At 35.9% G+C, this 191,882-nt stretch carries 145 protein-coding genes and 2 riboswitches; of the genes, 63 read left to right on the top strand and 82 right to left on the bottom strand.

The genetic code is table 11. The features are described from left to right. Positions 1–161: 161 nt before the first annotated feature. The 6 genes from A8B35_RS09310 to A8B35_RS09335 all read right to left on the bottom strand — a co-directional run bounded on the left by A8B35_RS09310 (position 162) and on the right by A8B35_RS09335 (position 6,236). Complete coding sequence (locus tag A8B35_RS09310) at positions 162–1,376, bottom strand: Lcl C-terminal domain-containing protein (protein WP_083634397.1); 1,215 nt, start codon at positions 1,374–1,376, stop codon at positions 162–164. A 178-nt stretch (positions 1,377–1,554) separates the two neighbouring features. Beyond that, complete coding sequence (locus tag A8B35_RS09315) at positions 1,555–2,721, bottom strand: DUF418 domain-containing protein (protein WP_075602755.1); 1,167 nt, start codon at positions 2,719–2,721, stop codon at positions 1,555–1,557. A 408-nt stretch (positions 2,722–3,129) separates the two neighbouring features. Then, positions 3,130–3,645 (bottom strand): hypothetical protein, encoded by a 516-nt coding sequence (locus A8B35_RS09320; protein WP_075602756.1) that lies wholly within the window; start codon positions 3,643–3,645, stop codon positions 3,130–3,132. Between the two features lie 178 nt (positions 3,646–3,823). Continuing rightward, positions 3,824–4,336 (bottom strand): GNAT family N-acetyltransferase, encoded by a 513-nt coding sequence (locus A8B35_RS09325; protein WP_083634398.1) that lies wholly within the window; start codon positions 4,334–4,336, stop codon positions 3,824–3,826. A 238-nt stretch (positions 4,337–4,574) separates the two neighbouring features. Next, positions 4,575–4,970 carry a hypothetical protein gene (locus A8B35_RS09330; protein WP_075602757.1) on the bottom strand — a complete coding sequence of 132 codons (396 nt, stop codon included), beginning with the start codon at positions 4,968–4,970 and terminating at the stop codon, positions 4,575–4,577. A gap of 444 nt (positions 4,971–5,414) precedes the next feature. Then, the gene (locus A8B35_RS09335; protein ID WP_075602758.1) at positions 5,415–6,236 is read right to left on the bottom strand and encodes a hypothetical protein; all 822 of its coding nucleotides are present in this window, start codon (positions 6,234–6,236) and stop codon (positions 5,415–5,417) included. A 493-nt stretch (positions 6,237–6,729) separates the two neighbouring features. Here A8B35_RS09335 and A8B35_RS09340 point away from each other — a divergent pair, with 493 nt between their 5' ends. Beyond that, positions 6,730–7,479: a DUF6261 family protein gene (locus tag A8B35_RS09340; RefSeq protein ID WP_075602759.1), complete on the top strand. Its 750-nt coding sequence runs from the start codon at positions 6,730–6,732 to the stop codon at positions 7,477–7,479. Between the two features lie 1,667 nt (positions 7,480–9,146). Here A8B35_RS09340 and A8B35_RS09345 read toward each other — a convergent pair. The 8 genes from A8B35_RS09345 to A8B35_RS09380 form a co-directional block, all read right to left on the bottom strand. Continuing rightward, positions 9,147–12,380, bottom strand: coding sequence for a glycoside hydrolase family 2 (locus tag A8B35_RS09345; RefSeq protein WP_075602760.1), 3,234 nt, complete (start codon positions 12,378–12,380; stop codon positions 9,147–9,149). A gap of 586 nt (positions 12,381–12,966) precedes the next feature. After that, the gene (locus tag A8B35_RS09350; RefSeq protein ID WP_075602761.1) at positions 12,967–14,058 is read right to left on the bottom strand and encodes a sugar kinase; all 1,092 of its coding nucleotides are present in this window, start codon (positions 14,056–14,058) and stop codon (positions 12,967–12,969) included. A 107-nt stretch (positions 14,059–14,165) separates the two neighbouring features. Further along, positions 14,166–14,837 (bottom strand): bifunctional 4-hydroxy-2-oxoglutarate aldolase/2-dehydro-3-deoxy-phosphogluconate aldolase, encoded by a 672-nt coding sequence (locus A8B35_RS09355; protein WP_222844133.1) that lies wholly within the window; start codon positions 14,835–14,837, stop codon positions 14,166–14,168. A 120-nt stretch (positions 14,838–14,957) separates the two neighbouring features. Continuing rightward, a complete protein-coding gene (locus A8B35_RS09360; protein ID WP_075602762.1) occupies positions 14,958–16,394 on the bottom strand; it encodes an NAD-dependent succinate-semialdehyde dehydrogenase in 1,437 nt (478 codons plus the stop codon). A 104-nt stretch (positions 16,395–16,498) separates the two neighbouring features. After that, positions 16,499–17,626: a mandelate racemase/muconate lactonizing enzyme family protein gene (locus tag A8B35_RS09365; protein ID WP_075602763.1), complete on the bottom strand. Its 1,128-nt coding sequence runs from the start codon at positions 17,624–17,626 to the stop codon at positions 16,499–16,501. Positions 17,627–17,696: 70 nt separating this feature from the next. Then, positions 17,697–18,713: an L-rhamnose/proton symporter RhaT gene (locus tag A8B35_RS09370; RefSeq protein WP_075602764.1), complete on the bottom strand. Its 1,017-nt coding sequence runs from the start codon at positions 18,711–18,713 to the stop codon at positions 17,697–17,699. Between the two features lie 321 nt (positions 18,714–19,034). Then, positions 19,035–19,592, bottom strand: coding sequence for a DUF4136 domain-containing protein (locus A8B35_RS09375; RefSeq protein ID WP_075602765.1), 558 nt, complete (start codon positions 19,590–19,592; stop codon positions 19,035–19,037). Positions 19,593–19,665: 73 nt separating this feature from the next. Continuing rightward, the gene (locus A8B35_RS09380; protein ID WP_075602766.1) at positions 19,666–19,848 is read right to left on the bottom strand and encodes a hypothetical protein; all 183 of its coding nucleotides are present in this window, start codon (positions 19,846–19,848) and stop codon (positions 19,666–19,668) included. A gap of 242 nt (positions 19,849–20,090) precedes the next feature. Between A8B35_RS09380 and A8B35_RS09385 the strand changes: the two genes are divergently transcribed. Then, on the top strand, positions 20,091–21,077 hold the full coding sequence (locus tag A8B35_RS09385; protein ID WP_075602767.1) for a helix-turn-helix domain-containing protein: 987 nt from the start codon (positions 20,091–20,093) through the stop codon (positions 21,075–21,077). Here A8B35_RS09385 and A8B35_RS09390 read toward each other — a convergent pair. Then, complete coding sequence (locus A8B35_RS09390) at positions 21,064–21,948, bottom strand: sialate O-acetylesterase (protein WP_075602768.1); 885 nt, start codon at positions 21,946–21,948, stop codon at positions 21,064–21,066. The two genes, A8B35_RS09385 and A8B35_RS09390, sit on opposite strands and share 14 nt — an antisense overlap. A 206-nt stretch (positions 21,949–22,154) precedes the next feature. Continuing rightward, positions 22,155–23,741 (bottom strand): SulP family inorganic anion transporter, encoded by a 1,587-nt coding sequence (locus A8B35_RS09395; protein WP_075602769.1) that lies wholly within the window; start codon positions 23,739–23,741, stop codon positions 22,155–22,157. Positions 23,742–24,047: 306 nt separating this feature from the next. Here A8B35_RS09395 and A8B35_RS09400 point away from each other — a divergent pair, with 306 nt between their 5' ends. Beyond that, positions 24,048–24,635: a hypothetical protein gene (locus A8B35_RS09400; protein ID WP_139314854.1), complete on the top strand. Its 588-nt coding sequence runs from the start codon at positions 24,048–24,050 to the stop codon at positions 24,633–24,635. A 59-nt stretch (positions 24,636–24,694) separates the two neighbouring features. On the opposite strand, the gene A8B35_RS09405 is transcribed toward A8B35_RS09400, so the two are convergent. Together A8B35_RS09405 and A8B35_RS09410 are read right to left on the bottom strand one after the other, a co-directional pair. Further along, positions 24,695–25,147, bottom strand: a complete 453-nt coding sequence (locus A8B35_RS09405) for a GreA/GreB family elongation factor (protein WP_075602771.1) — start codon at positions 25,145–25,147, stop codon at positions 24,695–24,697. A 39-nt stretch (positions 25,148–25,186) separates the two neighbouring features. Further along, positions 25,187–26,044: a TIGR01777 family oxidoreductase gene (locus A8B35_RS09410; protein ID WP_075602772.1), complete on the bottom strand. Its 858-nt coding sequence runs from the start codon at positions 26,042–26,044 to the stop codon at positions 25,187–25,189. A gap of 231 nt (positions 26,045–26,275) precedes the next feature. On the opposite strand from A8B35_RS09410, the gene A8B35_RS09415 reads away from it, so the two are divergent. The 5 genes from A8B35_RS09415 (at position 26,276) to A8B35_RS09435 (ending at position 35,297) form a co-directional block, all read left to right on the top strand. Further along, the gene (locus tag A8B35_RS09415) at positions 26,276–28,642 is read left to right on the top strand and encodes a GAF domain-containing protein (RefSeq protein WP_075602773.1); all 2,367 of its coding nucleotides are present in this window, start codon (positions 26,276–26,278) and stop codon (positions 28,640–28,642) included. Positions 28,643–28,777: 135 nt separating this feature from the next. Next, a complete protein-coding gene (locus A8B35_RS09420) occupies positions 28,778–29,563 on the top strand; it encodes an SdiA-regulated domain-containing protein (RefSeq protein WP_075602774.1) in 786 nt (261 codons plus the stop codon). A gap of 73 nt (positions 29,564–29,636) precedes the next feature. Then, positions 29,637–33,242, top strand: a complete 3,606-nt coding sequence (locus tag A8B35_RS09425) for a metallophosphoesterase (protein WP_075602775.1) — start codon at positions 29,637–29,639, stop codon at positions 33,240–33,242. 17 nt (positions 33,243–33,259) lie between these two features. Next, positions 33,260–34,453, top strand: coding sequence for a Pycsar system effector family protein (locus A8B35_RS09430; protein WP_075602776.1), 1,194 nt, complete (start codon positions 33,260–33,262; stop codon positions 34,451–34,453). Then, the gene (locus A8B35_RS09435; RefSeq protein ID WP_075602777.1) at positions 34,446–35,297 is read left to right on the top strand and encodes a phosphatase PAP2 family protein; all 852 of its coding nucleotides are present in this window, start codon (positions 34,446–34,448) and stop codon (positions 35,295–35,297) included. The genes A8B35_RS09430 and A8B35_RS09435 overlap by 8 nt, the downstream gene beginning before the upstream one ends. Positions 35,298–35,309: 12 nt before the next feature. On the opposite strand, the gene cdaA is transcribed toward A8B35_RS09435, so the two are convergent. From cdaA to A8B35_RS09455, 4 genes are all read right to left on the bottom strand, one after another. After that, positions 35,310–36,080, bottom strand: coding sequence for a diadenylate cyclase CdaA (gene cdaA / locus A8B35_RS09440; RefSeq protein WP_075602778.1), 771 nt, complete (start codon positions 36,078–36,080; stop codon positions 35,310–35,312). Positions 36,081–36,228: 148 nt separating this feature from the next. Continuing rightward, the gene (gene folP / locus A8B35_RS09445) at positions 36,229–37,071 is read right to left on the bottom strand and encodes a dihydropteroate synthase (protein ID WP_075602779.1); all 843 of its coding nucleotides are present in this window, start codon (positions 37,069–37,071) and stop codon (positions 36,229–36,231) included. 27 nt (positions 37,072–37,098) lie between these two features. Beyond that, on the bottom strand, positions 37,099–38,124 hold the full coding sequence (locus A8B35_RS09450; protein WP_075602780.1) for a tetratricopeptide repeat protein: 1,026 nt from the start codon (positions 38,122–38,124) through the stop codon (positions 37,099–37,101). A 111-nt stretch (positions 38,125–38,235) separates the two neighbouring features. After that, positions 38,236–39,843 (bottom strand): fumarate hydratase, encoded by a 1,608-nt coding sequence (locus tag A8B35_RS09455; RefSeq protein WP_075602781.1) that lies wholly within the window; start codon positions 39,841–39,843, stop codon positions 38,236–38,238. A 212-nt stretch (positions 39,844–40,055) separates the two neighbouring features. On the opposite strand from A8B35_RS09455, the gene A8B35_RS09460 reads away from it, so the two are divergent. Then, complete coding sequence (locus A8B35_RS09460; RefSeq protein ID WP_075602782.1) at positions 40,056–41,183, top strand: nucleotidyltransferase family protein; 1,128 nt, start codon at positions 40,056–40,058, stop codon at positions 41,181–41,183. A 248-nt stretch (positions 41,184–41,431) separates the two neighbouring features. On the opposite strand, the gene A8B35_RS09465 is transcribed toward A8B35_RS09460, so the two are convergent. The 3 genes from A8B35_RS09465 to gyrB form a co-directional block, all read right to left on the bottom strand. Next, positions 41,432–42,322, bottom strand: coding sequence for a DUF302 domain-containing protein (locus A8B35_RS09465; protein WP_075602783.1), 891 nt, complete (start codon positions 42,320–42,322; stop codon positions 41,432–41,434). Between the two features lie 22 nt (positions 42,323–42,344). After that, complete coding sequence (locus A8B35_RS09470; RefSeq protein ID WP_075602784.1) at positions 42,345–44,078, bottom strand: arylsulfatase; 1,734 nt, start codon at positions 44,076–44,078, stop codon at positions 42,345–42,347. A 355-nt stretch (positions 44,079–44,433) separates the two neighbouring features. Continuing rightward, positions 44,434–46,386: a DNA topoisomerase (ATP-hydrolyzing) subunit B gene (gene gyrB / locus A8B35_RS09475; protein WP_075602785.1), complete on the bottom strand. Its 1,953-nt coding sequence runs from the start codon at positions 46,384–46,386 to the stop codon at positions 44,434–44,436. Between the two features lie 846 nt (positions 46,387–47,232). Here gyrB and A8B35_RS09480 point away from each other — a divergent pair. The 16 genes from A8B35_RS09480 to A8B35_RS09555 all read left to right on the top strand — a co-directional run bounded on the left by A8B35_RS09480 (position 47,233) and on the right by A8B35_RS09555 (position 64,818). Next, the gene (locus A8B35_RS09480; RefSeq protein ID WP_075602786.1) at positions 47,233–48,513 is read left to right on the top strand and encodes a nucleotide sugar dehydrogenase; all 1,281 of its coding nucleotides are present in this window, start codon (positions 47,233–47,235) and stop codon (positions 48,511–48,513) included. Positions 48,514–48,696: 183 nt separating this feature from the next. After that, positions 48,697–49,056, top strand: coding sequence for a four helix bundle protein (locus tag A8B35_RS09485; RefSeq protein WP_075602787.1), 360 nt, complete (start codon positions 48,697–48,699; stop codon positions 49,054–49,056). A gap of 218 nt (positions 49,057–49,274) precedes the next feature. Beyond that, a complete protein-coding gene (locus A8B35_RS09490) occupies positions 49,275–50,066 on the top strand; it encodes a hypothetical protein (RefSeq protein ID WP_075602788.1) in 792 nt (263 codons plus the stop codon). Between the two features lie 676 nt (positions 50,067–50,742). Continuing rightward, positions 50,743–52,458, top strand: a complete 1,716-nt coding sequence (locus A8B35_RS09495) for an ABC transporter ATP-binding protein (protein WP_075602789.1) — start codon at positions 50,743–50,745, stop codon at positions 52,456–52,458. A gap of 23 nt (positions 52,459–52,481) precedes the next feature. Further along, positions 52,482–53,405: a glycosyltransferase family 2 protein gene (locus tag A8B35_RS09500; RefSeq protein ID WP_075602790.1), complete on the top strand. Its 924-nt coding sequence runs from the start codon at positions 52,482–52,484 to the stop codon at positions 53,403–53,405. Then, positions 53,389–54,081, top strand: coding sequence for a sulfotransferase family 2 domain-containing protein (locus tag A8B35_RS09505; protein WP_075602791.1), 693 nt, complete (start codon positions 53,389–53,391; stop codon positions 54,079–54,081). The genes A8B35_RS09500 and A8B35_RS09505 overlap by 17 nt, the downstream gene beginning before the upstream one ends. Beyond that, entirely contained in the window at positions 54,074–55,198 is a 1,125-nt protein-coding gene (locus A8B35_RS09510) for a glycosyltransferase family 4 protein (RefSeq protein ID WP_075602792.1), read from the top strand. Before A8B35_RS09505 ends, A8B35_RS09510 begins: the two co-directional genes overlap by 8 nt. Then, positions 55,195–56,346 (top strand): glycosyltransferase family 4 protein, encoded by a 1,152-nt coding sequence (locus A8B35_RS09515; RefSeq protein WP_075602793.1) that lies wholly within the window; start codon positions 55,195–55,197, stop codon positions 56,344–56,346. Before A8B35_RS09510 ends, A8B35_RS09515 begins: the two co-directional genes overlap by 4 nt. After that, on the top strand, positions 56,330–57,193 hold the full coding sequence (locus A8B35_RS09520; protein ID WP_075602794.1) for a glycosyltransferase family 2 protein: 864 nt from the start codon (positions 56,330–56,332) through the stop codon (positions 57,191–57,193). The genes A8B35_RS09515 and A8B35_RS09520 overlap by 17 nt, the downstream gene beginning before the upstream one ends. A gap of 196 nt (positions 57,194–57,389) precedes the next feature. Continuing rightward, positions 57,390–58,343 (top strand): glycosyltransferase family 2 protein, encoded by a 954-nt coding sequence (locus tag A8B35_RS09525; protein ID WP_075602795.1) that lies wholly within the window; start codon positions 57,390–57,392, stop codon positions 58,341–58,343. Continuing rightward, positions 58,344–59,456 (top strand): glycosyltransferase family 4 protein, encoded by a 1,113-nt coding sequence (locus A8B35_RS09530; RefSeq protein WP_075602796.1) that lies wholly within the window; start codon positions 58,344–58,346, stop codon positions 59,454–59,456. A gap of 9 nt (positions 59,457–59,465) precedes the next feature. Beyond that, positions 59,466–60,617 carry a glycosyltransferase family protein gene (locus tag A8B35_RS09535; protein WP_075602797.1) on the top strand — a complete coding sequence of 384 codons (1,152 nt, stop codon included), beginning with the start codon at positions 59,466–59,468 and terminating at the stop codon, positions 60,615–60,617. 132 nt (positions 60,618–60,749) lie between these two features. Then, positions 60,750–61,793: a glycosyltransferase family protein gene (locus tag A8B35_RS09540; RefSeq protein WP_083634400.1), complete on the top strand. Its 1,044-nt coding sequence runs from the start codon at positions 60,750–60,752 to the stop codon at positions 61,791–61,793. Between the two features lie 92 nt (positions 61,794–61,885). Further along, complete coding sequence (locus A8B35_RS09545) at positions 61,886–63,232, top strand: hypothetical protein (RefSeq protein ID WP_075602799.1); 1,347 nt, start codon at positions 61,886–61,888, stop codon at positions 63,230–63,232. Between the two features lie 132 nt (positions 63,233–63,364). Then, the gene (locus A8B35_RS09550; RefSeq protein WP_262506906.1) at positions 63,365–63,712 is read left to right on the top strand and encodes a GxxExxY protein; all 348 of its coding nucleotides are present in this window, start codon (positions 63,365–63,367) and stop codon (positions 63,710–63,712) included. Positions 63,713–63,837: 125 nt separating this feature from the next. Next, positions 63,838–64,818: a glycosyltransferase family 4 protein gene (locus A8B35_RS09555; protein ID WP_075602801.1), complete on the top strand. Its 981-nt coding sequence runs from the start codon at positions 63,838–63,840 to the stop codon at positions 64,816–64,818. Between the two features lie 164 nt (positions 64,819–64,982). Here the strand turns inward: A8B35_RS09555 and A8B35_RS09560 are convergent, their stop codons facing one another. The 8 genes from A8B35_RS09560 to A8B35_RS09595 all read right to left on the bottom strand — a co-directional run bounded on the left by A8B35_RS09560 (position 64,983) and on the right by A8B35_RS09595 (position 76,260). Next, complete coding sequence (locus A8B35_RS09560; RefSeq protein WP_171973183.1) at positions 64,983–65,411, bottom strand: IS66 family transposase; 429 nt, start codon at positions 65,409–65,411, stop codon at positions 64,983–64,985. Between the two features lie 136 nt (positions 65,412–65,547). After that, positions 65,548–67,095, bottom strand: a complete 1,548-nt coding sequence (locus A8B35_RS09565; RefSeq protein ID WP_075602802.1) for a sulfatase-like hydrolase/transferase — start codon at positions 67,093–67,095, stop codon at positions 65,548–65,550. Between the two features lie 171 nt (positions 67,096–67,266). Then, complete coding sequence (locus A8B35_RS09570) at positions 67,267–68,637, bottom strand: glycoside hydrolase family 28 protein (protein WP_075602803.1); 1,371 nt, start codon at positions 68,635–68,637, stop codon at positions 67,267–67,269. Positions 68,638–68,750: 113 nt separating this feature from the next. Next, positions 68,751–69,668, bottom strand: a complete 918-nt coding sequence (locus A8B35_RS09575; protein WP_075602804.1) for an alpha/beta hydrolase — start codon at positions 69,666–69,668, stop codon at positions 68,751–68,753. Positions 69,669–69,673: 5 nt separating this feature from the next. Continuing rightward, positions 69,674–71,854, bottom strand: coding sequence for a TIM-barrel domain-containing protein (locus tag A8B35_RS09580; protein ID WP_083634401.1), 2,181 nt, complete (start codon positions 71,852–71,854; stop codon positions 69,674–69,676). Positions 71,855–72,011: 157 nt separating this feature from the next. Further along, the gene (locus tag A8B35_RS09585; RefSeq protein ID WP_075602805.1) at positions 72,012–73,400 is read right to left on the bottom strand and encodes a glycoside hydrolase family 28 protein; all 1,389 of its coding nucleotides are present in this window, start codon (positions 73,398–73,400) and stop codon (positions 72,012–72,014) included. Between the two features lie 278 nt (positions 73,401–73,678). Beyond that, positions 73,679–75,010, bottom strand: coding sequence for a family 43 glycosylhydrolase (locus A8B35_RS09590; RefSeq protein WP_075602806.1), 1,332 nt, complete (start codon positions 75,008–75,010; stop codon positions 73,679–73,681). A gap of 101 nt (positions 75,011–75,111) precedes the next feature. Further along, positions 75,112–76,260 carry a helix-turn-helix domain-containing protein gene (locus A8B35_RS09595; RefSeq protein WP_083634402.1) on the bottom strand — a complete coding sequence of 383 codons (1,149 nt, stop codon included), beginning with the start codon at positions 76,258–76,260 and terminating at the stop codon, positions 75,112–75,114. Between the two features lie 145 nt (positions 76,261–76,405). Between A8B35_RS09595 and A8B35_RS09600 the strand changes: the two genes are divergently transcribed. The 7 genes from A8B35_RS09600 (at position 76,406) to A8B35_RS09630 (ending at position 86,302) form a co-directional block, all read left to right on the top strand. After that, positions 76,406–77,704 carry a BNR-4 repeat-containing protein gene (locus A8B35_RS09600; protein WP_075602807.1) on the top strand — a complete coding sequence of 433 codons (1,299 nt, stop codon included), beginning with the start codon at positions 76,406–76,408 and terminating at the stop codon, positions 77,702–77,704. A gap of 43 nt (positions 77,705–77,747) precedes the next feature. Next, the gene (locus A8B35_RS09605; RefSeq protein WP_075602808.1) at positions 77,748–78,860 is read left to right on the top strand and encodes a glycoside hydrolase family 88/105 protein; all 1,113 of its coding nucleotides are present in this window, start codon (positions 77,748–77,750) and stop codon (positions 78,858–78,860) included. 398 nt (positions 78,861–79,258) lie between these two features. Then, positions 79,259–80,626: an SGNH/GDSL hydrolase family protein gene (locus tag A8B35_RS09610; protein WP_075602809.1), complete on the top strand. Its 1,368-nt coding sequence runs from the start codon at positions 79,259–79,261 to the stop codon at positions 80,624–80,626. Positions 80,627–80,837: 211 nt separating this feature from the next. Beyond that, positions 80,838–82,241, top strand: coding sequence for a sulfatase family protein (locus A8B35_RS09615; RefSeq protein WP_075602893.1), 1,404 nt, complete (start codon positions 80,838–80,840; stop codon positions 82,239–82,241). Between the two features lie 12 nt (positions 82,242–82,253). Continuing rightward, on the top strand, positions 82,254–83,921 hold the full coding sequence (locus A8B35_RS09620) for a sulfatase-like hydrolase/transferase (RefSeq protein ID WP_075602810.1): 1,668 nt from the start codon (positions 82,254–82,256) through the stop codon (positions 83,919–83,921). A gap of 161 nt (positions 83,922–84,082) precedes the next feature. Next, positions 84,083–84,766 carry a hypothetical protein gene (locus A8B35_RS09625; RefSeq protein ID WP_075602811.1) on the top strand — a complete coding sequence of 228 codons (684 nt, stop codon included), beginning with the start codon at positions 84,083–84,085 and terminating at the stop codon, positions 84,764–84,766. 21 nt (positions 84,767–84,787) lie between these two features. After that, positions 84,788–86,302: a sulfatase family protein gene (locus tag A8B35_RS09630; RefSeq protein WP_075602812.1), complete on the top strand. Its 1,515-nt coding sequence runs from the start codon at positions 84,788–84,790 to the stop codon at positions 86,300–86,302. 63 nt (positions 86,303–86,365) lie between these two features. Here the strand turns inward: A8B35_RS09630 and A8B35_RS09635 are convergent, their stop codons facing one another. The 4 genes from A8B35_RS09635 to A8B35_RS09650 all read right to left on the bottom strand — a co-directional run bounded on the left by A8B35_RS09635 (position 86,366) and on the right by A8B35_RS09650 (position 89,325). Then, positions 86,366–86,821, bottom strand: a complete 456-nt coding sequence (locus A8B35_RS09635; RefSeq protein ID WP_075602813.1) for a DUF4625 domain-containing protein — start codon at positions 86,819–86,821, stop codon at positions 86,366–86,368. A gap of 242 nt (positions 86,822–87,063) precedes the next feature. Beyond that, complete coding sequence (gene rny / locus A8B35_RS09640; protein ID WP_075602814.1) at positions 87,064–88,596, bottom strand: ribonuclease Y; 1,533 nt, start codon at positions 88,594–88,596, stop codon at positions 87,064–87,066. 136 nt (positions 88,597–88,732) lie between these two features. Then, the gene (locus A8B35_RS09645) at positions 88,733–89,023 is read right to left on the bottom strand and encodes a cell division protein ZapA (RefSeq protein ID WP_075602815.1); all 291 of its coding nucleotides are present in this window, start codon (positions 89,021–89,023) and stop codon (positions 88,733–88,735) included. Positions 89,024–89,031: 8 nt separating this feature from the next. Continuing rightward, positions 89,032–89,325, bottom strand: coding sequence for a hypothetical protein (locus tag A8B35_RS09650; protein ID WP_075602894.1), 294 nt, complete (start codon positions 89,323–89,325; stop codon positions 89,032–89,034). 167 nt (positions 89,326–89,492) lie between these two features. Between A8B35_RS09650 and A8B35_RS09655 the strand changes: the two genes are divergently transcribed. From A8B35_RS09655 to A8B35_RS09705, 11 genes are all read left to right on the top strand, one after another. Then, entirely contained in the window at positions 89,493–91,196 is a 1,704-nt protein-coding gene (locus A8B35_RS09655; protein WP_075602816.1) for a M23 family metallopeptidase, read from the top strand. A gap of 269 nt (positions 91,197–91,465) precedes the next feature. Continuing rightward, positions 91,466–92,011, top strand: coding sequence for a DUF1599 domain-containing protein (locus tag A8B35_RS09660; protein WP_075602817.1), 546 nt, complete (start codon positions 91,466–91,468; stop codon positions 92,009–92,011). 6 nt (positions 92,012–92,017) lie between these two features. Then, on the top strand, positions 92,018–93,244 hold the full coding sequence (locus A8B35_RS09665; protein ID WP_075602818.1) for a BT_3928 family protein: 1,227 nt from the start codon (positions 92,018–92,020) through the stop codon (positions 93,242–93,244). Between the two features lie 31 nt (positions 93,245–93,275). Beyond that, positions 93,276–94,031 carry a triose-phosphate isomerase gene (gene tpiA / locus A8B35_RS09670; RefSeq protein WP_075602819.1) on the top strand — a complete coding sequence of 252 codons (756 nt, stop codon included), beginning with the start codon at positions 93,276–93,278 and terminating at the stop codon, positions 94,029–94,031. A gap of 181 nt (positions 94,032–94,212) precedes the next feature. Next, the gene (gene prmA / locus A8B35_RS09675) at positions 94,213–95,052 is read left to right on the top strand and encodes a 50S ribosomal protein L11 methyltransferase (protein ID WP_075602820.1); all 840 of its coding nucleotides are present in this window, start codon (positions 94,213–94,215) and stop codon (positions 95,050–95,052) included. A gap of 9 nt (positions 95,053–95,061) precedes the next feature. Next, positions 95,062–99,540 carry a hypothetical protein gene (locus A8B35_RS09680; protein ID WP_139314858.1) on the top strand — a complete coding sequence of 1,493 codons (4,479 nt, stop codon included), beginning with the start codon at positions 95,062–95,064 and terminating at the stop codon, positions 99,538–99,540. Positions 99,541–99,649: 109 nt separating this feature from the next. Then, positions 99,650–100,702, top strand: a complete 1,053-nt coding sequence (locus tag A8B35_RS09685; RefSeq protein ID WP_075602822.1) for a hypothetical protein — start codon at positions 99,650–99,652, stop codon at positions 100,700–100,702. Between the two features lie 19 nt (positions 100,703–100,721). Further along, entirely contained in the window at positions 100,722–102,500 is a 1,779-nt protein-coding gene (locus A8B35_RS09690) for an aminopeptidase P family protein (protein ID WP_075602823.1), read from the top strand. A gap of 14 nt (positions 102,501–102,514) precedes the next feature. Further along, entirely contained in the window at positions 102,515–103,405 is an 891-nt protein-coding gene (locus A8B35_RS09695) for a glycosyltransferase family 2 protein (protein ID WP_075602824.1), read from the top strand. An 18-nt stretch (positions 103,406–103,423) separates the two neighbouring features. Beyond that, a complete protein-coding gene (locus A8B35_RS09700; RefSeq protein ID WP_075602825.1) occupies positions 103,424–104,836 on the top strand; it encodes a TlpA family protein disulfide reductase in 1,413 nt (470 codons plus the stop codon). A 2-nt stretch (positions 104,837–104,838) separates the two neighbouring features. Continuing rightward, positions 104,839–105,852 carry a DUF4465 domain-containing protein gene (locus A8B35_RS09705; protein WP_075602826.1) on the top strand — a complete coding sequence of 338 codons (1,014 nt, stop codon included), beginning with the start codon at positions 104,839–104,841 and terminating at the stop codon, positions 105,850–105,852. Positions 105,853–105,956: 104 nt separating this feature from the next. On the opposite strand, the gene A8B35_RS09710 is transcribed toward A8B35_RS09705, so the two are convergent. The 10 genes from A8B35_RS09710 to A8B35_RS09755 form a co-directional block, all read right to left on the bottom strand. Then, on the bottom strand, positions 105,957–106,466 hold the full coding sequence (locus A8B35_RS09710; RefSeq protein ID WP_075602827.1) for a hypothetical protein: 510 nt from the start codon (positions 106,464–106,466) through the stop codon (positions 105,957–105,959). Between the two features lie 247 nt (positions 106,467–106,713). Beyond that, the gene (locus tag A8B35_RS09715; protein ID WP_075602828.1) at positions 106,714–109,146 is read right to left on the bottom strand and encodes a DUF4982 domain-containing protein; all 2,433 of its coding nucleotides are present in this window, start codon (positions 109,144–109,146) and stop codon (positions 106,714–106,716) included. A 142-nt stretch (positions 109,147–109,288) separates the two neighbouring features. Continuing rightward, positions 109,289–109,864: a uracil-DNA glycosylase family protein gene (locus A8B35_RS09720; protein ID WP_075602829.1), complete on the bottom strand. Its 576-nt coding sequence runs from the start codon at positions 109,862–109,864 to the stop codon at positions 109,289–109,291. A gap of 209 nt (positions 109,865–110,073) precedes the next feature. Next, positions 110,074–111,570 (bottom strand): T9SS type A sorting domain-containing protein, encoded by a 1,497-nt coding sequence (locus tag A8B35_RS09725; protein ID WP_075602830.1) that lies wholly within the window; start codon positions 111,568–111,570, stop codon positions 110,074–110,076. Positions 111,571–111,792: 222 nt separating this feature from the next. Then, positions 111,793–113,820, bottom strand: a complete 2,028-nt coding sequence (pulA, locus tag A8B35_RS09730) for a type I pullulanase (protein ID WP_075602831.1) — start codon at positions 113,818–113,820, stop codon at positions 111,793–111,795. A 124-nt stretch (positions 113,821–113,944) separates the two neighbouring features. After that, positions 113,945–115,063, bottom strand: coding sequence for a 2-iminoacetate synthase ThiH (gene thiH, locus A8B35_RS09735; protein WP_075602832.1), 1,119 nt, complete (start codon positions 115,061–115,063; stop codon positions 113,945–113,947). A 119-nt stretch (positions 115,064–115,182) separates the two neighbouring features. Then, positions 115,183–116,994: a phosphomethylpyrimidine synthase ThiC gene (thiC, locus tag A8B35_RS09740; protein WP_075602833.1), complete on the bottom strand. Its 1,812-nt coding sequence runs from the start codon at positions 116,992–116,994 to the stop codon at positions 115,183–115,185. 63 nt (positions 116,995–117,057) lie between these two features. Beyond that, positions 117,058–117,146: riboswitch (TPP riboswitch) on the bottom strand. A gap of 455 nt (positions 117,147–117,601) precedes the next feature. Further along, the gene (locus A8B35_RS23815; RefSeq protein ID WP_171973184.1) at positions 117,602–119,179 is read right to left on the bottom strand and encodes an SEC-C metal-binding domain-containing protein; all 1,578 of its coding nucleotides are present in this window, start codon (positions 119,177–119,179) and stop codon (positions 117,602–117,604) included. Positions 119,180–119,646: 467 nt separating this feature from the next. Continuing rightward, entirely contained in the window at positions 119,647–119,784 is a 138-nt protein-coding gene (locus A8B35_RS23305; protein ID WP_171973185.1) for a hypothetical protein, read from the bottom strand. Next, complete coding sequence (locus A8B35_RS09755) at positions 119,765–120,067, bottom strand: hypothetical protein (protein WP_075602834.1); 303 nt, start codon at positions 120,065–120,067, stop codon at positions 119,765–119,767. Before A8B35_RS09755 ends, A8B35_RS23305 begins: the two co-directional genes overlap by 20 nt. Before the next feature lie 356 nt (positions 120,068–120,423). Here A8B35_RS09755 and A8B35_RS09760 point away from each other — a divergent pair, with 356 nt between their 5' ends. From A8B35_RS09760 to A8B35_RS09770, 3 genes are all read left to right on the top strand, one after another. Next, on the top strand, positions 120,424–120,702 hold the full coding sequence (locus A8B35_RS09760; protein WP_075602835.1) for a TRL-like family protein: 279 nt from the start codon (positions 120,424–120,426) through the stop codon (positions 120,700–120,702). A 61-nt stretch (positions 120,703–120,763) separates the two neighbouring features. After that, positions 120,764–121,273, top strand: coding sequence for a hypothetical protein (locus tag A8B35_RS09765; protein WP_139314859.1), 510 nt, complete (start codon positions 120,764–120,766; stop codon positions 121,271–121,273). Positions 121,274–121,337: 64 nt separating this feature from the next. Continuing rightward, positions 121,338–121,937 (top strand): hypothetical protein, encoded by a 600-nt coding sequence (locus tag A8B35_RS09770; protein ID WP_075602837.1) that lies wholly within the window; start codon positions 121,338–121,340, stop codon positions 121,935–121,937. A 169-nt stretch (positions 121,938–122,106) separates the two neighbouring features. Here the strand turns inward: A8B35_RS09770 and htpG are convergent, their stop codons facing one another. From htpG to A8B35_RS09785, 3 genes are all read right to left on the bottom strand, one after another. Beyond that, on the bottom strand, positions 122,107–124,164 hold the full coding sequence (gene htpG / locus A8B35_RS09775; RefSeq protein WP_075602838.1) for a molecular chaperone HtpG: 2,058 nt from the start codon (positions 124,162–124,164) through the stop codon (positions 122,107–122,109). A 444-nt stretch (positions 124,165–124,608) separates the two neighbouring features. Continuing rightward, entirely contained in the window at positions 124,609–125,286 is a 678-nt protein-coding gene (locus tag A8B35_RS09780) for an outer membrane beta-barrel protein (RefSeq protein WP_075602839.1), read from the bottom strand. A 44-nt stretch (positions 125,287–125,330) separates the two neighbouring features. After that, entirely contained in the window at positions 125,331–126,530 is a 1,200-nt protein-coding gene (locus tag A8B35_RS09785) for an erythromycin esterase family protein (RefSeq protein WP_075602840.1), read from the bottom strand. Between the two features lie 341 nt (positions 126,531–126,871). Between A8B35_RS09785 and A8B35_RS09790 the strand changes: the two genes are divergently transcribed. After that, positions 126,872–127,975, top strand: coding sequence for a methyl-accepting chemotaxis protein (locus A8B35_RS09790; RefSeq protein ID WP_075602841.1), 1,104 nt, complete (start codon positions 126,872–126,874; stop codon positions 127,973–127,975). Between the two features lie 49 nt (positions 127,976–128,024). Here the strand turns inward: A8B35_RS09790 and A8B35_RS09795 are convergent, their stop codons facing one another. The 4 genes from A8B35_RS09795 to A8B35_RS09810 form a co-directional block, all read right to left on the bottom strand. Continuing rightward, positions 128,025–128,333 (bottom strand): 4Fe-4S binding protein, encoded by a 309-nt coding sequence (locus A8B35_RS09795; RefSeq protein WP_083634404.1) that lies wholly within the window; start codon positions 128,331–128,333, stop codon positions 128,025–128,027. A gap of 25 nt (positions 128,334–128,358) precedes the next feature. Beyond that, positions 128,359–128,853 (bottom strand): DUF4405 domain-containing protein, encoded by a 495-nt coding sequence (locus A8B35_RS09800; RefSeq protein ID WP_075602842.1) that lies wholly within the window; start codon positions 128,851–128,853, stop codon positions 128,359–128,361. Further along, a complete protein-coding gene (locus A8B35_RS09805) occupies positions 128,840–129,223 on the bottom strand; it encodes a hypothetical protein (protein ID WP_075602843.1) in 384 nt (127 codons plus the stop codon). The genes A8B35_RS09800 and A8B35_RS09805 overlap by 14 nt, the downstream gene beginning before the upstream one ends. Before the next feature lie 70 nt (positions 129,224–129,293). After that, positions 129,294–129,863, bottom strand: a complete 570-nt coding sequence (locus A8B35_RS09810) for a Crp/Fnr family transcriptional regulator (protein WP_075602844.1) — start codon at positions 129,861–129,863, stop codon at positions 129,294–129,296. A gap of 145 nt (positions 129,864–130,008) precedes the next feature. Here A8B35_RS09810 and A8B35_RS09815 point away from each other — a divergent pair, with 145 nt between their 5' ends. From A8B35_RS09815 to A8B35_RS09835, 5 genes are all read left to right on the top strand, one after another. Continuing rightward, on the top strand, positions 130,009–132,711 hold the full coding sequence (locus A8B35_RS09815; RefSeq protein WP_075602845.1) for a tetratricopeptide repeat protein: 2,703 nt from the start codon (positions 130,009–130,011) through the stop codon (positions 132,709–132,711). Positions 132,712–132,881: 170 nt separating this feature from the next. Further along, a riboswitch (cobalamin riboswitch) is annotated at positions 132,882–133,098 on the top strand. Positions 133,099–133,226: 128 nt separating this feature from the next. Further along, complete coding sequence (locus A8B35_RS09820) at positions 133,227–135,584, top strand: TonB-dependent receptor (protein ID WP_075602846.1); 2,358 nt, start codon at positions 133,227–133,229, stop codon at positions 135,582–135,584. Positions 135,585–135,610: 26 nt separating this feature from the next. Then, positions 135,611–136,423, top strand: a complete 813-nt coding sequence (locus A8B35_RS09825; protein ID WP_075602847.1) for a DUF4625 domain-containing protein — start codon at positions 135,611–135,613, stop codon at positions 136,421–136,423. Continuing rightward, positions 136,416–136,877, top strand: a complete 462-nt coding sequence (locus A8B35_RS09830; RefSeq protein WP_075602848.1) for a DUF4625 domain-containing protein — start codon at positions 136,416–136,418, stop codon at positions 136,875–136,877. The genes A8B35_RS09825 and A8B35_RS09830 overlap by 8 nt, the downstream gene beginning before the upstream one ends. A gap of 155 nt (positions 136,878–137,032) precedes the next feature. Then, positions 137,033–137,629, top strand: coding sequence for a hypothetical protein (locus A8B35_RS09835; RefSeq protein ID WP_075602849.1), 597 nt, complete (start codon positions 137,033–137,035; stop codon positions 137,627–137,629). Between the two features lie 15 nt (positions 137,630–137,644). Here A8B35_RS09835 and A8B35_RS09840 read toward each other — a convergent pair whose 3' ends face one another. Further along, positions 137,645–138,370, bottom strand: a complete 726-nt coding sequence (locus A8B35_RS09840; protein WP_075602850.1) for a GNAT family N-acetyltransferase — start codon at positions 138,368–138,370, stop codon at positions 137,645–137,647. A gap of 61 nt (positions 138,371–138,431) precedes the next feature. Here A8B35_RS09840 and A8B35_RS23310 point away from each other — a divergent pair, with 61 nt between their 5' ends. Next, positions 138,432–138,665: a hypothetical protein gene (locus tag A8B35_RS23310; RefSeq protein WP_075602851.1), complete on the top strand. Its 234-nt coding sequence runs from the start codon at positions 138,432–138,434 to the stop codon at positions 138,663–138,665. Between the two features lie 284 nt (positions 138,666–138,949). Here the strand turns inward: A8B35_RS23310 and A8B35_RS09850 are convergent, their stop codons facing one another. The 8 genes from A8B35_RS09850 to A8B35_RS09885 form a co-directional block, all read right to left on the bottom strand. Then, positions 138,950–139,906 (bottom strand): hypothetical protein, encoded by a 957-nt coding sequence (locus A8B35_RS09850; RefSeq protein ID WP_075602852.1) that lies wholly within the window; start codon positions 139,904–139,906, stop codon positions 138,950–138,952. Between the two features lie 335 nt (positions 139,907–140,241). Continuing rightward, positions 140,242–140,760 (bottom strand): hypothetical protein, encoded by a 519-nt coding sequence (locus A8B35_RS09855; protein WP_075602853.1) that lies wholly within the window; start codon positions 140,758–140,760, stop codon positions 140,242–140,244. Positions 140,761–140,946: 186 nt separating this feature from the next. Beyond that, positions 140,947–141,693 (bottom strand): LytR/AlgR family response regulator transcription factor, encoded by a 747-nt coding sequence (locus tag A8B35_RS09860; RefSeq protein WP_075602854.1) that lies wholly within the window; start codon positions 141,691–141,693, stop codon positions 140,947–140,949. 59 nt (positions 141,694–141,752) lie between these two features. Then, positions 141,753–142,814 (bottom strand): sensor histidine kinase, encoded by a 1,062-nt coding sequence (locus A8B35_RS09865; RefSeq protein WP_075602855.1) that lies wholly within the window; start codon positions 142,812–142,814, stop codon positions 141,753–141,755. A gap of 54 nt (positions 142,815–142,868) precedes the next feature. Next, positions 142,869–143,567 (bottom strand): LiaI-LiaF-like domain-containing protein, encoded by a 699-nt coding sequence (locus A8B35_RS09870; protein WP_075602856.1) that lies wholly within the window; start codon positions 143,565–143,567, stop codon positions 142,869–142,871. 349 nt (positions 143,568–143,916) lie between these two features. After that, on the bottom strand, positions 143,917–145,926 hold the full coding sequence (locus A8B35_RS09875) for a glycoside hydrolase family 127 protein (protein WP_075602857.1): 2,010 nt from the start codon (positions 145,924–145,926) through the stop codon (positions 143,917–143,919). Between the two features lie 84 nt (positions 145,927–146,010). Further along, positions 146,011–147,939: an FAD-dependent oxidoreductase gene (locus A8B35_RS09880; RefSeq protein WP_075602858.1), complete on the bottom strand. Its 1,929-nt coding sequence runs from the start codon at positions 147,937–147,939 to the stop codon at positions 146,011–146,013. Positions 147,940–147,945: 6 nt separating this feature from the next. Then, positions 147,946–149,607 (bottom strand): sulfatase, encoded by a 1,662-nt coding sequence (locus A8B35_RS09885; RefSeq protein ID WP_075602859.1) that lies wholly within the window; start codon positions 149,605–149,607, stop codon positions 147,946–147,948. 194 nt (positions 149,608–149,801) lie between these two features. Between A8B35_RS09885 and A8B35_RS09890 the strand changes: the two genes are divergently transcribed. Continuing rightward, on the top strand, positions 149,802–151,433 hold the full coding sequence (locus A8B35_RS09890; protein WP_075602860.1) for a helix-turn-helix transcriptional regulator: 1,632 nt from the start codon (positions 149,802–149,804) through the stop codon (positions 151,431–151,433). 11 nt (positions 151,434–151,444) lie between these two features. On the opposite strand, the gene A8B35_RS09895 is transcribed toward A8B35_RS09890, so the two are convergent. The 4 genes from A8B35_RS09895 to A8B35_RS09910 form a co-directional block, all read right to left on the bottom strand. Continuing rightward, the gene (locus A8B35_RS09895) at positions 151,445–152,302 is read right to left on the bottom strand and encodes an AraC family transcriptional regulator (protein ID WP_075602861.1); all 858 of its coding nucleotides are present in this window, start codon (positions 152,300–152,302) and stop codon (positions 151,445–151,447) included. 231 nt (positions 152,303–152,533) lie between these two features. Next, on the bottom strand, positions 152,534–153,130 hold the full coding sequence (locus tag A8B35_RS09900; protein ID WP_075602862.1) for an outer membrane beta-barrel protein: 597 nt from the start codon (positions 153,128–153,130) through the stop codon (positions 152,534–152,536). A gap of 33 nt (positions 153,131–153,163) precedes the next feature. Next, positions 153,164–153,841, bottom strand: a complete 678-nt coding sequence (locus A8B35_RS09905; RefSeq protein ID WP_075602863.1) for a DUF4136 domain-containing protein — start codon at positions 153,839–153,841, stop codon at positions 153,164–153,166. A gap of 16 nt (positions 153,842–153,857) precedes the next feature. Next, positions 153,858–154,433: a DUF4251 domain-containing protein gene (locus A8B35_RS09910; protein WP_075602864.1), complete on the bottom strand. Its 576-nt coding sequence runs from the start codon at positions 154,431–154,433 to the stop codon at positions 153,858–153,860. A gap of 383 nt (positions 154,434–154,816) precedes the next feature. Between A8B35_RS09910 and A8B35_RS09915 the strand changes: the two genes are divergently transcribed. From A8B35_RS09915 to A8B35_RS09925, 3 genes are all read left to right on the top strand, one after another. Continuing rightward, positions 154,817–155,806: a lipid A deacylase LpxR family protein gene (locus A8B35_RS09915; RefSeq protein ID WP_075602865.1), complete on the top strand. Its 990-nt coding sequence runs from the start codon at positions 154,817–154,819 to the stop codon at positions 155,804–155,806. Positions 155,807–155,920: 114 nt separating this feature from the next. After that, a complete protein-coding gene (locus A8B35_RS09920; protein WP_075602866.1) occupies positions 155,921–156,688 on the top strand; it encodes a 5'-nucleotidase C-terminal domain-containing protein in 768 nt (255 codons plus the stop codon). Between the two features lie 15 nt (positions 156,689–156,703). After that, positions 156,704–157,609: a bifunctional metallophosphatase/5'-nucleotidase gene (locus A8B35_RS09925; protein WP_075602867.1), complete on the top strand. Its 906-nt coding sequence runs from the start codon at positions 156,704–156,706 to the stop codon at positions 157,607–157,609. Positions 157,610–158,671: 1,062 nt separating this feature from the next. Here A8B35_RS09925 and A8B35_RS09930 read toward each other — a convergent pair. The 7 genes from A8B35_RS09930 to A8B35_RS09960 all read right to left on the bottom strand — a co-directional run bounded on the left by A8B35_RS09930 (position 158,672) and on the right by A8B35_RS09960 (position 170,467). After that, entirely contained in the window at positions 158,672–159,376 is a 705-nt protein-coding gene (locus A8B35_RS09930; RefSeq protein ID WP_075602868.1) for a hypothetical protein, read from the bottom strand. Positions 159,377–159,402: 26 nt separating this feature from the next. After that, complete coding sequence (locus A8B35_RS09935; protein ID WP_075602869.1) at positions 159,403–161,934, bottom strand: TonB-dependent receptor; 2,532 nt, start codon at positions 161,932–161,934, stop codon at positions 159,403–159,405. Between the two features lie 801 nt (positions 161,935–162,735). Then, positions 162,736–163,788 (bottom strand): endonuclease/exonuclease/phosphatase family protein, encoded by a 1,053-nt coding sequence (locus tag A8B35_RS09940; RefSeq protein WP_075602870.1) that lies wholly within the window; start codon positions 163,786–163,788, stop codon positions 162,736–162,738. 71 nt (positions 163,789–163,859) lie between these two features. Continuing rightward, positions 163,860–165,773, bottom strand: a complete 1,914-nt coding sequence (locus tag A8B35_RS09945) for a choice-of-anchor J domain-containing protein (RefSeq protein ID WP_075602871.1) — start codon at positions 165,771–165,773, stop codon at positions 163,860–163,862. Between the two features lie 96 nt (positions 165,774–165,869). Then, entirely contained in the window at positions 165,870–166,931 is a 1,062-nt protein-coding gene (locus A8B35_RS09950) for an endonuclease (protein WP_075602872.1), read from the bottom strand. Between the two features lie 12 nt (positions 166,932–166,943). Beyond that, positions 166,944–167,873: a hypothetical protein gene (locus tag A8B35_RS09955; protein WP_075602873.1), complete on the bottom strand. Its 930-nt coding sequence runs from the start codon at positions 167,871–167,873 to the stop codon at positions 166,944–166,946. A gap of 11 nt (positions 167,874–167,884) precedes the next feature. Then, positions 167,885–170,467 carry a TonB-dependent receptor gene (locus A8B35_RS09960; protein ID WP_075602874.1) on the bottom strand — a complete coding sequence of 861 codons (2,583 nt, stop codon included), beginning with the start codon at positions 170,465–170,467 and terminating at the stop codon, positions 167,885–167,887. Between the two features lie 580 nt (positions 170,468–171,047). On the opposite strand from A8B35_RS09960, the gene A8B35_RS09965 reads away from it, so the two are divergent. Then, on the top strand, positions 171,048–173,228 hold the full coding sequence (locus A8B35_RS09965; RefSeq protein ID WP_075602875.1) for a DUF748 domain-containing protein: 2,181 nt from the start codon (positions 171,048–171,050) through the stop codon (positions 173,226–173,228). A gap of 124 nt (positions 173,229–173,352) precedes the next feature. Here A8B35_RS09965 and A8B35_RS09970 read toward each other — a convergent pair whose 3' ends face one another. Beyond that, on the bottom strand, positions 173,353–174,822 hold the full coding sequence (locus A8B35_RS09970) for an FN3 associated domain-containing protein (protein ID WP_075602876.1): 1,470 nt from the start codon (positions 174,820–174,822) through the stop codon (positions 173,353–173,355). Positions 174,823–175,171: 349 nt separating this feature from the next. Between A8B35_RS09970 and A8B35_RS09975 the strand changes: the two genes are divergently transcribed. From A8B35_RS09975 to A8B35_RS09985, 3 genes are read left to right on the top strand one after another with little or no spacing between them, the layout of a single operon-like run. Then, a complete protein-coding gene (locus A8B35_RS09975) occupies positions 175,172–175,750 on the top strand; it encodes a LemA family protein (protein WP_075602877.1) in 579 nt (192 codons plus the stop codon). Between the two features lies 1 nt (position 175,751). After that, positions 175,752–176,186 (top strand): TPM domain-containing protein, encoded by a 435-nt coding sequence (locus tag A8B35_RS09980; protein ID WP_075602878.1) that lies wholly within the window; start codon positions 175,752–175,754, stop codon positions 176,184–176,186. 11 nt (positions 176,187–176,197) lie between these two features. Continuing rightward, positions 176,198–177,031 (top strand): TPM domain-containing protein, encoded by an 834-nt coding sequence (locus tag A8B35_RS09985; RefSeq protein WP_245820782.1) that lies wholly within the window; start codon positions 176,198–176,200, stop codon positions 177,029–177,031. Between the two features lie 13 nt (positions 177,032–177,044). On the opposite strand, the gene A8B35_RS09990 is transcribed toward A8B35_RS09985, so the two are convergent. From A8B35_RS09990 to A8B35_RS10010, 5 genes are all read right to left on the bottom strand, one after another. Further along, entirely contained in the window at positions 177,045–178,478 is a 1,434-nt protein-coding gene (locus tag A8B35_RS09990) for a tetratricopeptide repeat protein (protein WP_083634405.1), read from the bottom strand. Positions 178,479–178,542: 64 nt separating this feature from the next. Beyond that, positions 178,543–179,307 carry a zinc ribbon domain-containing protein gene (locus A8B35_RS09995; protein ID WP_075602880.1) on the bottom strand — a complete coding sequence of 255 codons (765 nt, stop codon included), beginning with the start codon at positions 179,305–179,307 and terminating at the stop codon, positions 178,543–178,545. Positions 179,308–179,310: 3 nt separating this feature from the next. Continuing rightward, the gene (locus tag A8B35_RS10000; protein WP_075602881.1) at positions 179,311–180,405 is read right to left on the bottom strand and encodes a Nif3-like dinuclear metal center hexameric protein; all 1,095 of its coding nucleotides are present in this window, start codon (positions 180,403–180,405) and stop codon (positions 179,311–179,313) included. A 112-nt stretch (positions 180,406–180,517) separates the two neighbouring features. Then, entirely contained in the window at positions 180,518–180,862 is a 345-nt protein-coding gene (locus A8B35_RS10005) for a MerR family transcriptional regulator (protein WP_075602882.1), read from the bottom strand. Between the two features lie 387 nt (positions 180,863–181,249). Next, positions 181,250–184,153 (bottom strand): Ig-like domain-containing protein, encoded by a 2,904-nt coding sequence (locus tag A8B35_RS10010; RefSeq protein ID WP_075602883.1) that lies wholly within the window; start codon positions 184,151–184,153, stop codon positions 181,250–181,252. A 291-nt stretch (positions 184,154–184,444) separates the two neighbouring features. Between A8B35_RS10010 and A8B35_RS10015 the strand changes: the two genes are divergently transcribed. Further along, the gene (locus A8B35_RS10015; protein WP_171973186.1) at positions 184,445–186,928 is read left to right on the top strand and encodes a LamG domain-containing protein; all 2,484 of its coding nucleotides are present in this window, start codon (positions 184,445–184,447) and stop codon (positions 186,926–186,928) included. Positions 186,929–187,038: 110 nt separating this feature from the next. On the opposite strand, the gene A8B35_RS10020 is transcribed toward A8B35_RS10015, so the two are convergent. Together A8B35_RS10020 and A8B35_RS10025 are read right to left on the bottom strand one after the other, a co-directional pair. Beyond that, a complete protein-coding gene (locus A8B35_RS10020; RefSeq protein ID WP_075602885.1) occupies positions 187,039–188,703 on the bottom strand; it encodes a glycoside hydrolase family protein in 1,665 nt (554 codons plus the stop codon). A gap of 389 nt (positions 188,704–189,092) precedes the next feature. Then, positions 189,093–191,477 carry a glycoside hydrolase family 3 N-terminal domain-containing protein gene (locus A8B35_RS10025; protein WP_083634406.1) on the bottom strand — a complete coding sequence of 795 codons (2,385 nt, stop codon included), beginning with the start codon at positions 191,475–191,477 and terminating at the stop codon, positions 189,093–189,095. A 169-nt stretch (positions 191,478–191,646) separates the two neighbouring features. Between A8B35_RS10025 and A8B35_RS23575 the strand changes: the two genes are divergently transcribed. Beyond that, on the top strand, positions 191,647–191,882 hold a 236-nt coding region (locus A8B35_RS23575; protein WP_222844134.1), incomplete at its 3' end, for a hypothetical protein.

The following is a 191,882-nucleotide window of genomic DNA, read 5'->3' on the forward strand; positions in this document are numbered from 1 at the left end:
ACTTTTTCGTGCCTCAAAGCACTCAAACAGAAAACAATTTTTAACCGTCATTTCAATCCTGTTTTTTGGTTCACTGGCTGAGGTCGATACTAAACAAGCCGTGCAGTACATTGTATGAAAACTTCTAGTACTCTATTAATACTCATATAACGGAAAATTGTTTATTTAATTATTCTACGAACTGCCCTACAGTGGTTAAAAACACTAACTAAATCGCCTTGAGGCCCTCTATAGATTGGATAGGATGATGCTGCGCCTGTTTTAGGGTCACTTCGTTGCGAACCTGCGCCGTGTACATCCATTAGCTCACCTCTCATTTTCCCTAGGGATTTCCCAAAAGCAATATAGGTAGCGTTACTATATGGTTTAGGTCCATCTAGGTGCGAAGTTGTTGCCCAAAAGAATGGATAATGTCCTTTATTGTTTTCAGGATCTTTTATTTCTGAGATTTCGAAAACAGGATCTATGGCAGCTGAATTGCTTGCCATGGGACTTCTTTGATAATCAACTATACTTTGCAATTCCTTAATGTTTGGCAGATGCCAGTCATCGTAGCCCGCTAATTCTAGATTCTCGCAATATTCAATTGATTTTTTCCAATCGCGGGCTTTACCATCATCCGATTTTTGCCACATTAAGCCCGTTGCATAATCACTTATGGTACCATCCCCATTATCCACAAAGCTATTTTTTCCGTATTCTGAGTTTCCCCTCACCAAACGGAAATACATTTTATTGGCCTCGCGAGCTCTTGGTTTTACTGCAGGATACCCCTTTATGCGACCATCGACAAAGTTAACCCCAAAAATCGTTTCATCAGCACGCATGGTTTTTCCGGTATATATGCTAGATGACCATGTTTGTGCATCAATAATTCGCTCCCCCTTTGATACATCGCCAAAAGGCTGAGAAAAATAATTGGTATCGATAAACAGAGCCTGCACCTTATCTCGCTTTAATTGACCAGTGAATTGAATTAAGGAATAGAGTTCTTTTATGGAAGGCAAACGCCAATCATCGTATCCTCCTAAGGTAGACTTTTTAGCGTACTTCACAGCTTCTGGGTAAGTCATCTTCTCTCCCATATCTTGTTGCCACATTAGGCCTGTTACTTCATCACTAATGGTTCCATCTTCATTATTGGTGTACGATGGTTTATTATAAACACGCCCTGCATCTTGCCAATACAATGCCTCCGTAGTATTGGGTGTTTTAATAATGGCATTTGTATTGTAAAATTCAGAAACTCCTGTGTGCACAATAGGATAACTTATTGGGGAAGCTTCGCTTACTCTTTTTGTATTATTTTGTTGAGAAATAGCTGTTGATCCGGAGAAGAACAGTATAGCTAGTAGTGAGTAGATTATTCTATTCATAATTGTAAGTATATGGTTTATTAAATATTACAATAAATTTGCTTATTCACAGCTGCAATAACAACTAAAATCAACCAATTGAGATATTTTATCTATATACTAAGGCATTTATCTATACCAAAAAGCCCAATGGAAATATATCCACTGGGCTTGTAGGCTTTATTTAGAAGTAATTGAATTATTTAATCCAAGTTAGTTTATGCCATAACTTTTCAAGCGGTCCCTGACCATATTTGGTAATCCACCATTTGCAGAAATAGAATTGGAGGGCGTAAAGCACAATTCCTATCCCTAATGAAACGGTATGCTTTACATGCGGACCTATTCCTAAACCATATCCGTAAAAGATGAAACCTCCCACGATGGATTGCATTACATAGGCCGTTAAACTCATTCGGCCTGGATATTTTAAACCTCCTACCAACTTGCTAAACCACGTTTTCTTGTAAAGAAGTATAAAGGATGAAACCAATACAAAAGTAAAGGCTAGGTTTCGGTACATCTCAACCACTCGTTTTAAGGTGAGTCTTTCTGCTTCTGAAGGAAATAACTCCTTGGCATTTAATGCCAAAAAGTAGAATGGAATAAATACAATTGCTGATATGATTAGCGTTTTAGTCCAGAATTTAATATTCTCAGGTGTATCATAAAATCGTTTTGTGTTGCCTAATATATAACCCACAATAAATAATCCGGCAGTTTGAACCAAACGCCCCACTTCAACAGCCCATATTAAAGCAACTTTATGGCCGTATAAGGTATTTGTTTTTACGGTTTCCCAGAAAGAATCGCCCAACTGCGCTTCTTTAAGTTTTGACCAATACGTATGCGACGGGATTACATTAATGGTATAATCAGGATTAATTAAATGATAAACATAATTAAACCATTCTACGGGTTGTGATAGAAGGATAGCCCCAACAACAAGCAAAGCTTGTAATTTTAAATTACGGACAAAGAACAACACCAATCCTACTAAAGCATACATTAACAATACTTCACCCGGAAAGAAGGCGCCATTAATTAATGCGAAGCCTACCAATAGTAATAAACGCCATAAAAAACGGTATCCAAAATCTTTACCTAAACTACGCTGCTTGGTCATCATTAAACTAAATGTGAAACCAAATAGCAAAGAGAATATGGCATAGCCCTTACCTGCAAACATAAAAAACAAGCCATCCCAAACATTGGTATCAAGGGTATTTAGCCAATCGGGTTGCGTGGCATTATCTGGGAAAACATAAAAATTAAAGTGCTCAATGCAATGCAGAAGCATAATGGCAAATATGGCTAGTCCTCTTAAACTATCCACTACCTCAACGCGAGGTTTCTTTACTGTCATAAATAACTGTTTTAGATTTTATAAACTATGAAGTTGTTTAAAGTCGTGCTGAAAAACTGCGAGTAACATCTTAATTTCATTGACTTCAGCTAATTTTTATTCCGTAGCTAAGGCTATGCAAGAAAAATTGAGCCTTGTCACTGAAACCAATATGTCACTCTCGAAATTTCCAAACAACTTTAAATAACTTCTATTCTAGACTAAGGCGTAGCAAAATAAAAAAAGGAATAACAATAAACGCTATTCCTTCTTAATTCAATTTAATTCTAAATTAATATTGTGAGACAATGCTGTGCTAAATATATTAGGTATTGGGTTGTTTGCCCAAATATGCCTACTGGCAGGGCAAAGCAATTATTTCAATTCTTTGTTCTTCAAACAGGCAGGACACTTAGTGATTAATAGTAATTATTTTACTTTATCAATTATTTCCCAGGTAAGCATTTTATTATTCAAAAGCAGGTGACCTTTCACTAAAATTAAAGTCATCGCGATTATTATTGATGTCATATTTAAAACTAGTACATCTTTTTTCTTTATTCCATAAATATCAAGTATGGATTTTAAATTTAGCACCACTAAAATAATCATTGGAATAACCATAACGATATAATACAGTAATTCATTTGAATGTTCAGGTATTCTGATTAGAATTTGTTCAAACAAGACAAAGTAAAATAAATTGGAAATTGTCAACCAACCACCATAAGCTAAATAGAAAAAACCAATTATAGAGAGAATAATCAATATGGGACGAACAAAGTAATTTGAAAGAAATATCATTTTCAGGAATTGGAATAGACTTGGTTCAAAGCCATGTAACATTTTCAAGTATCTTAAATCTTGAAAAATATTAATACACATGGCAATCACAGATACTAGAATGATAATTCCTACAAATACTCTTGATAGCTTCATTTTCATTTTTCTCAATTAATTCTAAATTAATATATGAGACTATTCTGTGCTAAATATTAGGTATTGGGCTGTTTCAATATATTGATAACTGATAGCAAAAACCATAACTGATAGATATGCCGTTTTCGTAAACAATATCTTCCCCATTTTCTGAGTTTACAACAGGAATAAACCTTTTTCTATTCTAGTGTATTCCAAAATATTCATTTTCTTTATTTGTCATTTTAATAGACATAATTAGTAAAGAATGATATACTCCATTCAGCTTAACACATTCTTTTTGAATTCTATCGATACTGAATCCTTGAGATTGGTACAATTCGATTGCTCTATAATTATCTTCTAAAACATCAAGCCAAATCCGGTATGCTTCTAATTCTTCAAAACAATACTTTTTAATCAGCTTTATTGAATCTTTCCCTAATCCTTTACCTTTGTTATCTACAACAATCCGTCTAAACTCAATAGATGCATCTTTATTCCTCAGTCCTGCTAGAATGATATGACCTTGTAGTGAATTATTCGCTTTTTCAAATATTGACAGGTGCATTTCATCATCATCTAGAATCACTTTTTTATGTCTGTCAATATTATAAGTCCCAATAAAGTCCGAATTCTCACTTTCAATCTGAATTAGCCTTGAAATATCTTCATATTTCGTTAATACCAATCTTATTCTTTCATTCTCAATAATCATATATTTTTGTTAGGATGTCTTTTGTGCTTGGTGTTAACTGCTCGTATAAAATGTATTGGCTAATTTGAAAAACCTAACTTCCGAAATCCCTCCAATCCGAAATTTTGTTATGGTTATAAATTTATCCTTTTTACTGGCCGAAGCTTTTGCTTCGGCGAACTTATTCAAAGAGCAACACTCCCAAATTTATGCTAGTAACCTATGCCCTTTATTTTTTTTACCACTTGTTACTAAAACTCTACCTATAGATGTAGCTAGACAATTTATTAGAATCGATCATAACGTCTTTATATGCTCTTAACTTAGAATTACATCGCATTCTTAAGTTATATAACATAGTATTATATGGGTTTCTCCTTACCAATTCATTCAAAACTGCTACAGATGCCTCATAGTCCTTCAGTTTAATACTTGAATTTAAGGAATATTCTAATTCTTCATTCGTAATATATTTATTCTTTTTACTTAAATGTTGAATTACTACGTAATCGATTATATTGCTAGTTCTTTTCCAATATGTATTAGTGCCTGAGTTATCTAGTTTAAGTAACACTTGTATATAAAAAGTTTCACTATCCTGGAATCCCTCTTTTTTTTTCCATTTACCTTCAGTCATTCTTAGAACTCGAATCATTTCTTCATCAATCTCCTTATCTAAGGAATTCCATATTTGGATTTTTTCAATATTACCTTCTGTGGTTACTGAGATAGATGCTATAGATAAGCCAATTCTGTAGTTATCGATAGAACTTACTGGATATCTAAATTCAGATGCGATAAACTTCCGTAATCCAAGCTCTCCTTCTAAATACCTATTGTCTAAATTTGGTATGGTATCCGTTAAACTAATCGTTGTAATACTCTGTGAGTAAACAATCGCAACGGAAAAAATAAAAAAAATGTAATTAATGTCTTTCTCATATTTAGGTTCTTAATAAGTGGCAACGTTTTGAATATGGTGTCGTTTGGCATTTCAACGCTCCAAATTTTCAATTTATCACTATGTTTATTTATTTCTATCATCCTCATTTTTAGCACCATCTGCCAAATGTACTATATTTTCTGTTGGCAACTGTTATTAATCTACATAATATGAATTATCATAATCCGATTCAAATTCTTTTCTGAAATCTACAAGTAGAGCATTCAATTTTTGATTTTCAGGATTACTTATTAATAATTCTTCCAATGTCTTAACTTTCAATTGATTTATACATAGTGAAATGTGAGAAAAGAAATTAGGTCTGCCTATATTATGCATTTCCCAGTTTCTATTTTCAAATGGGTTTTCGTAATAAGGGATACTATTAAATATTGACAAGTCAAGTCCCGATTTTTCAATCAATAAATTTAAGTCTGACCGCAATGTTTCAGAACTATCAGATTCAGCACATAAATCACAATAATTTCTTACAGTTTCGATATGCTCATCCAATTCTGCAAACAAATCCAAGATTTCTTTATTGAAGTCTCTTTCTATTTTTAAATCATCAAGTTCAAATGTTTTAATTGATTGTTGTTTCCAAAAATAATTGATTTCAAATAGAACTTGACGAATCATTTCTTTGGATGCCTCTTTTCCTTTTTCAGTAAATTTTAGTTCGTGATTATTTTTAATTTCAGTGAGTTTTTCAACTGAATAGTCTTCTTCATTGTCAGTTTCTTTATGATGTCTATGGCACATAAAGAGTAGATTTTCTGGTGCACTCCTTTCTTCATCAGTTTGAGCAGCATCATATCTTTGCCCGCCTTTATTTGCAGCTTTAATATGACATAATTGTGCAATGTAAAGCCCTTTATCGTTAAATATTGGATGTTCACATTCAGGAAAAGCACATTCGTTTCCTGACCTAACGTATAACAATTTTAATGAATCTGCACTTGGTGATTTTCTTGCCATTGTTTCTTATTCTAATAGTTGCCAACTAATATATATCCCACTAGTCCGCGATATATTTAACAAAAACCAAATATATAAACATTTCGTTAACGTTTGTAAACGTTTACCGCTATAAGTGACTTAAAAATAAGAGTAATGTGGGTCTTGTTTCTCTTTTGCATCAGGCGCTTTGGGATTTTGTTTGATGCAAGCTTCCTGCAACTTTGCAACAGAGTTGCGTCACAGACGCAAGCTTCCTGCAACTTTACGGCGGATTTGCGTCACTGACGCAAGCTTCCTGCAACTTTACGGCGGGTTTGCGTCACTGACGCAAGCTTCCTGCAACTTTGCGGCGGGTTTGCGTCACTGACGCAAGCTCCCTGCAGCTTTGCATGGGAGTAGCTACGAAGGCTAATAATTTAACAATAAAACACTGATTATCAGCTATTGGATGTGAAAATATTTTAATATAGTTTCGTATACCTTATTAAAATCAACCAAAATCTAAGCAATTATGTTTGATCATGTTAAACTAACAAATTTACGAAACAGCGAGTTTGTTCAATTTTTCCAACACCTTGATAAACTGGTGTTAAAGTACGATGCTACTGCACTGGGTATAGATGCAGTATACACTCCATTAAAAGACAATAGCGATAAGCTTACTGTTTTATACAAACAAAAAATGGGCAGCGACTTAAGCGAGGAAATTGCTATGGCCGATAAGCGACGCGATGATGCTTTAAACGGTTTAATAGCTCTTACCAAGGCTTACAAATATAGTTTTAACGAAACCATACGTACAGCGGCACTCGATTTGTACAATAGTATCGAATTTTATGGCGATACTATTGCACGTTTGAATTATGCGGCCGAAACAAGCACCATTAACGATTTGGTTAGCAAATGGCGAAACGACGAAAAGCTAGCGGCCGCTGTAGCAACTATTGATCAAGAGCCATGGCTAAACGAGCTTGATGAAGCTAATAATGCTTTTGATACCTTGTTTCTGTCGCGTATTGATGAGAGTGCCAATAATCCGGAGATTAATTTTAGAGACATCCGTATTGAAATGGCTGAGCAGTATACTACACTGCTAAAATACATTGAAGCATTTTCGTTAATTAAAGGTGAAGAGTTATATAAGCCACTTGCGGAGCGCCTTAATGTACTCATTGGTGAGTACGACAGAATGCTTGATATGCGCAAAGCTAAGAGCAATGCAAATAAAGAAGCTGAAGTAACAGAAAATGTAAACGAGTAAATAATCCCAAAATCTATTAACTGTTGGTTTTTATAGGGAAAAAGGAAGGGCTGTTCTGGTATCAGAGCAGCCTTTTTGGTTTTATAAACAATAGAATAATTCCCATTAATATTTTTAAGGCTAAGCTACTAATGAATAGTTTGTTATTGGAATGTGTTTTTTCGTAGACTTGTATTTAAGCGCCTTGTCAGGCTGGCCTCTTTACAAAAAGCTTTTGTTTTATTTGAAGCTTTAGTAAGACTGGCTAGCTAAGAGCTTTGCTCTTAGATCCGCCAGCCGCACTTAAGCTTCAAATAAATAAAAAAGTTTTTTGTAAAGCAGCCTTGAATTTCTTTGCTTCTGTTTCTTGCTTCAAGGCAAGAAATGAAGTCGGGTTTGGGTTGAAAACCCAATACGTAATATTATTTAGTACAACATTGTTTTCACTCGCGCGCGCGCGAATCCTTTCACGTTCATATTTCAAAATGATAAGTTATAAATTACTTTACAGCTCGCCTACCTTGCGTAATTAAATCATAGGCAAGCTGTAAAGCATTTCAGTCTTCACACTCCCGAATTACAAAACGCCTTGAGATCGCCGCGTGCCTCGCGATGACGCAATAACGTAGTCTTACACACCCTTTTGCGCCTCGTCATTCCGAGGCACGAAGGAATCTCAAGGCGACTTTATTAAATGAAGTGGTAAATGATAAGTTATAAATTACTTTGCAGCTCGCCTACCTTGCGTAATTAAATCATAGGCAAGCTGTAAAGCACTTCTGTCTTCTCACTCCTGACTTGCAAAACGCCTTGAGATCGCCGCGTGCCTCGCGATGACGCAATAGCGTAGTCTTGCACACCCTTTTTGCGCCGCGTCATTCCGAGGAACGAAGGAATCTCAAGGTGGCTTTATTAAATTAAGTGATAAATGATAAGTTATAAATTACTTTGCAGCTCGCCTACATCGCGTAATTAAATCATAGGCAAGCTGTAAATCACTTCTGTCTTCACACTCCCGAATTACAAAACACCTTGAGATCGCCACGTTCCTCGCGATGACGCAATAGCGTAGTCTTGCATACCCTTTTTGCGCCTCGTCATTCCGAGGCACGAAGGAATCTCAAGGCGACTTTATTAAATGAAGTGGTAAATGATAAGTTATAAATTACTTTGCAGCTCGCCTACCTTGCGTAATTAAATCATAGGCAAGCTGTAAAGCACTTCAGTCTTCACACTCTCGACTTACAAAACGCCTTGAGATCGCCACGTTCCTCGCGATGACGCAATAACGTAGTCTTGCAAACCCTTTTTGCGCCTCGTCATTCCGAGGCACGAAGGAATCTCAAGGCGACTTTATTAAATTAAATGATAAGTTATAAATTACTTTGCAGCTCGCCTACCTTGCGTAATTAATCATAGGCAAGCTGTAAAGCACTTCAGTCTTCACACTCCTGACTTACAAAACGCCTTGAGATCGCCGCGTGCCTCGCGATGACGCAATAACGTAGTCTTGCGCACAACACAATAGAATAATTCTCCCATAAAAAAAGGAGCAACCCTAAGGCTGCTCCTTCAACTCTAAATTATCATATTAAATTGCAAAAATCCCAACTATTCAGTAGTAAGACAATTCTCTAGAATCTTTATACTTATGTCTTTATACTTTATACTGAATAATAACCAAAAATCTATTTAATTGGGCTTATCATAAACTTAAAGCTATACTTGCCTGATTGTGGCAGGTATTGCGGCAAACGAGTAGATAAGGTACCACCCATTCCGGCCTGTAGCATATGAATATTTACCGTATAAAAGCCTTGTGCTTTTAAATCGTAAGGATGCTCTGCTTCTTCAATATTATCGGCTGAATAAGGCCATACTGAAAAGCTGAACTCAGGCTCCGCCACAAATTGTAAACCTGCTTTTTTCGCATTACTCATTTTAAACCAACGCGTAAGGGTTCTATTCCCATTTTCTTGTGGATACGCATAGTTGTAGAACAAGTCGTCGGTTTTGAAATTATACACATTCAATTCTCCATTTCTCATTCTATCCGGGTAAGTTCCCACAGGGCCATTACCGTAATACGCTGTATTCACAAGATCAGAAGAAACACCCATTGTGGCGCCAAAACGAATGAGACTGGCCAATGATTTATCGGCATCTAAATTCATATTTACCTCAAGGGTACCGTTATTAAACAACACATACTGAGTTACTAAATTAATTTTAGCACCCTTATTTTGTTTTACTTCAATAACTGCTTTACCATTCTCGTTGCTAATTACCTCAACAGAAGATGTTTCAAGTTCGGCGGGTAATTTTTCCCAAACATTTCTCGATTGCTTAAAGAATTTATAGTTGGCTCCTCGTGTATCGTTATCTGTTGTTGGGCGCGTAAAGTTAGGCTTTAAAGGCGATGATAACTGTTCTTTTCCTTTTAGGATATAAGATGTTAAGGATCCATTTTCTTTACTTACAGCAACACTGAAGTTTTTGGTAGATAGCGCTAAGTTATTATCAGCATCGGCTACCTTAAATGCAGTTCCCGAAACATTTGGTACAGTTACCGGCGCAGTTCTTTCTTGAACCAACAATTGCTCTTTAGCTACTTCAAAACCTTTTTTACACCATAGGCGATCTTGCTTTTCGTGCATGCTAATTCTTAAGAAATACTCCGATTCAGCATTGAACTTAATTGCCTTTAATGGAATATTTACAATGCCTGATTCCGCTGCTGCGATATCGATGCTTGCTAAACTTCCCTTCTGAATTTCTTTACCATTTTGAGATAAGCTCCACTTGAAATCGTAGTTACTCAGGTTAGAGAAAGAGAAGCGATTGATAAACCTTACTTTTCCGGCTTTAATATCTACAGCCTCAACAACAAGTGGTTGAAATACGTACTTACATTCCCACGCATGTGGATGTGGTGATTTATCAGAAGCAAAAACCCCGTTCATACAGAAATTACCGTCGTTTGGCTTGTCGCCGAAATCACCTCCGTAAGCAAAAAATGTTTTGCCATCAGGACCTTCTTTCTCAATTCCTTGATCAATCATATCCCAAATAAAACCACCTATTAAGTTAGGTGTCACTCTAATTTCGTCCCAGAAATCGCCCAATCCACCAATGGAGTTACCCATGGCATGTAGGTACTCGCACATAATTATAGGACGGCTGATATAAGGACTACTGGCCATATTCTTAAGCTGATCCAAGTTAGGATACATACGACTAATAACATCTACATAACTAGGATCGGTAGGATTTGCCATAGAAGGCTCATTTGCATATTTATAACCTACATTATCTCCTTCTTCATAATCAGGATGCTCCGGATCTCCTTGCGCGCCTTCGTAATGTACAAAACGAGAGCGATCGTACTCATGAATCCAAGCGGCAGCAGCTGCAAAAGCAGGTCCTGTACCCGACTCATTACCCAGCGACCACGAAATAACACAAGGGAAGTTTTTATCGCGCTCTACCATACGAATTACACGGCTCATGATTGAAGCAGGCCATGTAGGCTGATTGGCCAAATATCCACCCAAGTGATGCGTTTCAATATTGGCCTCGTCCATTACATAAATACCGTACTCTTGGCAAAGCTCTAGGAAGTAAGGATCGTTAGGATAATGCGAGGTACGCACTGCATTAAAATTAAAGCGTTTCATTAGCTCCACATCTTCGCGCATATCATCGCGTGTTAATGCTTTACCTCTTTCAGAATCATGATCGTGGCGATTGACGCCCATTATTTTAACCTCTTTGCCATTGATCAATAGCTCTTGGTTTTTACCAAACTCAACCTTACGGAAACCCATTTTCTGGCTGCGTGCTTCCACAACATCGCCATTGGCATCTGTTAAAGTATATACAATATTATACAAGTACGGGTTTTCAGCAGACCACTTTGTTGGGTGGTTTATTTCTGCCTCAAGCATAGCCCACTTTGGCATATCGCGCGCAGCGTAACGTTGCTTGCGTATTTTTTCAACAGGAACTGACATTGGTTTTTCCAACACTTTGTTATTTGAAGCATCAAATAACTCGGCAGATAATGTCCATCCTTTTAAATCTTGTTCTTTATCCTGAAGCCAAAGCTTCGGACGAATTTCTAATTTGGCATTTTCAATATTGGCATCAAACTTTGTACGAACAAAGAAATCGTTTAAGGCCACTTTAGGTTGAGCCATTAATAACACTTCGCGATGAATTCCGCTCAAGCGCCAGTGGTCTTGATCTTCGAGATAGCTACCATCCGACCAACGAAAAACTTGTAAGGCTACTCTGTTTGTTCCTTCCGTAAGAAACTCGGTAATATCAAACTCAGCTGCTAAACAGCTTCCCTGACTATACCCTACTTTTTCGCCATTCACCCATAAATGAAATGCCGATGTTACTCCACCAAAATGAAGAATTATGGATTGACCATCCCAATCGGCAGGCACTTCAAAGTCGCGGAAGTAACTTCCTACCGGATTGTCTCTGTAGATATACGGAGGCATTGGAGGCTGAGGACCTTTCCAATCGTATTTTAATGTGCCATCTAAAATATGTGGCGTAAAAGGGTAAGTAATATTAGTATAAATAGGCTGTCCGAAACCTTGAAGCTCCCAGTTTGATGGGACTTTGATATCGCTCCAATCGGCACCTTTAAAATCTTTTGCCATAAAATCAGTTGGTCTGTCATCTGTTTTACCAACGTAGTTGAATTTCCAAACGCCATTTAACGATTTTATACGTGCTTTGTCTCTATTACCCACTAAGGCATCATCTGCGTTAGAATAAGAATAACTGGGCACTCTGGCATCCATTTTATTCTGCTCGAACATCATTTCGTTTTCCCAATCGTTTTGGGCAAATCCGAACTGAACTGAAGCCAATAGAAATGCTACTAATACTATGTACTTGTTCATGTGTTAAAATTGTTTTGATAGATATTGAATATCTAAAATTAATGTATGTTTCGTTACTTTATTTTCATCCAGTACACTGGATTATTTTCACGAATATAGGGCTAAGAAGCTATAAATAGTGCCTCACAGCACTAGACTAAATATGGACAAAAGGCCATAAAACAAAAATAGGCAGAACTTGTATGCATTATTAAAAACCTTTACGGATATCAATTACCACCTACATACAAGTTTGCCCTATTTAGTTATAATCTAGTATCAAGTATTAAGATTCAAGTATAAAGACTTAAGACTGCTTACCTCCAGTTAAAAGATTTAGCGATTGAATTTGTTACCTAAAAACGATTCGTAATAACAAGTTCTCATTTGAAATTATTGGTGTCTTTTGTCTTTATACTATTGCCTTACAACTAAATTATACCAATACTACATTGAAGTGAGCCTAATTCTTTTGTACTTTTTAGCTGATACATCGTTAAAAAATATCGCCGTAGCTAAAGGCTATGCCTCAATTTTTCGCCTTGTCTAAGCTAAAAATATTCAAAACAATTTAAGGCTCAATCCAAAATAGAATTGGTATTACTAATTATCGTACTACTCTACCAGAACCCGATCCGCCCATTAGAGCTTCTACTTCTGAACGCGACGAATAGTTGAAGTCGCCATTAATTGAATGACATAAACAAGAAGCTGCTACTGCGAAACGAATAGCATCTGCTGATTTTGCCAAATCGGGTGTATTTAATGCAAATACTAAACCTGCACCAAAAGAATCGCCACCACCAACACGGTCGATGATATTTTTAATTTGGTAAGGGGCATATTCGCCATTATTCATTGGAGCAATATGTGCTTTACCTTCGGTAGCATCGTATAATAATGCTCCCCAATTGTTATGTGTTGCCGATAAACTCTCACGTAAAGTGATGGCTACCTTTTTTACATTAGGGAACTGACGGATGATTTCTTTTGCTACATCAACATATTTATCCACATCAAGCTTACCGCCTTCAATATCTGTATTCTCTGCAGAGATACCTAACACATCGTGTGCATCCTCTTCGTTGGCAATAACAACATCAACGTAAGGTAAAATAGCACGCATAGTTTTTTGTGCTAAATCGGTTGCTGAGGTACCGGTTTGCCACTGCCATAATTTTTTACGGAAGTTAAGGTCGCACGAAACAGTCAATCCTTTTTCTTTTGCGGTACGAACGGCTATTTCAGCAGCTGTTGCCGACATTTCAGACAAGGCAGGTGTAATACCTGTAGTGTGTAACCACTCCGAACCATCAAAAATGGTATTCCAATCGTAATCCTCACCCGGAGTCATAGAAACGGCAGAATAATCTCTATCGTACATTACTCTACTCGGACGTTGGTTGGCACCACGCTCAACAAAATACAATCCGAAACGACCGTGATCTGTTAATTTGATACCAGATGTATCCACATCAATACCTTTTAAAACTGAAAGACAAGCTTCTGTCATTTCGTTATCAGGTAATGCTGTTACAAACTTAACATCGCCACCTAACATGGCTACAGATGCAGCTACATTGGCTTCGGCACCAGCAAATGTAAGATCAAGCTTACCTGGCATACTTTGACGAAAACGTTGGAAGTTCTCAGGACAGATACGTCCCATTATTTCTCCGAAAGTTACTATTTTACTCATGATGTTGTTTTATTTTTTTAGTATTAAGATATAAGTATAAAGACCAAAGACATTCCTTCTACGCTAAACTATCTTTATACTTAGATCTTGTACTTTATACTAAACGATTAGCCTCTTACCTTTTTAATTAAATCTGTTATTTCTTGTGCATTTGCAGTAATGGTATCCCACTGCTCACCTTGTATTAATGGTTGCTTCGCAATCCATGAACCACCAATTGCAGTAATTAAAGGAGACTCAAGGTAACTTGCTGCATTTTGGATATTACATCCGCCTAAGGGGATAAACTTAAGGTTTAAGTATCCATAAGGAGCCACCATATTTGTTAAGTGCTTCATACCCCCTGAAGTTTCAGCAGGGAAATATTTAATAACTCTACAGCCATTTTCAACTGCAATTTCAATATCGGTTGGAGTCATAATACCCGGAGCAAATGACAAACCTTGTTTGTGCGCTTCCTGAATAATACGAGGATTACAGCCTGGAGCCACAGCAAAATCGGCACCCACATCGGCAATTGCCTTAACCTGATCAACTGTTAATAGTGTACCAAAACCCAAACACATTTCAGGCACTTCTTTTTTAATGGCAGCGGCAGCATCTAAGGCAGCATCGGTACGTAAGGTTAATTCAATGGCATCCACACCACCTTTTAATAAGGCTTTGGCAGTTGGTACCGCATGTTTAACATCGTCGATAACCAAAACTGCAATTACGCCACTTTGGTCAATTTTTGTGATAATTTCAGGCGTCATAGCCTGTTGTGCAATAGGTTGCATATATTAAGTTATAAATGTGATTACTACATATTGGAGTTGAGCATAGCTAATCCACAGCATTTAAGCTGTAGATCAACTAGTCAATCCAAAATTTATATTGTTATTTAAACCAATACTGGTTTATAAGGCAGTAGAGATTCTTTTCTTAACGAGATAATCGTTTAAAGCCAAGTAAGAACAATCGTGACCAATACCACTTTCTTTAATTCCTCCATGTGGTAGGTAGATGGCATATTTTACGCCATTTACTTGAACTTCACCGAAATCTAACTCTTCTGATAAGCGACGAATTACACCTTCATCCTTAGAGAAAACATAAGAAACCAAACCGTACTCTGTATCGTTTGATAGCTCCACAACCTCATCAATGCTTGAGAATTTCATCATGGCAGCAACTGGGCCAAAAATCTCTTCTTTAAAAGTTCTGCTTTCTTTTGTGATTCCTGATATAATAGTAGGTTCAATAAAGTTTCCTTTATCCATGCCTGCAGGCACCTTACCACCTGTTACTAATTCTGCTCCCGATGCTACATCATCAGCCACTAACTTTAAAATACGTTCTCTATCACGAGAGGTAACTAAAGGTCCCATATCTGGTTTTTCCTCAATACCGAAACCTACTTTAACCGCTTTGGCTTTTGCTGTAAATTTCTCAAGGAATTGATCATATACACTTTCGTGGATAAGGAAACGGTTTGGAGACACACATATTTGTCCGCAATTACCATATTTTAAGGCTGCACCAATATTAACCGCTAAATCGATATCAGCATCTTCGCATACCACAAATGGCGCATTTCCACCCAACTCTAAACTTACATGCTTTACTGTAGTTGCCGAATCAGCAATTACTCTTTTTCCTGAAGCAGATGATCCAATCATGGTAAGCACTTTCGCTATCTTACTCTTGGTCATGGTTGTTGCCACCTCGTTAACCGGTCCGCTAATAAAGTTTACAACACCCGCTGGGAAGTTAATTTTCTCCAATATCTCACCCACTAAATAAGCCGATAATGGCGTTAATTCAGATGGCTTGATGATGATAGAACAACCTGCAGCTAAAGCGGGTCCTACTTTATAACCTACATTTAATAGTGGGAAATTCCATGCCAAATAAGCCACAGCAACCCCTGTAGGTTGGTTTACTACTTTATGACGATGCGTGTTTTCCATGTCTGGAATAATTTCATCGTGCATATTACGCATCGCTTGCGGATAAAATTCTAATCCATCAGCCAATAACTGAACATCTTCAGCAGCTGCTTCATAGGATTTACCCATTTCAAACATCACTGCTTTACGCAGAATATCATCGTTTTTAAGAACTTCGTCGCGGAATTTCATCATCCATTCCGTACGCTCCGATAAAGGTAATTTACTCCAGTACTTAAAACCCTTTTCAGCCTCAACTAAGGCCAATTCTGCATCAGCAACACCTGCCGATGCAACTTCTGCCACTACCTCTTCAGTAGCTGGGTTAATTACTTGGTGTTTGTTTCCTGAAATGGCATCGACTAATTTACCGCCGACGTACATTTTTTTATATCCGAAATTCATATCTTATTTTTTTGTATTTACTTAATTAAGTATATAATGGGCTTTCAGGCTATCCTCACATAACTCTGTATTAAAACCCTACAATAAACCATCCTTTAATCGCTTTACAAACAAAACTTAGCTAAAGCCGCTTCGTCTACCTCAACCCCTAAACCTGGTTTATCAGAAACAATTAATTCGCCGTTTTTCACTTCAAAATCAGGGATGGTTACCTTATCTCTTAAATCATTATCTGTTCTATCATGCTCCATATAGAAGTTCGAATTAAACATTCTACCCGGGATGTTCTCTAAATTACTAATAAAATGCATGGCTGCCGAAATAGCAATATAAGTACCCCAACTGTGCGGCACAATCTCCTTACCATAAGCCGATGCCAAAGCAGCTATCTTTTTAACCTCAGTTAAACCACCACAAGCAGCAATATCGGGCTGAGCAATATCAACCGAATTGTTTTTGAATAATTGGTGGAAACCGTAACGTAAATTTTCACACTCACCACCCGCAATAGGAATGGTAGTATTTTGACGTAACTCCGCATACTGATCGTAATATTCTGGAGAAACAGGCTCTTCGAACCAACCGATATTGTATTCCTCAATTGCCTTAGATAAGATAATAGCTTCGCGAAGATTATAAGCGTGGTTTGAATCTACCATTAGTTTCATATCATCGCCAATGGCTTTGCGCACGGCATGCACCATTTCAATATCTTTTTCAAGCGTCATACCCACCTTCATTTTAACAGCGTGGTAGCCTAAATCTTTATACATCACTGCCTCGTCAGCCAAAGCCTGCGTTAAATCTTTCTCCTCACGGAAGTATAAACCGGTTGCATAAGGTGTAATGATATCGCGCTTTTTACCGCCCAATAATTGGTGCACTGGTACATTTAAAGCTTTACCCTTGGCATCCCAAACAGCCATATCAATGGCACTGATTGACGCCACAAGCACCCCTCTACGCGCATAATCTAAAGAACGACGATACATGGTATCCCAAATGGTTTCGTTCTCCAAAGGATTCATTCCCATAATATACTGAGAAAGTAACTTAACACCAGCACTCAATACATCGGCAGGGCCATAACCTTCTCCCCAACCAACTATACCACACTCAGTAGTTAACTTCACCAAGCATATTTTACGCTCGCTGTACGACCATTGCGAAAAATAAAATGGCTTATCTAACTTGTCTGATAAAACGAATGTTTCTATTGACTTAATCTTCATTTCTTATCTGGAATATTGAAGGAAGTGCAAGGATAAACCTCACACCGCCCTTCTTAATTTTATTATATACTTACGAAACTGTGTTTGAATAGCCAATTACTATCATACCTACACAGATAACAGCTACACCAAACATTAACCATGCAAATGGTTTTTTAGCACCTGCCCACTCTTTATTTAGATAAGCCCAAACATTACTTACTATAAGTCCGCCTCCCATTAATATTGGCCAACCAACAACAGAACCCATGTTACCCATTAAAGTAGCTCCTTGTCCGTATACACCCAAGGCGCCAAACCAACAAATAGCTGCAATTATAGACCACATATAAGCTTTTCCTGAATTAGGTGCTTTAAACGAGCTCCATGATTTATTTTTGAACAATAGGAATATTGAATATGCTGCATTTAAGATGAAAGCCCCCCAAAGTACAACTACCCAAATGGCTAAACTACTATTACGAGCAATGGCACCTGCCTCTTGAGCAAATTTTCCAATTCCTTCGCCCTCGGCATAACCGATATCAAATCCAACACCTAGTAAAGCAGATAAAAATCCACTGATAACTGCGATGATGATACCTACTTTTAAATTCACTTTTGAATCACCATCCTCTGTGGCTCTATCGCGAAGGATTCCTGCATAGGCTGCTAAAGCAACACCTAGCACCATAATAAATACACCACCTACCACATAAGGTAAAGCGGCCATATTTGGATTATCTTTAATGAAGAAAGGAATTAAACTACCTGCAGCAGCACATAAACCTAGTACAATACCATAGGTGAGCGACATACCAATATAAGGAACACTTTTACCAAACATGATTCCACCTATTCCCCATAATGCACCAAATAACATAGCCAATATTTTAATGTCCATTGGCGCTTGAGCAATGGCCCCAAATAAGTCAGGCACAACAGCACTGGCCCAAATAGTTGGTAAAATTATCATTGCAAATAATGAATGAACCAACCACCAAGCTTCCCACTTTAGTGGAGCCATAAACTTCATCCCTAATCCGAATGAACCTTGAAAAAGAGTGGCGAATAATATTAGTGCTAATGGCAAAAATGCAAATTCCATATTTCTTTAGTTTTATAATTAACTATACAAAGTAATGGAATTGGATACACTAATAATTGGCGGAAATTACCTAAGACTAACACTATTTTACCCGATTTAGGATATGATAAAAACAACAATTGCCTAAATAGCTAAAGGGCGCATCGATAATATGATTACCAATGCGCCCTACCCCAACACTTATAGACAGAATACTCTAATACTTCCAGCTAAATTTATTCACAATCAATCTGCTTTTAATGTATTAATCCACCTAATCTTTTAACGAATACGAAAGGGATCCGCTTTTTTACATCTCCCCTTCGATCCGTCATGAAATATTTAAGACTGATGCTTACTTACAGGGAATTCATCGAATACCTTGCCTATAACCTCAGTTATCTTTTCTTCAACTTTTTTACTTTTACCTTTAAAATCATCTTCTGCTGTACCAATCCACACTACCTCTTCTGTGCGTGTGTCAATAACTGCAATTTGTAATTTCCCAGTACTTGTATCGTATTCTTGTGTATCACTTTGGCTGCTAGCCATTCCATAGCCACCATAACGACCTCTAAATCCGGCACCTCCATGTCGGCAATAATTTGTATTTGTAGAGTAGCTCTTTTGAACATCCACTCCAAACCCCCAAACAATTTGCATACTAGGGTCGTCAGATACAACAAGATCGCGGTCTGCTAATTCATTCTGAATAGCTTTATCAACACGCTGCATATTTATTGGGTTAATGGTTTCACCATTTTTATTAGGCACGTGGCTTATTTTATAGGTTTGATAATCTTTAAACTCAACATTACTCACTTGGTCGCTTGTAACTTTAGTTGAAGAACAACTCGACAATACTAAGATTGCTATTAAAAAATACATTAATTTCTTCATCACTTCAGTTTTTAAAATTAAACAAAGCCTCAGCACTAATAAAAAATAACACTGAGGCTATAAAACACTTAATCTATACAGGTTGAATTCCTTCTGGAATAATAGGATGAGCAGGATCTCCTGGCTCTGGAGCAATAGGGTTTGTCGGTTGCTCCGGATTAATAGGTTCTGGAGCATCATCATCTTTGCTACATGATGTGAAACCTAAACCAAATAAAACTAATCCAATAAATAATACTTCTTTTAAACTCTTCATGACTTGAAAATTTTAATGTTTGACTTTGTAATTTTAACTGTTACAAATATGCTAGGTTTTACATCCTTAGAATATCCCATGAAGACATAGCATCATCCCTTTAGGACAACCGCTTTAAATGAGATTAGAAAATCAACAACTTATTTAATACAATACCCGTTAATTAAAATCTGAACATTTTTTTAATTATTTACTTACTTTAGATACCTAGAATAAACATTCAATTACCTAGTTTATAACCTATGAATACTGACGACAAAATAAAAATTCAAATACCTGAGGGAGTAGCAAGGAACTACATTACTGGATTTAAGCAAGCTTTAGGAGGAGAGGAAACTGATAACGGCTTGGAAATAAAAACAGGTCCTGTTAAAATGACCATTCGCTTCTTTTCAATTGAGGGAGTTGAATTTACCTACGCTTCAATATGCTCAAGAAAACCGCTTATTATATCTAGAACTCCAGATAATAATCCTGACCTTTTGCACATTAACATTATTAAAGAAGGATTATTTGCTCATTTATATGAAGGCATCCAAACCAACATGGAAGGCGGACTTGATGGAAATGTATTTTTATACAACGGACTATTTCCTGTTGAAGGAGAATTCCCTGCTAATACCAATATTAAATGGTTAGGTTTCAAATTCAACATAACTAAATTAGGACCAATTTACGAAGGCTTACCGGCAGTATTCAAAGAACTATTTAATACTAATGAAGGGCTAGGTTATCACTCTAACCTATCTGTTGAAAATGATAAATTAATAAGTGATTTATTTTCGTTTGATGCTTTAGAGAACGGGAAAGTACCACTAATGTCGGCTCGAGCTCTTGAGGTATTTACCAATATTGCCCTACATTTTAAACATGAAGTTGATAAAGAAGAGTTATCAGGATTACATATAGATGATTACAAAATGCTAAATGCCATAAAAGCAAAAATAGTTGAGAACCTTGAAACCTCCTTTACTATTGATGAATTATCGAAAGAATTTGGCATTAGCCCCACTAAACTCAAACAGGATTTTAAGCATTTATTTGGCAAATCTATTTATCAATTTTACACACATGCTAGAATAGAAGAAGCCTATCGAAGATTAAAAACAGGTAACTATTCAGTTTCTGAAATCGGTTATGATTTGGGCTACTCTAACCTATCTAAATTCAGTAGTATGTTTAAGAAAATTAAAGGACTACTGCCTACCGAAGTAGTTAAGGCAAAGTGATCAGTTGAATTAATGCTTTGCCCATATCTGACCCCAAACGCTTCTGTCCTTCGCAATTATAATGTACATTATCTTCATGCTTTGGATAATCGCTCCATGTGGTATCCTTTGAGGTAGGTATCATCTGGATAAAATCACTAGAATTAGCCACATTAGTCATTGCACTTCTTACAACTTGAACACCTTTCTGATAATCTTTCGTACGAGATGGATTATTGATTTGTCCGAAAACAAAAGGCATATTTTCTATTTTAAATTCAATTTCATAGGCTTGTATTAAACGCTTTAAATTGGATTCATATTCACTAGCAGACAACTCTAAACGAGTATCCTTTTCGCCTTGCATCCATGCCATCCCTATAATATCATATGATTTACCTTCTTGCTCTAACTGAGTTAAGTTAGCATGGATACTTTTAATATGATCGTGATAAAGCTTCATCTTCTGACGGGCTTCACCTCGCTCTGAAGCAATGGCTTTCTCTTGTGTCCAATCAGGACTCCAAGCCCCATGCAGTGATGTGCCTCCAACTGCAGTCTTGATAAATAAAAAAGTATCATTCGGAAATTGTTCAGCTAGAGTAACGCCAATAAATAACTCTGGACCAAATTCTTTTTTACGTTTATCTGCTTTAGAATAGGATAAAGGAGTTGCCTCTTTGGATTGCGATACCACCAACACTCTACCTTTAACTTGTTCTATACGCTGTTTATCTTCATCTGATAAATTAGAATACACACCCCTTCCTGCCATATTGGATTGACCTCCGAGTAAAACAACCTTTATATTTGATTGTGCTGATATATTAAATAGTTGGAATGTTATTAATATCGATAATAGTAATAGGTTCTTGTTCTTGAGGAAAATCATATTGTAAATGGTTTCAGGATAAAAAACGTTATTAATTTATTGATGCCAAATTTGATAAACCAATGCCGTTAATATGGTTTTACAGGTATATGCAATGTTCTCTGTAATAATTTTGAACATGTTTCTCCCGAGAATCCCATTTTGATGGAACTATTAAACACAAAAAAAGAGGCTAATGCCCCTTTTTTGATTATAATACTATACAATTATATTATGGCTGTTTTAAAGAAATCAATATAACTCTCTGGGTTTTCAACTACTCCCCTTTGCGAAACTAACTTGATATTTATTGATCTTTCACGGGCCTTTAAACCAAAATCTTCTAAAATCTCAATAATATCATTATCTAAATATTTGGTTTTACACACATCTAATTCTAAGAAAGAGTTTTCTGGTATACTATCTAACTCAACAAGAATAGCACCCTTATTAATAAAGGTTACCTCCTCGGCAAGTGTCATCTTCAGTTTATTATGGGTAGGGCCTTTTTCTTCAATATGTAGAAAGTGTGAATTTTGGTAACTTTTTATCAGAATAACAATAATGCCTACTCCTAACCCAAATCCAATTCCTTTTAATAAATCAACAAATACAATTCCTATAATAGTTATTAAAAATGGAACAAACTGAATCCAACCCATCTTAAACATTTTAACAAACAATGCTGGTTTAGCCAGTTTATATCCCACTATTAATAATATTGCCGCTAAAACAGATAGAGGAATCATATTTAATAAGCCAGGAATTGCCATTACCGACAATAAAAGAAAGATTCCATGTATTATAGCTGAAGCTTTACTTCGTCCCCCTGACTGAATATTTGCAGAACTTCTAACAATTACCTGTGTGATTGGCAAACCACCAACCATTCCTGAAACAATATTTCCAACTCCCTGAGCCAAGAGCTCTCTATTTGTAGGAGTAACATTTTTGTGTGGATCTAACCTGTCCGTAGCTTCAACACATAGTAATGTCTCTAAACTAGCCACAAGAGCTATTGAAAAAGCAACAATCCATATATCCAGCTGAAATATTGCATTAAAATTCGGGAAGCTAAATTGTCCAAAGAAAGAATCTACACTATCAGGAATAGGTACAGAAACCATTTGACTACTCGCAATCTGCAAGTTTAATATAGAATCTGTATTTAAGTAAAATAATATACCTACAGCAACAGCAACTAGTGGCCCTTGAATAATACGAAATATTTTGGCTTTTTTTGTCAAAACTGTTTCCCACAAAATTAGGATAGCCAAACTAACTAAACCTATAACTAAAGAACCAACATTAATATAATCAATGGTTTTAAATATTCCAGAAAAGGTATTTTCACCATCCAATTGAAAAAAAGCAAAATCCCCTTCAGGAGCGCCATGATATCCAAAGAAGTGAGGAATTTGTTTTAAAATAATTATTATACCTATTCCGGTTAACATTCCTTTTATAACAGAAGATGGAAAATAATAACCGATAATACCAGCCTTTAAAACCCCAAATAACATTTGGATAAGTCCACCCAAAACAACTGCTAACAAAAAATTCTCGTAACTACCAAGGGTTCCAATAGCGGTTAATACAATAGCAGCTAAACCTGCCGCAGGCCCACTTACTCCAATTTTTGAGCCACTGAGGCTACCAACAACAATACCTCCAACAATACCAGCAATAAGGCCTGAAAAAAGAGGAGCTCCACTCGCTAGTGCAATACCTAAACAAAGGGGCAGTGCAACAAAGAAAACTACTATACTTGCTGGTAAATCATTCTTGAAAGTTGAAAAGAAATTATTCTTCATATGTTTTTAAAAATTAAGGTTTAATAAAAATCTATTACATCTAAATTAAAACACTAACAACTATGGTTATAGATATGTTTTTAGTATATTAGAATTAATATTTAAATAGATAACCCAAAACTTAAGTAAGAATTAGCTACTTGGTACCATAATCAAATAAAACCTAACATTTAACTTGTCTAATAGAGCATCTATCAAAGTAAACAAAATACATAATTGCATAATATTACATTTGCGGCTTTTATTAGCTTTACGCAGTTTGAGATGCGTATAGTAAATTATTTTTTTTCACATTACTGTTTCGAGATGACAACTAAAACTACCGTATTAACTATTTGTTTTTGGACAATTACTATTTTTGGATTTGCACAAGTTAAACAAAAACACCCTCAACAATTCTACAATAAAGAAGGTTGCTCAATTATGCTTCTTGAGGGTTTAAATAAAGATTCTATTTTATGTATTGCATTACCTTCAAACGATCTTCATAAAAAGAATGGAGGTATTATTATTGAACTTAAAAAAGTAGATCGTTTTGTAAATGCACTAATTAAAGCTAAAATGCAATACGAGAAACTGAACAATACATATGCTAATAAAAATATAGCTTCTATTGATAGAGATCTTAAAATAAGATGTAAAGTTAAAGGATATTTTATGTACGGAAACTTAAGACAATATCAATCGTGCTTGCATCCGCTGTTCCATTATAGTATCAAAGAAAACAAGGAGTATAGCTTAACATTAAATACAGGAAAATTAGCATCATCTGATAAATGGTTTGTCAATTCAGAGGGGTACAACATTAGCTTTTCATCATCCCAAGAAATTGATAATTTTATAGCTTTATTTTCTAAAGAAGAAATAAATAAACTTGCAACTATCTCTAATTAAAAGAATTAAAATTGAAAAACGAATTATGTTATCAATATATAAACATCACATAATTCGTTTTATCTAATTTTAATAATAATAATATTCTGATTATTAAAAGCAATTTCATCTCCAATCTTTTTCCCAAACATTGCTTTACCTATTGGTGATGCTAACGAAATAGCATAAAATGATTCTCCGTCCAAATCTATTTTACCTTGTGCTACACCAATAAAATAATTACCATTACTTGTGTAAACCACAGAACCAAATTCAACAGTTTCTGAAATCTTTAATGGGTTTATTTTATTCATTTCATTACCCAACTGTTTAGTAGTATTCAACTGCCGCTCATGTTTATCTATTTCAATATGAGCCATAGCACGAGACGTTTCATATTTATCTCCCACACTACTCTTCGAATCACTATCTCTTGATTCTTTCAATGAGATAATTTCAGTACTTAATGAAAGTATTTTATCATTTAAGATTTTACCAATTATAGTCTTTAATTCAGCTTTTATATTTTGCATTACATCTTTAAATCAAATTCAACCAAAGCACAAAACTAATTACTTAAGTATATCTTGCAAAATAGAATTTACACTTGGAAACTGATATGAAAAACCTGAATTTGTGAGTCTAGTAGGTTTTATTTTCTGCCCTTTAGTAAGTACAACAGCTCCATCTCCTAATCCTAGTTTTAAAAGACTCTGAGGTACTTTTAGAAATACAGGTCGATGAAGTACCTCGCCTAATTTCTTACTAAAATATTTATTTGAAACAATATCTGGTGCAACCATATTAAATATACCACTTGATTCCTCATTCTGATAAAGAAACCAGATGGCTGATAAAAAATCGCTAATATGTATACAAGGAAAAGCTTGCTCTCCACTGCCTATAACCGCACCCATTCCCATTTTAAACGAAGGCAACATCTTAGCAAGAGCGCCCCCGCCACTATCTAATACAACGCCAATTCTGAGAATAGCCAAACGAGTAGTTTCTGTTGCTATACTTGCAATAGACGTCTCCCATTGTTTACAAACATCTGCCAAAAAACCAGTTCCAAAATGATCTGAAAATTCATCATGAATTTCATACTCATCATATATACCAACAGCAGACGCAGATAAAACTAGGGAAGGTTTATTTTCAATTTGCTTAAAAGCCTCTAATAATTTAAGCGTAGTTTCAATTCTACTATTTAGTATTTCTTTCTTGTATGCAGGTGTCCAGCGCTTATATATAGGAGCACCAGCTAAGTTGATTAACATTTCCGCACCTTCCAGTTTATGCTTCCAACTCTCAACTGAACTCTTTATGTCAGCTCGTGTCACATTTTCAACTATAAAACCCTTATGTTCAAAAAAAGATTTCACCCTTGAACCAATAAACCCAGTACCTCCTGTTAAGCAAATTTTCATAAAAATAGCATTACTAAATATTACCCTTCCAAAATAATTAGAATTATCTAAAATCAATGAAATCAATGAGACTATATTACTTTTCTTCTCTAAACTTTATAATTGCTTGTTTTGTTTAAACTAGTAAACATCAGCTTTATTGTCTTATTTTTCCATTTGAGTAGATATTTAAAAATTGAATAATGTTTCATTTCTATTTTTGCATTAATACTCCGTAAGAAGGTTAGCCTAATGAATGTAGAAAAAGAATTTATATGCAATTATAAAGAGATCCCTTTTAAGGTTTCTCTAAGTCTTATTCCTCTCATTGAAGAATTGAGAGAAATAAGTAACAAAAAAAATCACCCTTATTATTTGAATGCTAGCGATGTACTCGAAAGAGTAAATAACATTCCAGAATTACTAGCAGATAGCATTAAACCAGAGCTATTACGAAAGCACGCGCAAATTATTCAACAACTAATGTCGTTTGTAATAATACCCAATAGCGATGACTTTGGACCAGAAGCTATTTATACGCCGTTTGAAAATAATCCTATTTTCGCAAACAGTAGTTATCACGAAAAAATTTCAAACGATAATCTGGAACTAGAATTTGCCACAAAATTCACTAAAGATCAAGAAAAGCTTGCTATTATATTTCAGGCATTTCTTGCGGTACTAAAAACCTATTATAATTTCGATTTTAGTACTGATGTACCCTTCACTTTTAAAGTGTACAACAAAAATACAGGTGAAGAAAGATTTTATATTAAGCATTTTAATTTAAAACATCTTAAAGTAAAAACTAAGAATAAAATTCAGCCTCTAAGCAAAGATGACATTCATGAACTTTTTGATAATGCAACTGATTTCACTGTTTGGAATGAAAAAATCCCTTTAAAGGATTTCGAGTTTTCTGGATTTATCCATTCCAGATATATAAATGTAACGCATGATTATGTGATGTCTGAGCTGAAATCGGATTTAATTGATAAGGACACAATTCTTTCTAACAAAGGGTTTGATAAAATAACCGATAAAGTAAGAGTGCTAATTGATAACCCTCAACTGTTTTTCGGTATTTCTGCCCGTCCGAATCTACAGGCAAATAGTAAGAAAAATAACCTTTGGCGAAACACCATTCTCAAAGCTGATTTTGACAAGCATAAACTTCAAGGAAGTATATATGATAAAGCCATTAAAACTGAAAAAATACAGCTTGTAAGTGATTACCAAAACATTCAAGACGAACACCCTGTAAACAGGCAATTTATTGAACTAGGAATAAGAACTCATGCTGTTACACCCTTACTGTTAGATAACGAAGTAATTGGCATGATGGAGTTTGCTTGCCAATCGCCAAAAACATTAAGCATGTTTCAAATAATGCGGTTGCACGAGGTATTTCCAATATTTGCCTTGGCCTTAAAGCGATCACGTGAAGAATGGGATGATACCTTACAGGCTATAATTCAAAATAATTTTACAGCAATTCACCCAACTGTACTCTGGCGTTTCAGAGAAGTTGCAGCTCAAATGTTAAGAGCTAAACAAACTGATGGCGCGACAACTAGCGAGCCTATTATTTTCCAAGATGTACTTCCTCTGTATGGAGCGTCTGATATTAAAGGTTCATCTTTAGAGCGAAACAAAGCCATTCAGAGTGATTTACAAGAACAACTACAAATGGCTGAGAGCGTATTAGTTCAGTTTGGAAAATACAAAACTATACCTATTGTTAACGACCTAATTTTCAAAATTAAGCAAAACATAAAACTGGTAGAATCAGGTTTAAATTCGGGAGATGAAGTAAGTATTGTAGAATTTATGAAGACTGAGATTTCTCCTATTCTTGATATTCTTAAGGTACGCATTAAAGATATGCAGGAACCCATAAAAGCTTATACTGATATTTTAGACCCTGAACTAGGTATACTTTATAAAAAACGAAAAGACTTTGAAGATAGTGTTACTTTAATTAATGATACTGTAAGCGAGATTATTGATACAGAGCAAGCCAAATCGCAGGAAGTTTTCCCACATTATTTTGAAAAATATAGAACCGACGGCATAGAATACAATGCGTATATTGGTCAATCGCTAGTGCAAGATATTGATTATAATGACATCTATTTATCTAACCTACGATTATGGCAGCTTTTGGTAAAAGTAAAGGTAGCACGGAGCATTAGACAACTGCAACCTAAACTAAAAACAAAACTAGATATTACCCAACTCATTTTATTGCACTCAAACCCATTAAGTATTGAATTTCGCCAAGATGAAAAGAAATTTGATGTGGCAGGCACATATAATATCAGGTATGAGATAACTAAAAAACGTATAGATAAAGCACTCATTAAAGGCTCCAACGAAAGGATTACCCAAGTTGGTAAAATAGCCATTATTTATTCCCACTCGAGCGAAATTAATGAGTACCAGAAATTCATAGATTACCTAATATCACAAGGCTTTATAACCGATAATATTGAATATTTAGATTTGGAAGATTTAAAAGGAGCAGCTGGTTTACATGCCCTGCGTATTGAAGTAAATTTCAACTGTTCAAAATCTGCTGAGATAGAAGGGTTCGATTTATTACAAACGGGCATCTAATATCACTTTAATTACTGACTAGCAAACTCTTGAACAAACAAACACTTTATACCGTTTCTATATAGAACATGGCATAAGGTGTTTCAAGTTATTTCAAAATATCGTTCTATATAGAATTATAACAACTAATAAACAATGAAACTCTATAAAGTAATTTCTATAAAAATTGTTTTATCATTTACTTTAATCGCGTGCTATGCTCAAAATTCTGTTTATAATTTAAATAAACCTGATCAGACTTTGACTCTTGGTTCTGAGCTTAATGAGATATCTGGCTTACACTCCATATCTAAATCTGAACTTATTGCAATTCAAGATGAAGAAGGAATAATCTATTACATCCGCAAAATTGATGGTAAAGTTCTTAAAACAAAAAAGTTCGGTAAAAAGGGAGATTATGAAGGCATTACCTTATACAAACAAAAAATATACGTACTTGAAAGTAATGGAAACATACATATCTATAAAAATAATAAATCAACATCATATCACTTTAAAAAGGAAGGGAAATTCGATTTTGAAGGCTTATGCCACGACAGAAAAAACAATCAATTATTAGTGGCATGTAAAACTCATGGCAACAAGGATAAAAGAGACCATATTTTCATTTATGGCTTTGATATCTCTGAAAATAAATATCACAAATCACCTATCTTCAAAATCAAAAAAGAGAAGAATTATAAAAAGTTTTGGCCTTCGGGTATAGCCATTCATCCCAATGGTGAAATTTTCGTATTAAGCTCCCGCTCAAAAATGCTAATGGTGTTATCTCCTAAGGGAGATGTGCTAAAAACACAAAACCTAGCGCCTTCGCTTTTTCACCAACCTGAAGGCATCTCGTTTAGCAGTAATGGCGATCTATATATCAGCAACGAAAAAAGAAAAACAAAACCTACCCTACTAAAATTTAAAGTAGAGTAAAACACTTGTTTTAAATCTGAAATTACATATGTATTATAAAACGCTCACATATATTCTGCTCTTTACTTTGAGCATGGTTGTTAAAGCACAAATTAACGAATTACCCACTGAAGAACCTATATATACTTTATTTATGATAGGCGATGCAGGCGAAGATACCACGCAATCTATGCCGGTTTTAAACCTTGTGAAAAAAGATTTACTAAACTATGATGCGCAAAAAAGCGGGGTTATTTTTTTAGGAGATAACATTTATCCCAAAGGATTAAGGAAAAAGAAAAGTAAGCATAGAGCCGAAGATGAAACTAGGTTAAACGCACAACTTAATGTGGTTACTAATTTCGAAGGTGATGCTATATTCATACCTGGCAATCACGATTGGGATAGGTATGGCGACAAAGGCTTAAAAGCAATTAAGCGTCAAGAAAAATATGTAACTGAATATTTAGGTTCGAAAAAGTCATTTCTGCCAAAGAATGGCTGTCCCGGCCCTGAGGTTGTTAAGCTAGCGCCTGGCTTGGTAATGATTGTAATTGATACCCAATGGTGGGTACATCGCTTTGAACGCTCTACTGGATTAGAAGATAATTGCGATTGCCGGAACGAAGAAGAACTTATGGTTCTTTTAAAAGATAAACTCAAGAAATACCGAAATCATCACATTATTGTAGCTGCGCATCATCCTTTATATAGCAATGGAGAACATGGCGGGCACTTTACTGCAAAAGATCATTTATTCCCTTTAACACATGCGGCTCCCAATGCCTATATTCCATTGCCTGTTATTGGTAGTATTTATCCTTATTATCGTAAATATATTGGGCACTCCCAAGATATACCCAACCCTGTTTATCAGGATATGGTGAACCAACTAACAAAAGCCCTGTACGAATATGATAATGTGGTATACATAGCTGGGCACGAGCACAACTTACAATACCATCAGCAACGAACAGTACATCATATTATAAGCGGATCTGGTAGTAAAACATCACATGTAACAAATAACAGCAAGTGTAAATTTGCCTTAGCTGAAAAAGGATATGCCAAACTTCTTTACTACGCAGATGGTAATGTTTGGCTTCAATTTTTAACGGTAAACGATAGCATCAACCCTAGTTATCAAACAATGCTGTATAAAGATGAAGTGAAAATTAATTTGGAACCCATATCTAACAATAATACATCTTATAAAGATGAGTTTAAAACCGTAACACCAAACATTCAATACGATGCATCGGCCTTTAAAAGAATTTGGTTTGGTAATCTAAACAGAGATGTATGGACTACACCTGTTAAGATTCCTTATTTAGATATTAACTATGATAAAGGAGGATTAACTCCGATAAAAAAAGGAGGCGGGCAACAGACTATATCGCTCAGAATGCAAGGTGCAGATGGTTATCAGTACGCCTTAAGAGGAGTAAAAAAGAACTCTATGTTTCTTATAGAACGCAATCTTAGAGGCACCATCGCACAAGATGTACTTTATGATGGAATGGCAGGATCGCATCCATATGCAGCAGTTACTATCCCAACCTTATCAGAGGCTGCCAATATATATTACACAAAGCCAAAGTTGGTGTATGTGCCCAAAGATTCGGTTTTAGGAACCTACATGGAGGAGTTTGGTGATATGTTTTGTTTGTTTGAAGAAAGACCCGACAAAGACATGTCGGCATGGGATAATTTTGGCAATTCGGAACATGTGATTAGCTATTCCGATGCCATAGAGGCATTAGAAGGAAAGTACTCTCACGTGGTAGATAAAGAATATATGGTAAGGGCTCGCCTATTTGATATATTAATAGGTGATTGGGATAGGCATGATGACCAGTGGCGATGGGCCACTTTTAAAGAAGGAGATAAAACTATATACAGAGCTATCCCTAGAGACAGAGATCAAGCCTATTTCCAGTACGATGGGGCTCTTTTATCCATCTCAAACAGAAAGTGGTTATTGCGCAAGTTTCAACCCTTCAGAGATGATATACGAGATATAGCAGGTTTAGGATTTAATGCACGCTATTTCGATAGGGCTTTTTTAACAGAAGCCTCTAAAGAGGATTGGATTAACCAAGCCAAATATATACAAGAGCATGTTAGCGATGAAGTTATTGAAAAAGCCATTCGTGAACTCCCTCCTGAGGGCTTTAATGTAAATGGCCAACAAATTATAAATACCCTAAAAGCACGACGTGCAAAACTGAATGAGTTTGCCACCGAGTATTATAATGTACTGGCAAAAACGGTAAGTATTCACGGCACCTTTAAAGATGATTACATCAGCGTAAATAGAAATAAAGATGGTAGCGTCACCTTAAAAATGTACCCACGTAAAAAAGGGAAACCCGTGAAAAATAAACTTTACTACAACAGAACTTTCCACTTGAAAGAAACTGATGAAATCAGAATTTACGGACTGCAAGGGTATGACGAGTATCGCATTGAAGGAAACAGTAAAAAAAGTATAAAAGTCAGAATTATTGCAGGAACAGATAAAGACAAAATTGTTGATAATTCAAAAGTATCTGGCCTAAAAAAGCATACACTCGTTTATGATGACACAGGAAAAAACGCCTTCACAAAAAGTAAAGAAACAAAGGTAAAGCTTTTGGGCTCCAATAAAGAATACGACTATGATCGTAAAGACTTTAAGTACAATAAAGCAGTGCCTCTTTTATCAACTGGATACAATAAAGACGATGGCTTTTTTATAGGCCCCGGGTTTAAGTATACCCATCAAGGGTTTAAAAAAGAACCTTATAAATATTACCATAGAATACTAGCCAATAGAGCTTTTAGTATTAATGGATACAATATTTATTACGATTTTGATTACAAAGAATTATTAGGCCCGTTTGATCTATATGGATCTGCTGAAATTAACTTACCGGATATTTTTATGAATTTCGATAATGTAAATGAAACTGATATCGATTTTGATGATAAAAAATACAGCGCATTGATGAATAACTATAACTATAACCTAAGCTTAAAACTGGCCTCGGATAACGAAGCGCATCGTTTCAAATTCGGACTTAGTTACCAGTATGTTGATTTTGAGAAAATACCTACTAACATTTCGCCAAGTTGGGAAACTGAACAGCAAAATTACATAGCTCCGAAAATCAGTTATGAGTTTACCAATATGGATAACCTTAAAATGCCCCATAGAGGTTTCGGTTTTAACTGTGCCGCTGAATGGAAACAAAGCATCGATAACAATCACGTAAACTTTGTAAACTTAAGTTCACAAATTAGTATTTTTAAACCCTTATACATCACGCCAAAACAAACTACATTAGCCCTGCGCACTGGTTACCAATCTAACTTCGGCGATTATGCTTTTTATCAATCAAACTATATTAATCCTTCTGAAAATTTTAGAGGAGTACAGAGAAATCGCTTTACTGCAGAATCTTTCTTATTCCAGAATGTAGAAATAAGACAAAGTTTGTTTAAAGTACCCAACTATATATCTCCTTTTGACTTTGGTATAATTCTCCATGCCGATTTTATTAAATTGTGGAAACCAGTAATACTTGAAGAAAAATGGAATAGCTCGTATGGTTTTGGTGGCTTCATCAGTATATTAGATTCGTTTATACTAAATGGAACCTATTCTATTTCAGAGCAAAATAGTTTATTTACTTTTGGTACAAGCTTTTTATTTTAACCTTGATATCGACACATATGAAATACGCACCATTAATAGAAGATTGTCTTAAAATAGTAGCACAAAAACAATTAAGCAATTGTACCGAGCACTTGCAGTACCATAATATTGGGCATACCAATTATGTGTTAGAAATGGCTACCACTATAGCATCTCAAACTGAAGGAGTTGATGATATACATATTGAGGCAATTCAACTGGCTGCCGTTTTTCATGATGCCGTTTATGTATGTGGCGAGCATCAGAATGAAGAGCACAGTGCTCAATTTGCTGAGGAAGAACTTAAAAAAGCCAACTATCCTAGCCATCAAATACCATTAATTAAAGAGCTTATACTAGCTACTCGATGGGGATCAGAACCTAATTCTATTTACGAAAAAATAATTATTGATGCTGATTTGGCACACCTTCATAAAGAGACTTATATAGACGAAGAGTTTGAAAATCTATTTAATGAAATTAACCTTCACAAAAAAATATCAAAAAAGAAGTGGATAAAAGAATGTATTAAATTTCTTAATACGCATAAATATCACACACCTTTTGCCCAAGAATCCTTTAGCGAAGGAAAAAACAAAAATTTGAAGAAACTTGAAGAAATGACCATAGAAAATGAAGAGCTTAATGAAGCTAAAAAAATAGCATCGACAAGCAAAAAGAAGAAAAAGAAAAATAATGGAAAAGCTGCTGATAGAGGGATAGAAACACTTTTTAGAGTAACGCTACGCAACCACACCAACTTAAGTCAGATTGCGGATAATAAAGCCAATACACTCATTAGTGTAAATGCAATTATTGTTTCAATTATATTATCTACATTATTTCCAAAATTCAGTACCAATCCATCGCTCATTATACCCGGAATTGTATTATTAACCCTTTGCATACTAACCGTTGTATTAGCTATGGTAGCTACAGTTCCCAGAACAACCGAAGGTGTAATTACTAGAGAGGATATCTTAAATAAAAAAGGAAACCTAGCATTCTTTGGTAACTTTCATCGCATGCCTATTGAAGATTATGAATGGGGTGTTGGAGAGTTAATGAAAGACAAATCTTATTTATACAAAAGTTTAACCCGCGACTTATACCACCTTGGTAAGGTCCTCAAAAAAAAGTACTTCTACCTGCGAATTGCTTATTTTAGCTTTGGGGCAAACCTCATCACTTCATCTCTAATATTTATACTAAGCATGCATTTAAATGGATAATATTAAATTAAATCACAAAAGAATAAGCGTTGCCATATTATGCATCCTATTAATTGGCACACCATTAGCTGCGCAAAAAAAGGACTCATTACATCACGAAAGTGTTTATAAGGTCCATCATAAAATTGAGATAGGAATATCTGTGGTGGGTCTACTCACCCTGCCTCGACTATATAGTATTTCCGATAAAAATGCCTCTCTCAACGAGAGTGATGTTTTAAAGCTAAATCAAAGTAATGTGAATGCATTCGACCGAAAAGTATTTAAATATTCAGAAACTGGATATGAGAAAGCTCAAAAAATATCTGATAATCTAATGACTGGAACAATACTCGCTACTGCCCTACTGTTTTTAGATAAAGATATTAGGCGCGATTGGTTAGATATACTTGGCATGTTTGGAGAAGCACACTTGGCAGGTACAATGTTACATCAAATATCGGTATTTAGCGTTCGAAGGCCTCGCCCCTTAACCTACAATACCAATTTACCAATGGATACGAGAACAGGCGGCAACATGAGCAATTCGTTTTACAGCGGGCATACTTCATCTACTGCCATTTCTACTTTTTTTATGGCCAAGGTATATTCCGATTACCACAATTTAAATACTTGGCAAAAAGCAGGTATTTACACGTTGGCAACTATACCTCCTGCTGCCATGGGCCATTATCGCATAAAAGCGGGTAAGCACTTTAGAACGGATGTAATTATGGGACTAATAATGGGTGCTGCAACTGGTATATTGGTTCCTGAGTTTCACAAAAGAGATGTACAAAAATTCACGCTTCTACCCGTATATAATGACGGCATAATGGGTGCAAGTTTTGCGCTGAAGTTATAACAACTGTAATTTCTATCTCTGGTTAGCTAGTAAATCACTTAAGTCATCCGGAGATAGATCATGGTTAATGTTACCACCATAGAAGTAAGATATTTTACCAGTTTCTTCAGATACAACAATAGCCGCCGCATCTGCTGATTCTGTAACTCCTAGAGCCGCTCTGTGACGCAGTCCAAATTTCTTAGGCAAATCCATACTTTGAGAAACAGGCAATATGCAACCTGCCGCCTTAATCTGATTACGAGCAATAATAACTGCACCATCATGTAACGGACTGTTTTTAAAGAATATATTCTCTAATATTCGTGTGGAGATTACTGCATTAACCAACTCTCCTGTTTGCACATAATCCAAAAGCTCGGCCTTTTTTGATACAACTATTAATGCACCTGTTTTAGTTTTAGATAAGGCCTGACAAGCACGCACGATGGGCTTGTTATAAATATTCATCACACCTGTAGTGTTGGTGCTAAAAAGTTTATCAAAAGAAAAAGTATTGGCCAAATTATAACGCGTTCCTAAAAGCAAAAAGAAGCGTCTAATTTCTTGCTGAAACACAACAATTAAAGCTATAACCCCAACATTTACAATATTATCAAGGATAGACCCCGACAGGTGCATGTTTAAAGATTTTATAACTATCCAAACAATAATAAAGGCAAATAATCCGAAAAAAATATTCTGAGCTACAGTTCCACGTATCAGCTTATAAATTCGATACATAAGATAGGCCACAGCAGCTATATCTATTACATCAATAAATCGGATATCTAAAAACGTCATTATTTATAATTATTTTAATTAATAGTTTGTTAGCTTTTAGTCTGAAGTCTGCAGTGATTCTAACACACTGACCATATTTATTTTTACTAAACATCATTAAGCTAATTACTGATAACTTGTTGCCAAATCCACTACCAATAGCTAAAAACTAGCCCACTAAGTTCATTATCTTAACACACTCAACCGCTTCTTTCACATCATGTACCCTTAATATATTTGCCCCTTTTTGTAAGGCAATGGTATTTAAAATACTTGTTCCATTCAAGGCTTGTTCAGCGGTAATTTGCAAAGGTTTGTATATCATCGATTTTCGCGAAACACCAACTAATAGGGGCAACTCAAAAATAGCAAACTCCTGCAATCTACTAATTATCTCGTAATTGTGTTCAATAGTTTTCCCAAAACCAAATCCTGGATCAATTATAACATCATGTAAGCCCTTTTCTTTTAGCACAGATACTTTCTCTGCAAAATATTGAATCACTTCTGTTACCACATCATCATACTGCGCCATTTGTTGCATAATCTGAGGATTCCCCTTCATATGCATCATTATGTATGGCACATGTAACTGAGCCATTACATCAAACATATCCTTATCCAAATCGCCTGCGGCAATATCATTAATGATATCTACATGATAATTTTCAACAACATACTGTGCTATTTCTGCCCTAAATGTATCCACAGAAAGAATAGCATCAGGATATTTAGAACGTACGATATCCAAAGCCTTATTTAAACGTTCCTTCTCTTCTTTAACAGAAACTTCAGCAGCTCCTGGTCTTGATGAATAGGCTCCAATATCTATAATCTCAGCTCCATCACTAAGCATTTGCGCGGTATGTTTAAGTATTTGATCGGCATGTTTACCCCCATCATAAAATGAATCGGGTGTAACGTTAAGAATGCCCATCACTCTGGGTGTGTATAAATCTAATAGATTACCATTACAGTTTATTAGGTTCTTTTTATTTAATATTTTGCTCATTTATTTTAGCCTTTATGGGGATAAATATTACTCTCCTCCTAACCAATCTCCAAATTTACTTAAAGCATCTTGATTTTGGTTTAACCAATGTCTGGCATTTTCATTTTCGCATTGACTTATATAATAACAATAAGCTGCATTATGCTCCGACTCCCCAATTTGATAGAAAAAAGGAACATAAAAATACCAATAGAAACCCTCGTTCTCCTCCTTATTTAATTCTCCCAAAACAGAAAAAAACGAGGCTGTATTTTTCACAAACTGCTCTTCTTCGCTGATAAGAGTATCTGATTGTATTGCACTTCCTGTTGCTTCAAGCAAAGATAACATCATATCTGCCGAAGCAAAGGTACTATCTTCTTGATTTGAATCCACATAAATCGTAACGTGCTTCTTTTTCTTGACCTGCTCCTCTTTTATGTTGCTCTTATACTGATCTTTAAGTTTATAATAAGCCGTTTTAGATCTCTCCGTATTGGGCTCTAACAACAAAAAATAATAAAGCGATAACATACTTTGAACCCTTTGTCCTTTTTCTTCCATGGTATAGCCTAAATATAAATGACTACTTGCATGATCAGGATTTTGATCAATACCTTTTATAAAAGTATGCTCGGCATTATCGTAATCTTTAATATTATAATAATTAACTCCCAAATTAAAATATAATAAGTAGTGTTCGCCAAAGCGATCGAGTGCTTCATTAAATAAAACAATAGACTCTTCTGTTTTACCTAAATAATCTAAACAAGAACCCTTGCTTAAATAGGCATGAAGCTTATAATCTGCACTATCGGCTTCTAGCACAATATCACTATGTTTAATCGACTTTTTATATTCTTTGGAATACATATAGCTCATAGCTAATTCGGCATGAACAGCATAAGCCAAGGGATTAATCTTTAAGGCCTTTTTATAGGCTGCTATAGCCTCATCATATTTAAAACTATCGTGGTATTTAATGCCTACTCGCATTAAACTATCTACTTTAGCTTGTGATAATAATGATAGATTAATCATCATTAAGGCAAAAGGAATAAACAGGTATTTCATAGAAAAGAGAATTATTATTACATAAACTGCAATTTAACAAAAGAACAATAAAAAACCGCACCCTCAATTGAGAGCACGGTTTAATATCTTAGAGAAGTAATTTTACTTCTTCTATTTCATATCTGCAAAGAAGTCATTTCCTTTATCATCCACAATAATGAATGCTGGGAAATTCTCTACTCTAATCTTACGAACAGCTTCCATTCCTAGCTCTTCAAAGTCAACTACCTCAACAGACTTAATGCTTGTTTTGGCTAAAATAGCAGCTGGTCCACCTATTGAACCCACATAAAAACCACCATGCTCTTTACAAGCATCAGTAACTTGTTGCGAACGGTTTCCTTTGGCTACCATAATCATTGACCCACCTTTACTTTGGAAAGCACCTACATAAGGATCCATTCTTCCTGCAGTTGTTGGCCCAAAACTACCTGAAGCCATACCTTTAGGGGTTTTAGCTGGTCCTGCATAATATACTGGGTGATTCTTTAAGTACTCAGGCATCTCAGCACCTGAATCTAACATTTCTTTAATTTTAGCATGTGCCATATCGCGTGCTACAATTAAAGTACCTGAAAGGTTTAAGCGTGTTTTAATAGGATATTTTGTTAGTTCCTTTAACACATCCTCCATTGGTTGATCTAAATCAATATCAACTGCAGGGGCTAATTCAGGAGCTCTTTCTGGAACAAATTTAGAAGGTGTTTTTTCCAGTTGCTCTAAGAAAATACCATCCTCGGTAATTTTAGCTTTTACGTTACGATCGGCACTACAGCTCACACCTAATCCAACCGGACAAGAAGCAGCGTGGCGTGGCATACGAATTACGCGTACATCATGCACAAAATACTTTCCACCAAACTGAGCACCTATTTCGCTCTCTTGACAAATTTTAAGTACCTTCTCTTCCCAAACTAAATCACGATAAGCTTGTCCGCCATCGTTTCCTTCAGTTGGTAAGTTATCTAAATAACCTGCCGACGCTTTTTTAACAGTTGCTAAAGTTGCTTCTGCTGATGTACCACCAATTACTAATGCTAAATGGTAAGGAGGACAAGCTGATGTTCCTAAATCTTTTATCTTAGCTTCAACAAACTTAGTTAAGTTCTCCTCTGTTAAAAGGCTTTTGGTTTGTTGGTATAAAAAGGTTTTATTACCAGAACCACCACCTTTAGTCATAAATAAAAACTCATACTTATTACCTTGCTCTGCATAAATATCGATTTGAGCCGGTAGGTTGTTTCCTGTATTTTTCTCTTCAAACATTGAGAAAGGAACCACCTGCGAGTAACGTAAGTTACGCTCGTTATAAGTTGTAAAAATTCCCTTTGAAAGAAACTCAGGGTCATTTGCTCCTGTATAAACATTCTCTCCTTTTTTACCCACAACAATAGCTGTACCTGTATCCTGACAAGTTGGTAATTCGCCTTCGGCAGAAACCACTTGATTCATTAACATAGTATGCGCTACAAACTTATCATTATCCGATGCCTCTTTATCAGCTAAAATATTAGATAATTTTTGTAAGTGAGCCGGACGAAGGTAAAATGAAACATCAGCCATAGCTTCTTTAGCTAATAACTCAAGCCCCTTAGGATCTACTTTTAGAATTTTTCTACCATCGATTTCAATAGTAGAAACATAATCTTTGCTAATTAATCTGTACTCTGTGTTATCCTCACTTAGAGGAAATGGTTTTTGATAAATAAATTGAGACATCTTATCTAATATATTTAGTTTGTTATACGATATGTTTAGATTTGTACCGACTTTTTAATAAAGTCGCCCAAAGATAAGAAAGAATATAGATAATTATTTTAATCTGAACCTTTATTTATAGTGTCATACAACAGATTATTAAGCCTCTTTAAAAAGAAAAGAACAAGGCATACCAGAATTAGAATATTTAAAAAATTAGTAGCTTGCAGTTAATGACAACAAACAAACACAACACTTTAAAAAGCCACGAAAAACAATGGATATTGGATGTAATTTCGCACCGAAGTCCAGAATATGCAAGCAAACTTGAGATTAATAAAGTTGTTTCTGAAGCATTTAAGAATGGTTTAGGTTCGTTATGCTATCAATATATCATCGACGATAAAATTGATTGCCCCAATGATTTGCTCAATGCTCTAAAAAACGGAAGCTTTAATACACTCATTCAGAACACCCGAATTAAACATATTTGGGATGAATTGTGCAAACTTTGTGTTAGCAACAACTTCGCATTTCTGCCACTTAAGGGAATATTTTTATCGCAATATATATACAAAGATATGGCTTTGCGCCCCATGAGTGACATTGATATTTTACTTCACCCCAATGATGCTGAGGTTTTATACCTACAATTGATAGAACTCGGTGCTAGCTCTTCTGAACCGGATTATGTGCGAGAATCTGAAACTACCGATCACCACCTGCCTGGATTAACTTATAAAGGTGTTTATATTGAATTACACCGGAGTTTAATGAGCCTGGATGCTACTTACAAAATAAGTCTACAAACCATATGGAATAACACAACAACATTTAATAACACACAAACTATTGCGCCAAATATTAACCTCATCTATTTTTGCTTACACTTGTATTACACTACTCTAAGAGGAGGTATGCGCTTAAGTTGGCTCAATGATATTATTGTATTTTCGAAGCACGAACACTTTTGTAATACAGAAAAGGATTTCATGAATACCTTACAAAGGTTAAACCTTGAAACACCCATTATTGGGATACTCAGAGCAACAGAAGATATCTTTAATTATACCTTTACTTTTATTGAATCGCATAAGCTGAGTAAAAAGAATAAGAGCATTTATAAACGAATTCTATTCCTGGTAAATAATGAGGCGGAAGTAAGCGGCACAAACTACAGTTACGAGGTTGCTTTAGAAAGACTGAAGAATACTGATGGCATTGCAAACAAGTGGCGTTTTATACAAAAACGTGTTTTTAATAGCGACAGTGGTCTGGATACTTCAAAACGAATACTACTTGTTTCTTCGCGCATGCTGGGCATGGTAAAACAAAAAATAAGCAATCTGTTTAGGTTTTAACCTGCAATATGAATCGGAAAACTTATCGCAGAACCTATCTGATAATCATTATACGCGCAACTTATTTCAATGCTCATTTTTTATGTCATTGCTTAATTGGGCGTACTTACACCTTTCGCACACTCAATCCTCATTAAAATATCCTATTTATGACATTAATTCAACATGCTTTCTTATTACCTGATATTAAAGCAAAAAGCATCCTCTTAGAATTATTAAGAAGATGCTCTTTTATTGAGATATGAGTTTTACTTTTTAACAGCTTTAGTAAACGTCATTTTTAATCGTTTATTGATCATTTGCTGAGGCTTTGTGGATTGCTTGTAGTACAACTCTGCAAAAGCAACAATATCGTTATATGCAACCCAAACTTCACCATTATCTGTTTCGTACACCAATAACTTTTGGCAAAAGGCATCTAAACCAATTTTAGGGCTATTAACCATTGCTTTTCCTCCAGGAGCCGGCCCACCAAATAAAAGCAAAATGGTGGGATTTAATTCTAAGCCTAAGGAAATAGCCTCTTTTTTATAATCCAATTCACCGAACCATTTCGTATCTCCCTGCAACATTACAACATCCTTTAATCTATTAATCGTATTCATGTAATCAAAATCGGATTTAATAGATACTATTCCAAAACCTTTGTTTACCGAACTAACATCAGTATTTACAATACTCTCTGAGGGAAATAGTTTTATCAACTCATTTATTTTACTCTTATATCCTTCTATAACCGAGGTTTTTAAATTATGACGCTTTTGTATAAATTCAGCAGATGTATAGGCTATTTTGGCATCTAAAGTATCTACCTCCGCATAGCACAAAATTTTAAATGGAAGATCAAGACCTAATAATTGATTGTTCTGAACAAGCATTACATCAGTATTAGGATCAGAGAATATATTTACTATTGATGGAGGTGTATAAACTCCTGTTTCCTTTGCCATTCTGTGATGATCTAAAGTAGCTACAATATTATAGCCTGAAATATTCTTTTGAAGTATTTCTTGCTTATCATCTACTTTCTCAAGTATAGTTTTTGGTACAAAAGAGCTTTTACTTTTAACAGAGTTTCCGCCACAAGCACACATTAGTAATAGGCAAGCAATAGAAATAAATGTTTTCTGGAAATTCATAGGACTTAAATTTAGTTTACGACTATTCGCTAGCTGCTTTAAATGGATTCCAAGACTGATCAACCTCCATAATATTATGAGCTGAAGCATAGGCTTGATAAAGCGATTTCATAGTCTTAAACTTATCCGGCATTTCAGCCTCTAATGGTTTCATCTCGGATGGATCGGCCACAACATCATACAAATGCCATTCTCCATCACCAAACATTCCTTTTCTAACCTTAATAGCTTTGTAGTTACCCTGCATAATATATCCATTCCCAAATAATTCAAAAGCATACCAGTCACTTTCTGATCTCACAATATCTGAAGTTCCCTCAATAAAAGGACGAGCTGTAATTCCTGAAGGCATAACTATTTTTCGGTTTTTATAGCTAGTATTAGGATGTTCAATTCCTGCATAATCAAGAATGGTCATTGGTAGGTCTTTTACTGAAATAACAGCATTAGAAATCTCACCTGCCCTACTATAGTTACCTGAAAAGGCTCCTGGAGGAACTATCATCATTGGCACTCGAATACCTCCTTCTCCAATAAACCATTTCCACCACTGTAAACCTCCTGTTGCAGCATTGGCCCATGAAACTCCTATAGTGTGTTCTGAATTGGCTGTTCCTACAGCTTCAAAACTTTGGTCGAATTGTGTTGCAATCCATTTTGCCATTTCGGGATTACCTGTTTTGGGATGCGTTGCTTCAAAACCTTCTGGCCCATTATCTGTCAGATAAATCACCAATGTGTTGTTCAATTGACCTGACTCTTTTAAATAATCCAATATTTGTCCAGTTCTATTATCCTGATCTTCAATCATAGCAGCATAAGTAGCCATTACCTTAGCCTGAATTTCCTTTTCACTCTGAGATAAGCTCTCCCATTTAAAAGTTATATCATTAAACAAAGGTTCTATAGCTGTTTCTGTAATTAAACCGTGTTGCTTTAGACTTTCATATCTTGATTTCTTAAGTCCAGCATATCCTAAATCTAAATACTTCTGATAGTGTTTATCTATTAACTCAGGTGGGGCCTGAATTGGAAAATGCGCAGTTGTAAAAGCCATATAAGCAAACCAAGGCCTATTCTCCGAATACCCTTGTTTGATGAAATTGAGCATATGCTCAGTATATAACTCACCAGAATATATCCCTTCTGGTCTTTCAAAATGATCCCCATTAAGGGTAAAATGCTCTTTTCTCTTCACATCTAAGCCATTCGGGTCGCTAAAATCTGGTGTCATAGCCAAATTATTCCAATGGTTAGATCCTCCAGATAAAATCCCGAATTCTTTGGTAAAACCCCAACCCAAAGGTCCATCACCTCCCAAGGCTTCTCCACCTAAATGCCATTTTCCTGACTTGTATACTTCATACCCTGCATCGTTCAGCAATTCTGAAATACTTACTGCATTTTTTGTTAAATAACCCTCGTAACCGGGAACACCTTTTGTTGGTGGATAAAATGAATAATCGAAAGCTCCCAAACCTACTTCTATATTATTACATCCTGTCATTAGCATAGCACGTGTAACACTACAAACAGGAGAAGCATGAAAATTAGTAAAACGAACACCAGCATCTGCTAATCTATTCATATTTGGCGTGGAAATCTCCGAACCATAAGCTCCCAAATCACCAAAAGCAATATCATCTCCTACCAAAAGCAAAATATTTGGTTGAATTTCAAGCTCTTTATTAGTTGTGCGCTCAGCGCAGGCTGTTAATAAAATAACACCAAGGAAAAATAAAATAAATGTTTTCATATTACTGTTTTGAGTTATAGTTTAGTCCTTTAAGAAAGGAACCGTAAATTTTAACTTGATCAGAAAGGAGCAACGATTAAATAGATGGTTTGCAATAAAAATACCAAGCTACGACATCAGATAATTCACTACTTATCAAACTCTTACTTTAACATTAAGATATACAATATATCTTTCACATGAAAAGCATATGACAAAAAGATTGAAATTAAATATTTATCAACCAACATCTTACCAAACAAATATGGATTTACCAAGCTTGATAAAAGCCTAGTTTTGTGTTTTTATTGGGCACAAAAAAAAGAGCCATTCAATACTGAATGGCTCTCCTTAAATATTTTAATAAAGAAGCTAATTATACATCAATATTTGCATAGGTAGCATTCTCTTCAATAAACTCTCTTCGTGGGGGTACATCATCACCCATAAGCATAGAGAAAACTCTATCTGCTTCAGCAGCACTTTCAATAGTAATCTGACGTAATGTACGCTCCTCTGGATTCATAGTTGTTTCCCAAAGTTGCTCAGCATTCATCTCACCTAAACCTTTATAGCGCTGTATGTGTACTGAATCTTCTTTACCGCCACCATACTCATCAATAAAGGCTCTACGTTGTTGCTCATTCCAACAATATTGCTCTGTTTTACCCTTCTTCACCAAATATAAAGGAGGTGTAGCAATATATAAGTAACCATTTTCAACCAACTCACGCATAAAACGGAAGAAGAAAGTCATAATAAGTGTGGTAATGTGACTACCATCCACATCGGCATCCGTCATAATCACAACCTTATGGTAACGTAATTTTGAAAGATTTAATGCCTTACTATCCTCTTCAGTTCCAATTGTAACACCGAGGGCTGTAAATATATTTTTGATTTCATCGTTATCAAAAACCTTATGCTGTAAAGCTTTTTCTACATTCAATATTTTACCACGTAAAGGTAAAATAGCTTGTGTAAAACGATCACGTCCTTGTTTGGCAGTTCCACCCGCTGAGTCACCCTCGACTAGGAATACCTCACACAAAGCAGGATCTTTCTCAGAACAATCGGCCAATTTACCAGGTAAACCACCACCCGACATCACTGTTTTACGTTGCACCATTTCACGTGCTTTACGTGCTGCATGACGTGCTGTTGCTGCCAATATTACTTTACCAACAATGCTCTTTGCATCCTTCGGATTTTCTTCTAAGTAATGACCTAAAGCTGCACTTACTGCCTGATCAACCGATAAGCTCACCTCTGAGTTACCCAACTTCGTTTTGGTTTGCCCCTCAAACTGAGGCTCCTGCACCTTAACAGAAATTACAGCCGTTAAACCCTCACGGAAGTCATCACCACTAATATCAAACTTTAACTTGGCCAACATACCCGATTTCTCAGCGTAGTTTTTTAAAGTACGTGTTAAACCTCTACGGAAACCAGTAAGGTGCGTACCACCCTCAATAGTATTGATATTATTTACATACGAATATACATTCTCGCTAAAAGAAGTGTTATACTGAATAGCTAGTTCTACAGGAACTTCACCTTTATCCGTTTCTATGTGAATTACTTTATCAATTAAGTTTTCACGAGTCTCATCAATAAAAGAAACAAATTCTTCTAAGCCTCTTTCTGAAAAATACTTCTCTGTATGAAATTCACCTTCTTCGTTCTTATCACGCTCATCAGTTAATGTAATTGTAATCCCTGCATTTAGGAATGACAACTCGCGCATACGATTCTGAAGAATCGAAAACTTATATTCTGTAGTAGTAAAAATAGAAGCATCAGGTGTAAAAGTAACAATGGTACCTGTAATATCAGTAGTTCCAAGTTCTTTCAATTCACCTTGCGGGATACCTATTGAATACTCTTGCTCATAACATTTTCCACCACGGTGTACTTCTGCTTTTAAGTGGGTTGACAATGCGTTCACACAAGATACACCTACCCCGTGTAATCCACCAGATACTTTATAGGAGTCCTTATCAAATTTACCACCAGCGTGCAATACAGTCATTACAACCTCAAGGGCCGACTTCCCTTCTTTCTCGTGATGATCTACTGGAATACCCCTACCATTATCTCTTACCGAAATAGAATTATCCTCATGAATAATTACATCAATGGTATCACAGTGACCCGCTAAGGCCTCATCAATAGAGTTATCTACCACCTCGTAAACCAAGTGATGCAAACCCTTAACACCAACATCACCAATATACATGGCAGGGCGCTTACGTACCGCTTCTAATCCTTCTAATACGGTAATACTACTGGCTGAATAGCCTTCTTGTTCTTTATTTTCTTCGCTCATCTAAAAAAAACAGCTAAAGTGAAAAATATCTTAATAAAAATAAATCTATTTAAAGCTTCTGAAACACATGGATTAGTAAGGTCTGAGCCCCACATAACACCTATAAAAAAAGCCACACAAATATAACAAAAACAAGCTAGCTCCAATGATCAAACAGCCCCCTTTTTTAAAGTATTTAAAAGGCTAAAACAGGCTTAAAACACCTTATAACGCCATATAATTAACTACACACCCAAATATTACATATTCCCAAGAGACCACTTTCTAAATTTGGCTAAAAAGCACCTTAAAATCAATGTACTTTTCACGTGCCATTCATAAGCTTTTGCTAAGAACTAAGAAAACATCCGTAATTACTGACTTAAAACAGCAAACAAACCCAAATGATTTTCTTTATTTGCAACAAATAAACTATTTTCGCAGTTCCATCAAATGGTGGTAACCAATAAGGCTAAAATCCGTACCCTTGTTGGGTTCTGTTTGGAAAATGCTTGGCATACCAAATGCACATTACAATCACAAACAGAAGCAAGGTATAAACCAATCACTTAGACACACAAGTTGTGACTGAGCGTGGCGAAGCTGTATTTAACTGCTAGCAATCACTCTTAATTCCTATCTAAAACTTCAAACTCTAGAGCCTAATAGCTAATCACCAACAACTAAATACCAAGCTGCAAAACCTAAAAACTAAGACCTAATAGCTAATAACCAACACCTAAGCACTAAAAACAAAATCCTAAAATCAACCCTATTAAAAAGAGCCTGTAAAAATTCTTTCATACAGAAAGGGCTTACACAAGCGAGTTCCATCAAATACTATTGAAAACGTTAAACCTTTATGAGATGAATAATAAAATTGCAATAATTGGCCTTGGTTATGTAGGTCTTCCTTTGGCTGTTGAATTTGGAAAAAAAAATCAGACAATTGGCTTCGATATTAATCAAGAACGTGTAAACGATTTACAAAAAGGACACGATCATACCCTAGAGGTAGAAGACAAAGACCTAAAATCGGTTTTAAATACTCAAAGCGAGAATTATGGTTTGTCATTTACTTGCAATATCGACGATCTGAAAGGATATAATATATATATAGTAACTGTTCCTACACCCACTGATAAAAACCACCGCCCCATATTAACCCCACTAATTAAGGCAAGTGAGGCTATTGCAAAGGTAATTACTAAGGGGGCCATTGTTATATACGAATCAACAGTATACCCTGGTGTAACTGAAGACGAATGCATCCCTGTTATTGAGAAGCACTCAGGACTAAAGTTTAACGAGGATTTCTTTGCAGGATACTCCCCTGAACGTATCAACCCAGGTGATAAAGTACGCACCTTAACCAAAATATTAAAAATTACCTCAGGCTCCACTCCCGAAGTTGCAGATACTGTAGACGCATTATACAACACAATTATTACTGCGGGTACGCATAAAGCCCCTAGTATACGTGTGGCTGAGGCTGCTAAAGTAATTGAAAATAGCCAACGTGATGTGAACATAGCCTTTGTAAATGAACTATCGCAAATATTTAACCGATTAGGGATTGATACACAAGAGGTATTAGAAGCGGCAGGCACAAAATGGAACTTCCTCAAGTTTCAACCGGGTTTAGTGGGAGGACACTGTATAGGTGTTGACCCCTATTACTTAGCTCAAAAAGCACAAGAGATGGGCTATACGCCTGACATGATTATGTCGGCACGTAAGCTTAATGATGGCATGGGCAATTGGGTAGCTTCTGAAATCATTAAACTGATGATTAAAAAAGGAGCCACCATAAAAGATAGCCGTATACTAAATCTAGGGATTACCTTTAAAGAAAACTGTCCGGATATACGCAACACTAAAGCAATCGATCTCATTGATGAGCTTAAAGAATATGGTTGCCAAGTGGATGTTTACGACCCTTGGGCAGGTAAAGAAGAAGTACAAAAAGAATATGGTATCAACTTAATTGACACCTATAAAAATCAGAAATACGATGCCATCGTACTCACAGTAGCACACGATGAATTCAAAACCTTGGATATAGATAGTCTAAAAGCATCAAACATCACAGTAGTATACGATGTAAAAGCCATTTGGGATAAAGCAGTTATTGATGGCCGTCTTTAGTTAGGTGTTAGGGATTAGGGATTAGGACGCTGCGCTGTAGGGGTTAGGTATTAGCGATTAGGTGTTAGATGTTAGCAATTAAGACTTAGTTCTATAGTTACTAGGTGAACTGTAAAATCCGACAACTTATGCAAGCTGCAAAGCCTAACAACTAAGAGCTAAAAACTAATAACTTAAAATAAAATGAGCTCCTTTTTTAAAGACCTACTTGTTTGGCAAAAGTCCTTACAATTTGCAGATAAGGTAATAGCGAGAACTGAAACTTTAGATACTAGTGCGAAACATTATAGGTTAATTGAACAAATAGAAGCTGCTTCGGCCTCAGTACCGCAAAACATTGCTGAAGGAAAGGGACGTTTCCACCCTAAAGAATTTGGTCAATTCTTATTCTATGCAAGAGGTTCATTGTACGAAACCATTACGCTACTCCACTTATTTGCAATGCGCAAGTGGATAACAAACTCTGAATTAGAAACCTTTGAACAAGAAGCAAACGAAATTGGAAAGATGCTAAACGGATTGATCAATTCAATTAAATACTAAATATTAGGTATTAGGACGCTGCGCTTTAGGTGGTAGGGATTAGTTGCTAGGGCGTTACGCTGTAGTTACTAGGCGAACTGTAAAACCTAGGAACTAACTAACCAAGCTGCAAAGCCTAGCAACTAAAAGCTAATAACTAAGAGCTCACCAACAAGAGCTAAAAACCAACACCTAAAAACGAATAGCTAAACCCTAACAACTATTTCAACCAAAAAAAAATGACAGCAGAATACCAATATACAGAACCATTAAAGGAACGCCATGCCGATATTGAGGCACTAAAACAACTGGCGCTAATTGAGGAACCCTCTGAGGAAAGCAAGCAAGACTTATTGGAGCTCAGCAATCGACTATTCTTAAATGATTATGAAAGTCAAGATATTGAAGTGGCACGCACACAGTTCTTTGATTTCTGGGATATTGAAATGGATAACTCTGGTATAATACCCATTGAATTAAGTGGTACAACAGATAAGGTACACCTAGAGCGTATAGATGAGATCATTGATGCGCTAGAGTTTGGCGAAGATTTAAAATCATTCAAGCTAAATAAACTAGCCGATCAACACCCCGAAATACCATTCTTCACTTTGATGAATATTGTAGCTATGGAACTTCAGGGTAAAGAGCCCAATAAAATACTCAAGAAAATTAAGGAAGCGTGTTCAGTATATCCACAGAACATATTATTAGCACTCCTGCAAGACCAATATCTGATTATTCAAGATAAAGAAGCGGTATTGCTTAAAGAAGCAACACTAAAGCAAGGGAGCATGAGCAAGCTAATGAACGGGCGCCAACATATGCATCCGCTAGAGTTATACATAGCACACGCAGCCCTCTTTGAATTTGTAGCCTCCAAGGAGGATCTACTTTCAACAGATACATTCCTATTTACAAGCATGGAAGTATATCCCGAGGCCGAAGAGGTATTCAAACAAAAAAGCATGCTGCTTGACTTACACAAACTAAACTATTGTATTGAGAAATATGTGCCTGAATTGGCGTAATTAAAAACTACTGTGAGAGCTTTAGGGGTTAGGGAGTAGCTATTAGGTACTAGGACACTTCGTTGTAGCCACTAGGCCAACTATAAAATATACCTAAGCCCTAATAACTAGAAGCTAATAACTAAAAACTGATCCTCAATATCGCGTCTCTGCAACGAAGGAAGCAGTCTCAATCTGATGTAATTAGTCATTAGTGTGAAGACTTAAGGCAGCAGTGTTTCAATTTTTTTACTAAACTAATAAAACTTCCCCCTTGGCGAAGGGGGCTTATATAAAACTTATTAAAAAACAAGGTGAAAATAGGGGGATTGATTTTATTTAGTCAGTAGTATGAAGACTTAAGGCAGCAGTGCTTTACAGCTCGCCTTAAGATTCCTTCGTTCCTCGGAATGATGAACAGCATTTAGGTTTATAAATAATCAATTTTAAACAATTCCCCCTTGGTGAAGGGGGCTTATATAAAACTTATTCTAGATCAAATTAAACTATAAGGGGATTGGAATTCAATCGTTAATGTAATTACTACCAAATAATAATCAAAAAAAAAAATCTCAGCGCCTCTGCGCCTCCGTGTTCATCAAGTTACTACAAACGAATCTCTATAAACCAATCTATTATCTAACATCTCTAAGCTAACTACTACCAAAAACCTTACCACTCACAACTAAACAAACACATGATACTAACAGAAAGCACCCAATATATACGCGGCATACTGCCCAAAGAGCATAAAATAAAAGCCATTGGTGTAAGCATACTCCTTTTTATTAACTCTGCCCTAGAGTTAGTAGGACTAGGTGCCCTACTCCCTGTATTTGCCATATTACTCGAAGACAACTTTACTGAAAAGTATTCCTGGGCAAATTGGCTCTACCAAACCTTTAAGCTAACAAACGAAAACCAGCTTATTATACTATTGGCCGTAGGCCTTTTTATAATTGTATTATTAAAAAATATAGCTGGCCTCTATATTGCCAAGTTACAAAGTTCCTTCTCTTTGGGTTTGTATAAAGACTTTGCCATACGCCTGCACCAAATATACTACCGCAAGGGCTTTAGCTTTTTTAAAAACAACAACTCCAACCTTATTAACCGCAATGTAAATGCCGCTACACAACAATTCTCTCAAAATGTAGTGTTGGGCGTATTAAACTTGTTTAACGAGTTCGTAGTACTCGCTGCCATTATAATAAGTATTGGTATATACGACCCACTTATTTTAGTAGTACTGGCTACCACAGTAGCCCCACCTTTTTTGCTCTTCTATTACTGGGTGCGCAAAAAATCATTGCAAATAGGGGAAGTACGAAAAAAAATACAACCTGAATTAGGACGCAATGTATTCCAATCCATTTTTGGTTATATCGATGTTATTATAAATGGTGCCGAGCAGCGCTTCCGAAAACGTATTGAAAACAACGTAAAAGAACTTTCTGATACTAACATAAAAGCCAATGTATACAACTTGGCACCCACACGAGTTATAGAAAGTGCCCTGATGCTCGCCATTATGGTAATGATAATTTATGGGGTCTATGCCTACGATAGTAAGGTGGAGCTCCTACAGCTACTGGGTATATTTGCCGTGGCGGGTTACCGCATAATGCCCAGCATAAACCGCATGATGATTGCCATTAATGGCCTAAACCAAAGCAAGTGGATTTTTGAAGTGTTGGAGCCCTTAAAAAGCAATGAGCTAAACAACATACAACCAAAGGACATTACTTTTAAACGCAAATTGGAACTCAAAAATCTCACCTTCCAATACCCCGATGCCGACAAACCAGTATTGAACAACTTTAACTTATGCATTAATAAAGGCGAAACCATTGGTTTTATGGGGCCTAGTGGCGCCGGCAAAACTACTGCCATGAATATACTCTTGGGCTTTTTAAAACCCAATGCCGGGCAATACCTGGTGGATGATACGGTATTGGATGAAGCCCACATGCAAGCCTTTTACCAAAAAGTGGGCTATGTGCAGCAACAAGTATACTTGGTAGATGGTAGTTTGGGCGAAAACATTGCCTTTGGTGTGCCGCACAAAGATATTGACCAAGCCAAACTACAAGGTGTAATAAAACAAGCCAGTTTAGAAAACCTTATAGAAGATTTACCAAAAGGTTTAAATACCCTAATTGGAGAAAATGGCACCAAGCTATCAGGTGGGCAACGCCAACGGGTAGGCATAGCACGTGCCCTATATTTTAATGCTGAAATACTTTTTTTTGACGAAGCTACCTCTGCTCTAGACACACAAACAGAAGAAGAGATCACAGAAAGTATACGTTTATTATCACGCACAGATCTTACTTTGGTAATTATTGCTCATAGAGAGAGTACACTACGATACTGTAAACGAATACTTAAAATTAACAATAACATAGAATAATAAATAAGCCTCTCTAAAATCAAATGAATTTACACTTATCAGTAATAATTCCCAACTATAACAACGCACAATTCCTAAAAGAGTGCGTTAGCTCAGTATACAACCAAACATATAAAAACTTTGAATGTATAGTTGTTGATGATTGCTCCACGGATAACTCGCTTGAAGTATTAACTGAGATAAAAGTACATTACAGCAGCCTTATAATACACAAAAATACATCAAATAAAGGTGTTTCTTATTCGCGCAATAAAGGAGCTGAATTAGCAAAGGGTGATTATATTTCATTCTTAGATGCCGATGATATTTGGTTACCGAGCAAACTAGAAAATGAACTTCAACAAATTGAAAAAACTTCTTCTACACTTATATTCTCTCCATATCTGTGGTTTGACAAAAACAAAACCTTTGAAAATATTGAGGCCAAAAATAATAAATTAGAGAATGTATTTGACTTTTGGAAAGATAGTTTAATCTCACCAAGCGGATTAACAATTAAGAGAGATTTCTTTTTAAATAAACTTAAGGGTTTTGATACTTCTTTGTCTGGATGCGAAGATATGGATTTATATTTTCGCTGTGCATTATATGGTAAAGAATTTACTTCTTCCAAAATAATTGGTGTACATATTAGAATACATGAACAGAATACAAAAAAAAATTATAAAAAAATGTATGAAGCTCATATTATGTCATTAAAAAAATGGCATCAATTATCTATGGAGTGGTGTATCTCTGATTCAATAAAATATAAACAAGCTATAACCAATAAATTAAGCAAATCTAGATATTATGCTTCTAAACTCAATAATTCCAAACTACAATGGAAAACTGTTTTCCTAGGGTATAAAATATTAGGATACAAATATTTTGATAAATCTATCATACTTCCTTTAGCAAGACTCATAAAAAAAACGATTGACAATAAATATGATTACATACCTTAAAGATTTAAAAAGAAAAATTAAGTATTCCTATGTGTATAGGTTTAAAGAGTTAAACAATCCCGGCGAATATCATTCTATAAAGGCTTTTGATTATTACAGATGTGTATTTATCCACATACCCAAAGCTGCAGGAATGTCAGTAAACAAATCTCTATTTGGTAATTATGGTGGTAGTCATAAAACTATCAAGTTCTACAAAAATTTATACCATATCAATACATTTAATAAATATTTCAAATTTACATTTGTACGCAACCCATGGGTTAGGGCTTATTCTACTTTTAATTACCTAAAATATGGAGGAAAAAATGCAAATGAAAGAGATCTTACATTTGGAAGGCAACATTTTAAAGATATCAACTTTGAAACATTCATAATGAAGTGGCTCAATAAGGAATCAATGTATTCTTATGAACATCTTTACCCTCAATATTATTTTTTAAAAGATGAAAACGGTATTATTTGTTGTGACTTTATTGGCAAGGTTGAAAATTTAGATGTTGATTTTAAAATTATTACAAAAAAAATAGGTATAAATACCAAACTGTACGAAACAAATACATCAAATAGAAAATCAAATGATGTTTTGTCCGTTTATACTGCAGATATGATATCAAAAATACGAGAATTATACGCAGAGGATATTAAACTTTTTCAATACAAATTTAATGAATAAACTCCTCCATATCCTCCCACAAGAAGAATACTTCTCACCTGTTAATGGTGGAGCCATAGCCACGTGGGTGAAAGATTTTTCTAACGAATTATTGGGAGTTGAAACAATTGTATTTGCCCCCTATTCAAAAAAACACTATCTATCATTCAAAACCAAGCGAGCCAGAATAAATCTCATTAGAATAATGGGCAAAATACTCAAAGGTAAAATAGGTCATCACTTAGTATATAATACTTATGTGGTTTATGGTGCTTTGTACGCACGTCTAAAAGGCTTTAAGCTTATTCATGTTCATAATCGACCTACTTACATTGCAATTATAAAACGACTTAATCCAAGCGCAACAGTTATGTTGCATATGCACAACGATCATATACTAGGGCTTAATAGCAAACAACTTAAAGAGCTTAATCAATATTGCGACCACATCATATCGGTAAGTGAATATATTCAGAATGGAATAATTAGAAAAGGACTTGAGCATAATTTTATTCTAAAAAATAAATGCAGTGTATTATTAAATGGTTGTAATCCTGAACACTTTCGAAAACAATTACCCACTAATAATAATACACTTCTTTTTATAGGTAGACTCACCCCTGAAAAAGGAATTAAAGAGTTAATACAAGCTACTGTTATTATCCAAAAAAAAATACCTAATATTAAACTACTAATTGCAGGAAGTGCTGGTTTTGGACAGATGAACGACTCCCCTTTTGTTGCGGAATTAAAGGAATTTGCAACGAAAGGCAAGGATAAGATAAAATTCCTTGGTTATATTGAACATCATAAAGTGCCTGACTTATTTAAACAGGTGGGATTATATTGCATACCATCAATTTGGAACGACCCCTGCCCGCTTTCTGTTATTGAGGGTATGGCATCAGGGATTCCTATGATAGTGGGTAACAAAGGTGGTATCCCAGAAGAGGTCGGCGATACCGCTTTAAAAGTAAATTGTGAGGATTCAATAGAATTAGCTAAAACAATTGAGTATGCTTTAAATAATCGTAAAGAAATGAATCTGTTGGCAGACAAAGCATATGACCGATTTATTAATAATTTCACATGGCAACATGTTAGTGAAAACTACATGCAAATTATAAATAATCTATGAAGATAGGGTACATAAATGGGGGTATCGGTGTAAGTGAAACTTTTGTATATAATTTAGTTTATGGCATCAGGCAAAAAAATAAAAACACCACTTTTATATGTGCTAAAAAACCATATTACATTCAGGGTATTTGTTATAAAGTAATACCATATACGTACTACGCTCCTCCTATTTTAGCTAATATATGTTATAATCTAGGACAAAGAGGTAAAAATATTATATGGAATAAAAAACAAAAAACAGCTTGTAAAGCCTTGGAATCACATCTTATGCTACAAGATGTTTTATTTATTGAGTATGGAACAAACGCAGTACAATTATTACCTACATTAAACAAAATACAAAAGCCTTACATAGTTCATTTCCATGGCTATGATATTACTTCAGCACTAAGTGATACTTACTATAAAGAACAATTACAATGTGTCTTTTCCAATGCTACTTACCTAATTGCAGCTTCGCATCATATTCGTAAATTACTGGTACTGGCAGGGGCTAGTAATGATAAAATAAAAGTAGTTAGATTAGGTGTTGAAAAAAGTATTATAAGTAATGTATTATGGGATATAAGAAATAAAAACAAAGCAAAAAGAGTTATTTTCGTTGGCCGTTTAACTCCAAAGAAACATCCTATTGCGCTTATTAAAGCTTTTGAATTAGTGTACCAAAGCAATAAAAATACACATTTAGATATTATAGGTGATGGTCCACTTCTGACTGAATGCAAAAAGCTAATTGAGAAATTAAAATTACAAGAGGTTATAACATTGCATGGAAGTTTAAAAAATGAGGAAGCTTTACACCTTATGCAAGAGGCTTATCTTTATGCACAACATTCTATAACTGCTCCATCTGGTGACCAGGAAGGCTTTGCCATTAGCTTGGCTGAAGCTGCTTTATTTGAGCTGCCTGTAGTATCAACGCTACATAATGGTATTCCCGAAAACGTTAAGGATGGAGAAACAGGTTACTTAGTGAAAGAATTTGATTTTGAAGCCATGGCCGAGAAAATACTTATCCTTTTAAACAATCCTACTCTTGCCGAAGAAATGGGTAAAAAAGGCCGAGCACACATCATTAAATTATGTGATCCTAATAAAAGGATTGATATCATATATGAGCTATTAAAAAATGCAGCAACAAAATAGGCCACTTATTACAGTGGCCATGGTAAGCTACAACTCAAGCGAGTACATTAACGAAGCCATTGATAGTGTATTGGCCAGTTCGTATACTAACTTTGAGCTTCTCATTTCCGACGATTGCTCTACAGATAATACATGGGAGCTTATTACAGCATATTCTGATGCAAGAATTAACGCAGTAAGACATAACCATAATATAGGCGAATACAACAATCGTAACTATTGCTTAAAAGAGGCAACCGGACAATATATTATATATATTGATGGCGATGATAAAATAATGCCACATGGACTAGAAACTTATAGTAAGGAGGCAGAAAAACATAAGGATTGTGGTATGATAATTTCCAGACCTTATGTAGCTTACAAAAGCTACTCCTCCCAGGAAGCATACCAAAGGCACTTTCTTTCGGACAATAGTTTTTTAAATTTGGCATTGGTTAGAGTACTATTTAATAAAACATTGTTTTTAGCATTGGGTGGATTTTCTGAAAAGTACAAATCGGGCGACGATTATGCTCGATTGCTCATGGCTGCCCACCATCCTACACTTATTATACCCGAAGGCCTTGTATGGTGGCGTAAATCGCCCAACTCAGCTTCTAATCGTTTATTTAATTCTTACAGTGGTGTTCAGGAACCATTTAGCATAAAATACACTTTTCTTAACTCAACAAATTTATTAAGCAAAGAGGAGTACAAACAAGCTCGTAGAAACTTAGATTATAAACTATTGAACGTAATTAAATCTTTAATAAAGAAAGGGAAGTTACTGTGGTTAATTCGATTAATGAGTGAATATAAAGCCATCTCAAATTTAGAATTGAGCCAAACAAAATACAAAAACTAATAGCAACATAGTCAATCTGCTAAATAAAGCACTTTCATTAGTTTAAGGTAAACAAAAACGCTACCAACTACTTCTGTTCAAAAAGGAATAGAAGCAACAAACTCGCAAAGCAAAGCCTCTAAAGGTGTTTGGGCTAAGATATAAACCTATTCTATAAAATCATTTAATATAACTAGTCAACTATTAAAGCAAGAAAATGCAAACTATAAATAGATCAGCTTTAGTTTCCATACTCATACCTCTCTATAATAGTGAGCTGTTTATTACCGAAACCATCCAATCGGTGCTCAATCAAACATACACTCATTGGGAATGTATTATAGTTGACGACGGCTCAACGGACAATAGCTATAATATTGCCAAAGGTTTTGAAAGTGATAAAATAAAAATATACCAACAAGTTAACAGCGGTGCTTGTGTAGCCCGAAATTTAGCTTTTGAAAAAAGTAAAGGGGAATACATTCAATATTTAGATGCCGATGATTTATTGAGTCCCAATAAAATAGAGGCTCAACTTAAACTATTATCTGATAAGCCCAATAGCATTAGCTCATGTACTTGGGGGAGGTTTTATAATAGTATAGAAGACGTTAAATGGGAACAACAAACAATTAATAAAGATTACACCTCTCCCATCAATTGGCTCATAGACTCATGGAATGGATTGGGAATGGCACAAACTTCAGTATGGCTCACACTACGCCTACTCATAGAAAAAGCAGGACCTTGGAATGAGAAGCTAATGATTAATCAAGATGGTGAGTTTTTCAGCCGAGTGTTAATGCAGGCAGATAGTATTATGTATAGCGATAATTCCAAAGTGTATTACCGTTCTGGTATTTCTACCAGCATAAGCCAAGGCAAAATAAATGAAGTGAAAGCAGCTTCTTTGCTAGCTTCCTATCTTTTGTATAAAAAAACAGTAACAAAATATTTAGATAATTTAATAGTGCGAAAAGCACTAGCCAATAACTTACTGAATTTCATATATCAAAACTACGAATTCTACCCACACCTGGCTTTTAAAGCCGAAAATGAATTTAAAGCTTTAAATGTGGGTAAAATGTGGTCGGTTGGAGGAAAAAGATTTAAGCAGTTTGCAAGTATAGTAGGGTTTAAAAATGCTTTAAGGTTAAAGTCTGTATTCTAAATGAAAATTACATATATATCAAATACTGACCAATCAGAAAAAAGTGGAGGTGGTTCTGGAGTTAATAATGCTACCATCGCACAATTAAAAAGATCTTTTAACTTAACTATTCATCCTCCTATAAATCCAGTTTCAGATAATATTGCTAAAATAAAGTCTTTTGTACTAAAAGAGTTAGGCTTAAAACGTAATTACCACTTCTTTTCGGAGAAGCGATTAAAGTTAATTACTAATCTTTTTAACATCAACACCAAAGAAAATGTAAGCGATGCTGTCTTTTTTCATGGATTTACACCATGGATTAAAACCTTACCCAATAAACCTTATTTCTGTTTTAATGATGCATGCTTTGCCTCTTATGTAGATATCTACAATAATAAATCAGAATTTAGCAGCAAAGACCTTAACCGAATTTGCAAGCAAGAGGCAAATTGGCTATCCAATGCTAAAGCTGTTTTTTTTAGATCTCAATGGGCCTTAGATGAAACAAAAACACATTACAATCTAAATGGGAGTAATTTCTACAATGTTGGTGTAGGTGGTTTTATAGATATACCTGAAAAAGATATTTATAATGATGGTCTTAATTTTCTATTTATATCACGTGAGTTTATACCCAAAGGAGGGTTGGTAGTTGCTAAAGCCCTAAAAAAAGTAAGATCTAAACATACTAATGCGCAACTAAATATTGTAGGACAAATTCCTCCTGATCAAATACTAGATCAAGAAGGTGTTGAGTACAAAGGATTTTTTAATAAGTCAGTCCCTAGTGAAAAGCTGGAGCTTTTAAAAATATTCTCCACTTCTTTTGCATTGGTTCACCCAACTATAAAAGACACCAATACCCTGGTCATTAACGAACTGGCCTATTTTGGATGTCCAGCTATTGCAAGTAATAAATTTGCTATACCTGAATATTTATTGGATCGTAAAACTGGATTCCTGATAGATGATCCAAAAGACTCAGATGAACTAGCAGCAAAAATGTGTCAACTTATTGAGGAAATGAATCAATACAAGCAGATGCGTATAAATACCCGTGATAATGCTTTAACTCATAATACTTGGGATAAGGTGGGAGAGCGTATTACAAGCATAATTAAGCAATCTTAATAAACGAACATGTCAAAACTCGCTATACTCCACTATCTTCCTCTCGAGTACTACCCTCCTATTACAAATCTGATTGACTATATAGCGAAGGAGCAAATAAATAATTTTACGAAAGTTAGAATAAATAGTACCCACAATATTAAAGGACGAAAAGAGTATAAAGCTAATAAGAATTCTACTTTAAATATTAAAAGAAGCCCTTTGCCCAAAGTAGGCGATAAGAGTTTTATTCGTTTATTTAAATATTTACACTTCAACTTAGTCACCATTATTGGCTTAATAATTAATCGCCCCAATTGCTTATTGTATTACGAGTCCTATTCCGCTTGGCCTGCCTATGTATATACCAAATACTTTAATCGCAACTGTAAACTTTTTATTCACTTTCATGAGTACGCATCCCAAAAGTGGTACGCCACAACAATGCGCCAAGTAAAGTATTTTCATCAATTAGAAATAAACTGGCTCTTCTCACGTGCTACATGGATAAGCCAAACCAATACTGATCGCTTAGCCTTTTTTCATCGAGACCATCCTAACCTAAAAAAAGAGCAACTAAAAACCATGCCCAATTACCCGCCAAGAAGTTGGAGTACTATTTTGAAGGGCAGGCACTTAAAGAGTACAAAAAAACCCATTAAACTAGTTTATGTAGGCGCATTATCATTTCAATCGACCTATCTAAAAGAGTTATGCAATTGGGTATTAAAACAAAATGGCATGGTTCAATTTGATGTATATGCCTATAACTTATATGAAGATGTTAAAAGATACCTCCAGGATATAGACTCTACTTGGGTGAATTATTACGAACAAGGTATAGAATACCAAAAACAGCCAAAAATATTACAGCAATATGATGTTGGTCTTATCTTATACAAAGCCCACAACCGGAACTACACCTACAATGCACCCAATAAGTTATTTGAATACATAGCTTGCAACTTAGATGTTTGGTACCCTGCTGTATTGCAAGGCCCAAAACCCTACAATACAAAAGAGACCTACCCCAAAGTAGTTCCTGTTAATTTTGAAGATCTCAATAATTTTGATTGGCAAACAACAATTGATAAAACAGGCTGTACTTATAAATCTTCAGAATATTATTGTGAGGAAGTTTATGAGGAAATGGTAAATGCAATATTAACCACAAACCCCTAAAGGGGCTTTGATTTACATCACGCCTAAGCAAACTGTACTAAGACCTTCAGAGTTTTTTGGGGTTAAGCAAGCTTTACAAAAGCCACTATGGGCGTTTAAAAAATCTTTTTAATCCTTTATCTGCGGACCATAATGAACATACTCTATATAGGCCAATATACAACTGGTACCACTAGTAAAATGCGTGCCGATCAATTAAAAGAAATTATTCAAACTTCCTCATTAGGGAATCGAGAGGTAAACTTTAATGTTATTGATACACATATCCCTTTCAATAATACTGCACGGATATGGCGTTCCTTGGGCTTCAGATATAAATGTGGGCCATTAATAAAAACAATAAACCGATATATCAAGAATCAATTATCTGAAAGTTCAATTAAGCTTGACCTTATATGGGTTGACAAGGCGATTTTTATTACGCCTTGTACCACAAAACTATTGAGGTCCCTAACAACTAAACTGATTCACTTTACACCAGACATGGCCTTTTATGAAAACAAATCAAATCACTTTATAAAGAATATTAGCCAATATGATTATTTAATCACAACCAAGTCAATAGAGACTAAAATATATCAACAATTTATCCCAAAAGAAAAATTACTACTAACAACACAGGGTTTCGATAAGGATATACATAAACCACTCCATACCTTCTCACAAAAAGAAGATTGCATTGCCTTTATTGGACTTTGTGAACCATCACGAGAAACGATTGTACAGCAATTAATTGATAATAAAATTAAGGTTAAGATAGCAGGAAAAGGTTGGAACTCTTTCGTAAAAAAGAATGTAGAGAATCCATACTTGCAATTTCAAGGAGACGGTTTGTTTGGGAATGCCTATTCTCAATTTATCTCATCATCTTTATTCAGCATAGGATTCTTATCAAAGAAATTTGAGGAGCTTCACACCACCCGAACTTTTGAAATACCTGCCTGTGGCACAGCATTAATTACAGAATGTAATGACGAGATAGCCAATTTTTATAAAGCTGATGAAGTCATTTTTTATAAGTCAGTAAATGATATGATTAAAAAAATAAAATATTATCAGGCACATCTTAATCAGTTGGAGCTATTAACCAAAAAGGGAACCCAACGGGTGCATCAGGATGGTAGGGATTACGAGAGTATCTTACGAGAAATTTTAATTCAAATACAGATCGCTTAAAATAAACAACTTAAGGCGCGGAGGTGTCACAAAAAAACTTGGCGTACTCAGCGGTAAAACTAATCAAACCACAGCAGTTAAAATAACAAACTATGCTCAATAATCTACAACAAGAAAAAGGCCTTTTTTGGATTATACCTATTAGTGTTATACTCATTCTGGTATCCGGTATCGAAACATGGTCAGCCATAGGGCTTTGCTTTGCTGTTGTTGCAATAATTAAGGTATTACTAAAAATGGGGCATTCCATACCTATTGTAGAACTCATGGTATCCATGTCGGCACTTCAGTGGATCATCGGCCCCTTTATCGATTATCACAATGGAATCACCCATTACAAATACCACATGTATGTGCCCGAGTCTGAGTATATGGCTTTTATAGTACCCGCTTTGCTCCTCTTTTATGCAGGTACCCTATGGTATAAAAATACGCTAGACTTAGATGAGTTAAGCGAGCGAGTTTCTAATTTATTAGATAGACATCCAAAATTACCCTTTATATTAGTAGCCACAGGTTTGGCTATCCCTTTTATTAATGGTATAGTGCCGCCGGCATTGCGTTTTATTTTCTTTTTATTATCCAACGTAAAATATGTAGGGGCTATTTATTTGCTCTTTTCTAACCATAAAAATAGGTGGACTATATTTATGTCTACTATGGCCTTAACCGCATTGGCATCCATGGCTAGTGGAATGTTTCACGATTTACTGCTGTGGAGTATGCTTACTTTCACCTTTGTGGCCAAAGAGCTACAGTTAAGCACCTTAAAAAAAATAAGCATAGGCATTATAGGCATGCTATTAGCCATTACCATACAATCCGTAAAAGCAGATTATAGGGCTATTATACATAAAGGATATAGTGGCAACAAAGCAGCGCTATTTATTGGTATGGCAACAGAGAACTGGCGCAGTGGTGGTATTACTAACCCAACTAATGAAGAAAATATGACAGCACGCCTCAACCAAGGGTGGATTATTTCTGCTGTAATGTATCATGTACCTCAAAAAGAACCTTATGCAGGTGGATCTACCATTATAGAGGCATTAGAAGCTAGTTTACTACCTCGCTTTTTAGCCCCCAATAAGAAGAAAGCAGGGGGAAGAGAAAACTTTATGAAGTATACTGGCTTACCTTTAGGAGATAATACGAGTATGGGTATTAGTATTTCGGGTGAGGCCTATGCCAACTATGGTAAGTATGGAGGCATGCTATTTATGCTTATTTGGGGTATGTTTATATCCTGGTTCTGGAAAAAGCTTGGAGATTTAAGTAATCTATATCCCACTTTACTCATTTGGAGCCCCATCCTATTTTTACAGGTAATAAAAGCCGAAACTGAATTTGTGGTGGTATTAAATCACTTGATTAAGTCAGGTGTATTGGTATTTGGTTTGCTGTGGTTTATTAAAAAGCAGTGGAGAATAACAATATAAAATTAAAGAACCACAAAGGCACGGAGTAGTCGCAGAGGGCACAGAGAACAAATTTGGCGCACTTTGCGTAAAACTCTGCGGTTAAACTAAAGAATAAACCTATGACTGAAAACGAAATCTCTCAAAAAAATAATAGGTGCTGCTATAGAAGTGCATAAAGCACTAGGCCCTGGCCTACTAGAAAAAGCCTACCAAGAGTGTTTATATTATAAGCTACAACAAGATGGCCTGAAAGTTGAAAAAGAAAAGCCAATGCCTTTGATCTTTGAAGAGGTGAAATTGGAATGTGGGTATAGAATAGATTTGTTAGTCGAAAATAAAGTAATAGTTGAACTAAAGAGTGTGGAAGTTCTAAATGATGTACACTTAGCACAAACCCTCACCTACATCAAATTAGGAGATTATAAGTTAGGCTTGTTGATTAATTTTAATGTGGCATTATTAAAACAAGGGATTAAACGAGTAGTTAATAACTTGTAAAAGTAAGAAGCGCAAAAAAAATGAACCGCAAAGGAACAGAGGATACGCAGAGGGAACAGAGAAATGAAAACTTAGCATTCTTTGCGAAAATATCAGCGAACTCTGCGGTTAAATAAAAATAAATAATGCAAACACCCATACATCTCTTCTTCCGTAAAAAGCTAGGTCAGTTCAATAGTATTGAAGAGATATTTAATGCCTTATTACCAGAGTTACAAGAACACCATAATGCCATTAAGGCAGAAGTGCCTGAGAGCAGTATATGTCTTAAAGGTCTGTATGCTAACATTAAATTTGCACGCCAATTTAAAGGAATCAAGCACATTACTGGTCATATCAATTATCTTACCCCTTTTTTAGGTAAAAACACCATACTCACTATACACGATGTAGGCTCAAACTTATATGGTAATTGCACTAAACGCATACTATTAAAAACCTTTTGGCTTTGGATACCTGCACTATTTGCAAAAAAAATAACGGTGATTTCTGAATTCTCAAAGCAAGAGTTGAGTGCCATAGTTCCCTTTGCCAAAAATAAAATACAGGTAATACACAACCCTATTAAGCCTGAATTACACTATACTCCTAAGGTATTTAATAAAACTTGTCCTACCCTATTACACCTAGGTACAAAGGACAATAAAAACCTAGAGCGCACCATTGAAGCCATAAAGGATATACCATGCCAACTGCATATTATAGGTAAGCTAAACAATACACAACTTGCTTTACTTGATAAATACGACATCAACTATAAAAACCAATACTATATTCCCTATTCCGAGATTATAGAAGCCTATAAACAATGTGATATTCTTAGTTTTGCCTCTACCTACGAGGGCTTTGGAATGCCCATCATAGAAGCGCAAGCTATAGGCAGACCAGTACTCACCTCCAATTGCTGCTCAATGCCCGAGGTGGCAGCAGATGCAGCCCTACTCATTAACCCACGCTCCAGTGCCGAGATTACCCAAGGCATCCAAAAAATCATCAACGATGATACTTTCCGCGAGCAACTCATCCCCAAAGGACTAGAAAACGTAAAACGCTTTGATATTAAAGAGATAGCTAGGCAATATGGTGCTATATATAAATCACTTTAGACCTGTCAGGTTTATTAGCGCTATGCCATATACCTGACAGGTCTATTGTATTTTTTACTGCATAAAATCGTCGCCATCCGTAACCGTCTCCAAATTGCGGTAAATATAAACACCCCATCAGATTGTTGATTCAATTTGATGGGGTGTTTATATTTTGTTAATAGTTATTCAGCCCACTTGTCAGGGAGCAATTTCCGCATTTGCTCATCGGTCATTTGTGGGTGTTCTGCTAAGGTTTGTATTACCTCTTTAAAATACGTATAGGTGTTCACATTATTCAGCCTGCAAGAAATAGCAAGAGAATACAGGGTAGCAGTTCTTTCAGCTCCGGCATTGGAACCACAGAAAAGAGAATTATGACGACTGATGCTAATGTAACGCATTGGCCGTTCTATTATATTGTTGTCTAAATCATAATCGGTAGATGTTATTATATTGTATATCGACTCCAATTCTTTGAAGCAGTATGCTGCTGCTTTATATAAAATGTGGTTGCCTATTGTTTCGGGGTCTCTTTCAATTTTCCGAAGCTCCTTTATTTCAATAAACCGATTAAGTGGATATAATGTTGGTGCCGTTTGGGGAGCACCCAAGATAGTAGTGACAGCCCTTTGCTGTTGGGTTTTAGTGATTTTTGACTGGTGGCTGCGACCGCAGGAAGCTCACGCACAGTTTAAAAACACTTAAGCCCAACAGAAAAGGCTATAGCGGATAGCTTGAAAAGGTGCCTTAATTATAGTAATCCCAAAAATTATATTTTTCGCCGGTGCTTTGGGTATTGTCGCCCAGTTTAATGGCTTCGGCTTGCATTTCGGCTTGCATGGTTTTTAGGGTTTCGTGGTATTGAGGCAAAAATGCAAGGTTGGTGGTTTCCCAAGGGTCGTTAGCCGTGTTGAAAAGCAAGGTTACGCGCGAACCTGCCACAAACTCGCCTTTCTTTTTGTGGTAATCGTTGGCTTTTACAAATTCTATTAGCTTAAAATCGCCCTTACGGTATGCGCGCTGATGCTGACGATAGGCATGATAAGTATGATCGCGTACCTGAGCCACTTCGCCATTAATTACAGGTTTTAAGCTCAGTCCGTTTACTGATGCGGGTGCCTGAATGCCAGCCAAATCGCAAGTGGTTGGGTATATATCGTGTATGTAACAGAGGGCATCTGAACGCACACCACTTTGCTTGGTGGCTCCTCCGGATACGATGAATGGCACATGAATTCCATCCTCATCATATACATTTTGCTTGCCCAACAGTCCGTGACACCCAACGGCCAAACCGCTATCGCCAGAAAGAATGATGATGGTATTGTCATATTCTCCGCTTTCTTTTAGGGCTTGAATTACCTTTCCTATTTGGGCATCTAAATGGGTGATGATAGCATAGTAGGCAGCCAAATGTTCGCGTGCCACTTGGGGCGTACGTGGCCAAGGACCAAGTTCTTCATCGCGCAAAAACAGGGCGCCATTGTCGAAGGGATGCTGTGGCAGATATGATGGCGGCAGTTGAATTTGATCGGTGGGATACATATCTTGATATTTCTTGGGTGCCTGACGCGGATCGTGCGGAGCATGAAAAGCCAAATACATGAAGAACGGCTCTTTATCCTTGTAGTTTTTGATATAAGTGGCTGCATTACGTGCAAATATTTCGGAGGTATGTGGACCTAGTTCTTCAGTGCCTGTGGGACCGCGTTTATCTGTTTTAGCTACCGGGCGACGGGTTTCGTTCCCATTGGCATCAAACTCTAAAAGGTAGGCATCCTTTTTAGGAAAGGCTCCGGTTTTATCCCAATCCCAAAGTGGCATTCGGTAATGATCGGTAAGGTATACGCCAATGCCCATTACCGTCTGGCCATCATCAAACGAACGCGACAAGGATTCCCTATCCTGATGCCACTTGCCCACCATGTGAGTATGGTAGCCATTGTTTTTAAAGGTTTCGCCAATGGTAATATGTTCTTTGGGCATGGTGTGGCCTTGACCCTTGAGGGTAAATAACTGACGTCCGCTTAACAACATAGCCCTACTAGGCATGCAGGTTGCTCCTGAAAATGCCCCCATTAAATAGGCGTTTGTAAATACAATACCCGTATTGGCCAATTGATCGATATTGGGTGTTCGCACCGCTTGTCCGCCAAGGGCATGAATTCCGGTATAACGATGGTCGTCGGTATAAATTACCAATACGTTGGGCTTCTTCGTTTTTTTGGCAAATGTATTCATCGCCATAAGGCTGATGATGCAGACTGCGATTAATTTAAAAGTAGGTAGTTTCATTTTTTTCGTTTGTCTTTCTTTTAGAATAGTATTTGCATGTAGCCTTAAGATGGCTTCCTTTGTCGCGATGATGTAAAACCTTAAGCAGGCAGTAAAATAAATAAGCGCCTTGTTATTCCGAGGCACAAAGGAATCTCAAGGCAAACTTCAAATCCGTTACTCATTGAGACTTTAGTTTTCTTCAATAATTATTTCTTCTCTCCCATCTTCACCCTCCAAGGAAAAAGTAATATTTTCTTTTACGATATTTTTGGCATGGCGTGCATATAAACCATAGGCAGGTAATACGCCAAAAAAGCTAAACTCGGGATAACGCTTTTCGTCTTCGGCAATTACAGCTTTTACTTGCTCTGCAGTTCCTCCACCTGGTAGAGTGATGGCGATATTGCTAAGGGTAATATTTTCGACAGCGTGGTTTGGTGTTCCGGTAATAAAAATACCTGCCGGAGGTGTCACTCTTGATTCTTCAATGCTACGAGTTACTGCTGTTACGTTACTAATCTGAATATTTTTAATAGAGCCTACTTTTTGCTTTGGAGCATCGCGATAAGTGCGCAAACGCTCGCCCAAGCGAATAAATATTGGCATATCCACATTATTCATTTTAATGTTATCGATAAGAATGTTATCGATATTTGCGCCATCAACACTAAGTATTTTTATACCACCGCCGCGCGTATCGTTTATGGTACAGTTTTTAACCACAATATTTTTGAAATCGCCCATTGATTCGGTACCAAATTTAATAGTACCCCAATCACTTTTTAGTGTACAATTGCTCACAACAACATTACTGGTTGCCACCGGCGATGTGGTTTTAAAACAGATGGCATCGTCGCCACTATCGATATCGCAGTTTTGGATTATGGCATCGCTACTGGAGTCTAAATCAATACCGTCGTTATTTTTGTGTGCATGGCTGTATATTTTAACACCATCCACTAATATATTCTTACTTTGGAAGAAGTGTAAAGTCCATGCGGCAGGCTGGCGTAAGCTGATATCTTTAACTTGAATATTGCTTGATTTTACCAAACGTACCAAAAATGGTCGGTTACTGGCATAAACGCCATACTCACTTTGGGCTACCCCCAAACGTTTCATTGTTTTTTTAATATTCTTTGATAAAAACAATTCTCCTCGCCCATCAATAATTCCCTGACCTGTGATGGCAATATTATTGGCACCCTCGGCACCCACTAGGCACTTACCACGCACTTGCCCCGTAGCATCGGTAAATGGGTCAATACTTATGTAATCCATAGGATTATCGCTACCAATAAGCTGCGCGCCTTCTTCAACATGAAGCGTAACATTATCTTTTAGCAAAACGGTACCTGTTATAAAATGGCCGCTAGGTACTATAACTGTTCCTCCGCCATTATTATAGCAATCGTCAATTGCCTGCTGAATGGCTTTTGTGTTAATAGTAGTTTGATCGCTTATGGCACCGTAAGTGGTGATAACGTAGTGCTTATCCGATTGGCACGATAGCAAAGTTACTGCCAACAGCATTGATACAATATAAAGTAGTTTTTTCATGTGTTTTTATATTAGAATTTAAATTATACCTGATATAGTAAGGGTAGAACTCGCACCAATATGAACCCTTAGAATTTATTGATACCTAGAGGTGCGAATCTGTAAATGATTTTTTATTCTATAGTAGCGAACCAATCTTCGGCAAGCTTTGTCCAGTGTGGTGCTCCTTCTCTACTTAGGCCCAAGCTATAACCATGTCCACCTGTTGGAAATAAATGCATGGTTGCACTTACCTTATGTTTTACTAATGCCTGATACATTCTGATGGAGTTTTCTACTGGCACTGCTTTATCATCAGCAGAGTGCACCATAAAAGTAGGCGGTGTATCATTGGTAACTTGCAATTCGTTAGAGAACTCCTCTACCAATTCTGGAGATGGGTTTTTACCTAGTAAATTCTTCTTTGAACCCTTATGTGTTACACCATCTTGCATGCTGATAACGGGATAGATGAGCATCATAAAATCAGGGCGCGCACTTAATGCGTCAATAGAATCCTTTCTATCATAAATAGGCATCTCGTAATGGGTACCAATGCTTGAAGCCAAGTGACCTCCTGCAGAAAACCCTATTACGCCAACCTTATTAACATTTACATTATAATCTGGTGCATTGCTTCGTATCCATCGCATGGCGCGTTGGGCATCTTGCAATGGTGCTTGATGCCCAGTTACTACAGATGCTGATTGTGGTAATCTATACTTTAAAACAAAAGCTGCAATACCATTACTGTTTAACCATTTGGCAATATCTGTTCCTTCCCAATCGTATGCTAAACCACCATAACCACCTCCTGGCATTATTAAAACGGCACGTCCGTTGGCATTTTGCTTTGAAGGAATAAAGGCTTCTATCGTCGGGGTTTGAACCTTTTGGATGAAAAGTATATCTCGCTCTGGATAAAACTCCTTTTCCTTCGATTTCTGATAATTTGGCAATTCTTTTATATCCCAAAGCGGAATTTGTTCTTGTGCCATACTGCTCATTGTTAGTAATACTACGATAGCTGCAATAAGTGTTCTTTGTTTCATGTGTACTATAGGTTTACTGTAATGGTATCTGTATATCCACCAGTGGCTTCAATTACTTCACCTTTATAATATAATTTTACGTTTATTTTACTTTGCGTATTAAAATAGTTGCCCTCAAATTTAGTGCTAATATTTACCTTATTACCATTAGCAATTGCTTTATAGTGCACCATTGTGTATTCTTTATTCTTATAAGCAAAACCTTCACCAGCATCGGTATATAGTTTTCCCTTTGCTTTTCCTGATTCATCTAAATTAACCAATAGGGTAATTTCATCTGTTGAATAATCAACTGTACTTTGTGCCAGGTTGCAAAGCGGAACAATAGCCCCAGGGCGCAATAAAACATCCGCTTGGTATTTGTCATCTGCACTATTTTCGCCATCGATGGAAACTATCTTCCAATCGCCTTTGGGCAGATGGGGATTTTTTGACCACTTTGGAACAATAATTAAATCGGACCCAATCATAAAAGCTTCTTGTTCCTTTCTTAAGGAAAGATCTTTATCATCGGCCATAAAAACAGGACGCATAACAGGGGTGCCAATGGCTGATGCCTCTTGAAACAAAGTATAATAATACGGTAATAAACGGTATCTACGATTGATAGAAGTACGACATGATTCTTCCACCTTTTTACCAAAAGCCCAAGGCTCGTGCGGCTTACTACCATTGATAGAATGTGCACGTGAAAAAGGAAAGAAAGCCCCAATGGCCATCCAATGTGCAAACAGATTGGGAGTTGCATTACCCTCGAAACCACCAATATCAGGACCATTAAAAGGCTGACCCGATAAACTTAGGTTGATGCTCATGGGTATAGACATTTTTAAATGTGCCCATGTAGAGGCATTATCGCCAGTCCATGTGGCTGCATAACGCTGACCACCGATATAATTAGATCGGGTTAAAACAAAAGGTCTTTTCTCTGGGTTGGCCTTAAGAATTCCTTCGCGGGAAGCCTTCACCATCAAATAACCATATACATTATGATATCGCAAATGCGAACTGGCAGGCAACAACTCACCCCCTCTATGTTTATTATCCGAAGGCATAGTCATGTCGGTAAGTCCATTCATCACCGCCTCATTCTCTTCTGTATTCTCAAAAACTGCAGGCTCGTTCATATCGTTCCAAACACCATCAATACCGGTGGCCATAAATGGCTTATATAAGTTAGCCCACCACTGGTTGACTTCTTCGTTGGTAAAATCGGGAAAAACGCAATCGCCTGGCCAAACACGGCCAACAAAATCCTCATCGTCGGCAGTTTGAACCCACACTTTATTTTTAGTACCTGAATCGTACACATGGTAACCCTTTTCTTTTTTCACGCCAGGGTCAATCATCCATATCGATTTAAAATCTTTCTGATGCAGATAAGCATTGGTCTTTTCGGGGTTAGGAAAGTCTTTTTCTGAGAACGTAAACACACGGTTGCCATCCATATAATGAATATCCATCCAAATTACATCGCAAGGGATATTCTTTATTCTGAAGGTATCCGCAACTTCAGCCACTCTAGTGTCGGGAAAATAAGACCATCTACATTGTTGGTAACCCAAACTCCAAAGAGGAGGCATTTCCATTTTTCCTGTTAGCTGAGCCAATTCCTTAAGTACTTCAGTAGTATTTTCTTTTTCAATGATAATTACTCGGAATGGTTTAGAGTCGGCTGTAAAGGTGATTCCATCTTTCAAATATAAATTTTGTCGCCAGGTATTATCGGCCAAAACACCAAAAGCAGAGCCATCTTTTCGAACTCCTAATACCCAAGGATGCGATTGGTAGAGGCGCTTTCCATCATCGAGCTTATAGGTAAAGTTATCCGTATTCCATAGGCTTATTTCGGTATTGTTTCTGAGTAAATTTCCGGTTACTTCTCCTGTTCCATACAAGCTAGCATCTCCTGTATTAATATGGGCAATGCTTTTCCCGTCTAACACCGAGAATTCTACCTTTAATTTCCAACCGTACCCTAATTGATCTACTTTTTGAGGTTCATCAATAAGCGCTAAAGAAGGCAGGTGATCTTCTCCACTGAAACCTTCGGGATAAAAGATGGCGATATTGTCTCCAATTAAATACGACTGATTTTTAGTTTCCATACACGATGTAAAAAGCAAGGTTAAGGGTAAGACTAGCATGGCTTGCCTTACCGCAGTTTTTAATGTTGATGTGTTCATTGAATTTCATATTAGTACGTTTCAATGTTCAATCTCTTCTTTTTATTGACTTTATGCAAACTATATAAATATAAAATAGCCTTTCTAATTGGATTTAAACAAAATACAGTCCTGTGACATATAAAATATATAGACTGCAAAACCGAGTACAAAAGCCTTATTTTATCTTTTTACCGTTTAAATAACAATTACTAATATTGCTATTACTTACATCATCTAAAACAAATGGTTTCCGGGCATCAGCATCAACAACCGTTAACTGAAAATTATCCACTAGCACATTCTCCATATGTCGTAAATAAACCCCTGATGCAGGTAATGTACCTACTAAATGAAACTCGGGCCACCAACCCTCTAAGGTTTCTACAGTGTATTCTTTTATGCTTTTCTTACTATCCTCTTTTGTTCCTCCACCCGACACAAAAAACTGAACATCCTTAATGATGATATTTTGGATGTTATGTCCGGGCATTCCGGTTAAAAAGAAAGCTGAATTCTTATCCAATTCAGTATTATCAGCAATGATATTCTGAAAGGTAAAATTCTTCATTTCTTTCATAGAATACATTTCTTCAGGAGCATCAACACAGGCTTTTTGTTGGGCAAAGGTCATGAAAACAGGGCGCGGTACATTTTTCATCACCAAGTTGGAGAAAACCATATTCTTCATGGTACCCCCTTCGTTCAATTGTATTTTTAGGCCCGAATCTTTTATGTTTTTAAAGGTACAATTGGTCACAGTCACCGATTCAAAATCACCACGAGATAATAAACCAATGCGCATACCCGCCCATTTACTCTCGAAAATACAGTTGGTAATTACTACATCTTTACAGGGTTTATCTTGCATAGAAGCTTGTAGGCAAATAGAATCATCGCTGGTATCGAATGATGAATTGGACACACGCACATTAGTGCAGCCATCAAAATCGAGGCCATCGCCATTTCCATTTACTCTGCTTCTGATTTTTATGCCATCAACTACTATCTCATTACAATAAAGCCATGCTGAAACCCATGCTGCTGGGTTTAATATGGTAATGTCGCGCATATGAATTTTATCGCAATTTTTAAAGCGCATCAACATCGGACGCCCTCCTTTTTTACGGGTAAAGTTTTTCATATAACCATTCCCATCAATAATACCGTAACCTTCGAAGGCAAATGACTTGGCATCTTCGGCATAAATAAAACAACGATCCATATGAGGCTCGTTTTTATACATGTTTTTGTGTGTGTTATTGGGGTAATCTTTATAATCAGGACTTGCCAATAAAGTTCCGCCATTTTCGATGTGTAGCGTTACAAAATCTTTCATATAAATAGTACCTGAAAGAACTATTTTACCAGATGGGATGATTACTTTACCTCCCCCATTTTGGGTAGCGGCGTTGATGGCATTTTGTACTGCTTCGGTATCAAGAGATACGCCATCGGCTTTAGCCCCAAAATCACGCACATCAAAATCTTTTGCCGCGCTAATTTGCGTGATTAATAACATGGCAAAGGCTATACAAAGTGTTTTAAAGGTGAATCGATTTTTCATAATTCTGTATTGGTTTTTATCATCATGTTCGAAAGTAGTAATTCTGAGGTTGCGAAGTGGGTTAATGGAGGGGTAAAAAATGGGTAAAAATGAATCTATCCCCTGTTTTTGGATGGTTTAACGCACAATAGTAATTAGAAACGCATCATTTATAAATAACCTGAACCAACAACTTCATATCAAACTCAGCCTGATAAGTATTGTTACAAGCAAAAAAAACTCTCACCCTATAAAGGAATGAGAGTTTCTAAAATAATTTCTGATAATTTTACTGAATATTACTCTGTCATTAATAACCAATTCAGATTAACTGCCTTGGTATTACCCCAATCAGATTTAAATACTACCACAAGGTTATGAATACCTGTGATATCTTCTTTTACATCAGCCTCAATGGTTTCCCAAGTATTCCAGCCACCAGTATAGTTAATTGGGAACTCAGCCACTAATTTACCCTTTGGGTTATTTAGTCGTACCTCAAAGCTTCCCATTCTCTGACCACTAGCAACGCGTGCTTTTATTTTTTTAGCACCATCAAATTTCACTCTATCAAAACGCACAAAGCTATTCATACGTGTATCGCAAACCATCCATCCTGTTGGTTCGTTTCCTCCTACAAATGTTGTGTTGGCACCACTAATATCATTGTACCTATCCACTTGAATGGTATCATTCACTTGTGGCGTTCCGATACCGCGTAAAGTTGGCTTTACACGTTTGATGCTTCCATCTTTTTTAAACTCCATATAATCGGCACGCATAGAACGCAACTTGCTAAATCCACTAATATCCCACGAGTGGTAAAACAATATCCATTGTCCTTCATATTCAACTACAGAATGGTGGTTGGTACCATTATAGATATTATCCATAATTTTACCCCCATAAATATAAGGTCCCATTGGATTGTCAGAAGTGGCATAGCCAATTGTATAACCCTCATCGGCAAATACGTGTGCAAAAGTTAAGTAGTACGTACCATCTTTTTGAAATGGGAAAGAACCTTCTTTATATCCTGCAGGTAAACCTTCAATTAAAATTGGTTCAGCAGTAATTTCGCTCATGTTATCAGCCAAAGGAGCTACATATAACTCATGTCCTCCTCCAAAGAAAAGGTAAGCATCGTTTTTATCGTCCACTAATAAACCTGGATCGATACCCGAAACGCCTTCAATAAAGTTCTTATTCCATTTAAACGGACCAAGTGGATTATCAGAAACCCCTACACCAATTCTTCTAAAAGCTTTATCTTTTTTTGGTTTGGCCGGATAATAGTAATAATACTTTCCATCCTTCTCGATACAATCAGGTGCCCACATGGCGTAAGTATCTTTCTCGCCCCAAGGCACATCATTCTCTTTTAATATCCAACCATGATCTTTCCAAGTGGCACCATTTTCGAGCGTAAAAGCATGGTATCCTGGCATACAGAAACGCGGAAATTCTTCTTCGCGCCCAGCAGGGGGATAAGTATCACTTGAAGGATAAACATATAACTTTCCATCGAATACACGCGCTGTGGGATCAGCTGTAAACATGTGTGTAACTAATGGGTTTTGCGCATACAATGTTCCTGTTATTATGAACAACGCGAATAAGATTCTTCTCATACCTTGTTTATTTTATGTGTTTTTGTTTCACACAAATCTAAGCTAGAGTTCACCTATCCTACGGAAATAATTAGAATTGATAAAGGGGATATAATTTAAACTTACTCAATAGCACTGGTTAAAATGAGTTCTAATTTTGTGTTGGTTCTACTTTTACCTTCGGCTTTAAATACCGCAGTAAAATACGGCGTGTTATTAGTATTCTTCTTTATAAATGATGTTAAGCTTTCCCTATTGGTGTAGAATTCAATGGTAGAACTTACGCCAATATCGTGGTTAGAAAAAAACAGCAATTGATTTGTATTACCTGGGCCAGGTATATTGGAAACCACGGCATATTCCTCGGTTAAGCCCGATGAGTTTAGATAAAACGAGGTATCAGCTAATTGTGGGTGCCCCTTTAAAAACAAAGAATCATTACTGATTCTGAAGTATTTATTGCTCTGATTGAAAAAGTGGATAAAGTGATTGTTATTTTTAGTAGGTCCCACATAAATAGCATTCTCCTGCTTAATATCGGCAATAGAGCTTTGTGATATAAACTTTATACTAGGCGAAGTATTAAACTGCTGAAAAACTTGTTCAATACGCTGAGTAGCAATTACAGCCATACCCGTAGTATAAGTATAGTTTGCAGGCTTTGTATTAGTTTTAACATCTTCATTCTTCTGACTTAGCGCATAATAATCACTCAAGTTATTTATTGCATAGTCTCTATTCCAACCATAATTCCCTGTTGCCGTATTTCCCATAATACCAAATATATCTCCAATATATAAGCTTGTGGGCTTTTCAATATACGACCCCCAAATTGCATCCTTTTTAGGGGGTAAATTCGATACCAGAAATACCACTAGCATTATTAAAATAAGACCATACGGAACAACATTTTTCAACTTAATTTTAGAATAGAATGATTTAATCGGTGGCCTTTTAGTAAAATGAAGATTGTATTGTCCTTTTTCGATTGAAACAATATGAGCGTCTTCCTTACCTTCTGCTTGGTAATATTCGTTCAACTTTTTTCTTAGATTATAGATATTCACCCTAACCCTAGGCGAAGACTTATCACTATCGGCATTACTCTTAAAAAACTCTACATCTATAATACTTTCTTTTAAAACTATTTCATTAATCGATGCATCGCACAAATATTGTAGCAAAGAATTACTGGTAGTTGCCTTAGAAAAGGTTTTACTATTACGAATGGATGATATTAATAATTGCTTCTTTTCGTTATTGATATTCATATATAGATTACGGATAAACAAGTCTTTACGCAAAACTTTAACGGTTATAGGTACCGTTAAAATGCTGTTAAAGTTATTAAATAATGTATAAATCTGTTGTTTTGTGTATTCAATGTTTAATATCAATACAACAAATTAAAGACTTATGAATAAATATTCTCTTGCTACATTTCTACTTAGCATTGGCATGATACTTCAAGCACAAATTAAAGAACTTAGCGATGATGGAACCTGGTGTTGGTTCTCAGCACCCGGAGCTGTATATCATCACAATGGTCTACCACAAATAGTAACTGGTTGGGTAAAAGCCGATGGCTCAATAGAAGCTGCTGTACTTAATTATGAAAGTGATGAAATAAGCACCCAAATAGTAAGCCCTAAATTGGATAAAGACGACCATGCTAATCCCGGATTTGTGGAGTTAGAGAATAAAGAGGTGCTGATGATGTATACCAAGCATTTTGATGAAGGGGTACGTTCGCACCGTTTAAATGCAAATGCTAAAGAGGCTACTTTTTCAGAGCTTCAAATGATTGATGTTTTTAACGAAGCCCTATTTAAACGTTACCCTAAAAAGTGTATTACCTATGCAAACCCAATTTCATTAAGTGACGAGAATGGCCGCTTGTTTGTATTTGGTCGATGGACAGGCTATAAGCCGAATATGCTATGGAGTGATGATAATGGTAAAACTTACAATGATGCACAAGTATACATAACCAATAAACCATTTGACGATGTAAACCGCCCCTATGTAAAATACTATTCAGATGGAAAATCTAAAATCCATATCATTTTTACTGATGGACACCCAAGAAAGGAACCTACTAATTCTGTTTATTATGCCTATTATGAAAAGGGTGCCTTTTGGCGAGTTGATGGATCAAAAATATGCGATCTTGAAAACATACCTTTTGAGCCCAAAGAAGCCTCTGTAATATATAAAGCCACTAAAGAATCGGGACGTGCCTGGGTATATGATGTTACCCAAGATAAAAAAGGAAATCCGGTGGTTTTATATGCCAGATATCCAAAAGAATCGGAACACTTATACCACTATGCCAAATATGAAAAAGGCAAATGGATAGATCACAAAATATGCAACTCTGGCAAATGGTTTCCACAAACTCCTAATGGCAAAAAGGAGCGTGAACCGCATTACTCGGCCGGCTTAACCTTTCATCCCTCAAAATCCAACACTATTTATTTATCACGCGATATTAATGGGGTATTTGAAATAGAAAAGCGAGTAACCAAGGATAAAGGTAATTCGTGGGACATTACGCCCATCACATCAAACTCAAAATACGACAATGTGCGCCCAATTGTACCCAAAAATCCGGAAAAAAGAGATAAAACGGTAGTTCTATGGATGGAGAACGAAAAATACATTCATTACTCAAATTACAAAACCCGCGTTAAATATCTGGTGGAAAACAAATAAGAAGCATTCACAAAATCTATATAATTCATAAAGAATCTGAAATATGAACTTACTAAAAACAATTGCCCTAATTATTGTACTGAGTTTACCTTCTGTTGCCCATGCTCAAAAAATCAAAGCCAAGCGCGTTAAAAAGGACATGCAAACGGTTGCCGATTGGCAGATAAGGCATTTTAGAGACACCTTTAGCATGAAGCGCAACAAGCCCCACCATATTGCCGATTGGACCAATGCAGCTTTATATGTGGGCATGGTAAAGTGGGCAGAAATGGCCGATAGCGACAAATACTATCAATGGCTAAAAGGCGTTGGCGAAGAGCAAAAATGGAAACTACATTGGCGTAAATACCATGCCGATGACCATGCGGTAGCTCAAATGTATATTGAGCTTTTCAGAAAGTATGGCGATTCAACAATGATAAAACCAAGTATTAAAGGGATGGACTACATTATTAATAACCCAAGTACACAACCCATTACATTAGACAACTACAAACATTTAGAACGATGGACATGGTGCGATGCACTATTTATGGCTCCTCCGGTATTGGCAAAATTGGCTAATATAACAGGCGATAAAAAATATACTGACTTCATGCTAAAAGAGTTTAAGGCTACTACAGCGCATTTATACGATGCAGACGAAGATTTATATTATCGAGATAACTCTTACATCGGCAAATTAGATAAAGGTCATAAAACCTTTTGGTCGCGCGGTAATGGATGGGTTTTTGGAGGCTTAACCATTATAATGGAAGAATATCCGAAAGACTCTAAGGAGTATGCTTACTTTTTAGATATCTACAAAAAAATGGCTAAAAAGTTAATAGAAATACAAACTCCAAAAGGGCATTGGGCTATGAGCTTACTGGCTGCAGATTTATATCCAACTCCTGAAGCAAGCGGAACAGCGTTCTTCACCTTTGGTCTGGCTTGGGGAATAAACAATGGCATCCTCAATAGAGAAACTTACGAGCCGGCTGTAAAAAAAGGATGGAATGCCCTCACTAGCTACATTACAAAAGATGGCATGCTCGGATATGTACAACCCATTGGCGCAGCTCCTGGTAAAGCATGGCCCGATAAAACAGAAGTTTATGGTACCGGTGCCTTTTTAGCTGCGGGTAGCGAAGTTTACAAAATGTATAGCAAATAGATTTCTTAGATAAAAGCTTTTAATTTATGCCCCTTTGTAATTACAATGATCAATCATCTGTTATTGCAAAGGGGAATTTGTTGATACAAACATAACTTCGGCGCCAATGTTTGAACCTTTGTTGATACAAACACGTCTTTGGCGCCAGTGTTTGAGCCTTTGTTGGTACAAACACGACTTGGGCGGCGATGTTTGAGTGTTTGTTGATGCAAACACAGCTCTGGCGTCAATGTTTGAAGCTTTGTTGATGCAAACATTGCATTACGCAAGTTATGGCATTACCCCGTCAATCCCATTAATAATTATAATATCCCCCCTATTTTACCAATAATACCAAATCTCTAATCATCATAATAAGTATAAATTAGCATTCGTAAATAAACTACTCATACTACTTTATGAAACGGATTCAATTATTCTTATTAATATCCTTAGTTACCGTATTTTCCCAGGGGCAAAAATTACCCTCATTTGCTGATGGCGACAAAGTCTGTTTTATTGGCAATAGCATAACTCAAGATGGCAGGTACCATATGTTATTCCAGTCCTATTTTGCTACCCGATTTCCTGGTGTAGAAGTCGAATTCTACAATTGCGGAATTGCTGGTGATGTAGCAACAGGGATGATCAATAGATTTGAATCGGATATTTGGATACACAAACCCACCAAAGCCTTTTTAATGACAGGCATGAACGATGTAATGCAATATTTATATGAACCATCTGCCATAGTCGATTCCTTGAATTTAGCTCGCAGAGAGCAGGCATTGCAAGCCTACATTAATAATACCGAAACACTCGCCTCGATGCTTAAAAACAAAGGTGTAGAAACAATATTCATCACACCTTCCATTTACGATCAAACTTCAAAAATATCGCAAAGTAATAATTTGGGGGTTAACGATGCCCTAAAACAATATTCAGCTCATATTAAACAATTGGCAAAGAAACACAATGCAACAGTGGTTGATTTCAATAGCATGATGGAAACCATTAATTTAAATGGCCAACAAAACGATAGTTTATTTACTATTGTTGGGCACGATAGGGTTCACCCTGGTGATGTTGGACATTTTATTATGGCCTATGAGTTGATTAAAACAATATTGCCCCAACAAGCTCTTTCAAAAATTGTAATTGATGGTAAAAAAGGAAGAATACAAGCAAGTAATAATGCAACAGTTGAATGCAAAAAAACGCGAAAAGAGATTAGTTTAAACGTAAAAAACGTGTCACTACCCTTCCCTATTTTTAAACAATATTCACAAGCTTTAAACTGGATACCTTTTCAGGATGAACTAAACCAAGAACTATTAACCATATCCAACCTTAAGCAAGGAAATTACACACTAGATATCGATGGTATTTATATTGGGACTTTCTCATCTGATGAACTAAAAAAAGGAATTAACCTTGCTACAAATGAGAATACACCACAATACAAGCAAGCCACTAAGGTTTTAAAATTATGCACAAAATATCATAAAACAATGGGTAAACTCAGAACTCTGGCTTTTATCGATTATCGTATGTTAAACGAATACACGGGCCCAGATACGGCAAAGGGAAAACAATCTTATCTGCAAGCTAAACTCGATGCCGATATTGGTAAAAGTTGGCATGCTTGGAATACAAAAAATGTAAATAGATATTTTGAATTATTACCCCAAAAAGAAGCCTTAACAAATGAAGTTAACGAACTAAGAAACCAAATATACAAAAGTAATATACCGCTCGAACACAATTATGTAATAAAGGCACAATAAGCCCAACATAAGGTACAGACTAGTGAATTAGCATCACTTTGTCTAGTTACTACGATATTCACCCCCTGTTAATGCACGTAAAAATGTAGCATCTGTGCGCACACTTTTTGATACATTTGATACAAGAAATAAAAGTACTTTATATGAAAATAATCACAGCAAAAAAAGCAAACAGCTAAGTTGTGAACTAATAAAACTTAATTATAAGAACATGAATAAAATTATTTTATTATTCGGTGTTTTCTTGCTATCAATTACCTTGAATGCACAAAAAGACAAACAACCCAACGTATTAATTATTCTATCCGACGACCAAGGTTGGGGCGATGTTGGCTTTAATGGCTGCACCGATATTCCAACACCTAACTTAGATCAGCTTGCAGCTGATGGAGTAATATTCTCGCAAGGATATGCTGCCCACCCATATTGTAGCCCAAGTAGGGCGGGTTTGCTTTCTGGTAGAAACCAACAACGATTTGGTCACGAAAACAATTTACCATATACCGATGCAGATGCGGATGATGGTTTTCCTCTAACACAATTGATGATGTCGGAGTTGTTAAGCGATTACGATTTTCAAACTTGCGCTATTGGTAAATGGCATCTTGGTGACTCAATTAGCCTATGGCCCGACAAACGTGGTTTCGACGACTGGTATGGTTTCTGGGGTGGCGGAATGAACTATTGGGGAAAACCCAAACACAACGACCCCTACCACGGTGTACTACGCAACGGAGTGCCTGTTCCTCTAGATGAGATTACTTACCTGACTGACGATTTCACTAACGAAGCCGTAAACTACATAGATGGGTATGTGAAAAAGGACAAACCATTTTTTATGTACCTAGCGTATAATGCGCCGCACACACCTATTCAGGTTACCAACGAATATACCAAAGCCGTAAGCCATATTGAAGATGGGGAACGAGCTGCATACGGTGCCATGGTTTATGCAATGGATCAAGGTATTGGTAAAGTCATTCAGAAGTTAAAAGACGAAGGAGAATACGAAAATACTCTAATATTCTTTTACAGTGATAATGGTGGAACACGCTATAGAGCGAGTAACGCTCCCTATAGAGGATATAAAGGGATGCTCTTTGAAGGTGGTATTAGAGTGCCATTTATTATGGCCTACCCTGGACACCTAAAAGGAGGAAAGACTTACCACAAAATGGTTTCTGCTTTGGATATTTACCCAACTATTTTAGCCGCTACAGGATTAAAACACCCCGAGCCTGAAACACTAGCTGGAGTAGATATTATGCCTTTTGTTAAAGGAAAGAAAAAAGGAGAACCACATACCGATTTATACTGGCGATACTCTGATGGTGCAGGTTATGCCATGCGTTTAGGAAAGTATAAAATGGTAATGTCTGGGTTTAAAAAAGATTTCTTTTTATTTGATATGGAACAAGATCCATACGAGCACACAAACATAGCTTCAGAAATGCCTGAAAAATTAGCAGAAATGAAGCAACTCTATGCCAAATGGGATAAGGGTAACATAAAAGCCTTGTGGCAAGATCCTCACGCTGCTAATTTATCTAAAGAAGAAGGTGGTAGACAAAAAGCTCTTGATAGAGCAACAAGTGGAGAAAAGTCAAACAAATAAAAATATAGAAACATGTTAAGAAATATATTCACCATATGCATACTAACCTTAATGCTTGCAGTGCAAGCTCAAAAGGATGAACGCCCAAATGTAATATTCATACTTACCGACGATCAACAAGTGGGTTTATTGGGCGTTGAAGGAAACGAATTAATTCAAACACCCAACCTTGATAAACTGGCCAACGAAGGCGTACGTTTTACCAATGGCCATGTATCAACAGCCATTTGTACACCTAGCCGTATTTGTATGCTCTTAAGCCAATACGAACGTAAGCATGGTGTAAACTTTAATTCAGGTACATCTGTAGCACCAGAAGCTTGGGCACAATCGTACCCAGTGGTAATGCGTAACAATGGTTATTATACGGGTTATGTGGGTAAAAATCATTCCCCTATTGGCAAAGGTGGTTACGCAAGCGGATTAATGGAGAAATCATTTGATTATTGGTATGCGGGTCATGGTCACTTGAGTTTTTATCCTAAAAAGCGTCACGAAATTTTTGAGGATGCTTACCACAATACTCAGGTAGAAATTATGCAAGAAGGTGTGAACGATTTTATGAGTAACGAGCACCGCTTAGGTGGCGCTTTACACTTTATTGATGAGCGCCCAAAAGACAAACCTTTCTTATTAAATATCTGCTTTAACCTACCGCATGGCGCCAGCACAGGAACCATGAAGTTACTAAAAGGAGATTCTGTTATTTATCGCGATTTATATCGTGATATAGAAATACCAATGCCTGAAAATTATATTGCTAAAGCTGATATCAAAGAACCTAAATTGCCAGCTTCTATACATAGAGCATCCGACCGACAAGCGGGATACGACTATGTAGATACTCCTAAGAAAAACAAAGAGCGCATTATTCGTCAAATGCAGGCCATGACAGGTATCGATGGCTTAGTTGGTAACCTTCGTCAAGTGCTAAAAGAAAAAGGTTTAGATAAAAACACCATCATTGTATTTACTTCTGATCATGGTTTATTTATGGGCGAGCAAGGCATGGGTGGTAAAGCCCTTTGTTACGAGGCTTGCACCAATGTTCCTATGATTATATATAATCCTTTAGATAAAAAGAAAAGCAGAAAACGTGTTAGTGATGAATTGATATTAACCATCGATTTGGCACCTACCATATTAAGCTATGCGGGTATCGAAGCTCCAAAAGAATTTCAAGGTAAAGATGTTTCAGGAATAGTTTCTGGCACAAAAGATAAAGTACGCGACTATTTATTTACCGAAAACATGTGGTCTACACAATTCGGTAACCCACGTTGCGAATCAATTCAAAACAAAGAGTGGAAATACATCCGATATTATAAAAACGAGAACTTATCAGCAGCCACTAAAATTGCAGCTGCAAAACAGTTAGGTATTCCCGTTAATAAAATGTTGTATTCAGTGCACGATCCGGATATTGCGCTTTACCGCAGCTTTGTTGAAGGGCCATTGAATGGTGAAAAAGCCGTATACGAGGAGTTGTATCACTTATCGGAAGATCCTAAGGAAGTGCATAATTTAGCAAGTAAAAAAGAACATGCTGAAATATTGGAAACACTCAGATCCGAGTGGAAAATTGCCATTAAAGAAGCGCGTGGTGAAGGGAAACCCAAAGTATTACGCTATACAGCAGATAGCATGATGGAACAATTTGGAACCGTAAAAAATCACTAAGGTGATACCCATTAAAAGAATATAATAAAAAGCAGGCTCTCACATTGAAACTATTCAATGATGAGAACCTGCTTTTTTTATTTAGGTGCAGTTGCGCTATGTGCATAGGAGATAAATAAACAAAGTAATATTTAAAACTAAATAAACTAAGATTTAAAACTATGAAACAAATTATTTTCCTAGCCATAGCAATGGCTTTTGTGCAACATGTAATCGCCCAAAACAAAGTAAGCGGCAGAGTAACAGCCTTCAATAAATATACCTTAGAAGGAGTTAAAGTTGAAGCCAAAAAGAGTGGAAATGCGGTGTATACCGATAAAAATGGGAACTACGATATTGAATGTAAAAAAAAGGATGCCCTAAAAATTAGTGCTGATGGGTTTATGCAGGCACGGATAAAATTAGATGGATCCGAGTCGTACTTCAACACTAACCTTATCATGCTAAAAGGAAGTTCTGCACAATATAAAGTAGTTAACAAAGGGTATATGACTCAAGATGAATTGGATTATGCTTTAGAAAATCTGACATCCGAAAATAACGATTTCTCAAGATTCCAGGACATCTGTGACCTTTTACAATCCAAGTTTCCATTGGTTAAGTGCATTGAAGACAATGGTATTAACCGTATTTATTTAGGCTCTAATCCTCAATCGCTTCAATCTGGCTCTTGGGCCCTATTGGTAGTTGACGGGATTACAACTGATGAGATTAGCGGATTATCACCTATGCAAGTGGCCGACATTAGAGTACTTTCCAAAGAGGGTGCTTCAGCCTATGGCGTTCGGGGCTCAAATGGTGTGGTAGAAATTGATTTAAAAGCATCTGCAGGATCAGGATATTAATAAAATAACATATTTAAAATAATGAAGAAGACATTAATCACACTCTTAGTTATACTAATTACAATCCCATCTTTCTCAAAGAAAAAACCCAATGTTATTGTGGTTTTAGCAGATGATGTTGGCACAGGTGACATTTCGTTTTATAGAAAGAAACATAGCCAAGATATTAAAGTAGAAACACCAAACCTCGATAAAATTGCAAGTCAGGCAATGGTTTTCACCAATGCCCACTCTCCTGCTGCCCTATGCGCTCCGTCGCGCTACGCTATAATGACTGGCAACAGCTGCTACCGTAGCGATTACCCTTGGGGCGTATGGGGAGCCTATGAAAAGTCTCCTCTAAAAGAGGATCAATTAACACTGGGTAAATTAATGAAGGAAGCTGGTTACAACACCGCCTTTTTCGGGAAATGGCATTTAGGCGGAGATTACCGTCGCAAGGATAATCCTGAGAAAATATATCGAAGCCCGCGTTGGAAGCCAGAGTTAGAGGTAGATATTACCGAAGTTATTGGCGGAGATCCGTTAAGCAATGGCTTTGATTATAGTTTTATGTACCCCGCAGGCATACAAGATGTACCCTACGCCGTATACGAAAATAACAAATGGATGCCCTTAGCTGATGATTCTGAAATTACCTTTATTTCAAAAGAAAACATGCTAAAGAAAGACGTGAAACTCGATAAATCAGAAGGCTTAGGAGACAGTAATTGGGATGCCCACAATATGGGTCCTTTATTGGTTGCCAAAGGAGTTAATTACATCAACGAACAAGCTTCGGAAAAGAATCCATTCTTTATGTATTATTGCTCACAAGCTGTACACTTACCACATACCCCTCCTGATAGCCTTAATGGAATTGCCATTAAAGGAACCACTCCAAGCCATCATTTAGATATGATTAAGGAGATGGATGTACAAATGGGTATGCTTGTGGATGCGCTAAAGGAAAATGGAGAATATGACAACACTATTTTCATTTTCACCTCGGACAATGGGGGATTAACATTTAAGGAAACCATGCAAACAGGGCATCGACCGAGTAATATTTATCGTGGGGGTAAAAACCAAATTCACGAAGGTGGCCACCGAGTTCCTTTCATTGTTTCATGGCCCAATGAAATTAAAAAGGGAAGTAGCGACGAGCCAATACTTGGACTGGATATCATGTCAACCTTGGCGCACATTTCAGATCTTACAATAGCGGAAAATCAGGCAATGGATTCACATAACCTATGGCCTATTTTAAATGGCTCTAAAAATGCCAAGGGACATCCTTACCTAATGGTACAAGGCGGTACAGCTAAAGAAGTAGCCATTATTGAAGATGGTTGGAAGCTAATCATCCAAATTGATAAAAAAGACAAAACTGACAATACAAGAACACCGAAGGCACTTTTCAATTTGATAAATAACCCTGGCGAAAAACAAGATCAGAATAAACTAAACGATCCAGAACAGAAAGGAAGGGTAAAAAAGCTATTTGATAAATACAATCGCTTGCGCGATGGAAAAGAAGCTACAGCGAAACGATAATAAAACGAATTAAGCCATTCAAATTTAATTGAATGGCTTTTCTATAGCTTAAACATTGCAAAACTAACGCAATAGTATTTTTATATTCGTTGCAGCTGATTTATTTCCTGCCGCATCTTCACAAACTATACTTAACTGATAACCACTATCACCAGTATAAATATTGTCTGGTATAACATCAAATATTTCCTGATCAACTTCATCTGAAGTACCCGATAATTCAACAGTTTGAGTTTGCGTCTCCCATGGCTCATCATCAACACCAGTTGCTGACTTTAAAGAACTCAAAGTAAAAACAACAGACTTGAGCTCTGTATCATCAGTAAATGTACCTTTATAAGCTACTTTACCTCCAGTCATAAATTGTTGATCCGAAGTTGGCACTGTAGGAGTTTCAATTACAGGTTTTGTTTCATCTGCTGGTTTTTCTTCTTCATTGTCACTATCTCCTCCACACGAAGATAAAATCAGCGCTGTACCAATTAGGAATGGTAAAAACTTTAATAAATTTCTTTTCATAATTACGTTTGTTATATATAATGTTGAATTGTTTGCAATGCAATATATAAAATATATGCAATGTACAATGTCACAATTGGTTCAAAAAATGGCATCAAAAATAAATATATGCTTTTACACATCATATAAACAATATTTTGCCCCCTACACAAATAAAAATTCCTGATAATGGAGATAAAAAAAGGGATAAAACATTCACAGTTTTATCCCTTTACTAAATAATCAGTATACTTTAATTGAAACTACTTTGCGTAATTAATGGCGCGAGTTTCTCTAATAACCGTAATCTTAACTTGACCTGGATAGGTCATCTCAGTTTGAATCTTCTTAGCAATATCGTATGACAATGTTTCGGCATCCTTATCTGAAACCTTTTCACTACCAACAATAACTCTTAATTCTCTACCTGCTTGAATTGCATATGTTTTAAGTACACCAGGATAATCAAGAGCTAATGTCTCTAAATCTTTTAACCTTTTGATATATGAATCAACTACCTCTCTACGAGCTCCTGGACGTGCACCTGAAATAGCATCACACACTTGAATAATTGGAGCAATCATAGTGGTCATCTCTACCTCATCATGGTGAGCACCAATAGCATTACAAATATCTGGCTTCTCTTTATACTTTTCAGCTAATTTCATACCCAAAATAGCGTGTGGTAACTCTGGCTCCTCGTCGGATACCTTACCTATATCATGCAGTAAACCTGCACGTTTAGCCTTTTTAGGATTTAAACCTAATTCACTTGCCATAACTGCACAAAGGTTGGCAGTTTCGCGCGAGTGCTGTAATAAGTTTTGACCGTATGAAGAACGATACTTCATTTTACCTACTAACTTAATTAACTCAGGGTGTAAACCATGAATACCTAAATCAATAGTAGTACGCTTTCCAGTTTCAATCATTTCTTCCTCAACCTGCTTGCGTACTTTATTTACAACCTCTTCAATACGTGCTGGGTGAATTCTTCCATCAGTAACCAATTGGTGCAATGCCAAACGAGCAATTTCTCTTCTCATCGGATCAAATGCACTCAATACAATTGCTTCTGGAGTATCATCAACAATAATCTCTACACCTGTTGCAGCCTCAATAGCTCTAATATTACGACCTTCTCTACCTATAATTCTACCCTTAATTTCATCAGAATCAATGTGGAAAATTGTAACTGAGTTTTCTATTGCATTTTCAGTGGCAACACGTTGAATTGTTTGTAATACAATTCTCTTAGATTCTTTAGTAGCATTAATCTTAGCTTCATCCATAATATCGTTTACATACGACATTGCTTCAGTTTTAGCCTCTGCTTTTAAAGACTCAATAATTTGCGCTTTAGCTTCCTCTGCTGTTAGTCCACTTATGGCCTCTAGTTGCTCAACTTGTTGACTTCTTAACTTGCTTAATTCATCCGACTTTTTCTCAACTATTTCTAACTGAGAATCTAAATTTAAACGAATTGCATCTACTTCTTTTTTCTTCTTTGCAAACTCGTCCTGACGTTGATTTAAGGTAGCTTCTCTTTGCTTTTGTCTGTTCTCAGAAGCTACAACTTTACTATTACGAGCTGTAATTTCCTTTTCGTGTTCTGCTTTTAACTCTAAAAACTTTTCTTTGGCTTGAAGTATTTTATCTTTCTTTAATACCTCTGCTTTATTCTCAGCATCATGAATAATCTTATGGCTCTGCGTTTTAAGCAATTTACCGTAGATAATCCAAGTACCTAGTACCCCTATAGCCAGGGCTGATATTCCTATGATTAACTCTTCCATTAGTACTTATTTAATTAAAATAAAAAACCGCTATCGCTAATAATAAAATTACCACTTTCTATTTCATCCTATCTAAATAGAATAGAAACAAAGCAATAACAATAAAAGCAATGCGGATATTATTGATATATAGTATTTACTCTCTTCTTAATATTTCACTCAATTGCTGATCCAACTCTTTGGCAGCATCTAATATTGGTGAGGTATCTTTTTGTTCTTCAAGCTCAAGCAACTTAATTACAAACTGTAAAGCCGCCATACCTAAAAAATCTTGTAAGTCTTTGTCTGAATAATGTTGTTTATATTGTAAAACCTTCTCATTAATCATCTTAGCTGCCTTTCTAATACGTTCTTCATCTTTTCTATCAATCCTTAAAGGATAATAGCGATCTGCAACATTCACACGTATTGAAAGTTTTTCCTCCATACAGCTAACTATCTATTTAAAAGAGCAATGCACTTATCAATTTCCCGCACAATCTGATTAATCCTAATCTTCGCACCATGAACGTCTCCACTGGTGACTTCTATTGCTTTAGAAAATTTCAATGTATTGTATTTTTCCCTAAGAGCAGCTGTTTCACGAGCACCCTCTTCAAGCTTAGTAGTTAGTTTGTCATTCTCGGCCAACAAATTCCCATTTTCTGTTTTTAAATCGTTATAACGACTTACTAACAACCCAATTTTTTGTTGTAAACTATCTACTATTTCTATATTTTCGTTGGCCATATTCACAAAAATGCAATACAAAGTTAACATTGCAATTAAAAAATAAAAACAAACCCCTATATTCTTTTTGCATTCTATATTTTTGGCCTCACTAAGTAAACTTATATTAATGTTTTATAGGTCGATTTTTTTATACTTTTACTGAAATATTTTTTCAAAAATTCAATATGTGTAATTATTTTCTTTTACTTTTCTTGCTAGCATCATCAAGTATTTTCTCACAAAAAAAAATAGACAATACTTTCCTATTCCCAATAGATATAAAACCATCAGTTAGTGGATCGTTTGCAGAATTACGCTCAAACCACTTTCACTCAGGCATTGACCTTAGTACAAATGGAAAAACGGGTATTCCCATAAAATCGATGGAAAGCGGCACCATTTCACGCATAAAAGTATCACCTGTTGGTTATGGTAATGCTATTTACATAAAACACCCTAATGGATATACCACGGTTTATGGTCATTTAAAATCTTACTCGAAGAAAGTTGAAGAAATCATCACAAAAGCGCAATACGAAAAACAGAGTTTTGCCATAGACTATTTTCCTAAAGAAGAAATCCAAATAAAAAAAGGTGAGGTTATTGGTTTCTCAGGTAATTCAGGAAGCTCTGGAGGTCCCCATTTACATTACGAAATAAGAGATACAGAAAGCGAAGAACCTTTGAACCCGTTTATGTTTCAAGATATCATTAAAGATGATATTAGACCGCATATTGAAGCCATTAGGTTATATCCTTTAAACAAAGACAGTCGCATCAATGGTTCAACAAATCCAATAAACTTTGTAGCTGTATTTTACGATGGTAAGTTCCACTTAAAAGGTAATCCAACTATAAAGGTGAAGGGCGATATTGGAGTTGCCATAAAGATGCTTGATTATATGTCGGGTTCATGGAAAAAATGTGGAGTTTATAAACTAGACTTATACAAAAATGACACTCCAATATATGGATGGGAGCTTTTCCGTTTTTCGTTTTATGAAAGCAGATATCTAAATAGCCACATCGATTATTCGTATAAGAAAAAAACGGGTCGTAGGTATGAAAAGTGTTTCCGAGATCAGAACAATAAACTAAGCATCTACTCAAACACTGTCAATGATGGAATAATAAATTGTACAGGTAAAGACCATTTAAAGTTTATTGCTAAAGATGCTGCGGGTAATAAATCTGAACTAGGATTTAACATTATTGCTGATACTAAATCCTACCCTAGTGTTGAACCGAATAAAATAAGCAATCAACACAAAGTTAATTGTAAGGAAGATTTTAAGTTAGAGGAAGAAAACTTCTCTTGTCACATTCCAAAAAATAGTCTGTATAAAAATGAAGCAATCATTATTAGAGAACTAAAACAAAAGAGTAAAGAAAACAATCCTATATTTGAAATTGGTGATTCGAGTATTCCTTTACATACCTCTATCGAATTAAATTTTAACTGTACCGATTCTACAAATCATGAACAATTATGTATTGCTAGTGTAAGCTCCAAGGGTAATTTATATTATGCAGGTGGCAATTTTAATGATGGTAAACTAAGCTTAAAAACAAGAAGCTTTGGAAAATATACATTATCAAAAGATACTCTCCCTCCGAGTATTTCTTTGAGAAACATTCCTGCAAATCATAATTATAGCACAAAGGGAATCATCTATTTTAGAATATCGGATAGTTATAGTGGTATAAAATCCTATAATGGTTTCATTGATGGTAAATGGTGCCTTTTTGAATACGATGCTAAATCTAAATTAATTTGGTGCAAATTAGATAAAACTCCAGTTGTTAAAGGTGTAAAACACAGTTTAGAATTAATAGTGGAAGATAATTGCAACAATACAGCTAAAAAAGAATATTCGTTTGTGTATTAGAGTTGATCCTCTACTCGATGATAATTAGAAATCGAGCTACATTTTCACTATAATGAAGGAGCAAGAATAACAGACTTAAATGAAACATCGAAGGCACTTCAAGTATGTCGCGTTTAAAAATTGAACAAATGGGCCATTTTAGGACTGAATTTTTGCATTAAAAATTCTGGAACTATCAAGAATTAAAAATCTAGGTATATTTTATCAAGCAACAGATTGAATAGTTAATTTTTTTGGTAAATTTACGCTCCGAAATTTAACACAGATTCATGTCAAAACAGACTAACGAGCAATTTGATGCAATTATCAATATCTGTAAAGATATTTTTATAAAGAAAATGAAGGATTATGGAACTGCTTGGCGTATACTTCGTCCGGCTTCTATGACAGACCAAATATTTATTAAAGCACAACGAATTAGAAGTATCGAAACCAAAGGTGTTTCTAAAGTTGATGAAGGTGTTCGTTCAGAATTTATTGGCATAATCAACTACGCTTCAATGGCTATCATCCAACTTGAATTGGGCACATCAGATTCGCCAGAGATGGATACAGAAGAAGCTTTAAACAAATACCTAAAAAACCTAAACGAAGCCAAAGATTTAATGTGCAATAAAAACCATGATTACGATGAAGCATGGAGAAGCATGAGAATTAGCTCATTTACTGATTTAATTTTGATGAAATTGCACCGAACAAAACAAATTGAAGATAACAAAGGAAAAACAATTATATCAGAAGGTATTGATGCCAATTATTTAGATATGATTAACTACGCAATCTTTGCAATGATTCACTTAGAGTTTCCTGAATAAAGTTTAATGAAGAAGTTATTATTTATAATAAGTAGAGTAATTGTTGGCGTTGTATTCCTTTTATCGGGTTTTGCAAAGGCAGTTGACCCAACCGGTTACGCTATTAAAATAACAGATTACCTTGTTGCTTTCAATGTTGAAGCTTTTAGCAGCATTGCTTATGTATTGGCTGTAGGTATATCAGCCTTAGAATTTATTACAGGCGCTCATTTAATTATAGGATTACGCAATAAACTATTTTCGATAATAGTCACAATATTCATGGCTATTTTCACACCTCTTACATTGTGGATAGCCTTATTTAATCCGGTTACTGATTGCGGCTGTTTTGGCGATGCTTATCAATTAAGCAATTGGGAGACTTTTCTTAAGAACATTGTTTTACTTGTTCCTACACTTTACGTATTCTTTAATCGTAAAAACTATCCCTCTAGGCTAAATGCGTTTCAAAGTATTTTAACAACTCTTGGTTTATCATCGCTTATTGTATATATATCCATAGCTGCATTAAACCATTTACCTATTCTGGATTTTAGACCTTATCATATTGGAGCCAATATTCAAGAAGGTATGACTATACCCGATGGTGCTGAGCAACCTGAATATTTGACCACATTTACTCTTGAAAAAGATGGTGTGCAAAAAGAATTCTCTGCTGAGAATTACCCATACACGGATACGACTTGGGTGTTTGTTGACAGCAAAACAAAAGTAATTAAAGAAGGGTATCAGCCACCCATTCACGATTTTGTTTTAATTGATGAAGAAGGAAACGATTTTACCAGCACCCTTTTAAACTCGAGCACTCCTACCCTATTAGTTGTGAGCCCACAAATAAAAAAAGGAAATTGGGAAAATAGCTTTAACAAAATCACAGCACTCAAAAACTTAGGTTTAGAAAAGAATATCAACACCTATGTATTAACAGCATCGAGCAATGCTGATATTTCTGAATTTGAATTTGCCAATAATGCAGGTTATCAATACCTAACTGCTGACGAAACAGTATTAAAAACCATGATACGCTCTAACCCAGGAGTCATTCTTATACAGGACGGAACCATAATATCTAAGTGGCACTATAATAATATACCATCTGCCAATGAGTTTTCTAAGCCCATTTCGTATTCTTTAAAAGAACAGAAAAAGCAAGCAAATTCATATTGGTTATGGTGCCTAGTATTAGGTACGGTACTTTTTATAAGTATCATTTATTTAAGTAAACGAAAGTAATTTTTATATTCTAATAACAAACATTTTTACGATGAGACAAAACATTGTTGCCGGAAACTGGAAAATGAACAAAACCCTTCAAGAAGGGGTAGAATTAGCAAACGAATTAAACACAATTCTTGCTTCAAAAACACTTAACTGCGATGTAGTTATCGGTGTTCCTGCTACTCACATCACTGAGGTTGTTAAAACTGTTGATGGCGCGAAAATCGGTGTTGCTGCTCAAAACTGTGCTGACCAAGTATCTGGTGCTTACACAGGTGAGATTTCAGCTTCTATGGTAAAATCTACAGGTGCTGAGTATGTGATCTTAGGTCACTCTGAAAGAAGAGAGTACTATGGCGAAACTAACGCTACTTTAAAAACTAAAACTGACTTAGCTTTAGCTAACGGTTTAACTCCAATTTTCTGTATTGGTGAGGTTCTTGAAGAAAGAGAAGCTAACAAACAAAACGAAGTGGTAAAATCTCAAATCGAAGAGGCTTTATTTCACCTTTCTGCTGACGAGTTTGCTAAAATCGTTTTAGCTTACGAACCAGTTTGGGCTATTGGTACTGGTAAAGTAGCTTCTCCTGAGCAAGCTCAAGAGATTCACGCTTATATCCGTTCTATCGTTGCTGATAAATTCGGTGCTGAAGTTGCTGATAACACTTCTATCCTTTACGGAGGTAGCTGTAAGCCAGGTAACGCAAAAGAGTTATTCTCAAACCCTGATGTTGACGGTGGTTTAATTGGTGGTGCTGCTTTAGCTGCTGCTGATTTTGTAGGTATTATTGACGCATTTTAGTCGGTAAAACCCAAATGATATAGAATGGCCATCTCATATTTGAGAGTGGCCATTTTTTATTACTAAAAGAACACCTTAAGTTGATACTTTGAAGCACTAAATATATACTTTTGCAAAAAAGTAATCTATCATTCACAATTCGTAATAGTAAAGGCACTATTGCGTTAATTATTTCTATATTATGCAATACACAAAAGTAAGCTTTACTATTTCCCCACTTTCAGAAACAATTCAAGAAATACTAATTGCTGAGTTATCACAATTTGCTTACGATAGCTTTCAGGAAACAGAAAGTGGGCTTGATGCTTACATTCCTACACAAGACTTTAATACTGAAGACCTAGAAACACTTCATTTGCTGAATGATGAAAATTACCAGACTAATTATACTAGTGAACCTTTAGAAGATCAGAATTGGAATGAAACTTGGGAAAAGAATTATTTTCAACCTATTGAGATTGATGATCGCTGCGTAGTTCGAAGTCCTTTTCATACTAATGTAAAAGAAGTTGAATACAACGTACTAATTGACCCAAAAATGGCTTTTGGTACTGGTCATCATGAAACTACAGGTCTAATGATAAAGCATATTCTTGAAATGGATTTTACAGGCAAATCAGTTTTAGATATGGGATGTGGAACCGCGATACTCGGAATTCTATGCGCAATGCGCAATGCTAAATCGGTATTCGGAATTGATATTGAAGAATGGGCTTACCATAACTCCAAAGAAAACATTAAGCTTAATCATATTGATAATATGGATGTAGCACAGGGTGATGCCGCATTACTTTCGGGTAAACAATATGACATTGTCTTGGCCAATATCAATCGTAATATTCTTTTAGAAGACATTAAAAAATATAGAGCCTGCCTAAACACAGGAGGCATACTACTACTTAGTGGATTCTATAATTCTGACATTGATGTTATTGATGCCGAGTGCTCTAGTAACAAGCTTAAAAAAATAACTGTAAAAGAGGATAACAAATGGGTAGCTCTCTCGTATATGGCTTTTTAAGCTAAATTTATGAGATTACAATTTATAATGGCCATCCTATTATTGATGGCTACCCAATCTTTTGCACAAAACAAAACACAACTCTTCAGTGATAATCCTGAGGAGTTTTTACCTCAAGTTGAAGACCTTTTTAAAAGCATTAGCGACAAAAAGTATGCTAAAAGCTTTATTGAAGATCTGGAGATATTCTGGTACAATCCAGATATAACAGATCAGGACAAAAAACTCATTATCGACAACTGTAATCTACTGGCCTTAAAACGCGCCAGACCTATTCCTGATTACGAGACCTACCTTAATACCATCCGCAATTATATTCTATCTGATATTGCTACCACAAGCTTTGATGCTTGGAATAATGCAATTGTTAGCTTATTAAAAGAAAAGCGATATCCACTGCGTAAAATTAATAGTCTGCTAATTACAACTAATGCCTTATTAAAAGACAACTTCATATACAAAACACCCTCTGCTCAATGGAAAGCTAGTGATAACAATTGGACCTTAGAATTTAAGGATGAGTTAATCGTTAAATTTAACCCGATGACTTTAACTTGCTTTTCTAAAAGCGATAGCCTAAAGATATACAACACCAAGGGTGAGTTTAATTACAAAACAAATATTTGGAGAGGTGAAGATGGTAAAGTAACCTGGCAAAACGCAGGGTTTAAAGCTAACCAAGTTTATGCTACTTTTAAAGAATATTCAATACCTTTTAAAAGCGCTTCTTTCGAAATAAAAGAAGTAGACTTTTACAACCACACCTACTTTGATCATCCATTAAAGGGATCATTACGTCATAAGGTAATGAATATTTCAAATCCCGATAACGCCACCTATCCTCAATTCAGATCTACACAGGAACGTTTCAACCTTGAAAATATTCAACCTAATGTAAATTACGAAGGTGGTTTTGCTCAGAATGGTGCTAAGTTCTTGGGTGCAGGAACCTACGAAGATCCTGCTGAGATAACTATTTTAAGAAACGACACAGCCTTTTTAACTGCAAAATCATTGTTCTTCGCACTCCGATCAGATCAAATTCTAAGTACAGATACTGAAATAAAAATGGACTTAGATACTGGGTTTATTTACCACCCAGGGCTTCAGTTTAAGTACATGGTTGACAATAATGAATTACACCTCATACGCAATGGAGAAGGTTTATCAATTAGTCCTTACTTTAATACATATCATAACGTAAGTATGGATATTGAGCTGCTTACCTGGCAGCTTGACAGTGCAATTATGGACCTAAAGATGGTAGCTGGCGCTGCTGAAAACCATGGTGCCTTTGAATCTCTAAGTTACTTCAGAGAGTCATTTTACAATCAGTTACAAGGCATGGATGCTATTCATCCCTTACAAGGACTAAAAAATTGCGCCCTCTATTATGGTAATAACTTTACTGCAAAACAGTATGCTAAAAACTTAGGTTTACCCGAAGCACAAGTGAGGCAACAGGTTATTAACCTTTCCTTTTATGGCTTTATTGGGTATAATGTTAATACCGATGAAATTATTATTAGGCAAAGGCTTGAAGATTACCTCCAATTTCGCTTAGGGGAAAAAGATTACGATGTAATTCGTTTTGCCTCAAACACACCTGGCAACCTAGCGAATGCCACACTCGATTTAAAAAACTACGATCTCAATATCAATGGAGTAAAATCCATCTCTATTTCCGACCATCAAAATGTTGTATTCTTCCCGGCTAATGAAAACATCATGTTAAAACATAACAGAAACTTTGTATTTGATGGAGCCATAAATGCGGGTATGTTAAACTTATTCGGAAATGGCTTTAAATTTAATTATGAAGAATTCTTAATAGAGATGACTAATATTGACTCTTTAAGAATGAAAGTCCAAACAGGTGAGCTTGACTATTTTGGACGACGAAAACTTACCTACGTTCGTAATGCAATTGAAAATCTATCGGGAACACTCAAAATTGATGAAGCTGATAACAAGTCGGGTACCGAATCCTATAGTCAATACCCGATATTAAATAGTACTAAAGAATCGTATGTTTATTACGATAAGCCCGAAATACAGAATGGGGCTTATAATAGAGAAAAGTTCTACTTTAAATTAGATACATTTATGTTGGATAGTATTAGTCAGCTCTCTCGTTCTAACTTTGACTTTACAGGATCCTTTGTTTCAAATATCTTCCCAACCTTTAATGAAGCACTTACTATACAGCCCGATTTCTCGCTCGGCTTTAACCGAACTGCACCTGCTGAAGGATATGGAATTTACGAAGGAAGAGCAACCTATTTTAGTAATATCTCACAAAGTAATCAAGGCTTAAGAGGTAATGGTATTTTAAAATACCTTACTACAACATCAGCTTCAGACGACTTCTTATTTTTACCAGAAGAGGTTAATGGAATTACAAAAGAATTTACCGTTGAAAAGCGTGAAGATGGTATTGAGTATCCTGATGTTATTGGCCATTACAATACTATTGTTTATAAACCTTATAAAGATCAGTTGATGGCCAAATCTCAGGAAGAAAGCTTCACTATGTATAATAACGAGGCAAACCTAGATGGTAAACTTGTTATTAATAAATACGGTGCAAAAGGAGAAGGAACATTCTATATGGATAAAGCCAACATTGTATCTCCGATAATGACTTTTGGTGGGCACACTGTATTAGCTGATTCCTCAGACTTTAACCTTGTGCTTGCAGAGAATGTTCAAGATGTATCCTTTAACACTACCAACTTAATATCAAACATCGATTTCGAAACTCGCAAAGGGACCTTTGTTTCCAAATCAGGCGGTAGTTTAGTAAACTTTACCGATAACAAGTACATCTCTTACATTAGTGAATTCTCATGGGATATGGATTTAAACGACATTTTTATGGGAACCAGTGGTTCTGAGGGTAACCGATTTATTTCTACTCACAGAAAACAGGACTCACTGGAATTTAGAGCTCCTTTGGCGAGATATGATGTTGAAAACAAAATAATTTATGCCGAGGAGGTAACTGAGCTTAAAGTAGCCGATGCCCAACTGAAACTTAGTGATGGTTTTATTACCATTAGAGAAAATGCTGATATGGCTCGCCTAGATAGTACAACAATTGTTTTAGCCGACACATCACACACACATACCATTTATAATGCCACAATGAAAGTTGATGGTAAAAATGCGTATTCAGGGTATGGTGAATACAATTATGTAAATGGCAATGGCAAAAATTATAAAATAAACCTGAGTGAGATTAACTTGAATGAAAACAATAGAACCATAGCAAATGGAACAATAATAAGTCAAGACCTATTTACCTTTGATGAAAACTTCACCTTTAAGGGTAAGGCTAATCTTTTGGCTTCAGACCCACTATTTACATTTAAAGGAGGTGCTCAAATGCTGCATCAGTGTAATGGTGGCCCGCAAACTTTTGTATACTTTGAAGAAGCTATTGATCCAAACAATGTTATTATACCAATTGGCGCAGAACCAGTAAACTACGATCGCGATAACGTTTATAGAGGTTTCTTTTTAACTAAGGATTCATCTCATGTTTACTCCTCGTTTTTAGGTAGCAGAAAAGATTATAGCGATATACCAATTATTACGGCTGATGAATATTTATATTTCAATAGCAATGAAAATGCCTTTGAAATAAGTTCAATGGAAAAGATCGCAAATCCTGATACAACAGGTACAATATTGAGGTATTCAAATACTAACTGTGATATTGTAGCACAAGGTATTCTTAATTTAGGTATTGACCTTGACCAGGTTAAAACAACTGCTTCAGGAACGATTACTGATAATCCTAAAAAGAAAGAAATCACATTAAACACATTATTCTCTTTAGATTTCTTCTTTAATGAAGAAGCCAGTGCTCAAATGGTAAAAACCATACAACAATCAAAAGCTGAAGAAAGTAAAATTAGTGACGAACTACTTAATAAAAGGTTAAGTGAATGGGTTGGTAAAAAAGAAGCAAAAACTCTTAGCTCAAAACTAAAATCAAATGCCTTATTTGAGGATATTAATCCTGAGTTAAAAACAATGTTGCTATTCGGAAATATAGACTTTGAATTTAATGGGAAAGCACATACGTATATTGCCGACGGAAAAGCTGACATCAGTTTTATAGATGGCTATGCCGTAAATAAGCAAGTTGATGTTAAAGCTGAGATTACAAAAAAACGCAGCGGTAACTCAATAGAAATGTTCCTTCAGTTTGATAAGGATAATTGGTTTTTCTACTCGTATAAGAATGGTATGATGCAAACCTTATCATCATCGGATGATTATAACAACACCGTACAAACGCTTGAAGCTGCAGACAGAAAACTAAAAGTGGGAATAACTGAAAAACCTTATACGTTTATATTATCTCCAACAACTAAGTTAAATCGATTTATTAAAAAGTTTGGTTTAAGCCCCATAAGTAAGGCCACAAGAGCAGCAGGTCAAGACATTCAAGAAGAAGCTGAGGAGGAGGAAGAGTAGAAAGAATGAACATTGATAATACAAAGGAAGTAGGAAACGTTAACTAAAATTTTATCGAGTACTTCTTTTTAGCTACTTTTGAAGCTATTAATAATTCTAAAAATTAATAATGAGACTTATATTATTTATCATATTAGCCTTAACCATCAACCTGAGTTTAGTTAAAGCGCAAAACGAAAACTTAGTTGACACCTGCAATTATGCTCTTAACATCTATTCTTCAGAAGGAATCAAAGAACTCAATATAAAAAGCTTACACGCCAAAATAAATATCCATAATTGGGATAAAGAAACTGTTAGTGTTGAATCAACCGTGAAAATTCTCACGCCTAAATTGGTAGTTGCTGAAGAACTATTAGCTCTAATTAAAGTAAAGACAAAGAACACTAAAGATGCCATTAATACTACTACAACCCTAAGTAAAGACTTCTCAAGCACGGTGCCTTACGAGATTATACACAACATTTTTGTACCTGAACACATTGCTTTGAATATTACGAATAATCATGGTAATGTTGTTATCCCAAAAACAACAAATGGGGTAAATCTCAAGCTTAATTATTGCTCATTAATTGTTAACGATATCCGAGCAGAACTGGCAGAAACTAAAAACTACTTAAATTTAAAATTCTGTAAGGCAGATATTAATCTGTTGGGGAATGCGAGTATAAACAGTAATAGTTCTGAAATATTAATAACGAAGTGTGATTCTATTTTACTCAAATCAGAATATAGTAATATTTCAATTCTAGATAATAGAAAACTAGATGGAAATACTAATCTTGATAAAATACAAATAGACAAAACAGATAACATTGTTTTACTAGGTAAATACAGTGCTATAAATCTTGATTATTTTAGCACGAATGGAAAGTTTGAATTAGAAGAAGGAAAGCTCAATATTAATGGCTCTTCTAATAATTTTAGTTCGCTACTAATTAGTAACAATAATACTCCAACAACTCTGAAATTAAACCCATCTGCATCGTACATCATTAATGGTGAGGTAAAAGATGCAAAAATAAACCATCCGAATACAAGTGAACTTGATTTGATTAAAGATCACAACAAAACTTCTTTCTCAGGAGTTATTGGTGATAATCCCAATACAAATTCAAGTGTAATTGTTTTCAATAAAAACAAAGACATAACTTTCGACTAACAACATAAAACACACATATATGTCAACTGCAGATAATATTTTTTTGCTTCGCACTAAAATGCTAGCCAACGGTATAGATGCTGTTATTATACCAAACAGCGATCCTCACATGAGTGAATATATATCCGGACATTGGAAAAAAAGAGATTTCATTTCTGGATTTACTGGTTCAGCAGGCACCATAGTAATTATGGCTGATGAAGCAGGCCTATGGACCGATAGTAGATATTATCTTCAGGCTGAAGATGAACTAGCTGGCTCTGGAATTGATTTATATAAAACAGGAGAAAGTAGTACACCTCACTATTCTGATTGGATTGCTGAAAGATTAAATCCCGGAAGCACCATTTCAATTGAAAGCCTTGTTTTTTCTACTGATGATGCGCGTAAACTAGCTAAAAAGTTTAAACCATACGGCTTACATCTTGATACGCAAGGAAATATTTTAGATGAAATATGGCAAGGTCGTCCTCCTATTCCTGAAAATAACGTATTTGTTCACGATACTGAATATGCTGGTTTAAGTAGAACTGAAAAGATAACAATGATTCGTGAAGAAATGCGCAATGTGGATGCTTCGCACTATATCGTTTCTGCACTTGATGAAATTGCATGGGTACTAAACCTAAGGGGCTCAGATGTATCTTACAACCCGGTTTTTCATTCTTATTTAATAATATCTCTTGACAGTGTTCATCTATTTATAGATACGCATAAAATAACCGCAAATATTGGAAAAGAACTCTCTAATGATGAAATCTCAATTCATTTATATGGAGACGTTTTCAAGTGGATTAACGAAATGCCAAGTGATTCTGGGCTACTTTTTGATACTTCTACTACCAATGCGCGTATTTACTCATTAATACCTAAAGAAGTTATTAAAATTGAGAACCCTAGCTATGTTCGCCGTATTAAAGGAACAAAAAACGAGGTTGAACAGAATGGGTTTAGAACAGCTATGCTTAAGGATGGTGTGGCGATGACTAAATTCTTACATTGGCTCGAGCAAGAAGTTCCTTCAGGGAATGTAAGTGAAATTAGTGCTTCTAAACAGCTTAAGAAATTCAGAGCTGAAAACGAAAATTTCATTGGTGAATCATTCGGAACTATTTCTGGGTTTGGTGCTCATGGTGCTATAGTGCATTATTCAGCTGATAAAGACTCAGATATTAAACTTACCACCAACTCATTCTATCTGGTAGATTCTGGTGGTCAATATTTAGAAGGTACAACTGACATTACCAGAACTATACACTTTGGCGAACCTACAGAACAACAAAAAACAGATTTTACGCTAGTATTAAAGGGTAATATTGCGCTCGATTCAACCATATTCCCAAAAGGAACTCGAGGAGTTCACCTCGATATTTTAGCACGTAAAGCACTTTGGTCTCATGGCTTAAATTATGGGCATGGTACGGGGCATGGCGTGGGTTGTTTCCTGAATGTACATGAGGGTCCTCAAAGTATTCGCCCAGATGATAATGGCATTTGTCTTGAGGAAGGCATGGTAAGTTCTAACGAACCAGGATTGTATAGAGCAAATGAATATGGGATACGTATAGAAAACTTATTACTGACTACTAAAGCTCAGAGCACTGAATTTGGAGATTTCTTGCAGTTTGAGACATTAACTCTGTGTCCTATCGATTTAAAATCAATCAAAAAAGAATTACTAACTGAAGAAGAAATTCTGTGGTTAAATAATTACCATAAAAATGTATACGAAAGTGTATCACCATTCTTAAACGATACACTTAAGGCTTGGTTAAAAGAAAACACAAGAAGTATATAGTAAAAAGAAACTGAATGCTGAGTATATGTTTACCTGTTTATAATGTTGATGTTAGAGCTATCACAAATAAATTGATGGTTCAAGCAATTGAATGTAAAATTGAATTTGAAATACGCATTTATGACGACGGCTCCACTCAAAATTACAAGCAGGTAAATCATACGCTTGGCAATAATAAAAATATAATATATCACGAGCTACCACAAAATCTAGGAAGCGCTGCCATCAGAAATAAATTATTAGCTGATGCTGCCTACAATAATATCCTCTTCCTAGATAGCGACTCGGATATACAAGACGATTACATACAGAAATACATTCCTCATTTAACTCAGAAAAACCTTATAGTATGCGGAGGACGCGTGCACCCAAGTACATTACCCTCTTCTGAATTTTCACTTAGGTGGATAGTTGGCAAAAAAAGAGAAGACCATAGTGCTGCACTTCGAAATAAAGTACCCAACAAAAGTTTCATGTCAAATAACTTCTTGGTTAAAAAAGAATTATTTAATACCGTTGCTTTTAATGAAAGTATTAAACGCTCGGGACACGAGGATACCATGTATGGAATAGAGTTGGAGAAAAATGGCATTAACATTGTTCATATTGATAACCCGGTAACTCATATTGGCTTAGAAACGAATAACGAGTTTATTACTAAAACAAAACAACGCATAGAAACGCTTTATTACTTGGAAAGTATAAATAAGGATGAACTAATATACAAGCGCATTACACTATTAAAGGCACATCAAAAATTAAAAAGATGCCATGGAACTTTTATTTTTAGTGCACTGTATAAAACTTTAGGGTCGAGCATTGAAAAGAATTTAGCATCAAAGAAACCGAGCATGTTTCTGTATGACATATATAAATTAGCATACTATTCAACATTAAATAATTAACTGAACGAAAAGAAACCAATGAAACGTATCATATTCCTATTCATAGCCACTGTAACATTTGTTACCTCTGCTACGGCCCAAGGTTATAAAATTGATGTAAACATTAATGGATGGCAAGATACCACCCTTATTCTTGGTCATTATTTTAATAAGAAAATGTTGGTAAACGATACCATTGACCTTGATTCAAACGGTAATGGAACCTTTACTGGGGAAGAAAAACTTCCGGGTGGAGTATACATCATTTATATGCCCGATCAGAACTTCTTTGATATTATTATAGATGATGAGCAACATTTCCAGATTGCAGCTGATAAATCAAATCCTGTTAATACTTTAACAGTAAAAAATAACAAGCAAGAAGCTGCATTTAATAAATACCAACGTTTTATTGCCAAGCAACAAGAAAAAGCAAAATCGCTACAAGAACAGATTAAAACGTCACCTGAAGACCCATCTGTTGCGGATTGGAAAGAAGAACTTGGTTCGCTTTCAACTGAAGTAAACAAGCAATGGGATCATATCACAGCCAATAATCCTAATACATTTTTAGCTTCTTTTATTACGGCCATGCGTGAAGTTGAGATCCCCGATTTTGCTGCTGATAAAAGCTTAAATGATTCTATTATTCAATGGAAGAAATATGAATATTACAAAAACCATTACTTCGATAATATAGATCTGAAAGATGATCGCTTATTGCGAACGCCTTTTTTTACGAATAAATTGGAAAGCTTTTTTACAAAAACAGTGTTTCAGATGCCTGATAGTTTAAGTAAGGAAGCCAAACGCATTGTTAAGTTGGCTGAAGGCAATAGCGAAATGGAGAAATACCTAATTCAATATACTTTTAATTTAGTAAACGAAAGTAAGGTGATGGGTATGGATGCTGCAATGGTTGATTTAGCAGAAACATTTTACCTATCGGGAAAAGCCGATTGGGTTGATCAAGAGTTTATTGATAAATTACAAGACCGCGTAAGTAAACTAAAACCAAACTTATTGGGTAATACAGCACCCGACCTTAAATTATACACTCCAAATAAAGAAGCCTACAAACTTAGTGAGGTTTTTGCCAACTATACTATTTTAGTTTTTTGGGAGCCAGACTGTGGCCATTGCAAAAAAGAAATTCCGAAAATTAAGGAACTAGTTTACGACAAATACCAAGATAAAGGTGTAAAAGTATTTGCTGTATATACCCAATTTGAAACAGAACATTGGACCGAATTTATAGAGGAAAAACAATTGGAAGAGTGGATTAATGTATATGATCCTTATAACCAAAGTAATTTTCGTAATTTGTACGATATTTATAGCACTCCAGTAATATACGTGCTTGATAAAGACAAAAATATTGTTGCAAAACGCATTGGTGCTGAACAAATACCTGATTTTTTAGATCACCAATTTAACCTAGTAAATAAATAAAGATGAAACTATATATAAGCCTTATAATACTTACAGCAGTTCTCAGTTTCTCTTCGTGTGAAGATCAAACTCGTGAAATACCAGTATCTGAAATATACTCAGATATGCCTGAAGATGGATATGAAGTTGAGATAGACAGTTCGTTCGTCCTTTACCCAAAAATTACCTACGATTACGATTCTCAATACTCATGGTATTCTCATGAAGAAGATCAAATCATATCAAATCAATTAATTTATGAACGCGAATACAATGAACTAGGCACTTTCAATTATACATTCTCTTTAAATAATGATAGAGGTTCTGCTACCTATAACTACATAATAACCAGTTTATTTTTAACAGACTTTGACGAACTAGATACCTTGTCTAGCAATAGTTTTTGGGATGCGCCTAATAATGAAACTTCATTTACCTCAGGAGAAACCTCCTTTAGTTTAGTTGGTAAACCCGATTTAGTAGAAGAATGGTATGGCTTTACCTTTTCTAATTTAAGTGGTGCACGAAACGATGTGAATCAAAGCTATTTTAGTATGAATAGTGCTCCTACAGAATACAGCTCAAAGATATTCGCTGTGCTTAAGCAAGATCCCTCATTAAAATCCTCCTTTATCACCTTTGATGAAAATAAAGAACACCTAGTAAAAAGTATATCAGTAAATAATACTTACGGTACACGACTTGCTCTTGAGCAGGGTACTAAAGATGAAGAGGGAAATGAACTCTCTAAAAAATTTGGAGGAGACGGTACTGAGAAAGATTTGTTTACCCTAAATATTATAGGACATAAGGCAGATGGCTCAAAAACTGAGCCTATTGAGTTCTACATGGCTGATTATACTTTTGACGCTTATAGAGATAACTACATTATCAGAGATTGGACTACAATTAATCTTGAATCTTTAGGTTTAATAACCAAACTTGAACTGGTACTGCATTCAACCGATATGGATGATGAAGATAATATGCGAACACCTGCATCAATTTGTATTGATCAAATAAAAATAACTGAATAATACCAAAATATTAAGCATAAAAAAGAGTTTGCTTTAAAGCAAACTCTTCACACTCTCTTCTTCCCCAATATACTCGCATAAAAAACTACAATGCGAGAATTACTTTAATTCGTTTTATTCTTCGCATTATAATATGTTGACAGTGAATTTAACTCTCCTGCTTTATTCAACTGAGCGAGTTCTTTTATTTCTTTAGTTAACTTTAGTTTATTCATCGGGTTGGTGCAATAATCCAGAAATGATGTAATTGCCTTTTCTTCGGCCTGTAAACTATTATCTGCATTTCCTTCAACCAATTCTTTTGCAATACATGTAAAGTATAAACCTAATAATTCAGTTCTATTATCAGTTAATGATTGAATATTTTCACTCACTTTATAAGAACTATTAGGAGCTCCTTTTACCCAACGTTCAATAAAATTAGTTGCTGCTATACGTTCACTATCCTTTTTACTAAATGGTGTTAATAATAAGTAATCGCAGCAGTCGTAAACTGTTTCTGTGTACTCTGAATAATCCGCTGCGCTTTCTAACTGAACATCATTTAAATATGAAAACTGTGCACTAACTATTGTGGCTGACACACAGAATAGAAATAATAATATATGTTTCATAATTTACACGTTTTATATTCTAATACGCAAACGCCTGATAATGTATACATTGATTTGATTAATGCCCATAATCTATACACTAAAGTCATTTTCATTATGATGAATATTATTTACACTTACATGACTCTATGATGGTTAATTATCAGCACACTACACAGAACTACCATATAATCTTCCTCTATTTTCTAGTTTTCTATAAAAAACAAAAGTCTACTAGTAACAAATACTAATAGACTTTTATGTTAAATTATTCAGCAACAATCTGGCATGAGTTCTTTATCAAACCTTTACAACTAACTTCTAATGTTATATCACCGGGTTTAGTACCTGCCTGCACCAAAACAACCAGCTGTCCGCTAAATGCCTTCATTGATGGATTGTGAAATAGCTCTAATGAAGTCGCATCACCATTACATGCGGCACGATAGCTACCAGCTCCTTTTACTTTAAAGTTTAACTGACTATTAGCTGTTGGACATAAATTTCCATCTTTATCAAGCACTGAAACCGTTACGTAACTCAACTCTTTTCCGTCGGCCTTTATGGTTTCTCTATCAGCAGACAATCTGATTTGATGTGGTTTACCTGCTGTATTGATTTCTTTTTCAGCAGCAGCTTTACCATTTTCATCGTAAGCCACAACTTTAATAGTTCCTGGCTCATATTTCACGTCCATCCACATTAATCGATAACGTGTTTGATTGCTCTCCTTGTTCTTTTTTCTAATCCCTTGGCTTTTACCGTTAACAAATAATTCGGCACTATCATAACTGGTGTAAGCAAATACAGGCGTTGTTTCCCCTTCTCTACCTTCCCAATTCCAATGCGGTAATAAGTGAAGGGTTTCATCCTCAGTATTCCAACGGCTTCGATATAAATAAAATCTATCCTTTGGCAAACCACCTAAATCGCAAATACCAAAATACGAACTGCGCGAAGGCCATTGACGGTCGTATGGAGTTGGTTCACCTAAATAATCAAAACCTGTCCAAACAAATTCTCCAATAACCCAATCTTTGTCATCTTGCAATACAAAATCATCATCAGGAACGTTACTCCAATTACATCTACCAAAATCGTATGAACAACACTGTCCATCTTTATAACGTTTCATGTTAGTGAATTCAAGCGGGAATTTATAAACCCCACGTGAACTAATGGTGGATGCCGTTTCTGAGCCTAAAAGAAAACCTTGCGGGAATTTATCGTAGGCCTCTTCATATAAATGAACGCGGTAATTTAAGCCTGGGACATCAGTGATTGAACCAAATCCACTTTCCATAACTGCTTTTACTTGGTCCATACCTACCGTAACTGGGCGAGTTGGATCTTCGCGATGGAAAATATCTTGTAACCACTTGGCACGTTTTACACCAATACTTCCGTGCTGATCTGGCACCTCATTACCCGAACTCCACATAACAATGCATGGATGATTGCGAGTAGCTCTCACAAGATTCACCACATCGGCCTCAGCCCATTCATCAAAAAAGCGATTATAACCATTCTCTACTTTAGGTTTAGCCCACTCATCAAAACTCTCTGCCAAAAATAAGAAACCCATCTCATCGCATAATTCAAGTTGCTCCATAGATGGCATATTGTGTGCAGATCGGATGGCATTACAGCCCATATCTTTTAAAATTACCAACTGACGGCGCAATGCGGATACATTAATAGCTGCCCCGATTGGTCCTAAATCGTGGTGAAGGCACACCCCTTTAAACTTGGTTACTTTGCCATTTAGCTCAAAACCTTTTTCAGCACTATATTTAATGGTGCGCACACCAAACTGAATACGCTGCACATCTTTTAGTTCATCGCCTTGATATAACTTTAAATTGGCATAATATAGGTTCGGAGCTTCTGGGCTCCACAAGCTAGGTTTTGGTAATGCAACATCAAACTCTATCTCATTGCCATAGCGTTCACTTGATTTCTTAGTTGCCCATATTTTGCCCCTTGCATCCACAATTTCAGTTTCAATGCTAAGGTTATCCCCCTGAACAGCAGATTTTACATTTACTTTAGCAACATCATTTGTTATATAAGGCGTTGTAATAAACGTTCCCCATTGCTTAAAACTGACTTCATCTTTTACTATAAGCTGTACCTTTCGGTAGATACCTGCTCCGGGATACCAACGCGATGAATAAGGATCGTTATGCAATCGAACGGCTAATGTATTCTCCTCACCTTCCTTTAGATATTCCGAAATATTAAAATAGAAATAGCTGTATCCATAAGGACGCTCTCCTACTCTTTGACCATTTACATATACCTGGGCCTGACTCATGGCGCCATCAAATACCAACAAAGCCTCTTTACCTTTTTTATATGCTGGTGCTGTAAAAGTTTTACGATACCAAGCCGTTCCTATGTGCGGTAAAGCCCCTGTTCTTCCATATTTCTCTGTAGCCTTCTTCTCCATATTCTGAGTAATACGGACTGTTTGTTTATCAATTTCCTTATCAAACGGACCATATATGGCCCAATCATGAGGTACGGTAACCGTTTCCCATTTTCTATCATTGAAATCTACCTGTTGGGCCTCAGCAATATCTCCCTTACTAAATTTCCAGTTATCCTCTAAGGTAATAATGGTTCGTTCTCCATTAGTCTGAGCCTCTACACCAATAAACGCAAGCACACAAAGTAGTGCGAATATAATTCTCTTCATCTATTTTAGTTTTGTTTGTTTCTATTAGCAAAGATGCTCAAAGGGGAACTGCAAAAAATATCTGTGGGTAAATAATATAAAGCTATGGGTAAAAACGGCATTGTTATTCTATAATATCACTCCTGAAAATCAGATTTGTGTTTTATTCGTTTAAAATTTCAGCAACTCGATGTTTTAAAGAGGGTAAAACATTTTTAGCAAACCAATCATTTTTAGCCTGCCATATATTATTACGCGGTGATGGATGCGGAAGGACAAAATATTTTGGTAGGTACTCCTGATAACTTAAAACCGTTTTAGTCAGGTTCTCCTTTGCATTATTTCCCAAATAATAGTCTTGGGCATACTTGCCAATTAACAGAATAAGTTCAGGATTTTTTATAGCGCTCAATAATTTCTGGTGCCACTGAGGCGCACATTGCTTCATGGGTGGTTTATCTCCCGATTTACCTTTTCCGGGATAACAAAATCCCATTGGAATGATCGCAATATTAGAAGAATTATAGAAGCTAAACTTATCAATGCCCATCCAATCTCTTAGGTTTTCACCACTTTTATCATCCCATGGTATACCTGAATTATGCACTGCTAAACCGGGGGCCTGCCCAATAATAACAATTTTACTGTTTGGGTTGGCACTTACAACTGGCCTTGGGCCTAATGGCAAATACTCATTGCAGATTGTACAGTTTTTAATTTCCACTAATAGAGATTTCATACCCTTACTACTTAAGTTTACACCAAAAGAACAGGTTAATTGATATTGCCTTTTTATTTTCTTCACCAATGTAGTTAGATAAAAAAAAGCACAATGCGGTGCCTTATAATATACTTATAAAAAAAGGGAATATCATATAAAACGATATTCCCTTTAGTTTAACACTTATAATAACTTAACCTTAATATCCTTTGTTATGTTTAACTTATTTATTGTACAACTAATTTTTTAACACAAGTACCAGCCTCTATAAAATAGATACCAGTTTCAAGGTCACTAATATTTAAAGACACTGTTTCTGTTAAATTAACAGCCTGTTTTGTAACTATTTTTCCATCTGACGAACGAATCAAAACACTAGTAACTGATTCAGCATATTTGCCCAATTGAACGTTTACAATTTCATTAGCTGGATTAGGATATACTTTAAAATCCTCTGCCAATTCAGACTGTAAATCTGGCGAAATAGCATTTGCCGACTTCAAACAATCATATACGTCAGTATCAAGTAATACATCTTTATCCTGCTCTTTAAAACCGATGGAGGTAACATCCTCTACACTCATATTATAATATCCTTCACCATTACCAACGGATGCATTAATTACAGCTGCAATAGACGGACCTTGGTAACTCTCTCCATCCGGACTAATATCCTCGGCAATAAGGTTACGTAAATCACAAGGCATATATTTAAAATGCTTCGACTTTAATTGAGCTTCGGTTCCATAAGTTGCTTTTACTGTTTTTACTATTGACTTACTATCAAACCAACCTGGTTTAATCCCTAACTCTTCTTCAGCAGTACGGGTATAGCCCTGACCTATTCGTACTGCAAAACCGCAGCTTACCGCCTTTACACCTTCAATATTTACATAACCATTTTTTTGGGCATGGGGCGATATCATAAGCGCTGCATTTCCATTGGTACATGAAATATCACGGCCATAAATATCAAATAAACCTTCAACTTGGAGAAGATTTAGTTTTGAATAACCTGATTCTAACCTCAAGGTTACGCCTCCCTCACCACTTAAATTTGTAAACAGGATATTGGAACCTACTTGAGCTTGAACCAAACCATATCCGTAATGCGCATTTGTAATTCTAGCATTTTTAAGAACCCCATTACGAGGAGAGAAATATTTTCCGTTATATTCCGCCAGACTTAATGCAATAGCCGAAAATTTTGTGATATCATCTTTAACTATAATATTCTCCAAACGGAAATTATCTACATTTTTAAGACGAAATGGGGTTACATTTTTATTATTGGCAACACGAAGGTCGACCTTAAAGCTTCCCTCCCTACCGATAATACTCACATTCTCAACCACCTTATCATCATCACCCAAGCCTAGAATAAAATAGTTCTTATCATCAGAACGTTCTGTTGGATAAATAATGGCATCAGGTGATACTTTCAAGTGTACATTTGACTTTAAATTTACGTTGGCCAAAAAATACTTTCCTGCTGGTAAAAAAATACGCCCACCATTACTCAAAGCGCTGACCTCGTCGATAGCACGTTGCAGCACTTCGGAATCATCATTCTTATCTGTTACATTAGCCTGATAATCTTTTACCAGGTTTTTATACACGCCCATATTAACAGGACTTTTGTAGAAATCGGCCTCCTTCTGAGACCACATAGACATAGATATCAACAGCCCTAAAGCCATTAATACAAAATTTCTTTTTTTCATTTTAGATTTATGTTAAAAGGATATTAAGGGTACTCCGTGCTATATTATTAAGCACTCTCAAATCTAGATAACACACAATAATTCTTGTACTTAGACGTAATAATTAAATACACTGTAGTAAATCATAGCTTTAAAATTATCAGAACAAGAACCTATAAAACAAAAAAATCCCTAGTGAAAATAAGTATTACACTAGGGATTATCTTAGCTTAATTTAGCTAGTTATTTCACCATGATTATTGCCGAATGTGGTGGCACAATTAACTTCTTACCTTTTGTTATGTCTACAGGTAAGCCATCCTCATCAATATCTCGCCCGTCGCAAATTAATTTATAGCCATCGCCATTAAATGGATAAGTTACGCTTTTGCTTTTACCGTTAAATACGATAAAAATATCTTCCCACTCATCACCCAATTGTTCACCAGCAATATTATAAGCAATTACATTATCGTATTTAATATCACTTCGTATTTTAATATAGTCCTGAATATCTTTGGTACTGCTCATCCTAAAGGATGGATGATTCTTTCGCATCTGAATCAGGTTTCTATAATAAACATATTGGCTGTGGTTTATCGCCTTTAATCCCCAACGTATTTGGTTAATTGAATCAGGAGCATTGTATGAGTTTTCTACACCAAATTTGGTTCTTCCGAACTCAACCCCTGCATGCAAAAATGGAATACCTTGCGATGTTAATACAATTGTATTGGCCAAACGGTGCATAGCCATTATTTGTTCTTCAGTGGCATTGGGGTTAGACTCGTGCAGCTTATCATATAAGGTATGATTATCGTGACACGATACATAATTAATGGCTTGTGATGGCGTATTAGCCCAAGGCTCCTTAGAATAGTTTACCTTGCTATAATCAATATCAGGGTGCTGTACTGACCCAACAATTCCGTACTTCACACTCTCTTCAAAACCTTTTTTACCACTTACAAAACCCTTTTCCTTGTAATCAGACCAGTGTCCTTTTATGGCATCGCGCATATCATCAGAAAAAACGGCTAAATCGGGCATTTGTTTGGCGTGTGCTTTTAAAGCTCTATCCTTTTCCTTTAAAGGAGAATCGGTAGCAGTCCACCCTTCACCATAAATAAATATAGAAGGATCAATGGCCTTTAAGGTATCTGTAATCTGGTTCATGGTTTCAATGTCGTGTATCCCCATCAAATCGAAACGGAAACCATCAATATGATATTCATTGGCCCAATAGGCAACTGATTCAATCATAAACTTACGCATCATGGCTCTATCCGAGGCTGTTTCGTTACCACAAGCTGAGGCGTTAGACCATTTCCCATCTTCCCATTGGCGGTAATAATAATCAGGAACTAACTGGTTGAAAGTTGAATTTTCGCCAGGTCCAGTATGATTGTAAACCACATCCATAACAACGCGAATCCCTGCTTTATGGAAACCCTGCACCATTTGTTTAAACTCTTGAATACGCACCTCTCCGTTATAAGGGTCTGATGCATACGAACCTTCAGGAGCATTATAATTAACGGGATCGTATCCCCAGTTAAACTGAGAATCTAAATCTCCGGCTTCATCAACTGAATGAAAATCGAAAGCAGGTAATATATGTACATGAGTTACACCTAGATCTTTGATATGATCTAAACCTGTAAACAAGCCATCGGGACTTTTGGTACCTTCTTCTACTAGTCCGGTAAACTTTCCTTTATCCGTAATACCCGAACTGTTGTGAGATGAAATATCGCGCACGTGCAATTCATAAAGGATGATATCGTTAATATTAGTTAAGGCAGGCTTTTGATCATCTTCCCAATTTTTAGGATTGGTTTTATTTAAATCTACCACCATTCCTCTATGACCATTAACTCCTGAGGTACGGGCATAAATGTCGGCTACTTCATCATTCCACTGATCATTATAAAGTGTTTGATAGGTATAATAAACCCCATGTAAATTCTCGTTGGTATGATACGACCAGGTACCTTGCTCACTGGCAACCATACTAATTGTTTGAATTAACTTATCACCATCGCCTGTTTTATACAAACGCAGTTTTACTTCCTTAGCCTCTGGTGCCCATAGTTTAAAACAGGTTTTCCCACTTTTTACTATAGCTCCTAAATCATTACCCTCGTATACCGGATAGTCTGAAAATGATTGGTAATTAACTTCTCGCACAGTTTTACATTTTGTGTTACAGCAGGCTGATATTAATAAACTTGTGGTAATTATTAGCACAATACTAAGTGGTGGTCTCATGGTATTCTATTTTAATGTGGCATGCTTTAATCAATACTCATGCCAAGATACTAATCATTAATCAAAGGTTAAATAGTAAAAACACTAGAAATATCATGATATTTAACCATACAAGCAACATCTCTTATTTGGTAAAAACAACATCCCAATCTTTCCATACTACTTCGTAATTTATTTTGTTAAGCATCCCTTCAATTTCCTGTGGCGACCGCTCATCAGATATTTGAAACTGCTCTAGGGAATCCTTCTCGGTAACATAACCGCCAGGATTGGTTTTTGAACCTGCGCTCATGCTGGTTACGCCCATTTTAACAATATGATTACGAAAATGAGCAGATTCACGAGTAGATAGGGATAATTCAACATCGTTATCAAACAGTCGGTAGGCGCAAATTACCTGTGCCAGTTGTTTATCGCTCATGGGCACATTAGGTGTAAAACTCCCTTCGTGCGGGCGAATACGTGGAAACGATATAGAGTACTTGGTTTGCCAATATTGTTTGCGCAAATATTGCAAGTGCAGGGCTATAAAAAAACTCTCGGTCCGCCAATCTTCTAGTCCATATAAGGCACCCAGGCCAATGGTATTAATATTAGCTCTACCAAGCCTGTCGGGGGTTTCAATGCGATTATTAAAGTCCGATTTCTGCCCTGCAAGATGGTACTTTTTGTAATTGGCCTTGTGGTAGGTTTCTTGGTACACATAAACACCATATAAACCTTCGGTAACAAGCAACTCATATTCATTCTGCTCAAGGGGCTGCACCTCAATGGATATTTTTGAGAAAAAGGGCTTAATGAGTTGTATCACCTTTTGCAGATAAGGAATATTAACAGCCGTTGGTGATTCGCCCGAAACCAATAATATATTATCAAAGCCCAATGCTTTTAAGGCTTTTACTTCCTTTAATATTTGCGATTCGCTTAGGGTGTGGCGGGCAATGCGATTGGTAATACTTAAGCCACAATAGGTGCAAATATTTTTACACTCGTTACTCAGATATAGCGGAATAAACAACTGCATGGTTTTGCCAAAACGTTTCTGGGTAATTTTATGACTTTGCTGTGCCAAAGACTCTAAATACTGATCTGCAGCAGGAGATACCAAAGCTTTAAAATCCTCAATATCTAAATCCTTCTTTTGCAAAGCGCGTGCTACATCAGCATCCGTTTTGGCTAATATACTTGCCTTAACATCATTCCAATTGTAGGAATTATAAACTTGTAAAAATGAGTTTTCCATTATTATAATTTAGAGGTGAGATGAGAGATTTTTGACAAAAGACAAAAGTATAAAGAACGAGATGTAGATACCGTAATTCCTTCATCTTTATACTTATGTCTTTATACTTTATACTTAAACTAAAGCATCACCGGACTTAGGTTTTTAAGGTCTATCTTTAATTCCGTATTACCATAATCCTTTAGCTCATGACTCAGTTTCATAGAGCAGAATTTTGGTCCGCACATTGAGCAGAAATGCGTTGTATGTGGTGTATCTGAAGGCATAGTTTCATCGTGATAAGCCTTAGCTGTAAGCGGATCGATAGAGAGGTTAAACTGATCGTTCCACCTGAACTCAAAGCGTGCCTTACTCAGTGCATTATCGCGCTGCTGCGCACCCGGATGCCCCTTGGCTAAATCGGCAGCATGGGCGGCAATTTTATACATAATTACGCCATCCTTAACATCTTGCTTATTGGGTAAACCCAGATGCTCTTTGGGTGTAACGTAACAAAGCAATGCCACACCATACCAGCCAATGATAGCTGCTCCAATGCCCGATGTAAAATGATCGTAACCCGGTGCAATATCTGTAGCTAGGGGACCTAAGGTATAAAATGGAGCCTCGCCACACTCAGCCAATTGTAAGTCCATATTTTCTTTAAGCATATGCATGGGCACATGACCCGGTCCTTCAATCATGGTTTGAATATCGTATTGCCATGCTATTTTAGTTAAGGCACCCAAGGTTTTTAACTCAGCAAACTGGGCTTTATCGTTGGCATCAGCAATGCTACCAGGGCGCAAAGCATCCCCCAAAGAGAAGGATACATCGTAATCTTTCATGATATCGCAAATATCCTCAAAATGCGTGTACAGGAAATTTTGCTGCTTGTGCTCCATCATCCACTTGGCCATAATAGAACCCCCACGCGAAACAATACCCGTGGTACGCTTTGTAGTTAACGGCAAATGCTCGGCCAATATACCTGCATGAATGGTAAAATAATCGACCCCTTGCTCAGCTTGCTCTATCAGCGTATCGCGATAAATTTCCCAAGTTAAATCTTCAACAATGCCATTTACTTTTTCCAGGGCCTGATACAAAGGAACGGTACCAATAGGTACGGGCGAGTTACGGATAATCCACTCACGTGTTTCGTGTATGTTATTGCCCGTTGATAAATCCATAATGGTATCGGCACCCCAATGGGTTGACCAAACGGCTTTCTCCACCTCTTTTTCGATGCTTGATGTCACCTCTGAGTTACCGATATTGGCATTGATCTTCACCAAAAAGTTACGCCCAATAATCATGGGTTCTGCCTCGGGGTGATTGATGTTTGATGGAATAATAGCTCTACCCGCTGCCACCTCATCGCGCACAAACTCGGGTGTAATAAACCCTTTTGGGGTATTGGCACCAAAGCTCTCGCCAGGATGTTGGTTGATCTCATCAAGATTACGAATGCGCTGATTCTCACGTATGGCAATGTATTCCATTTCGGGCGTTATCATACCTTTGCGGGCATAATGCAGCTGTGTTACATTGGCGCCTTTTTTGGCTTTTAGGGGTAGTTTACTGTTTTCGAAACGAAATACGTGTGTGCGTTCATCATCATTACGCACTTTGCTATAGGCTGATGTAAAGGCTGGCAATTGCGCCACATCTCCCCTATCGATAATCCAGCTTTCGCGGATGCGCTCAATACCTTGGTGTATGTCAATATCCTTTTTAGGGTCGGTATACGGTCCGCTGGTATCGTAAACCGCAATAGGTGCATTGGGTGTTTTTACATGACTATTGAGTAATTGCGTATCGCTCAAGCTAATTTCGCGCATAGCAACCTTAATAGGATGCAACCTTCCTTTTACATATATTTTTTTTGATGCTGGAAAAGGAGTGCGGGTAATCACATCCTTGCTGGGTTTCTTTTTTTCTATGGCCATTGTATATTAAATTAATGATTAACAAATTCAATAAACCATAGGGGCAACACATGGATATTCCACGGCTCCTCAGTAACTTTTCCCTACGCTGGTATTAACCAGATCAGGTTAAAGGGTATCATCTCAGCCTTGCGGCACCCCTAAAGTTTATTCTTACATGGAAACATAGCTTAGGGGAAAATGTTTAAGATACCGAAGTATTTTATTATTCCTGACTATCGGCAGACAGGTGTCAATGCGCTTTACTTGGCGCCTTAAGATTCCTTCGTGCCTCGGAATGACGAGGCGCTTTACGATATTGCGTCACTGCGAGGAACGCGGCAGTCTCAAGGCGACTTGGGGTAATTGTTAATGAGGATTTACAGCTCGTAGTAAGTTATAAGTTATAAATTATCGCAATAGCGTAAACAAGCCGCTAAGCGTTTATCATTTATAATTGAACACTTATAAATGATAAACACAGCTTGGGTAATTATTATCTATTAAGCAAATACTTGGCTACGCATTGCTAGCGCGAGCTTTTAGCTCGTGACTTATTTGTATTGCATAGGCACGAGTTACAAACTCGCGATAACTATTGGGAAGCTTTGCTGCTCCCCCCTTGTTACTATTTATTTAAACAACACTTTTTATATTTTTTTCCACTGCCACAATTACAAGGGTCGTTTCGCCCAAGCTTTGGTTCAGCTCTTATGGGTATCACAGGTGGTTCAAAAATATCATTATAATCAAACTCTGAGTTACCTTCTTCTTCGTTATAACAAGCCCAAGTTGAGGTAATTTCTATGTAACGCTCAGCAATGGGAAGAATTTCTTTTCGTTTATTGTATTTGTCGGGTCGCTTAAAAGCCTTACACACTTCCTCCCAATTACCGCATATACCCATTGATACCATGTTACGCTCAAATAACATTTCTATTTCGGGCAATAATTCAGAGCCCTTTATGTCAATTACATTGCATATTAAAAGGGCAATTACATCACTATCAATTACATTGTCTTCTATTTTACTATTCAGAAAAAACTGTATGACCTCTTTAAACCAGTTTAAAGCAATATTTCGCTTTTCAGGATGATGCAATGCGAATTGTTCTACCATATCAGGCATAGTAGTAAGGGCAAAGGTATCAATACCTGGTTTAAACATAAACTGCTTACAAACCTCCAAATTATTGGCTGCCATTTTGTAAACAGGCTCCCATAGCATTGATGTAAGAAAATCGCCTAAATAAAGATCGAAATATTCATAGGATTGACTTAATACTTTAAACACATGCTCTATACTATCTGTTGCTTTCAGCTCACCCAAAATATAAATGGCATGAACAATAAAGTTCATCTTTTCTTCGTCCCAGTCATTCTCATTAACCAGCTTATTAAAATACCCATATCTATCAATACTGTCTTGCAATACTAATTCAATATCAGCAATTAATGTTTCCCTCGGAAGAGCCAAGATGGTATTTAGTTTTTCGGCTTCAATATTTAAGCCATTGCAATAAAGCCATTCAATTTCAGAATGGGTAAATTTTGGATCCGCACTAACAGTTTTAATATTCTGTGCTTTTGTTTCTACCTTTATTTTTGTTTTTTCTTCCTCTTCAAAACGTTTTTGACTTGCTGACATGTTTGCAACAAGTACTTGCGTCATAACAAACCTTGCATCGTCAGAATCAGGTGCCAATTCTTGTATCATATCACACCTAATTTGGGCTTGTTCAAGATCGTCAATGGCAATAAAATACAGCACTGTAAATTTGTAAAACGAAACAACTTCGTTTAGATGAAAAGTATCGCGTTTTGGGTACAATGCCTTTAGCTCCATTTCTGAACCTAAAACATCTTTTATTTTATCGTATTCTTTTTCTAAAAAATACTCATTTGCGAGGTTAATTTTCCCAAACAAATAATCAGGATGTTCTGCAATAATCCACCTGTTGGTATCATACATTTTTTTAGTTTCGTTCAAATTTGCGTATAGTACCGACAAGTAGTTTTTCAACTGTGGATTATCCGGGTATTGCTCAATGGCATCCAATATTTTTTTAACGCTAGACCTATTACCGCCTAATGCCATTTTATGAAACTTCTCTAATTTTATCGATAATTCTGGCGTAATACAATTTTGCGCATCTAAAAAGTTTGGGTCAGTGCTTATCCTATAAGTTGTTTCTATTTTACTCATATTAAAAATATCTACCTTATTAAAAAACGTACATGTATTGTTTGTTGCTAAATTATACTTTTATAAATTATCACGAAACACATACCCAAAATACTGCTTAGTTTTATATATACCTGCTAGGGCTAATTTTTAATACATGCAATACGTAAGTTGTATAAAAGCCTTGAGTTCGCCGTTTATCATTTATAATTGAACACTTATAACTAACTAAGAGCTATAAATCCTCATTAACAATTTAAGGCTCGATTTAAAATAGAATTGGTATAATTGGTCAATTACTATCACTTATAATTTGGAGTATTTGGCCAGTAAGTATTGATATTATGTTTGGGCCTTTTCATATTCCTTTACTTCTCTCAATGCTAGGTGTAGCACCTATACTAATAAAGCTATTTGGGTTTACGATAATAAAAAAAAACCGCTTGAACTGAATCAAGCGGCTTTCATATTTTTATACTTTGAATTAATTATTCAAGATTGAATACTTTTATTTCATCATCATCTAAAAAGTATAATCTATTGGTTAGTTTATCCAATTGGTAAATCACTTTTCTATCATCCCCGAAATCAAAGCTATCCACTTCTTTACCTGAATCTTTTTTCAACCTTAATAATAGCCATTTCATCGCCATTATCGGTTTTAGATCCTTTAAGGAAGTATACGTGATCTTTTGTAGACTTAGCTGCACTATTCAACTTAGCTGCTTCTTTTAGTTTTTTTACTGCATTAAATTGCGCATCTGAAACCTCGCCCATTGCACGAGCATTCTCTTTACTCATAAATAAACCACCTGATGCAAGCTCATTTCCATCTTCATCCTGAACTAAATATTCAGTACTAGCAATACTGGATGCAATAATAGTAGTTATGAAAGCTGCTTTTAACAAAAATCCGTTTTAAGGGTTTAAAATAATCGGTAGCTGCAAGCAACACATCGTTATTTAACATGATAAATTCATTCATTCCTGTAAAAAAAGCAAGCTAATTTCACAGAACTACAAACCCCCAAAAGGGGTTAACTATTTAAAACCAAACACAATAATATGTTATATACTTTATCCGAAGTATTTACATTAAGCAACTGATCAAAACACTAATTTTAAGGCTTGTCCGTTCCATAATTTTTATTTACTATTGTGCCCATTATTATTAAATACTTAACATAGTGAAGCAGTCTCACTTTAAAAACGGGTGTATCCGAAAAACCTTAAGAGTAGGATCTTAACTTTATATTTTTTGAAAAATGAAAAAATTTAAATCTCTAGCTGCAGCATTTATTGGAGCTGCGTTATTATCAAGCTGTACAATGACTATGCCTGTAGCTACAACAAGCAACCCAACAGGATCTAAAGTTGGTACATCAAAAGCAACAATGATTATTGGTTTATCTTTCGGACAAGATGCTAGTATTTCTAAAGCTGCAAAAGCTGGTGGTATTAAAACTATTTCAACTGTTGACCAAAAGCACACAAATGTTTTAGGTATTTACCAAACATTTGAAACTATTGTTTCAGGAGAATAATTTAATGCCCAGTAATGCATATAAATCTGCATTACTGGGTTTATATAACACATTATATGAAATGAAAATAATCAATAGTAGAATTATATTATGTATATTACTAGCAGCAATAAGTTTTGTATGTAATTCGCAATCAAATGCTAAAACATATGTTTCTTTCTATAAAGATCAAGGCCTCATTCAGTATTTTATAAAACCTCTAATATTTGTTGAGAATACTACCAAAGATCAATTGAACATTGATTTTACTTTCGTTCCTGAGCAATCCGTTAACATTAACCTATCAGTTTTATCCGGTCAAAAAATTAAATCAATTGATAGCATCACAATTGCCAACAGTAATGTAATATTATGCTCAACTGATCTTCAGCTTCTTTTTATCGATAAATACAAAAAAAGTATCGAATCACGTTACACTTGCAAAACGCAATACAATCTATATCCTGAACTTTTTGCTGATGGAGACTGGACCATCACCATATACACCCGAAATAAAAAGTTTGTAACTCACCCAAAGAAAAAAGGTAAAAAAATTAACAAAGTTAACGACGAGTTATTCTCAATATTATAAGCACAATTATCGTAACATACTGAACCCTACCCCCTCTTTTCTATTATCCCCAAAAAACATACAAATGAGAAACATATCCATTATTGCAATCGCAGTGATTTTATTTATTTCGTGTAAACAAAAAAAGGCAGAGAATAACGATAAAATTGTAGATCATTTATACTCAAACAGCGATTTAGGTTGGGCAATAGAAATACCCAAAAATTGGACTATTATTCAGACTGATAAAATAGAACAAAATGGCAAAGCTGCCATTGAAGAAGTACAAGGTAAATTTAATACTAGTGATCTAAAACATTTAATTGGCTTTCAGAAAGATGAGTTCAACACCTTCTTATCAACCTCTGAAGAGTTTACCCCACGTTATACAAACGAGTGGGAAGATAATCTAAGCGAACTTAAAACTATTATTTACAACACCTATACCGAACAGGGTATTAAGGTAGATACCTCCTCGTATAAAACGCCTATCAATAATTTAGATTTTGAAGTATTCCATACTATTTTGTACAATTTAGATGGTGATATCATTTTACACCAAGAAATATACACGCAATGGATTAATGGTTATGATTTTGCCGTATACCTGAATTACAATAATGCTACTGATGAAAAAGTAATGAAAGACATGTGGCTAAATTCTACATTTGAAATGGCTTTTTAAGTATACTTAATCCTTGGCAATAAGCTACACTTTATTTTATACTATGTAGTAAAAAAGCATTATAAGAAAAACTAAAAGTAAAAAAGAACGCCTCAAGAATTAACTTGAGGCGTTCTACTTTTATTATCTTAATTCTATATCGCCATTAAGGCGAATAAGAACAAACTATTTAAATTAAATCGATGCTACGTTTTACAAACTTAGTTAAGGCCTCACCCTTAAGCATGTTGTTTGATAAAAGCGCCAAGTCAATTAATTGCGATACCAATTTATTATCAGTGCTAAACTTACTCAAAACCTCTGTTTTCTTAGTATTTAACTCGCTAATTTTCTTGTCAACATCCGCTAACTCATCTTTCTGAGCTTGCTCAATCTCTTCTTCTTTTTTACCCTCTTTAGCTTTTTCAAGCTCTTGACGTTTACCATTTAAGCTCTCAATTTTGCTACGTAAACTATCAGCTTCTTTACCTACAGCTTCATTTTTATCAGCTAAAATACGCTCAACAATTGGATGATTTTCGTTCACAACTAACTGGTAGCTATCTGGCATTTCGCCGTAGAAATTCATTCCACCGCCACCTTGCATAGCGCTCATCTCTTTCATACGACGCATAAACTCTTGCTGCGTAATAATAGCCGGACTAGAATCTTTACCCATTGCTTCAAAAGCAACAATAAAGTTCATTTTATCGCCATTAGGCACTTGTGCAGAGAATACTGAAGTTAAATCGTCTTTATCGCCAGCAGAAAGTTGCGACTCTAAAGTAGATTCTTTTGGTATTAATTTTTCAGCAACATCACTATCTACACGAACAAAACGGGATTTCTCAAACTTTTGCTCCAAGTGATTCACAAAGTGATTGTCAAGCTGACCATCCATTACCAACACATCGTAACCTTTGTTTTTAGCAGCCTCAATAAAGCTATGTTGCTCCTCAACATTAGTTGTGTATAAGTATACTAACTGATCGTCTTTATCCGTTTGGTTTTCCTTAATAATATCTTTGTACTCATCAAAAGTAAAGTACTTACCATCGGCATTTTTAAATAAAGAGAACTTCTGTGCTTTATCGTAGAATTTCTCCTCAGTAAGCATTCCGTAACCAATAAATAATTTTAACGAGTCCCACTTGGCTTCAAAATCAGCTCTATCAGCTTTAAAAATTTCAGCCAAACGATCCGCTACTTTTTTAGTAATGTGGTTCGAAATCTTCTTCACATTACCATCAGCCTGAAGGTAAGAACGAGAAACGTTCAACGGAATATCTGGCGAATCAATAACACCATGTAAAAGCGTTAAAAACTCAGGCACAATATTCTCTACCGAATCGGTAATAAATACCTGGTTGCTATAAAGTTGAATTTTGTTCTTTTGAACCTCAACGTTATTCTTAATTTTTGGGAAATAAAGAACACCAGTTAAGTTAAACGGATAATCCACATTCAGGTGAATGTTAAAAATCGGATCTTCGCTCATCGGATATAAATCCTTGTAGAACTGATTGTAATCCTCATCTTTTAATTCAGATGGAGTACGTGTCCAAAGTGGAGCTACATCGTTAATTTGGTTCTCTTCAGCAGTCTCTTCTTCTTTACCATCTTTCCACTCAGTTTTGTTTCCAAAAACAACTGGTACAGGTAAAAACTTACAATACTTATTTAATAAAGTAGTAATCTCTGCTTTTTGCAAGAAGTTTTCGTTCTCCTCATCAATATGAAGCACAATATCAGTACCTCTATCCTCTTTCTCAACCTCTTCAAGCGTGTACTCAGGGCTACCATCACAAGTCCATTTAACAGCTTTAGCACCATCTTTATGCGACTGTGTAATAATGTTTACCTTTTTAGCCACCATAAACGATGAGTAAAAACCTAAACCAAAGTGACCGATAATAGCGTTTGCATCATCCTTATATTTATCAACAAACTCCTCAGCTCCTGAAAAAGCAATCTGATTAATGTATTTCTCAATTTCTTCAGCCGTCATACCCACACCTCTATCAGAGATTGTAAGCGTTTTAGCCTTTTCATCAATACTAATCGAAACTTTTAATTCGCCTAGTTCACCGTTAAACTCACCAACGCTCGATAGCGTTTTCATTTTTTGCGATGCATCAACAGCATTCGAAACTAACTCACGTAAAAAGATCTCGTGATCTGAGTATAAAAACTTCTTAATGATGGGGAATATATTCTCGGTAGTAACCCCAATATTACCTTTTGACATAATATTTTAGTTTATATTGATAAAACAATTTCTTCACTCAGTTTATCAAAGCCTGTGCCAAGTCATTTCCCATGCCACAAAGGCAGTTTTACTGCCATCAGACTGACACATCTTCAAGCCAACACCCTTTGTTCTGACAAGCTTTCACCTCTCCCACAAATCACAATATAAACTTTCTATTATTTGGGCAGACAAACGGGCTATACACTATAATAAAGCTTCCGTTTTTGCAAACGCTGCATGGTCGTTGCGGGGGCTCCTATGGTCGCCTCCACTCTCCCTGCATCGTGGCAAAACAAAAGCTTTATTGCCGTTGCTATCCCTGCTGCACCCATGCACTACATCTTTGCACCTCGTCATGGCGAGGAACGCGGCCACCTCAAGGCGCCTTGAGATCGCTTCATGCTTCGCGAATACGAGCCGCATTAAAAATTCAAAAACAATCTACTGCTTAGCAAACAAGCTATTGATATTTACGCCAACGGTAAACTCATAAAACTTATCGCTAATGGATAAAGCACTATTATCATAAATACTACTAAATGGCGGACAATACTCAAATTCGATATAAACCAACTCTTTGTAATCAAAGCCAAGGCCTAATATTCCACTCAGTAATGTACTCTTATACTCATCAACAATCTCTTTATAAATGCCAATAGAATTCTCACCTTGCCCCACCTGAACATCGTTATATGCTATTAGAAAATCACTTCGTAAACCTAGTAGTAAATAAGGTTTAAAAGTAGTCTCAATTGGAGTAAACTTACCTGCTAAATTTAGCACAATATTATGAAGCACTAGGTTCTGCTTTGTATCAGAAAATACAGGATCAGCCTCATCTGTCAAAATTTGAAGGCTTTCGTTAAAGCCTTTCTGTGCATAGCCTATTTCAGGTCGGAGTGCTATAAACTTATTAAACTGCTTCTCAACATTGGCATAAACCGAAAAACCAGTGTAATTATCCTTCCAATCTGTTAAATCACCAAACATATCACTTTTATACTTCCATTGCTGATTAGCTATGCCCACCCCTAGTCGGATTCCATAATTATCAATCACTTGTGCTTTCGCAATACTACCAGCTACAAGTATTAGTACTAATACAATTACTTTTCTCATTATTATAGTTTAAGTTAGTTAAAAATCGTGTTTCTCTTTTCTACTTATATTCCTTCATCAAGCTTTATGCAAGGCTCCATTGTTGGAATATAAATTATACCATCAAAAATATTTGCCCATTCCTTTTTCATTGAAACTTCATAAATGATATTGGCCGAAAACTTGGTGTTTTTTTCTGGTAAACCCCTTAAATTAATAAATGAAGTTTGATGGTTATTATTCTTCATCCAAGCTTCCAATGATTTTGAGTTAGGCTTGTTTTTTTTAGTTGCTACATTGCCACTAGAAAACCTAGAAAAGCCATCGTATGAGGTGAAACCAATATTATACATATCCTCACCTAAAACATCGTGCAAGCCTGTACCAAAATAATAAAAAGACGTTTCAACATCTTTAGATATATGAACGTTATGCGCCCAAACAATAGCCTTTTTATTAGGATACCTTTCTTGTAACAACCACAATAAATTATTAGTCATTGCACTATCCCTTACATTATGGTATTCGTATTTTTTAACACCTTTTCTATATTCTGTTTGCTTTAATTCAAAATACGCCAATAGGCATTTAACTTCTTGATGAAAAAAATCATTGTCTTCAATATGCCAGGCCTTAACACATTTAATTAGTTTACTTATTTCCTCTTTTGAGTTGCTGTTGCCAAACTTTAAGGACTTTCTAATGGCCGAATAAAACCAAGCAGTATCAGGTATAAGTACATTATTCTCAATGCATAGCTCTTTTAATTCTGCAACATAGTCGAACTTATAGAAATACTTCTGATTATCAATGGCACTTACAATTAGTGGCTTATTACTTTGGTAGCTCGATTCTAAATATGTAAATAAATCAGAACATTGGGTACAATTAGTCCAAATTGGAAAAATGTATTTCTTTACTTCATTAAAATCAGGATTGTCATCTTCTCGCAGTTTTTGTATGGGATAAAAATTAGATTCAAAAATGAGCAGATCAAAATCACACTCCTCATGAAGATACTTTACCAAATCTGTCTTAAATTGCATGGTAGTGCCATCGCCATGATTTTGTTCTCCCAATAGCACAACACGGGCATCTCCAATAGATTCTTTAATATGTTTAAAACGAGAATCATGATCTGAGTCTGATATTGAACTTACATTGGCCTCTAAATAAGTCTTTATATTTTGAGGTTGCGCATTGCTATTATGCGATAAGAATACTAGTAATAGAATTGTTAATTGTAGACATTTATGGTAGATCATGGTTCTGTTTATTATAAGGAATACCTACAGTAATATCCCATTAAGGTTAATGCGCGCAAGTTAACAAAATATTTTATTGTGAATAAAAGCACCTCACTAGTAAATGATATTTGTCTATAATTTAATTTACCAAGTCTTGTAAAACAATGAATACCACAAATTTAATCAATGCAAAAAACCCATCATTAACAAACACAAGTTGAAGGCATTTTAAGTGAATATCATTTAGTGATTAAATATTCATTTTAAGTATATTTTACACATTTGTATTTTATATATTTGTGGCACTCAAATCCTCCCCTACGATAACTAAAGCACAATTTACACACAACTACAATTTCATGAATGTTTACCTTGAATACTTATTGCTATTAACTGCCTGCTCAACTATATACATACCCGTTGTTTATCGCATAGGAAAAAACTCCGTTACTTGGCATGTTGCACTATTTTTTTTACCATGCTTAGCTATATTAGCTTTCACCGCATTTTCATTTGGCGTATCGCACAATTACTGGCTATTCTTACCAGCATTATCAGCCTTATTTGCCACCATATATGTACTACAAAAGGTAATTAAGAAACCCATAAAAGAACTCCAATCATTAATTGAAAAATTAGAACAGGGTGACCTAACAAAAGGGAACAAAATTTCACTTGTGCATAGAAACGATGAGTTCGGGGTAATAAGTCGAGATCTTGAAAAAATGAGTACTAAAATTGCCGAAATGATTACCAATATGAAAACTATCTCAGAAGAAATTTTGGTTAATGGCAATCAATTGTCAAACTCAGCTGAACATTTAAGCACCACATCCAATACGCAAGCTGTTAATATAGAAGAAATAAGCGCTAACATAGAAGAGATTAATTGTAATGTACAAGAAAGCTCTACCCATGCCAACACAGCAGGAACTATATCTAAAAAAGCGGAAAATGGAATTAAAAATGTAGCCAACACCTCTGCTTTAGCAAGCGATGCCATTCAGAATATTAATAAAGAAGCGCTGTTAATAAACGGAATAGCCTTAAATACAAAGATACTAGCATTAAACGCCTCTATAGAGGCTGCCAAAGCCAATGAACACGGTAAAGGCTTTGCTGTAGTGGCCAAGGAAGTTCGAAAATTAGCTGAGAATACTGAAGCTATAGCTGCAAATATTACAAAAAAAGCTTCTGATACAATGGAACTAACTACCACATCAAACAATCAAGTAAAAAGCACTATTCCTGAGGTTAATAAAACAATGACTTTGGTGAGCAAAATAGCTTATAGTTCTACTGAACAAACAAAGGCAATGGAGCAAATATCTATATCAATGCAACAGCTTAACGAAATTACCCAGGAACATAGTGCCAGCAGTGAGGAATTAAGTGCTAGTGCAGCACGCCTATTTCAGCAGTCGGATGATTTAAACAAACAGATTAGTGCTTTTGCAGTTTAGTGCTGCAATTCATTCAAAGAATACATATAAACAGGATAATCTGAATAACTCAGATAGCCTGTTTATGTATAGCAAATTCATGACACTGTTTCATACACAACCCACACGAAGTGCAAGCATCAGTATTGATGGTGGCTTTACTATTGCCCTTTATCCAAACTTTTAAACGGCCCTTAAACGGCAATTCCTTTACCTCATCTGATGATAAAGATTTAATGGAGATTGCAGAAAATGGGCAAACATCAACACAGCTTGTACAACCATCGCACGATGTTTGATTTACCTTAACAACACCATCCTTTATACTTAATTCTTCTGCTAACTTTTTAGCAACTATTTTCTGTTTAAAATTCTTCATTTTGTTTTCTTATTAATTTCAATACTTAGTTTTTGCCAAAAACGTTTTTAGTTAAGGCAACGATCCATTTAGAATAACTGAGTACATGGATTACAAAAAAGATGATTAATAATAAGCCAAATTTATTGTGTAATCCAAGCACTAACTTTGAGCTACTTGTATCTTCCATAACAAGCCATGGTATTAGCGATGTGAGCGTTGTTGCTATAAATAGAATAAGTAAAATAAGGTTACGAATCCATTTTTTACTTTTGCCTCCCTTGATAAATAACTTTTTAAACCAACTTATATGCTGATATAAATGAACACACACCAAGCCTATTGTTATTATGGATGTAACAATATGAGCATTAAGCCAGAAGTTACTACTCATACTCAATGTAAGCTGAGAAGTAGATTTACCTGCATGATAGCCTAATAATATTATACCTGTAAATATCATTAACAGAAATGGCAACAGACTCGCCATATCCACATAATAATTCCTTTTGGCTTTCTGTAATTTGTTAGGCTCCTTCATAATTCAATGTTGTTTCGTTCGTTTTTTTCTTTACCATCCCCCTTACTTTAATGCCAATGCGCGTGCCAATAAGTAGCACAGAAAAACACAATACAATGGTACGCTCATTAACCGCAAGTCCTAAATGATCACCTGCAAAACCTGAACTCCATGAAGCAAATTCGTTAATGCCAATTTTTAATAGGTTACGAACCAAAGTGAATAATCCGAGAATGACAGGAATTATAGCATACTTTAAATTAGGATATTGATTTAAAACGGGGAATCGCTTTGTAAGCGGACTATATATATTGGTAATTTTTGTGTTAATGGTTTTATAAACCCATAACACAGCGCTTTTGCCTTTTTGTAAAAATGTAGAATAAGTCATCTGTTATAATTTTTGTACACCACAAAGTTGCGACTATACAAAACCTAAAACATTGACAAATGATAAAAAATCACTTTTTGGCCTTTATTCTGCTTAAACTTTCTTGAGTAATACCCAGATAACTGGCCAAGTTTTTATTGGAGAGACGCTGAACCATTTCTTTTTTATGAGTCAACAAATATTCATAACGTTCCTTGGCACTTAATCGCAAAAACGTTTCAATACGCCAGTGATTATTCAAATAAGTAGTTTCGAGCATTTTAATATAGAAATCTCTAAATAGAGTAGTTTCACTTATTAGTTTCTGAAAATCATTGTACGATATAAATTGCAATTCCGATGCTTCAATAGCATATATAAATTCAGTAGACGCAGTTTGTTTAATAAAGCTATGTAAGGAGGATAAGAACTGATTCTCGAAGGCAACATGACGAATGGTTTCTTGTCCTTTGGCATCAATAAAGGAAGTCTTCAAACTTCCGCTGACAATAAAATAGAGCGAGTGACATACCATTCCGCTTTCTAACAAGAGCTCATCTTTGGCAACCTTAAGCGGTTTAAAATACTGAACAACTTCAGGTATTTCATTATCCGCATCGGTAAATCTATTGGCAAAAAAATGTTCTAAACTAACTTTCATGTTGTTTCTGGTCTATTATCTCAGGCGAAACAAATGTACAAAAAGACAAGTCAACTTATTTACAATAATAAAATGATTTGATAAGTATGAAGGAAGTTTATAGCTATTTATTATTTTTGAGTCCTCACATAATATCTCGTAATATATGCGCTTTACTAAAAAAGTCACTCAAACTATAATACTCATACTTTGTATCTGTACGTTTAGTCACGCACAAAGCATAGAATCATTACAAAAGCAAATTAAAGATAGCTCGTCAGATACTGAAAGTCTGCGCCTTTACAATAAAATTGGCGTTGCCTACCGCGATATTAATTACCACAGCAAAGCCATACAAGCACACAATCAAGCATTAATACTGGCTAAACAAGGTAATGATAGTAGCACAATAGCTTCAACCCTTAGTTTATTGGGTACAGCCTATTTACGCAACATGCAAACAGAAGAGGCTGAAGGCAATTACCTAAAAGCTTTGTCCATAGCAAAAAACAATAATATCTATTCCGAAGAGATCAACACACTCAATAGTTTAGGTCTTTGCTACAAACAAATGGGCAAGCATACACAAGCGCTAAAATACCACAAGCAAGCATTGGAGCTTATAAAAACCAACAATCAGACAGAGAAACAAGCTGCTACCTTAAATCACATTGCCAACCTCTATTTATCAATGAATCAGCATAACAATGCATTAAATTATTACAATGAGGCATTGGATTTTTATGCTTCTGAAAACGATAGTATTGGCATGGCAGATATCTATCGAAATTTAGGCATATCGTATCGTAACCAAGGGAAATATACCGATGCTGTAGCGCAAATAGATAACGCCATACAAATAGTACATAGCAGAAATATGGAGGCTAAAATGGCCGATTACCATCACCTATTAGGTGGTATTTATTGGCAAAGCAAAGCCTATAAAGATGCACTCGACAACTACCTAATTGCTTTGGAGATAAGAGAGCGCTTAAACTTGGCTATTCCAATGGCATCGACCTTAAATAACATTGGCCTCATTTATAAGGATCTTAATAATTATGAGATGGCCATTAATTATTACAAGCAATCCCTAGGTATCTATAAAAAACTGAACGACATTAAACTAATGGCGCACATCTACAATTTATTGGGTAGTGTGAATTGGCAAATGAAGAATTTTGACCAGGCACTGGATTATTACCTAGAAGCTTTGGCCCTCAGAGAGCAAATTAACGATCCTAAACTCATGGCTGCATCCTACAATAATTTAGGATTGGTTTATCGTAGTATGGGTGATCTAGAAACCTCGAAAGAAAATTACGAAACGGCACTTAATTTATATCAAAAAGCCAACGATAAAACCAACGTTGCCGCTGTATACCACAAACTGGGTAGCCTATATCTTAGTTTTGATGATGTAGCAAAAGCAGAAATTGAGTATAAAAAAGCACTTGCTTTGCGCGAGGAAGCCAAGGACAAATTAGGAAAAGCCTCCACGCTAGTTGCTTTAGGTAAGATAGAACTAAACCAATCGAACACAGCCAAAGCAACAGAAATGTACAACGAAGCATTGGACATAGCCTTGGCTTATGATAATATAAACCTTGAAGCTAGCGTACGCAATGCCATTGCTGCTGCTTATGCAAAATTGGGTAAATATGATGAAGCCTACGAACAGCTTCAGAAATATAATTCATTACGCTCTAAAATACTGAATAGCGAAAGCATCAAAAAAATTGCTGATATGCAAATTCGCTACGAGATGGAAAAGAAAGAACGTGCTTTGCAAGAGCAGAAACTAACCATATTCAAACAGCAAGAGCGCAACAAAAATCAACTCAACCTTATCTATTTTATATTAGCCATAGTATTGGTAACCTCGTATTTCTTGTTCTCCATTGCGCGTAAAAATAAGCTCATTAAAAAATCGAACTTACAATTGGCCGCTCAAAACACCGAGATTTTAGAACAGAAAGAGGAAATAATGGCGCAGCGCGATGCCATTGAAGTGCAAAAAAATGAAATTGAAAAACAACACGATATACTAGAGGTACAAAAGAAAAAAATAACCGATAGTATTTCCTATGCAGCCCGCATTCAACAGGCAGTTATGCCTCCCGAAGAACAAAAGAACAGCGTAATTCCTAATCATTTTATCCTATTTAAACCTAAGGATATTGTGAGTGGCGATTTTTATTGGATGACCGAGATTGATGGTAAATCGATTGTGGCCACTGTAGATTGTACCGGACATGGTGTTCCGGGTGCTTTTATGAGTATGTTGGGTACTTCGCTACTTACCGAAATTGTGAATAGTCGCCAATGGAACGATGCCGCTGATATATTAAATGAGTTAAGAACTAAGGTGAAAAAAGCCCTGCACCAAACAGGTAGTAAAAACGAAGCCCGCGACGGCATGGATTGTACACTTTGTATTATAGATTACAAAGCAATGCAGGTAGATTTTGCCGGTGCATATAACCCGCTTTACATTATCCGACAAGGCGAATTGATTGAGCAAAAATCGGATCGTATGCCTATTGGTGTATATGCCCGAGGCGAAAAACCGTTTACCAACCATAATATACAATTACAAACTGATGACTTAATGTACACCTTCTCCGATGGTTATCACGATCAGTTTGGTGGCGAAAAAGGACGCAAGTTATTGGCCAAAAACTTTAAACAATTGCTACTCGATAATTCGCACCTACCAATGGAAAATCAGAAAGAAGTATTGGATTCTCATTTCGAAAATTGGAGAGGAAACTACAATCAGCTTGATGATGTATTGGTTATTGGTGTTAAGGTGTGCGTTAATCAAACAGTTTCTAATGTTGTACCGGAATTAGAAAGTGTGAATTAAAGGGATAAATACTCTTAATATTAAATGAGAACTCCGGCAGTTTCTCCATAACTGACGGAGTTCAATATCAGTATTTTCCATACTGAACCTAGGCCTCCCCTCCTCAATCTGGAATTAATATAAATTAGATAGGATTTAGTTGGTTCTTTTGTTCCGAAAATATATTTGTTTACGTTTGCAGTCAAATAGGTGAACAATTAATGCATCGGATTTTTTGTTAAAAGGGAATGCCGTTAAAATCGGCAACAGTGCCCGCTACTGTAAGTCTCACGTTCTTAATACAAGAACAGGCGTTTTACAACATACTCATTACCATTGCCAAGTTGGCGAGAAGGTTTTTGTAAAACAGAGATAAGTCAGGAAACCTGCCTATAGATTATACTAATGAAACTTCCGGGATAAGAAGTTAGTTTGTGACATTGAAATCCACATACTAAAATTACATTGCTTTATTGGCTATAAAGCAGTTATGGCATTCCCTCAGGTTTCAGTTTATAGATTTTTTTAAACTGATCATGAAGACGAAAACTGTATTACTATTACTTATTTTGTGCATAGGGCATCATCAGCTTAATGCTTCTGACATTAAAGGAAGAGTGCTGAACAGGCATAAGCAACCACTACCCTATACAACCATCAGTGTAAACCCAGGAGAACTTGGGGCTATTTGCGACAATAATGGAAACTTTGTATTAGAGAATCTGAAAAATGGCACTTATAATTTAACCATATCCTACCTAGGTTTTAATACCATTAAAAAAACCATCAACCTTAAAAACAAAGACTTAAACCTAAGCTTCATCCTTGAAGAAAACGACGAAAATATTGCAGAAGTAAGCGTTACCGCAGATAGGTATGCACGCGAAGTAAAAATGCAAAGTGTGACTGCCGTTAAAGTTGATCAGCAATTTATTAGCGAAAATGCTTCGGGTAGTTTAATGCAAACGCTGAGTAAAATACCTGGCGTTAGTTCTATTGATGTGGGCTCATCGGCTTCAAAGCCGATAATTAGAGGCATGAGTTTTAACCGTGTGGCCGTAATTAATAATGGCGTTAAGTTAGAAGGTCAGCAATGGGGCGAAACACATGGACTTGAGCTCGATCAGTATGCCATTGAAAATGTAAAGGTGATAAAAGGCCCTGCCTCTATTCAATTTGGTAGCGATGCCTTGGCCGGTGTTATTGAAATATTGCCCTCAAACATACCTGCTCCCAATAGTATGGTTGGCGAGGTGAAATTAATAGGTAAAACCAACAACGACCTTGTAGGAACTAGCTTTTTAATTAAGCAACGTAAAAACCAATATTACTATACTTTGCGAGCCACTTATCTCGACTTTGCTGATTTGATGGTTCCTAAAGATTCTATTGAATACAACACCTACAATCTTATCCTTAACAACAATGTAAAAAACACGGCTGGACGCGAGGCTGCCATCACAACGGAAATAGGCAAACTGTTTGATCGGGGCAACACATCGTTTCAAATCTCAAACCTCTATCGAAAAACGGGCTTTTATGCCGATGCCTTTGGGGTGGAAATTAGAACACAAATTCCCATAGATCATGATGCAAGTAAACGCGATATCCAAATTCCGTATCAAATGGTAAATCACTTTCGAGTTTCGAACCATACGAGCATAAATTATGGCGAAAACCAGCTAAATACCAATATTGCCTATCAAAATAACATCCATAACGATTACGATCACCTTACGGATATTACAGGAAAAACTCAGGTGTTTCCGGATGATCACCTCAGTACCGGACTGCAACTACATACCCTATCGGCCAATGCCAATTATAAAATAAAGTGGAGCACTGCTACACTAACTTCTGGCTTTAGCGGGCAGTACATTAAAAACCTGCGCAGTGGTTTTAACTTTAACATACCTGCCTACGAAAAGGCAATTGGTGGCATTTTTACGCACTACCAAAAACAACTGCGATCCGAAACTTTTTTTGATGCAGGATTACGTTATGATTACGGATTTATTGATGTGGAAGAATACATTAATCCGCGTAACCAAAACGAAACGGATTCCATATTATCTACACCTATAAATCGCAACTTTAGCAGTATTACAGGTACCATTGGTATATCAAGTCAATTGAGCGAGAAGCTTCATGGCAAGGCCAGTTTTGGCAAAAGCTTTCGCGTTCCGTCAATACGAGAACTGAGTGCCTATGGTATGATTTGGAGCTCGGCACGCTTCGAAATAGGTAATCCTGACCTGAACCCAGAAGAGGTGTATCAGCTTGATGGGGAATTGAGTTTTCTAAGTGAATATATCGACCTTACAGGAGGTGCTTTCTATAGCTACTTTTCTAATTATATTTTTCCGCATCCTAGCGGTGGATTTAACGATATAGTGGGTGCCGGACAAGTTTACAATTACCAAGAGACGGAAGCAATTAGAACTGGTGGCGAGCTTAGTTTATTTGTTAAGCCCACTGCTAATTTGGGTTTTGATGTTTTGGCCGAATATGTATATGCCTTAAATCTGGATAACAATGCACCGCTACCGTTTACACCGCCTTTAAGTGTGGATGCATCTGTAAATTATAAAATCAAGTTATCTAAAACCAGAGCGTATTTGCTCAATACCTTTTTAGGCGCCAAGCATATGGCCGAACAAACACGTGTGGTACAAAACGAGGTTCCTGGCAATATTACCAATGCATCTACCATTGTATACTTGGGTGTAAGTGGCAAACTTGGAACTAAAAGTCAATCGCCTGATTTTATGCTGCGTGTAGATAATTTATTAAACACCGAATATTACAATCACCTAAGTATATACCGACGCATTAACATGCCCGAAGCAGGGCGCAACATACAACTAACAGTTAATATTCCATTCGGAAACTAATAGATAATCATAATTAATAAACAAACATGAAAAATTTTAAATCACTGGGCCTATTCGTAGCTATTGCTGCGTTAACATTCACATCGTGTGAAAAAGAAGACAATACCAAACAAGCTCTACACCCTGTTATTTCTGAATTTAGCGTTGGCGCAGAGATAGGCGATGGCGCAGAAATTCCTCTTGGCGGACAAGTATCATTTACTTTTAATGTAGAGATGGAAACTGAAGACAGAATTATCAGTTACCATGTTGAAATGCATAGCGAGGCAGCTACTGAAGCAGATGAATTTAAAGTTATTGATGAAACCTTTGAAGTTGCTGAATTACGAAATACGCATATTCACGATCATTTTGCGGTTCCTACAGATGCGCCACTTGGCGCCTACCACTTTCATGTAAAAGTTACTAGTAAAGATGGTTACGAATCAGAAGTAGGTCAAGAGTTAAAAGTAATTGCCAACCCAGCCTTACCTATTATCTCAAACTTTTCGATTGAAGATGAATCTGGTGCACCTAAAAAAGACTTTAAAAAGGGCGATGTAATAGTTGTTAAGTTTACTGCCGAAGCAACAGAGGGAAGTACCTTAGATCATTTCGCATTAGAGATTCACGACGAGCCTAAATCGGGTGAGTTAGAGGATGAATTTAAACAAGTTGATGGTGAATTTACTACTGACACTGAAGGTACAACTGTTAAAGGTGAAACTAAGGTAAATGTAGTACACAAGGTGACCATTAACGAAGTTGGTGAAGCGGGCATAAACCACTTCCACCTGCATGTTTACGATAATAAAAATAACGGATCTGCCGCAACCGATAAATTAACCATCAATGAATAAGTTTATAATCAGTACGCTATTTGCAGGCATCCTATTATTAGGAGCCTGCTCTGAGGACAAAGAAGAGTTTGACACTGAGGCTCCAACTATAACAGTTGAGTATCCGGCCCCTTGTGCCATTGAAAAATTTGGCGATATGATTCGCCTAAAAGCCAATTTAAGCGACAACGAAGGTTTAGGAAGTTATAAGTTGAATATTCACCACAACTTCGACCACCATACACATGGCAACCACCAAGAGGTTTGTCAGATGGATGAGATAAAGACAGCCACAAATCCGTTTTTAAAAGACTGGTCGGCTAATTTACCTAACGAAAAGTCAATGGTGCTTGATACCTCATTTCAGTTACCTGCCGATATGCAAGGTGGCGATTACCATGCTTTATTATATGTAACCGATATTAACGGTAACCAAAGTTGGACAGGTATTAGTATTAAGATAATTGAAAACTAATAGAAGAGGTAAATGATTAGTGGTAAGTTATAAATTGACTTACTCCCTTGCCGTTAAATTACTTGATACTTGCTATTGTACAGCATAAAATAAACTAAGCCCATTGCAACACAAAAGCAATGGGCTTTTTTACGAATAATACTTACTTTAGCAGCATGACATCATTTGACTTTAGCAATCAAAACCATATTGTATTTTCCATTCTGGCTATCATTATTGTAGTCCTTATATTTTTATTACTGCGCTATAAAACCATTGCTTTCCTGAAGGAAAGAAAGGTAAAAAAACGCTTCGAACGAGGGAACAAACTCGAACTGCAAGCCAAGTCTTTTCTGAAAAGTAAAGGATATACGGTGGTAGATTATCAAAGCACCTACCAACATAAATACCGTGTGGATGGAGTGACCTATACCTCAGAAATTGAACCCGACTATATTGTAAAAAAGAACGGCAAAAAATATATTGTTGAAGTTAAAAGTGGTACTTCGGCCATTAGCGTGCGTAACAGAAATACCCGCAGGCAATTGTTAGAGTATGATTATGTGGTTGAAAACGATGGTGTTTTTCTATTGGATATGGAGAATCGTAATTTACAACTCATCGAATTTAAACCCAAGGGTGAAAAACGTGCTAACAAATTGATTAAAGCCATAATAATATTGGCGATAATTGGAATAGCTATTCCCTATTGGCAAGTTAAAGTAGCCATCGGTGCTATTTTAGCTTTGGCCTTTTTTAAGGATCGGTTTTAGATAGATATCAGTAAACTAATCCTTGCTCAAAATTCGATAAGTCTCTAACTCATCGTAAGGTTTAAAGCCTAGTCGCTTATAAATTGACTCGCCCATTGCAGAAGCATGTAAAACACACTTATCGGCTTTATTCAATTTCGCTTCTTTTAGCAAACGTTCTGTGATACTTTTGCCAATTCCCTTGCCTCTTCCTTCGGGCAAAGTTCCTATCATATGCAAACCTGCAATATTATCTGAATCAAAGAAAACCATACCACAACCTAGGCTAACGGCATCTTCTTTATAGATGAAAAGCCGGATGGCATCAGCATGCTGTACAATACTGTATATAACTTTGGGGTCTACTCTATAACCGAAACAATTTGATGCTGTTTGAGCAAAGCTAAAAGAATCTGCTTCACTTTCTACTGGTTTGATATGGGCATCAACATTTAAATCATTTGAGATTATACTTAAATCAAGCGCCATATTGCGTTGCTTCATCATAAACTGCAAATTCGGATTGTCATCCTGAATGCTTCCTTTTTCAAGGGCAATAATTTCGGGCAATTTCCCTTCCTGACTTAAACAAATAAGCTCATTAAGTAATCCATCATCGCCACTTAATTTAAATATGCGATTGGGCCAATCAGAATCACCCATAGATACGGCGCAGTAATACTCAGTTTTTACAAGTTTATTGGTGATAGTGCCAACTAACTCCCATAGCTGGTATAAGTTATTTATGATTTGTTGATTCATCGTTACTTGTATGTAGCAATTCTTATATGGGTTAGTTTTAAGATGGAAAGTTAATTTCAAATTGAACAATGCGGAAATAAACGCCAAATATCTGAAGCTATTTTTTTTTACGGAAGCCAATAAATATAGGTCGGGCAAGCCTACCCATACCCCGAGCAAAGCTTACCCTATCCCAGAGCAAGCCTTACCAGGCATCAAGCAATCACTTACCAAGCATGTAGCAATGCCTACCTATACCCAAAGCATAGCAAGCATTGAAGTGGCTTTATATAGCGAGCGTGACTCCCGCGACTAAGGAAGCGACTCTAGCTTAGCTGTAATGCCTGTTTTTTTACTTTTGATTTTTCTTATTTATTGTTGCGCCTTGAGATTCCTTCGTGCCTCGGAATGACGAGGCGCTTTGTTTTACTTCTTGCTTTACCCTCACTCAGCAAAGCGTCTCGCTTCGTTGTCCTTCTCAGGCCTCTGGCCAGCTAAATGAAAATGCTGATATATAAGTTTTGTACAAAACAAAGGCGAGAAGCTATGCCGAACTTATACTTTGGTGCTTAGCTGAGCGAGGGGCACCATTACACCTTATTAATATATGCCAATACTTTTTATAAATATCTCATTTTCATATGGGCTTAATCCTATTTTTGTACCATATGTTCTAAAATCAACTTCAAAACCCGATGTTTTTATATATTCTTTTAAAGCATCACCTTGATATTCTAAAACACCATTTATTGTTAAATATAGCGTAGTATCTTTCGATATGCAAAAGTCGACTAAATTTACATCTCCTACGTTTTCTTTTAGGCCTTGAGATTTACCTGCCACTATACTTTCTGTAACAAAAGGTAATTTAGTATCAAATGAATATGTTTTTATGCGATAATTCACATCTTTCTGGTCTGGGTATATTTGTAACCGAAGGTAAGCCAAACATTTACTTCCTTTAGATTTTGTAAAGTGAAACGATAGGTAATAATAATCATTAATACTTTCAAACCTTTGGGTTAACCCAATATAGGTCGATATTCCCATCGGAATATTTCGGTATGGTTGAAACATAGGAGAGGAAATAGCTGCATTCATGTGATTATTAGTGTTCTTCACATTCAAGCGACCATCCTGAAAATAGGTATGCGTACTTTTGTTGTTTCCAATAAAGCCTGATAAGCTATTTTTACTGAAATCTGCAAGTATCGGAACAACTTGAATTTTAATATGAAAGTTTTCAATTTTACCGTTATGATGTTTTTCTACAGTAATTTGGCACACTTTTTCACTTTTGCCAATGGGTGCTGTCCAAATAGCCTTTAAACCAATATTACTTTCAAATTTACCACTAGTTGATTTCCATTTGTAGGTAGTAAGACTATCGACCTGAATATCTAAAAAAGATAAATTAATCGTTTCGCCTGGACTAACAAAATTTCTATTTGTAATTATTAATGGCGTCTTTGTTATTGATGTTGTTTCTTTCAGACTACTACATTTAATTAATGATAGTGTAATAATCAATAGATTAATTAGAAATACTTTTTTCATAGACTTAATTTTCTTGTTTTTAATAATTTTAGGTAACGTTAACTGAGTTGAATCTGCAAGCGATTTAAAAAGCAAACTGACAAAAATACCGCATATTCTATATATACCCTTTGATGTTTCTATAAGTTATTAGCTGTAAACTGCTAATGAAAATAGATAATTTAAATTTAAATACAAGCACTTATGTTCTATTTACATTGATATTAAACTAAAGGTTTAGAAGTAAAATACTGAGATGTAACCATCCGTATTAAGTTTAAGGTCTCCGCCCAAAATAAATTGGTTTGATTTATCACATAGTAATATTAACCAACCAAATGATAGCAGGGGAATCTTTATTGAATTGTACCACCTAACCAATTTATTTGAAAGATCCCATCTGATAATCGCGTATAATAAATATCAGACCCACTAGGTCCAAATGTTTCAAAAATTGCAGTATTATCTTTTACATAAACTGGAGAATGAATCTTTGTCAGCGAAACATGAGGATTATTCAATGTCTTTGTACAAGTAATAATTCTTTTTAATGATTTATTGTCCTGAAATATTTCAATTATGTCGCCTTTATCGGTTACAAAACCAATTGTTTGTTTTGAATTAGAGATACCTTTAAGGAGGTTTCTATAATCGCCAATATCAAAATACTCTGGTTTTTGGATGATTTCAATTTTTGTCGAGTCTAGTAAGAGTATAAATAAAAAATCATATTTATTTACTAGTCCCGAAATATTATCCGAAGATTCTAACTCTAGAATCACTTCATTATGACTAACAAACTGTGGCTCCCCTACAGTCTGCCCATAAACAGCAATCTGCAAAGCAATAAATATAATTAACAAAGACTTTTTCATAGTTCTCTTTTAGCGATATTGTATTAGTTCTGGCAATTTCCTGATACCTCTTCACAATACAAAACAACAGTAAGTGCTCCATAATCACCCCTCTAATTAATATACGTATCGGTAAGGATATATTAATTGGCTATGAAAATAGTAAAACTTCTATTAAATTCAGCTTTAAAGCTTCATTTCGGGATACTAAAAATTTAGCATCTCGCGCAAGCGTTTATACCCCGTACGACTAACTTTTAGCTTAACATCGGGCGAAATAATGGCCAAATAGGTATCCTTATCGTAGGGTTCTAATCCTTTAATGGCATTGGTATTTACAATATAACTTCGATGAATTCTGATGAAATTATTTGATGGTAAATGCGCCTCAAAGTAAGCCATGGTTTTCGATTTCAGAAAACGTTCTTCTTCGGTATGTATACTCACAAAATCAGTCTGTGCCTCTATATACAATACTTTATCAAGCGACAACACGCTTAGGTTGATTCCTTTTTTTACCACAATACGATCGAGCAGGGCATCTTCTTTTATATCGGATGGCGATGGCAAATTAGTGGCTGCAACTCCACCCTGTAACTGAGCCAGCACTTTATTCACTGCCTCATCGAAGCGCTGCACCGAAAAAGGCTTTAATAAATAATCTACCGCATTAAGCTCAAAGGCTTTGAGTGCATACTGATCGTATGCCGTAGTAAAAATAACCTGGGGAGCCTCATCGAGCACTTCGAGTAACTCTAGTCCCGTAACTTTGGGCATCTGAATATCTAAAAATATAAGATCGGGTTTATGCTCTTTAATGGCTTTTAATGCTTCAAAACCATTGGCACACTCACCAACAACCTTCAGCTGTGTCCACTTTTCTAAATAACTTTTTATGAGCGCACGTGCAGGTGCCTCATCATCAATAATTAAAGTAGTATATGTATGTTTCATGAGTATCAAGTATCAAGATATAGCAATTAATTAGTCCTTCTGGTTTTAAGAGTTTAGTATTACAGTGTTTTGTTGATGTGCTGAGGAATTACAAGCGAAACCCTAAAGGTATTCTCTGTGCGATGAGTTTCAAAAGAAGCCTCATCGCCATACAAAACCCTTAGTCGATTACTAATGTTACGCAAGCCTACCCCTTCACCCTTTTGGGGTGTTCCGTCTGGATCAAAATTATTTTGAATAACAATCTGCAATTTCCCATTTTCAGCCTCACTGCTAATAGCAATAGTAACCGTTTCAATACTCTCGTAAACGCCATGTTTTATGGCATTTTCAACCAAGGGCTGAAGTAACAAAACGGGTATTTGCATTTTCGTGGTAGCATCGCTAATTGTAAATTCGCATTGCAAGCGATCGCCAAATCTGATTTTCTCTATATCGAGATAACGCTTCATATTATCTAGCTCATCGCTGAATAGCAATAGGGTTTGTTCGTTCTTTTTAAGGGCATAACGCATAAAATCAGATAACTTATGAATCATATCTCGTGCTGCTTCGGCATCAGTAACGGTAAGCGCACTAATGCTGTTTAAGCCATTGAATAAGAAATGCGGATTAATTTGTGCCTTGAGTGCTTTTAGTTCTGCCTCGCGCAACTGACGCAGCATAGCTTCGTGCTGATGGGCTTTTTCTTGAACATCGCCATAGTATTTCATGGCCAGAAATACCAGAAAATAAGTGGCTATAAAAAGGCTTCCTACCACAATGCGTTGGATAATATTAGATTGCTGATAAACCATTGCATACATATCGGCAGAGACAATCCACTTCACTATTTGCAGAGCCAACATTAACCAAATAGCCAATAAAAATGCCGCGGCCAAAATATGCTGAAATAGGATGTTAAGTAGCGATTTATTAGCATTTGTATAGTAAATAGGATACCAGATGCTTAAAGCAATAAAAGCCATTAACATATCAAAAACCAAGGCGTCGGCCACAGCCACCTTTAGCGGAAGGTTGTAAAAACCATGCCCTACACCTACGTGGATGAGAATGATACCCAAGCATACTGCAATATATATGCTCAGGTTTTTTGAGTATGAAAATATAGGATGATGCATGTGATTTGGGGTTTCTGTTATAACAATAATAGAGCGCTGAAATATATAAATATACTAGCTAGTAAATAACTCTCCCCCTCCAAATATAGTAACTCCTTTTATGGTAAGCACTTTATCAGGATTAACCCCTTCTGCAGAACCTGAATAACGTTTATCGGAGAAAGCACCAAATATTGATACCACTTCGGTACGCACGGTCCAATCGCGAGGAACTGTAATTTTAGCTCCACCAAAAATAGCTACCAACTCAATATTTGCGCCTTCGGGGGCAATGGTGCTTTCGTTCAGCATTAATTCGCTACCACCAAATACACATACTATTTGTCCGCCTTTAAAGCTATCGGATTGGATGCGCTTATTATTACCGCCAAATACGGATACATCGTTTAGCAAATCTTGATTACTGACCTTTCCGGTACTAAACATTCCCATGCCTGCACCATCGTTACCAAAGAAAAAGGCAATTCCGGCCACTATTAGTAATACTGGCCAAAATTGAAATACGTTAAAGGCCGGAAACATACGTGAGGTTATGAAAAAACCGCCTACTAGAAATAACATGATGGCTGGTTTTACAGCGCCTTTTGCAAAGTTGAATATTCCCACGAGAATTAAAATGGATGGCCATCCGAAAAAGGTATAACTAATGTGAGGTGGAACCATTCCGCTATTGCGCAATAATAAGGCAACTCCTGCAATTATTAATATTAAACCACCTGCTACTTTTTGTCTGTTTTGATCTTGCTTTTCCATATCGTAAAGTTTTAAATTTTTATTTGATAATGCTAAAGTAGTGCACTAAAAATGATTGCGGAACAGCAAATCTGTGAGTTGCGAAATTTTTGGGGTAAATTGCGAAAACGGACAAAAATACCGGCGAAGGACTGATTTATGCAAATTGGCTTAGGGACAGAAGCGGCATCCTTTGTGAGCCCATTTTGGCGAAGCAAAGATATAGCGGATGGCCCGACCCGCAGGGGAAGCCCCAATTGATAGGTCTGAAAAGAATTGGTGATTGATTATTTGCAGGATGGAACAGGGATAAAAAAAACGGCCGATACAGGGTTGTATCAGCCGTTTTGAGTGTATCATGTAGTTGGTATTATTCCCACATTACAGGAATCCAAACCGACATTTCTGATTTTCCGCGATTACTCCATGCAAAATAAGGTATTAACTGCACTTTTGCAGTTTCCCATGTTGGCTTTTGCATTTCGTTATACATTTCTTGGTTTTTATCCTGACGTATTTTCAGGTTACCCTCTACGGTTGTTACTCCTCCTAAGAAATCGGGCTTGTAAGTGGCATCCATTTTGGTGCTTGATGGAAGGTATAAATCTAAGATTTTAGCATTGCTAGGTAAATCAGTCGACTCAGCGCAATATACTACCGGCCCTCTTTTTACGGCTACCTGGTTACGTACTTCTTCAATACGCTCGTGCCCTTCAAGATACTTTACATCCATAGGCATATCGATGGTAATTACATCGCCTTTTTTCCATTTGCGGTCTATTTTAGCATAGGTACCTGGTGTTGCTGCAACTCCGGCATCGGTTCCGTTTACCAATAATTTTGAACCTTTTGCCCACTCAGGAATACGCACTTGCACTTCGAAGGCATCTTTTTTACACTTCTCAAGGGTTATATCTACTTTACCCTCCCATGGGTATTTTGTTACTTGAGTAAGCGATAGTTTTGAGCCATCTAACATTTGAGTGTTTAATTTATTTCCGCCGTAAAGGTTTACTGCTACCCCATTATTGGTTAAACTATAGGCCCAACCTGATACTTTAGCAATAGTACGCACAATGTTTGGAGGGCAACAAAAACACTCTAAGTAAGGCTTGCGATGCTGTACGATATGGGTTTTTGCCATTTTACGCGACGCTAATGAGCGAAGTGGATTGGCGTAGAAATATTTGTTGCCTTGGATATTAATGCCTGACAATGCTGAGTTGTATAATACCAACTCCATAACATCAGAATACTTGGCATCGCCATCGAGACCCAACATACGGTAACTGAACATTGAGTTACAGATATTGGCACAGGTTTCGTTATAAGCCGTTAGGTTAGGCATCATATAATCGTTGATAAATGCCTCGTGAACCATATCAACTCTTGACGAAACACCATGGTGTGTTTGACCGCATGCACCGGTTACATACATTTTTTGATTCACCACGTTAGACCACAAACGATCTAAAGCATCTTTTAACTCCTTTTCGCCTGTTTCAGCAACCACATCGGCCGCACCTGCATAAAAGTACAAGGCCAATACTGCATGCCCTACTGCTTCGTTCTCTTTGCGGATAGGCTTGCGCTCTTGAACCATATCGCCCAGATGCTTATAACTAGCAACTTTTGAAGGCTCTACTTTTTGTGTACCTCGCATGTTGATGAACAATTCTGCTAGATCTAAGTATTTTTTATCGCCCAGAGTACGATACATTTCAACCAATCCCATAATTTGTGTTTGGTTAAAACCGAAACGTGCTAACTCCTTTGGTTTTGGCATAAAAGTATCATATAAGAAATCTGCGTTCTTTTTGGCAATATCCATAAAGTTAGTTTGCCCCGTTATACGATAGTGAATACAAGCACTTGTCATTAAGTGACCTGAATTATACATCTCGTGATATTGACGATTACCAAAACGTTTTTGTCCCTTTATATCAACTGAAGTCTGTAAATAACCATCTTCATGTTGCGCCTTTCCAATAATTGAGATGTACTCATCAAGGCTTTTTAGTATCTCTTTATCTTTATTTTGAGCGTAAATATACATGCATGCTTCCATGTATTTATAAAAGTCGCCATCGTGCCAATTGTGTCCTCCATGCTCACCTTCCTTCATGCCGGCAACAATTTTAAAGTTATTTAGGGCATGACCCACATCGCCACAAAGCACTTCGCCCATATAAGGCACCATAGTTTCTTCACATACTTTCCATTTATCGGCCCAAAACCCCTCTGTCCACTGGCAATCGCCAAAGTTTACGCTTCGGAATTTTACATTCGGACTTTTACTGTTATCGATAATTCCTTTCTCTTGGGCAAATACATGGTTACCAACAATTAAACACAAAATTAGCGTTACAATCTTTCTCATTATACTGTTTTTAGTTTATTTCATTTTTTACAATTCATATAACGGTGTCAGACATTTCTGACACCGCTAGAATCTAATACAAAATCAACCTTCGTAGGCTCTAACTTCATAGAGCTTAGGATCTGGCACTCCATAAGTCTCTTGTAAAACCAAACGAATAGCTGTGGTTTCGACTGAATCAAAATTGAATTTGATTAGTCTTGTTCTATTATTATCTGTTGCTCCAACCTTTACCCATTTACCCTTTACACGCGCCTCTACTGAAATTGTTTTTAATAGCTCATGTGGCACATCGTTCCAAAAGTTATGACTCACCTTTGAATCTTTACGCATTAATATGTTGCGCTGCAAGTTGGTGTCGCACTTTACCTCTACCTTAGAAATTTTAACCGGTTTCTTCCACTCCATTTGCAAGTGTGCTGGTAAACCAGATGATTGCCAATGGTGAACTTTACCATTAAAATCGCGAGACATACCATCAATTACCAAATTCGCATCGCCCGATTGGGTGCTTGATGCAAATATTTGAGAGGCTTTTTTAGCTAAATCTTTAGAATCTTTCGATGGTCTGTTGGGTATAAAAGCATCATCGCGCATCAGGTTCTCTTGCAATTCATTAATATATTTCTGAGAGATATCGCGGGGATTTACTCCTTTTTGCACACATAAGTTAGCTGCTGTTCCTGCTGCCTGCCCCATAAGCGAACAAGTAGACATTACTCTTGACGAGGATAAAGCAATATGTGTTTGACTAATATTACGCCCTGCAAATAAAAGGTTGGTAATGTTTTTAGAATACAAACTACGATAAGGTATTTCGTACACCTTTTTAAAGTGATAATGGAAATAACTTGGCGGATCTTGTAAATTTTCGATACCTGCCCAACAGTGCTCGTCTAAAGACCAACCGCCAAAGGCTACAGCATCGGAAAAGTGGCGGTGCTCAGTTAAGTCTTTTTCCGATAAAATATAATCGCCAATAAATCGGCGCGACTCTCTTTTACTTGGTAAAGACCCCAACCAATCTAAGGCTAAATTGTCTGCCTCAGGGAAATTTCCGGAGTTTTTAATGTAATCCCAAACACCATGTAAATACCCCATTAGCTTATGGCGATTGATTTCCTGATCGGCTATAATATCATTATCACTGCCAATTTCAATCCACCAAATACCATCTTTAAAGCCTTTAAATTTACGCTTAGGATGGGATTCCTCTGCTTTGTATTTAATGGCAAAATGTGGTGCCTCGTAAGGTGTTGGTTTACCCATATCCTTGGCCGACAATAATAATGTAGCTCCCATTTGCCAACCGTCTGGTTTTTCTGGGGCATACTTTTCGTTAAACTCGTCGCGCCCTTCGCGCCCGGTTCTGTACTCGGCCCCTGCTGCTGCGGCTAGTAAACCATCACCAGAACAATCGATAAACATTTGGGCGTTTACCGTAATCTCAGTTTCCGTAGTTAATTGCCAACAACGTGCTGCCTTTATGGTGTTTCCACTCATAATAGGCTCAACAGCCTGCGTATTTAATAATAACTCAATGTTTGGTTCTCGAGTTACAAAATCGTACATCACATGGTCGAACATTGGAAAGGACTCTTGCTTATTTAAGAAACGATTGTGTAATAATATCTCCTCAATAATACCCGTTTCTCGCTCAGCCTTATTATCTGGTTTCAAATGATTAACCCCATTCACATGAACCCGCATTTCACTAGATGCATTGCCACCCAATACCGGACGATCTTGCACCAAAGTAACCTTAGATCCATTGCGAGCTGCAGATACCGCAGCACAAATACCTGCTAAACCACCTCCCATAACTGCCACATCGCATTTAATGCTTCGTTTACGATTAGGGATACCAACTTTACCTGTACCCAGGTTTGTCCACTTATCTTTATCTCTTGTTCCTAAGTCGTCTGCTTTCGTATCAGCTTTTGCAATACTAGGCACCATGGATGCCCCTACGGCACCCACAACTCCTTTTCTAAAAAAATCTCTTCTCTTCATAGTAAGCTAATTTAGTGGAACCTGTGCTCGCACGGCTCTCGATTCTTTCTCAAAAAGTTCTAATAACTCATTGGTTAATTCTTCTTGCTCTGGTGCAATGTTTTTGGTTTCATTCGGATCTAATTTATGATCGTACAACTCAACAAACAGTGGCTTTTCGTTCGGAACTTTCCTGTCTTTCCACACTATCAGTCTGTATCTATCGGTACGCATACCATAGCCCATTACATCATTTTCGAAGGTTGCTCTATCCCACTCTTCTTTAAACTCAGCTCTAATTTTTTCTTCAACATCTTCAATCAATGGTAAGAAATAGGTTTCGCGCATTCCTGGGCGTAAAGGATAGGCACCCCATTCGCGTAAAGCAGGGTTCGGGAACTGTGTAAATACGGCTTTCTTCCACTTTTGGTGTGGCTCTTCCAATAAAGGAGCAAAGCTTTTTCCATCTAAGTGCGATGGTTTTTCTAGTCCTGCTAAATCACAAAGCGTTGGATATATATCTACTAACTCAACCAAAGCATCCGTTATTTCTCCTCTATTTTTCTTTAACATATCAGGCGTCCAAATCATCATTGGAACACGTGCCGCAACTTCGTATGTGGTTGCTTTACCCCAAATACCCATATCACCAAGGTGCCATCCATGATCGCCCCAAAGCACAATAATGGTATTGTCTTTAACACCTGCCTCATCTAAAGCATCAATCATTCTGCCCAATTGAGCATCGATATAACTTACACAAGCCAAATAAGCATGCTTTAGTTTACGTTCTAATTTAGGATCTAAATCGCCATACTTAGGTATATTTGAACGAACCCTTAATTCAAATGATGGATGTAAGCCCATTGGTGAACCGTTTTCTGGTGCCTCAGTATTCTCGGCCATTGGAATTTCATCCTCATTATACATATCCCAATACTTTTTAGGAGCAACCCAATTTAAATGCGGTTTCTTCATACCTAAACCCAGAAAAAACGGTTTGTCAGGATTCTTCTTTAGCATATCTTTTAAGGTAGCAATGGCCAATGTGGTATTGTAACCATCCTCGTAAGTTACATCCGGAACATCAGCACATTCGTAGGCAGGCCCCATCGCTAAACCGTATTTTGCTTGTTCTCCGTATTTAGCAAACATAGCTTTTCTATCCTCAGCCCTACTTTTCATATTTTCTTCCAGAGCAAAACCAACTGGCTTCTTTAAACCTTTCATTTCAGGTGCATTTTTGGCTGCTTTACGTGTCCAGGCTAGTGTATCTAAAGCATCTTTACCATGAAATACTTTTCCGCAATAAACGGTTTCGTACCCATTTTCCTTAAAATGCTGTGGTAAGGTTATTATATCAGGACTACCCTCGCGTAATAAGGTATAGTTATGTGTTACTCCAATGGCCTCAGGTCTACCGCCCGACATTAAACTGCATCTTGAAGGACCACAAATGGATTGCTGGCAATAGGCTCTATTGAATAATAAACCATCACCAGCTAACTTATCTAAATTGGGTGAAACAGCAATTGGAGATCCGTAACATCCCAATTCTGGTCGTAAATCATCAACTGCAAGAAATAAGATATTAGGCTTCCTTTTCTCTTCAGTTTTGTTTTTACCATTACATGATGAAAATGAAATAACCATGCATGCAATTACGACAGCATTAATAATTTTATTCATAGGTAATATTTTTAACAGAATACTTTTCTGTTCGTTAGTTGTTTAATAATTGAATACCTCAAAATTATTGCAAACGAAGGTTTTTTATATCATATTTGCCCTTACATGGAGTTAACATGAGGATATAATTTTGGTATTATTAGTTAACACACGCCATTTACTACAGGAAACACAAAGACTTTAAACTACTGAAAATGTTACTATTAAGACTTAGGAGCAAATACACTGTACTCATATTAACATTATACACACTCTCTTTAGGCTTATTACATGGCCAGCAATTCAATCATTTTTTAGAAGACCCCTTAATTAAGCATAACAATATCTCTTCGGAGGAATTAATGGCAGAATTAAGTTCACAATTAGAAGAATCTATTAGAGATAATGATAGTATTGCCATTGTTCAACTTCAAATATTATTGAGTAATATTTCAAGAGCTAATTTAAAATATGGCAAAGCATTTGACTATGCTGGCGAAGCTTTATTTTTAGCAGAGGAAACCAATAATGACCTTTTAATAGCTAAAGCCAATGAAGAGTATGGCATACTTTGCTATCTTTTTAAGCAAGATAAACAAACCGGTGATTTGTTTAAAAAAGCACATCAAGCTTACTTAAATTGCTATTTAAACAATGAGATAACTATTGATATTTTACATCGTTCGTACTACAACCTCCTACTATATTATCAGAATATTAGAGATAAAGATAACACACAAGCCTATATTGATACTTGCTCTGCTATTGCAGATACAGCGGATATTGCTCCTATATACAGCACTTTTTTAAAGGAAAAGAAATCGAGCATTTATAATTGGGAAAAGAACTTCGCGGCTTCAGGCAAATTACTATCAAAGGCCATTGATGAACTGGAGCAATTAAAAAAAGACTCGCATGCCGCCTACAAGAACAACGACTTTTTAACGGTTCTTTATGCTGGCATGGCCATTTACCATAGTAACGTAAAAGACTTTAATAACGCTCAAACCTATTTTAAAAAAGCACTTGCTCAAAAAGATGTGTTTGGTGAATATACTTTTTATAAGGAATACATCTATCGCCGGTATGCATGGTCGTTGTACAAAAATGGAGATTATAAGGAGTCGTATTTGAACTCAGAGCGTTCAAGAAAAATATTGGATAATTATTTAAATCCTAGAAGTAAAAGCACACAGGGCTTTATCTCATTAAAAAATAGATACACCGAAGAATTACGCCTAAAAAATAATGAACTGCACGTTCAGCAGCTTGAACTAGCCATGAGCAAACAACGCATGTTGGTGCTTCAAATCATTTTTATTGTGTTTATAGCTCTTATTATTGTGGCATACTTAGTAATCCTTTCAAAAAAGAGATACCACAGATACCAAAAGGAGAAACAACTCAACGAGAAAAAACATAAACAATCGCAAGATGAGTTGGAGCACAAAAACAAGGAGCTCACCACCTCTATCTTACAATTGGTTGAAAAGGAAGAAATTATTAAAAGACTCAGCAATGAGCTAAAAGAAAATGTAAATACACCTCAAACCAAAGTACTACTGAAAAGCATTGAAAAACAATCGGGTAATTTATGGGATGCTTTTAACAGTCGATTTGTTGAGCAGAATGAATCCTTCTATGAAAAGTTAAAACTCAAAGCACCGAACCTTAGTCCGAATGACTTAAAACTTTGCGCACTCCTAAAATTGAATTTTAGTGGTAAAGAAATGGCATACTTACTAGGTATTTCTCACGGAAGTGTAAATGTAGCATGCCATCGCTTGAGAAAAAAGCTTGATATTGATAAAGAGGTGCGACTATCATCGTATATCAATAGCTTATAATATTTGCGCTACTATATGGCTAATCTGTATGCCTTTGGTGTAGTGCCCATTATTTGCTTAAACTGACGATTAAAATTAGTAATGGACTTGTAGCCTACCACATCACAAACTTCTGAAATGGGCAATTCCTCCTGAGCCAATAAACGGGATGCATTTCTAACTCTAACTTCGTTTAAGAACTGTGTAAACGATTTATTGGTTATTTTTTTAAAGAACCTGCAGAAGGAGTTCGTGGTCATACAAGCAATTTCAGCCACATCATTTAACGAGATATTACCGGCATAGTTATCAGAAACATACTTTATCACGTCATCAATCCGCTGAGAACTCTCGGTTGTATACTGTCGCATATCCGATGACGAAAGTACTTTTACATCCTCAGTTAATGATAGCTTACACAATATATCCAATAGTTTTATAGATTGAGCTGCGGGCGACAAGTCGAGAATACTTACCAAATCGGAGTGTACTTTTGGGCTCATTGATTTACCAAAATACAAGCCGTATTTAGACTGCTCTAACATGTGATTGATTTCTGTAAATTCGGGATTATTAAAAGTTCCCTCTCCAATAAAATCTTTAGTGAATTTTAAGATGATTGTTTTTACCTTATTCGTATTGTCTTCTTTATAAAAAGAAACATCATTTCGCCACAGGTGTGGTAAATAAGGACCCACAAGAACTAAATCGCCAGGGAAAAATTGAGAAACATTATCACCCACAAATCTAATTCCGTTACTCTGCGATATATACAAAAGCTCATACTGGGCATGATAATGCCATGAAGAATCTAAACAAGGAATTTCCTTTTTTGTAATATTTAAGCGTCTATTTGCTGCACTCTCTGAATTTTTCAATATCAACTTCATCCCATCAAATTTTTCGCTACTTCTTACACACGCTAACTGTATTCCCTCAGAAGTACTAATTAATAATTCACTACAAAATTAACAGACTTGAGCTTTGCAGATGTGTTGATGCGTACATTCCTATACATCATTTGTACGTAAAGATAAATTTTACAGAAATAAGACAACGGTTTATAAATGAAAAAGGACATCCTGTAAAGAATGCCCTCAAACTAATATAATTTAAAAATCTTAGTAAATAAATCTGAATCCAACCGAAACTGACAACCAGTTTTCTGCAGGATTATCACTTGTTTTCACAGCCATATTATACTGTGCATTCAAGTTGATGCTTGTTTTATAATTGATTGGAAAGCTAGCGCCCAACTGAGGTGCTAATCCGAAATGCCAAGTAGTCGTATAAAGACTGGTTAAGCCCATGTCGAGCTGCTTATCGATATAATAGGTACCAACTCCTAAACCAACATGAGGTATCACTTTTGTTTCTTGCCCGAAAGGATAAAACATTCCATTAGCCAAAATTGGCACTGCGGATAGATACCTGTATTGCTTACCTGTTACCGCACCATTCTCAAGCGGATAAGTTGTTTTGGGTAACTCCTTATAAAAACTTTGAAAGCCCGATTGAATTCCAACACTAAATTTATCTTCAAGAACGTATTGTCCGAATTCTAATTGAAAGCCACTAAAGCTTGATTGGTCAATAAATTCGTTTGTATCGCCTGTTCCAAATCCCATTGAATATCCTACGATACTATATTTTTCTTGCGCTTCTAATTGTATTCCTAAAGCAAATACAAAAAGCATTGTATATAATATTTTTTTCATTGCAAATTGTTTTAATATAGTTATTCTATAAGATTAATAAGGCGCTTGATTAAACATATCATCTAAGCCCGTTTGAATACGTGCATCAATATATGCATCAGAACCTTGCAATAAACCATTTATGGCACCCATATAAATAACTGGATAAACAATCTCGTTTTCTCCTCCTTCTATCGGGTTTTCTATTGGATTTTTAATATCAGCAAACTCAACTAACAATGTACCTACTTTATAACTGTACGAAACAGGATAGCCCCAACCTGGATAACCAGGGTAACCTGGATAACCCCAACCTGGATAACCCCAACCTGGATAATAGCCCCAACCTGGGTAACCCCACCAATAATAACCGTAATTCTTATTAGATATGGCAGAAACCATTACCATAAATGAAGATTCTAAATCTTCTGGCAATTGAGTAGCCGGGTCAAACTCTTCCCTCTCATAACCTTGATCGGCAAGGTGCTTATTTATAGAAGCTAAAATCTCAGCATCCCATTCTCTATCAACATCATCAACCTCTTCGCCATCAGCGATATGAATGATTGTATCAGACATGATGTATTTATGGGCAGCTGTGAAATCAAACTCAGGATCATACCTACTAATGGTGACATCTAACTCATCAACATATTCGGCTCCTTTATGCGAACAGCTAGCTAGAAATGCTATGCATAACGCAACTAATTGTAATCGAATTAATTTGTTCATTTTTTAAATTATTTAGTTAAAATATTGGAGTTCCTTTATAAATAGAAGACATGGTGGTTGGCAAAAGCCTGCCATTATATCTTACACTTTGAGGTCCGTTACCCTTAATGGTTGCATCAACCATATCGCCAGTGTTATTGGTATTCATTCGTATATCAAAAGTTCCCAACGAAGAACTAACAATTAATACAATAAAGTAGGTGCCTTTTTTCTCATTATAATCTACTTCGTATTTTGTTACTCTACCATCTACAGTAACACCCCCTACTCCATTATAACCAATACCGGAATTACGGCCCAATTGAACCGTTGCGTATTTATTGGTTACACCAATAAAATTGAGTGTAGATGAAACGTTAACTGATTTACCATAACGATCGAATAACATATCTGCTTCAAGCACCCAATTGGCACTATCAATGGCCAGCTTAATAAGTGCTGATTGTTGCTCTTCATAAAGCTTTTGTTCAGCTTCTTTTTGTTCTTTTTCTAATGCTCGCCTTTCTTTACGAGTCATCTTCTTTTCAGTTTCTTGAGCGGTAATTATGCTACAAGTAAAGAATAGGATAAATACGATTATTAAGTTTTTCATAAGTTCATAATTTGTTCTTAAGCCATTACCAATATGTAATTTAACAAAAGCATGTTGGATAATAAAGAAATTAAGAGCTCAACTTTACTTTATTTGATTAAAGCATTTCTGTTTGAAGTTGCGCTACAAAATATAAACATAAGCATTTGGTATTTGTTTAATAATGGCGCCAAAATAGATACCTAAATAACAAGTACAAGCCTTAATTATAGCTATTCACAAGCCTAAATATTTGCTGCGAAAATATTTTTTACAAAATATAATGGTTTGGTTTTGTTTTTGCTTGATAGCTGGGAATAGCTTAGAAATATTGAAACAAATAAGATCTAACAATAGTAATAACTGTAATTAACAACATTAAAAATTGGTAAGCACCAATATTTATGAACCGACGGATCAGTAACATATATCTACTTTTCACAATAATTAATTTTATTGCATTGGGTTTTGGAGCTAACTTAAAGGCTCAAAACAATGACAATATCATTGATGTATCTCAATTTTCATCGTACAAACTACTTTGGGATAATGACGTGATGATGCAAACAGACTATTACTATACCCAAGGGCTTGGGATGGAAATAATTTTGCCTGCGTTAGAAAAAAATCCGCTCAACTTCCTATTTTTTAAACCCAAAGGATACCAATCGGTTTATGGTTTATCAATTCATCAAGAAACCTATACGCCTACTATTATTAAAATTCAGGAAGTATTAATTGGAGACAGACCATATGCTGGTGCTTTGTATGCCAAATCGTTTATCAGAAGCTCAAACTACGAGAAAAAGCTTTTTATTAATAATGAATTTGATTTCGGGTTTATTGGTCCTAACTCATTAGCTGGCATTACTCAATATCAATTTCATGTTCTATCAGATAATCATTTACCATTGGGGTGGGCTAATGAAATTAAGCAAGTTCCGGTATTTAATTACAACCTTACGGTGAATAAGGGCTTAATTACAGATGAGTTTCACGAAGTTCAGGCTCTAAGTAGAATAAGAGTTGGTACTATGTACGATGACCTTTCTCTTGGTTTAACATACAGAGTTGGTTTAATGAATTCAACCTACCAAAGCGCGGGTGAAAACATATACCTTTTTAAAAAGTTTCAGGCCTATTTCACCTTTGGGCCACAGGTAAAATTTGTAGGTTATAACGCCACTATGCAAGGTAGTCCGTTTGTAACTGATTCTGATCAGTATGTTATACTTCCCCATCAGGTAGAACGTATTGTGTATTCAGTGAAATCGGGCGTAACACTCATGTATAAAAATGTAGGTGCGTCATTTCATTTAAACTGGCAATCGCCCGAATTTAATGGTGGACTAAATCACACCTATCATTCATTTATTTTCTTTTATAACTTCTGAAAAAACAATACTTAATTTACAAACTGGAGTAATGCATTACTCAAATCATAACATTAACTTTAAGTCTATTATAGTTGGATAGATTACTTTTGATAAAAATATAGATTATTAGATATGCAAAAACACTTTACTATTATTGCAACACTCGCACTGTTAAGCTTTTCGTTTTATTCGTGCGATAATATCAGTCATAAACAGCATTACTCTGGCCAATTAATGAGCATTGACTCAACTATTACAGGTAATGCTGTGATGCAAGATTATATAAAACCGTATCAATTACAACTCGACTCGCAGATGAATCGGGTAATTGGAGTAAGCTCTGAAACTTTAATTGCTAAAAAACCAGAAAGTCCTCTTTCGAACCTTGTTGCTGATATAATGCAAGATAAAACTGCTGAGTATATTTCAAAAAACAAACTAGAAAGCTTACCCCTATTCTCACTTGTAAATACCCGAGGTTTACGATCTGACATTCCAAAAGGCGAGGTTTTACTAAGAGATATATATGAAGTAATGCCTTTTGAGAATCAAATTGTGTTGGTAAAGCTAACAGGAGAAACTGTATTAGCATTAGTAGACCATATTGTTAAATCAAAAGGAGATGGAATTGCAGGCTTAAGCTTTACCATAGAACATGGCGAGGCAAAAAACATTAAGCTAAATAATAAAACCATCGATACTAAAGCCCACTACTACCTATCAACATCCGATTATCTTGCCAATGGAGGAGATAACTATAGCATGTTACTAAATCCGATTAGTAGAGCCAACATTGAACTAAAAGTACGTGAAGCTATTGTTTCTCATATCGAATCGCTCTCAGAACAAAACCTTAGCATTGAGGCAAATAACAACAAACGCATTACTCTGTTAAACTAAGCAAACGGTCATAAAATGTCACATTCAAGAAGAAACTTTGTAAAAACGCTTACCCTAGCAAGCGCTTCTGCTGCATTACTACCCACTGCTTGTAGTAGTAATAAGGATAAAAAACTAACCATACTGCACACTAACGATGTGCATAGTCATATCGATCCTTTTCCGGCCAACGATAAAAAATTCGGCAATAAAGGAGGCTATGCACGCAGGGCTGCCTTGGTTAAAAAAATAAGAGCTACTGAGCCCAATGTAATACTATTAGATTGCGGTGATATTTTTCAGGGCACACCCTACTTTAATGTATTTGATGGCAAGCTTGATATCAGCTTAATGAGCAAAATGAAATACGATGCCGCAACAATCGGAAACCACGAGTTTGATAGTGGTGCCGAAAACTTAGCCGAACGTGTTAAAGAAGCTCAGTTCCCTTTTGTTTGCTCTAATTACGATTTCACAAACTCACCTCTTGAATCGCTAACAAAGCCTTACGAAATCATTAAAAAGGGCGATTTAAAAATTGGTATTATCGGACTTGGCATAAAACTGCAAGGCTTAGTTGACCCCAGAATGTGTGGAAATATTACATACAACAACCCCATTGAGGTTGCCAATCGTCTGGCAAAAAAGCTAAAGGTCGACGACCAATGCGATGTGGTAATTTGCATATCGCATTTAGGCTACAAATACGAATCGGATAAGGTTAGCGATGTAGAAGTAGCCACAAAATCAGAAAACATTGATGTGATTTTAGGGGGCCATACGCATACCTTTTTAGACGAACCCACCATTGTAACTAACCTTAATCAAGAACCTGTTATTATCAATCAAGCAGGCTGGGGAGGTGTTAAATTAGGCAGAATTGATTTAACCATGCACGCGCACAAAAAAAGCAAAACATTAGCTTACCATAAAATGGTTTAAAATAAGACTTTCAACTAATAATGTGAACCAAGGGTTGATAAGCTTTTATTTAGAGCGCCTCGTTTTATTGGCCTCATTTTTAAATAGCTTTTGTTTGTGTTAAAACTTTAGTAAGACTGGGAAGCAGAGAGCTTTGCTCGATGATCACCCAGCCGCACTTAAGTTTTAGCATAATAAAAAGGCTATTTAAAAAGCAGCCTTGATTTTCTTTGCCCTGCCTTTGCCGGCAGGCAGGTTACTTTCTTTTATCAAGAAAAGAAAAGTAAGTCAGGGTTTAAGGGATGAAATCCCTTAGTGCATACTAATCTTGATTCGCATTAATAAAACGAGGGTATCTATTCAATAGATACCCTCTTTTTGTAGGTTTACTTTCCTTCCTCTTAAGCATACGCCCACTTGCACCACAGGCATTACTAAAGTACGCATTGGGGCGCCATATCCTGCTATGCGTTTTAGCCTTTATGTTTTAGCTTAAGTCAGCCTAAAGCGTGCGTGTGCTTCCTGCGGTCGCATCCGCCACTTAAAGCTGCCTAAACCCAAACCACAAAGGGCTACCACTCCTATCAGGGCCGCACATTGGCATAAATCAGTAATTGGTGCCTTAACATTAGCAAAACCCATCTAGCAAAGCTTAGCCATTCCATAGAAAGTTGCGAGCAATAATCAATACAAGAGCAAACATCCATTTTTTATTAAAACCCAGTGTTTACAAGGCGAGCGCCAATACAAAGTACGCACCATCCAGTGTAAACTGAGGGACATCCAGTGCAAACTGAGCATCATCTAATACCAACTACACACCAGCGCGTGTGTTTTATGTGTAAGCAAATGCGCATTACAAGCCATCCCATATAAATTACAAACAAGCTGATGCAAATTACCGGCAAGCAAATATAAATTACGCACCATCCATCACTAAAAATAGAAGATCTAATACCAAATTTGACCCATCAGGTGAAACCATACAAAAAAAGCAGTAACACAAGGTTTAAACCCTCGCATTACTGCTTTTATAGTATTTGCGGCCGCTCCTTAAGAACAACCTTTATAATTTATCAAGAACTAGTCTATAATCACTTCTAAATACATTGGTGAAGTAATTACCTCAGAGCCTTCGCCATATGTAGCAAAAGAAACTTGCCAAATTTGGCCTTCTTCAAGATCTAACATGTGGTGCGATTTGATGATAGTATTGATTTTTTCAATAATATCTGCTTTGGTATTGTAGCGTAAATCAAAGTTTGGATAACCTTCACCCACCATTGTATAATCAGAAGCAATTAAAGTATAAGTGTTTGTACTTTCTTTATTATCTGATTCAATAAGTTCATAATTAGGTACTACTTGCCAATAAGATGAATCGGCAGGTGTTTCGCGCACGTAGGTTACAAAGCAAGTTGAATCAACTGTTCCGCCTTCGCTACCTAAATAATAGGCAAATTGTACAGTTACTAATTCGCCATTGTTTCCGTATAAATTATGAATGGTTTCTGGTAAATACTCATCAAAAGGTGCACTATCCGAAAAATTCTTGTAATCGGCTACTGATTTATTTGAAGACATTTCGTAGTCCTCATCAGTTAAAACATAAGGAGAATTTGCGTTGTATTCTGCTTCTGTAGCTAAATCCCTTTCAGAGATAAAGATGTACCAATCATCGTCAGCCTCAAGGTTATCATTTAAATCATCTCTATATTCATCTAAAGGATCGCAAGAGAAAAACGTAAATGCTACGGATAAAAATAATATGCTTTTAAATAAATTCATTGTTCTGTTTCTTTAATAATCAAATACTAAAAGTCAAGCTTTAAACCAAACGACCAAGTTCTACCTAAACCAATATACATCGATGATGCATCCCAAGTTCTGCCATCATTAGCATCGGCAATATACCACTCGTCTAAAAGGTTACTAATTTGAGTAAATGCAGAAGCATTTAGATTTCCAATTTTGAATCGGTAAGATGCATTTACGTCTAATAAACCAAAGTTTGGTAACTGCCAAGCCTGAACGCCTGATGAAGCTTCATCAGTTCTATCTTCTGGCGAGAAGTTAGCGTAGTTTTTAGCAAAATAAGTATAGTCGGCACCAACACTTAGGCCTTCTAAAATTTCGTATTTAGCACCTAAAGCAGCTGTTATTTGTGCTGAGTTACCTACTTTTAAACCTTCAGTATAAAGCTTATAATCGCCAATAATATTTTGATCTTGATCAACAAAAGTAGCGTTTACATCGTTTGCCCAAGTCCAATCACCAACAGATCCCATACCGGTAACTGTAAGCTTAGTTGTAGGTCTCCATTCAAAATCAACTTCAACACCCATGTGTTGTGCATCCAAACCTAAAATGTTTGCATATCCGAAGAACTCGCCATTGTCATCGTACATTGATTGAATCATGGTTTTATCTTGCCAATAGGTATAATAAGCATTCGCATTAACCGATAAAGTATTACTACGGTAACCGTATCCTAACTCAACACTATAAATACCTTCATTTTTAGCTCCATCGTTCACATTGTTTGTATTGTTAATAAATACAGCGTTCATCATCGGAGGACGTTGGAAATAACCTGTATTGAAAAATACGTTGTTTTTTCCGTCAATATTAAAGTTAACACCTGCTTTTGCAGAAATAGTTTGGTGGTGTTGCCAATCGGTAATATGATCGCCTTTTGCATGATCTTCAAAATCGTAACGACGGTATGAAACATTTGCAGCAGCCATGTTAACGAAAGATGATAAACGACCTTCGCTATACTCTAACTGAGCAAAAGCAGATTCCCACAATACTTCTCCATCACTATGGTAACCTACAATATCGCCTTCACGAACAACCACATCCATGTTCTGACCATATTTATTACGGTTTACAACCGCATATTGACCACCCATTAAATCATCTAATACTTGGTAATGCTCGCCATAATAATAACGTCCATCTAATCCACCAATAAACTTAAGGTTGTTATTCACATTCCAGTCTAAGGTAGAAACTCCACCATACCAATCGTGATTATTTACAGATGATGCCATATATGTAGATGACTCACCGTTTTGTGCATTTTCGCGGTATAAACGATCAAAATCGATTAAGCTTCTGCTGTCGCCTACACGATAATCGTTGAAGTTACGATCCTCGCCAAAACCAGCTACACCACCACCTCTACCTTGAGAGGCATATAATACAGTTTTAAGATTCAAATCATCGTTAATATTCCAAAAGTGATTTAACGACATTTGAGGCTTGCTATAATAATTTGTACGTGCATTGTACTCGCTTCCGTTAAGGTAACCCCAATCGGCATTGTGCTTACGTCCGTATTGATTCCACTCATCTAAGCTCATCATTGTACGACGCTGTCCGTGCGATTGATTTGCTCCAAATACATTGAATGAAAGTGTATGCTTATCATTAATTACTTTTGAAACATTGGCAAAGTAACTCCACCCTTCAAATTGTAATCCATCAGCCCAACCTTTACCTTCGGTATGAGAACCAGAGAATGTAAAAGCCCAACCTTTATCATTTAAACCTGTTGAGGCAGTAAATGCCATTTTTTCGTAACCATCGTTACCAATTCCATAGTAGATATTTCCACCTGGTTTACTATCGGTAGTGGCCGTTAATATATTAATTGTACCTCCGGCAGATGGAACCGCTAATTTAGAAGCTCCCATACCACGCTGAACTTGCATTGTACGAGTAACATCTGATAAACCAGACCAGTTACTCCAATAAACGGCACCATTTTCCATATCGTTTACCGGAACACCATTAATCATTACTGCAATGTTATCGGTATCAAAACCACGTAAAGTAATACGTGAGTCACCAAATCCTCCACCTGAGTTAGTAGCATAAACACCTGGTGTGGCCTTTAATACTTGAGGGAACTCTTGAGAACCCAATTTTTCTTCAATCATTTTTGGTTGAATGGTAGATACTGCAACCGGTGTTTTACGGTCTACCGCAAAGTTGGCCACAACCTTAACCTCATCAAGGCCAACATCGTTACTTCCTAATGTAACAATACCCATGTCAACAGGAGTACCATTTAAGCTTACATTTTTCTCAATAGCATCGTAACCGATGTAGCTAAACACTAGGGTGTGATCTCCATTTTCAACTTCAAGAGTAAAGGTTCCATCAAATGAAGAAACTGTTCCATTAACTGTACCTTTAACAACAACAGATGCCCCAATTAGCTCCTCTCCCGTTTTAATATCGGTAATTGTTCCTGTAACAGTTGTTTGTGCAATGGCTGATAGTGGTAATAAGCCCAAACTTAAAAGCCAAACGAACCTGAATAATCGGATTCTCATTTTTTACGTAGTTTTTGTGTAATAATAAATTAATATAAACGACCTTTTTGGTCGCTGCCACAACAACTAAGAGTATGCCAATTTGTAATTGAGAATTAAAACTTTTGTTAAAATTGGTGTTATTTAATTGTAACCATTAAGGTAATTTAACTAATGACAATACTGGCTGAAAATAAACTAAACAGGCACATGCACCTACAATTCAAATACTTAACACAAGCCTAAAGAATTAACTTATATTTTTTTAACCCACTTATATTACCTTAGTGTTAATTATAGAGGATAAACGAAGATATATTCATTACAAAAATTATCTAATTTTCACTTTCGATCACATCTTTATTGAGGAAAAACATCTTCTTTTAAAAAAAAAGAGGAATACAATTCGAATTGCATTCCTCTTTACAGAAGTTTATAGTGAAGTTGCTTAAGAGACGAATATTTTCCTAAATAATATTACGTGTTGGGCTATTTGCCCAAACCTGCCTACCAGCAGGTAGGCCCAACTTCATTTCTTGCCTTGAAGCAAGAAACAGAAGCAAAGAAATTCAAGGCTGCTTTCCAAAAAACTTTCTTATTTATTTGAAGCTTAAGTGCGGCTGGCGGATCTAAGAGCAAAGCTCTTAGCTAGCCAGTCTTACTAAAGCTCCAACTAAAACAAAAGCCTTTTGTAAAGAGGCCAGCCTAACAAGGCGCTTAAATACAAGCCTACAATAAAACACATTCCAATAACAAATTATTCATTAGTGAGTTAGCCTTAATCTTAAAAATCCTTTAAAACGCTATTGTTAAGATACCATACTATTTGGTCAGTATCATGTACACTGGTAAATGGTCGCTATATCCATCAAGGTATGTTCTACCACCAAAAGTACGCAACAAGTGGCCTTTGTATTTTCCTTCTTGCTGAATTAAATAAGGTTTATTATAGATTTTAGCCGTATCATATTTTAAACCTTCATTACTTTTATCCATTAAAGCTTTAGTTATAATCATCTGATCAAACAGGTTCCACTTTCCTCTATACATCAAAGTACCTATAGAATCGGGCTGATGTAATTGCTCCATGGCATTAAACAATGAACAATTATTATTAGCACAACAGTTGGTGAAACTACAAGCTTGTAATCCTTGTTTAAGAGAAACGTTGTGGGGATCATCGTTTAAATCGCCCATGCTTATAATTTTAGCATTGGCATTAACATGTAATATAGAATCGATAATAGATTTATTAAGTTGAGCTGCGGCTAAACGCGATGGTCGGCTTCGCTCCTCGCCTCCATATCGGCTTGGCCAATGGTTTACTATCAGATAAACAAAATCGCCTTTTAACTCACCTTCTACTAATAATTGATCGCGTGTATATACTCTATCACCTGATTCTTTATCGTGAATAATTAGTGGGTGAATGCTCGATTTAGCTAATTTAAAATCGGAAACTTTATAAAACAAAGCCACATCTATGCCACGTTTATCCGGAGAATCATAATGTACAATCTCGTATCCTAATGGATCTATTTGGTCGTTAGCAACTAAATCTTCTAAAACGGCTTTATTCTCAACCTCGCATAAACCAATCACCGAAGGCCCATCAAATCCTTCATCGGCACCCAAATCGGCAATTACCTCTCCTAGTTTATTTAACTTACTGGCATACCTAGCAGCATCCCATTGGTACTTTCCTTCAGGTGTAAAATCGATATCATTAACCCCTGGTGTATCAATGGTATCAAATAGGTTCTCGACATTATAAAATGCCACAACTGCACCTTTACTTACCTTATCCTTTTTAGTTACTGTACAGGCATTAAACACTAGCAAACCTGCCGTTATGAAATATAAAACTCTCTTCATGGTAATTATTTTAAACAACGAAAGCTACCAAAGATACTGGTAGCTTTCAATTTTAATAATACTTTACTTATTTATTCTGATAATATTTCAAAATGATCTTCAGTTTTAATGCCTTTTAAGCCCGGATTTGAACCAAAATAATTCTCTAAAGAACCATTTAACTTAAGTTCATATCCTAATGAAGCACCATTGGTAAAACCAATTCCAAGTTGAGATCTTACAGGACCTGTATCATCACCAGATAATTGTACAAATATCATTTTAGAAACATCTGTTTCTGAAGCATTATCTGCTAATGCCAAGTTCGTATTAGCGGCTCCTTCAATTTCTGTTTTTACAAGAGGATCTCCATTATTATAATCAATCCAACCAATAACGTATCCTTTTACCCACGCGTTAGATCCATCTTGAATAGTTCTAGCTTTTTCAACTGTATAAGGATTTGAATTTGATCCTTCCTCACCAGAACCACCGTCACCTCCTGAGCCATCAGTATCATATCCAAATACAAAATTATCTACCTGAAAGGTTGATGTTTGGCCTGTAGTAGCTAAATATTTAAAACCAAAGTAAATTTTACCAGAATAAGCTGATAAATCAATATCACCTGAGCTTACAAAATCTGAATAGCCACTTGAGTTATCCTCTGGTCTTGTAAATGTTAACTCATCCATTACTGAGGCAGTCGATGGATCATTTGTGTCCATCACATAAACTGTAAATATAGCTCCATTTGTATACCCTAATTTTGTATCGAACTTCACGAAACTACCATTTGCCTTATCAAGATCCATTTCTGCTGAAATCATCCAAGACTCATAGTCTGTCCCGGCGGCTCCATAAGCTGAAATATTAGCATAAAGATCTTCATTATATTCACCATATACCCATTGTTTATCAGAATCGGAACCTTTATTAATTACTAACCAATCACTTTTATTAATTGGGTCATCTTTAGTTCCATCATTAAAATCGTAAATATAAGTTGGCTCTGTTACAACAGGAGTTCCTGGTATATCTTCATCACCATAAACAAAATCAGTTACTCTAAATGTGGTTGAATTATCCTTACCTCCATTGGCTTTATAATAAAACGCTACATACTGAATTCCGGTATAACTTGATAAGTCAACTTCACCTGATTCAACCCACTCAGCATCTACAGAAGATTTACCAGCCAAATTAGCATCAGTTAATTCAACTTTTTTAGCTGTTATAGGATTCGGCCCATCCATTAGGTACACTTGAAAATCTGTACCATTAGTCCACAATATTTGCGCAGTTTTAAACCAAACTCTTTTATTTGTTGCTCCATCTAAATCAAGCGCTGGGGATACCATGTAAGAAGTATAACTCGACTCCTCTCCTGTTTCAACTGATGCTTCTGCAAATTTTTCACCATTAGCTTCACCATATGCCCAACCTCTATCTGCACCTTCAATGGCATCGACTGTTGACCAACCATTCAATTCTACTTTGTCATATTTTTTACCATCTGAAAAATCATAATACAATGCTGTAGTTCCATCAATATCGACCTCAGGATTAAATTCAACTAATTCTAAAGAAAATGTAGAAGTTTCTCCTTCCAATACATTTGTTTTTAATGGCAAAAACGACTCCTCTCCTATCTGGCTTGATCTTTCATCATCTTCATCTACACCAACGTAAGTAGCATCTCCATCATATAAAAGTGTTACTTGTTGTAGTTGCCAATTACCATACTCAATTATTTCGGCAGCTGAAACCAATTCTCCAGATTCAGTAATTGATTCAACTTTTAAAGTCACATCTACTAACTGACCTGAATATTCTCTGAAAAATTTTGCCTTAATAGTATAGTCCGCAGGATCACTAATTTCTTCTGCAACCTTAACCATTACCTTAACTTGTCCCTTCGGAACAATTTCTCCATCTTCTTTAATACAAGAAAATGCAGTGATAGCAATAAGTGCTATTGATAAATATTTTAAAAATGCTTTCATCTGTTTCTAATTTTTTATTGTCAGATGGAACAAAGAACAAGTTCATCTCAAAATATATTATTGAGGTAAACTAAGTTAGTTGTTTCATTTCATTGATTAGTTTATAGAATATACAACACCACCATCCCATGCTACATCTTGCTTATCACCATAAATATGGTCTACAAGCTCGGGATGATCTACAAATGGATTTCTGTTATTCTGATGCTTATATACAATATTATTTCGTCTTACTTCAAAAGGATCAACAGGGTCAATACTATGCCAATCAACAAGACTTGATACTCTTCCTTGACGTGCAGGACCTCCATCACCTGAGTTTGAACTATTTTCACTTAAATCATCAAGGTATAAACCACTTGCATCAGCCCAACGCAATTCCATATAAAACATAATACGCGCAACATCGCCGCGCGCAGAAGTCATTGGCACATACGAATATACCCCATGAGTCCCATAAAAGTCAGCATCAGCATTAGATTCAAAATCTCGATTACTTTTTGTTGAATTTACACTAGGATTCTCTGCTTTAAGATTATGTATATCAGATGCAATACTTATAGTACTATTGTCTGCATTACTACCTCCCTCTGGTCGTAATCCGCGAGATTGTGCCCACACATGTTCTCTGTTCCATGTTTCACCAGAATCCCACTTAGCCTCACCTGTCATTTCATTGTAGAAACACCAAGTATCGCCACTTACAGGATCATTATCGGCATCTTCGAGAACATACCTCGCATCACCGTATGATACTCCTTTATAATCAGCAATAATAATTGCAGCTATCGCACTTTTAAGATCATCTCCTTTTTTACCTACTGCAGATGCATAATAGGATTGAAGATCGAATAAGGTTGTATCCGATAAGTTATAAGGTACCGACACAACATGATACTTGGCTGTATCTGTATACATCGGAGGGTTACCTTTAACATAGATACGACCATCAGAAGTATGCACTCTTGGAATAATATAACTATAGCCCTTCAAATTGGTTGGTAAGCCAACAGTATCAATTGGTAAAACAGGTAATACTTCTTCATAATCAGGAGGTAATGCTCCTTCATTATATTCGTATTCTTTAACACATGAACTTAGTGTACATATTGCAACTAAAAGACCAAATGTGATATATTTAATATTTACTATTTTCATTATAATGTACTTTTACTTTTCTATTTCGTAATCGAATACAAAGTTATCAACTTGATAAGTTGTTGTTTGAGTATCTCCTTCAGCTGTATAAAGGAAACCTATAAATACTTTTCCTGAGAACTCTGAAATATCAATATCTCCAGAAGGAATCATGGTATAATTATTATCACTAGAACTGGCTATAATTACATCTTCTAATTCAACCATTACTTTAGCTTCCTTTGGATCATGATTATCTAATACATAAACTTTCAAAGTTGCTCCATTATCGTATGCTTGTGCTGATTCAAATTTGATATTCTTGGCAGTATAAATGTTATCTAAATCTAACTCTGGAGACACCATCCATGCTTCGTAGCCTGAACCCTCACCTCCATAAGCGCTGATTTGTGCATATCTATTACCTCCATATGATCGGTAAGCCCATTCTCTATCAGTACTACCTCCAACGTTGTAGATTCCCCAACCATTTTGGTCAACTACTTCATAGTCGGTACCATCTTCAAAATCATATTCGTAGCCTGCATCAGGCCTAAATGCCCACGAATTTAATGTGTTTTTCAGGTAGTAAGAATAAGTATCTTCTAAAAAAGCGCCAGTATTATCGGCTAATCTATAATTTACTTTCATCATAGACCCTACAGCGTATCCGCCATATTGAACTTTATCCTCTATTACACGTGCAATATAGTACTCTGTAACGTCTGCAAACAGTAGAGTATCCTCTTGAATTTTCGCCCCCATTTGAGCTTCTTCCTCAGTAGTTGCATCAGCTACAACTCGCTCACTAATATTCTTATAATCTGCATAAACTAAATCATACTCTAAAGCTTCGTTAACAGGCCCTGTATATGAATTGTCAAGTTCATTTTGAATATCTTCCAATGGTTCACATGCAACTGCAAATACCATTAACATTAATAATAAATATTGAAATTTCATTAGTTCTTTTTTTAGAAATTAACTTTTAAACCTAAAGAATAAGTTCTCCCAAATCCGTAATAAACAGGAGATGATTGCCAATCGTGGTTTTGACCATCTTGTGCATCAGTAATATATACTGTATCAAATAGGTTGTTTACTCTACCTGAAATACGAGCTCTTAAACTTGCAATATTGAAGTTATACCCCGCATTCATATCTATTAAATAGGCATCTGGAATCTGCCATGCATCTACTCCTTTCGAATCTTCACCCGTTCTTGTTGAAGGATCAAAATCTGCAAAATTTCTCCCAAAGTAATTACCATCAACTCCTATATTAAATCCATTCAAAAAACGATAATCAACTCCTAAAGCTGCTGTTGTTTGTGCTGAGTTACCAACACTAACATCTTTTACAAAAGCATTAAACTCTCCTATAAGGTTGTTTTCATCATCAAATTGTTGGAAACGAACATCATCAGTATATTTCCAATCACCAATAGATGCCATTGCTCTTATTGTAAAGTTTTTAGAAGGTTTATATGTACCTTCAAATTCAACACCTTGGTGTAAAGAGTTCAAACCTAACAAACTAAATGATTGATCACCAATACTACGTCTTAAACCTTGATCCTTCCACGCTGTTCTATAATAACCTAATTTTACATTCACAGTTCGTGTTTGAAATCCATATCCTCCCTCAAAGGTCATTACCTTTTCATATTGAGTTTCATCAAGAATATCATTTGTATATCCATCGAAAACAAAACTTACAAATGGTGAGCGAATAAAGTAACCACCATTTATGAATACGTTATGGTGATCGTTGATATTATAATTAGCTCCAGCTTTAGCACTCCAATCTACAAAATTAGCCCAATCAGAAACTTGATTTCCTGGTTCATATTGGATATAATCGATTCTACGGATATTTTGATACGACGAAGCTGCAGAAACAAAGGCTGACCATTGATCCATCACAAACTCAGCTTGACCGAATATACCATTACGCACTACCTGCATATCATTATGAAAGCTATAAATATCACCTTCTTTTAAAGCTGTATTAGTAGGTCTATTAACACTATTATCATCAAGATAATATTGTCCTCCTAATAAATCATCTACTTGTTCGTAATGCTCACCTCTGTAGTAACGAGAATCTAAACCGAAAGTTAAGTTTACATTATCCACTACTGTATTTAGTGTAGATAATAAACCATACCACTCATGAGAATTTATTGAGTTACCAATGATGAAATCTGATTGACCATTTATTTCCTTATTATGCTCAATCATTTTATCAAAATCAATATATCCATCACCAGTTCGCCATTCCATACTGTTAAACTTATGATCTGTTCTATTATAATCTACCTCAGATGATTTATCACCACGCAATCTACGCCCTCCTCCTTGAGAAACAGAAGCATAGACCGATGTACTTAAAGTTGTAGTGCCATTAATAGTCCAAAAATGGTTTAAAGAGGCTTGAGGTTTATGATAGAAGTTATAACCATATCCACCACCATACTCTTCTCCATTACGAATACCTGCCTCTGAGTTAAATTTAGCTCCTGCAGTATTAGAAAAAGGTAGATTTTCATTCTTATTCTCGAAAGTAGAAATTAAATGCATATTACCTCTTTGATCGTGTGTTTGTGGCGCACCAAAAATCTGAAAAGATAAACGATGGTTTTCATTAATTACCTTTGTAATATTAGCGAAGTAGTTATACCCCTCAAAACTTGTTCCGTTAATGTAACCATCACCTTTAACAGCACCTCCCATTAAAGTTAAGGCCCAACCATTTTCCATTAGACCGGTGGAAACATTAAAGTTGGTTTTCATATAACCATCATTACCCATACCTGCATAAAAAGAACCGCCTTCTTGTGCATCAGCACTTTTGGTCAAAATATTCATTGTTCCCCCTACAGATGAGATGGCCAATTTAGACGCCCCTAAACCACGCTGTACCTGCATTACAGATGTTACATCGTTAAGACCTGCCCAGTTTGAGAAGTATACTTTACCATTTTCCATGTCGTTAACAGGAACACCGTTAATAAGTACACCAATATTACTAGTATTAAAGCCTCTAATATTTACTCTAGAATCACCGAAACCTCCGGCTCCTTTAGTGGCATAAACAGAAGGTGTAGATTTTAGCACCTCTGGAAACTCTTGATTACCTAATTTCTCTTGAATAACGGCAGCTGGTATATTAGAAATAGCCACTGGTGTTTTTCTGTCAGTTGCAAATGATGCCACTACTGATACTTCTGATAAACCAACTGATGATGACTCCATTTTTATCTGACCTAAGTCAACATCACCAGTAACATTAACTGTTCTTTTTTGATCAATAAAACCTAAATAGTTAAATACAAGGTTATATTTACCATCACTCAGTGGTAACTCAAAAACACCATCAAAATCTGTGATTGTGCCAACACCTTTATCTTTCTCAAGATAAATAGCTACACCTATTAATGGTTCATTATTTGATGCATCCACCAAAACCCCACTAATTTTATTCTGTGCAAATAAGCTTAACGGCATAAATACCATTAAGAGCACCCATAAAATTTTTTGTCCTTTAAAATCCATTTTTTTCAATAATTATGTTTATTCCGCAAATTTATAAAAATTCACTAACTTTTAACGGGACGAAGGAATAGAAAAAAGCAAGCACCCATCTAAAACTAACATTATGGATTAGTTATGTAAATATTAACACCAATACTTGACTTTATTTATGGTATTAATAAGAATTACCCCCCATTTTTTAAGGTTAATTGTCATGATTAAATATTCACCTTAGACTTTAACCGAAGAATAGCATACACTTTTGTGTAAAAAAAAATCAGACTAGAATTACGTATTTAACAACTATTGGTGTTTTTACCTATCTAAACTTGGATAACTAACCTTAAAAAAATGTTATCTTTTTTACTTCAGCACGAATCTTTACAATAGTTTGTAACGTTAATATTATTAATAAATATTAAAATTGGAGTTATGCATTCAAAATATAAGAATATTGATAGCCCTGATTTAACGACTATAGGTGGTAAAAAGTAGAACCTTTATTACGTCTAATTATCAGTCAAACCATATATTTGCAATACATAAATTCTTATACTTAAGTAACGCCTTTGTATATTATTACGCTTTCAAACCAGAACACATGAAATTAAAATATAAAATATTACTACTAATCTGTGTTTTAAGTATCATAACCATTACAAGCTGCTCTGTATTAATAAAAAAATATATCACCAAAAATTCGATTGAACTAATAGGTAATAGAATTGATATTGGATCTTTGCACTTTAATCCTCTAACATTTGCTATAAAAGCCAATGATGTAAAAATATTTGAAACCAATAATATTAATACGCTTGCAAGCATCGATCAGATTTTTCTAGATTTTTCTCCGATTAAGTTAATAGATAATGAATACTCAATATCTAAATTTACCATCAGTGGTTTAAATGTAAAGATTAGCCAATACGATTCTCGTTTCAATTTTGATGATGCATTTGAACCTTTGAGGAATAAAAGTAACAAGAGCAATACACAAGAATTGAAGTATTCAATTTATAATATAGAGCTCAAAGAATCTAATATTGTTTTTTCTGACAAAAATACTGGAAAACAGATTTCTCTTAATGCTATAAATTTCCAGTTACCAAAATTGGCATGGAATAACACTGAATCAGAAGCAGGTTTGAATCTGAAATTAGGTGATAATGGAAGCCTATATCTTCGAGCCCAGCTTGATGATAAGAATAAACGATATCAGATAAACTGTAAAGTAAATGAATTTGATTTAAATGGCTTTGAAGATTATATATCAGAATACTTTAATATAACTAAGCTAAATGGCTTATTAAATTTCAACTATAACATAGAAGGAAGCCTATCTGACATAAACGACATTAAAATATCAGGTGTTACAACAATAAACGACTTATCGGTTTTTGATGGTAGTAAAACTGAAATAGCTAATATCAAAGATATAGAAGCAGACATATATTATTACAAACCTACAAAGTCAAGCCTCTACCTCAGAACGATAGAAATACGTGAACCCAATACCAAACTTATTATTGATGCTACATCTAATAATTGGAGTAAATTCCTGCAAAAAAAACACTCTGATAGCGTTGTTGAAAAATCAACTATGAATTATATGATTCGTAAAATCAGTGTTGTGAATGGAAACCTTTTATTTAATGACAAAAGATTGAACCCTGAAATAAGTACAGAAATTCAGAACATTACTGCCTCCATCTCAAATATTAGTAACGAAACCAATGACATTAGTGCTACTTACGAAGGACTTATTAAGAGCGGAGGTAAATTACACGGAACTGCAAGTTTAAGCACTGGCGATATAAAAGAATGGCAAGTAAATGCGAATCTAACTGATTTGCCATTGGTTAACTATTCTAAATTTTCGAGTCACTACTTAAGCAGGCCAATATTAAATGGCTCGTTAGATTATCAGTTTAAACTAAAACTTAGCAATAATCATATCACAAATAACAATAAACTTACTTTCTCAAACATAGTATTCGGAGACAAACAAAAAAGTAAAACGGCATATAAAGTACCTGTGCAAACAGCCTTTAATATTCTAAAAGATAAGAGGAATACCGTTACGATAGATATCCCTATTGTTGGAGATCGTAACAATGAAAATTTTATTTTAACAGAGGAAATAAGAACGGCATTTATCCAATACCTTAAAGGCGCGGGAAAAACTAAAATTAAACACGTTGGTAAATCTATTAACGAACTAACTAAGGATGCTGAGGCAATAAGGCTCAATTTTGGCAAATCAAAAATCCCATTTAAACAAGAAGTAATTTTATCAAAGGCAGCTGATAAAATAAAATCAGGCGAATTAAAAAAACTCCAATTTTATCCTATAACTAATCCGCAATTAGATAAAGAAGAATTGGCATTTCAACAAGTAAAAATACAATATCTTAAATCTAAGCAACGCTCAAAAAAAACCAACGACAATTTATTAAAAGTCAAACTAAAGTTATTATCTGATAATAAACCCGCACTTATAAAGTACATTAATGCACAAACAAGTTTGAACCAGAATGAAAGCATTTATTCAAAATGTATAAATATAATTGGCGCAAATGAAACAGAAAAGCTTTATCAAAGATTAATAGAAGATAGAAATGTAGAACTTGTTAAACAACTTACTTCTAAACTTAATTTAAATCCAAGTCATTTTGAAATAAAAACAACAACACATTCTAACGAATTATCCTCGCCTATATATCAATTAAAAGAAATTACGGCAGGCAGTGGAATTCATATAGAGTTTGAAGATAATTTTTAGTTAAGCTTTGATAATTATAATCACGTTTCGTAAGTTTTAATACTATAAAAAAAGCCTCCTGAACCAAAGGTGGTTGAGAAGGCCATTATAGTAAAACTAGAGTGAGTTTAAATTTCTGTAACAATTATCGTTTCACAAGCTTCTGTACTTTAGAAGTCCCATTGCTATAATTCACTTTCAAAAGATAAACTCCAATGTTTAGTGAGTTAGTATTTATAACAACTTTATCGCCTGATACAATAACTTTATTTATAATTTGACCTACAGTATTCATTAATTCAACATTTGCAATGGTTTCATTACTTGAAACTGTTAATTGGGCACTAAATGGATTTGGATAAACTGAAACTCCATAATCAGAAGGTGATTCAACATTAGTAGATCCATCAAGCTTAAATAATTGAAGAGCCTGTTGTCCGGACAAATAACAAGCAAATCTTGGGCTACTAGGGTTATAACGTAAATATCTATCAACGTCTGCATTCTTAACAATAAACACACCGTCTTCTTCAGTAATAACCCACTCTTCAGAACTAGTAGCAGCATCTACTAAATAAGCTGCATTACTATCCCCTGTATAAGAAACATATTTCATCTCTGTTTCATTATAAATAAGCCAATTTTCACCTTCCTTAATTAAAGACCAAACTACACCTTGGTTTGGCCCTTCAATTGTGGTGGCATCTGCATCATTAGTTTCAATAAATCGGTATATATATGCGCTCGCTGCTTCATTAAGCATGAAATTACCATTGTAACCAAGCAAATATTTCCCTTCTTTCAAATCATCAATTGATGATATCCTAGTAAAAGACCCATCCTCCGCAATGAATTTAGTGAATTCTTGAGATACTACATTACTATTGTCATAACCACTTGCAACAGCAATAGCCTTTACAGTTGTACTTTCATCAATAAATATAGGTGAAGCATATTCTATAGAAGTTTCATCTGGCTCAGATCCATCAATCGTATAATAGATACTTGCTCCTTCTGTTTTTGACGAAAGCTCTAGATCAAATGATTCAGAAAAATATTCATCTAAGTGAGAGAACTCAGGTGCTATGGCTGCACTACTTACTGTTTCTTCGACCTCTAAATTATCATAATAAACCACTGCCCCAGAATAGGTCCTCAATTCAAAATACAAACCATCAACAGTAGCTGGAGCTGTTAATTCAACTTCATACTGCGACCACTCAGCTTTAGACTCAAAAAAACCATTATTAGGACCTCTTAATTCATCACCATTATCATCAACATTATTAGAACCAGATTTCCAATATGACCAAATACGTGCGTCACTACCATCGCCTTTTTCTGTATCAACATAATACCACATTGATATTCTATATGTTTTTCCTGCTTCTATTGGAACATTTACAGCTATTTTTTTTGTTCCACCGGTATGTTTCGCACTGAAATTACCCGAGTGCACAATAACACTCTCTTGTTCGACATTTTCAATAGTTGAAAAATCTGAAGGTGTATTTACGTCTTCCCACGATTCAAAATTACCATTAGGCACTAAATTTTGGGCATAATTGAATGTACAGATAAAAAATACTGTAGTAAAAAGTAAAAGTTGTTTCATCTTTTTGTTATAAAGTTAAATTATGGTGGTAAATATAATATGAGTTCTGCAACACAACTTTATCACATGGTAACATTTATGTTAATTATAAAATTAAAAATATATTGCTATTATACAAATAGTTAATATTGAAATCATCTCAAAAAAAATCAAAAAACATATTGTAAGAATGGAGATAGTGCATTTTGTTATGTTAGTACAAAACAATTCACGAATCTTAACTAAATATCGTATCTGACAAATTGTCAATGGACTGATATTTGATACATCAAGACTATAAATTGAATATTAGATATTTTATCCATTACTTTGGATAAATAGGATCAACTAAAAAATAAGTATAGTAACTATGAAGAATTTAAAGAAGATGATTTGGGCATTATTAATGGTTCCATTTCTTACATCGTGCGGATACAACTCAATGGTAGAGTTAGGTGAAAATGTTGATGCCAAATGGTCACAGGTAGAGAATGTATATCAAAGAAGAGCGGATCTAATTCCTAATTTAGTAAATGTAGTAAAAGGATATGCAGCCCACGAAAAAGAAACCTTGCAAGGCGTTGTTGAGGCTCGATCAAAAGCAACAGGGATTAACGTAAACGCTGATGGTTTAACCGAAGATAAAATTGCACAATTTCAACAAGCACAACAAGGCTTAAGTAGCGCCCTATCACGTTTAATGGTTGTGGTTGAAAAATATCCTGACCTAAAGGCAAACGAGAATTTTAGAGATTTACAAGCTCAATTAGAAGGTACTGAGAATAGAATTGCTGTTGAGCGTCGTAATTTTAATGAGGCTACGCGTGCTTACAATACTTATATTAAGAAATTCCCTCGTGCCATTTATGCAAGCTGGTTTGACTTTGAAAAGAAACCGTACTTTAAGGCAGATGAAGGTAGTAATCAAGCACCAAAAGTAGAATTTTAAGATGGCAAAAGACTTTTTTAACAAGGACGAACGAAAGCTAATAGTTGATGCTATTAAAGAGGCTGAATTAAATACATCGGGCGAAATACGAGTGCATATAGATAGCAAATGTGAAGAAGATGTTATGGATAGGGCCGCCTATTGGTTTGAAAAACTACAAATGCACAAAACTGAACTTCGTAATGGTGTATTGTTTTATTTAGCTTATGAGGATCATAAATTCGCAATATTAGGTGATGCAGGAATAAACCAAAAGGTAGATGCTAATTTTTGGGAGAAAGATAAAGAAACTATGCTTAACTATTTTAAGCAAGGTGAATTTGCCAAGGGACTATCAGAGGGTATTAAATTAAGCGGTGAACAACTAAAAGTACACTTTCCATACCAATCTGATGATGTAAACGAACTTTCAGATGAGATTTCGTTTGGAAAATAATTATTGAACTTATGAAGAATAGTAAAAATAGTACTCCTATGGTTTTTAGGGCCAGTAATGTATTTTCTAAACTAGGTGTGATAGCTTTTATGCTTCTATTAAGCATTTCTGTAATGGCACAGGATATACCAAGTAAGCCTAATCCTCCACGATTAGTGAACGACTTGGCAGGTATTTTAAACCAACAACAGGTATCGCAATTAGAAAATTACTTGGTACAATTTGCCAAAGAAACATCAACGCAAGTTGTTGTGGTTACTACCCCTGATTTGGGCGGAACCGACAAAGCTGATTTCACCTTTAAACTAGGAGATAAATGGGGAGTTGGTCAAGCTGGTAAAAACAATGGTATTGTAGTTATGGTGAAGCCAAAAACCAGAACTTCAAACGGAGAAGCTTTTATTGCTACAGGTTATGGCCTTGAAGGAGTGGTACCTGATGCGATTGCCAAGCAAATTGTTGAAAATGATATGATCCCTCGTTTTAAACAAAACGATTATTTTGGAGGTATCGCATCAGGGGTACAAGTAATTGCTGATATAACACGCGGCGAATATACTGCTGATGAATATACTGCAAAGCATGAGAGTAGTCCTTTTTCTGGCATTATCGGGATTGTGGTGATTTTTGTATTGGTTTCATTTATCAGTAGAGGATCAAAACACGATAAAAACAATATGGGTGGCCGAGGAAGTAGTCTACCATTTTGGCTTATGATGAGCATGATGGGTGGTTCTTCTCGAAGTCATGGAGGTAGCTTTGGCAATTTCTCATCAGGAAGCGGCGGTTTTGGCGGCTTTGGTGGTGGAAGTTTTGGCGGAGGTGGAGCTGGCGGAAGCTGGTAAAAACCAAGATAAGTTATAATTTACTCAGTGCCATATCTATTTTTGTAGATATGGCATTTTTGTATTCTCCATTATTTAGATCATTACCCAACTTATAATATTGAAGAGCATTCTTTCTATCATTCTTTCTATCATAAATTTGGGCCGAGTAAAACGCAGCATAAGGTCCAAAATAGCGTTTATCATTCGCTGATAAGCCAATTGCTTTTTCGTAATAGATTAATGCTTCATTCGTTCTACCTAAATATTCTAATGCCCGTGCATATCTATAATAAAACTCTAATAAGTCACTTTTCTCAACACTCAACTTCCCTGAGTCGAAGTTTGCAATAGCCTGCTTAAAGTAACCGGCATCAAATAACATCCTTCCAAGCAAAATACATTCATTAGGATATTGATGTAATTCCGCCTCGTACTTGGCCTTTTTATCCTCAGATGTGGGGTAATCCTCCAATTGCAATAAAGCCTTTTGGCAATGCCAATAAGCTGCTGTATCAGAATTAATAGCATAATACCAACTTAGCAAATTATATCCATCTGCTTTATAATCCTTGAAAGTGTTAGAGGCCAAATAGTCTGTCATCTCTTTTATCCCTCTAGCATCATTATGCAACAATTTGTTTTTAGCATTTAAATAGCGTAACATCCAAAACTGAGAATCGGAATTTGAGACATAAGCATTAAACAAATCAGGTTGCCTAATTTTAAAGGCACATTGTAAAGTAATGGCCTGTAAGAATGGAGATGTTAGAGTTTTTCCATGTTCTTCAAAAAATTGAGTAATCTGATCATCCTCTACATTAAATTTTAATAAGGAATATACATTAAAAAGTAAAGCCTCGCTGTGTAAACCATCTTCTGCTTTAACATCCTGCAAATATTCATTAAGTAACTTGAACCCCAATTCTTGATTACCTGACATTCCGAACCACGAGGCTACATTAGAGTGCATTTTTGGCAGATTACTAAACAGCAAATTATAAAGTGCATTTAGTTTTTTATTAGCTCGTAAACCAGGATGCCCCGACTTGCTTTTCTTATAATACGAATAGGCATTAGAGAATGACGATAGAGCGGAAAATAAATTGTTATTCTGATATTGAATTAAACTTTTTTGAAGATACACCTCTGATATAAATGCCATTTTATTAGGATGGTCATCCGCCTCTTGCAAGCCTTTCAAAGTTTGAGATACCATTTTAGAATAATTGCCATTTGCAACCGCATCCTTATTTACTAAAATGGCAAAAAATACAGAATAATGTTTTAAATAGAGCCGTTCGGCATTATTATCAATTTTACTGATGGTATATCTTGCAGAATCAAATTGTAGGTTTATGATTTGGTTTAGACCCACGTTGAAATGCATTATCTTACCCTCCGCCAGGGCATAATTACAGCTCAATGCAATAAACATCAAATAAACAAATGCTATTTTCTTTACCATGCTCTAAAAATAAAAAAGCTGCTTTCAAAAAGAAAGCAGCTTTAATATATAATTCAAATTAGAACTATTCCATTGTGTTTGGACCCTCGATATCATCATCCACTAAGATTCTACCACAGTACTCACAAACAATTACTTTTTTACGAGATTTAATGTCTAACTGACGTTGAGGTGGAATTTTGTTAAAACAACCACCACATGCATCACGCTGAACAGTAACCACCGCTAAACCATTGATTGCATTTGATCTGATACGCTTAAAAGCGATTAGTAAACGCTCATCAATTGTTGATTCGATTTGAGCGATTTTATCAACCATCTTCTCCTCATCAACTTGAGTTTCGCCAACAATTTCTGTAAGCTCTTTCTTTTTAGCAGCTAAATCTTCTTTACGATCTTCAAAAAGTTGTTTTGAAGCATCTAAAGCATCCTTTTTATTGTTTAACTCACCAGTAAACTCTTTAATACGCTTCTCTGATAACTCAATTTCAAGAGTTTGAAACTCAATTTCTTTAGATAAAGAATCAAACTCACGGTTGTTACGCACATTAGATTGTTGCGCTTCGTATTTTTTAATTAATACGCCTGATTCCTTAATTTCATTCTTTTTAGCAGAAATTGAGTCATTTAAGCTTTTAATGTCTGCATCAAAGTTTGAAATACGAGTCTCTAATCCTTCGAGTTCGTCTTCCAAATCCTGAACTTCAAGTGGTAACTCACCTCTAAGTGTTCTGATTTTATCCATCTCAGTGGCCACTTTCTGTAAGTCATATAATGCCTTTAACTTTTCCTCTACTGACATTTCAGCGTTTTTATTTGTTTTTGCCATTAGCTACAAATATTTTATTGGATTTGTATTTACGTTCGATAAACAGACCGCAAAATTAGGGATTTTTTTTGTAAGTAACTCATAAAAAAGTTCTTTAGTAAACTGTTCGCTCTCAAAATGTCCAATATCCGCTATTACTAGCTGATTTTCAGCATCAAAATATTGATGATATTTAAAGTCGCCACTAATAAACACATCAGCACCCAAAGCCTTGGCTTTATTGACAAGGAAGCTTCCCGCTCCACCGCAAAGTGCTACTTTTTTTACTGGTTTATTAAGTAATGAGGTATATTTTATGCATCCTACATTAAATATTTTTTTTATTCTTTTTAAGAAATCTAATTCCGATTCGTCTTCTGGTAATTCACCAATCATACCTGAGCCTACCTCATTCCATACATTTTCTAAGGGAAATAAATCGAAAGCAACCTCTTCGTATGGATGCGATTTTAAAAGCGCACTTACAACCTTGTTCTTTAAATAAGCTGGAACTACTGTTTCTATTCTTATCTCCTCTTCTTGGTGAAGTTCGCCAAGATTACCAACATGAGGATTGGCATCAGCATTAGCCTTAAATGTACCTGTTCCTTCTGTATTAAAGCTACATGAGTCGTAATTACCAATATTACCTGCTCCTGCACTAAAAATAGCATCGCGCACAGCATCGGCATTAGCCTTTGGTGCATAAGTTACCAGTTTAAGCAGACTATTCTTTTTAGGATCGAGTATTTTACAATTTTGCAGACCAATTTTTTTGCTAATCATACCATTAACGCCTGTTTTAACACTATCAGCATTGGTATGACAGGCATAAATGGCAATATTATTTTTAATGGCTTTTATTACCGATCGCTCCACATAGTTATTGCCATTTAAGCGTTTTATCCCTCCCATTATAATGGGATGATGCGAGATTATTAAATCACACTTTCTATCAATCGCTTCCTGAACTACTTCCTCTGTAATATCTAAACTGATTAATGCAGCAGATACAGCATCGTTGCTATTGCCAACAATTAAACCCGCATTATCATAACTCTCCTGAAATGAAGGAGGGGCAAATAGCTCCAACTCCTTTATTATATCTTTAACTTGCATATTTAGTAGTTTGTTTGTGTATAGTTATAAGTCTGTAGTGAAGCTATCTTAAGCTAAACAACTCCATCCTTGACTAATAACTTTAAGTCCTCATTAGATTTGGACTTCTTTATTATCTATCTTCTAAATCTTCTCTTACCTCTAGTAGCATTGCTTTAATATCTTTAAGCTTAGAAACTACTTCGAAATTATTGATGGTGTCTTCGCGATTGTCTTCCATCTTCTTTTGTGCCCCTTTCAAAGTCATGCCCTTTTCCTTAACCAAGTGAAAGATTAAATGAAAATTTTGAACATCGGCAGGTGTAAAAAGGCGATTGCCCTTTTTGTTTTTATGAGGCTTTATGATATCGAAACTCTTTTCCCAAAAGCGGATTAAAGAAGTTTTTACTTCAAACATTTCGGCCACCTCGCCAATGGTGTAATATAATTTTTCTATTGTAGGTTCTTTATATGGCATAACGCGTGCTTTTTTACAAATATAATATCCAATTTCTTATATTTATCATCATTGATCGATTGTATTTCATTCAAAGGCATAAATAAATAGCAGCATGGCAGATAAGAATGATTTCAGGTCAGTTGGGAAGGGCTCTAGGTCAAGCTAAAACCACTCAAGATTAGTAAAATATTATTCTTTATTAAAACGTCAATGGTTCTGTTACTATTGGTATCGTATCATAATTTAAACTTATTAAAACAACCTACGGCTAACTGAAGCTATTTCAAATATAACCCCTAGCTAGTTAAAGCATTAATACTTCTATTTAGTCCATTAAAAAAGAGGATGCTCGTTTATAATAGCATCCTCCTTAACATGATATAATCCAATTTATATAAAAGACTCTTATCTTTTAATAATCTTCTGAGTATAGCGACCTCCGTTAACATCGTATACTTCAAGTATAAATATGCCTTGCGGTAAACTACTTGTATTAATAGTAGCCTTTGAATTAACTATTTGCTCTGTTAACAATACGGATCCTGCAATATTATTAACAGATACTCTTTCAATAACCTCTGACGATTCAATTACAAACCTATTACTGAAAGGGTTTGGATAAACCTGCGTTATACTTCCATTATTATCAAGTGCAAGAGGAATCACATCTTTCGCAAAAAATGTCACAATCCTTTTAGGGAATGCATTTCTCCAAGTTCCAGCTGGAGGCATAAACCACATCTCTAACTTATACTCTGTTTCTTCTAGAAGTGCACCTGCTTCTATATTTAAATTAACATCAAAACTTCCTGTACCAGCAGTATTTCCATTTACACGAGCAAATGATACATGCTGATCTCCAGCAGGATCAACTGTTTTAATAGCTGCTGCAAAATCGCAAAGAATTGTAGATGTGTAATTAATTTTTAGTTGAATGGAAGTTGTTGCTAAAGCAATTGCAACAGGCATATTATGAGCATCTAAAACAGGTTCTTCAACAATAGGATCTGTGACATCATCTTCTACACCACAAATTGAGATACTTCTCCAACGCCCACGAGCGGTAGCAAAACCATCACCTTCGGGCACTAAACCGTTAGACACTTGATTTGAAGTTACCCTTATTATATCACCTGTTTTAAGAGCTACTGTTTCAGTATTCATTACCAATTCTTGATAGGTATATGCTGGCGTAGAAGTTCCAAATATTTTACTATTCTGCTGCTCTCCTACTTTAACATCATTGATCCAAACAGTATAAGTAGACTCTCCATCAGGCTCGCCAACCGTTTTTAGCGTAAAAGTAACGTCACCCTCATCTCCGGTATAAGTTATCTCGGCAGCTATAGATTGATTTAGTCCATTACTCCCTCCACAACCAATTACAGGCTCACCTTTATTCACACCGTCAGAAGGGGTACCTGGTACAGATTGCTTTGCAGCAACATCGTAACCTGCCACACTTAAGGTAGTAAACTCCTGAGCGTTAATTATTTTACATTGAGGTTTATCTCCCGTTCCACAATCTTCGCATGGTGCAGCTCCTGGTCGCATATATTCTGGTGAATTAGTGGCCAAATCAAGCTTCTCAGCAATTTTCACGTCAGAGCCTTGCTTATAGAATAAATAATAATCAACGCAGGTACGTTGGGCTCTTCCACTCACAGAGAATATATACTCTTCGCCTGCTTTAAATGAATATTTCATGATAGCCTTATTGTTATGAGTTGGTTCACCTTTCACAAAGCAACCCCAATCTTCAAGTCCTCGACCATAAAGCTTACACCAATTTGATAATTCTGCTTTGGTAGCACCACCCGCCTCTTCAAAATCACCAGCCATTTTCACATAAATATCATTACACTTGTCCCATGCTGCTCCATTTTGGTTTTGAGCCATACGTCCTGTTAAAAAATATATGCCACTTGTTTTAGGTGTAAAACGATACACGAGTACATCCTGACCTGAAGCATTTCCATTTTCATCACCACCAGTATACTCTAGGTAGGTATTATACAAAGGCTTCACTCCTGATGTTCCTTCAATATATTCAGCCCATCCAGGTTTACGTAATTTCCACTTTCCAAGGTCTGATTTAGTAGACTCTGCTTCAAAGGAAATAAAATCGTTACCTACTGTTGTTTCTCCAGCATCTGCTATTCCTACTTGAATACTTGCAGTACCAATTTTACCACCTTCAACTGAAGTAGCAGTAATAGTTGTCATACCAAGTTTATGACCTGTAACAAGTCCTGTTTCATCTACCGAAGCTATATCACTTGCACTAGATGCCCATGTTACATTTTTATTTAAAGCAGTAGCTGGACTTATCTCCGTTTCTAATTGAACTGTCCCTTCAAGATTTGTAATATGGTATGAATATGGACTAATAGTTACAAAAGCCACTTTTTCTGGGTCTATTAGTGTTGCAATTACATCAGTCCCAATCCAGTTTTTTAGTTTAGTGGGGTTACCGAATTCATCACCACGTACTCCATTTAAATTCGCGCAAAAATAATAAGCCATTCCTGCATCGGAAAAATCACCACCTTTCGCCTTCGAATATATCCAATTAATATTTGGATCTTGATGCGTTTGCATCCAATCCCAATGTTGTTTTGTAGGCGCTGAGAATTTATCTTTACTCTTATAAGCATCAGACCCTTCTCCAGTACCATTCTGGTCAGAAATATCTACGTAATTCACCTTTGGGAAATTACTTTTTAGCATTGCCCAATCCCAACCATCATGATTTGTGGTCTCCTCGTGACTTTTACTCTGACTATGCTTTTCATTCCATGTAGAGTGCGAAATAATAGTTACCCATTCTAAGGCATCAGGAGCAATTGCATTGGCTCTATTAATTCCTTCGCCAATAACATGCATTGGACCAGCTGCTATTATAAACAAAGGGTTATCTTCAGTTGAAATAACCATGGCATCGCGCATAGCATTGTATGCATCTTCTGGTCGTTCAACTGCAGCAATAAAATTACACTCTGTAAATCCAAAACGTTGGCCTGCACCTTCAGCATGCTCTCTCATAACCTCAAGATCATTACTTTCGCTACCCCATATATGATCAGCATAGGTATACAAAACCGTGTTGGGTTGCAAGCCAGCCTTAGCTAATATCATTAATGTTAACATACATGCATTATGATCATCATTATCATGTTTGTTACCATCTGAACTAAGAGCTATACGACCTTTCTGTTCCCATAAACCAGAATTTGATGCATAAAGATTCCCCAATAATACAAAGCATAAGCCAATTGCAAATAAGCATTTAAATAGTTGTTTTTTCATAATAAATAGTTTGTAAATTTTAGGGTTACTGAAACATCGTTACTAGATTACAATTACCCATATACTTAAATAGAATAGATACTAATCAATATAAATCTAAACCATTAGTAAAACACTTAACTATGGCCTAAATTCAAATAGCATACACTTAGTAAAATGCTTACCAATTGGATTAAACTCCCCTTAATTAAAAGCATTTGCACACTAATATTATTATTAGAAAATATAATATCCAACCATAAAAAACTTAGTTTTATTTTATATTTATTATTGAAAAACAATTCATATTTTATGATTAAGACCAAAATAAGCCTCTGCTCTTGCTTAATAGTTTTATTATTTTGGGGTAGCTCCTATTTAAGCCATGCACAAAATTTCAATGTTTTAACAAGCCCCAAAGTAAACTCATGGTTGATACTTAATACAGAAACGTGCACTTATAATGAAACTTGGTTTGATGAATGGATTCATAGTATGAAGGGCATTTATAAGTTGGGAATAATTACACACATAGTAACTGATACTATTAGTGGAGAGTTGCATGTTAAATTAGATAACAACATTAACTATAGGTTAGCCGATTTATTAAACCAGATTAATAAATTCCTAGAAGAAGAAGGCAAGCAGTTTACCATAATATATAACGCTGATTATAATACTAATTCTCTAATAAATAAGGTGTCATCATCTTTAGCTAAAGAACTCAACTATACCTATAAACAAAAGAATTATACGCTAGATAACATATTTAAAAACGAGAAATTAATTTGGTTCTCAATGCACAATCATACCAATAAGAACAATACAATTCACTTGTTAAATAACTTCATTCAAAAACAATCAATAATTAATCCCTGCAACAAAACCATCTCAAGCTTTGACATACCTCAGGGTTCAATATTATTTGATTTAGAACACCTTAAACAAGAAACTCACATTAAAAATACAGAAAGAGCACGTTTTAAACAGAAACAAGTCTGGTTAAATGCAATATTCAACAATTGGTACTCAACAGGTATACAACCTGTTTTTATTGTAATGAATACTAAAAAGCATTACCCCACTTATAAAAACACAATAAGGGCACTACAAAAAACAACTAGCATTAATGGGGTTATTACCAATTATGCAGACGTACCTATCAATAATATTTTATGGGAACATAATAATTTCATGCAAACTAATGGCTTATTCAATTTTCCGATTAGGCAAATGAACCAACTCAAACCTTACAAGGCTGGATATGAATTTCACCCTAACTCGTACGATATTTCTATTGAAGATATTAACAAGCAATTCTATTTCAAGGCACAAGCCTTACCCATTAATGAAGCATTAAAGCTAAATATTAGCTTCAATGACAATAAAGTGTGCAAACCATCATCAAATCATGAGGTAACAAGAATTATTAAGGACAGAGGTCGTGGCTCTGTTCTGTCTGTTATTCCAAACTCTGAATTACCTATCGGAAATGTATCAGATTATGAAATTGCCAATAATAGTTTTACCATCTCTTTTTGGATTAAAACATACTCCTCTATCCCACGCAATTGTAATATAATTGGTAATAACACACGCGAACGTCGTAAAGGTTTGCACATTACCATTAGAGATAATAAACCATACTTTGGCTTTTATGACAATGATATATGGTCTGATTTTGAAATTAAACCATATATATGGAACCATTGCACCTTTGTTTATGATAAAACACTAAAACAACAAAGTATCTATATTAATGGAAACCTAAGTAAAACAGAACCCAATAAACTATCGTTTATTGGACAAGATACCCTTTTTATAGGAAGAGCCATTAATATAAATACGACTTATCCCTTTCTATTGGATGATTTAAATATTTGGAACCGAGCATTAAACGCAAAAGAAATAAAGAAACTTGATAAAACCCTTCAATCTAAAACAAATAGAACAAACCTAATTCTATTATTTAGTTCAATATTTATCGCATTAGCAGTGTTTTACTATCTAAAACGAAAACAGGTTTCAATCCCTTTACCAAATAAACAAAATGTAGAATTAAAAAATGCTATTTTAGTATTTGGGCAATTTTCTTTATTGGATAGGCAAAGGAATGATGTCAGTCTACATATGCCTCCATTGGCTAAAGAAATTTTTACTTTGTTACTATGTGCATGTTTTTCTGATAAGAAAGGCCTTGAAACTCAAGAACTATCTAACCACTTTTGGGATGACCTACCTACTGCTAAGGCTCGGAATAATAGAAATGTAGCCATTGCCAAACTACGAAAGTGTATTGAAAACATAGAAGGTTTATCCATTGAATATGAAAAGAAAACACTACATCTAAAAATAGAAAAACCATGCTATTGCGATTACATTGAGGCTAAAGAGTGTGCTAATAAAATTGAAACCAACCAAGCTAACAAATACTATAGTATTGTAAAGCGTGGTATGTTTTTACCTTTTACAGACTGGAATTGGCTAACGGACTTTAAAACTCAATACAATGATGAAGTAATAGAGAATCTTAGTATTTTTCTTATTCAAGCTGGCAAGCAAAAACAGATTAAACTCCAAGAACAAATTTGCAGACATATCCTATCTATCGATGATCTTCATCCCAAAGCATGTTATCATTTAATACAAATACTGTGCAAAACAAACCGACTTACTTTGGCAAAGTCATATTTTAATCGCTTCTCAAAAACCTACTTTAAAGCCTATAACGAACAGTATAAATATTCGTTTGATGATTTTAGAGAAATCCCTACTAAACAGCTAGATGATATTTAATAAAAGATCAGCCTTACTTTGTAATAAAAATAAACACTCAATTGATACGATTATGCTGTAAGGCTGAACAACTATACCATCAGTTGAAAAACAATGACTAATGTGAAATTTTAACGAATAACCACTTTGCCCTCTAAAATTACGGGTGGCTGATTATTTTGGAATATGGTAACTCTGGTATTTGCCACCTCGCCCCTATTGGCAAATTTACTTTTGTGCAGAGTGATGGTAGTTTTTTGATAGGGTGCTATTGAAGCAATAACTGATTCGCCTAACTTAATCCATTTACCATCCTTAAATACCTCTATCAATAACTTAGAATTCTCAGACTTTACTTGTCCGAAATTCTGAAGCTCAATATCTACTTTCAATTTTTTAGAGTTTAGTGAAAATGTAGGATAAGAGGCCGAAAGGGCAGCTTGATTATAATTTAACCAAGGCAAACGAGCAAAGCCAAACAATAAATCACCTCGCCTGGTTTTTCCCAATAACTTGGTTGCAAAGTTAGCTTCAGTAAGTCCATTACCCTTGGCTTCAAAGGTTACAACTAGGTCATCACCTTGCTTGCGTGTGGCTTTAACTTTGGCTCCTCTTCCATAATCTACTTCTTCAGAAGCTCCAAAACGAAGCGACTTCAGGTTGATATCTTTATGCGGATTAAAACCGTCCTCAGCCTTTACTAAAACATCAATAGTTTTGGTATCATCGTTAATCGTATCAGTATCTAAAATGCTAATTAAACGACCCACAGTTAAAGGGATGCTGATGTTCTTTGAGCTATGATTATCACTCCCCTTATCTTGCTTTTTAATGGTATCGCAAACCGCAAAGTTGGCCTGCGTGGCTCTTCCATATTCATCTTGAAACATTTTAATCCGCTCAAATTTATACCAATCTTCTTTTCTACCATTTTCATGGAAAGCAATACCGGGCGCATAGGCTTCTCCCTCATCAAGTTTCCAATGGATACCATCCTTAGAGCGCAGATAATAAGCTATTCGTCCTAACCAATCGTTCACAATCATGTGGTATTGAATATTGGTGCGCCAAACAACCGGATCTTCGTATTTTCCTTCAAAAGGAGGATAAGCACTTTTTTCGCTTACCTGATAATATGGAGGCAAACCGGTTTCGCTAATCCAAATACCTCCTCCTCGACAAACCATTAAAAAGGAACCATCTTCGCGCTTGGCAAAAGTAAGGTTTGCCATGTGATCAAATATAGGTCGCCCCCGCTGATCGTATTCAAAGGCATATTTTTCCCAAGGGCCGTATAATGAGTTGGATAAATAATAAGCATCGCCAGCAAAATCATTAACATAAATAAAATAGCGTCCATCGCTGAGCTGTTGAATTTCGGGGTTATGCCCTTTGCCTATTGAATCCACAACCTGAAAAGGCCCAATGGTATTGTCACAAACAGCATGCACAACCTGCGAAGATGGCCATTGCATGTGCCCCTTAGGGGAATCCTCGCGCCAGCGACAAACGAATAAATGAAATTTTCCATCGTTGCCTTTAACAATATTGCCGCCCCAATACGACCATGCATCATCTTCTAAACCATTACATATATTGCGAGGCTTAACAGCATCGGCACCCCAGGTTTCGCTACTTGGCTTGCAGGTAGATGGCATCGCTTTAAAGCGATCGATAAAACGTCCTCCAGTAACGAGTTTATCCCAACCTTGGGGCAAAGGTCGTTCTACATCTTGGGCACTCAGGCTAAAACCTGAAAGTATCAAAACACAAATGGATATTAGATAGTTTCTCATGATTATAGAGTTATAGTATTTTTAATTACTTAAATATAATTGCAGTACATATCAGTTCAAATATAACTTTCAGAAAATATAACAGGTATATTTGAATTAAATATTGGGCTCTTTGCCCAAACCCAACTTCATTTCTTGCCTTGAAGCAAGAAACAGAAGCAAAGAAATTCAAGGCTGCTTTACAAAAAACTTTCTTATTTATTTGATGCTTAAGTGCGGCTGGCGGATCTAAGAGCAAAGCTCTCAGCTAGCCAGTCTTACTAAAGCTTCAAATAAAACAAAAGCTTTTTGTAAAGAGGCCAACCTAACATGGCGCTTAAGTACAAGCCTACTAAAAATACTTTCCGAATACAAACTATTCATTAACCTCCTAGATTCCTTCTTACAAGCTAGTTAGAACAACATTGATTGGTAGAGAAGAAAACAGAACGGCCATTTGGTAATACCTTATTGGTACCCTTTATTAGAATATCGGCGCTCAAGTGAATATCGGTACACGAACTACCAATTTTAAACTCGTAGTTTCCTGCTTCAACTTCCCATGTTCCATTTTTATACTGAACCAATTGCTCTGGAGAAACATTAAATGTAATCTGTTTTTGCTCTCCTGCTTTTAGCTCCACCCTTTGGAAACCCTTTAATTGAATTGGCTTCATAGTTGAATTGGCCTCTTTTGGCGAAACGTACAATTGTACAATCTCGGTTCCATCAATCTTTCCCGTATTTTTCACACTACATGTAATAGAAAAACGTGCGTCATTTATGCCAACTTGTGTTGGAGCAGTAATTCCTGCGTAAGCATAACTAGTATAAGACAATCCGTAACCAAAAGGATATTGAGGTTGATTATCTGAGGCATAGCCATTTTTATAGTTGATCTCTTGTTTTTTTCCGGTACTAGGATAAGTAACGCAAAGTTTAGCCGAAGGATTTACCTTACCAGTAAGAATATCTGCCACAGCATTTCCACCTTCTTCGCCAGGGAACCAAGCTTGCAAAATAGCGGCACATTTACCCTCAAACTTATTCACCAACTGCTGTCTTCCACCAAAAATAACCAATACAACAGGCTTTCCTGTGGCAATCATTTTTTCAACAAACAACTCCTGATCTCCTGCCAGACTAATTCCTTTGCGCTGACGCCCCTCACCACACAGGTAAATATTTTCGCCCATGGCAGCCACAATCACATCGCTTTGATTGGCAATGTTAATGGCATTTTTCAAGTCTGGCTGCGGCAATCCTTTAATGGCAAGCATTTTTACCCTACTCAATCTATCATCTCCTAAACCATCGGTCATCACTTTTGATTCCAATTCGGCACTCCAATCACAACCACGCTCATGGGCTATTTTTACTTTGGCACCTAAGCTATTTTCTAAACCTTCTTTAAGGCTTACCAATTTAGGATTATTGGGATCGAAAGGCTTACTCCACCAAAACGAAGTCATCGATTGATAAGTATAATCGCCCAATAAACCCTGCACAGTAGCAGCATTAGGCCCCACTAAAGCAATATTATCGATACCTTTTTTCAAAGGAAGAATTCCGTTATTCTTTAATAATACAATTGATTGACAAGCCGACTCATAAGCTAATTTTCTGTTAGCAGGAGGATCAAAATCTAGGTCCCCATCAAATCCTATTTGCGGATTCTCATCAAGCAAACCTAATCTCGCCTTCATGGTAAGAGATCTCTTTACGGCAGCGTTAATCACATCCATTGAAATGATACCTTTTTCCACTGCCTCAACCAAAAATGGAAATGCATCAGGGTTTGACAATTCAATATCGATACCTGCTTCAATAGACTTTACTGCAGCATCCATCAGCGACTCCGCCTGCTTATGACCGCGATAAACAAGACGAACAGCGCCATAATCACTTACCACAACACCATCAAATTTCAATTCATCGCGCAGCATGGTACCCAACATCTCTTTACTTATAGAAACCGCTTCGCCTTTATATTTTCCATAAGATGGCATCACACTTTTTGAACCCGCTACCTTAATAGCCGCTTCGTGAGGCATTATATACTCTTCGTATAATTCTTTCGGATTATTATTCTGAGTTCCATATCCTGCAAAATGCTTTGTTGTGGCAGCTACCCCCGTTTTTAAATCATCGCCTTGAAGGCCATTTACAAAGGCAACGCCTAAACGAGAAGTTAAATAAGCATCCTCACCATAACTCTCTTCAATACGTTCCCAGTGTGCTGTTCTGCTAATATCGAGCATTGGCGACAAGGCAAAAGTTGCTCCTGCAGCACGCATATTTAAACGAGTTGTATTGGCATTCTTTTCTATTAATTCCGGATTCCAAGTACAGCCCATTCCAATTTGCTGAGGAAAAGTAGTGGCTCCTAAAGTGGCAAAACCCGTAATGGCTTCCTCGTGAAATATCGCAGGTATTTGAGTTCGGGTTTCCGTTAATAAATAGTTTTGCACCTCTCTAACAAAATCGCGCAATTCGTTTGGACTCATGGTCAACGATGATGAAAACTGACAAAAGTGACCAATTCCATCTGGGATTACTTCTCTGGCTTTTTCTATTGAGAATTTACCATCCTCCATAACTTTGGTAGGTCTGATACCTTCTATTTGTACTAATTTCTCTTCTAATGTCATTTCATCCATAAGCGCATCAACTATTTTATCAGTTTCTGCAGTGGCAAACGGATGTTTAATTTCTTCTACTTTATTATTCTGGCATGCCACCAAAAGCGTTGTAAGCACAACAATAAAACTCATTGCTAATTTTTGTAAGCTCATCATTATTAATTTAGATTTCATTTTTGATAAAGATGCAAGATGAGTTACGAAAACTCAAATATTTTATGTTAGTTTAAACATAGCAAGCCTTTTAATTTTTGAATTATTATATTAGCAAACCTTTAACATCACAAATACTAAACACTATAAAACAGCAGTTTATAAAATAATGCATATTACACATCTCACATTTAAACTTTCAGTAGTAGTTCTGCTCAATTTCATAACAAACCTTGTTTTGGCCAATAAGATTGATGCTGTTAGCTTTTATAAAGAAGGAAAGTTAACACAATATAAAAACCCAGAAAAAGCATTAATACTTTACAACAAGAGCATAAAATACTTTGAGCAAATAAATGACACGAATACAATTGCTGATATTAAACTAAGGCAAATGGGTATTAA

It is taken from the genome of Saccharicrinis aurantiacus, from assembly GCF_001660705.2.
GTDB classification, from domain to species: Bacteria; Bacteroidota; Bacteroidia; order Bacteroidales; family Marinilabiliaceae; genus Saccharicrinis; species Saccharicrinis aurantiacus.

What these genes read in the sequence shown, in the direction of transcription:
- A8B35_RS09920 (WP_075602866.1), top strand. Translation starts at nt 155,921, where the DNA reads ATGCAAAAACACTTTACTATTATTGCAACACTCGCACTGTTAAGCTTT.
- A8B35_RS09765 (WP_139314859.1), top strand. Translation starts at nt 120,764, where the DNA reads ATGAAAATAATCAATAGTAGAATTATATTATGTATATTACTAGCAGCA.
- A8B35_RS09565 (WP_075602802.1), bottom strand. Translation starts at nt 67,095, where the DNA reads ATGAAACTACCTACTTTTAAATTAATCGCAGTCTGCATCATCAGCCTT.
- A8B35_RS09850 (WP_075602852.1), bottom strand. Translation starts at nt 139,906, where the DNA reads ATGAAAAAAGTATTTCTAATTAATCTATTGATTATTACACTATCATTA.
- A8B35_RS09335 (WP_075602758.1), bottom strand. Translation starts at nt 6,236, where the DNA reads ATGGCAAGAAAATCACCAAGTGCAGATTCATTAAAATTGTTATACGTT.
- A8B35_RS09705 (WP_075602826.1), top strand. Translation starts at nt 104,839, where the DNA reads ATGAAACTATATATAAGCCTTATAATACTTACAGCAGTTCTCAGTTTC.
- A8B35_RS09725 (WP_075602830.1), bottom strand. Translation starts at nt 111,570, where the DNA reads ATGAAAAAAAGAAATTTTGTATTAATGGCTTTAGGGCTGTTGATATCT.
- A8B35_RS09515 (WP_075602793.1), top strand. Translation starts at nt 55,195, where the DNA reads ATGAAGATAGGGTACATAAATGGGGGTATCGGTGTAAGTGAAACTTTT.
- A8B35_RS09315 (WP_075602755.1), bottom strand. Translation starts at nt 2,721, where the DNA reads ATGACAGTAAAGAAACCTCGCGTTGAGGTAGTGGATAGTTTAAGAGGA.
- A8B35_RS09790 (WP_075602841.1), top strand. Translation starts at nt 126,872, where the DNA reads ATGAATGTTTACCTTGAATACTTATTGCTATTAACTGCCTGCTCAACT.
- A8B35_RS10000 (WP_075602881.1), bottom strand. Translation starts at nt 180,405, where the DNA reads ATGCAAGTTAAAGATATAATAAAGGAGTTGGAGCTATTTGCCCCTCCT.
- A8B35_RS09905 (WP_075602863.1), bottom strand. Translation starts at nt 153,841, where the DNA reads ATGAACAAATTAATTCGATTACAATTAGTTGCGTTATGCATAGCATTT.
- A8B35_RS09855 (WP_075602853.1), bottom strand. Translation starts at nt 140,760, where the DNA reads ATGAAAAAGTCTTTGTTAATTATATTTATTGCTTTGCAGATTGCTGTT.
- A8B35_RS09465 (WP_075602783.1), bottom strand. Translation starts at nt 42,322, where the DNA reads ATGAATTTCCAGAAAACATTTATTTCTATTGCTTGCCTATTACTAATG.
- A8B35_RS09655 (WP_075602816.1), top strand. Translation starts at nt 89,493, where the DNA reads ATGTGTAATTATTTTCTTTTACTTTTCTTGCTAGCATCATCAAGTATT.
- A8B35_RS10005 (WP_075602882.1), bottom strand. Translation starts at nt 180,862, where the DNA reads ATGCCATATAAAGAACCTACAATAGAAAAATTATATTACACCATTGGC.
- A8B35_RS09605 (WP_075602808.1), top strand. Translation starts at nt 77,748, where the DNA reads ATGAACTTACTAAAAACAATTGCCCTAATTATTGTACTGAGTTTACCT.
- A8B35_RS09350 (WP_075602761.1), bottom strand. Translation starts at nt 14,058, where the DNA reads ATGAGTAAAATAGTAACTTTCGGAGAAATAATGGGACGTATCTGTCCT.
- A8B35_RS09645 (WP_075602815.1), bottom strand. Translation starts at nt 89,023, where the DNA reads ATGGAGGAAAAACTTTCAATACGTGTGAATGTTGCAGATCGCTATTAT.
- A8B35_RS09395 (WP_075602769.1), bottom strand. Translation starts at nt 23,741, where the DNA reads ATGAAGAATAATTTCTTTTCAACTTTCAAGAATGATTTACCAGCAAGT.
- A8B35_RS09680 (WP_139314858.1), top strand. Translation starts at nt 95,062, where the DNA reads ATGAGATTACAATTTATAATGGCCATCCTATTATTGATGGCTACCCAA.
- A8B35_RS09975 (WP_075602877.1), top strand. Translation starts at nt 175,172, where the DNA reads ATGAAGAATTTAAAGAAGATGATTTGGGCATTATTAATGGTTCCATTT.
- A8B35_RS09420 (WP_075602774.1), top strand. Translation starts at nt 28,778, where the DNA reads ATGAAACTCTATAAAGTAATTTCTATAAAAATTGTTTTATCATTTACT.
- A8B35_RS09860 (WP_075602854.1), bottom strand. Translation starts at nt 141,693, where the DNA reads ATGAAACATACATATACTACTTTAATTATTGATGATGAGGCACCTGCA.
- A8B35_RS09625 (WP_075602811.1), top strand. Translation starts at nt 84,083, where the DNA reads ATGAAACAAATTATTTTCCTAGCCATAGCAATGGCTTTTGTGCAACAT.
- A8B35_RS09900 (WP_075602862.1), bottom strand. Translation starts at nt 153,130, where the DNA reads ATGAAAAAAATATTATATACAATGCTTTTTGTATTTGCTTTAGGAATA.
- A8B35_RS09385 (WP_075602767.1), top strand. Translation starts at nt 20,091, where the DNA reads ATGAATACTGACGACAAAATAAAAATTCAAATACCTGAGGGAGTAGCA.
- A8B35_RS09330 (WP_075602757.1), bottom strand. Translation starts at nt 4,970, where the DNA reads ATGATTCGAGTTCTAAGAATGACTGAAGGTAAATGGAAAAAAAAAGAG.
- pulA (WP_075602831.1), bottom strand. Translation starts at nt 113,820, where the DNA reads ATGAGACCACCACTTAGTATTGTGCTAATAATTACCACAAGTTTATTA.
- A8B35_RS09690 (WP_075602823.1), top strand. Translation starts at nt 100,722, where the DNA reads ATGTCAACTGCAGATAATATTTTTTTGCTTCGCACTAAAATGCTAGCC.
- A8B35_RS09990 (WP_083634405.1), bottom strand. Translation starts at nt 178,478, where the DNA reads ATGGTAAAGAAAATAGCATTTGTTTATTTGATGTTTATTGCATTGAGC.
- A8B35_RS10015 (WP_171973186.1), top strand. Translation starts at nt 184,445, where the DNA reads ATGATTAAGACCAAAATAAGCCTCTGCTCTTGCTTAATAGTTTTATTA.
- A8B35_RS09505 (WP_075602791.1), top strand. Translation starts at nt 53,389, where the DNA reads ATGATTACATACCTTAAAGATTTAAAAAGAAAAATTAAGTATTCCTAT.
- A8B35_RS09985 (WP_245820782.1), top strand. Translation starts at nt 176,198, where the DNA reads ATGAAGAATAGTAAAAATAGTACTCCTATGGTTTTTAGGGCCAGTAAT.
- A8B35_RS09455 (WP_075602781.1), bottom strand. Translation starts at nt 39,843, where the DNA reads ATGTCTCAATTTATTTATCAAAAACCATTTCCTCTAAGTGAGGATAAC.
- A8B35_RS09995 (WP_075602880.1), bottom strand. Translation starts at nt 179,307, where the DNA reads ATGGCAAAAACAAATAAAAACGCTGAAATGTCAGTAGAGGAAAAGTTA.
- A8B35_RS09875 (WP_075602857.1), bottom strand. Translation starts at nt 145,926, where the DNA reads ATGAGAAAGATTGTAACGCTAATTTTGTGTTTAATTGTTGGTAACCAT.
- A8B35_RS09925 (WP_075602867.1), top strand. Translation starts at nt 156,704, where the DNA reads ATGTCACATTCAAGAAGAAACTTTGTAAAAACGCTTACCCTAGCAAGC.
- A8B35_RS09970 (WP_075602876.1), bottom strand. Translation starts at nt 174,822, where the DNA reads ATGAAACAACTTTTACTTTTTACTACAGTATTTTTTATCTGTACATTC.
- A8B35_RS09700 (WP_075602825.1), top strand. Translation starts at nt 103,424, where the DNA reads ATGAAACGTATCATATTCCTATTCATAGCCACTGTAACATTTGTTACC.
- A8B35_RS09980 (WP_075602878.1), top strand. Translation starts at nt 175,752, where the DNA reads ATGGCAAAAGACTTTTTTAACAAGGACGAACGAAAGCTAATAGTTGAT.
- A8B35_RS09910 (WP_075602864.1), bottom strand. Translation starts at nt 154,433, where the DNA reads ATGAAAAACTTAATAATCGTATTTATCCTATTCTTTACTTGTAGCATA.
- A8B35_RS09425 (WP_075602775.1), top strand. Translation starts at nt 29,637, where the DNA reads ATGGTTGTTAAAGCACAAATTAACGAATTACCCACTGAAGAACCTATA.
- A8B35_RS09840 (WP_075602850.1), bottom strand. Translation starts at nt 138,370, where the DNA reads ATGAATCAACAAATCATAAATAACTTATACCAGCTATGGGAGTTAGTT.
- folP (WP_075602779.1), bottom strand. Translation starts at nt 37,071, where the DNA reads ATGAGCAAAATATTAAATAAAAAGAACCTAATAAACTGTAATGGTAAT.
- A8B35_RS23815 (WP_171973184.1), bottom strand. Translation starts at nt 119,179, where the DNA reads ATGAGTAAAATAGAAACAACTTATAGGATAAGCACTGACCCAAACTTT.
- A8B35_RS09715 (WP_075602828.1), bottom strand. Translation starts at nt 109,146, where the DNA reads ATGAAGAGAATTATATTCGCACTACTTTGTGTGCTTGCGTTTATTGGT.
- gyrB (WP_075602785.1), bottom strand. Translation starts at nt 46,386, where the DNA reads ATGAGCGAAGAAAATAAAGAACAAGAAGGCTATTCAGCCAGTAGTATT.
- A8B35_RS09390 (WP_075602768.1), bottom strand. Translation starts at nt 21,948, where the DNA reads ATGATTTTCCTCAAGAACAAGAACCTATTACTATTATCGATATTAATA.
- A8B35_RS09520 (WP_075602794.1), top strand. Translation starts at nt 56,330, where the DNA reads ATGCAGCAACAAAATAGGCCACTTATTACAGTGGCCATGGTAAGCTAC.
- A8B35_RS09575 (WP_075602804.1), bottom strand. Translation starts at nt 69,668, where the DNA reads ATGAAACAAAGAACACTTATTGCAGCTATCGTAGTATTACTAACAATG.
- A8B35_RS09815 (WP_075602845.1), top strand. Translation starts at nt 130,009, where the DNA reads ATGCGCTTTACTAAAAAAGTCACTCAAACTATAATACTCATACTTTGT.
- A8B35_RS09340 (WP_075602759.1), top strand. Translation starts at nt 6,730, where the DNA reads ATGTTTGATCATGTTAAACTAACAAATTTACGAAACAGCGAGTTTGTT.
- A8B35_RS09820 (WP_075602846.1), top strand. Translation starts at nt 133,227, where the DNA reads ATGAAGACGAAAACTGTATTACTATTACTTATTTTGTGCATAGGGCAT.
- A8B35_RS10020 (WP_075602885.1), bottom strand. Translation starts at nt 188,703, where the DNA reads ATGAGAAACTATCTAATATCCATTTGTGTTTTGATACTTTCAGGTTTT.
- thiH (WP_075602832.1), bottom strand. Translation starts at nt 115,063, where the DNA reads ATGGAAAACTCATTTTTACAAGTTTATAATTCCTACAATTGGAATGAT.
- A8B35_RS09805 (WP_075602843.1), bottom strand. Translation starts at nt 129,223, where the DNA reads ATGACTTATTCTACATTTTTACAAAAAGGCAAAAGCGCTGTGTTATGG.
- A8B35_RS10025 (WP_083634406.1), bottom strand. Translation starts at nt 191,477, where the DNA reads ATGAGCTTACAAAAATTAGCAATGAGTTTTATTGTTGTGCTTACAACG.
- A8B35_RS09375 (WP_075602765.1), bottom strand. Translation starts at nt 19,592, where the DNA reads ATGAAGAAATTAATGTATTTTTTAATAGCAATCTTAGTATTGTCGAGT.
- A8B35_RS09530 (WP_075602796.1), top strand. Translation starts at nt 58,344, where the DNA reads ATGAAAATTACATATATATCAAATACTGACCAATCAGAAAAAAGTGGA.
- A8B35_RS09955 (WP_075602873.1), bottom strand. Translation starts at nt 167,873, where the DNA reads ATGAAATTTCAATATTTATTATTAATGTTAATGGTATTTGCAGTTGCA.
- A8B35_RS09525 (WP_075602795.1), top strand. Translation starts at nt 57,390, where the DNA reads ATGCAAACTATAAATAGATCAGCTTTAGTTTCCATACTCATACCTCTC.
- A8B35_RS09930 (WP_075602868.1), bottom strand. Translation starts at nt 159,376, where the DNA reads ATGAATTTATTTAAAAGCATATTATTTTTATCCGTAGCATTTACGTTT.
- A8B35_RS09890 (WP_075602860.1), top strand. Translation starts at nt 149,802, where the DNA reads ATGTTACTATTAAGACTTAGGAGCAAATACACTGTACTCATATTAACA.
- A8B35_RS09325 (WP_083634398.1), bottom strand. Translation starts at nt 4,336, where the DNA reads ATGATTATTGAGAATGAAAGAATAAGATTGGTATTAACGAAATATGAA.
- A8B35_RS09960 (WP_075602874.1), bottom strand. Translation starts at nt 170,467, where the DNA reads ATGGATTTTAAAGGACAAAAAATTTTATGGGTGCTCTTAATGGTATTT.
- A8B35_RS09915 (WP_075602865.1), top strand. Translation starts at nt 154,817, where the DNA reads ATGAACCGACGGATCAGTAACATATATCTACTTTTCACAATAATTAAT.
- A8B35_RS10010 (WP_075602883.1), bottom strand. Translation starts at nt 184,153, where the DNA reads ATGAAAAAACAACTATTTAAATGCTTATTTGCAATTGGCTTATGCTTT.
- A8B35_RS09370 (WP_075602764.1), bottom strand. Translation starts at nt 18,713, where the DNA reads ATGGAATTTGCATTTTTGCCATTAGCACTAATATTATTCGCCACTCTT.
- A8B35_RS09415 (WP_075602773.1), top strand. Translation starts at nt 26,276, where the DNA reads ATGAATGTAGAAAAAGAATTTATATGCAATTATAAAGAGATCCCTTTT.
- A8B35_RS09870 (WP_075602856.1), bottom strand. Translation starts at nt 143,567, where the DNA reads ATGGAAAAGCAAGATCAAAACAGACAAAAAGTAGCAGGTGGTTTAATA.
- A8B35_RS09480 (WP_075602786.1), top strand. Translation starts at nt 47,233, where the DNA reads ATGAATAATAAAATTGCAATAATTGGCCTTGGTTATGTAGGTCTTCCT.
- A8B35_RS09780 (WP_075602839.1), bottom strand. Translation starts at nt 125,286, where the DNA reads ATGAGAAAAGTAATTGTATTAGTACTAATACTTGTAGCTGGTAGTATT.
- A8B35_RS09825 (WP_075602847.1), top strand. Translation starts at nt 135,611, where the DNA reads ATGAAAAATTTTAAATCACTGGGCCTATTCGTAGCTATTGCTGCGTTA.
- A8B35_RS09795 (WP_083634404.1), bottom strand. Translation starts at nt 128,333, where the DNA reads ATGAAGAATTTTAAACAGAAAATAGTTGCTAAAAAGTTAGCAGAAGAA.
- A8B35_RS09410 (WP_075602772.1), bottom strand. Translation starts at nt 26,044, where the DNA reads ATGAAAATTTGCTTAACAGGAGGTACTGGGTTTATTGGTTCAAGGGTG.
- A8B35_RS09310 (WP_083634397.1), bottom strand. Translation starts at nt 1,376, where the DNA reads ATGAATAGAATAATCTACTCACTACTAGCTATACTGTTCTTCTCCGGA.
- A8B35_RS09865 (WP_075602855.1), bottom strand. Translation starts at nt 142,814, where the DNA reads ATGCATCATCCTATATTTTCATACTCAAAAAACCTGAGCATATATATT.
- A8B35_RS09710 (WP_075602827.1), bottom strand. Translation starts at nt 106,466, where the DNA reads ATGAAACATATATTATTATTTCTATTCTGTGTGTCAGCCACAATAGTT.
- A8B35_RS09620 (WP_075602810.1), top strand. Translation starts at nt 82,254, where the DNA reads ATGTTAAGAAATATATTCACCATATGCATACTAACCTTAATGCTTGCA.
- A8B35_RS09405 (WP_075602771.1), bottom strand. Translation starts at nt 25,147, where the DNA reads ATGCAAAATATAAAAGCTGAATTAAAGACTATAATTGGTAAAATCTTA.
- thiC (WP_075602833.1), bottom strand. Translation starts at nt 116,994, where the DNA reads ATGGCCATAGAAAAAAAGAAACCCAGCAAGGATGTGATTACCCGCACT.
- A8B35_RS09610 (WP_075602809.1), top strand. Translation starts at nt 79,259, where the DNA reads ATGAAACGGATTCAATTATTCTTATTAATATCCTTAGTTACCGTATTT.
- A8B35_RS09770 (WP_075602837.1), top strand. Translation starts at nt 121,338, where the DNA reads ATGAGAAACATATCCATTATTGCAATCGCAGTGATTTTATTTATTTCG.
- A8B35_RS09835 (WP_075602849.1), top strand. Translation starts at nt 137,033, where the DNA reads ATGACATCATTTGACTTTAGCAATCAAAACCATATTGTATTTTCCATT.
- A8B35_RS09470 (WP_075602784.1), bottom strand. Translation starts at nt 44,078, where the DNA reads ATGAAAACATTTATTTTATTTTTCCTTGGTGTTATTTTATTAACAGCC.
- A8B35_RS09400 (WP_139314854.1), top strand. Translation starts at nt 24,048, where the DNA reads ATGACAACTAAAACTACCGTATTAACTATTTGTTTTTGGACAATTACT.
- A8B35_RS09535 (WP_075602797.1), top strand. Translation starts at nt 59,466, where the DNA reads ATGTCAAAACTCGCTATACTCCACTATCTTCCTCTCGAGTACTACCCT.
- A8B35_RS09615 (WP_075602893.1), top strand. Translation starts at nt 80,838, where the DNA reads ATGAATAAAATTATTTTATTATTCGGTGTTTTCTTGCTATCAATTACC.
- A8B35_RS09570 (WP_075602803.1), bottom strand. Translation starts at nt 68,637, where the DNA reads ATGAAAAAACTACTTTATATTGTATCAATGCTGTTGGCAGTAACTTTG.
- A8B35_RS09600 (WP_075602807.1), top strand. Translation starts at nt 76,406, where the DNA reads ATGAATAAATATTCTCTTGCTACATTTCTACTTAGCATTGGCATGATA.
- htpG (WP_075602838.1), bottom strand. Translation starts at nt 124,164, where the DNA reads ATGTCAAAAGGTAATATTGGGGTTACTACCGAGAATATATTCCCCATC.
- A8B35_RS09965 (WP_075602875.1), top strand. Translation starts at nt 171,048, where the DNA reads ATGAAATTAAAATATAAAATATTACTACTAATCTGTGTTTTAAGTATC.
- A8B35_RS09590 (WP_075602806.1), bottom strand. Translation starts at nt 75,010, where the DNA reads ATGAGAAGAATCTTATTCGCGTTGTTCATAATAACAGGAACATTGTAT.
- A8B35_RS09785 (WP_075602840.1), bottom strand. Translation starts at nt 126,530, where the DNA reads ATGATCTACCATAAATGTCTACAATTAACAATTCTATTACTAGTATTC.
- A8B35_RS09430 (WP_075602776.1), top strand. Translation starts at nt 33,260, where the DNA reads ATGAAATACGCACCATTAATAGAAGATTGTCTTAAAATAGTAGCACAA.
- A8B35_RS09460 (WP_075602782.1), top strand. Translation starts at nt 40,056, where the DNA reads ATGACAACAAACAAACACAACACTTTAAAAAGCCACGAAAAACAATGG.
- A8B35_RS09345 (WP_075602760.1), bottom strand. Translation starts at nt 12,380, where the DNA reads ATGAACAAGTACATAGTATTAGTAGCATTTCTATTGGCTTCAGTTCAG.
- A8B35_RS09495 (WP_075602789.1), top strand. Translation starts at nt 50,743, where the DNA reads ATGATACTAACAGAAAGCACCCAATATATACGCGGCATACTGCCCAAA.
- A8B35_RS09695 (WP_075602824.1), top strand. Translation starts at nt 102,515, where the DNA reads ATGCTGAGTATATGTTTACCTGTTTATAATGTTGATGTTAGAGCTATC.
- A8B35_RS09450 (WP_075602780.1), bottom strand. Translation starts at nt 38,124, where the DNA reads ATGAAATACCTGTTTATTCCTTTTGCCTTAATGATGATTAATCTATCA.
- A8B35_RS09885 (WP_075602859.1), bottom strand. Translation starts at nt 149,607, where the DNA reads ATGAATAAAATTATTAATGCTGTCGTAATTGCATGCATGGTTATTTCA.
- tpiA (WP_075602819.1), top strand. Translation starts at nt 93,276, where the DNA reads ATGAGACAAAACATTGTTGCCGGAAACTGGAAAATGAACAAAACCCTT.
- A8B35_RS09320 (WP_075602756.1), bottom strand. Translation starts at nt 3,645, where the DNA reads ATGAAAATGAAGCTATCAAGAGTATTTGTAGGAATTATCATTCTAGTA.
- A8B35_RS09540 (WP_083634400.1), top strand. Translation starts at nt 60,750, where the DNA reads ATGAACATACTCTATATAGGCCAATATACAACTGGTACCACTAGTAAA.
- A8B35_RS09545 (WP_075602799.1), top strand. Translation starts at nt 61,886, where the DNA reads ATGCTCAATAATCTACAACAAGAAAAAGGCCTTTTTTGGATTATACCT.
- A8B35_RS09760 (WP_075602835.1), top strand. Translation starts at nt 120,424, where the DNA reads ATGAAAAAATTTAAATCTCTAGCTGCAGCATTTATTGGAGCTGCGTTA.
- A8B35_RS09635 (WP_075602813.1), bottom strand. Translation starts at nt 86,821, where the DNA reads ATGAAAAGAAATTTATTAAAGTTTTTACCATTCCTAATTGGTACAGCG.
- A8B35_RS09360 (WP_075602762.1), bottom strand. Translation starts at nt 16,394, where the DNA reads ATGAATTTCGGATATAAAAAAATGTACGTCGGCGGTAAATTAGTCGAT.
- A8B35_RS09355 (WP_222844133.1), bottom strand. Translation starts at nt 14,837, where the DNA reads ATGCAACCTATTGCACAACAGGCTATGACGCCTGAAATTATCACAAAA.
- A8B35_RS09950 (WP_075602872.1), bottom strand. Translation starts at nt 166,931, where the DNA reads ATGAAAATAGTAAATATTAAATATATCACATTTGGTCTTTTAGTTGCA.
- A8B35_RS09880 (WP_075602858.1), bottom strand. Translation starts at nt 147,939, where the DNA reads ATGAAGAGAAGAGATTTTTTTAGAAAAGGAGTTGTGGGTGCCGTAGGG.
- A8B35_RS09595 (WP_083634402.1), bottom strand. Translation starts at nt 76,260, where the DNA reads ATGAATATCAATAACGAAAAGAAGCAATTATTAATATCATCCATTCGT.
- A8B35_RS09935 (WP_075602869.1), bottom strand. Translation starts at nt 161,934, where the DNA reads ATGAGAATCCGATTATTCAGGTTCGTTTGGCTTTTAAGTTTGGGCTTA.
- A8B35_RS09580 (WP_083634401.1), bottom strand. Translation starts at nt 71,854, where the DNA reads ATGAACACATCAACATTAAAAACTGCGGTAAGGCAAGCCATGCTAGTC.
- A8B35_RS09665 (WP_075602818.1), top strand. Translation starts at nt 92,018, where the DNA reads ATGAAGAAGTTATTATTTATAATAAGTAGAGTAATTGTTGGCGTTGTA.
- A8B35_RS09720 (WP_075602829.1), bottom strand. Translation starts at nt 109,864, where the DNA reads ATGAAATCTCTATTAGTGGAAATTAAAAACTGTACAATCTGCAATGAG.
- A8B35_RS09945 (WP_075602871.1), bottom strand. Translation starts at nt 165,773, where the DNA reads ATGAAAGCATTTTTAAAATATTTATCAATAGCACTTATTGCTATCACT.
- A8B35_RS09435 (WP_075602777.1), top strand. Translation starts at nt 34,446, where the DNA reads ATGGATAATATTAAATTAAATCACAAAAGAATAAGCGTTGCCATATTA.
- rny (WP_075602814.1), bottom strand. Translation starts at nt 88,596, where the DNA reads ATGGAAGAGTTAATCATAGGAATATCAGCCCTGGCTATAGGGGTACTA.
- A8B35_RS09555 (WP_075602801.1), top strand. Translation starts at nt 63,838, where the DNA reads ATGCAAACACCCATACATCTCTTCTTCCGTAAAAAGCTAGGTCAGTTC.
- A8B35_RS09660 (WP_075602817.1), top strand. Translation starts at nt 91,466, where the DNA reads ATGTCAAAACAGACTAACGAGCAATTTGATGCAATTATCAATATCTGT.
- A8B35_RS09500 (WP_075602790.1), top strand. Translation starts at nt 52,482, where the DNA reads ATGAATTTACACTTATCAGTAATAATTCCCAACTATAACAACGCACAA.
- prmA (WP_075602820.1), top strand. Translation starts at nt 94,213, where the DNA reads ATGCAATACACAAAAGTAAGCTTTACTATTTCCCCACTTTCAGAAACA.
- A8B35_RS09800 (WP_075602842.1), bottom strand. Translation starts at nt 128,853, where the DNA reads ATGAAGGAGCCTAACAAATTACAGAAAGCCAAAAGGAATTATTATGTG.
- A8B35_RS09380 (WP_075602766.1), bottom strand. Translation starts at nt 19,848, where the DNA reads ATGAAGAGTTTAAAAGAAGTATTATTTATTGGATTAGTTTTATTTGGT.
- A8B35_RS09490 (WP_075602788.1), top strand. Translation starts at nt 49,275, where the DNA reads ATGACAGCAGAATACCAATATACAGAACCATTAAAGGAACGCCATGCC.
- A8B35_RS09510 (WP_075602792.1), top strand. Translation starts at nt 54,074, where the DNA reads ATGAATAAACTCCTCCATATCCTCCCACAAGAAGAATACTTCTCACCT.
- A8B35_RS09365 (WP_075602763.1), bottom strand. Translation starts at nt 17,626, where the DNA reads ATGAAGATTAAGTCAATAGAAACATTCGTTTTATCAGACAAGTTAGAT.
- A8B35_RS09685 (WP_075602822.1), top strand. Translation starts at nt 99,650, where the DNA reads ATGAGACTTATATTATTTATCATATTAGCCTTAACCATCAACCTGAGT.
- A8B35_RS09940 (WP_075602870.1), bottom strand. Translation starts at nt 163,788, where the DNA reads ATGAAGAGAGTTTTATATTTCATAACGGCAGGTTTGCTAGTGTTTAAT.
- A8B35_RS09650 (WP_075602894.1), bottom strand. Translation starts at nt 89,325, where the DNA reads ATGGCCAACGAAAATATAGAAATAGTAGATAGTTTACAACAAAAAATT.
- A8B35_RS09630 (WP_075602812.1), top strand. Translation starts at nt 84,788, where the DNA reads ATGAAGAAGACATTAATCACACTCTTAGTTATACTAATTACAATCCCA.
- A8B35_RS09585 (WP_075602805.1), bottom strand. Translation starts at nt 73,400, where the DNA reads ATGAAAAATCGATTCACCTTTAAAACACTTTGTATAGCCTTTGCCATG.
- cdaA (WP_075602778.1), bottom strand. Translation starts at nt 36,080, where the DNA reads ATGACGTTTTTAGATATCCGATTTATTGATGTAATAGATATAGCTGCT.
- A8B35_RS09895 (WP_075602861.1), bottom strand. Translation starts at nt 152,302, where the DNA reads ATGAAGTTGATATTGAAAAATTCAGAGAGTGCAGCAAATAGACGCTTA.
- A8B35_RS09830 (WP_075602848.1), top strand. Translation starts at nt 136,416, where the DNA reads ATGAATAAGTTTATAATCAGTACGCTATTTGCAGGCATCCTATTATTA.
- A8B35_RS09810 (WP_075602844.1), bottom strand. Translation starts at nt 129,863, where the DNA reads ATGAAAGTTAGTTTAGAACATTTTTTTGCCAATAGATTTACCGATGCG.
- A8B35_RS09485 (WP_075602787.1), top strand. Translation starts at nt 48,697, where the DNA reads ATGAGCTCCTTTTTTAAAGACCTACTTGTTTGGCAAAAGTCCTTACAA.